Below are 229,340 nucleotides of genomic sequence, written 5' to 3' on the forward strand. Positions count from 1 at the left end.
GAATAATCGTTATAATTGCAGTGACAAAAGCCTAAAATGGTTCGAAAAATCAGTCATATTACCATTGTTTTCCTGTTGTTAGTTTTAACAATGGGTTTCACTGTATCTAAGCATTACTGCGGTGATTCATTGGTTGATGTGTCCGTTTTTTCGGGAACTGCTGACAGCTGTACAAGTGACCAAAATGCTTGCGATATGGGCAGTTGTTGTCACAATGAAAACCATGTATACCAATTGCACGAAGATTATACTTCGCCGATCGTTTTGGATCATGTGGCTTTCTTTCAAGTTGAATTGGCTACATTCTGCCTGCAGTTGCTTCACGAAAACAATATAGCTGAAGTCAACTCAATCGTAAATCACATTGAATCGCCTCCGCCAAAACTCGTTTGCGAGGTTCTTTCCGATTTTCAGGTTTATCGTTTATGATTTTTTGAACGCTTTTCGGTTTCAGTATTCACTGATTCCGATTGATTTCGCGTGCATCCGATCTTGCATGCTGTTTCGTGATTATTTAATCAATCACACGCGTTCAATTTTCATAAATCGAAAACCATGCTCAATAGAATCATTCGTTTCTTTTTAGAGAATAAGCTGGTTACCTTCCTCATTCTGACGCTCCTTATCAGTTGGGGAGTTATCAATTCACCATTCGGATGGAACACCGGTATTTTACCGTCAGATCCGGTTCCGGTGGATGCCATCCCCGACATTGGAGAGAACCAGCAAATCGTATACACCGAGTGGGCAGGCCGGAGCCCTCAGGACATTGAAGACCAAATCTCCTACCCGCTCACCACTTCGCTTTTGGGAATCCCCGGGGTGAAAACCATCCGGAGTAACTCCATCTTCGGTCTATCCAGTATTTACATCATTTTCGATGAAGATGTCGATTTTTACTGGAGCCGAACCCGGATTTTGGAAAAATTAAACTCGCTTCCTGCCGGGACACTACCAGATGAAGTAACGCCATCGCTTGGGCCGGACGCAACAGCCCTAGGGCAAATTTACTGGTATACCCTGGAAGGACGTGACAAAGACGGGAAGCCGGCCGGAGGCTGGGATCCGCAGGAATTGCGTTCCGTGCAGGACTATTACGTTCGCTATTCCTTAACTTCGGCACAAGGAGTTGCCGAGGTCGCCTCCATTGGCGGATTCGTTAAAGAATATCAGGTAGATATTGATCCGAATGCCATGAAAGCCAATGGAGTCAATGTCATGCAAATCATGAACGCTGTAAAAAACAGCAACCTCGATATTGGTGCGCGAACCTTGGAATATAACCGAGCCGAGTACCTAATCCGGGCTTTGGGATACATTGAAAACATTCAGGATTTAGAAGAAAGCGTTGTAGCCGTTAATAACAATGTGCCCATCCGCATTAAAGATGTGGCGAAAGTAAACTTTGGCCCTGCCACCCGTCGCGGCGGACTGGATAAAGGCGGGGCCGAAGCCGTTGGTGGCGTTGTGGTTGCTCGCTACGGTGCAAACCCCATGCAAACCATCGAGAACCTAAAAGCTAAAATCGCAGAGATTGCTCCGGGGTTGCCCTCTAAAACGTTGGCCGACGGCACTGTTTCCAAAGTTACCATTGTTCCCTTTTACGACCGCACCGGGCTAATCAAAGAAACATTGGGAACACTGGAAGAAGCTCTTTCCCTGGAGATTTTGATTAGCATTATCGTGGTAATTGTGCTGGTGCTGAATTTAAGAGCCTCATTCCTGATTTCAAGCTTATTGCCAATCGGGGTACTGATGACTTTCATCTTTATGCGGCGATTTGGCGTGGATGCCAACATTGTTGCCCTGTCGGGTATCGCGATTGCCATTGGGGTGATGGTCGATGTCGGGGTCGTCTTCACCGAGAATATCATCCGTCATCTGGAGATGGCTGAAAACCTTGGCGCAAAAGGTAAAAAGCTTTTGACTGTCGTTTATGAAGCCACTGTCGAAGTAGCCGGAGCGGTGATCACCGCCTTGTCAACTACTGTGGTCAGCTTCCTTCCGGTATTTGCCATGGAAGCTGCCGAAGGGAAACTCTTCAAGCCGCTGGCTTTCACCAAAACATTTGCCATGCTTTCGGCTTTGTTTATTGGCTTGGTTTTCATCCCGGCATTTGCCAACGTCGTCTTCTCCATTCGTTTCGACAAACGGAAAGTAAAAATGATCTTCAACAGTATGCTGGTTGTTGCCGGAATTGCGTTGTCCATTATCTCAGGAAATTGGGTCGCACTAGCGCTAGTTGCTATCGGTGCTAATAATCTGTTGGAATACCGCTGGCCGAAGAACCGAAAACAGTTCACGAATTACATCAATGTCACCATTACACTCATCGTGGTTGTTTTCTTCATGACCAAAGCATGGATGCCGATGGGTGCACAAAATTCTATGCTGACCAACTTCCTGTTTGCAATTGCGGTAATCGGCATTATACTCGGGGCACTCATGACGATTGTCCATTTTTATTCTTTCATATTGAAATGGTGTTTGGCAAATAAATGGACCTTCCTAAGTATCCCAATTATTGTGGTTGTTCTGGGAATCGTCATCTGGCAAGGTTTCAACAAAACATTCGGCTTTGTGCCCGATTTTGTCAAGGACACCAAAGCGTGGCAAGCAACAAGTGATCGGTTTCCCGGCATCGGAAAAGAATTCATGCCCAACCTGGACGAAGGTTCTTTCCTACTGATGCCGACGACCATGCCCCACTCCGGTGTTCAGGAGAATCTGGAAGTGATCGCCATGCTCGATAAAAAGGTCAATTCAATTCCTGAAGTAGAAAATGTCGTCGGTAAATGGGGACGCGTAAACTCGGCACTCGACCCGGCACCGGTTTCCATGTACGAGAATATCATCAATTATAAATCGGAATACATTCTGAACGAAGAGGGACATCGCATGCGTTTTAAAGTGAATAAAGATGATGCATATGTTCTGAAAGACGGTTCTGTCTATAACCCGACAACCGATGGGTTCCGCCTGATTAGCAAAGAAAATCTGGTTGAAGATAAAAACGGTGAATACTTCCGCCAATGGCGCGACAAGATCCACTCGCCGGATGATATCTGGCAAGAGATCATCAAAGAATCCACCATTCCGGGATTGACCTCAGCGCCGAAATTGCAGCCCATCCAAACCCGCTTGGTGATGTTGCAAACCGGCATGCGTGCCCCGATGGGAATCAAAGTTTTCGGCCCCGATCTGGAGACCATTGAAAAAGTTGGTTATGAATTGGAAAACGAGCTGAAGCATGTCAACGGTGTTGAGCCCATGTCGGTTTTTGCCGACCGTGTTGTTGGGAAACCGTACATCGAACTAAAGATTAACCGGAAAGCCTTATCCAGATACGGACTAACCATACAGGCATTGCAGTCGGTTATTGGCAGTGCCATCGGAGGTATGCAGCTTACGACAACCGTTGAAGGCCGCGAACGCTACCCCGTTCGGGTGCGCTATGCCCGTGAGTTCCGAGATAATCCGGACGATCTGAAAAAGGTTCTCATCCCAACTCCCGCAGGAGCGCAGGTTCCGCTAGGCGAGTTGGTCGACATTCAATATACCCGCGGACCACAGATGATCAAAAGTGAAGACACGTTCCTGGTTGGCTATGTGATCTTCGACAAAAAACCGGGCTATGCTGAGGTGGACGTTGTAGAGAATGCGCAAAAGTATCTGCAGGATAAAATTGATGCCGGGGAAATTACGATTCCTTCCGGTGTAAAATACGTGTTCACCGGGAACTATGAGAATCAAATTCGGGCCACAAACCGCTTGCTGGTCGTCGTCCCAATTTCGCTCATTCTCATTTTCCTGATTCTCTACTTCCAGTTTAAATCAGTCACCATGTCGGCCATGACCTTCTCCGGAATTTTGGTTGCTTTCTCCGGAGGTTTCATCATGCTATGGCTTTACGGACAAAGCTGGTTTATGAACTTCAGCCTGGGAGGCATCAACATTCGCGATATGTTTCAAATGGGAACGGTCAACCTGAGCGTTGCGGTTTGGGTCGGCTTCATTGCCCTGTTTGGTGTTGCGACCGACGATGGCGTGATTATGGGAACTTACCTGAAGCAAGTCTTCAGCCGAAACAAGCCCGGCACTGTTGCTGAAATCCGCCAGTCCATTCTCGAAGCCGGTACGCAGCGGGTACGTCCCGCAATGATGACGGCTGCGACAACCATCATCGCACTGATTCCTGTGCTCACCTCAACCGGTAAAGGTTCCGATATTATGGTCCCGATGGCCATCCCCTCTTTTGGCGGAATGATTATCCAGGTGATGACCATGTTTGTGGTGCCTGTTCTATTTAGCATGTGGCAGGAAAGTCAACTGAAACGCTCACTCAAAAAAGCACAGTCATGAAAAGATTAATGTACACAATCATATGCAGCTTTTTATTGCTCAATTCTTTTAGCGTACATGCACAAAAAGAACTAAACGGCTATTTGCAAGCTGCCGCGGAAAACAATCCGGGGCTAATAGCCTCATTCAACGAGTACATGGCTGCTTTGGAGGCCGTGTCCCAAGTGAGCAGTTTGCCTGATCCGCAGGTGGCCTTCGGCTATTTTATCAAACCAGTGGAAACACGGAATGGGCCAATGAATTTCAAAATTTCGGCCTCTCAAATGTTCCCTTGGTTTGGTACGTTGCGAGCCAAAGAAGATGCAGCGACGCATGCCGCCAAAGCCAAATACGAGCAATTTCTGGAAGCGAAATCCAAACTCTTTAATGAGGTTCGAAGTACCTATTTCAACCTGTATTTTTCGAACAAGGCCATTGTGGCGACCAATGAAAATCTGGAGCTGCTCACCTCCCTGCAAAAACTGGCAATCATTAAAGTGGAAGCCGGAACGAGCTCGATGGTTGATGAATACCGGATTGAAATAGAGATCGGAGATTTGGAGAACCAATTGGCGCTACTACGGGATAAACTGTTCACCCAGCAGACCATGTTCAACAAGTTGCTGAACCGTGAACAGCAAGAACAGATCAACCTTCCGGATACGCTTTGGGATGAAGGACTGCCCTACCCAAAGACTGCGATTCGCGATAGCATATTGGCACAAAACCACCAACTGCTGAATCTTGATCTGCAGGAACAAGCCTTGCAATTCAAACAGGAGGCTGCTCGCAAAACCGGATTGCCGCAAATTATGGTTGGCCTTGACTACACTTTTGTAGGGAAAGGCGACAACAACCTTTCCGGAAAAGACGCTCTCGTATTGCCCCAGGTTGGCATTACGATTCCGCTTTACCGAAATAAGTATAAATCGATGGTCAACGAAGCGGTGTACCTGGAGACAGCCAAACAGAATGAAAAGCTGAATAAATCGAATATCCTGGAAACCGTTTTCGAGCAAGGATGGAAAGATTTTCAGGATGCTGACCGGCGGATTACACTGAACGAAAACCAGGCTAAACTGGCTCGAATGTCCATCGACTTGTTGGAAACAGATTACAGTAATACCGGTAAAAATTTCGAGGAAATTCTCCGAATGGAACGGAAGCTGTTGCTCTACCAACTTGAACTGGAAAAGGCGCGTGCAGACAAGCAAGCGGCCCGGTCGTTTATCAATTACCTCATGGGAAAATAAGTGGAATATTAGAATCAAACAAAATGAAAAAATTCATTCAACAAATAAAACAAAACTACCGGCTGGTGCTAGTTGTGCTAATTGTCGGACTATTGTTGGGCTGGCTAATCCGTCCTTCCGGCGAAACTCCGGCAGCAAACGAAACGGCTTTGCATGAGGCCCATGACCATGCCGAAGAAGCAACGGTCTGGACCTGTTCCATGCACCCGCAAGTGCGCTCGGACAAACCGGGGAAATGTCCCATTTGCGCAATGGACCTGATTCCCTTGAGCTCCATGCAATCGGACGATGAAGGGACCAATCCGAACGATATTGTGATGACTGAATCAGCCGCCAAGCTAGCTGCTGTCCAAACAATGGTTATCCGGAAGGGAGCTGCCGAAAAAAGCATTTTCCTGCAAGGGAAAGTACAGGCCGACGAACGAAACCTGGCAGAAATGACCGCTCGTTTCGGGGGCCGAATAGAAAAGCTCTTTATCAACTTTACCGGGCAACAGGTCAGTCAAGGCGAAAAACTGGCAACCATTTATTCACCCGAACTGATCACTGCTCAACGTGAATTGCTTGAGGCTGTTAAGTTGAAAGATTCCCGTCCATCATTGTATAAAGCTTCGCGCGAAAAACTGAAGTTGTGGGATTTAACCGACAACCAGATTTCAGCAATTGAAAGCCACGGAGAGCCGCAAACCTATTTCGACATTCTCGCGACCATCTCGGGAACCGTCATGAACCGCCATGTGGCTGTCGGCGATTACGTTAAAAAAGGCGATCAGCTCTTTCAGCTCATCAACCTCTCGCAGGTTTGGGTTTTGTTCGATGCTTACGAAAGCGATTTGCCCTGGCTTAAGGTTGGCGATCCGGTGACATTCACCGTGCAAGCTATGCCAGGAAAGGAATTCACCGGAAAAATCAGTTACATCGACCCGTTCCTGAATGGATCCAGCCGGGTGGCTAAAGTCCGGCTTGTCGTTAATAATCCGCAACAGGAACTGAAACCGGAAATGTTTGTCAACGGCATCGTCGAATCCGATAAAGCTGAAAAAACAAACGAGTTGCTGATTCCCAAATCAGCGGTGCTGTGGACCGGAAAGCGATCCGTGGTTTATGTAAAAGTTCAGGGAACCGAAAATCCAACATTCAGCTTCCGACAAATTGAATTGGGCCCGGAAACCGGCAACTACTATGTCGTGGCAAACGGCTTGAACGAAGGCGAAGAAGTGGCGGTAAACGGCGTATTCAAAATCGATGCAGCAGCGCAACTACAAGGACTGACCAGCATGATGAATCCCGAAGGTGGGGATTCCGGAGCCGGAAAAATGCCGGGGATGGATATGGGAGGAAGCTCCAATAGCGCCGCTAAACAAAAAGAAGCTCCAGCTGAAATTGACAAATCCAAAATCTCCGTTCAATTCAAGAAACAGCTTCAACAAGTGTACGATGTGTACCTGAATATGAAAAATGCATTCATCGAAAGCGATGCCAAACAAGTTGCCTCTGATGCATCAGAAGTAAAAAAAGCATTGCAAAAAGTAAACATGGAATTGCTGAAAGGTGATGCCCATATGGCCTGGATGGATCAATTAAAAGTCATCAGCAGCACCATCGATAACATCAGCAAGAGCACTGATATTGCCCTGCAACGAAAAGAGTTTGCCGCCTTCAACATGGCCTTCCATAAAAGTATCAAACAATATGGGATGAATGGCGCGACAGCTTATTACCAATATTGCCCCATGGCCAACAGCGACCAGGGAGCCTATTGGTTAAGCGAGACTAAAGAAATCCGGAATCCTTATTTCGGAGAAGATATGCTGGGATGTGGAGAAAACAGGGAAACCCTGGAATAAGATAAGGCAGGGGGGAGCTGATTGCTCCACCTCCAGCCTTCAAATTGCGTAAAACCATAAAAAGTACTGTCATGGAAGATTTCATTCAAACTCATCAAATTCGGACTAAAAAACCACTGTCCGAAGATTTGAAAAAGGCATGCCAGGCTTTGATTGATTCCACAAACGGGATCCAAACAATTTCGTTTTCTGAGAACCTGATTACAGTCGAGTACAACCCTTATCAAATCACTGAAGGAAACCTGGAGCAATTGATCTCCGAACTCGGAATTAAAATAACATCTCCGGAAAAAACAGGATTTCTGAAGCGCTGGTTAAAATACATCGCAAAAGAAAATAAAGAAAGTCTTGGAAGCGGACGTTTGGACTGCTGCGACATGAACCATAAAAAACATCAAACATGAAACCAATAACTTTTATTAACCTATGCGCTGCCCTGGCGCTTTTTGTACTAACTGCTTGCAGTAAAAACGAAGATACATCAGAGCAGACAATCACAGGAACCTACGTCGGAACCTTAAAAAGTTCGGCCAGCACAACTACCCCTATCGCTGCGACCGCAACAGTTGTTGAAACCGGGGATCTGGAGATTGAGCTTCACTGCCTGAGCGACGAGCTGGATACCACTCTGGTCCTGAAATACTACCATAATGATGACAGCATTATGGTCTGTCTGACTGGTGATGACTTTGAGCACATGTACGGACACATGTTGGGACAAGGACATATGATGGGTGGCATGATGGGCGATTTGTCTGATGGAGAGACCGAATGGATGCATCACTTAAACGACGAACATCAGGATGGTGACGAACATTTTGGAGGATTTGACATGCAACATCATACTTTCGGATATCGTTTCGAAATGATGGACGGCGACATGCCTTACAACCTGACCTTTCAAGGCGTGAAAGAATAAAACAACAATCATGTTACTTGGTACACTCATAATCGCAATCATACTAGTGGCATTCGTCATGCTTGCCCTGGGAGTGAAACTGCTGTTCGATAAAAATGCTGAGTTTACCGTTCATTCCTGCGCGTTGGAAGATGATGAAAGCCTTGATAAGGACCTAAGCTGCTCCAAATGCCAGTTGAGAGACTTGGTAGATTGCCCCGAGAATAAGGGAAAAGAAAACATTGAAATCGAAGAAAAACCATCAAAGTAAATCGCATGAAACTAGTCAAAGCATATATCAGACACAGAAAGGCGGAAGAAGTATTCCACACACTCAAAAGCGGTGGCTTTTGCTGCATGACCTTCGTGGAGTGTGAAGGAACCGGCCAATATTCCGACCATGAAAAGCAACACATCAGTGACAAGTACCCGTTTGCTGACGCCTACCGGGTCATCAAACTGGAAATTTTGATCGCGGAAGAACATGTAGCTTCGGTTGTCGAACTCATCCGCAAAAGCGGAAGGACTGGCTACCGGGGTGACGGACTGGTCATTGTTTCGCCCGTCGATGAGGTTTATAAAGTCCGCACCGACGACAATGGAATTCTTGCAATATAATGACACAAATTAGCCTATGGACATCTACATCAAAAATATGGTTTGCAACCGCTGCATCATGGTTGTTTCAGACATTTTCAAGGAAGCCGGATTGCCGGATGCAAGCGTACAACTGGGCAAAGTATCGGTTGCCGGGTCAGTTGCCGATGAAAAACTGGGTTCCATCACTAACAAGCTCCACGCAGCGGGTTTTGAAATCATCAATGATGGTAAAAGCCGCCTGATAGAACAAATCAAAAAGCTCACGATTGACTTTGTCTACCAAAAACCGGAGGATGTGCATGTAAATTTCTCAGAGTTCCTGTCGGCCAGACTGAATCTGGACTACAACTACCTGAGCACACTTTTTTCGTCGGTAGAAAGCTCAACCATTGAAAAGCACCTGATCAACATGAAGATTGAGCGGGTGAAAGAATTGCTGGTGTACGATGAAAAATCGCTGAGCGAAATTGCCTGGGAAATGGGTTACAGCAGCGTGGCCCATTTATCGGGTCAATTCAAAAAGGTCACCGGCTTCACGCCTTCATTTTTTAAAAAACTGGGCGAACAAAAGCGAAAATCAATCGACAAGGTTTAAAACCTTAAAATGATGTAAATGAAATTGAAAATTGTGTAACAGAACCGGGTTGTTCATCGCGTAACTTTGAAGTATAATTTAAAATCAACGAGTTATGAAAACACTGAGAGAAATATTCAAAAGATTTGGGCCATCAAATGAGCTAAGAGAAAGTGCTCCCTGTTGCGGAGGTGGCGGAAGCGCTCATCGTCATCACCAGGCAGAACAAGGTGGCCATGCAAAAATGCTATACCAATGCCCAATGAAATGTGAAGGCGACAAAACCTACGATGAACCAGGCAATTGTCCGATCTGTAACATGCATCTGACCCCGGTAAAAAATTGAATTGATTAGATCTGCCTCCGCCCCGCGGAGAAGACCCAAATGGGTGTGAAGAAAATAATAAAGGAGAATATCATGCACGGATTAAATGGAATGAGTTGGGGAATGGGCTTCGGCTGGCTGATCGGTCTGATCATTCTGATCATCCTGATCTGGCTGATTGTGAAAGCAGTCAACAACGGCAGTACTTCAGCTCCTCAACAATCAAAATCAGCCTTGGAAATCTTAAAAGAAAGATATGCCAAGGGCGAAATCGACAAAGAAGAATTTGAAACTAAAAAGCGGGCCATTTTATCATGACCGGCGTCGATTCAAATTAAGAAAGAAGGACCACATGAATATTGAAACGGCAACAAAATATTACTGTCCCATGCATTGCGAAGGTGATAAAACCTACGACAAGCCCGGCGATTGCCCGGTTTGCAATATGCATTTGGTTCCGGGCGACACGGAATCCGAAAACGGGCATCGCAAACATGACCATGCACACCGCGGCCATGACCACCCTCATGCTCATCAGCCAGCAACCGACCAACAGCAGAAAAGCCACGGGCAGTACTATTGCCCCATGCGCTGCGAGGGCGACAAAACGTATGATGAGACAGGGGACTGTCCGGTTTGCGGCATGCACCTGTTAAAGGAAGAAACAAGACCGGCGGGAAGAAAAGCGGAAGAAACCAGCGACGAAGAAAATGCCTGGCACCAAATGGCTAAAAAGTTTTGGCTGGCGTTGGCTTTGAGTCTTCCGGTATTCATCATTGCCATGTCCGATATGTTCAGCTTCCTACACCTTGAAAATCTGGCATCAAAAAGTGTTTGGAACTGGATTGAATTTGCATTGGCAACACCGGTTGTGTTTTATTCCGGCTGGAGCTTTTTCAAACGGGGATACAGTTCCGTTATCCGTCGCTCGCCCAACATGTGGACATTGATTTCCATTGGGGTTGGTGCAGCTTACCTGTTCAGTGTGCTGGCCATGCTGGTCCCGGGGCTTTTCCCGGCACAGTTTAAAGATCCACAGGGGAATGTTCACGTATACTTCGAAGCAGCTGCGGTCATCCTCACCCTTGTTTTATTGGGGCAGGTGCTCGAACTTCGGGCACACAGCAAAACAAACTCCGCTATTAAAGCTTTGTTGCAGCTTACTCCGCCTGTTGCCCGTGTGATCCGTAACGGACAGGAAGAAAAAATTCCCCTGGAGGAAGTGGACGTTGGCGATCTGCTTAAAGTAAAGCCCGGCGAGAAAGTTCCGGTGGATGGCAAAATTACCGAAGGCAGTGCCGTGATCGATGAAAGCATGATCACCGGAGAGCCCATCCCTGCAGAAAAATCGGTCAACGAACCGGTAACCGGCGGGACGATTAACGGGAACACCACTTTCACCATGAAAGCCGAGAAAGTTGGTGCAGACACGCTCCTCTCCCAAATTATTGAAATGGTGAATGAAGCCGGTCGCTCTCGTGCCCCCATTCAAAAGCTGGCCGACTTAGTGGCCAAATACTTTGTACAGATTGTCATCAGTATTGCGCTGATCACCTTTGCTGTTTGGGCCATTTGGGGTCCCGATCCTGCTTATGTGTATGCTTTCGTGAATGCGGTGGCGGTGCTGATTATTGCCTGTCCCTGTGCCTTGGGTTTGGCAACTCCTATCTCAATCATGGTTGGAACCGGACGTGGTGCCCAGTCGGGTGTTTTGGTCAAAGATGCGCGGGCCATCGAAGAAATGAATAAAGTCGATACGCTGATCATCGATAAAACCGGAACCATCACCGAAGGAAAACCATCCTTAAAATCATACCTCTCCTTTGGGGATAAAACAGATGAAGAAATCCTTCAACTGGCGGCTTCCATTGATGCCAATAGTGAACATCCCATTGCTGATGCGATAGTAAAAGGAGCAAAGCAGAAAAATATTAAACTGATCATGCCTGATCAATTTGAAGCCATAACCGGAAAAGGAGTACAGGCCATCTTTCAGTCTAAAAAATTAGGATTGGGGAACCACCGTCTACTGGAAGATTTTGAAGCCACACTTGACGAAGAAAAACAAAAAATAGTGAAAGAATGGCAGTCTTCAGGGCAAACCGTGATGTACCTGTTGCTCGAACACCAGGTAGAAGGAATTGTCAGCGTGGCGGATAAAATAAAGGAAAGCTCAGCCAAAGCGGTAACGGCCTTGCAGCAACTGGGCGTAAAAGTACACATGCTTACCGGCGACAACGAGTTTACCGCGAAAGCAGTAGCCGAAGAACTACACCTGGATGGTTACCAGGCGGATTGTTTGCCCGAAGATAAATACAAGCGGGTAAAAGAATTGCAGCAGCAAGGAAAGGTGGTGGCCATGGCGGGCGACGGCATTAACGATGCCCCGGCGCTGGCACAAGCCAACATTGGCATTGCCATGGGAACCGGAACTGACATTGCCATGCAAAGCGCCGAAATCACCTTAGTGAAAGGCGACCTCAACGGCATTGTCCGTGCACGGGACTTAAGTCATAAAGTGATGCAGAACATCAAACAAAACCTGTTTTTTGCCTTTGTGTACAACTCCATAGGGGTACCCATTGCGGCAGGTTTGCTGTATCCGTTTTTTGGCATTTTACTTAGTCCAATGATTGCTGCCGCAGCGATGAGCTTTAGTTCAGTATCGGTCATTTCGAACGCTTTACGATTAAAAAACAAATAGAGATAATTAGTTTTAACCTTAAAAATTTACAAAGATGAAAACAAGAGTATTGAGTTTGGTTGCCTTGTTCCTGATGGGAACTGCAACCGTATTTGCAGCCAGCAAAACCGAAAAATTTAAAGTGTACGGTAACTGTGGCATGTGTGAAAAGACCATCGAGAAAGCTGCGCTTTCTGTAGAAGGTGTCAGTGTAGCCGATTGGAACAAGGAAACCAAACAAATCGAAGTGACCTTCGACGATGCGAAAACCGACGTGCATAAAGTGCATATGGCCATTGCCAAGTCTGGTTACGACACCGACATGCACAAAGCGACAGCCGAAGCTTACGAAGCGTTGCCAGGCTGCTGCCAGTACGACCGTGCTCCGGAAAAACCGGAAATGAAATAACATGCCAAAGGGATGTCATCAGCCAACGCGGATGTCATCCCTTCTTTTTTTCCCGTCATAAATAGCTTGATTACTTACCCCGGGGAATCTCCAACGGTGCTTATTCCTCAGTCATACCCTCAAAAGGAAACGCACCTTCAAACTTCCCGATATAATCCTGTACAACCTCTTTTTGAGGCTGAATGTGCACCCAGTTGATCGTTAACTCGGCGTCTTTCCGGTCTCCGGGAGCCTGGCCTTCATTCAGCCAAAAATTGATATGCAAACTCGCTTTCCCTGCCTTTGGAATGTAATCTCCGTCATAGGTCCACTCGTTGATCAAATAGCCCGGCGAGGGCAAACTATCCGCATGACCGTGGTAACTTTCAAATTCGATGTTATCCTTCCTCCAGATAAATTTGTGTGTCGAATAATCGCCGGATAAGTTCAAGGCAAATCGTTCGTGGTTTTCATCGTCATAAGGTGAAGGTTGTACTGTATACCAACCCAGCATGGATTGTGAGTCGCGATTCGGAAATTCAATATCGATTTCGGAGCTGTCATTTTCATAAACAAATAAGCCCACAATAATATTGGAAGCGTATTTTTCGACATTGCTCGCCACATGAAACTTGTACTCGCCGTAGCCAAATTTCTGTTTGGAGTAGATCTCGGAACAATGCCACTCCCCTCTGATCTTTCTAATCTTCAGGTGCAGAAAACCGTTAGAATCAACCCAAACACTTTTTGAGCTGTCTGACCAATAGTTTGGGCCGGGGCCTGCAAAGCCATCTTTGACATACCATTCTATTCCGGCAAATTGGATTGTCCGTTGTGCGAACGAACTAAGTGAGCTCATCAAAAGCGCCAATAAAACTGTATAGCCTATTTTTCTCATCGTGCCTGAAATTGCCAATATAACTGTTATCATTCAATCAAAGTCCCGGCATCACATATCGCGTCTGTTGTAAGAACATAAAAGTTAAGTAAAAAAATCTGACTAATCAGCGTTTGACAACCACTATTTTAAGATAAACAGATCGGTGCAGCTTTGTTGTCTCTTTCGGGAGTTCGAGGGTTGGTGCATGTTGAGGAACGGATTTTGGAGGGCCTCAGTGTCCGTTAGGCGATTCCCAACGATATGGCCCTAATGAAAATACTTTACCTTGCTCAACAGCAAATAACCAAAGCATGGACCACCAAACCAAACTATTGGGGACAAGTAAAACAAGAGTTAATTATTAAATTCGGAGAACGGTGCAAAAACGATTGACACAGTTTAATGAACATTACCTACTTCAGAGGTACCCCTCCCCACCTCAAAACAGACTCGTCGGTGTTCGAAAACGACTCGAGTCACAAAGAAGCTAACTGAAGTTACCCTAGAACCGACTTGAGTCACCAAAGAAGCTAACTGAAGTTCCCTTAGAGCCGACTTGAGTCACCAAAGAAGCTAACTGAAGTTACCTCAGAACCGACTTGAGTCACAAAGAAGCTAACTGAAGTTACCTCAGAACCGACTTGAGTCACCAAAGAAGCTAACTGAAGTTACCTCAGAACCGACTTGAATCACCAAAAAGATGAGTCGAGTCACCTTCGAACTGATTTGAGTCATCAAAAAGGTGCCTGCAATCGGTTCCGCGGTCCGCGAAATCGGCGACAAGGTATCTGTTGTCAGTTCGGAGGTACCCGCGAGAGAATGGCTGGTACGCTGATCTAGTCGAGATAGACTTTCAGAAATCCTAAACGGGTGCTTACTTGCTTTATCCATTCGCGGGCCATCAGTTCGTGGCCAAATACGGTGGGATGCACACCGTCCCAAATCCAGTAGTCAATTGGGGCGCGTTGTTGCGCTTCTTCAAATATCTTCGGGTAATCGATTAAAACGGCATCGAAATCAGCAGCAATGCGTTTCACAATTTCGGCGTGCTCCAGGGTTAACGGGTTCCATGTTGCATACTGCTCTTTTCGCCAGCCGGCAGCAAAGAAGAAAGGCAATCCGAGTACGATCAGCAGCCGGGGATTTTGCTCGCGGCACGACGTTAGCAATTGGCGGTAGCTTGCCTCAAAAGCCGCGGCATCGATGGCCGTATCGCTTTCCTCAACCAGCGCATTCACATCGTTAATGCCCACCAGCAAGCTCAGCACATCGGGCTTTAGATCCAGGGTGTCGGCTTGCCAGCGTTCAGCAAGGTTGCTGACGGTATTGCCACTAATTCCGCGGTTAATAAAGTGAAAACCGGCTTCGGGAAAATCGGCGCCAATCCGGCTCGACACGGCAAAACAGTAGCCATGCCCCAAAATGTGGTTTGGGTCGTCGGTTCGTCCGCGATTACCATCGGTAATGGAATCGCCCTGAAACAGAAAAGTCAGCTTTTCCTTCTCGGGCTTTTCAACTGGTTTCGTATTCGTTGTACAGGCGGTAGCCAGCCCGGCCGTAGCCACACCGGCTACTGTCGCGAGCTTGATAAAATCTCTGCGGGATGATTTGTTTGTTGTCATTGGGTTTGTTTTTCGACTGCCTAAATTAGGAAACTTCTGTCAAAAAGGTCGGCTGCCAACTCAATTTCAACAATCATTTAACCGACAAATTATTTTATCGAATCAAGGCTTAAAAACCATAACCTCAACTACTAAATTATCGTTATAAAAGATAAACAAGTCTTATTTAACGAATACTTAGTACCCCAAAACCAATCTTCAAAAAGAAAACGATCATGTTGAACTTCTACAAAATTGTCAAAGAAAACCTCAACTTTAACCGCTTTGAATTTCGTGAAACCGTTTGTTTGGAGTACACCTGCCCGATTGATGCTGAGCAGATCGGCATTTTCTCGCGCAACGACTACCTGGTGTATGTTTTAAGCGGAAAGAAGACTTATAAAACCATTAATGGCGAGTGGACTTTGGTTCCCGGTCAAACGCTGTATTTAAAGAAAGGTGCCGAAGTGATTCACCAGTATTTCGACGATGAATACTGCATGCTGGGCTTCTTTCTGTCGGACGAGCTGATAAAGGAAACCCTGGCTGAAATGAAAGGCAAGGTCGCTCTGAACAGCTCGCAAAAGTCGGAAGAGTTCACGGCTAAAATGGTTCAGCCGTCGGAATACCTCGAAGGTTTTTTTCACTCCATGTTGACTTACTTCAGGGGAATTAGCCGCCCGCCCGAACCTATTCTGGTGTTAAAACTGAAAGAATTGCTGATAAACCTGATGAGTTGCGATCCGCTGCTAACCGCTTATTTCTGTAACCTGAGTGAGACCGACAAGCCGTCGCTGCAACAAATCATGGAGAAAAACTATTGTTTCAAGCTTCGGCTGGAAGATTATGCGGAACTGTGCCACCGCAGTTTGTCGACCTTTAAGCGCGACTTTCAGCAGATTTACAACGAAACGCCGGGCAAATGGATCATGAAACGCCGGGTAAAACATGCGGCCAACCTGTTGGTTAATTCAAGCCAAACAGTTACCGAGGTGGCTTTCGAAACCGGCTTTGAAGACCTCTCCCATTTCAGCCGGGTATTTAAACAAGTCACCGGAAAAGCACCAAGAGAATACAAAAAATCGATCGCCATTTGATCGTTTTTTGGCATTTGGACGAATTAGTCAACACAACGAACTTTTAAGCAAAATACGATAGTCGGATAGTTCTCAACTTTGCATTGTACAAAACACCGAGAACTATGAAAGACTTATTCAACACAACAACAAATGAATCGAATCGCTTCAGCGGAGTTAATTTCTTCCATTACTCGAACCGATTCGGCAACAGCTTCGAACTCACCAAACAACCGGAAGTTTCAAGCCATAAAATCCATCCCGAAGAACTTTTAACACCGAATGCTTTCTACCAAATGTCGGTTGGGCAGATTCCTAACTTGTGGGCTGTCTGCCTGGACCTGGCCACCCGCTTTCAAACGAAAGCTAAAAAATTCACCGTTTCCGATCTGGTTCAATTCATGACAAGTGTTCCTTCTTTAGATCAGGAAGAAGTGAAACGATTTGTTCGGAACAGCGAAACCCATCAGGTGCTGGTCAACAACGATCAGTTTAAAATCCTGCTGATTCACTGGAAGCCCGGAGAAACAACGTCCATTCACGGGCACAACGGAACGGAGTGCGTTTTTAAACTGCTGCAGGGAAAACTCGAAGAACTGCGCCATACACCCGATCGCGAGGCACGTTTACTCTCTTCGTCCAGCTACCTCCCCGGTAGCATTGGTTACCTCAACGACCAGATGGCCTACCACCAGGTTGGCAATCCTTACGGAACATCAGCCATCAGTCTGCATGTCTATCTCAAGTAATTCAACTTATAAACAGCAATCAGTACTAATTAATCATTTAAAACACACAGTATGGAAACTCAAAGAAAATTAGTCGTCGTTATTTCTCACGGTCTGGACAACGAACGCTCATCAGTAGCATGGAGTATCGCCAATGGCGGAATCAACAATGGGTTGGATGTATCAATCTTCCTGGTTAGTTCAGGAATTGATTGGGTGCGCAAAGGAGCTGCGGAACGTGCCCGACCCAATCCGGAAGATCCGATGATGAAGGATATGATTCAGAAAGTGATCGACAGCGGATGCCAAATAGGCGTTTGTCCGCCCTGTGCCAAAGTAAGAGGTTACGAAAGTGCCGATTTGGTGGACGGCGTAACCATCGTGGGCTCGGTATTCATTCACGAACGTGTAAAAGAAGGCGCTGCCATCTTAAGCTTCTAAAAAGACCGATTCAATTTTAGGAATGAAAAAGGGATCCCGTTTTATGCGGAATCCCTTTTCGTTGTTATCTTTTAGTCACCCAATCGTTCTGCCATTTGGGATAAGCTTTCAATATCTTTTCCGGCGCATTGGTATACCAGCCATAACCGTTGCGGCGTTCATAGCCAATCTCGGCCAGCGTATTTTTTTTGATCCCATCGCGATCGCAAAAGTAAGGGTTGCCGGTTTCCAGGTCGTAAAAACGAGCCCACAAAGTCTCTGCCTCCGGATCTTCAACAACGACCAGGTCCTTTTCCCCTTCGGCATTCGTTACTCTTTCCAGCCGGATGCCTTCAAGCTTGTGCTCGTTAAACCACTTAATGGCGCCCTCAACGGCGGCAATAATTTCCGGTGAAGGGTGTTCAAGATCCATCAGCAAGTCGACAATATTCACCGACTCGGCTCCACTGAACGAAGCCAGTTCGTATTTGCGTGCATTGTCCGGCGCCAGTGTTACCGGATCGTGCTGGGCACACCAAACAGTCGGTTGGCCATTGACAACAATCTGCGTGTTGAGAATGCAATCCACACCGCGATCATAGGCCGCTTTCGCCTGCTTCTTCAGATCATCGCCCAGCTTCAGCACGTCCATCCCGTCATGATCCTTGAAGACGTCTTCCAACAGGCGCATCACGTTGATCATGGCATTATCGTTGTAAGTAATGTCAGCCGAATAATGAACGCTCTTGCCCTCGCGAACCGGGTAGAACTGCGGCCAGCCACCGTTGTCGTACTGCGCTTCATACAGATAAGCGAGGCCTTTTTCAAAAGCATCTTTGTAACGAGCATCCGGCTGCGCGGCATAGATCTTCGCCAAAAAGCGCATCTCCATGGTCGTCGCGCCATTGTCGATCGTTGCACCGGTTTCACCTTTGGCTTCGAAGTATTCCGCCTTATCCCCTTCCGTAAAATGGTGATGGTACGGTTTGTTTTTGGCCCAGCCACCGATATCCTTTTGAGCCAGTAACACATTTCCGGCAACTTCAGCGGCTTCGGCTGTGCCATACCATTCATCCGGCATTTGAGTGGCCACCTGTTTCCAGCTTTTCGCCAGGTAATCCTGAGCCGATGACGAAGAGATTAAATAAGTCAAACAAAAGATTAGTAGTGTGATTCGTTTCATGGTTGTAGTTTTATTATCGTTTGATGAGTTGTGCCTTGATAATATAGACTTTTTCGAACGGTTTATCACCTTCATCGGTCTTTACCGCCGCTATCCGGTCAACAAGATCCATCCCACTGATGACCTGCCCGAAGACCGTATAGTTTTGATCGAGATGCGGCGCGCCACCCTTGGTTTTGTAGACTTCCCGATGTTCCTCCGGAATGACATAAAGGTCCATGGTTGCCCGTTTCGCTTTTGCCAATTGATTCAGTTTATCCTGAACGACTTTTAGGCTATCCGCGTTTGCACCTTCCCCGCTGTAGCTCTGCAGTTGTTTAAACAGTTCAGCATTGGTCGGATCATTAATCACCTGGTTGTACGCCCGCCAGTCGTTTATGCGTTCTTCGGCTCGTTGCAAGGTACTGTCGTTTTGCACTTTCCCCTGGATGATCGTAAAATGAAGGTTGGCCGAGGCTTGTTTTGGATTGACATCATCGCCTTCGCGGGCCGCATTGACCGCACCGCGTTGGTGAAAAAGGTCCGGGCGAAACTCGGCCGGAATCAAAGCCGGCGCATCAGCAATAGAGTCTTTACCGGTTTGGATCAGGAATTTCTCAATTACCCGGTAAAAGTCGAGGCTGTCGAGTTCGTGCCGTTTTACCATTCGGATGAAATTATCGCGGTTCAAAGGGGTCTCGTCCGACAAACGAAGCACAATCGGCCCAAAGTCGGTCACCAGTTCCACATCTTTTTTCAGATCTTTTTTCCGGATCTCTTTCGCGGCAGCCGTGTTGTAACCGGCAAAGGTCAGAACAGCACTAACAGCCGTCAGCATAAATACGCGCTTCAATAGGCAAGCGTAATGTGATGAATGAATTGAAAACATAGGGGTGTAATTTTCAGATGAATATTAAAGCATCTAAAGATAACATCCGGCAACAAACAAAAAAAGGATGTAACTTTTCGGATAACACCCTTTTGTATTTTTTAGCAGCTTTCTGCCCGAATTACGCGTTAATCTCGCGGTCGCGGAAACCAATGAGGTATAAAATGGCAACCAAACCGATTTCGGAGATCGAGTTTTTCGCCGAGGCCTGTACCTTCGGTTTGGCGTGAAAAGCGATTCCCAGGCCAGCCAGTTGACTTCCATTGATCGGCAGATAAAAGGAGATGCTACCCGAGTAACATCTCCTCTGCTTCTTATTCAACTCCCCTGTAACTTCCGGTTAGAAAATTTTATACCTCAGCCCCATGTATATGGTCCGTCCCCAAATGGGGCCCCAAACCATGGAACTGTCGAAGTAAGGCCCAAAAGGATCTTCACTGGCGACAATCGGATTGTCCTGCTTGTAATTTGTCAGGTTTTCGACGCCCAGGTAAAGTTCGAAACTCTCTTTCCAGTTTTTCGACACCTGCACATTCACCCGGTTGAAAGCGGGCGAATAATTGGCCAACCTGTATTCTTCCGGGTTTGACTCCGTCCCCGGGATACGTTTTTTCCCCTGACGGTTCAACGTTAGGTCGAAACGCCAGTAGTTGCGGGTTTGGTAAGCCAGATTCACAAAAGCCCGCTGTTTCGACAACAGTGCCTTTTCCAGTAGTTCACCATGGTAAGTCGTTTTCACGTCGTAATAGCGGTAGGCGATCCGAAAATCAAGCCTTTTGACGAGCTCATAATCCAGCTGCGCCTGAAAACTAGTGGCATACGACTTCCCATCGAGTGGAGCAAAAACAGCTTGCTGCGGATTCAGATCCAAATCGACCACGACCTGATTTTCAAAATTGGTTCGATACAAATCGAACGTAATGCTTCCGTGCCGGTAATCAATTTCAAAATTCTGTGTGAAATTAGTTCCAAAGTTCCAGGCTACTTCCTGTTCAAAACCGTATGGTAAACCATCTTGTTGCGACTGAAAAATAAGTTCTCGCGAACTGGCCAGAACACCACTGTTCTCCATAATAACGTTTGCCGTGCGCATTCCCCTACCTGCAGACAATCGGATAACCGACTTTTCAGAAGGAGCGTAACGCACATGCAGGCGAGGTGTTGCAAACCATCCATAGCTGTTATGGTGATCGGTCCGCAAACCGGCGACCAGTGAGAACTGCTCTGAAGGTTTAAACGTGTACTCGAAATATGCTCCGGAAATTCGTTCGCTAAATCCCAAATCCGTATCGTTTAAATACTCCCGGTAAAGGTCGTATTGAAAACTAATCCCAGTTTTAAACTGATGGAAGGAATTCCCGATTATACTCTGATAAATCGAATTCATGTAGTATGACTGCTGATCTGCATTGTAACGGGTTTCTCCAAAAGTGCTGTTTTGTTCGTAATAGCTTCCCGACATTTGCATGGCAATTGATTTCCAGGGTTTATCGACGAATACTTTCCCCAGCTTGGCCCACGCCTCACTATGCTGAATGTCGAGCTCCATTCCCCAATATTCGGGCGCGCCGGTCTTGTTTGGATTAAAGCCCATCTGCCCTCCCATGCTACTTTGCGAAGTATGCTTCACACCAAACTGGCCTTCGATTCCTTCGCCGCTGTTGTACTTCCATCGGTTCAGCAAAATATAGGTGTCCCCGGTCGGCATGTCCATAAAACCGTCATCATTCTCATCCATTTCCTTCGAACGCTCGCTGGCATGCAGCAACAAAGCCGTTGACCACCTGCTGTCTTTAAAACGATGGGCAAGGTTTAAGTTGGCTTCCAGCCGACTTTCATTATTCGCAAATAAATTCAGGTACAAAGGATCGGCTTCCTCCGGCTTGCGCAGCTCCAAATTAATTTGACCGGCAATACTTTCGAAACCATTCAGAACCGATCCGGTTCCCTTATTCAGTTGAATTCCCTCGATCCATGTTCCCGGGAAAAAGGTCAACCCAAAATTAGAAGCCAAACCGCGCAGCCCCGGCATATTCTCTTTCGTAATTTGCACATAGGGACCCGATAAGCCCAACATCTGGATCTGTCGTGTCCCGGTTACGGCATCCGTAAAGGCCACATCAATGCTTGGGCTGGTCTCGAAGCTTTCGCTCAAGTTGCAGCATGCTGCTTTAAGCAATTCCTTTTCACCGATCTGTTCAACCTTTCGGGGATCCAGCATCGATATTATCGTTGATTTTTGCCGGCTGACAACCGACACCTCGTCAATCACGAGCGAGCTTTTCATCTCAATATCGAGTGTTTGATCACCAATAACACGAACGGTATCATTGTCAAAGCCAACATAGCTAAAAACCAATAAATCCGCCCCCGCGACACGTTCTACGCTAAACATCCCCTCACTGTCGCTAATTGCACCTCTTTGTGTTCCCAGCCAATAGAGGTTGACTCCAACCAAAGGGAGTACTTTACCCGACTGGTCAATCTCGAATACTTTACCTTCTATTATAGACGGGACAGCTTTTTGTGCAAATGAATTAAGCGAGATACTAAACAGCAGGAGCAGACAAAAGCACCGTGTTTTCATCTTTATCATGATTCTATATCTCCCTCGGATTAGTGGACTTCCTGACCTTCGCGATATTTGCAGCAATGATGCAAATTACTGTAGGCCTCATCGGTGGCTTTCACATGTTCGGTATCGTGACCTACTTCAGCAACGGCTTTTTCGATCGTTAAAAGATCGGTTTTATCGGACTTGTAGATTACCTCCAGAGATTGCTTTTCTTTGTCCCAATTGACAAATTTTACGCCTTTAATTAGTGCAGCATTTTCAATCCTGTCTTTGCATTGGTTACAAACACCGGAAACTTTGACCTGTTCTTTGATTGTTTTGGAATCTTTTGCGGAACCGGATCCGGTGGCTGACAGCACAATCAACAGGGCTGTCAGTGTTTTTAATATTTTTGTTTTCATCGTTATTCAATAATCTATTGTGAATAAATTTCACGCCTCTGCTGTTTAACTGCATAGACGCGCAACAAAGCCAAATGGCTATTTGCTACAAAGCAACAACGGTCTAACGACCTCCTGTTGTTTGTGCGTTATCCATAATAGATCAATGAACATTTTAACAACCATAGCGGACGTTCGGAAGGTGGAGATATGAATGGATCCGAAACTGGCTGAGATTGATTTTCAACTTGTTCAGCCAACAGCGACACAGTTGTTTCCGCCAGATGAAAAGCTGGCGGACTAAATTTGAAGATGTTTCCGTTGGACACAGCCTGCTGTTCATCAAATTGAACAATCAGAACTTGTTCCCGGCAGCAACCGGGAACCTCATCTTCACTGCCACAACAAGGATCCGCCGGTGCATAAAGCTCTAAAGAAGCAATTTCGCCGCAACAATACTGCATACTGACGGTTGTACCGACCGTTAGCATCAAGTATATGATCGCGATTAATATTGCTGAAAACTTCTTCATTGTTTATGCTGAAACGTATTTTATCTCGTATTGTTTGTCAATTTTTTTACGCGTTAATCTCGCGGTCGCGGAAACCAATGAGGTATAAAATGGCATCCAAACCGATTTCGGAGATCGAGTTTTTCGCCGAGGCCTGTACCTTCGGTTTGGCGTGAAAAGCGATTCCCAGGCCAGCCAGTTGAATCATCGGCAAGTCGTTCGATCCATCGCCCACGGCAATAACCTGTTCCAAGTCCAGGTCTTCTTTGAAAGCCAGTAGTTTCAACATCTCTGCTTTCTTGGCGCCATCGACAATCTCTCCAACGTGGCGGCCGGTTAACTTACCATCGGCGATCTCCAGTTCATTGGCAAAAACATAATCAACCCCGAGCTTCGATTTCAAATAATTACCAAAGTAGTTGAATCCCCCGGAGAGAATCGCGGTCTTGTAGCCAAATCGTTTCAGGGTGCGGAACAAGCGTTCGGCACCTTCCGTCAATGGCAGATGGTCGGCAATTTCCTGCATCACCGAAACATCGAGGCCTTTCAGCAGGCTCACCCGCTTTTTGAAGCTTTCCTGGAAATCCAGTTCTCCGCGCATGGCCGCCTCGGTAATGGCGCTCACTTCGTCGTAAACACCGGCGTGGCGGGCCAGCTCGTCAATCACTTCAGCCTGAATCAGGGTCGAGTCCATATCGAAACAAACCAGGCGCCGGTTGCGGCGGTACATGTTATCGACCTGGAAAGCAATGTCGACACCAGTCTCTTTACTGATTTCGATGAACTCACGCTTCAGCGCTTCATTGTCTTTGGGCGTTCCCCGAACCGAAAATTCAACCACACTTTTGGTTTTCCCATCGGTATCGTCCAGGGGAATACGTCCCGACAAACGCGAAATAATATCAATATTCAAGCCTTGTTCCGAAATCACTTTCGTCACTTTTGCCAGGTGGCAGGCAGTCAGCTGACGCGCCAATAAGGTAATGATAAAACGGTCTTTCCCTTGGTGCGACACCCATTCGGAGTATTTCGCTTCGGGGATCGGCGTAAACTTCACCCGCAATCCGAGTTCATGCGCTCTAAACAGCACATCCTTCAGAATAGGTGAAGAGTCTGATTTTTCGGAAATCTGTATCAGGATTCCTAATCCCAGGTTTTCGTGAATCACCGCCTGGCCGATGTCCAGGATTGTGATATCGTATTCGGCTAGTATCGCGGTTAACGAAGCGGTTTGTCCGGCTTCATCCGGTCCGGAAATATTGAGTAGAATAATCTCCCGCCCTCTGTTCGTCTTATCCATAAAATCACTTTTCTGATTCCACCCATTCCGGGAATCCAATTCAGGTTTATTGTTTTGTTGAAATGATTACCAGTTAAACCGGATGGTTTGTTTCAAATCGGGGTGCAGGCTTAAAGGTACCGGGCTTGTTCCGGCAACACTTTCAATCAACTGCTTTTCCTCCGCAGTATAATTTTTATCGGGGAAGAAAAATGCCACCACGACTTCAGCCACCCGACGCGGATCGCTGGCCATTATTTTGGTGATCTCCAAACGCGTTCCAACAAGATCGATTCCGTTATCCATTGCTTTAATGCCCATGATGGTCATGATGCAGTTGCCGAGCGCTGTGGCCAGCAAATCGGTTGGTGAAAACGATTGTCCTTTACCGCGGTTATCGCATGGTGCATCTGTTACGATTTTGGCACCCGACTGCACATGAACGTTCTCCGTCCGCAAGTCGCCTAAATAATTGGTTTCGATGGTAATCATATTCGTGTTTTTTAACGGCTCGAAATTACAAAAAAATAGCATTTGCCGCAGATTAACTTTTGATTCTAAAGACAAAAGATCATTCCCGAAACGTTAAGGACATACTAAAAAGGAACCGGAGCCGGCTAACGAAACATTTTGGAACGCCGGAAGCATTCAAAATTCTGTTATATTCGTTCAGTCCCAAAACCAGATCTATGAAATCAAAGCTGTTTCTGTTCGCCCTGTTACTCGCTGCCCTGACAGTTCATGCCCAGGATGAAAAAAAAGAAGCCATCATCAAACAAGGATGGAACTTCGGCGCCCTGCCGGCAATCGCCTTCGACTCGGACCTTGGCCTTCAGTACGGCGGACTGGTTAACCTGTACCACTACGGCGATGGCAGCCGCTACCCGGAATATGATCATTCCTTCTACCTGGAGATTTCGCGTTTCACCAAAGGAAGCAGTATTTACCAGTTTCAGTACGACTCGGACCGCTTGTTGAAAGGCATTCAAACAACCGCCGACCTCAGTTACCTGGTCGACCAAACCTACCAGTTTTATGGCTTCAACGGATACGATGCCGTTTACAACGACAATTGGGTTGACGATGAGCATCCGGACTACCGCTCGCGGGTTTTCTATAACTACAACCGGAAATTGTTTCGCCTGAAACTTGATTTCCGGGGAGATTTGCCGATGGCCAATTTTCGCTGGGAAGCCGGCATTAACTTCCAGCAATTCAAACTCGCCCCGGTTAATATTGACAAGCTGAACAAAGGCAAAGACGATGAAGACAAACTGCCCGATGTAGCCGGGCTTTATGCTATTTACCAGGGCTGGGGCCTGATTGCTCCCAAAGAAGCCAATGGCGGAAACATTCCGGCAATGCGTGGTGGGATCGTCTACGATAGCCGCGACTTCCGCGCCATCCCCGAACGAGGCATCTGGTCGGAGGCGGTGATCGAATATGTGCCGAAAGTACTCGGTTCGGAAAGCTCGTTTACCCGCCTGGGACTGACCCACCGCCAGTATGTACCCCTCGTTAAAAAGCGGCTGACCTTTGCCTATCGCCTCAGTTACGAAGCCACCCTGTCGGGGAATGCGCCTTTTTACTACCTCACCAAGCGGGTGGTCGACGGCGCCAAAGGCAACAGCATGGAAGGGCTGGGCGGCGGACGAACCATGCGGGGTGTTTTGCGCAACCGCGTGATTGGCGACGATGTGGCGTTCGGCAACTTTGAACTGCGCAGCCGGATCTGGAATTTTCAATTTAAGAACAACAACTTCTTTGTTGGCCTGAATGGCTTTGTGGATACCGGCAAGGTTACCGGCAAACGCTCGCTCAACTTCTACCCGACCTTTGCAGCGGTCGACACCAAAGATTACCTCGCCTACGGTGCCGAACGCTGGCACACCAGCTACGGTTTGGGGCTGAAAGTAGGGATGAATGAAAACTTCATTGTATCGTGCGATTACGGACGGGTAACCAATAAGCGCGACGGAGACTCCGGCGTGTATATTAAGTTGAATTACTTGTTTTAGCGGCAGTTTATTCGTCGCTCCATCCCCGATTGCTTCCCGATCCGTTGGAGACGGCGTTAGCATTTGATAATTACCTCACCGAACGGCTGGGCGACCAATTATCGTTTCATAATTGCTTCACCGACGGCTGGGCGACCAATTATCATTTAATAATTGCTTCACCGACGGCTGGGCGACCAATTATCGTTTGATAATTGCTTCACCGAACGGCTGGGCGACCAATTATCGTTTGATAATTGCTTCACCGACGGCTGGGCGACCAATTATCGTTTGATAATTGCTTCACCGAACGGCTGGGCGACCAATTATCGTTTCATAATTGCCTCACCGACGGCTGGGCGGCCAATTATCATTTAATAATTGCTTCACCGACGGCCGGGCGACCAATTATCGTTTCATAACACGGACTTCAGGCTGAAAAGGTCGTCACGAACGCATGCGGAATAATTACATGAAAGCTTTCAGGAAATAAGCGAGACTTACACCGAGGTAATTCCCGAAAATGTAGCCCAAAGTACCAACGGCGAGGCCCGAAATAATCACTTCTTTATTTTTTAAGGCTGACGCGACAATGGGGACAAAGGGCGGCGAAAACGACAAAGCCGAAATGGTAATGATGGTCGTATCGGTGTCGATTTTGAACAACCACGACAGGAACACATGAATGATCATGGTGCCAAATACGCCCAACGCGACAAACAAAAACAGGTGGAAAAAGTCGATATTGAAGAGGGCTGTCAGGTCGGCCATGCTGGCTACCAGCAACGAAAAAATGAGAATGAGATACATGCCCAGCGAGAACGATTGCTTCAGGCGATTGATCGCCGGAACCAAGCTGCAGGCAACGCCCAGCGTGGTAATTCCCAGGATAACCGCAACCATTTGAGCCGACTTGGGCACCAGCAGGCTGATACCTCCGGCCACCGCGAAAATGAGAACCGACAAGCCAAAAGCTTTGGCCATTTCGATGATGCCCTCCCGGGTAAGCATGTCGTTGAACTCTTCGCTGTTCGCTTCAACCTGCTCCAGATCGACCTGTTTCAACGACGATTTAAACGGCGGTAAAAAGCGGTTCAGCAGCGACTGGGCCACGGTAATCAGTAAAATAAGGAAGCCGAAACCGGCTACAATTTCATAGGTGTTCACCAGGATGAAAATATTCGGATCGACGTCGAGCGCCGTAGCAATCGCAGCCAGGTTGGGCGTTCCGCCGGTATAAATCCCCACCAGCATACCGCCAATTTTCCAGGCGTCGGGGATGTGGTTCTTTAAAATGAAAAATCCGATGATAATCACCGTCACCAGCGAAACAATTCCCAGCACCATCGAAAGCATTGCCCGGCGGGCCAGGTGCAACCATCGTTTAACGTCGAGCGAAAACAGCAACAGCGGAATAGCCAGCGGAATGGTAATGGTCATCAGCACTTCCTGCAACTGCGCAATCTGATTCGGCAAAAAATCAGCCAGTGTAATCACCCCTTGTTGCAGCAAATCGTTCATCCGTTCCGCCGGAAAATAAGCTTGTCCTTCCAACAGCATTCGCAGGCCATCCGAAATCTTGGGCATCAAGCCAACATTGCCCAGCAACACCCCAACCATGTAGGCCAACACCACCGCTCCGACCTTATTTAAAAACATCGATTTCTTCGTCAGAAAAACAATGACAGCGGGGAAGAACACATAAAAAATCAGTAATAAAACAATCATCTGTTTCAGGTTCAAACGTTCTGTGTATTCACTTCATGAATAGAAGATACAACTAGCTGCTAAATTAATCTTCTTTTACCGGAACTTCGGCTGTTTGGTACCGTCTTATTTTAATATTCAGGTAAGCAAACAAGATCGACATGAGCGGACTAATCAGGTTGAAGAACGCGTAGGGCAGGTAGTCGAAGGTACCCACACCCAGCACGCGCGATTGCGTGGCGCCGCAGGTATTCCACGGAATCAGCACCGAAGTCATCGTCCCGGCATCTTCCAGCGTCCGGCTTAGCACCTCCGGTTTCAGCCCTTTATCCCGGTACGATTTGCGGTACATGCGCCCCGGAACAACAATCGAAATATATTGATCGGAAGCTGTTGCGTTGAAGAAAATACAGGTCACAACTGTCGATGTCACCAGCGATCCGGTTGAATTGGCCCAATTAATAATTGGCCGGGTTAACCGGGCCAGCAAGCCCCCCGACTCCATGATTCCGCCAAAAACCATGGCCGACAAAATCAGCCAGATGGTGTCGAGCATACCGGCCATACCGGAAGTGTGCAGCAACTCATTCACATCGGCATCGGGCGTCACGATGGCAATATCGCCAAACATGGCCTGCATAAAACTGACGTACGAGGCTTCCGCGTAATTCGACACATTCCCGGCCAGTTCTTCAACAATATGCGGCTGAAAAATAATCGCCGCCAAGCCGCCCAACAAGGTACCAATCATGAGAGCAGGCACCGGCGGCACCTTTTTGATAATGATCACAAACAGGATAATCGGAACGACGAACAACCAGGGCGACGTATTAAATGCCCCGTGAATAGCCGATTTTACATCAGCCACGTCAACCACCGCTTCCGCAAAATTGTAGTTCAAACCAATAACCAGAAAGATGAGTAAGGTTAGAATGAAACTGGGGGTCGTGGTCAAAAGCATATACCGGATGTGGGTAAACAAGTCGGTTCCCGCCATTGCCGGGGCCAGGTTTGTGGTGTCGCTCAACGGCGAAATCTTATCCCCGAAGTAGGCGCCCGAGATAATCGCTCCGGCAACAACCGCTTCGTTCATGCCAATCGCTTTTCCGATCCCCAGCAAAGCCACACCAATCGTCGCAATGGTCGACCACGAGCTACCGGTAGCCAGCGACACAATGGCACTCACCACCACCGCGGTCACTAAAAATATCTGTGGGTTAATAATATCGAGTCCGTAATAAATCAAAGCCGGAACAATGCCACTCAGCATCCAGGTTCCGGCGAGGGAACCGATCAGCAGCAAAATCAACATCGACGGCATGGCCGAGCCAATGGTGTTAACGACATTCTCCATGGTCTTGTCCCAAGCCTGCCCGTTGCGCCGAACAATGATCCCGGCGATCGTTGCGGCCAGCAACAAAGCCACCTGGTTCGAACCCGCCAGGGTATCGTCAAAGAAAATCACATTTAAGGTTAGCAAGGCAATTAAAAACAAAATGGGAAGCAGTGCCTCCAGAAAGGATGGTTCTCGTTTCATGCAGAAAAATAAATTACATTAAAATTGCGTTTGGGAACAAGGCTGATTCCGGAATTTTACTCTTCCAGCCGAAAAACACCCCCTCTTTTCAATACCCCTTTCGAATATTTTTTAAATAACGGAATAATCTCTGAGTTGAGAAAAAGCAAAAAAATAAAAACTTGTTTTTGGCCTTAAAAAATAATATCTATGCTTAGTGAGTTATTAATGTGGATAACCCGTGCTTATTCGGAAGTTCAACAACTGGTTTTTCTAACTTAACGTGGTATGTACCTGAAAAGAATTCTTTTATCTCTATCAACAATTATTGTTGTTTTTTTGCTTTTTGCCCAGCAGGATGAAATTCATTTTATTGTTGATGGGCGCCTAACTTCTGATGACGGGAAAAGCGATGGCGCAACAATCACAATCTCCAGAGACGGACAAAACCAGGAAGTTATCACACCCCCGCGAACCGGGAAATTCTATTTCGAACTGGAATACAACCACGAATACCGGCTGCTCTTCAAACGCGAAGGATTCTTTCAGAAGATCATTATCATCTCCACCTTCGTACCAACCGAAGTGCTTGAAAAGAATAACAAGTTTCCGCCGATGTCGTTTGTGCTGAATCTTTTCGAAGAGACCAACATCATCGACCAGTCGTTCACCATCAAACCGGTAGCCCGCGTTTTCTACAACTCCAACATCGACAATTTCGATTCTGAGATCTACCTCTCGGATGCCCAATTGCGCGAACAGATTCTGGCTGCCGAGGCTGCCAAAGATGCGCTGGCTTCCGAATCCCGGAGCATCGGGCGGGCCGACGAAATGGAACAGGCTGCCCTGGAAAAGCAATACGACAAAACCATTGCCGAGGCTGACGCGCTTTACCACAAAAAAAGCTACGAGGCTGCTGTTGGCCGGTTCCGCGATGCGTTGATGCTCTTCAGCGACCGCTCCTACCCGAAAGACCGGATTGCAGAAATCCAGGACTTGCTGGCAGCCCTGCAGTTGGCCGAAGAAGCCGAACAAAACTACCTGGCTGCCATTAAAGCCGGCGACGAACAGTTTACGGCAACGCAATATAACGGGGCAATCACGTCGTATCAAAAAGCACTCGAATACAAAGCCAAAGACAAATATGCCACCGACCGCATTTCGGAGTCCGAAAAGTTAATGAAGGAACAGTTGGGCAACATGCAATACAACGAATTGGTTGCCCGTGCTGATGAAGCTTTTAACGGACAGGTGTACAACGAGGCCAAAGGCTTGTACCAGCAGGCTGTCGACATGCGTCCGCGCGATTCGCAGTACCCCCGCGACCAAATTAAAAAGATTGATCTGGAGATTGCCCGGCTGGCTAAGTTGAAAGATCTGGAAGAACAATATGCCGTTGCCATGAGTCAGGGAAATGCTTCGTTTGATGCCGCCGCCTACCCCGCCGCGTTGACTTCCTTTAAAAGCGCACTCAGCCTTAAACCGGGAGATGAAGCAGCTCAAAGCCGCATTGCCGATACCGAAGCAGCCATGCAACTTTTGGCAGACACCCGGAAATATGAAGAGCTGATTGCCAAAGCCGACGAATGGTTCGACAAGGAAGAACTGCCAACGTCAAAAGGTTTTTACCAGCAAGCGTTGGAGGTGAAACCAACCGAACAACATCCGAAGGACCGAATTGCCGAGATTGACCGCCGGATGCAGTTCAACCAGCAATTCGAGGAACTGCTGGCAGAGGCGAACAATCGTTTTGCACAAAAGGAATACAGCCAGGCAAAATCGAAATACCAACAGGTTCTGACACTGAAAGCCGATCACGAACTATCGAAAAGCCGGATTGCCGAAATCGACCAAATCCTGGCACAACAAGATCTGGATGCGCAATATGCATCAGCAATTGCCTCGGCCGACCAGGCATTCAACACCCAACAATATGTTGTTGCCAAAGGAAATTACCAGCAAGCGCTTGAATTGAAACCGCAGGAAAAATATCCGCAGGACCAGCTTTTGAAGATTGATGCTGAGCTGAAAAAACTAGCGGATCAGGCAGCACTGGAGGAACAATATCAAGCTTTCATGCAGCAAGGCAACACTGCTTTTGATGCGAAAAACTACCCCAGCGCGATTACAGCTTATCAAGGCGCGTTAGGCGTAAAAGCAAATGATGCGGCAGCAACAGCCCGACTGGCCGAAAGCCGCGAGTTGTTGGCGCAGATCGAAACAAAAAGCCAATACGATCAGTTCATCGCGTCGGCGGATGACGCGTTCCATGCGGAAGAATTGCAGAACGCCAAAGGCTTGTATACCGAGGCCCTCAAGCTAATTCCAACAGAAACCTATCCCCGCGACCAAATTAAACTGATCGATGAACGGCTCAAGTTGGCTGCTGATTTCGATCAGCTAATGGCCCGCGCCGACGACTCGTTTGACCGGAAGCAATACACCGCTGCCAAACCATTGTACCAGGAAGCGCTAACATTGATTCCAACCAATGAAAGGGCTCAAAACCGAATTGCTGAAATCGATCGGATACTGGCACTACAGGATTTGGAGAAACAATACAGCGACCTGCTGGCAATAGCTGATCAGGCATTTGCCGCCAAGCAATACGAGCCGGCAAAAAACAACTATCAGCAGGCATCGGATTTAAAACCGGAAGAGGTTTATCCGAAGGAGCAGATTCAAAAAATTGATCAGGAACTGGCCCGGTTGGCACAATTGAATGCCGACTATGACGAGGCTATTCGTGAGGGCGACCGTCTGCTGGCGGCTAACAGTTTCGATCCGGCCATTGGCCAATACCAACAGGCATTAAAATTGAAACCGGCAGAAACTTACCCTGCCGAACAAATTGCCCGGGCCAGGCAGTTGCAGGCTGACTTCCTGAAAACGGCCCAATTGGAACGTTCCTACAAGGCCTATATCGCCAAGGCCGACTCCCTGTTTGAGTTGACCAGCTATCGTCCGTCGAGAGAAAATTATGCCGACGCCAGTCGACTGAAACCGGCTGAACAGTACCCGAGAGATAAAATGGCTGAGATCGATGCCATTCTCGCAGAACTGCAACACCAGCAGGAAGTACTCGCCGAGCATAACCGGGCCTATGCAGCTGCCATTGAGCGCGGCGATGGTGCTTTCAAAACGAAGGATTTTGAAACGGCCATTGATGCCTATACCGAGGCTCATCTGTTGAAGGAAGAAGAGGAATATCCGGTTAAACAACTCGCAGAGATTGAACGGCTAAAAGCTGCGGCGCTGGAACAAGCTTACCAAGCGGCCATCGCAAAAGCCGACGGCTTATACAATAACAATGAATTGGCATTGGCCAAACCCGAGTATCAACATGCCTTGTCGATTAAAGCAAATGATGCCTATGCGATCAGCCAAATAGCACTGATTGATCAAAAGCTGCAGGATGCGGCTCTTGCCGAAGCTGAGAGACAAAAGCTGGAAGCTGCGTATGCCGCCAAAATTGCTGCAGCCGACCAGGCGTTCAACGCTGAAAACTACACGGGAGCAAAACCACTTTACCAGGAAGCGCAAAACCTGAAAGTTAACGAGAAATATCCGGCCGACCAGATTGTAATAATTGACGGGATTCTGCTTCAACTGGCTCAACAGGCCGAATTGGATGCACAATACAACCAAGCAATGACGTCGGCAAAATCGTCCTTCGAGCAAGACTTGCTGGATGATGCCTTAACTTATTACAAACAGGCAGCTGGCCTGAAACCTCAGGAACCGGAACCGCCGCAACGTATTAGCGAGATTGAGCAGCTTCAGGCACAACGGGCAGAAGAAGCGCGCCTGGCGGCAGAAGCAGAAGCGCTGCGTTTGGCCACAGAGAAAGCCGCCAGAGAAAAGTATGACGCTGCCATTGCTTTAGGCGACGCGTCGTTCGCGAAAAAGGAATATGATAAAGCCTACACTGCTTACAAGGATGCCTTAACTGTTTTCCCGGACGAGCAATATCCAAAAGACAAAATGGCTGAGATTGACAACATCCTGACGCAATTGGCACAAGCAGAACTGGCACGTCAGCAAAAAGCGCGTGAGGATTCAATTGCCGGAGCGAATTTGGTAGCCTACAATCAGAAAATCAAAGAAGCCGAAGACTTTATCGATCAGCAAAAACTGGAGAATGCTGTGGGTAGCTACCGCGAAGCCATCACAATTCTGCCGGAAAAAGAACCGGTCGTTCAACCTAAAATAAAAGAACTTGAACAACTGATCGCACAAATTGCCAAGCTCGACGCCGACTACCAAGCTGCCATTCAAAAGGCCGATGAACAGTTTAACAGCGAGACATGGACTGGAGCTAAGACAAACTACCAGTTGGCCCTGACTTTTAAACCGCAGGAAAGCTACCCGAAAGAGCAAATTGAAATAATTGACCTGAAGCTCAAAGAAATTGAACTTGAGGCGGAACGGGCTAAAGCAGCGGAGAAAACAAATGCCGCGTACAACGAAGCTATCAAAATCGCTGATGAGAACTTCAACAAGAAGGATTATACGGTGGCACAATTCTACTATCAGAAAGCGTTGGGAATTCAACCACAGAATCCTTATCCGCAGCAACGTTTGGACGAAATCAGCAAACTGATTGACCAGTCATTGGCAGCCGATCAAATTAAGGCTTACAACGATGCCATCAGCAAAGCCGACACCGAGTTTGACCGCAAAGGATACACGCTGGCCCGGTTCTATTACAACAAAGCACTCGAAATAAAATCGTGGGAGCAATATCCGAAAGACCGCATCAAAGAAATTGGCAAGTTGACCAACACGCTGCTTTCACAACGGGAAGAGCAAGATTATCTAAATTGGATCAGTACGGCCGATGAAGCCTTTGTCAATAAAGATTTCGCTGTTGCCCGCTCCTACTATCGACGTGCTTTAGCATTGAAAAAAGATGAGCCATATCCATCAATTAAATTGGCTGAAGTTCAAAAAGAAGTAGAAAAAATACAGGATCAACAAAGCGAAAAAGAATACAATGATGCGGTTACAGAAGCTGACAAGGCTTTTGAAAACAAGAACTACAGTATTGCCAGATTCTATTATAACAAAGCTTTGGGATTGCGTCCGAATGAGACATATCCGAAAAATCAACTTCAGTTAATTAAAGAAGCAATTGGTGGTAATTAAAGATCCGGAGAAAGGAACAGAAGAATAAATAAAAGACTTAAATAGATTCAGGGATCTCAATATAAAAGGTGGTCCCTGTTTCTGTATCACTCGAAAAGTTGACTTTCCCTTTCAGGTAACGCTCGCCCAACAGTTTCATGCTATAGGTTCCCAAGCCCCTGTTTTTGCCTTTTGTAGAGTATGAACGCTGGAAAAGCTGGTTACGAACATCATCCTCCATATAGGTTTGATTATGCACTTCAATACGCACTTTGCCGGCTGAAATAGAAGCCTGAATCCGAATCTCTTTGCCTCTCATAATAGCCTCGAGGGCATTCTTAGCCATATTGAACACAACCCGGGTCAACAAAACGCGATCGGTCGTAAATTGAGCGTTATCAGTATGATCTTGAATAATGATGTTGCGTTCAAAAGCTTCCTGACAATACTTGACTTTATCGCTAACCTCTTTCAGAAAGCTCAGCATTTCAACTTTCTCTGTGGAGATTTCCAGCTCACCTTTTTCGGCCTCCAGCATTTGTTGCTGAGCCTTAATTTCTTCAATTATCTGAGAACTTAGAGAAGAAGCAATCTCAAGAAACTCATTCGGATCCGTATCTTGAGTTTCCGGCAATAAACTTAAAATACCCTTCAGACTGCCGGCCATATTAATGATATCGTGAAAGAAAATCCGTTCTAAAATCTCCCGCCGTTTTTGATCGGTGATATCAACGACCGAAACAATCATATAATCATTCTCGAAATGAAAAGGCGTTGCTGTAATTTCAAGGTCGTATTGTTCGGTATGCCCTTTCATCGCCCTGATCAAGCGACACTCATTCACAACGGTTGTTTTATGCGTCCAGAAATCATTAAAAGCATAGTTCGCTCCACAATATTTGCATTTATCAGTTGTTCCGCAAACCGATTCCGGACTGAGCAAATTGACACAATTCATGACTTCACCGAAGCGCAATCCAAAGATGTCACGTTCAATATCGATGCCGTATTTTAGAAGGAGCTTTTCGTTCGCAAAGACAATTTTGTTTTGGTGATTGAGAATACAGATAACGGAAGAAGTCTCGGACAAAAGTTCTTTGACCAATTGAATATTTTCAATTGATATTTGCTGATCCAAAGCCAGACCTAAGAAATCTCTTCCGATATTTTGCCCGTTCTTCATACAGTGTAAGCTTAGGCCTAAATATAGAAAGGAATTATTTTAATTCAAATGTCTATACTTCAGATAAGTATTTATTTAATATATCGGTAAGTTCAGGTAAAAAAACAAGACCTTCTTTACTCCACTGCAAATCGCCTGATTTAAAAATCATAACTGTTGGAATTGACTTTACCTTGAATTGGTTGGCAATATAAGGATTGGAATCAACATTCACCTTCAGGATGCGGATATCTTGTTTGAATGTACTCTTGAGTTCACACAATACCGGTTGAATCTCTTTGCAAGGCTGACACCAATCAGCATAGAAATCGACAACTACCGGCCGATCTGATTTAATAATATTTTTAAAACGACTATTTGCTCTCATTCAAGTTTTTTCTGTCAAAGACTCCCCGTAATAAATCGCCCGCCAACCATCCCATTACTCATCCCCATAAAGTCATATTGTACCATACTGACTTTTTTACACAGGAACCCGATTCGCAACCGATAACATACCAGTAAACAAAACCGGCGGTAGCGCCAATTAGCATTAACGCAAATGGAACAAGGTATTTCTTCAGCTTTTGCGACATACAACTATTGAAACAGCAAGTAGGGTGGTTGGTTTTCGAATTAGCAATCGATAATAACGATGCCTTATAGATTAAATTAATAGACAGAGAAGAATGGCCTAAAAAATAACAAAGGCCATCAATAAATAATTGATGACCTTTAATTGAGCGGGAGACGGGATTCAAACCCGCGACCCTTAGCTTGGAAGGCTAATGCTCTATCAGCTGAGCTACTCCCGCAAACTTCGAAATTCCAATAATTACATTCCAAATACAAATCTGCATTTTTGAATTCAATTTTTTGAAATTTGTTGAATGTGGGGAGAGCAGGATTCGAACCTACGAAGACGAAAGTCAGCGGAGTTACAGTCCGCCCCAGTTGGCCACTTTGGTATCTCCCCAAGCATTTTAAAGTATTTTTAAGAACGTTGGCTTTACAGCCTTTTTTCATTATTGAGCCGAATCACAGATTCGAACTGTGGACCCCGAGATTACAAATCACGTGCTCTGGCCAACTGAGCTAATTCGGCAAAAAATTTCACAAAAAGTGGGTAAGCTACCTGTATCGCACCGCTCAACCTCCTACCCTTGCTGCCTTCCGACCCTGGGGGGATTCAGAGGGAGCTGGTCGTACAGGACTTACCCGGCGACAAAAGTAGAAATTTTTGTATTCACTGCAAATGAAATCTCAAAGCTGAGACATTTTTTTTGCGCCCGAAACAACTAAGCGATTCACGCTCAAAGAAATATTTGAATCAATTTTTTTCATTTTTTTTCGAAGATTCATCTTCAGCACCCGTAAAAATGATTTGCATGCTTCATTCTCGTCCGAAAGAAATGACAGGAATCAAGATCCACTTACAAAATAGGTCAACCCGGGAGATGAAATTTTTATTTCAGTTCGTTAAAAAATTCAGATATATTTGTCATAAACTCCTAAGAAAAATTAAAAACATGGAACAAAAGTCGACTTTCTGGAAAAGCGCAATGACCGCTGGCTTGTATCTTGGCGTTATACTTATTCTTTATAATGTCATCCTCTACATTACCGGGCAAAACTTAAATACCTCTTTGGGCATCGTGAGCTATGTTATTCTGGCTGCCGGCGTATACTACTTTCAGCAACAATACAGGAACCGGGAGCTGGGTGGCTATATCAGCTACGGAAACGCTGTTGGATATGGTGTTGCTTTGATGGCATTTGCCGGTATTATTCAGTCTGTTTATACGGTCATTCTCATGAAATTTATTGATCCGGGAATTTTGGATCAAATTCGGATTATGCAAGAAGAACAACTAATGAAGCAAGGCGTATCGGACGAACAGATCGAAATGGCCAGCAAAATGATGGATGCTTTCCGCAGTCCGATCGTTATTGCAATATCCGGCTTATTTTCCTTTGCTTTGCTTGGCGTAATCATTTCATTGGTTTCATCCATTTTTATCAAAAAGAATGATGATGACAACGCTTTTGACGAAGCCATGTCTGATGTGAAATCAGAAGATTAATTGTTTCTTTAGCCTAATTTTTACGAATAAACTACAAGCACGTGGATATTTCCGTCGTTATTCCGCTATTAAATGAAGAAGAATCGTTACCAGAGTTGACCAGTTGGATCAAACGGGTGATGGATCACAATCATTATTCTTACGAAATTATACTCATCGATGATGGCAGCAGCGATAACTCCTGGGAGGTCATTGAAAAGTTACATCATGAAAATCCGGATATAAAAGGCATAAAATTCAGACGAAATTACGGTAAATCAGCTGCACTTCATGTTGGATTCTCTGATGCACAGGGAAATGTTGTAATCACCATGGATGCAGATTTACAAGACAGTCCGGAAGAGATCCCAGAACTATTCAAGATGATTACCGAGGAAAAATATGACCTCGTTTCCGGTTGGAAAAAGAAACGATACGACCCGGTTTTATCCAAAAATATCCCCAGCAAATTCTATAACTGGATTGCCCGGCGGAGCTCCGGAATTAGAATCCACGATTTCAACTGCGGCCTGAAAGCTTACCGAAAACAACTGGTAAAGAGCATTGAAGTATATGGCGAAATGCACCGCTACATTCCAATAATTGCCAAATGGGCCGGTTTTAAAAAAATTGGTGAAAAGGTTGTTGTACACCAGGAACGAAAATACGGGGAAACCAAATTTGGCTTCGAACGGTTTATTCGAGGCCCGCTGGATTTGCTTTCGGTCATTTTCATCGCGAAATTCAGTAAACGCCCGATGCACTTCTTTGGGTTATTGGGAACATTCGTCTTTATTATTGGGTTTTGTGCGGCAGCCTGGCTTGGAATCGCCAAATTAATTGCCGTGTCTAACAATATTCCAGCTCCCAAAGTAGTGGAAAGCCCCTACTTTTTTCTGTCGCTGGTAGCTATGATCATTGGTACCCAACTATTCATGGCTGGTTTTTTAGCCGAGTTATTTTCACGAAATTCATCAGATCGCAACAAATACCTCGTCGACAAGAAAGTTATTTAAGTCCAAAATAAGACTGCAAAGAAAACCTGCTGGAGAATTTGAAAATGATTCTTCGCCAGGTTTTCCTTTTTAATGGCAGTCGAATGCTATGCAGCCGGAACAATTGAGGTTTGCTATTCGCTTTCTATTGCTACATTAAGTAAAACTGAAGAGTCTGGGTTGATTGGTAATTCATGAGCCGAACGTAATCTTGACCTATTAAGTTTACAAAAAATTCAAAGCCTTGTTAAAACAGAAGTTCAATAATTTCCCATTCTCACCGACTACTTCTCCGTTCTTTTACGGGTGGGTAATCCTGGCTGTCGGCACGATGGGAGTGCTGATGAGTGCTCCCGGACAAACATCCGGGGTATCAACCTTCACCGATCACCTGATTGATGTGTTCGGCATTACCCGAGACCAGTTGAGTACAACCTACCTGATTGGAACAATCTGCAGCTCGTTGCTTCTCACCCACGCCGGAAAACTCTATGATAAGATCGGCGCCCGTTGGATGGGAGTTTTAACAGCTATAACCCTTGGAATTGTACTATTCTATATGAGCCAATCCGATCGAATTGCATTCTCTCTCGGCAAGTTATTCAATTTGCAAGCTGCTCAATTTTATCTCAGTGTAGCAGTCTTGTCAGTGGGATTTTTCCTTTTGAGGCTTTCGGGTCAGGGAGCGATGACCATGCTGAGTCGCAATATGATTATGAAATGGTTCGTCGTTAAACGAGGATTAGCCGGCGGAATTAGTAGTGTTTTTGTGGCATTTGGCTTCTCTGTGGCACCCTACACCTTCGATCAAATCATCCAACACTTCGGATGGCGGGTTGCCTGGATGATCATGGGTGTTACAGCCATACTTGTGTTTAGTTTGATTGTTTTCATTTTTTACCGAGACAATCCGGAAGATTGCAAACTCGTTCCAGATGGAGATGCAGACGAAATAAACCCGACCGGCCCGGTTTTAAACAAAGCTCAAAAGCAATATCGCTTAAAAGAAGCCAGAAAAACCTATGTGTTTTGGCTGTACTCCATATCGCTGGCTGTATTTGCATTAATGATGACGGGGATTATTTTCAATGTCATTTCCATATTTGATCAGGCAAATATGGCACGCGATGAAGCTTTGTTCATATTCATTCCGGCCTCACTCATTTCGACTATCATCACGCTGGCAGGAGGATATCTGAGTGACTTCGTCAAATTGAAAGTCCTGCTCATTATCTATTTGTGTACTTTATCCTGCACTGCAATCAGCATCCCATATTTGGAACATTCTTTCTTCTATTATCTGCTAATTGTTGGAAACGGCGCATCAACAGGTATCTACTCCGTGCTAATCAGTGTGGCCTGGCCTCGTTTTTTCGGACGAAAATATTTGGGCGAGATTAGTGGTTTTGCAATGTCGCTTTTAGTATTCTTTAGCGCAATAGGCCCACTCATCTTTAGTTTATCATTATCGCAATTTGGCTCCTACTCTGTTGCCGCCTGGATTTGTTTATCAATCTGTATAATTTGTCTTATTGGAGCTTTCAGCGCCAATAATCCACAGGAAAATATCAACATGAATCACGAAAAATAAGAATGCCGCCTGCAAATTAAACAGGCGACATTCTATTCATATAATTTATCGAAAACAAAAAAACAATCATCCAAAATACGGCACAGACTTTCTCATCTTTTCCGGAATTCCTCTCATTTCAAAAGCAGTAAGAATAATTTTAACGACTTGATCAGTTGTAAATCGAGAAACATTTATCGTCAAATCGAAAAGTTCCCTTTCGTTTCGGTTTTTCATATAATGATCCCTAAAAGCCTCTCGCTCCTTCTCTGTTTCACTGATATATTTCAAGGCATCCGACTTGATCATGTCCTTATTTGCAGCAATTACATCAACCCGCCATGAAATAGGAGCCTCCAAACGAACGTGAAGTGCATTGTCAATGTCCGAGGCAATTAAATGGCCTGCACGCCCAACAATGATGCAGCATCCGTCGCTTGCAAAGTTATGAATCACTTCACGAACAGTCTTGGTGATTACCCGGTTGCTTTTGTAATATTTATCTGAAAACGCCGCTAAAATTTCATCGAACGTAAAATGTTCCTGGCTCGAAAAAATCCGGTCCACTTTCTCCGGTTTAACTTTCAACTCTTTGGCGCTTTCGTTTAGCACTTCTTTACTTATCACTTGCCATTGTTTACAAAAAACACTTTTATTCAGCGCTTCTGCTAATTGACGACCGAGTTTAATTCCACTGCACCCGACTTCCCGTGAAATAGTAATAACGGGACCTGCTATTTTGAAACCGGAGGCACTTTTCTTTTTGCCCTCCTCTCCAAAACGTCTGTTCATATAATTAAGCAAGGTATTATCCATGATCTTTGGGGATTTAGTATTTATTCGGTTTTACGTGCGAAACTTAATTCAGTTATATGTTTGATAGTAGCCAAATTGTCGGCCATTTTTTATAAATTACAGGTCGCTTTTGGCAAAAGTCATAAAATCGATCTTTTTAAATACCTATCTTCACCTTTCAATAATAACTTTAATTCAAAATCATGTTTGATCCAAAAATTTACAGTGACAGACGGGGAAGATTAAAAGAACTCCTTTCGGACGGATTAGTTCTTTTATTGGGCAATAATGATGTTCCGATGAACTACACGGACAACACTTACCATTTCAGACAAGACAGCAGTTTTCTTTACTATTTCGGGCTTGATTTTCAAGGACTGGCCGGCATTATCGATATTGACAAAGGAGATGAAATTCTGTTTGGGAATGATGTTGAAATTGAAGACATCATCTGGATGGGACCGCAAGTAAGCCTGAAAGAGAATGCCGCCAAAGTAGGTTGTACACAGACTGCACCTTATCGCGAATTGTTTGCCCACATTTCAAAAGCGATTAGCCTAGGAAGAAAAATTCACTTTCTACCCCCTTACCGTGGGGAGAATAAATTATTGCTCCAGGAACTTTTGGGTATTCACCCTTCCAAGCAAAAAGAATACAGCTCTTTAGAACTGGTGAAAGCAGTTATTGCGATGCGCTCAGTCAAAGATGCAGGTGAAGTAGCCGAAATTAAAAAAGCCTGTGCAATTGGTTACGATATGCATGTTACAGCGATGAAAATGGCTATGCCCGGAACTTGGGAACAAAAAATTGCCGGTACACTTGAGGGAATTGCCAGCTCTCAAGGATCAGCATCAGCCTACCCCATCATTTTAAGCCAGCACGGAGAGACGCTGCACAACCACAGTCATGCTGAAATTTTGAGAGAAGGAAAATTAATGGTGGTTGATGCCGGTGCAGAAAGCTTAATGCATTATGCATCAGACTTTACAAGGACAGCTCCTGTGGGTGGTAAATTCACTACGCAACAGCGTGAAATTTATGACATTGTTTTAGCAGCCAACAATCATGCTACATCGTTGTCAAAAGCCGGTACCACCTACCTATCAATTCACCTGGCAGCAGCGGAAGTAATTGCAAGTGGATTGAAAGAACTTGGCATCATGAAAGGTGATGTAAAAGACGCGGTCAAAAATGGAGCGCATGCTTTGTTTTTCCCACACGGATTGGGACACATGATGGGACTTGATGTTCACGACATGGAAGACCTTGGGCAGATTTATGTTGGTTACGACGACGAAATTCGTCCTGTTGACCAATTCGGAACGGCCTATCTTAGGTTGGGTAAGAAACTGGAATCCGGTAACGTTATCACAAACGAACCGGGGATCTATTTTATTCCAGCGTTAATTGACAAATGGAAAGCTGAAAATATTAATACTGACTTTATCAATTTTGAAAAGTTGCAAGCCTATCGCGACTTCGGTGGTATCAGGTTGGAAGACGATCTTCTGATTACCGCAACCGGTAGCGAAATACTGGGTGAACGAGTTCCGATTACACCGGAAGAAATTGAAGCAACAGTTGGTAAAAAATAAAACAAAAAAGAAGACGACCTGAGGTCGTCTTCTTCATATTATATCTTCTCGTATTTACTAAGTTTTAATACACCAAGACCTACAATGGTCGTTCCTGTGCTTTTTTAGACGGTCGTAAAATCAACCGTAATGATTGGTCGAAAGTAAAGTATTTCCACAACCAATTGATGAAAACAAGCATTCGGTTTTTTACGCCGACAATTGACATTAAGTGGACAAACATCCAAACCAACCAGGCAAAGGCACCTGAAAAACGCAAGAAAGGCAGATCAACTACAGCCCGATTCCTTCCAACTGTTGCCATAGATCCTTTATCCTCGTATTCAAATTCTGCGGGACTTTTCCCTTTCGATTTACGAATATAGTTTTGCCCAAGGTTGATCGCTTGTTGCAACGCAACCTGAGCCACCTGTGGGTGTCCGTTGGGATATTTGGGAGTTTCCATGAATGAAATATCGCCAATAGCATAAACACCTTCCATCCCTTCAACCTGGTTAAACCGATTGACTTTAATCCGGTTTCCACGTGTCATGAATTGCGGATCAACTCCATCCGGAATTTGCCCCCGAACACCGGCAGCCCAAATTAATGTTTCGGTCATTAACTTCTTTCCATCTTCCAGGGTAATTGTTTTCCCATCGTAATCAGTTACGCGATGATCTAGCAACACATTCACACCCATCTTTTTAAGATAAACCAGCGACCGATCTCCGGAATGACTACTCATTCCATGCAACAAATGTGGATTTGCCTCAATCAGGGTAATCTGCATCAAATCAAAATTGAGATCGGGATAATCTTTAGGAAGCACAAAACGCTTCATTTCCGCAAGGGCTCCGCAAACCTCAACTCCCGTCGGTCCACCCCCTACAACAACAACATTCAATAAGCTTTGTAATTCATCCGGATCACGCATGGTTACCGCTCGCTCGAAATTAAGTAACAAGGTGTTGCGAAGGTAAACAGCCTCAGAAACGGACTTCATTGGAATTCCGTTCTCTATGACTCCCTTCATTCCAAAATAATTGGTTGTAGCACCGGTGGCAATGACCAGAGAATCGTACCACACATAGCCCATAGCGGTCTGAATTTGTTTCTTCACCGGATCAATATCAGTGACTTGGGTGACGCGGATATAGACATTTTTCTCCTTTTGAAATACCTTCCTCAGCGGAAAAGAGATGGCACTCGGCTCAAGGCCGGATGTAGCTACCTGGTAAAATAATGGTTGAAACTGATGGTAATTATTCCGATCGATTAATACAAGTTGACAATCTTCGTTCTTTAGCTTACGTGCAAGTTTTAAACCTGCAAAACCGGCGCCAATAATCACAATTCTTTTTTGCCCGGTTTCTGGAATATTAATTGGCATGAAATATTTTTCTTGCTCAAACAAATCGCTCTATGAAATGTTGCAAAACATACCGACTTTATCGCGCTTTTTTACATTCATTAACTTTCGACCTACTATTTAGCTTTTCAGGCTCCAATTAACCATCAAAATGTGGTTTCAATTCCTCATTCTGATGCATTTTTTATAATTTCCAAGCACTAAATTTTTGAGACCTCTTGACCGGAAATAACAGAACTAAAACCAATGACCGAACTAAACAGAATAGACAGTGATTCGGATGTTCCGAAATACTTACAAGTTGAAGAAATGATCCTGACAGATATTGAATCAGGCATTTTTAAACACGGCCAACGTATTCCGTCTATCAACGAAACCAGCGAAGACCTGCTTCTTTCGCGCGATACGGTCGAAAAAGCTTATACCCATTTGCGTAAAAAAGGAATCCTGATTTCGGTAAAAGGCAAAGGGTATTATGTCAATAAAACAGAGACAGGGAAAAGGCTAAAAATAGCTTTGATCATAAACAAATTAAGCAACTATAAGCGTAGTCTTTACAACTCATTTATTCAAACGCTCGGTACAAAAGCGAGCATCGATGTATTTATTTATCACTATGACATAAACGAATTTGAATCCATCATCAATGAAAACCTGAAACATTACGATTACTTTGTTATACTTCCTCATTTTAGAAATGACGCTGCTTCGGCTGTTCCGGTTATCCGGAAAATCCCGAAAGAAAAGGTTCTGATTGTTGACCGTTACTGGGAGGAGTTGAAAGATTATCCGGTGGTGTACCAGGAATATGACAAGGATATCCAGACTGCGTTGCAACAAGCTCTTGACTTGCTTAAGAAATACCAAAAGCTCAACCTTGTTTTTCCACAGAACGAATATTATTCGACGAACATCAAAAAAGGATTTACGCATTTCTGTCAGCATCAACAATTTAAGTTCGAAATAATAGATAATCTCACTGAAACGGACATTGTTAAAAATGAAGCATATGTATTGGTTTCAGACAATGATCTTTACATGTTTATTAAGTGTTTGAAAGCGAGAAACTGGAAGGCGGGACAGGATATCGGATTAATTTCGTACAATGAAAACCCTGTAAAGGAATTGCTTTGCGATGGTATTTCTACGATATCGACCAACCATGATGAGATTGGGAAAAAAGCCGCTGAAATGATCCTTTCAAAGAACTTCAAACGCATAAAAAGTCCGTTTGAATTTATCCAACGAAATTCCATTTAATTAACATTAACTTATCAATAAATGATCTTTTGTTCTCATTAATAAATATTTCAATTGAATTTTAATTTTTTAAATTGTCAAACAATGACTTGCGATTCACTCAATTGTAAATATTATGAGATTAGATAGTCAATTTGAATCGACTAAACTCAACATTTTAGTCGCAGAGGATGAAGAATATAATTTTTTGTTTATCTCTGAAGTTTTAAAAGATTATAACGTTAATCTAATTAGAGCTTACAATGGTAAAATGGCGATAGATTTGGTTCAACAAAAACCGGATATCGATTTGGTTTTAATGGATGTTGGCATGCCCGTAATGGATGGTCTTGAGGCAACAAAAAGAATCAAAAGTCTCCGCCCTGAATTGCCCATTATCATTCAAACCGCTTATTCCCATTTATCCGACAAACACATGGCTTTAGAGAGCGGTTGTGATTGCTTCATGGCAAAACCGATCGTAAAAACGGAGCTATTCAAATGTCTTGAAAAGTACAAGCCAATACACGCAGTTCTGGAAAAAGTTTAAGCTAATTCTTTGCCTCCAATCTCTTTTATCAATCAGCAATAAAACCATTCACTGATGATCGTACGATTTTGCTCGTCAAAAATCAGTTTCGAATTGGAGCACAAAGCTGATGTCAGTAGCCGTTCTTTCAAACCATTATATTCATACACAATCACCGGATTTCACCTTTTCTGTTATTCAGTTTCTTTCACACCAGTCTGAATTTATCGACAACTATCCGCAAAAACAGCGAACTGTTAAAAAAATCTAATTATCCAGATTACTATATATCTTGAAAACTAATTCAAATTAGATTTGTTTTAGACACCAAAAATCACGCGTATGAAAAAACTATTTAGTGCAATCCTGTTCTTCACGATTGCAGTTTCAACCCTATCAGCCCAAAATTGGAAAACAGATTTTGAACAAGCCCAAAAAGAGGCTAAAGAATCGAACAAGAAGTTAATCATGGTCTTTCAGGGATCAGACTGGTGTGCCCCCTGCATGAAACTAAACCGGGAAATCTGGAGTTCAGACACTTTTCAGTCGTACGCCAAAGATCACTATGTTATGTTGAAGGTTGATTTTCCTCGCAAAAAGGCGAATGCATTGCCGGAAGAGCTGCAAGCTGAAAATGGCAAATTAGCTGAAACCTACAATAAAAAGGGCTATTTCCCCCTTGTTGTCTTACTCGATTCCCAAGGAAAAGTAATTGGAGAAACCGGATACAAGAATGTAACTCCCGACGAATACATTAACCTTTTAAACGCCTTATAACCCCAAAATTTGAAAAGCACTTTATTCCTGTTCATTCTCACGATAACTGTACTTTCAGGATATTGTGGAGAGAGCTACACTCGGACACTAAAACTGATGGGAAGTCGGTTTGACATTACTGTTGTTGCAGAAAATGAAACAGAAGGCAACAGCTATATCGACATGGCCATCGGTGAGATTCAACGGATTGAAAAACTCATTTCATCCTGGGACCAAAATTCTCAAACTTCTGCAATTAACCGGAACAGTGGTATCATACCTGTTCAGGTTGATCCGGAGCTCTTTCAACTCATTGAGCGAGCTATTGCTATTTCAAAGTTGACAGACGGCGCTTTCGATATTACCTATGCGTCGATGGATAGGATCTGGAAGTTTGACGGCAGTATGACGGAGATGCCAACCCCCGAAGCGATCCAAGCCTCAGTGTCAAAAGTAGGTTTCGAACATCTTATTTTGAATAAAGCAGACCAAACTGTTTACCTGGACTTGAAAGGAATGAAAATCGGATTTGGAGCAATTGGCAAAGGTTATGCGGCAGATAAAGCCAAAGCACTACTTATCGCGAACGGAGCAAAAGCCGGCATTATCAATGCGTCGGGTGATATGAATACCTGGGGAACACAACCATCGGGCGAGGACTGGGAAGTAGGCATTGTCAACCCAATGAATAAGAACAAAGTATTTGCAGTACTTCCACTTCATCAGGGTGCTGTTGTTACTTCGGGGGACTATGAGAAATATGTAAAATTTAACGGCATCCGCTACACGCATATAATCAATCCCCAAACGGGTTACCCGGCAACCGGAATCATTAGTGCAACCGTTTTTGCCCCCAAAGCAGAACTGGCTGATGCTTTGGCCACATCAATCTTTGTAATGGGAATTGACGTTGGAATCAACCGAATCAATCAACTCCCTAATATTGAATGTATTTTGATCGATGAACAAGGAAATATATACAGTTCTGATCACATAAAAATTGAAAAAGAATGAAACGAAAACTTCTGTTTCTGGTTATGATTACCCTATCGCTGGGCTCATGCAAAGTGGTAAAAGAATATGAAAAAATTAACCTCAACGATCCCGACATGGAACTGGGGACAAAGAAGATTGATATGTTTGAAACAACCTTTCAAGCTTATCGCGAAGCAGCGTCCGGAGCTAACGGAGGAAAAACAGGTGGTGGTTGTGGATGTAATTAGAAAGCTATGGAAAAGAAAATATTAAATTTGCTCATTATTCTGTTCACTACGAATTCGTTGTGGGCACAGGAATCGAAGAGCTCTGACGAAAATTACAAAAAAAGGGTTCTGGAAAGTACTGAAATTGATTTCCTCATGAGTTATTATTCTCAAGATGGCGACAACGCAGCAGTAACCGGGGGAATCGGATCCGAGGAATTAAAGGACATTGCGCCAACCCTAATCGTCTCCGTTCCGTTAAACGACGACGATGTGTTAACCGTTGAAGCAGGCATTTCAGCCTATACATCTGCCTCATCGAGCAATATTAATCCATTTGATGGCAGTGGCCCCGCCGATCCGTTCCAAGCTTCATCAGGTGCTTCCCAAACCGATGTTTGGATGCACGGAGCAGGTACTTACAGTCATAGCTCAGACAACCGAAATCAAATATGGACGGGAAAACTAAGTGTTTCCTCAGAGTTCGACTATTCTTCATTTGGTTTTGGGGGAAGTTTTACGCGACTATTTAATGAGAAAAATACAGAGGTGACCTTATCCGGCAACGTATATCTAGATCAATGGAAAAAGCTATTCCCCTACGAACTTCGTTCGTTCGTGCCCGGAGGAAGTGGTCATTCCTCTTTTTTCCCCTCAGGTTATAATCCAAAGTTCGACGGACTTGACGGAAAGAACAGAAACTCCTATTCCGCAGGTTTGGTCATCACCCAAATTCTGTCTAAAAAATTACAGGGAGCGATTCTTGCTGACGGAGTATTCCAAAAAGGCTTGTTATCAACTAATTACCAGCGCGTTTACTTTTCGGACTATCCTGACTATTTTGTCGATAATTTTCAATTAGCCGACGATGTAGAACGGCTACCAAACAGCCGAACGAAAATTGCTGTTGGAGCACGCCTCAATTATTACCTAAACGAACGATTTGTGTTGCGATCATTCTATCGTTACTATACCGACAATTGGGGAATAAGCTCTCATACAGCAAGCCTTGAAATACCTGTTAAGATAAGCGATAAATTAACCGTATATCCTTCTTACCGGTACTACTCGCAAACAGCCGCTGACTATTTTGCAGGTTACAACGAGCATCTTTCGACTGAAAAATATTACACCTCGGACTACGATTTATCAAAATTCAACGCAAATCAGTATGGAATCGGTCTTCGCTACACCGATATATTTACTGAACACCATATCGGCCTACTAAAAATTAAAAGTTTCGACTTGAAATACAATTATTATAAACGAGATAGTAGTTTTAAAGCTAACTTCATTTCATTCGGAGTTAGTTTTGTCCTTTAACTCGCATAACATCTTCTGAGGTAATACCCGGTAAGGAAAAGCATTCTTACCGGGTATTTTCTTTTCCTTACTCACGCAAATTTAGGAACGGCATTTGCACACTTTTATATAACCCCTGAAATCCGACATATTTAAAACGAATATGTAGGATTAGAGCTAATGACCTACATAAATGTAGGAGAATGGACGATCGTAATAAAAATTTAAAAGTACTGACTATGGCAATTAACGATGCAATGAAATTTATTCGCGAATCTCAGGAAAACCGTGAATTAAGAAAAGAAGTCAACACATGCAAACCGGAAGAATTATTTGAGAAATTAAAAGAGCTTGGCTATGACTTCAGTGAGGACGAATTCGAAGAATCAGTTAACATGATGCATGTAAAATGCCAATTCGAACAACAGGCCAATCAACTCATGCAAACTGACATGTGGTTCAAAATGTTGTTAAAATAACGATTAAAAATTATTCGTTTGAATCTATCATTTCAAATGTTTATTATTTACCAAAACTGCTATTAACTTCTTGTAAAAATCGAATTTAATAGCAGTTTTTATGTTGTTTCATATTATTACTACTGTTTGATTTATTCTATAAAATGTAATCATTCGCTATCATCGGTAGCCGTATACCACTCAATTTAAAGACATTAACAACTTAATATCCTAACCTATTAATTAGTTCCGCGTATGCTTGCATATATACCCCTATTTACCGATACTAATTAATAATGTAATTATCATGAAAAAAATCTCTGTTTCCCTTCTACTGTCCTTTTTCCTTGTTACGCTAGCTCTAGCTCAAAAGGACCAGATCCCTCTGATTGGATCAAAAGCCCCCTCCTTCACTGCACAAACAACTCAAGGCGAATTAACTTTCCCTGATGATTATGGGTCTAGCTGGAAAATTCTGTTTAGTCATCCTAAAGACTTTACTCCGGTTTGCTCTTCCGAAATTCTCGAATTAGCTTATATGGAAAAAGAATTCGAGTCTATGAATGTTAAAATGGCTGTAATTTCTACCGATAACCTATCACAACACAGAATGTGGGTAGCTCATCTGGAAGAATTAGACTACAAAGGTCGCGGTCAACAAGACATTAACTTCCCTTTGATAGACGACAGCAAAATGTTGATTTCAAAACAATACGGGATGCTACATGCTCCCACAAGTTCCAGTCGCGACATTCGCGGGGTTTATATTATTGACCCCAACAATATCGTGCGCTCAATCAACTTTTACCCTGTTGAAGTTGGTCGAAATTTAGTTGAGATTGAACGAATTGTTTCGGCTTTGCAGACAACAAAGGACGAATTAGTTTTAACACCTGCTAATTGGAATGAAGGTGATGATGTTATGGTTCCCTATTTGCCTTACAGAGAAGAACAATTGGCCGAAAATCCAGAATTAAAAGACGAATTTTACAATGTGGGTAACCGGATGTGGTTTAAGAAAGTTAAATAATCTAGGTTACTGAATCAATTAGAAAACAACTCAATAAAAGAGAGGAACAACATGACAGTGTTCCTCTCTTTCATTTTTAGATGCAAGCCAGAAACAATCCCCATCATTCGGCCATTGTCAATACTCAACCTCCGCCTTTTGCAGATCTATTAGCTCCTTGTAATTTTTCGAGCCACTTTACCGCAAGCTATTCTTGTTTCTTGCCAAAAAGAAAACCCGGAATTGCTCCCGGGGTCAAAATCTTTTATATTCAACGTTTACAAACCAACAACCGAAGGCCCCTGCTCAAAAACAATATCAACCGGAATACCTTCTGCATTGATCCGGTCTAAATCAGTTTGCAACTGAGCACGTATGCTCCCCATATTCTGAATGAGATCTAAGGCATGTGCATAATCCCCATTTCCCTGAACGGTGAGTAAAAGGTCAGACAGCTTCATCATGGCCTCTTTCATTTTTTCGAAATTAACCCGGTAAGTTCCGGTAGTTTCATCCCGCTCGAAGGCTCCCTGTTCTTCAAAATAATAGAAACGAACCATATTTGCTTTGCCGTGAGCACTTGCTGCACCAAAACGCACTGATCTAAAAATGCCGGCCATAAAAGTGACAAAATTATCCATCATATCTTTGTCGCCTAACTCACCCATCTCATTCAGTTTATAAACAACCCATAAGCCGAGAACATCAGCCTTCCCTTCTTCCATCGATGAATAGGTTTCGCGCAGTGCCTGGCGCACGGTCTTGGTTCCGTCAATTGTGTTTCCAAGCCCCAAGCCATGAGCAACCTCATGAAACATGGTATTTTCGAAGAAGGCATCGAACGTAACATGATCCCGTTGATCTTCCTCAATCAACAAATCCGATATCGGCATCAGGATCTTATCAAACTTAGCCCGCATCGCATTCTTCAGCTGAAGCTTTCGACTTCCCTTTTCTAGCCGCACCTGCTCATCGTTCGGCAAATTAATGGCAATGGTTTTACTTCCCGCATTACAATCACCGGCATAGTATATCACATCATAGGCATTCAAATCCGAATCGGAACCCGGCATTTCACTTTTATAAGGTGCATCGCAAGGCAAAGCTCTTTGCAGTACAGGCAGTAAATCGGCAAACTTCACCAATCGTTCACTCCACTCCTTATCCTTAACCAGAATAAATGCCTCGTGTGCCGCTTTATAGTTGAACAACTGATCTTCGTAGTTTTCAATCGGACCGACAACAAAATCGATTGTGTTATCTTTCATGTCCATCCAGGCGACATCGCTCGGATAATAGTCGTCAGTCAGTAATGCTTCGGCTCGCAACTCCAGGTAGTTCTTCAAACCTGGATCTTCGGCAAGCTCAGCTGCTTGTTTCAAATAAGCGGATGCCTGTTCAACCTGTGACTTAAATGCCACATGATAAGGCACAGCCTGAAGTTGGCCTAAAGAGTCGCGTTTTACCATGGTGTACAGGCTCGCCTTTGTTGGTTCGTCCCAAGCTTCAAACTCTTCTTTGGTCATATCCTTGGGGTAATACTGCGCACCAGCCGGCTTTGCCCCCACCCCTTCCATAAAAGGCTTATTGTCATTCAACCGCTCCCAGGGCCCGTAGTTAATCTTTAAAAATTTGGTCATCGCCTCGCTGGTCGCTTTCGAGAAAATTTCATTCTTATCACCATAAGCTTCCTTCCAAAACAACTCGTCCATAATATCAGCAGCCTTAAACAACAAAGGCAACATTTGTTTTTCCTTTTCGGTCAAAACAGACAGGTCAGTGGTCAGTTTGACGGGAATAAAAGCATCCGCTTTCGTTTCAATTTCACTTTTCATAGGTGTACCTTTTGGGGGGGTGCTGTTACATGCCAACAACAGCCATGCAACCATCCCAACACATACATAGCGTAAGTTTTTCATTGTAGGATTATTTCAGTTCATAATTTCATCAAACTCGATAAGTGCAAGCAAATTCAACTTACTTCTCAAATCCGTGCTCGCGCTCAACCAGGGCAATTCGGGTTTTAAATGCCGCATACCATTTCTCTCTTCCGTATTGCTGAGCCAGACGATGCTCGACATTCCGGTGCCACTTCTCTATTGATTCCAGATTTTGCCAATAGGAAACCGTTATTCCCAGAATATTTCGCGCCGACTCAACGCCAAGAAAACCTTCCTGTTGTTCTGCCAGCTCGACCATCCGTTCAGCCATTTCTACGTAACCATCATCAACCGAGGTACGAACAGAACTAAAAACAACCGCATAGTAAGGTGGCTGAGGAGTTTTGGCAAGCATAAATTTCATTGTTTTTTTATTAGAGGAAATAGGGTTCAGCAAGCCCTTTCTCAATTAGTACATCGTTGACACAATAAAAATCGCCAACCGCCCGGATATTCGAAAGTCCGTCCAATACCTCAGGGGTCATCCGCACATACAAAACAGCCAAGTAGCGTCCGTACTTCCCTTTCGAGTCCTTCAATGTTTCAACAATCGCCAGGTTGCCCTTCTTCATAATCGATTTCACAAAATCGGAAGCAGCCTTGCCCAGCTGATATTCCTCCGAATCGTGCCTTACGCCATAAACTTCGGGTGTGTTGACACCATATAAGCGGATGCGCTCTTTCCGAACCCAGACGCTAAGACCTAAGTCAATGTCTATCTCATAGGTATCACCGTCGACAACTTTCACAATTTCGGCCTGGTACTGGTACATAACGATTGGTTTTAGTGAATATTAGTATGAAAAGCCTGCCGTGAATTCAATCCGGCATGATCTAAAGTTACAAAATCGGCTTTAAAAAACGACGGACTTAGCTGTTTTGATACGCCCACAGCATCTGCACGCCACTTTGATCTTCGGGAAAATAACGTTCATGGGTAAGTCCACAGCCTTTCAGGACATGGTCAGGACCGTCGTATCCAAGGATATTAAGGCGATATCCCTGGATATTGTTCCGATGGAACAGGATATAACCCCGGTGGACAAGGTCACAGCCTTTCCGGACAAGGTTAGCATCACCGTATCCAAGGATATGAAGACGATATCTCTGGATATTGTTCTGATGAAACAGGATATCACTCCGGCGGACAAGTCTACAGCCTTTGAGGACATGGTCAGCATCGTCGTATCCAAGGATATGAAGACGATATCCAAGGATATTGTTCTGACGGAACAGGTCAGGATCATCGTGACCAAGGATATGAAGACGATATCCCTGGATATTGCTCTTTGGGGGAGGAAATGGGAATGGGTGCTGTGGATGGATCGAATTTGAAAGCAAAAAAAAATGCTGCCCGAAGGCAGCATTGAGTCTTATTTTTTTGGCATCTGAACACCGCGTTCTTTCGCCATTTTTTCGATTCGTTGTTGAAAGTTCGATTTCTTAACCGGGCCTTTTTTCTTATTGGCATGCAGTTGTGCGCGAATCTTTTCATCATCAATTAATACGCGGAACAAATACATTTGACCAATCGTGATCAGGTTAGCCAGGAAGTAATAGTAACTCAAACCAGCCGGGTAGTTATTCAGAATAAACAGGAACATAACCGGCATGATATACATCATCGTCTGCATACCAGGCATACCACCACTACTTTGAGTCTGCGAATTCAATTTTGTTGAAATGATGGTGGTAACGGTCATCAACAAACAAAACAAACTAACGTGGTCGCCATAGAATGGAATGGTGAATGGCAAATTAAAAATCGAGTCGTACGATGACAAGTCGACGGCCCACAGGAAATGCTCCTGCCGCAACTCAATCGACGTCGGAAAGAAGAAGAACATGGCAAACAAAATCGGCATCTGCAGTACCATCGGCAAACAGCCACCCATTGGGTTTACGCCGGCCTTTTTATACAAAGCCATTGTTGCCTGTTGTTTCTCCATTGGTTTGTCTTTACCGAACTTCTCATTCAACTCATCCACTTCAGGTTTCAAAGCACGCATTTTAGCTTGCGAGATGTAAGACTTAAAGGTGAACGGGAACAAAATCATCTTAATAAAGACGGTCAACAAGAGGATGATAATTCCGAAATTATCGATATGAAGTCTTAAGAAGTTAAACACCGGGATTACCAACCAACGGTTTACATACCGTAGTACTGAATACCCCAGGTTCACCAGGCGATCCAAATCAATATTATATTGTTTCAGTGTTGTATAGTGGTTCGGGCCAAAATAAAACTCCATTCCCATATTCTGATCTCCGGTTGGATCATAAGGGATGGCAATATCAGCAAAAAAGTCACCGACCTTATCTACATTTTCCTCATCGTAGTTGTACTTAACTTCTGCCGTTGGGAAAGCGTCATCAGCAATAATTGTCGAGTTGAAGAACAATTGCTTAAAGCTGATCCACTTCACTTTTGTTTTCAACGTTTCCTCGCTTGTTTTGCTTGGAGAAAGCTTGTCAACTTCATCTTCGTAATATTTGTAGTTTACCGATGTATAACGGTCTTCCCCAAATTTAGATTTCCGTTCCAGACGTGGTCCTGCGTAGGCCCAGTTGAAATTCAGGTAATTTACGTTCGGAGCAATCACATCTGCTAAACCGCTGGTTTTAATGTCGAAACCAACCATGTAAGAGTTGTGAGCCAAGGTATAAACAAACTGCAATGAACGTCCTTCGCCAGCATTCAGGCTCATGCTCACGGCTTCTTTTGATCCTGGAAACTCCTCATTATACTCCAGATCACCTTCTTTCCCTTTTTTCACCTCAGGTCCGGCAGCAACCAAACTTGATTTAGAAGTTGAAGGGGTAAAGTAAAGCTCGTCAGTTTTTATGCTTCTGTTTTGTGAGAAGAAATTCAATCCAAACTGATTGTCCGGTCCGTTGAAAAGGACAAGCGGCTTATTTTCATAGGTGTGATAGTTTTTCAGTTCTACTGAGTAAATCTTACCACCTTTGGTCGAAAGAGTCACCTTCATCAAGTTGTTTTCCAACGTGATGAATTGCTCCTGTCCCATTGCTCCGGCGGCAAAAGCGCCAAAGCGATCAGTTGCATTGGTTGTAGCCAAAGCAGTGTCGGCGGCAAATGCAGCCTGCTGCTGTTCAGCCATTTCTTTTGCACGAACCTGAGCTTCTTGCTGCCGTTCAGCTTCAACCTGCGCAATTGAGTCCTGGCGGTGCTTGACCGCTTCGATCTCCTCCTGCGACGGTTTGTTCAGGTAACTAAATCCAATCAGGATAGCAACGATTATAACTATCCCGTAAATTGTATTCTTATCCATAGGTTATTTTTTTCTCGAATTAACTGTTCGCCGCTTTTACAAAAGCGACAAACAAAGGATGTGGGTTTAATACCGTGCTGCTATATTCCGGGTGATACTGTACACCAACAAACCATTTGTGATTTGCCAACTCAACAACTTCTACCAGGTTGGTATCCGGGTTTATTCCGACAGGATTCATACCTCCGCTTTTAAACGCATCGAGGTATTCATTGTTGAACTCGTAACGGTGACGGTGGCGTTCTTTAATTTCGTCTTTTCCGTAAGCCTTATATAAATGCGACTTCTTCTCGTTGATCTTACAGGTATAAGCACCCAAACGCATGGTTCCGCCTTTTTCGGTAATTCCTTTTTGGTCTTCCATCAAACCAATGACCGGATAGTTGGTTTTCTCATTCATTTCAGTCGAATCAGCACCTTCCCAACCAAGTACGTTACGGGCATATTCAATAACTGCGATTTGCATTCCAAGGCAAATTCCCAGGAATGGGATGTTATTTTCGCGAATATATTTTGTAGCTAAAATTTTTCCTTCAATTCCGCGATGGCCGAATCCTGGCGCAATAATCACACCTTGTAAGCCGGAAATGATTTCTTCAACATTCTTCTTGGTAATATCTTCTGAATGGATCCATTGCAAATTCACTTTTACCCGGTTGATTGCTCCGGCGTGAATCAGTGCTTCTGCAATCGATTTGTAGGCATCGGCTAATTCAACATATTTTCCAACCAAACCAATCGTGATTTCCCGCTCCGGATTTTTCAATTTTCTCAGGAACTCATTCCAATCATCCATTTTGGGTTCGTTCTTGGTCGGAAGATGTAGCTTGCGAAGAACTGTCAGGTCCAACTTTTCTTCCAACATCTTATTGGGCACATCATAAATGGTGCTAACGTCAATTGACTGTACAACCGAGTCGAGTTCAACATTACAGAACAAAGCAACCTTTTTGCGAATGCTGGTAGCCAGGTCGTGTTCGGTACGTAATACCAATACGTCGGGCTGAACCCCGTTTTCGAGCAACATCTTAACAGAGTGCTGCGTTGGTTTTGTCTTCAACTCGCCTGAAGCAGCAAGAAAAGGAACAAGTGTTAAGTGAATAACCAAGGCATTCGAACCCAACTCCCATTTCAACTGGCGAACAGCTTCGATATATGGAAGTGATTCCATATCGCCTACAGTACCACCAATCTCGGTAACCACGATGTCGTAGTTGCGCTTTGTACCCAGAAATTTGATTTTTCGCTTGATTTCGTCAGTAATGTGGGGAATAATCTGAACTGTTTTACCAAGATAGTCTCCCCGGCGCTCTTTGTTAATAACCGATTGATAGATCCGACCGGTTGTTACATTGTTGGCCTGAGAAGTTGGTACATTCAGAAAACGTTCGTAGTGACCAAGGTCAAGATCGGTCTCTGCACCATCCTCGGTGACATAACACTCACCGTGCTCATAGGGATTCAAAGTTCCCGGGTCAACGTTGATGTACGGATCGAGCTTTTGGATTGTTACTGAATAACCTCTGGCTTGCAATAACTTAGCCAATGATGCTGCGAGAATTCCTTTTCCTAATGAAGAGGTCACTCCCCCTGTGACAAAGATGTACTTGGTTGCTGACAAAATCGTAAAATTTAATTGTTCCTAAAAGCGCACAAATTTAAGCAATAAAACCAATTGGGCTCAAAAAATGTGCATGATATCTCACCATGAACGAATAAAAAACCCGCTTAGCAGCGGGTTCATGTTCATATTGATTAATCTTGATCGTCCATATCGTCGATAATACGAATCTTTTCTTTCAGCAATTCAATCTTTTCCATTGTCGCCTGAATCTTCTTATTGACATCTTCAATCAGTGATTCAGCATTCTTCGTATTGGCAAAAAATCCGATATTATTATTCAACAAGGCCAAGTCGTTTTCAAGCTGCTTCATTCTGGTGATGTATTTATCACGTTCGTAACGCATCTTGTTTTGACCTTTGAAACTTTCGTTGAAGTTCGACATTTTACTTTTAAACTTCAACACATCCCGCTTATGATCATCAATTTTCAGGTGATCAAAGTGAGCATTGATGGCATTTCTAAATTCATTTTGAATCTTGTCTTTTTCCTTAAACGGAACATGCCCAATTTCAGTCCAACGACGCTGAAAATCTTTCATTTTCTCCAAATTTTCATCTTCATCTTTGGTCAGTTCATATTTTTTAATCTCTTCGATCAAAGCCAACTTTTGCTCCAGGTTTTCAACCTGCTCATGATCGACTGTTGAGAAATGCTCTGATTTCTGATCGAAGAAATAATCGCAAGCAGATCTGAAACGCTTCCAAATTGAATCGGATTGTTTTCGTGGAACGGGACCAACTTCTTTCCATTTCTTTTGAATACGGATAAATTCGTCGGTCGTTTTCTTCCAATCAGTGCTATCTTTCAGCGATTCAGCCTGAACACACAAATCCAATTTCATTTGCAGGTTATTTTGCTGCACTTCTTTATTTTGTGAATAGAACTCCCGTTTCGCATCAAAAAACTTGTCGCAGGCAGTACGAAAACGCTCATAAATTCGGTTGTTATCTCTTTTAGGAGCAAATCCGATTGTCCGCCAAACTTTCTGTAGTTCAATCAATTCTTTTGAGCGATCATCCCATTCCTTGTGATTTGTCAGTTCCAAACCTGCAATTTCTTCCACTTTTTCGCAAAGAACAGTTTTGGCTTCAAGGTTTTTCTTTTGATCCCCTTTTCGATCTTCAAAATATTCCTGGTGCTTTTTATTGATTTTTGAAGTTGCAGCTTTAAAGCGCTCCCACAATTCATCCTTTTTGTCTCGCGGAACAGGGCCTATTTCGCGCCACAGCTCGTGGTATTTCTGTAATATGTTGAAAGCCTTAATAACGGACGGTTCAATCAATAATTCTTCAGCCTTTTCACAAAGACTGATTTTCGATTGCAAATTTTTCTTCAGGTCCAGATCGCGCAACTCCTTATTGATCTTGATATAATCGTAGAAATTTTCGACATGGTGATGATAAGTTTCCCAAAGATCTTTCAGGTTAGCCTGGGGTACCAAACCTGTATCCCGCCACTTTTGCTGTAAATCCCTGAATTCCTGGAAAGTCTTATTAATCGATTCTTTCCGGTTGACCAGTGATTTTATATCCTCAATAATCTGGTATTTAATCGAGAGGTTATCATCCTTCTCATCTTCCATACTCTTCATCCGGTCTCTTTTCAGCTGCCGGTAATCATTGAGAAGGTTCTTCAAGTCATCTTCATAGGGAGCATTCCCGGGTTCGTAATCTTCTTCTTTCCCGCCATCAGCAAGAAAAGCCGCTTTTTCTGTCTCGATGTTTGCCCGATGCTTTTTATAGAAATTTATCTTGACGCGGTCTACTTCGTCTTTGATATCTTCCTCGGTGGCTGCTGCGACCAAATCGCGAAGTGCATTAATCAACTCAACTTCGGTGAAGGTAGAGTAATCAATTTTCCCGGAAGCGATAACTGCGTTGGCAGTTTCTTCATCCAGATCTTCTTCCTCTTCATCCTCCTCAACTGTTGGTGTTTCTGAAGATTCTCCGGACTCAACTTTTGGCTCATCCTCAGCTGGTTTCTGTTCCTCTGAGTCTTTTTCTTCCGATTCTGGAGCAGTCATTGTTGCTTCTTCCTCTGGTTTTCCCTCTGCCTTAGCAACAACTTCTTCGCTCTGCGTTTGCGTCTCGGCAGACTCTTCTGCCGGCGTTTCACTCACAGATTCTTGGCTCTCTACTGGCGTAACAGCATCATCGGATTTTTCCGGTTTTGCATTCAACTCATTATTTGAGTTTTTCAGATCTTTAGGTTCCATGCACTTAATGGTATTAAAATTACTTTGTAATTTTCAGATATTCAGGTCTCTTATATTCTACGAAAATAGAATTTTCGCAACGAATACTCAAGTAAATAACCGACTATATTCTGTAAACACGATGATAAGTTACAAAAAATGCCGTATCCTCACAGAATACGGCATAATCTTTTAATAATCCTTTAAACTTAACCGATCTCAATGCTCTTTACAACGGGTTTGCTTACTGCCTTCTTTTCAATCGTTAGCGTTAAAATACCGTTGGAGAAATTGGCTTGAATTTTTTCAACATTTAAACTTTCGTTTAGCTTAAACTTCTTCTCAAAATTTCCAGCTTTAAATTCGATGCGTGTTTGCGTGGCTTCTGATTCTTCCTGGCCTGAAACTTCACCCTTCACGACTAACACGTCTTTGTCGAGTGTTATTTTGACTTGCTCTTTACTGAAACCTGGTATCTGCAATTCAAGTTTGACTGAATTTTCAAAATCCAACACATTGGTTGCAGGCTGAAAACCAACCTCATTTTTAGCATCGCGATCCAGATTTAAACCTTGTTGAAAAAAATCATTCAACAAACGATCTACTGCATTAACATGATAAGCCGGATTTACTTTTACAAATTTCATTTTATGTCCTCCTATAAAAATTTTAATTATCAAATTCTGTTTTCTGTCCTCTCTATAGTCAAGCGTTGTTCCAAATCGATTTTCAGGTCAAAAATGAAGTCTCATCGCGTAGAACAATGCCATATTTTCCGTTTTCAAACCAAAACACAGTCATTGTGTCATCTTATCGATAATTACGAATGTATTTTCGGGTGAAATTTATGTGTCGCCATTCCCGATTCTTATTACTTTTGCAGAAATTTTTTCAATTATGCGTATCGATATTCTTACTGTTGTTCCCGAATTACTGGAAAGTCCTTTTAAGCATTCCATCTTAAAGCGTGCCCAGGATAATGGTGTTGTTGAAATTCATGTTCACAATATCCGCGACTTTTCAACGGACAAACACCGGAAAGTTGACGATTACGCTTTCAGCGGAGGAGCGGGAATGGTTATGACCATCCAGCCGATTGAAGCAGCCATTAACCACCTGAAAGCTCAGCGTGATTATGATGAGGTAATTTACACCAGTCCTGATGGCGAAATATTCAATCAGCAAATTGCCAACCAATGCTCCATGTATCAGAACATTATTATTCTTTGCGGCCATTATAAAGGAGTTGACCAGCGAGTTCGCGATCATCTGATTACCCGTGAAATTTCGATCGGCGATTATGTGCTCACCGGTGGTGAAATGGCAGCTGCAGTTATGGTCGACAGTATTGTACGCCTAATTCCCGGAGCCATGTCCGACGAAACTTCGGCCCTAACCGACTCCTTTCAGGATAATCTATTAAGTCCACCGGTTTACACCCGCCCCGCGGAATACCACGGATGGAAAGTTCCGGAAATACTATTGAGCGGCAACGACAAACAAGTAAACGACTGGAAAGAAAAAGAAGCTTGGGAGCGCACCAAACGCCTTCGCCCCGATTTACTCAAAGGGCATGAGTAAACTACACCCGCCGGCAAATTGCATTGTACGGACAACTTTCACATTTCCGCTTTTTAGGCGTTTGATCGAAACAATTTTCAGGAGAAAAAATCTCTTGCAGTAATTCTTGCAGACTTTCTGTGAAAGGCTCCGAAACCAGATCGTAGCTCAACGACTGTCCCTTCATTTTTATCGCCGGATCAAAATCACCGGTAAAGAAGGTATCAATCTTATAAATTGAAGGCAAAATATTGGACACCCTCTTCATTCTCCGATAAATCTCGGAATACACCAGGGTTTGGAAGATTTCTTTCGGACGATTGTCGGATTCTCTGCGATAGAACTCCGGAAAATCTTTAAAAGCCAGCACTAAACTCCGCCCTGTTTTATAGTCGATGATTCGAAGACCATCAGCCGTTTGATCAATCCGGTCAACAATTCCGCCCAGCTTAATCCGTCGTTCTTGCCCTTCAATATCGATTTTAAATTCCGCTTCACAGTCTCCTTCCAACTCAACAACCGTAAACGGCGTAAATGCCTTATCATTTTCCAGCATCTGCCGCAAATAGGTTTTCAGGTTCTCTGCAATCAGAATATTTTTCCCTGTAATCTTCACTTCTTTCAATGCTTTGTCCTTGTAGTACTCCCGCACAAAAGCATCGTGAATAGCCTTTCGAATGACAGCTTCATTCTTTAGCACCGCATCCAGATCATCTTTCCCGACCGGCTTTCCCTGGAACCGGCCATAAATTAATTCCGATGCAAAGTGAAACAGGTTTCCAAACAAACGGGGATCGACATCTTCCAACAACTCATCAGCTTCTTTTATGCCTGCGATGTATTTAAAATAGAATTTCAATTTACAATCGAGGTAAACATTCAATGCACTCGGACTTAACCGTCGTGCCGCGTATTTATTCAGCAGCAACTCCCTGCTTTTAGCTGTCGATGGAATGGCAATAGATTTGGCCTCAGTCGATTTAAAATCAAAATTAAGTTGAAGCACTTCCGGCTTCACCGGAGAATCGTACAACAGCTGAAACAAATAACGGCTCATCTCGCCTGTATTCATTCCATCGGCCGAAGAGTTATAAACAAGCACCAGCTCCTCTACCCGATTAATCAATCGATAGAAATAATAGGCGTACATGGCATCGTGTTCTTCATATGCCGGCAACCCGAAAGCCTTTCGCAAATTGTAAGGGATAAATGAATGCGTGGTCGCATTGTTAGGTAAACGACCTTCGTTGACCGAAAACATAAACAATCGTTTAAAATCGAGATTTCGGGTTTCCAGCACCCCCATCACCTGCAAGCCGGAAAGCGGCTCACCTTCAAAAGGAATACTGATGCGCTGCAAATGCTGCAACAAAATACGGTAATACAACGACAGCGATATTTTCGCAGGATGGTATTTCTGCAAGGTTTCCTGCAGCCGTTGAATGGCAAGGTAAACTTGGTACAAATACTCCGCTTCCAAAGCCGGATCTTCCTCTTTTTCATCATTTCGGGACAGCCGCAACGCCAACAGTTGAACAACATTCAACAGGTAGTCCGCATATTTCTCCCATGAGTTGATCCGCTGAAAGATTAAGCCCAACAACTTATCTTGTTTGAGATCGCTTGCCCGAACATAGATTTTGTTTTCCCGATGAATACTCCGCACAATTTCCTTGGTTCGCGGGCCAACCAACAACTGATGATTCAGCAAGGCAATCACAGGTTTGTAGTAATAGGCATCTTCCTCACCATAAAAACGGTAATTTTTCTGCAAATCGATCAACTGATTGATAAAGCTGAAAACGGGTGTATTTTGAATGGGATATCCCATCGTAATGTTGACTTTATTGTATTGCGAACCCGCAGCCGACACCATGGGAACCAATAATCCCTCATCAGCCAATACCATCGCTGTCTCATCAAAACGAAGTTTAGGATTAAAGGGAACAGCAAACTTAGGATGATTAAGTACTTGTGTTTGCGAAACCTGCCCCGGCACCGAAACGATACTTACTTTGCGCATAACCGGCTCGCCACCTTGCAGCTCAAATCCTTCAGGCATTGGGAAAGTGACCAGGTTACGACGGATAAATAAGCCGGCTTCATGCTGAACATCGTCGACAAAAGCCGGATCGAAATCCCAAAAGAATTTCCCCTTTCCGAGTTTATTGAAATACCGGAATAGTTTTTCTTCCGCTGCATTCAGCGCATTGAAACCCACAAACCAATATTGATCAGCTTTCAAAAACGTTTCCGTTTCTTCTGTCCAGTTTTCAACCAGATCGCGATATACCATTCCTGTGAACGCCAGCTTCTCCTGCTTCAATTCTTCACGAAACCGGCTATAAACGGAAGCCAGTTTATTCCAAATTTGCATAAACTTTTCACGGTTGGCCGATGCTCCTGCTTTTCCAATACTTCCCCAAAATTTTTCAATTGCCAGCTTTTGCTCAGCACTCAAATATTCAAAACGACTTTCAATGTCCTTCAGATCCGAAATATTACGAAACAAATCGTTGGCATTGAGCAAATACTTGTCAATATCATTGAAGTCATTCAGCAGAATTTCGCCCCAGAAAAAGAAATCGTCCAACTCTTCGTCGTGTCCCGTTTCTGCTTTGTAAATTTGATGAAGTGTAAGAATTTGACTGATGTGGTCTGATATTTGCACATCCGACAGCTTAGAAACAAGTTCGTTGATTGTAATCACCTCGGGCCCCAGTACCGGTTTTTCAACCATCTCATTTAAATAGGCGTTGAAAAAGACTCCCGAACGACGACTTGGGAAAACAATCGTAACACGATCAATTCCCACAGGTTGAGATTGATATAAGAAACGGGCAACTTGCTTCAGAAAAGGCTCCATGAAAAATGATTTTTGCTAAAGATAATACATAAATCAAGCCCGAATAAAGGCAAAATTCAGGCTTTCAGTCAAGCAATTTAGAATGAAGAAATTACAATTTAAATTTTATACCATGAAAACAATTTATCTATTGCTGGCACTTTTACTGCTTAGTCCTCTCGCAAAAGCCCAAACCCCGGCAAACCCGCTCGAATCGACTCCTTATGTTGAAGTAACCGGAGAAGGTGAAATGGAAGTCATGCCTGACGAAATTTATTTACAGTTTAGTTTGACGGAACGATACGATGGGCGTAACAAATCGGACCTCACCAAGCTGGAGAGCCAACTCAAAAAGAAACTCTCTTCTGACGGTTTCGATCTGAATAACCTCTCATTGGCTGATGCCAACTCCGACTACGTGAACATCAAGCGGAAAAAGAAAGATGTGTTGGCATCGAAAGATTACCAGATGAAAATTGGGACGACAGATGACCTAAGTAAACTTTGGGATATTCTGGATGAACTAAAAGCTGAAAATGCGACCATCAGCCGGGTTGATCACAGCAAAATGGAAGAGCTGAAAAAAGAGGTCAAAATTATGGCGGTGAAAAATGCCAAGGAAAAAGCAGATTATTTGCTCGGTGCACTTGATCAGCAAACCGGCAAAATTCTGTTTCTCCAGGAGCGCGAAAGCTACATTCAGCCCTACGTCAGAAAAGCAATGGCCGTGAGCATGATGGCTGAACAAGCTGACGCAGCCTCTCCTGCAGAACAGGCGATTGGATTTCAAAAGATAAAATTGAACTACAAGGTTTTTGCGCGCTTTGCCATTCAATAAACAGCTACAAACTTTATAAAAAACAGCTTTGCTTAGCCTAAGCGGCCAGAGCAAAGCTATTTTTCATTGTATTAATCCAGCCTTAACGTGCAGACTGAACTTCCTCTGGCGTAACCGGATCCAATTCATTCCCGAAACTTGATCGCACGTAGGATATTACATCAGCAATATCCTGATCAGACAGGTGTTTATGTGGAGTCATCAAGCCGTTGTAGTTTTCTCCGTCGATTTCAATATCCCCTTTCATTCCGTTTAGTACAATCTCGATTATTTGCGCTTTATCTTCTATAAACGAGTTGGGTGTCAGAGGTGGAAAAATTGACGACACTCCTTGCCCGTTAACCTGATGGCAAACCTTGCAATTCTTATCGTAAATTTTTTCCCCGGGATGTTGCTGCACATTCTCAACAACGGCTGTTTTTCCATCATCATGCAGCACAGCGGTATCCAATGCCTCCGGCTTTGGCTTTTGTGTTCCACAAGCAGCTGCGACAGCGAGAACTGTCAGTAGTAGATAATTTTTAAGTTGTCTGTTTTTCATTTCATTTTAAATTATGAATGCGAGGTATCTCCAAAAACCATTATTGTATAAGAACTGTTCAAGCATTTGACGAATTAATTACTGAATCGACATAACACCAATTAAAACTCAAATAATAGAAACCCAAAGCGCCTAAGCACTACTTACTGAACGGCAACAACTTAACAAAATATTTTCGCTTTTTTTTCTTTGATCACGTCCTAAATGAAAATTAAAATCTATTTTTAGTAACGTTATCAGCCTTATAAACAAACAGGAATGGGCGCTAAACGAAAATCGATACGGAAAAAAAGATTCCGCAAAATTGCAGCAGCTATCCTCGTAGCTTTAGCGGCAATTCTTGTATGGTTTGCCTTGTCTGCCCCCGGCTACATTAAACGCCACATCAACGAATATATCCTGGAATCGAGCAAGGGGGAATACCAATTATACTTTTCCGAAATAAAAGCCAACCTGTATACGCAAACTATTCGGATTGATTCTGTCAGACTCATTCCCCAAAAAACAAATCAAACGCATTACTCAATTTCATCGACACAGTTGAAAGCAAGTGGGATCTCGATCTTCGATTTCCTGCTCCACAAACAACTGACCATTGAGCTGCTCCAAATTAAGGAACCGGAATTTGAGATATTTGGCACCGACGGGCAAAAACGTGACGCGATGGACAAGAAAGCGTTGTTCCAAAAGCTAAAACCGTTTTTCGATTCCAGTTTAAAGAGCATTTTAATTGGAGACATCAAACTGGAGCAAGCACATCTGGCGCATTACAAAATAAAGGACCATTCAACAGCCTTAAACTCCATCCGAGATCTTGACATTGGCATTCGAAATTTCCGCATGGACTCAAGCATTATCAGCAAGGAAGATGAGTTTTTTAACGCTGACGATATCTACCTGAAAATTGTAGACTTCAATCGCATGCTTGGTGATAGCATTCATCATCTGAAGGTCGCTGAACTCACCTATTCAATTGAAAACAGAAGCATCACCGGAAAAGATATGTACTTGTATCCAACAGATACGATGAACCAATCGGCAACCTATTACTGGATTAAAATACCGGAGATAAAACTGAAATCGAATGATCTGCGGGACATCCTGGGCAATGATTCGGTGCGCATCGATTCTGTTGTGATCAACAATAGTGACATCCGCGTCAAACCCAATAAAGACTCAAAACAGCTCAATTTTAAAGAACTGAAAAAATACGATCTATATGAATTGATTAAGAACGATTTCAATTACATCCGGGTCAATCACCTCGACATGCAAGCCAACCGGCTCTACTTTGAACCCAAAGATCCCAAAATAGACAACTCGCAGTTGCTAAAAGGAATAACAATTAAGGCGATCAATTTCGAGATTGATTCGCTTGCAACAAATCAAACCGATAAGGTACTTTACTCCGACAATTTCAAACTTAAGATTAACTCGTACTTACTGAAACTTAACGACCAGGTTCACGAATTTAGAGCCAATAACCTTGAAGTTTCAAGTTTCGATAGCCTGATGAAGGCCGAATCCATCAGTCTGACACCAACGAAGGAAAACCACAACCTGCCAGTCACTGCGACCTTAAACTGTGACAGTTTGATTATTAACCAAATAAATCTGCCTCGACTCTTCCATTTTCGCGAAATGCCCTTAAGAGGCTTGACGATCTATCAACCCGAGCTGACTCTAACCCAGCTGGCTGACAATACCGACAACCACCACGATGAGCAAAGCTTGCTATATCAATTCATCAGAGACTACATCAAAGGTGTTTATGCCAATTTGATCGCTATAGAAAACGGGCATTTAGAGTTCAACGACTATCGAAAGAAAGATGATGACGGCCATATTTCTGTAGATTTTGATTTTAAATTGACCGACTTTTCATTGGATTCAGCTAGTGCCCGTCAAACCGACAAACTCTTTTTTGCGACAAACCTGGAGCTGACCTTTAAGAACTACGAGATGAAACTGGCAGACCAGCTGCACATGCTTACCGTAAAAGAAATCAAGGTGTCGAGTTTGCAAAGTCTGGCAACAATACAACAACTCCATCTCTTTCCTGATAAATCGAGAAATCCGGAAAGAGCACTCAGAAAGCTCAACCGTTCGGAACTTTACGACATTAAGATTCCCTATTTGAGCTTGCAGAATACAGACATCCATCATGCATTCTTCCGCAAAAAACTCAACATTAACCATTTTAAAATCAATCAACCCAAAATCTACTTCGAGGTTTTTGCCCATCAGCGCAAAAACGAGAGCCAAGTGAATCTGGATGAATTTTACGATCTCCTCAACAACTATATCACCGATATCAACATTCACCAAATTTCGATTGAGGACGGCGATTTTCAGTTTATCAACCACAGCAGAAAGGGGAAAACAATCAACCTCACCAACAGCTTCAGCCTAAACATGGATCAATTCAGACTGAATGAAAACGAGCTTCATTCAAACCGGATGCTCTTCTCCGACGCCTTCGACCTGACAATTAAAGATCACCTGTTCAAACTATCAGATAACGTTCACTACCTGAAAGCCAGCGAAATTAGCTTCAACTCGAGCGACTCCATTGCAACGATTAAAAATGCCTTACTTTACCCCGAGATAAGCAGTCCGGATTACAACAAGCTGCCCTGGCACATTCAGATCAGTGTTCCCCGTATTAATTTGAATAAAATTGACCTGGAGAAAGTCGTATTTCATCAAACGCTGGATGCCGGGTCCTTTGAGATTCTATCGCCCCGGATTCAGCTTTATCAGAACCGAAAAGGAGATGAAAAATTCAATTTTAGAGATCTGAGCGTTCCGCTTCCCGAAGAAGTTAAAGAACTGACTCTGGAGAGTGTAAATCTGAAAGACGGTAAATTGTCGATTTACAAAAGCAGCAAAGAAAACAAACAGCAACTGCTTGCCTCAACCATCAATTTAGAATTGAAACATGCCACCCTAAAACGCACTGAGAATAATAACACCGCTCGTTTCTCGTCGGAGAGCATTGAAACAAACCTGCAGAATTTACAACTTACACCAAGTAAGGTACCCTACGCTATCAATATTCAAAACATTCATTTTTCGTCCGTCGATCAGCTGTTGGATCTGAAAGAGTTAAACATTAAAAACAACGGTGATAACCAGAAGCAGATACTGTCCATCTACTTGCCGCGACTACAGTTCGAAAAGCTCGATCCCACAGACGCATTCGACCACAACCGTTTTCACGCGTCACGGATTGTGTTTACCGACCCGGTTGTCAACCTCAGGCATCGGGAAAGTACGAGAAAAGCTAACCCGCTCTATGTAAAACTCACACCGGATTTGAATGCGATTATGGACGAACTTTCAGCCGGCCTAGTACAGGTGAACGACGCCAGTTTCAACATAATCGGCGAAAAGGAAAAGCGGGAGTTACACCATGTTGATATTGAATTGAATGAATTCATGCTCGACAGTACAATATCAACCCAACCTTTGGGCGCAAAAGATTTGACCATCACACGGCGAAATATTCAATACACCGACAACGAAAAGCTGTATGATCTGTTGATCGATCGTTTTATGTATACAACCACCGGGAATAATATGTCGTTGACCGGATTGCACATTATTCCGAGATACGGGCCGGACAAGTTTCAACAGTTCATCAACTATCAACAAGATTACTACTCCGGCGATATTCATCAAATTAAGTTTGAAAATATTGATTTGGACCGATGGTTTGAACGGCATGAATTTACCGGCAAAAACATCGACATCGATCAGATAAATCTATTGATATACCGGGACAAACGGCAGCCATTGAAATCAGACCAACATCCACCATTGCTCCAGGATTTGATTCGAAATATTGATTTGCCCTTTTATTTTGACTCCGTAAAACTCTCAAACTCCAACATCATCTACAACGAACAGATTGAGGAAACACCGGAGCCCGGAAGGGTCAGTTTTGAGAAACTGGAGGCTACGCTATATCCGTTTACAAACCTGAAATACCTGAGATCAACACAACCGGAGATGCACTTGAATGCATCAACCAAATTAATGGGAGCCAGTGAACTGAAAGCACGATTCACCTTCGATATGAACTCAGTAACTAACCGGTTCAGCGCGAAAGGTTCGCTCAGTCCGTTCGACCTAACTGCCATGAACCCAATTACCGAAAACGCTGCTTCAATCTCTGTTCGATCGGGACAGTTAAATCGTTTTGAGTTCGAATTTTCCGGAGATTCAGTGCTGGCCAACGGGAAACTTCGATTTGCTTACGACGATTTGAAGATTTACATTCTCGCCCATAAAAACGGGAACACCAAAGAAGCCAAATTCCTGAGCTTTCTGGCTAATAGCCTCATGTTGAAATCCAAGAATCCACGAACAAGAATCCTGCTTCCTGACGACATCCACTATTACCGCGATCCAAACAAATCGACATTGAACTACTGGTGGAAGACGGTATTTAGCGGTGCCAAGAATACCTTCGGAGTCAAGGAAGAGTAACCGAAATCATTGTTGAACCGTCAAAGTTCCAAAACCAAAATCACTATACCGCTTTGCTTACTTTGCGAATTCGGTAAGGCTTTTTGTTTTGCGATTCAAAATAAGTCCGCATCAACATTTCTGCAATAATACCGGTCGTAATAAACTGAATACCGGCAACCAACAAAATGAGCCCGAGCACCAGCAGTGGTTTCCCCCAGATATCCTGTCCGAAAATCTTTAGAATTAACAGGTAGACGTTGATGATTGCGCCAATTCCGAAGGTGACAAGACCGAGTTTACCGAAAAAGTGCATGGGCCGTTGCAGGTATTTCCGAAGGAATAACATCAGAACCAAGTCACTGAAGACGCGAGTAGTACGACTCAAGTTGTATTTTGAACGGCCAAACTCACGAGCCCGGTGGTTCACATCGACCTGTGTCAGTCGGGTTGAACCTTCAAAAGCCAGCAGCACCGGAATGAAGCGGTGAAGTTCGCCGTATATATGAATGCTTTTTATAGAATCGTTTGTGAAAACCTTGAGCGTACAGCCCAGGTCGCGCATTTGCGTTCCGGTGGATTCTCGGATAATATAGTTGGCAATTTTACTGGGTATTTTGCGAAGAAAAGCACCATCCTTACGATTTGCACGCACGCCGGCAACCATATCCCAATCGCCATCTTTCAGCATTTTCAGCATCATCGGAATATCAGCCGGATCATTTTGCAAATCACCATCAATGAGAGCAACATATTCACCTTCTGCCTGATCAATTCCGGCCTGCAGCGCTGAGCTTTGTCCGTAATTCCGTTTCAACTCAACCAAAACAAAACGCTCGTCATTTATCGCCCGGATTTCATCGCGGGTGGTGTCGGTACTTCCATCATCCACAAACAAAACTTCATAATCGAAACTTGCAAGCGCAGCCTTTACCTGTTCACTCAGCGGTTTAATATTTTGTTCTTCGTTGTAGACGCAAACAACCAGACTTAATTCTTTCATCTTAATGTGTCCTTATTTTTTTGCCAAAATGCGCTACGAATTTATAAAAAAGAAGCTAAGACAGTTGGATTTAATGTCGTAAATGAACGCTTGCTTGTTGAACTTCGAGTATTAACACGCGTAGAAATCAGATAATTTATTCATTTCAAGAAGATTCTACAAGAAGAAACGGATGACTGCATCCGATTAAATTTCAGCTACAAAACCAACAGATTTCAATTAATGAGGAAATCAGCGTGTGTGTTTCTCCTACTTTTGGCGTCGAATTGAAAAGGAATGCTGTAAATTTAGAATACATGTTCAACAGAATAAGTCAATGGAAATATTTGCCCTGGCTGATTTTCACCTTCGCCTGGCTGCTTTATCTCTACAATAGTGGAGCCGCAAGCATCTACATTCTGGATGAGGCAAAAAATGCTGAGTGTGCCCGTGAAATGCTCGAACGATCCGATTTCATTGTGCCAACTTTTAACCAAATTCTTCGGACAGATAAACCACCCTTACATTACTTTCTCATGATGATCAGCTACTCGGCATTTGGTGTGAATCCGTTTGCTGCCCGGTTTTTCTCGGCACTTTTCGGAGCTCTGACCGTATTGATCACGTACCTGTTTACCCGAAAATACGCCGGGGCGAAGACAGCTTTGCTAACCACCATGGTCTTGCTTGCCTCTGTTCACCTGAATATCCAGTTCCATTTGGCTGTTCCCGATCCATACCTTGTCTTTTTCACAACAGCTGCAATCATCTCTTTCTTCCTGTTTCTGCAGGAAAAGAAATTCATTTACGGCTTATCATTTTATGTCGCTATCAGCATGGGAACTCTTGCCAAAGGTCCGATCGCCATCGCTCTGCCGGGACTAATTTTCCTACTATATCTTCTTTTCAGCAAGCAATTAAAATGGCAAATCATTCAACAACTGAAGCCATTTTCCGGTGCGTTACTGGTTTTGCTAATCGCTCTGCCCTGGTATATAATCGTTCATTTTAAAACTGATGGATCCTGGACTGAAGGATTCTTCATGAAACACAACCTGGAGCGGTTTGCCAACGAAATGGAAGGACATGGAGGCACGTTTATGACAACAATATTGTTTGTGTTGGTTGGCCTGTTTCCTTTTTCCGTTTTTTTACCGCAGGCGATCAGGCATGCGTTTAAAAACCACAAAGATCATTTTACGCTTTTCAACCTAATTGCCGGATTAACGATTGTGGGTTTCTTCATACTTTCAAGCACCCGTCTCCCGAATTATACGGTCCCGGCACTTCCCTTTCTGGCTGTTTTAACGGCACTTTTCATGCAGGCCAAATGGGATAATTTTAAAGCCTTCCGTACCGGAATCTGGATCATTTTTGCCATCTCGTTGATTCTAATACCTGCTCTGCTGGTTGCTCTCAAAACGGATCCGGCGCTGTCAGTAGTTTCGGATGTAAGCTGGTACTTCCTACCCTTCCCAATTCTCATTTCAGTAGCAGTCTTTTTCTATTACCGCCGTCAAACAGCCAGCTCCTTAGGTCTGATTTTAATCGGTGGACTAACTGTAGCAATTATCTTCTTCGGCTTTGTATTTCCGAAAATCGATCGGGAAAATCCGGTAGCAAAAAGTTTTCACTTGATAGAAAACAAAGAGGTTCGTTACTTCCGAAAGTTTAACGCTTCCTTTTCGTTCAGCCTAAAAAAGGAAATACCAGAAATTGAAGAAAATGAAATTGCCGGTTTCTTTGAGCATTTTCCGGAAGGTGTTATCATTTCAACCCAAGACAAAGTCGATCAAATTGAATTACCACAAAGTGCCGAAATAAGTTTCGAAGCGCATGATATCTTTGAAAAGCCAACAACGGTTTTGATTACCAGAAAAAAGTAGAAAAACTGCGACGAATTTGACGGACAAGAAAGGGATTTTCAAACAGGTGACGATTATTCAGTTTCACCACTTGATCTCCCAACCAGATGGTTGTGAGGGTACAAATAATCCCCAACAATGATCCGGCTAAAACATCAATAAAAAAGTGCTGCAACAAATAGATGCGGGTTAACCCAACAACAACCGCGATGTAAACGAAAAACAGCCCCGCATACTTCTTGCCAACGAAATACGCCAGCAAACTCATCACGGCGAAAATAGTCATAGAATGTCCGGACGGGAAACTGTGCAGCAAATTGTAGTCGAATAAGCGAACCATGCGATGAAAAGCCTCCGGGTCGAAATACTTTAACGGACGTGCGATATTGGAGAAAAGCAAATTTTTGAAAATTCCGGTAAGCAATCCAACCAACGCTAAATTGAATAATAGCATCAGGGTGTACCGTAGTTTATACAAGGCGAACCCCAGGGCGACAATTACCGCGGTACTCCCCAATCCAATTCGGGTAATCCAGTCTGCAGTTCGATCCCACTCCATTCTCGAAAATCGGTTGATAAACAGCACAACATCTCCATAACTGGTCAGTGCCAGTACAAATAAACCAGCGATCAGGAAAAAGATGTAAGCGAGAAGAAACCACCGAAAACCCTTATTTTCCAGTACCTGAAACTTCATATTCATGCCTGCCATTACCTTGAATTTAGGTTACTTTGGAGAAAGTTCCACATTAGAGGGCTTTCACCAAATAAACTGTTTCAAAGCTATCGGGCTAACATTAAATTCGAGCCAACAAGGCTTTACATTTCCTTCAAGTTTCAGTCTGAAATTGTTGCAAGGTGTTAATGCTCTTAACGAAGTTGTAATAAAGAAATTTGGATCGAGGCAAATTGTTAATCCCATTTCCAGCAATAGGCAACTGTCACCCTTTTTAAAAATCCAGGGCAAGCCTCTGAAAAAACCGGATGCGGATGCCATCTTAAATGAAAACCTGATAATAAATAAAGTTTGTTATGACAGCTTGCGAAGTCCATTCTTACAGACAAAAAGGTTTTGTGCCTTTTTGACATTCATTTCCCGGATGTTTTCTGATTGATCGGTCCAATTCTCGGGATGATAAAGATGATACTGCACTGCCAAATTCCGGACTGATTTCAACTTATAACCGGCTTGCTCGAAACGCCAGCCTAAATCAATATCCTCTCCAATCGCTGGTCGAATATAATCCTCGTCAAATCCATTAATAGCGATTATTGCTTTCTTCGGAAAAGACATATTACAACCTTTCAACTGGTACATTGAGCGCATTCCGGGAATAAAACCCCAAATGGATTTCGGATCAATAAAAATTCCCTCTTCAACAAAGCCTGCACCGCGATTTTTAATTCGCTTAAAATTCTTCAAAACATAACCGTTCATCGCTTCCGGCTTCAACCTTGAATCCAATAACATCGCAGAGCTTTCAGAATCAAGTTTGATTCGCTTTCCCGCCAGGATAGATTGTTCTTCAGCCAACAGCAAATGGAATTCCACAAATCGGGGATGCAGCACACAATCTCCATCAATAAAAATCAGGTAATCAGTTTTCGACGCTTGTATAGCCTTATTCAAAGCTGCATTTTTATTCCAGCCGTCGTCTTTCTGCGTCAAATGATTTAACTCTCCCTGATAGTCGTAATCGCGAATAAAGCATCGCATCTCTTCGTGCTCCGCATCTTCCGATATAATCAGTTCAAAATTAGAATTGGTTTGAAGTTTCAACGACTCAAGAACAGCGGTCAAAGCTGTGGTATTGTTGTATACTGAAATTATAAGCGTCGCCTTCTGATATCCCATTCTCTTATAAATATTTGTCAATCCCGCTGGGGGTGAACGTAATACCATCTTTCTTCACCGCATCCCGAATAGATCGGTTATTATGCACCAGCTTTTTCGTTTTGTATGGTCTTGAATGATCTAAGTGTACACAAATTGCCTTATAACGAATCTGCTTCCCTTTGATCCCCATATTTATAAGTCGCTCTCCCAACTCCCGGTCAAGGCCACCATAAGCCATGTCTTCGTTGTAGCCATTCACCTGAATAATATCGGCTTTAAACCCACTAACATTGTGACCGTTCCAGGTCGCTTTAGTCGGAGTAATCCGATTCAACATCCCGGTAATCAAGCCATCTCCTCTTAATTTATTCAGTTTGAAGTTTCTCTCCTGCCCTTTCTCCATCAACCATTCCTTGCGAAAAATATCTTGATTGCGGATAGACTCCTCAGTGACCTTGGACGTAACTGTTTTGTTGAGTTTGAAATAGCCGCCACTTAAGAAATAGCCGGGAGTTGCATTTTGAAGGTGAACCTCGATAAAATCGTTCCGGGGAACACAATCATCATCGGTAAAAAGTAAATAATCAGATTTTGCCGTAACAATGGCCTTATTGAGAATGGCACACTTCCGGAAGCCCTGATCTTCTTGCCAAACATGCTCAATGTCAAGTTCGGTATTCGCTCTATACCATTCAACTACTTCTTTGGTATCAGCCTTAGAACCATCGTCTGCAATAACAATTTCAAAATTAGGATTCGATTGAATAGTGAAGCCCAGCAGTACTTTAGAGAGGTATTCGGGTTTATTATAGGTTGTTACAATAACCGTTAGTTTATCCATATAGCTATTTGAATTCAGTCGCAAATATAAGAACCTTAATGAGATTCATCTCTAAAGATGGTTTAAAGATCCAATTTGGGCGGTTCCCAAACACGTTCAGGATAAAGCGGCAAACAAAAAAGGCCATCCGATTGGATGACCTTGGTAATTACAAACCTAATTTGGTTCGAATATCTTTCGGGATAGCGTCTTTATGCACCATGATACTCATGGTTTTATAAGCCACATAAGGCTTTGAAGCATAAAAGCACCCATCGTATTTATTGTACTCTCCCCAGGAGTTTTTTACTTTATAATATAGCTGACCGTTTTGGTCTTTGGCGGTTCCAACCAGCAGCATGCCGTGGTCATCCGTAGTTTCGTAGTTATCAAATGCAACCTGACGCATCACTTGCGTAATTTCCTTTTCTTTACCCGGTTTCTCCAATTTATAAAGCTCGGCACTCTTTTCTTTTTCCGAGAGGCTTTCCCACTTCGCAATCTCAGCATCCGACATTTCAGTCAAATCAGCTTCGGGTACAACGGCAATTCCCTGGCGTGAAGTGCTGAAGCCTTTTTCGCTCACATCAGCTCCCCAAGCGACGCTGTAACCGGTCTCAATGGAATTATCAATTACAGCCATCAAATCGTCCAACGGAAGATTGTACACTTCTCCCCACATCCAGTTGTCCGGAATTTCAATGATAAATTTGCTGTAAAACGGATGGTGAGTATATGAAGTCAGCTCCACATAATCGTCCATATTCAAGCCCACATAGTTTTTTGCAAAACTTTGTGGCGTATAGGTTTTTCCTTCATACTTAAAGCTTTCGGGCAGCTCTCCAAGATAAGCATTCAACGTCCCCTTAACACTTTCGAGCCAGGCAGTACTCAGCTTTTTATTCTTGTTCTCTACCACTGTTTTAACCTGATCAAGCAACATATTATCGAATTCGCCATGAACATGTTTTTCTTCACCGTAATTCAGTCCGTCATAAACCGATTCAGGAACGATGCCGTATTCTTTAATCATCTCAGTCACATCGTGAAAAGCACCACCGGCAGCGAAATTGATATTTCCGTGTAAACGAACATATTTCACCGCCTTTTGAAGGTAAGTATGCCAAACGATATACATTTCCGACAAATCCGTTTCAGGCTTTCCGGCTCGCAACATTTCTGATTCTAAAAAGGCAATTGTTGAAAAAGACCAACAGGTTCCGGATCGGTTTTGATCTTTTACAGGTGTATATGGAAGTTCGTTAATCGTAGTAAATTCGTAGCCTACTTCTGTTTTTGTCGAATCTTCCTGTGCCCAGGCTACTGAATTCAAAAAAAGCCCACTCAGCAGTAAAACTGCCAGTTTCTTCATATTCATCATAGTATTCTAGTTTGAAATTCCCCCTTTTGTATGTCGAAGATAATAATATTGACTTAACGGTCACGGAATGTAAGTATCGAAAATCCTAACTTAAAATTAATCCAAATTATACCTTCAGCTCATTGAATGTTCCATTAGTAGTTCGAATGATATTTCCATTACAGTTTGATCAACTTTTTATTCATTTTTTTCTTGCGATGACAAGGAAAGGTATCCCCAATATTTCATTGCAGTTGCACGATTCGGCCGTAAAACAAGGTTGGTGAACCATCCATAATGTTTCGAAATGGGGGGCTTTTTGTAAAAAGGGACTGGTTTGAAACAGTTGCCGTTTGTAGTGAAATGAGAGTTTCCTATTTTAACAGCACAATTGCCGAGCCAGTGCAAACAGGCCCATAAACCCAGCGATTGAATTTAACTTTACATGTGCTAATTGGCACACCAAAATAGTACGATTAACCTAATTAAACAATGAAGAAAATTGCTCCGCTACTGCTGCTTTTTGCTTTCCTTTTTCATTCCTGCTCAGACGGTGACCACTCAGTTCGCGAAACCGAGAAAATTACCCGTAACTGGAAATTCATTTTAGACGACCAGCCTGATTTCAAAAATCCTGAATTTGACGATGCCAGCTGGCGAACCCTAAATGTTCCTCACGACTGGAGTATTGAAGGCGAATTCAGCGAAGCTAACCCGGCAACTCCCGGAGGAGGAGCTTTACCCGGCGGAACCGGTTGGTACCGCAAAACATTTTATATAGACAAAGCCGATGCTGACAAACAAATCTTTATCGATTTCGATGGTGTTTATAAGGACAGCGAAGTCTACCTCAACGGTCATTTATTGGGGAAACGCCCTTTTGGATACATTTCATTCCGTTACGAATTAACACCAAACCTGAAATTCGGCGAAGAAAATGTCATCGCTGTCCGGGTTGATAATCATGACCAACCCAACTCTCGCTGGTATTCCGGTTCCGGTATTTACCGCAACGTGTGGCTGGTAAAGACGTCGCCTTTGCATGTCGCCCATTGGGGTACTTATCTAACGACCCCCAAAGTGAGTAAAAAACAAGCAACTGTAAAAGTTGAAACGACAGTCGAAAACAATTACTCCGAAGCAAAAGAAGCAAAACTGCAAACACTTATAATCGATTCGGAGGGCAAAGTTGTCGCTGAAAAATCAGAGTCCTTCAGTCTTTCATCCGGGGAACAAAAAACGCTCAATCAAGAATTGGAAGTCGCAAATCCTCAACTTTGGTCAACAACAGATCCCTATTTATATACGGCAGTCACTGAAATATATGTCGATAATAAGCTGGTCGACAATTACGAGACAACGGTTGGCATTCGCTCCTTCCGCTTCGATGCGGAAAAAGGTTTCTTTTTGAATGACGAGCACCTGAAGATTTTGGGTGTGTGCAATCATCACGACCTGGGTTGTTTGGGCGCAGCCATCAACACCCGCGCATTGGAACGTCAGCTGGAAATTCTAAAGGCCATGGGCTGCAACTCCATCCGCACATCGCACAACCCACCTGCACCGGAGCTGCCGCAACTGTGCGACAAAATGGGCTTCATCGTTCAGGACGAAACCTTCGACATGTGGCGCAAACGCAAAACCACCTACGATTACTCCCAATATTTCCCGGACTGGCACGAACGCGACCTGACCGACCACATCCTACGGGATCGCAATCATGCATCGGTGATGATGTGGAGCATTGGCAACGAAGTGCTGGAACAGTGGACCGATGCCGGCTCCGACACGCTAAATGCGCAGGAAGCGAACTTGCTGCTCAACTTTCAGCGCGATCCTTCATCATTGGCCAATGACGGTGAAATGAGTGTCAATTCGTTGCTCACCAAAAAACTGGCCGACATTGTTCATGAGCTGGACCCAACGCGACCGGTCACAACCGGCAACAACGAACCAAATCCGAACAATCACCTTTTTAAATCCAACGCGCTCGACCTGATCGGCTACAACTACCACGAGAGCTGGTTCAGTAAAGTACCAACGAATTTCCCGGGCAAACCGTTTATTGTTACCGAAAGTACCTCGGCACTGATGACCCGCGGTTACTACCGCATGCCGAGCGACAGCATCTACAAATGGCCGGTACGCTGGGATATTCCCTTCAGCGATCCGTCGTTTAAATGCTCGTCGTACGACAACTGTCACGCTCCCTGGGGAAGTACCCACGAGGCTGTTTGGCGCATGGTTCGCGACAACGATTTCATCAGCGGGCTGTACGTTTGGACGGGATTTGACTATCTGGGCGAACCAACTCCGTACTGGTGGCCGGCACGCAGCTCCTATTTTGGGATCATTGATTTAGCCGGTATCCCCAAAGATATATACTACCTCTATCAAAGTGAATGGACCGATAAAGATGTGCTGCATTTATTCCCGCACTGGAACTGGGAGCCCGGCCAAACCATTGACCTGTGGGCTTACTACAACAATGCCGACGAGGTAGAACTGTTCGTCAATGGTGTTTCGCAAGGCGCGAAAACGAAGGAAAACGGAGCCATGCATGTGATGTGGCGCGTGAAGTTTGAACCGGGAACCATTAAAGCCGTGTCCCGGAAGGCAGGGAAAGTAGTACTGGAGAAAGAAATTCATACTGCCGGTGAGCCTGCTCAAATCCGCTTAATTGCCGACCGCGATCAACTGTCAGCCGATGGTTACGACCTTTCTTTTATTACGGTTGAAGTACGCGATGCTGACGGGAATTTATGCCCCAACGCAACAAACCAAATTCAGTTTAAAGTGACCGGCGACGGCTTTATTGCCGGAGTTGACAATGGTGACCAAACCAGTCACGAACCGATGAAAGGTTCAACAATCAAAGCTTTTTACGGGAAATGCGTTGCGGTAGTACAAGCCAACGAAAATCCCGGAACCTTAACCTTCACGGCATCAGCAGAAGGACTAAAAGAATCAAACATTCAAATTGAAATAAAATAACACAAATACAGCAATGAGAAAAAGCGTTTTAATCATCCTGTTGGCGTTTGCCAGTCAACTTGTTTCCGCTCAGTACCTGCAGACAAATCAGGACATGGAGAAAAAAATCGAGCAAATTATCGAGCAACTGACACTGAAAGAAAAAGTAGCCATGTGCCATGCTCAATCTAAGTTTAGCTCGCCGGGTGTCCCCCGTTTGGGTATTCCTGAAATATGGATGTCGGACGGGCCGCATGGTGTTCGCGGCGAAATCAACTGGGACAATTGGGGCTATGCCGGCTGGACCAACGACTCCATCACTGCCTTTCCGGCACTGACTGCTATGGCTGCCAGCTTCAACCCGGAACTGGCTCACGAATATGGATTCTCTGTTGGCGAGGAAGCACGCTACCGGAAGAAAGACATTCTTTTGGGACCAGGAGTCAACATCTACCGCACACCCCTAAATGGCCGCAACTTCGAGTATATGGGTGAAGATCCTTTCCTGGCTTCAACAATGGTTGTTCCCTACATTAAAGGCGTTCAGGAAAATGGTGTTTCTGCCTGTGTAAAACACTATGCGCTGAACAACCAGGAAGAATGGCGTGGACATATTGACGTGCATGTTGACGATCGCGCACTTCACGAAATTTACCTGCCAGCCTTTAAAGCAGCCGTTGAAGAAGGCGGTGTTTGGTCGCTCATGGGTGCTTACAACAAATACAACGGACAGCACACCACCACCAACAAGGTGTTGATGAACGATATTCTGAAGGGTGACTGGAACTTCGACGGCGTAGTTGTGAGTGACTGGGGAAGTGCACACGACACCGACGAATCGGCTCTGAACGGCCTGGATATTGAAATGGGCAGCTGGACAAACGGACTGACTGCTTCCAAAGATTTTGCCTACGACGATTATTACCTGGCCAATGCCTTCTACGAGAAGTTGAAAAGTGGCGAGATTGATGAATCTGTTGTTAACGACAAAGTGCGCCGCATTCTACGATTGATGTTCCGCACAACGATGAGCGAAAACCGGCCGCATGGCTGCATGAACAACCAGGAGCATCACGACGTTGCCCGCAAGATCGCAGCAGAGGGAATTGTTCTGCTGAAGAATGACAAGAACTTCTTCCCGATTGATCCGGAGAAACCGATGACCATTGCAGTGATCGGCGAAAATGCAACCAAGTCGATGACCATTGGCGGAGGTTCTTCGGAACTGAAAGCGCAATACGAAATTTCGCCGCTTGAAGGAATCCAAAAACGTTTTACCAAGGCAACTATTCTGCACAGCCTGGGATACACGTCAGGACCTTCAGCTTACGGCAAAGTGATTTCTCCCACGGAAAACCAGGACAGCCTCCGCCTGGCTGCCATTGAAACGGCCCAAAAAGCCGACATCGTTCTATTTGTGGGTGGTTTGAATAAGAATCATCACCAGGACTGTGAAGGAGGCGATCGTTTGTCGTTCGACTTACCTTTCAATCAGGACGCTTTGCTCCACGATATTGTCAGCGCAAATCCGAATGTTGGTGTGATCCTGGTCAGTGGGAATGCTGTTGCCATGCCTTGGTTGAAAGATATCAAAGGACTGCTGCAAGCCTGGTACCTGGGAAGCGATGCCGGTTATGCCCTGGCTGATGTCATCAGTGGCGATGTGAATCCTTCCGGGAAACTGCCATTCAGTTTTCCGGTTAAACTGGAAGATAACGCCGCTCACTCGTTTGGCGAATTATCCTATCCGGGCGACAGCATCAATCAATATTACAAAGAAGGAATTCTGGTGGGTTACCGCTGGTTCGATACCAAAAAAATTAAGCCGCTGTTCCCATTCGGATATGGCCTTTCGTACACCAATTTCGAATACAGCGACCTGAAAACCAACAAAACGTCCTACGGGAAAGACGAAACAATTGAAATCAGCTTCACCCTGAAAAATACCGGTAAACTTGCCGGCGCCGAAGTAGCCCAGCTGTATGTTTCAGATCCAAAATGCTCGGTGATGCGCCCAACAAAAGAACTGAAAGGCTTCGGGAAAGTAAGCCTGCAACCAGGGGAAAGCCAGGAAGTGACTTTGACAGTTCCGGTAAGCAGTTTCGCTTACTACGCCGAAGATGGAAAAGACTGGGTGGTTGAAGCCGGAGACTTCATCCTCCAGATCAACAGTTCTTCAGCCCAAAACGAATTGAAGCAAACGATTAAGGTGGAATAGCAAAAGCTGTTGACGTGTTGATGTGAAGGAAGAGCTTATCAACGTTCTTCAACAATTCAACAATTCAACCTCTCTTAACAGTTCAACGTTCTTCAACAGTTCAACCTAAAATAAACCCTAACAGTATATACCATGCGCCTATCAAACCCAACATTGATCAGGAAGAAAAAAATGCTTGCTCTGGCTTTCCTTGCCGGAGCCGGCATTTTTTCTTTACATGCCCAAACGCCTTATGCATCGGGCCCGACGAACCAGTACCTGCTCAACCAACCGGTTGACATCAGTGAAGACTTCACGAATTTCACAAACACCTATTTTGTTGCCGATTCGCTTGGCACCTTCGACCCGTCAACCGGGAAAGGGGTACTCAACTACAAGCGGCACGTGTACCAAACCCGGCAGGCGTTCAACAACATGCTTGCCTTTCTGCAGCCGGCCGGCGGCAACGAATTCCCGGAGGCTGAATACGAAGCGAATCCCAATATGCCTTTCAGCATTCAGTTTGTATCACCGAAATCGTTCCGCATTCGGATGGCCAGCAGTACCATTGAGAAAGCAGATGAGCCCTCACTGATGCTGGTCGATGGCTTTGCTCCGGAAGATAAAAGCTCCTGGAAATACGCTAAACTTGAAGATGGCTACCAATACCAAAGCGAATTCGGGAAGCTGATCATTCGTGAGCATCCCTGGCGGCTGGAGATTTACAATGTTGATGGCAAACTGTTGACCCAAACCATGAACCGGAAAGACAACGACGAAACGTATACACCGCTGATGCCTTTCAGCTATGTGCGTCGCTCATCGGATTATTCACGCAGCTTCTCAGCTTCGTTCCGGCTATCTCCGCGTGAAAAAATCTTTGGCTGCGGCGAAAGTTTCAAGGCCCTCGACAAACGCGGGCAAAAAGTGATTTTGTGGACCGACGATGCCAACGGAACCCAAAACGAAACGATGTACAAACCCATTCCCTTCTTCATGAGCAGTCGTGGCTATGGCATGTTTATGCACACCTCAAGTCCGATTACCTGCGACTTTGGAAAATATTACAATGCCGAAACAAACCTGCTTGTCGGCGACGAATCGCTCGACCTGTTTGTGTTTTTGGGTGACCCAAAGGACATTCTGGATGAATACACCAACCTGACCGGAAAACCAAGTATGCCACCGCTTTGGTCATTCGGCCTGTGGATGAGCCGCATCACCTACTTCTCGGAAGCCGATGGTCGGAGGGTGGCCAAAGAATTGCGTGAAAACAAAATCCCCAGTGATGTCATTCACTTCGACACCGGTTGGTTCGAAACCGACTGGCGTTGCAACTACGAGTTCTCCCCTTCCCGCTTCGACGATCCGGTGGATATGATTGCCGATCTGAAAGACGAAGGTTTCCGCACCTGCTTGTGGCAATTGCCTTACTTCACGCCGAAGAACACGCTCTTCAACGAAATCATCGACAAAGGGCTTTATGTGAAAAACGCCAAAGGCAACCTGCCTTACGAAGATGCCACGCTCGACTTTTCGAATCCCGAAACCGTGAAATGGTACCAGGGAAAGATTGCCGGCTTACTGAAGCAAGGTGTCAGTGTGATTAAGGTTGACTTTGGCGAAGCAGCCCCGGCCAGTGGTATTTATGCATCGGGCAAAACCGGCTTCTACGAGCACAACCTGTATCCGCTGCGCTACAACAAAGCAGTAGCCGACATTACCAAAGAAGTAACCGGCGATGCCATTATCTGGGCCCGATCGACCTGGGCCGGAAGCCAGCGTTATCCGCTGCATTGGGGTGGCGATGCGGCCAACACCAATGTGGCCATGGAAGGAACGCTGCATGCCGGACTAAGCATGGGCTTGTCGGGCTTTTCGTTCTGGAGCCACGACATTGGCGGCTTTGTGCTGCAAACCCCCAAAGAACTTTATCGTCGCTGGACACCATTCGGCATGCTCACTTCACACAGCCGAACGCACGGTGCACCTCCCAAAGAGCCTTGGGAATACGGCAAGGAATTTCAGGATGAGTTCCGCAAAAGCGTTGATCTGAAATACGAGCTGATGCCCTACATTTTGGAGCAAGCCAAGGAATGTACGGAAAAAGGATTGCCGATGATGCGCGCTTTGTTTGTGGAATATCCCAACGATCCCGGTGCCTGGCTGGTCGATGATCAATATTTATTTGGTCGCGATATATTGGTGGCACCACTGTTCGAGGAGGTCGCGCCACGCGAAGTTTACTTGCCCGGCGGCGAATGGATTGATTACCAAAGTCGAAAAACCTACAGTGCCGGTTGGCACACCATTGCTCCCGGTGAAATTCCGATCGTGATGTTGGTGCGCAAGGGTGCTGTGATTCCGCACATCAAACTGGCACAAAGCACCAAATTCATGGACTGGTCGGAACTGGAACTGAAGGTCTTCGGCAAAACCGGCGAGAATACAACGACTGAAATTTATCTGCCCAACGACAGCGAGCGCAAAAACGTTCAGCTTGTTTGGGATGGCCAAAAGTACACAGTTAAAAATAACCCGTATCGTGACACCAATTTTAAAGTGACGGTGATCGAGTAAAACCTTCATTGGCCGGGTGACTTCGAGTCACCCGGCCAATTTAATTAATCAACGTATTGTCGTTTGTACGAACATATTCCTTCACCCCTTGCTGAAACTCTTGCGGGCTTTGCCGGGTTAGTTGTTTGAAGAAACGGCTGAAATAGGAGCTGTCTTTAAAGCCCAGGTTATAGGCAATTTCCTTAATGGTATTTTCGCTGTGAATAATCTGCCGTTTGGCTTCCAGCACCACCCGGTCGTGGATGAGTTGCACGGCTGTTTTATCCAGTTTCTCTTTTAAGACCTGGTTCAGGCGCTTGGCGCTTATCCCTAACTTATCGGCATAGAACTCAGCGGTGCGCTCTTTCAGGTAATTCATTTCGAGCAGGAGCATAAACTCGTAAATGCGTTTCTCGTTGATGTCCTGCCGGGTAAAATGTTCCTCTTTCAACTGAATCAATTTCAACAGGAATACCTTCAGCAAAGCTTTGATCATCACCAGCTGCATTTCCTTCTTCTCATATTCTTCCAGCAACAGCTTGAAAACCGAAGCCAGTCCCGCCGAGGTCTGTTCATTCACCTGCAAACAGGAAAATTCGCCCTGAATGTTAAACATGCGGAACACATCGAGCAGAAATTCCTTCAAATCACCTTCAACCAGTTCGCGTTTAAACGAAATGAGCACGCCTTTCTTGCCTGCTTTATTCAATTGATGCACCCGGTAAGGCGGAATCAGGTAAATCCAATCGCCGCGCAAGGTTTGAAAGGCATGTTGCGGCACATGCAAAGCCTCTTCGTCGCGCAACCAAACGATCTCAAAAAATTCTTTTCGCGCCGGATCTTCCAAATACGACGGCGGACAATTATCCAAATTACGGATGTATAAAACCTGGTCTGCTAACATCATTTCCTCCAATCTTTTTTTCACTGGGAAACCAGCGCATTTCCAAAATGTACCACAAAAATATCAAATAGCACCATACCCTGTCCATCTATGGGCAAATTATACCCGACATCTGTCAAATAGTGTACCTGCAGGTCCTTATTTGGCCCCTACTTTTGCTTCGTAAACAAATTGAATGCAATGGAACACACAGAAACGATAAACCAGACCGAAGCCATCCACGAGGCGTTGGAAATGATTCTCTCGGAACATCAACAACTGTTCAGTCAACTTCAGTTTGACGCGATACCGGGCATTGTAGAAGCAATCCGCGAAGCAAACGCGATCTTCCTGCTGGGTGCCGGTCGTACCGGGTTCATGATTAAAGCCGCAGCCATGCGTTTGATGCATTTGGGATACGCCGTGCATGTGGTTGGAGAAACAACCACCCCTGCCATTGGTGAAGGCGATCTGTTAATTGCCGGATCGGGATCGGGAACGACCGGGAACATTGTGAAAGCTGCCGAAACTGCCCGCAAGTGCGGCGCTGCGATCGTTTGCTTCACCACCAACCCCGAATCGCCACTGGCCCACCTGGCCAATCACCGTGTAACGATTCCGGCCGCCGGCAAACAGCAACAAAACGAAACGATTTCGCAACAATATGCCGGCAGCCTGTTCGAGCAATCCTTCCTGCTGCTTTTCGATGCCATCATTCAGCATCTGTGGCAGGATTCGGGGGTTAGCCGCGACGAATTGTGGAAACGGCACACCAACCTGGAATAGCAAAAAGAATTCAAAATTAGATACAATTAAACAAAAATTATCATGGCAAAATTACAAGTAGCAATCGACTTGCTGAATACAGAAGACGCCATCGCATTGGCAACTAAAGTGGCTCCTTACATCGACATTATCGAGTTGGGTACGCCCCTGATTAAAAGTGAAGGCTTACGCGTGATCACCGCGATGAAAGCCGCTTTCCCGGACAAAAAGGTTTTCGCTGATTTTAAAACAGCTGATGCCGGTGCCCTGGAAGCCGAAATGGCGTTTAAAGCCGGAGCTGACTACGTCACGATCCTCGGATCGGTTGACGATGCCACCATTATCGGGGCTGTTGCCAAAGCCAAAGAATACAACTGCGGCGTTGTGGTCGATACCATCGGTATTGCCGACCGCGTGAAACGTGCGCAGGAAGTGATTAAACTAGGGGTTGAATTTGTAGAACTACACGCCGGCCTGGACGAACAAGCCAAAGAAGGTTACTCCATCGAGGTTTTAATTGACGAAGCAACCAGAGCCGGAGTACCCGTTTCTATTGCCGGTGGTGTAAACCTGGCCAGTATTGCCGGGGTGAAAAACTCGGGAGCTGTTGTTGCCGTAGCCGGTGGGGCGATCTACGGCGCAGAAGATCCTGCTGCTGCTGCCAAAGCTTTGAAAGAAGCGTTGATCTCAGCGAACTAAAACTTGCACTCCCGCGAGAAGCAAGGGAAGCCCGGGGAATTCTCCGGGCTTTTTTATGGCTCAGGCTCCTATCCGTTTACCGCCGAAAATCACCGATTCTGCTCCAAACAATCAATTACCGGGCTGCACTCAGGGGGAATCTCTTCCTTTGTATTTCGTTCCTAAACCGATTCGTCTGCTGTTAGCTTCAGCCCCTTATTCATCCGAATAGACAACACCACGCCCATTATGAAGGTGAATAACGAAACCGGCAACAAAACCCAGCCCAGCACCACCAGCCAGGGATCGCTGTAAAATAATTTGATCAGGGTAATGCCGGTTGCAAACACCATGAGGGCTGTCCGAATGAAAGCCAGGAAAGTTCGTTGGTTGGCCAATCGGGTTCGGTCTTCTGCTAATTGATCGCTTCTGCTCACGTCCTTTTGTTTTTAATGATACAAGCCTCAAGTTAACACTTTTCCGGTGGCCGGCAGATATCCGTTTCAACAAAAGCCAAAGCATGTGTGTTTAGAAAAATGAACCACTAAATCATTAGATCATGGCTAAAGTAAGTGTCTACCTTAATTTTAACGGACAAGCCGAGGAAGCTTTTGAATTCTACAAATCGGTTTTTCAAACGGAATACCTGGATGGGATCTCCCGCTTCGCCGATGTTCCTCCTGCGGAGAACATGCCGCTCTTGTCGGAGGAAGATAAAAAACTGGTGATGCACGTATCGCTGCCGATTACCGGTGATTTTATCCTAATGGGATGCGACAGCCCTTCTTCTATCGGCATGAAAGCGGAGTTCGGCAATAATGTACACCTGAACCTGGAGCCGGACACCCGTAAAGAAGCCGATCGCTTATTTAACGCGCTGGCCGAGGGAGGAACGATAACCATGCCGCAAGCCGACATGTTCTGGGGTGCCTATTTTGGAAGCCTGACTGATAAATTTGGCATTCATTGGATGGTCAATTGTCCCTTGAAAGTCTGATGTGATTTCTTTATATTAACAGGTTGAAATAGCAACCAAACAAAAATTCTGTTCCAGTGAGTTTCAACCCCAGAATTCTAAATATATACGACGAAGTTTTCCAAAGTGATCAAATCTTGTCGTCCGGAATTATAAAAGAGCACATCGAAAAAATTAAGGAGATGGATGAATTTCTGCCTCCGGGTCTCTCCTTTTTCATTTTAACCAATACCACAGCCAACAACTTCCCTTTTGTCAGTAAAAATTTCGAGTTCAACATGGGATTGGATAGTGAACGAATGAAAACGATCGGCGTTCAATACTGGCTCAGCCATTTTCATCCCGAAGATCTGCCCGTTTGGGTTGGAATGCTGCAAGATTTAATGCTCTACACGATTAATGAAATCCCGGAGGAAAAACGACTGAATCTTTCGTACACCTGGAACTACCGGGTTCGTAAGTTCAATGGCGACTATGTGAATATTTTTGAACACCAGATGCCGCTAATCCTCGATGACAGCAGCAAACCCATTGTTGGCCTGGCCCACTTATCCATTGTTGGCGACGGGGAGCCTATGCCCATCCGGGCATCCATCAAATACCTCAACAAGGATAACGGTTACGAAACGATTGTGACCAAAAACTACTCGCAAAAAGCGCTATCCGATGGCTTGTCGAACCGGGAGAGGGATATCATTCGCTATTTGTCCCTGAGAAAAACAAGTAAAGAGATTGCCGGGATTCTTCACATCAGTTCGCATACCGTTGATACACACCGGAGAAACATTCTTAAAAAGCTGAATATCGACTCCACCGGAGAACTGGTTACCTACTTTAAAGACCAGATGCTCTTCTAAAAATACTCAAATTGAGTATTTCAGATCTTTTTTTCGATTCGTTCCTTTGAAAGCAGACAGATAGTTGTTGGAACGCTTTAAATCAGGTGCGGAATGAATCGAATGTACAGAACGATAAGAAGCTTGATGATACTTGTACTATTAGTGCTCTCGTTTGTTTGCATTAGTTACTACCAGAAGTATGCCAGACTTGACGCCTTCCTTCAGGAAAAAAGGGCGGATTATAAAGGTCGCTTTCTTATTCCTCAAACGCATGATCCGATACAAAACATCAACTTACTTGATGCCGAAGAAGCCCGCAGACCAGATATTATTGACTGACCTTTCAATTGCCAATTAAGCATTCAACACTTCCTTATTATTATCTGTATCCTGCCTGTCTACCCTTGACAACCACCCCATCACCTTGGTTAAAATTTATTAAACAATAAAATTTATTTCCGGAAGTTTTGTAACTTGATTTGGACGCAAACACCTTAATTCGGTTGACAACATTAAAACAAACTTACAGGAAATATGGCAGGAAGTTTGTTACTATAAATACGCAACCTGCCTTGGGTTTCGGCATCTTGTCATTAACGACCAACTTTATTTAGCTATGAAACAACTACCTGTTTTATTCTTATTCATCCTTTTCGCTTTTGTCTCTTGTGAAGAGGACTCCAATACGCTCACATCCATTAAAGGCGACAGCGGCATTACTTACGACGAAAGTTACAGCCAATGGCAAAAGCTCAAAGCTCAAAACGGAAATTCATATACCTATACCTTGTCCTTCACATCGTGGACCGGATACGGCAGCGCTACAACCTTAACAATAGAAGATGGCCTGGTCGCCGAACGTTCTTACGTTTCCTATGAGATGAAGTACCCGGAAAACGAGATGGTTGTTTTAGAATCATACACCGAAACCGGTGACGACTTAGGCAGCCATGACAAAGGAGTTCCGCTTTTCAATATCGATGATTTGTATGATACCTGTGCCAGCGACTACCTGGTTGTTGACGAAGCAAACAACACGCTCTATTTCAATACCGATCCTACGGGAATTATGAATACCTGCGGCTATGTTCCCGACAACTGTGCCGACGATTGCTATGTTGGAATCAACATTGAGTCGTTTAGCTGGTTGAGCGAATAATAGCTAATGGCTATTCATGTGGCAGTTGGCGTTTACGAGTCTAAATGTAAGGCAAACTGTTCCGGATTTTTGCCTTTAACGTCTTTATAAACGGCGTTAATTTGACTGATCACCGCGTTAAAATCGGACGTATCGTGAATGATTTTTTTAATCGCCATTTCCTTTTTTTCGTAATCAAGGGTCGTTACCACAATGGGAACTTTAGCTTTTTGAGCCATGTAGAAGAACCCTTTATTCCACTTCGTTTGCCTGGTAATCCAACCTTCGGGTGAAACGACAATATGGAGGTCCTCATTCTTTTCCAGCAATTCGGCTACATGAAAGATCGCATTTTGCCCTTTCACTCCCCGTACCGGTATGGAACCAAGCCACCTCATGATGAAGTTCATCGGAAAAAAGAAAAGTTCCTTTTTGCTCAGGAATTTAAAGTTCACACCCATAATGGTGAAACCAAGTTTGCCGTAATAGAAATCGATATGAGCCGTGTGAGGTGCAAAAATTGTAATCGACTTGCGCACCCCTCCGTAATCGCCGGCAACTGTCCAACCTTGTCTTCGTAATAATTTCCCTGCTAAAGTCTTCATCAGATTAAGAATCGTTAAGTTTTGGAAGATAAATATTAAAATCGGATATCCTAACTTCGTGCAAAAAATAAGGTCCTCTTCGATCCGGAAGAACACCTTTTCTTAAGATTATCTGACAAAACGATACAAGAAAACACGCGCTTCTTTCTAAGCGTCAGGCGGAAGTATCCTGTTTTTAAAGGAAGTAGGCTTTTATCGGAAAGAAGCGTTCTTGTTGGCTGTAGCTGTTATCCGTTTTCCACCAGCTCTTTGTCAATCAATTCCAAAATGGCCTTAATTTCATCTAATGCCCTGTTATAAATGTCGTCCTTTTCTCTCATGATCTCCGACGTAATGACAAAATAGTTTTGAAATTCATAGCTAAAAAGGAGGTCTTCATTTTCAATCCTCACTGCGTTCAACCGGATTATTTTATTCAATTCCGGATATATCAGTTTAATGATATCGAAATGACCGGTTTCCAACTTATTGATGTAGATATATATTTCTTCCAGCTTTTGAAGCCCGTCAATAATTGCCTGATTGTTTATTATTTTTATTTCACCGCTGTTAACCAATGCCTGATAAGCGTTGGTTTCCTGGTGGAAATCAGAGTACTCCAACAAATTGATCGTTATTACCGCCAGGGAATCCAAATTGCTTCTGTCATCATTTTCAATAAGTTCGATTGCATACTGATATTGCTTATAATAAAACCGGTTGAAATTTATATTGTTTGTTATAATGTCGCTGTCTTCAATTAGTTGTCTTTTAATATTCTTATAGTAGCCCATTTCTTCTTTTTGAACCAGCCTGTTTTGATTCCAGTTATTGATTGACAAGGCTATTAAAATGCCAATAACAACCAGTGTGATCTCACCAATTGCATATTTCAGATAGCGAACTGTTTTACCATCCGAAAGTAAGCTTTGACGAATTTTGCGAAAGAATTTCATGCGAACTGTTTTTTAGCGGTTCCACCTGAAGGACAGTTGTGCAAGTCGTGTCGACCCGAACACTTAACTTCTTGACGCGAATGGTGACGTCGCGTTTTTTATTTAACACTGTTAAGTAATAACTCGGCTGACCTATCCGCTCAACTGCCAACGCACCATGCACGTTATACGCAGTGTGTGTGCATCGCGTTTTCCATTTTTTTGCGTTCCAACTTACAGGGGCGATAGCGCTGCCGGTTAACCGTTTGTTTACCGGTCCTGTTGTTAGCCCTAACAATTCGCTGGCTGGCCATTCTTTTCACAGACCCATATCTTCCGGGCGAAATTGGCCTTTCCCCGTTTACCAACGCTACAATAATCTGAAATGACCAATCCCGCATTGCTGATTAAGCTGGCGATATCTGCGGTTGATACAATCACAAGCCGGTCGGTGATTTCCACTGCCGACTCAATAATGTGGGTGACCGTATTATCATCGGCATAGCTAAACAAATTGTATGGTAAGTCAATAATGGCGGCATCATACCGGGTGTTCATGTCTTTGATGTCGGAGCGATAGACCGTCGTTGTATAATTGAAGTGAGCCAGATTTTGTCGTGCTTGCCGGCACACCTTCCAGTTGATGTCGCAGCCCTCCATGTTGTTTCCGGCAAAACAAGCTTCCAGCATTATGGTACCAACCCCGCAACAGGCATCCAGCAGCTTTTTTTCTTTGTCGGCCCTGGCGGCAATATTGACCAGCGCTTTGGCAATGTTGATATTGATTGAGTTGCTGAATGAGTATGGTTTTTGTTTGTGTTTATACCAGTCGAAGCCATTCTTGACCAAAACACCAAAACACCAAACCCCTTCGTAACAGCAGATTGCGTAAGTTGTTGTTGGCTTATAATATTCCGGCGTACCTTCAATGCTGTAGCCGATCTCTTTTAACTTTTCGAGCCTCAGCGCATACGCCGTCGGATCTCCGTCCACAACTAAATATTCAACTTTGAAACCCTCGGCGCATATGTGCGCTTGCTTAATTTTAGTGATGAGCGTTCCGTAATCTGCTGAAAACAACTTAATCTCAAGTCTCTTTTTGATAAAAGCACTGCTTGACGGTTCTGCTTTCACATCCGATAAAAGCACTTTATTCTTTTCTTCCCGGTTAAACACAGATCTCGATTCGAGTTTGCATAACTCACTCTCAGTATGGTCATAACTAAAGAAATAGATGTAATCGTTTATCTGCATTTTTTGGTCTTTAATCTTCTTCCGCCGGTGGGGTTTTAGTCCCAGGTACCACCGCCGAATTGGTTGTTCAGGCAACGGACGTTTCGCCCCAAGCCACTCACCGAACCCGACAGAAACCTCAAAAGCTGAAGTTCACGCCTAACCGCCAGTATTTGGGCTTAAAGCTACACGTCCACTCCGAGTCCACCAAATCTCCGCTACTCCGATCGTAACGCAAGCCACCAAGGTAAGCCGAAGCGCCCCAGTGTTTGGCAAAAAAGTAAACGACTTCCGGAGCCAGTTCTACATGCAGCAATTTCACATCCAGCTGAGTTCCGTAGCTTGTTGTTGTTGTATTGGAGCCATCAACCAAAACCAACTCATCGGTGGGTAGCTTATCCCGGGTAGAAGTGGCACCGGCACCAGCAATTTTTGCCTGGCCAAAACTGCCCGACAAATGGGGCACCGCATAAAGCCGTTTCGTTAGCGGTAAATAATATTTACAGAATATCTTCGGCATCCAGTAATTGCTTTCAAGCTCCAGATGTGTTAAGCTGGCCAATGTCCCTTGCAGCTCATAGTTGGTTTCTTCGGCCTTGTCCCAATAACGAGCAAGCCCCAGGCCAACAGCAAAACGATCAGACAAAAAGCGTTCAACTGAGAACGACAGCCCCAGGCTCTTCTCTTCCGTATCAAGTTCTGAATACGATCCCATCGTTGTTGATTCATTCTTATAATAATTAGCGTCGAACGACAGCATAAAGTCTTTTTTCGCCGGCTGTGCCAGCGAGCATAATGCCAGCAATAAGGGCAATGCGATCAAGGCCGTTTTTTTCATGAGCACTTTTATTCTCTTTTATCGTTTAATCTCAACCAGACAATCCTTGGCGGATTTCGGGAACCGGTATTCAAAGGCGATCAGATCAAAGCTAAAAATTCCATTCGAGTTTTCAAGAGTGGCTGGTAGAAGCCAATACTGACAGCCAGTATCGGAACACGTTTCTAATTCGTTGACTGTTTCGCTAGCCATTCCTCATATTTTGCTTCGAGAAATTGAAAGCCATCTTTGTTATAAACGTCATGATGTACGGTGAAATGATCACCCGGGTAGTAAGCAAACACAAAATTCGCGTCCAGGTCTTTCATCTCATTTTCAAGAAGCATCACTGACTTGTCCAGATAGTAATTGTCAGCAGTTCCAACTGAAAACCGAATCTTACCGCTTAGGTCACTTTTTAGTTCCTTCCAATGGTTTCTTAGCAGCAGGGATATGTCATAATTTTCCCAGTGAGAGACGACTTCCTGATTGATCTTTCCCGTGCTTACATCACAAACAGATTCCGGTGCGCCGTTGTCTGCTTTTTTTCCAAACACGGCATTCCACGAGGCATACTGTTCGCCACGATAAAGAACATGCTCCAACTGGTAACTATCTCTTAAATAGCCCCACGGGATGTTGCGGCCACCAATAGACGCGTCAATCCTTAACTCGCCATCACTGGTGTAATACATGTTTTTATCGTCATATAAATTGACCAACTCAAAATTTCGGAAATCTACCGGATCGGGTGCACTGGACCAGCACCCGGCAAAAGTTTTCGGATAATTTACCTGAAGCCAGGCGACAGTCCACCCCCCACTGCTATGGCCGGTGAGTAATCGGGCGCCATCGCAACGAAACGCCTGTTCGACTAGCGGGATGAATTCGTTCACCAAGGCGTCTCCCCAGGGACCGTTGTTGTCACTGTTGGCATAGGTGCTGTGCCCTGTCGGGCAATTTCCATCCAAAAAGATCGTAATACACGGTATCGTACCAATCCCCTTGCTAGCCTTATTGTCACCGGAAAAGGAATGATAGTCACCTCCAAAACCAGATACTTCGTATAGCACAGGGAATTTTCTCTTCGGTTCTTTGTCATACTCTTCAGGAAGAATAATCGCAGCATTAATTGTCGTTTCCTTGTTGTAAAATGAGGATAACAAAGCAGAAGGAGCTTTTAGCACTTTGACATATTCCGTTTCTTCAAATTGATTCGGAGAAGCTATTTTCGAATTACAATTGATCAGGAAAGTTTCATCAAAATCTTTCGTAAGCTTTATTTTGATGGGAGTATTGTACATATTATCCGGACTTGAGCCGATATTGCGCCCACCTGTATTTCTGTCCCACACAACCTGGGCATAATATTGTCCTCTTTCGAGCTCCGATAGCTTTACGGGAAAGGACGTTGCCGAGTCATCAAACACAACCGGAGCGTTTGGCGCTATATCTTTCACCTCGATGCAATAGCAATGAAGTAATGGAAGGCCATAAGCAAGATCTTTGGGGTTTTCTCCATCTTTTGAAAGGTATAACAGGACTTTGCCTGAAAACGATTCACCAAAAGCTTCAGAAGAAAAAGCTGTTTGCACATGTTGAGCAATTGCACTTGTGTTGATGAGAAATATAAATAAGCTGATAATTTTAATTGCTTTCATCTTGTTGTTTTATTCGTACTGACTATGGTCACAGTTGTTGTTGAATCTGTCAGCTAACGGATTTTTGCTTGTGCAGGAAACGACTTGCATCCACTCAGCAGGGTAAGGATTCTCGCATACCACCGCACCCGCTGTGCCATTTACACATTGCCGGGCAGTGGCTTTCTTATTTGACTGATCTTATTTCCAAAGGCCCTTAAAATCAATATACTGAAAACCGCTTCAGGTAAAATTGCGATTATCGAAACAAATGCGGGAGTTATCGGATAATGCTGTATCGTTAAGATGAACAATGTGCTCGGAACCGTTAAAAGTCTTGTCAGTACGATGACAATTCCACTTATCCATGCCGGTTTTTTGTTTCTAAATAAAATGTAGCCCTGGAATAATATCCCTAAAAAATAAGTAACACCTCCTAAGAATAAAATCAAAGCGAGCAGTTCAATAATCGGGGTTGGTTCTTGTTGCATTTTTTGTTCGGTTAAAGTTATTTAATTGCGTTTTATGCTTTTTTCAAGCTGGTGGATAACGGTTGCGTGTATGAAACGTTGGGGATTGCGGGCTTCGTTACTATCCGCCGACACAAACGCTGAAGCGGGGCAGAACGCTTGATTTAACCACATAAACCCCAATGTTTTATACACGATGTTAGCAGTTCGCCCTTTCATTTTCTATTTTTAACCGCTTTATAAATTATTAAATCATCTTCTATTTTTAAAAATGTCAAGATTAGTAGTTTTAAGTATGTAAAATAGGCATACTCGTGCTTTTGTATTTCATCCGGTTTTGCTTGAGTTCCGTGTAAATAACTATTCCTTAAATCCAAGCCATTTGTAAATTCACTTTTGTTCAGGAAATAATTAAAATAGTCTTGTTCTGGTTTGGAAAACAAAGTGCTATCAAAGATTATAATTTTCTCAACCTCCATCTGTTGGGCTTCTTGTCGCAATTCAAACGAATAACGATAGAAAGAAGCAACTTCATTGAGATATAAATCTTTAAGTATTATTACTCTTGCTGGATTTGTGATTTGAATAAAATCGTTACTGTCAATATTTATTAACCTTTTGTCAATTAAATAATTCAATTGAGGTTTTTGATGTTCCTCATAACTGCTATATTTCACTTCCTCGTTTGCAAGTAAATCGAAAAAAGTATGATAATGCTTTTCTTTAAAGGGTTCAACAAAAGCAAGTAAGGTTTGGTCAGAGAAGAATAGATTTATACAACCCACCATTTCTTTATTTTCTTCGTTGAAATATAAATACTTACTTTTGTTTAAGCTAGGAATGTCTTTTATGGCGGTTGGATTAGATGAAATTTGTAAAAGTTCAAAATCTATATTTCCGTCTTCAACAAAAAGTTTGAATTGTTTTAATACTGACTCAAACTCAGGAGCTAGTAATCTTACTTTTTCGAAGTATGATATAGCTGTGGGTATTGAGAAACTTGCATTGTTTGCAAACCCGAACTTTTCTTGGAATGATGAAGTGAAAACTTGATGCAAAACATTTTCCAATAAGATACCTAAGTCGCTAAGTACTTTATTGTAGGCAACTATTTGAAGATGTGAGGTCATCTCCATTAGATTAAATTCTGTTCCTCCTCTGAACTCATTTTGGGAATGGACGCCCATAATTCTTTCAAATACGCCCATTTTATTTTTCTTGCTTACAAGATTGATTCTATGTTGAAGGTCTATGTATTCGAATAAAAACTTAAAATTTTGAAATAGCGAATATGGGTCACAGTTTTGCTTAATGAAATCTAAGCTATAAGTATAGTTTATTATAAAATTTTCATCAATAACACCGTCTTTGACTTTGCTTGTTTTTTCAGAAAAACTAACTGAAACACCATATTTCATTCCATTGTTTTCAGCGAAGAATTTCTCAGTTTCGCTTTTGTGTAAACGCTTCGCTTTTAAACGTGTTTTATCAGACACCTTAAAATCATTCCTGTTTCTTACGTTTTGGATAAGTCCAATGTAATTATAGTTTACATCATTGGAATCTAAATATTTTGAAAGAATCGTTTCCTTGTCATCAACGGATAAACTTTTAGGAATAAATTTCTGTTTTTTTTGAAAATCATCTTTGACTTCATAAACCGAAAGTAATATTTCAGCAGATTGAGAATAAGTCAATAAGAAAAGTCTAATTTCTTTATCGTAATGGTCAACTATGTTTTTGTGAGTTAAAATCTCATATATTATGTGTGGCTCATTTGAAAGAATGCTACTAAAAATAGGCTTAGAAATTCGTTTGAATACACTTTGATTATTGACCAATTCCCAAAACGAATGAACGTAATCTTGCAATGTGTTCTCATATAAACTTACAACGTTACTGTCGTTAATCGTAGCCAAAAATTGTCCAATAACTTTTCCAAATTCTGTTGCTTTTTGTTTGAAATTGGTAATGTCATCGTTAGTCCAACTTTTCAAATACAATTCGTTGTCAATGTATTTTTTTATATTGTATAGTTCAAAAATATCGTTAATATCTGAGTAATTTGATTTTATGTCAGACCGTAAAATGTGTTCTCCTTTTTGGAGTTGGTGTCCGCCTGCCATATCTTCTTTTGAGTAAAACACTACTTTATTTAAGTCAGATTTTTTCATTTGTGCTGTGTCTGTTTTTTAGGGTGACTGCTAACGGTGTTGGAAACGCTATTGTGTTTATTTCTCTTATCGTTTGAGTTTAAGGTGCTCTTCCTACACCTAATCGGCGGGGTAAAAGCACCTACCTGATGTTATGATTGCAAATACCCCCCAACCAACTTTTTGACTTTAGCATAAGACTCCACACCGATAGCCACCAGCTACCGCGTTCATCTTTACTTGCAAATACATCAATTGGAAAGGATGGAGATCATCCGGAAGGGGTTTGAGGCTGATTCATTCGGGTTTATTTATTGTGGTTTAACCAAAAGTAAACTATTTTGTTAAGCGAACAGTTCTTTTTACCGAATATTTACCTTGTTTAGTAAAGTTTTTAGCTTTCTGAAGGCTTGAGCACTAGCCGGTAGCTCAATTGGGGCTGCCGGGCCAGCACGTAGACTATAATTCGCCTCTCTTGTTTATTACCACACGGTTTAATGAACATTACCGAACATTCTCCCTACCAATGCACATTCATGCGACGTTAATGTACACTACTGCGGCGTGGCTACACATTACTGCAGCGTGGCTGCACATTACTGCAGCGTGGCTGCACATTACTGCAGCGTGGCTGCACATTACTGCGGCGTGGCTGCACATTTACGCGACGTGGCTACACATTTATGCGACGTGGCTACACATTTATGCGACGTGGCTGCACATTTACGCGACGTGGCTGCACATTTACGCGACGTGGCTACACATTTACGCGACGTGGCTATGAAAGCCGAGAGTGTCCAAAAAAGTGTGTAAATGAGTTAGCCCCTTTCGAGCCGGAGGTAGACCAGGCAGGACATTTCAACCAGATTCCGCTGTTGGAATCCAATCGTTTCGGAGCGGCTATAAACAACGAAAACAATGGGCATAGTGTATCAGCTGGGGGTTACTGGTTAGTTGCGACCGACCGCGACAAGTGGTCAGGGTATTGTAAACGGTACTTTCGGTCAGCTTAAGTTCGTTGGCAATTTCCTTCATCTGTTTGCCACGAGCCAGCAGTTCGATCATGCTCATGCGTTGGGGCGAGAAATACAGGATGCTACTGTCCCCCTGTTTAAAGAGCACCGGTTTGCGCACTCCAATGCGGCAAAAACTGCGCATGGGGGCTGTTGGTTTACAATCGGCATCAATCAGGTGCAGGTAAAAGCGAACCAGGTTATCGCCGAGGGTTTCGCTAGCCGGCAAAAATGCCGTGTGGCACATGATCCGGATATACTGTCCGCTGTTGTTGCGCAAACAACCGTCGAGGGTGAGGCGGTACTGCGACCGATTGCAATCCGGATTAGCATCGAAAAAAGCCATCACCCGGACAATCGTTCCCTTCACAAAACGGCAATCCAGCTGACTTAAATGCTGAAAAAAGAAATCGAGCTTCGGATGTTCTAAAAATGCCGTGTTGAAAAAGCCATTCAGCAGGCGGGGTAGCTTGGCATCGTAATACACAAAGGTTTCTGTTGCCCAGTCGAGTAAGCCAAATTCAACGTGCTCGTTACTCATGGTATCGGAAACAAATGCGCGAAGTTCGTCTAAGCTTTGTTTGTTGTCGCTGCCGGTTGCTAAAAAGCCGGAAGTCAACAGTTTTTTGCCCAAGTCCATCAACGGTTAAACAAATCGGTTCAATTGTTCCGGGCGATCGCCGTTTGGCGTGCTCGTTAAATAAACAGAGGGGTCGCGTTGTTTCCGGTCGGCAACCAAGCTGTTAACCCGTATGAACAAAGGCTTAAGAGCTATCGCTCAGCAGTGGGTTGTACACCCGTATTTAACCGGTTTCGGATAAGCCGGAACAACGTACCACGGGCACGAAGACCAACCGGTTAACATGTCGGGACTAATTGATTATAAAAAAACAATAGTGAATAATGACTATTACTACTTGTAAATTAACACTTTAAATTTACTCATACAAATTAAATCGTGTAAAACAGCAGCACGTAGTAATCATTTTAAACATTCATGTTATGACAACAGCACGCATTCCAAGACTAATTTTGCCGTTTAATGCTTATCTGAACAACACCGAAGGCTACCTGAAAGCCGGTACTCCGACAACCAATGCCGACCGCTTGGGTATCTTACCCGAAGAGTTGGCCACCTGGAGTGGTTTCCTCGCAGTATGGACGCCAAACTTCCTGCTCTATTCGGACAAAAAGAACAGCCGCACAACGACCGTCATTGAACAACTGAAGCTTGTTATCGACAACACGGCGAATTATGATCATCAGCGCAACTTGCTCGACCGGATTGCCTCGTCGCCCAATGTTACGTTAACCGATTTAACCACCTTTAATATTAAGGGTAGTTTGCTGGCGAAAACAACCCATAGCCGGCCAACAACGCCGCTGCCGAATTTGGTGTTAGCCTCGCTGAAACAAATGGGCGGTGGTAAACTGTCTGTTCAATGCCGAAGTTCGGAAGGCGGTGGCATCTCCATTGAGAAAGACGCCAACGCAGTCGAATACCTGTACAAAACAGGCACCACCGCTCCCCTGTCCATCAGCGACGAAGGCTTGAAAACCGGCTTGTCGACCCGTGCACGCTTCACCCTTGCTTTGGGAGCAGAAAAAAGCGCTCAGTATGCGTACCTGTATTTCCGGTGGGTCAACACCAAATACCCGGATCTGGCCGGCCCCTGGAGCGCCCTGCGAACCATGCTGCTGATATAAGCGCCCATGCGCAAACAGCAGCACAAAGAGGCCTGCCTGTCAGCAGACAGGGACGATAATGTCGTGCCCATTATCAGGCTGAGTTGATAAAAGCAGCTTCACCCCGGGCTACTGCTTTCGCCCCGTTGGGCCCCAACAAAAAAGCCCAACGGGCTGACAGCAACAGCATGGGGCAACGCCCTATGTTTACGAAACAACCCCCTCTCTCTTTTTTCAGGATATCGTCCTCAGGCCGGACGGGCCTATACTTTTCCATTCGATGAAAAGTATACCAAAATCTTGTCAAAACGAACCCTCCCCCGGGCGTTTTGACGGCCAACGCACACGCTCCGATCAGCAATTGAGATAACCGGCTTAATTCAATTGTCTCACAGGCATGCCGGCTCTTCCCCTCTCTACCAGTAGAGAGGCCTGCCTGGCAGCGGACAGGGACGATAATGTCGTCGCCATTATCAGGGTGAGTTGATGAAAACAGCTTCACCCCGGGCTACTGATTTCGCCCCGTTGGGCCCCAACAAAAAAGCCCAACGGGCTGACAGCAACAGCATGGGGCAACGCCCTGTGTTTACGAAACAAAATCCTTCTCTCTTTTAGTATATCGTCCTCTGGCCGGACGGGCCTATACTTTTCCATTCGATGAAAAGTATACCAAAATCTTGTCAAAACGAACCCTCCCCCGGGCGTTTTGACGGCCAACACACACGCTCCGATCAGCAACTGCGATAACCGGCCTCATTTAAGTTGCCTCTCTGGCATGCCGGCTCATCCCCTCTCTACTGATAGAGAGGCCTGCCTGTCAGCAGACAGGGACGATAATGTCGTGGCCATTATCAGGGTGAGTTGACGAAAGCAGCTTCGCACCGGGCTATTGCTTACGGCCTTCGGGCCTCAACAAAAAGCCCAACGGGCTGACAGCAACAGCATGGGGCATCGCCCTATGTTTACGAAACAAAATCCTTCTCTCTTTTAGTATATCGTCCTCAGGCCGGACGGGCCTATACTTTTCCATTCGATGAAAAGTATACCAAAATCTTGTCAAAACGAACCCTCGCCAGGGCGTTTTGACGGCCAACGCACACGCTCCGATCAGCAATTGAGATAACCGGCTTAATTCAATTGCCACACAGGCATGCCGGCTCTTCCCCTCTCTACTGGTAGAGAGGCCTGCCTGGCAGCAGACAGGGACGATAATGTCGTGGCCATTATCAGGGTGAGTTGATGAAAGCAGCTTCACCCCGGGCTACTGATTTCGCCCCGTTGGGCCCCAACAAAAAAGCCCAACGGGCTGACAGCAACAGCATGGGGCAACGCCCTATGTTTACGAAACAACCCCCTCTCTCTTTTTTCAGGATATCGTCCTCAGGCCGGACGGGCCTATACTTTTCCATTCGATGAAAAGTATACCAAAATCTTGTCAAAACGAACCCTCCCCCGGGCGTTTTGACGGCCAACGCACACGCTCCGATCAGCAACTGCGATGACCGGCCGCATTTAAGTTGCCTCTCAGGCATGCTGGCTCTTCCCCTCTCTACTGGTAGAGAGGGACGATAATGTCAAAGACGTTATCAGGGTGAGTTGATGAAAACATGATTAGACATACTGCTCCTGCCGGTTTCTCCGGTGGTGATGCAGATTAAACTCCTTCGGAGTTATAATTTGAACACTGTTGTTAAAAAAGAAGGATCCGATCTTTCCAAAAGATCGGATCCTTCACTGCTAACCTGGGGTTTGCCAATAAACTCCCCCTTCTTAAAAACCTAATTTTTCAGGTGAACTTCGTCTTTCAGATCACCTAAGATTTCAACATCAGCGTCAGTCAGTTCACGACCGGCCATATTCAGTTTCACATTTTCGGTTGTTGTTCCTCCAATACGGAAAAGCAAATCGGCACCACTGCTTTTGAAGCCTTCAAAGGTCATCTGCTTGCTGTTCGACAAACGCGCGCCAATTCCCTTTTTCACGTCCAGCTCAACATTTTTAAATTCGACATTGGTCGCGTAATTGATCGAAATGCCCTGATCGGACTTGATCAGCATATTTTCGAATTTCAGGTTCTCAACGGGCATCTCCGGAATTCCCTGTATCATCAAGGCAGATTTAGCGCCGTCGCAATAAATATTTTTGAAGTACATGTTGCGGAAAGCGGGTGTTTTCTCGGTTACCGGTTCTGCATCAATCAGCAAATCACCGGTCAGCGGATCTTCAGTTGCCGATTTACCGGCGTAAAACAGGTTGAAACGAATGGCTTCCGTTGGAATGTGACTCATGCGAATGTCTTCCATCCAGATATTTTCGACCACCCCACCGCGGCCACGGTTACTTTTAAAACGCAACCCACAGTCGGTTCCGATGAAGGTCAGGTTTTTGGCGTAGAGGTTACGCACACCGCCCGACATTTCGCTACCCAACACAAAACCACCATGGCCATGGTAAACCACGCAGTCTCTGATCACAAACAATTCGGTTGGTTTGCCGCGTTCGCGACCTTGCTCGTCTTTACCCGATTTAATGCAAATGGCATCGTCACCCACATCGAAACTACAGTTCTCGATGAGTCCAATGCGGCATGATTCCAGGTCAAGGCCGTCGCCGTTTTGAGAGAACCAAGGGTTCCGGATGCTCAGGTTACGTAAAGTCACATGCTCGCACATGAGCGGGTTGACGTTCCAGGCCGGTGAGTTTTGGAAAGTCACTCCTTCGAGCAACAGCTTCTTACAATTCACCAGGCTCACCATCACCGGACGCAGGTAGCGTTTGTAAGGCTCCATATTTTCGATGGTCCACTCTTTGGGTAGTTTATCTTTCTGCTCATTGCCGATCATCGACGCTTCGGAAGGATACCACTTGCGGTCGTCGACTACAATACCACCGGAGTTCACAAAGCCTTTCCACTGACTGGCTGTCAGCTTTTCTTTTTTCACCTGGCGCCACTTGCTACCATCACCGTCAAAAATACCTTGTCCGGTAATGGCGATATTTTCCAGGTCGCGACCCATAATCGGCGATTCGCAACGGATTTCATTCAATCCTTCAAAGAAGGAATCAATCAGTTTATATTGATCCAAATCGGCGGTAAACTGAATGTAAGCGCCGTTTGCCGTATGCAGGTTGACGTTGCTCTGCATGTAAATCGGTCCGGTCACCCATAAGCCTGCCGGAATCAGCACAACACCACCGCCCGCTTCAGAACATTTCTGAATGGCCGTATTAATGGCTTCGGTACATAAACTGTGGTCGTTTGGCACAGCACCGAAATCCAAAACAGAGAAGGTATCAGCCGGGAAAACCGGAACCTGAACTTCAGGCATATCAAAAGGCAAATGCAAGTCGGCAATGGGAGTCGCCACCTGCTTGACAGTCGCTTGAGGCTGACAGGCAACCAGCGCCGCAAGTAATAAGCTACCGGTAAAATAAAGAAATTGCTTTTTCATGTTAATAGCGTGTATTGAGTATTAATTATCGTATTTGAGTCGTTTATTAATGATGGTCATTTCGTTGTCATTCAGTTGTCATTAATTGCTTATTCCAACAAATGACTATCATTGACTATCATTGACGATTAATGACTAAAAGATTGTCATTCAATGGTCATTCTTTGCTTCTTCCAACAAATGACTACTATTGACCATCAATGACTATTAATGACCTTCAATGACCATAGCCACTACTCCCCCGCAGGGTTCCAGTTGTCGCTTCCGCTTTTCACCCGGTTTTCTACCTTAAAGATATTTTCAAGGGTATATTCTTTGGCCTCTTTGGCACTCAGTTGGTGCGACCAGCTTACCCGTTCTTCGGCATTTGCTCCGGCTCCGGTGCTCTCGAACTCAGCATAAAAAGCCGTCTGATCGCGTTCGGTGCCTGACCAGTTCGACCAGCCCTGTGCTAAAATGTGATCGCCCAAGGCACAGTTCAAATAAACCACTTTGGCATAAGCGCGCCACGGACGGCCCAAATAACAACTGGCAACGCCTTCGTCGGCTGTCAAGGTACAATTCAGAAAGACATAGCCGAACGGCTGATTTTCGGACGTGCTGGCTGCCGTCACATACGAGTCGCTTTTACTGTTGATGGTGCAGCTGTCGAACACGGCAATGGCCTCGCCAAAAATGAAATCGGTGGTGCCCTCAATAAAACAGTCTTTGTAATACTGGCGGCTACCTTCTCCCGCGGCGTAAAGCGTATCCTGATGCCCCAGAATCCGGCAGTTGCGGAACTGGCAACGGTCGCCTTCAACATGCAGAGCCACCGCCTGTCCAACCGGGCCCGATGAGTTCATGATGGTCAGATTCTCCGCCGCAAAGTCGTTGGCTTCAACCTTAACCGTATAAGTGTGAAAGGTGCTGTTTCGGCCTAAGTTCAGCTTTTCAAAATGATCGTCGTAAGTGATAATGGTTTCATTCACATCTTCACCTTTCAGCGTCAGCTTGTTGTTCCACGAGTACACGCACACTTTTTCGATGTAGATGCCTTTCTTGATGTGAATCACAATCGGCTTGTCGGGAAATGCTTTGGTCGCATTAATCGCCGCCTGAATACTGGTGAAATCTCCGCTGCCATCTTTGGCTACGGTCATCTCATAGTTCACTTCGGCTTTACTGCTCATCGCCGTTCCAACGACGGCCAAACAAATCAATAATAGTTTTCCGGCTAGTTTCATTCTCTCTTATTTTTTTAGTTTCTGTAGTCCATCAAATACCAGGCCAGCGACGGCTTTAGCCCCTTCAGGTTGAAAGTGCGTGTTATCACTTTGTCCATCCGGATAAGCTTTATAGACGCCGGCAGGCAGATTCATGAAATAGTTTTCCTTAACGTAATCCGGTCCAATTTTGGTAAATAACTCCGCTGAAGATCTCGTCAGGTCAATCAGGTAAACATCCAGCTCTGCGGCAACTTCCTTCATCGCACCGGGATAGTCTCCGTGAATGGTTCCCAACAACACGCCATCTTCCCAGGGATAATTGCGCGTTACCGGGGTAATCAACACAGCGATGCCGCCTTTTTGCCGGGTCTGCGTTACAAACAAGCACAAAAACTCTTTGTACCCTTCAATATTGACATAGCGCTCCGGTTTACTTTCGGCTGCATCGTTGTGCCCGAACTGCATCAAAACAAAATCACCGGCTTGCATTTCGTCGTACACCGCCCGCCAACGTCCTTCCTGGAAGAAGGTGCGTGTGCTCCGGCCACCTTTTGCCCGATCGTCGACAACCACCGAGTCGGCAGCAATGAGCTCAATCCGGGCTAAACTGTCTTTGCATAAATAGGATTGAAAAACCTGTCCCCATCCGGTAATCGGGAACTTCTGTTGTTGGTAATTATCCTCGAGGCTGTAATCGGCAACAGTGGAGTCGCCAATCAGGTAAACCTTTACCGGTCGGCTGCTGTCGTCTTCCTGCGATTTGGGTTGACAGGCAAACGCCAACAACACCAGCATCAGTGTGGCTATCTTTCTGCTCATGTTCACCACCGGTTAAAGTTCAGGCATCCAATCGTCGGCAAAAGCCGGTGATACCGATTCGGCACTAAAAATATTTTTCAGGCTGTATTGTTGCGCTTGTTCATCGGTTAACTGGTGCGACCAGCCGGCACGATCAGTTGTATTCGATCCGGGGCCGGTACTGTTGTATTCGGCATAAAAGGCTGTTTCCTCGTTGCTGGCTTTGCCCCAGTTGTTCCATCCTTCGGGCTTAATCTGGGCGCCCAGGTCGCAGTTCAGATAAACCACATTGGAATACGGACGCCACGGACGACCTAAGAAGAAGCTGTTTTCTTCGGCATCGCCGGTGATCTGGCAATTCAAAAAGACAAACCCATATTTGTTGGTCTCAAGCGTTGACGCGGCTGTGACATAACCGCTGCTTTTGCAGAAGATTTCGCAGTTGTCGAACACCGCGATTGACCAGCCAAAAATAAAGTCGACCGTTCCCTCGATGTAGCAATCTTTGTAGTATTGGCGACTACGGTCCCCCTGTGGGTACAAGGTGTCCTGGTTGCCCAGAAAGCGACAATTGTTGAAACTGATTTTATCGCCGGTTACCCGCACCGCGACAGCCTGTCCTACCGGGCCGGCCGAATTTTCGAAGGTGATATTCGCGGCTTTAAAATCGTCGGCAAAGATGAAGAAGCCCGATGAACCGGTTGTTCCTTTCTCTTCACCAAAAATATTTTTCTTCTGAGCGTAGTCATCGTAGGTGATGATGGTTTTCATCTTGTCTTCGCCGATAAAAGTGACCTGGCGTTTGCTGGTCGGCAGCACCAACTTCTCTTTGTAGGTTCCGTTTTTAATGAAAATGACGGTTTCATTTTTCCGGAAATCAGGCACTGCATCAATGGCTTCCTGCACTGTTTTGAAATCGCCTTCGCCGGATGGATCGACAATAAAGTCAGCTTTTAGACTTTGCGCCTCAACCATCAAACAAGCCATCAAGGCCACAAGTAATAGGTGTAACTTTTTCATTATAGGGATGATATTCTGAAGATTTATCAATTCAAGTTATTTCGTTTCAAGCAATTCGTTCAAATAAACTTCAAGGTTTGTGTATGCTTTCGACAATTTATAGGCCGAACCGTCGGAAGCGTCATTCGCCTGAAGCCCTTTCTTGGCTTCCCAGGCATCGGGCATGCCATCGCCGTCAGTGTCTTTTGGCGCCGGTTTCGATTTCAGGTCGGGATAACCGCCAACATCAGTCTGCGAGTCGATAATTCCCGGCAGCTGGCCGCTCGACCCCCGGTAAGTGGCTGTTCCGCTTTCAACTTCCTTCACAATGCGTTGATCAACCGGATCGCGTACGAAGCTGGCACCACTGCCTTCCAACACAGAATGGTAAGCTTGCTCAGCCGTTTCCTGCTCAATGGGGCAAAACGGGAAAGGCTTATCCGATTTGGCTTTTTCCAACACGGCGCCTTCATCCAGATCTACCCCGCCATTCCAATTGTCTTTGGTTACCTGCTCGTTGCCGGCCACATAGTTATCGGCGATGTAGAATTGCCCGAAAGGCAAATCATCCTGCGCCCGAAAAACATTGAAGATGCGATGGTCTAACTTCTCCGGTGTCGCCGGTCCTGGTTTGTAATAGTTCGCCACCATATTCTGCTGCGCCTTTTCACCGGCATAGGTGCTGTTCACCTTCCAGTTGTAAACGACATTGTTCCGGAAATCAACTAAATCGGTCCAAGGCACATTATAGCGTGAGCCATTGAAGCGTGGATTGCGACTCGAGTTATGCGCAAACAGGTTGTGATGGAAGGTGACCTTCTCGCCGCCCCAGATCCCTCCGTAACCGTGCTCGCCTTTGTGGTGTACCGAATTATTCAACGCTTCGGAAATAATACACCACTGAACGGTTGCCGTGTGCATTTCATAAAGCGAAGCACATTCGTCGGTTGCCCAGCTAAAACTGCAATGGTCAATCAGGATATTTTTTTGTTGCCGAATCGTCATCGCATCTCCTTCAACTTTATTGGTATCGCCCAGGCGAAAACGCATGTAGCGGATAATCGCGTTGCTGGCATTAATCACCACGGGATAGCCGCCAACACAAATACCGTCGCCGGGCGCGGATTGTCCGGCCAGGGTGAAATCGTCGTTCTTAACGCGCAGTTCAGACTTCAGGGCAATGGTACCCGACACGTCGAAAACAAGGATCCGCGGTCCCTTTTCGTCCAGCCCAGCCCGAAGACTGCCTTTGCCGGAATCATTTAAGTTGGTCACATGAATAACCTTCCCGCCACGGCCTCCGGTGGTATATTTGCCATAGCCTTCAGCACCGGGAAAAGCCAGCGCTTGTCCATCTGATTTCGTGATATCGCCTGCATTGGCCTGCATACACAGTCCGAGGACAAGCAGCAGAAGCATTAACTTTACGTTCATAGTCATCCGATTCAATGGGTTGATTTATTAGGTTTCGTAAAAGTAGGATGAAAGCCCAACGTTCGAAGGTGTCAAATTGGTGGAACAAGGGCGGTAAAATGACAAAGAAGCCTGTAAACAATTATTTACAGGCCTTCCTTTTGAACCGATTTGAGGTTCTTGTACCTTGAATTCGTTGCTTACTTTAACATCCTGTCCAGGAAATTGGCCATGAAAAACATCGCCTCATTGTGCCAGGGCTGCACCAACCAAAAGGCATGGTACCTGACATTGAATGTGTGCCTTTCGTGATAAATGCCCCACTGGTCCATCATGGCCGTCAGCTCATTCATCCCTGCGGTAAAACGAGGATGCGGACTGGTCAGAAAAAGCATCGGTGGCATATTTTCACTGGCCCAAAAGATGGGCGAAGCTTCTTTCCAGCGATCGGGCCGTTGGTAGAAATCACCTTCCAGCCAACGCACATCATAGGAGTCCGGCTGCCGTTCACTCTTCAACGACCACGGAGCCATAAAGTCGATCACCCCATCCATGTCAACAATGGCCTGAACGGCGGTCGAATAGCCTTCATTTCCCTGATCACCTTCAAACTTTTCCACATCACCGGTCAATCCAACCAGGGAAGCTATTTGTCCGCCGGCCGAAGCTCCGGAGATAGCAATCTTATCCGGATCAATATTCAGTTCCTCCGCATGAGCACGCAAATACCGAATAGCTGCCTTCACATTGTAGATCGCCGCCGGATACGGTGCTTCGAGCACTAACTGGTATTCTACAGCTGCCGTAACGTACCCCCGCGCTGCCAAATATTCAGCAATCGGCACCTGATTGGCTTTGCTACCAGTAACCCAGGCACCACCATGCACCAACACAACCGCCGGATATTTTCCTGCTTTCTCCGGACGAAATAAATCCAGATGCAAATCGCGGTCGCCATAGGGTGTATCCTTTAAAGTTGTGTAAACGACATCATACTCTGCTTTAACACCGTCAGGCACAACATCCTTAACAGGCTTAACATCGGGATAAGCCCGTTTAAACTTAAGATAGGTACTGTGTATCGTGAAGGAGGTATCCCTGGGAATCTCGGGATTCCAGATCTGAGCCCGGGCTCCTACAGCGAGCGTGAATATGGTCAAAAAGGTGATCAAGATTTTTTTCATAATTCGGAATTCTAGTTTGATTTGAAAATTGCGTAAGGTTCTTTGCTTGTCAAAAGTAAGGAAGAACTACTTGTTTACAGATAAAAAATCATCTAAATACGGGGGCCAAATCGCCTTTTGCCCTTATTAAATAGCTTTCAGCAGTGCGATCCACTCCCGCGAATCCGGCTTGACCAAAACTCCATTTTCCACAATACGAACCGGCTTTGAGCTTTCGATTACAAGTCCCGAGTTCGGATCATACCAGGTCAGTTTGTACGCTTTGGTAGACCGGGATTCCGCAAACGTCAAGTTCTCGCCACTCAATGAGCACAGAAGGAACTGGCGACGATCAACATCTTCCATTTGCCAGGTATAGTCGTCCTCTTTTACCAGCTCATCAGTTGGATTGAACAGATTTGAACGCCCATCCAGAAAGAGATTGACAAAATCGGAGAAGGAATAATGATCGGGTAAAGAAAGAGATTGATACTCCATGGCAACTAATGCTCCTCCGGCAAAAAAAGCAGGAACTTCGCTCACTCCATTGCTAACAGAAAAAATGGCTTTCTCTGGAAATCTTTCGTGATATTCACGAACTTGCCGGTAAACATTTTCTGCTGTTGTTGCAAACGGATAATCGCTTGACAATACGAATGCTTCGCCCACCATTTGGCGAAAAGACTGGTTCGTTCCACCTTCGGGTGCCCAAAGTTCTTCGCCATCTGAAAAAGATTCTCCCGACCGATACTGCCAATAGCGGGTATCGATCGCGTCTATTTCAGCCGCCAATACCGGATCGTTTAGGATTGAATCGGTCACATTTTTAGCAGCTGCCATTATCAAGTGAACATCCTGCTGGTGTTGCCTTTCCCAATCCATAACCGTTTCAATAAAGAAACGTTGAAAATTCACCGGTCCGGCATACTGTATTCCCAGTTTGAACCAAACATTGTTGTAGTCGCCCAACTCATCCAAACAATGAAAAATATATAACCGATGTAACCTCGCCAATGCTGGATTTTCAGGGTCGTAAAACTCATTACCCATCTGTGAACCTCCCCATTTATCCAGAGGCGGTGGTTCGGGAAGACCGGTTTCATTTACATTGTTCGCCGGCCTCCAGGGATAGTCGACCCAATGCGTGAGATATTCCAGCAAATTGTGCGTATCATAGAAATTGAAAATTACCCCCAAACCATTTTGATCGCTGAGCTTTGCAAAGCGAGTACAGCGATCGAAATACCAGGGATTGAATTTTGTCAAATCGTAGTTGCTCAGCCCGTCCCACGCCGTTCCTTCTCCCGAACGTGCCCAGGGCATTTCGAAAAAAGGCGCCCAAACATTTCCATCCGTCCGTTTTGTAATGGAATGATCGTCCCGTCGACGATCGTACCAAAGACCGGTAACGAGCTCATAAAAAAGATTTCCGTTCAGGCATTGGTCCTCAACCAGCGATTCAAGATCCTCGGTTAAATATTCACCCGATTTACCGGGTACAAACCGAGTAACACTTCTCCCGGACTGAGCCAATGGTTCAGTTTGACCCTTCCAGAAAGGATCTCCTTTTACGCCACCCCAAAAAGACTTTCCATCTCTCGTGAAGCGTCCGTTCTGAAGTTCTACAGGTTTAACTGTTCTCTGTTTCTCTTCGACCTCGAGCTCTTCATTTTCACCAGTAAAAACGGGTATTTCAGTAGACAAGTCCGCTGCATATCCTACCGCTGCAGAGCGATTCGCATGATCGATGTTCCTGCCCTTCAATTGGGAGAGATAAAGACTCGAATCACATTCAACCTGTAGATTTGGTCCATAAACAGAACCTTCGGCCACGATTTCGCCTGCCTTGCAATTCCAGAGTAAAGAATTAGCCGCAGTCCATCCGCCACCCTGTGCACGATTGTAGCTGCAATCCAGTTTCAGACCGGCACCATCGATTTCAACTTGCTCATACAAAAAACCGGATGCCCAGCTTTCGGCACCGCCATTATCTGCCAAAGCACTCTCAGCCTGACAGTTGAAAAACACATTGGGTCCACCGGCACACATTCCGGCGGCAAAGCTGTTCGTTCCGCCCTCCGACCGGCAGTCGCGAACCAACACTTGCTGCCCTTCAACCCAAAAAGCTTGTCGCCGGAAACCACCGACTTCAGCAATCGGATTAGTCGATTCACAGCGTAAAATACTGATTCGGCGAGCCCTGTTGCCAACATAAGCCAATGAGCTTACAAAATGCCTAGCTTTTACATTTCGCAACCAGCAATCTTCCGCATTTTGCAGCGAGACAGCAATCCACGAATGCTCCTCATCTTTCGGGTTTTGCAGATCGTATTCGCTGTCGAAATTCAAATTCTCAATCCCCACATTGCGAACCAAGTTCCCGGCATCCAACTTTCGAATCTCGGCACCACCGCAAACCAACATAATTGCAGTCGTTATTGGAGCATCAAGCGTTATGGAACCACTCCCGGGATCTACCGCAACAATTTTGCGATCCCAATACAAGTCGCGCGTTCCGGGATCCCACTGCAATCCGCGGCGCTCGGCAAATGTTCCTTCTTTTTTATGCATCCCAATCATCGCAATCCAACTTTGCGGGCTTGGACGTTTTATTGCAATCTGATCGCCCGCCTTCAAACTTCCCAAATCAGAAACATGCAAAATCGTTCCCCCTGCCGGAACAATGGAATCTTTTACCAAAATGACTTCATTTGAGCTTTCTGTCAACTGTCCGTCAATTTCAATTAAAGTTCTGCGGCTAATCCCCGTTGCCTTCAAAATAGTTCGTTTTTCCCCGGACTGGCCTCTTAAAACAATCCCACTGGATGCAATTGTTAAATTCCCGGACACCTGAAAAACGCCCTCGCCAAGCAATAGCGTACCACGATATCCACCTGAGTTTACCGGCAAAAGTCCCAATGAGTCGATTGCTGCCTGAATCAATTGTGTATCATCCTCTCCGGATGGAAAAACGGTGAAAGTAGCAGGTACTACCGGAGGCTGCTTCCCCTGGCCCAAGTAGCCAACACAAGAAAAATCGATAAATTCGGACTTCAACTCGTCTTTCCCGGCGGAGAACAGCTTACTCGTTCCATTAATCAGCATAAACAAGAGTAGGGTCAGATATACTTTTTTCATTTCCGTGGTTTGAAAGGTTCTAAAATTGAGTTAACAAAAGCGAAGAAAGGACTACGATTTACACCGCAGTCCTTCACTCCCATAAAAAAGCTCCAATCAATAATTTGGATTCTGCACCAAATTCGGGTTAGCATTTAACTGTTCTTCCGGAATTGGGTAGATTCCTCTCCACTCCGGAGTTGTTGTTGTCTTGAATGACCAGGTTTCGGAAAAATATGAACCGAAACGAATCATATCACGGCGACGATGTCCTTCCCAAATGAATTCACAGGCACGCTCATTTTCCAAATCTTCCAGCGTCAATGTTGACAAATCGCTGGCGTTACTTCTTTCACGAACTTCATTGACCAGCCCTACTGCTTCAGATGTTGAACCGTTTGTTCTGAAAATCGCTTCCGCTTTCATTAGTAGAATATCTGAATAGCGATTCAACACAAAGTCATTATCCGCATTGTAGGCCGACCAGGTTACGCCAATCGGCGAGTATTTCAACAAGTGATAACCTTCATCGTTGCCGGCAGCAAAAATATCCTGAACCGGTGTAATTACTAGTTGACTATTCGGATCATTATCATCTTTCAATAGCGGATCACCATTCAGGTAGTACTGAGGGCCGTATTCAATCATATCCAACCGCTCGTCTCCCATTTCATATCGGTCAACCGGTTCATCGTTAAAGCTGTAACCGTCGGCAGGTGTGAACGGCAAGTCATACTTTTTCTTATCCAGCGCATGGTTGGTATACAACATGAATTGATTATTTCCGGCCTTTTGATTTGGATCGATTGAAAAAGAAGAAATAATCTCGGTTGAGTTTTCCTCATTCGTTGCCAGAAAACAATCACCAACGCGGTCCTCCAATGAATAGGCGTTGGTTGAGATGACATTGTCGCACATAGTTATTACATCGCCCCAATGCGCTGTTCCGGTGTACACTTCGGCATTCAGATACACGGTTGCCAGTGCGGTGTAAACGGCCTCTTTAGTAAAGCGCGGATAATATTCCTTTCTGGTTACATTGTTAACAGATGGAAGATCTGCCGCTGCAGCATTCAACTCGTCAACAATAAAATTATAAACATCCGCTCTGGAGTCGGTACTTGGCAAATTCAGAGCATCAACTCGTGCTGCTGTAAAAATTGGCACGTTGCCCCAAAAGTCCATCGCATAGAAATAGGCATAAGCACGAAGGGCCCTTGTTTCGGCAATCAAAGCTGACAGATCATCAGCATTCGGCGACTGCTCCAAACTCTCGATCACGGCATTGGCAGCACCAATGGTATTGAAAATCGACACCCATGCGCGACGGTTCAACTCGTTGCTTGCAGAGACATTGTGCTGCGCGTACTCAATCCAGATACCCCCATCGTACCATCCACCGTTTGTACGAGCAGGCACGAAAAACTCGTCTGTTCCCAGAACCGAAGGACGCCAACCGGCACCAATACTTACAATATCTGACAATTTTTGATAGACACCTACTACTGAAGACAAGGCTTCTTCTTCGGTTTGATAGTAGTTATCAGGAGAAAGACTTCCGTAGATTTCTTCATCCAAATTGGTACATGAACCAAATACTAAGGTGATCGCTAGCAGTAATTCCGCTATGATTATATTTTTCTTCATTTTGATTTTCATTTTCATGTGTCCTCAATTATTAAAATGAAATTGTTGCTCCAAGTGTAAAAGTTCTCGCTTTTGGATAACTTAAGTAGTCGATTCCAAGGGGTGCAACACCGGTGCCCGACACTTCAGAGTTTACTTCAGGATCTAAACCTGAATAACCAGTAATAACAAACAGGTTCTGACCGGAAACATATACTTTGGCGTTCGACAGGAAAGTATTGTGCAAATCAAAGTTATATGACAATGTCACATTATCCAGACGCACGAATGAACCGTCTTCGATCCAGCGAGAAGAGTATTGCTTGGCTTCGTTTTTACCGATACCGCTATCGACAGCACTTTTCAGTGCATTCCGTCCCGGAAGGTTGATCAAATACCCCATGTTGTTAGCCGTAAGGTTGTAAACATCGTTACCTACCGATCCGCGGAAGTTGACTACCAACCCCCAGTTTTTATAGCTGAAGTTATTACTCAAACCGAAGGTAAAATCAGGCTGAGCACAACCGATGAAATCACTTTTATCTTCAAAAACTTCTACACCGTTTTCTATTCCCTTGAATACTTTCCCGTAGAATGAGCCCAAAGGTTTTCCTTCTGTGATGAGCTGAGCAAAACCACCGGCAAGCCCGGCACCCTGGATCGGAGCACTGAGTACGTCGTCGCCCGACCAGCTATCATTCGACAGGCTCAACACCTTGTTACGGTTAACGCTGATGTTGAAATCTGCATTCCATGCAAAATCAGCACGGTCAACGATATGCGCACCTAATTCAAACTCAAAACCTTTGTTTTCCACACTACCTACGTTCGCAATCTGAGTCGAAACAATTGACGGAGAAGGAACTGCAACGCTTAAGAGGAGATCTGATGTCTTTTTGTAGTAATAATCAATACTTCCGTAAAGGCGTTGATCAAAAAGACCGAAGTTCACACCAAAGTCCCACTGCGAAGTTTGTTCCCATTTCAAATTTGGATTTGCATAACGAGATGGCAATACAACAGTCAAGCGATCACCCCCCACGATATAGCCTGCAGAGCTGGCGCTCAGTGACGACAACGACTGGTAGTTACCAATTTCCTGGTTACCGGTTACACCATAGCTGGCACGAAGTTTCAAATCGGAAATTGTACTGCTGCTAAAGAAATCCTCTTGTGTTAAACGCCAAGAAACAGCTCCCGAGGGGAACAAACCCCATTTGTTACCCGAACCGAAGCGGCTGGATCCGTCACGTCTCAAAGTACCGGTAATCAGGAAGCGATCATCAATATTCAGATTCAAACGGCCGTACATGGAGATCAACGTGTTACTTTCGGCAAAACTTGTTGCCGACTCAAGATTAGAGGCAGCCTGAAGGCTGTACCACCTAAACTCATCCGACAAGAAACCTGAAGCCGTGTTTCTCAAACCTTCGTTAAAGAAGTATTGATAAGAATAACCGGCGATCGCATCCACGCCGATTTTTCCAAAGTCGTCTTTGTACGACAAGAAAGACTCAAACAGTTTTGAGTAATCTTCCAGCTTTTGAACACTCACATAACCACCGTACCCTTCACCCAGCGGGTTTTCCTTGCTGATGTATGAATTCCGGTTAATTCCCTGGTTTGTGTAACCAATATTGACTTTAACGCTTAGTGGCTCAACAATCTGGTAGGTAGCCGCTAGGTTTCCCAGAAATTTTCGGTTAGAGCGTTCGTCGATAATATCAGTTGAAAAAGAAACCGGGTTAATCCGGTATGGTAACACATGGTAGTAGTCACCATTTTCATCTTTTACCGGATAAGTCGGGTTGAAAACGTAGGCTTCGTAGTTCATACTTGAACCAGCCTCACTACCAACGGTATTAGACACTGGTGCCTGATTAGCTGAATTTTGTCCGTAGTTCATGCGAAGATCGAACTTCAATTTTCCGTCCAGCGCTTCGTGCAGTATGTTTACCCGGGCATTGGCTTTTTCCAGTTTCGAGCCCAGCATAATGCCTTCCTGATCGCCGTAACCTAACGAAACACGGTAGCTAGTAGCTTCACTTCCACCCGACAAGGACAAGTAATGATCATGTGAAAATGCAGTTCGGTAAATCAGGTCTTGCCAGTTTGTATTGGCGCCTAAGTCCTGGTAGTCGGTTCCTTCCACATATCCCAGGTCAGCTACCGTTGTCCGATATTCATCAGCCGACAAAACATCCAGAGTATTGGCAACGCTCGCCAGGCTGGTTGACACATCGTAAGTAACCTGCGCCTTGCCTGCTTTGCCTTTTTTAGTGGTAATCATGATAACACCGTTGGCACCACGGGAACCATAGATAGCTGTTGCCGAGGCATCTTTCAATACGTTGATCGACTCAATATCATTCGGATTCAACGTCATTAAAGGATTAGTTGGTTCCTGATCGAAGAAGTCAGTACCGGTTCCGCGGATGTTTGCTGAGCTAACACCTGCAGTGGTCGAGATTGGCACACCGTCGATTACATACAATGGATCGTTTGAGGCCGAAATAGAGGTACCACCGCGGACACGCACCGTTGTCGCACCACCGGGCTTACCACTGTTCAAACTGATGTTTACCCCGGAAATTTTTCCCTGAACCAACTGTTGAGCTGAAATCTGGGCGCCTTTATTAAAATCGTCACTACTTACCGAAGAAACAGAACCTGTCAGGTCACTTTTTTTCATTGTACCATAGCCAATCGCAACAACTTCTTCTAAACCGATTGCCTCTTCTTTCAGCGTAACATCGATACGCGTTTTTCCGGCAACCGGAATTTCCTGTGATTCCATACCGACGAAAGAAAAAACCAAGACAGCATCTCCTGAAACATTAGTCAGGTTATAATTTCCGTCAAAGTCAGTTACTGTTCCCGTTGAAGTTCCTTTGATAATAACCGTTACACCCGGAAGAGCCTCTCCTTTTTCGCTGATCACTTTCCCGGTTACACTAATTTCTTTCTGTTGATTACCTGTAGCCTCTTTTTCTGAAATCACAATGAAGTGATTCACCAACTCGAACTTCAGATTTTGACCTTCAATAACCTGATCCATGATAGCATCAATGGATGAATTTTCCAGATTTACAGAGATTATCCGATTCACATCGAATACATTGTTGTCGTACATAAAGGAATAGTCAGTTTGTCGTTCCACTTCCTCTATCACATCTTTGACTTTCCCTTGTTCAATTTTCAGACTTAATCGTGTGGATTGGGCTTTGGTCTCAGCCATACTACTAAGTAAACCCACAAAGAGACATAAAACCAGTGTCAATTTCATAATTAACAATCTTTTGTACCAAGAGGATTTACCCGAAGGGGAGCCTCCTGCGTTCAATTTTTTTTTCATAAGTTTGTAATACATTTTGTGCTTTTCTGCGACGACAATGAGTTGGAGCTTATGACATTGCAGAATTGCGATTAAACAAAAAGGTTTTTAGGAAGGTTTGCTGTTACCGCAGCAAGCCTTTTTTTGCATTTTGTGTTCTATTTGTTCATTCAGATTTATTTTGAGAGTTCTACATTTTTTCCGTCGATAGCAAACTGGATAGCGGTAATATAACTAATGGAGGAGAGTAGTTCTTGCAAACTTTCTGTCTTTACCTTGAAGCTCAGCTTTTGTTCCACTTTCAGGTTTTGGTCATTAATAAAAGTCACCCCATACCAGCGTTCCAGGTATTTTAAGACCTCTTCGAACGATTGATTCTCAACCACCAATTCCTCGGTACTCCAGGAAACAATCATATCCATATTTTCCTGATTCACACGCAATTTATTGGTCGTTGTATTTAGGGTAGCGACCTCACCAGGAACTATTTTAGTCAACAGTTCGTCCTCTTGAAACAAGCCTACGCTTCCTTCCAGCAAAGCAACCTCGGCTTCCTGGTCGTCGCTGTAATGTTTAAAGTTGAATTTTGTGCCGTAAACTTCCACCTTAACATCTCCCGATCGGAGCCTGAATACATGACCGGGATCTTTGGTCACTTCAAACAAAGCTTCTCCGGTCAATTGCACGTCGCGTGATTGGTTAAAATTGGTGGCGTATTTCAAACTTGAATTTCCATTCAGCCATACTGTAGAATGATCCGGTAAAATAACCTTGGTTTTGTGTCCGTAAGGCGAAAAAACCTCGGCATACTGAATTTCCCGGTCTTGCAGGAAATACCAGCTGCTTAAACCTCCTATAAGAAACAGGAGAATAGAGGCTGCAACCCGAAGAAAAGTCGGATTGAAACGAATCTTACGACCCGATTGCTCAATCCGCTTTTCAACTTTGCTCCAAGCTTTTACCTGATCCGGATCAAACTCCTCCGACACTTCCCCGCTGATCTGGTAAGTTAGATAGACTTCTTCCCAAATTTTTTGATTGGCATCCGACTCATTCAGCCAATTGCTGAACTCCGGGTCATATTCCTCGGAAGGACTATTGATGTAATGGCGTATTTTATCCCAAGGGACTTGATTTTCCATGAATTTGCCGCTTTATACCATACAGTAACAGCAGATGACAAATCCCCCTAAAGAAAAATGAGATTTTTTGAAAAAATTTATTTGAACAGGTCGATCAGAAAGAAAAGGAAGATCTTTTCGCGATGAGGCTCCAAATGCGTCCGCAGTTTCCGCAACGCAATAGTTATTTGATTTTCAACTGTTTTTACGGACACCCCCAACTGCTCGGCAATTTGTTTATTGCTCATATCCTGCTTCTTGCTGAGCAAGAATATTTCCCTGCATCGATCGGGTAATTTGTGAATAGCTTCTTCCAAAATAGTCCGAAATTCAGCAGTACCTGAAAATTGTTCCATGGGAATTTCCTGCACTCCAAAATCTTCGTTGTCCAAATATTCCTGCCAGCTCACATTTCTTTTTTGAGCACGAAGTACATTCAGACTTTTAAATTTAGAGGCACCAAACAGGTAAGCTTTTACCGAAGACTGAATCTTAATTTTCTGCTTGTTTTCCCAAAAATAAACGAAAATATCCTGCACAACTTCCTCGGTCAACACCTGATTTTTCAGGTACAAATTGACAAAATTGCAAAGCTCGCGGTAGTATTTGTCGAAAAAATAGCGGAAAGCCAATTTATCACCATCAACCATCCGTTTGACGATGAAAAGCTCTTCAGTATTTCCGGTTTTACTCAATTGATTCATTTTATTTGGGACGAGAAAGATAATAGAATCTGCTTAAACTTTGGGAAAACACCTGCGAATAAAACGGCTATTTACCGGTTTTCCAGGATATCTGAAAAGAATGATCTGGACTTCCTTCAACGCTACTCATGATCTTCTTCTCTTTCTGCCTGGAGGAATAATGCCGATGAAGCAAGTGTAAAAAAAGGGCAGCTATCGTCATAGCTACCCTTTCTAAATTAAATCTATTTTCTGATCCACTATTATTTTTTGTCCAGATCCTTTTGTAACTCGATGGCAGCCATGATGAATGGCCCAACACCTTTCGGATCGTTATCGCGTATCTCTGTTGAAATGTAATATTCGTAGGAACCATCGCGGTAAGGATTACCTCCCAAGCCGGCAACAGCACAGCAGTCTGTCAGCGAAATGGTACCATCCTCATTCTTCTTGATGAAGTTCTTCAGCATTCCCTTAAATCCTTTATTAGCCGCTGCCGTGTATGAATCATCAACATAGCCCATCCGGTTTGCTTTAGCAAAAGCATATACGAACATCGAAGAACAGGTTGATTCGAAGTAGTTACCTTCACGTCCGGGCTCATCCATTACCTGGTACCACAAACCGGTTTCTGCATCCTGTGCTTTTTTGATTGCTGCATAAACTGTTTTCAACACTTCCAGGTATTCAGCTCTTTGAGGATGATCGGCCGGAACAAATTCTAAAATATCAACCAGGGCCATGGCATACCAGCCTTGAGCACGTCCCCAAACATGAGACGACAAACCGGTTTCTTTATCTGCCCAGGCTTGTTCTTTACTTTCGTCCCACCCGTGAAAGTTCAATCCTGTTTTCGAATCGTGTGTGTGCTTTTGAATTGTCAACACCTGGTGCATCGCATCATCAATCGCTTCCGGGTGGTTGAAAACCATACCATATTGAGCGTGAAACGGATCGGCCATATATACTCCGTCTAACCACATTTGATTGGGATATACTTTTTTGTGCCAGTAACCGCCATCAGAGGTAGCAGGCTGTTCTTCCAGTTGCTCGTTCAACTGCTCCATGGCCAGCTTATATTTCTCATTACCTGTTTTCGCATAAATCTCAAACAAGATCTTTCCGGAATTCACCAAATCCAGGTTGTATTTTTCTTTCTTATAAGTTGCAATGGTGCCGTCTTCACTAATCATGCTATCAGCATAAGCCAAACCGTAATTGTAGTACTTAACTTCTCCGGTTTCTGCAGCTAACCGTTGATCAGCCAAGGTCACCAACCCTTGTGTATAACTCCATTTCGGAGTCGGAGTAAAATCAAGATAACGGGCATCAGGGAAACGTTGCATATCAGAATCAGCCATCTTAATCCCCCACTCGATAGGAGTTGTTTCGTCTGCCTTCGGGGTCTGGCTGCATGAGGTACTGATAAATACAGATGCGACAAGCATCAATAATGAAATTGATTTGAATACTTTCATTGGTGTAGCTATTATTTAAAATCCTTTTGTTTTCAGGATTCAAAAATAACGCTGAAAATATTAAACCACTCCCTACAAATTATCCGATTTAGGGGGATAAATCATCGGGCAGCACCAAGCACGACCTATGAATGAAATACTTGGCAAACCCGCAATGGTGTTTTTAACTTCAAGGCAAAAACAGAACGCCGCCCTGCGCAGCTTATTTATCAACCGTAAAGCGATAATTTCCGGAGCCCAGTTTCACCTGAACGTAGCCATTTGCCTCACCGACAACTTCAACATCGCGATGCGAACTGACACTTCTTCCTCCTTCTTTTACCTTCGCAACAGATGAAGCCGGAATAAAAACATTGGCTGTTGTATTAACCGGGATACCTACATTGAAAATCAACTGCCCTTGTTCCCATCTCCATTCCGAAGCGACCTTACCATAATAGGTTTGCAGGTCAGCCTTTACAAAACTCAGCTTCGTTGTCACCAACGGTTTTATCTGAATAAGCTTATAACCGGGCACCTCCGGATCAGTCTGGATGCCGGCAGCAACACGATACATCCAATCGCCAATCGCTCCGTATGAATAGTGGTTAAACGAATTCATGTTAGGGGTCTGAAATGAACCATCAGGTTTGATGCCATCCCAACGTTCCCAAATCGTAGTAGCCCCCATGGTTACCGGGTAGAGCCAGGAAGGATACGATTTTTCAAGCAATAATTTATAGGCCAGCTCACTGTGTCCAAATTTGGAAAGCACATGGCACAGATAAGGGGTTCCCAAAAAACCAGTGGTTAAGTGATCATCGTATTCATGAATATTATTGACCAACTGTTTCACAGCCTCCGGGCGCATATTTTCAGGCAACATATCGAATTCCAAAGCCAGTACATAGGCTGTCTGCGTTCCGGAAACCATCCGCCCGCTTGGAGTTACATACTCGTGTACAAAAGCATCTTTTACTTTGGTCAACAGTGAATCAAAGTACATGGCTTCTGAGTCCATTTCAAGTACCTTGGCCGCGTTAATCACCAGTTGGGTTGAATGCGCATAAAAACACTGGGCGATTAAATCTTTGTCAGTAACGGCAGCGCGTCCGCTGTTGTCATCATCGGGACGGTAAAACAACCAGTCGCCAAACGATTGTTTGGGACTCCAAAGATTATCAACTGCCGTACGTTTAATGTAGTTCACCCATGCTTTCATACTTTCGTACTGGTTCTCAAGCAAAACCTTATCGCCGTAAGCACGGTAAATGATCCACGGTGCAATGGTCGCTACGTCTCCCCAACCGGGGCTACACTCGTCACCTAAAATATTGGGAACAACATAGGGAACACTTCCATCTTCAGCTTGATCTGCTGCAACATCTTTCAGCCATTTGGCATAGAAACTATTGACATTGAAATTGAAGGCCGCCGTTGATGCAAAAGCCTGAGCATCGCCGGTCCATCCCAAACGCTCATCACGCTGGGGACAATCTGTCGGCACATCAACGAAATTTCCTCGCTGGCTCCATTGGATGTTGTGTTGTAACTTGTTTACCAAATCATCGGAACATGAAAAATTCCCTGTTGGCTGCATGTCTGAATACAAAGCAAATGCCTTGAAATTTTCGGGCTTCAACTCGCCCGGATAATCGTCAACCTTGATGAACCGAAATCCCTGAAAGGAGAAATGGGGTTCGAAAACCTCTTCGCTTCCACCCTTTAAAATGTAGGTGTTCGTTTGTTTGGCCGAGCGTAGATTCGCCGTATAAAAATTACCGGCTTTATCGAGTGCCTCGGCATGCTCAATCGTAATTTTATTGCCAGCTTTACCGGTGGCTTTCACCTGAACCCAGCCGACCAAATTTTGGCCAAAATCAAGAACCTTTTCACCTTTGGGCGTTGTAATTATTTTGACAGGAGAGAAACTTTCCTTTTTTCGAACCGGTTCGTTTTCTGTCGTAACCAGATTGATTACCGGATAATTGGCCAATTGAATAGCCGACCAGTCCATATCAATGAATCCCGGATCAGACCATCCTTCAGGAGCTAAACGCGCATCGTAAGTTTCACCGTCATAGATCTCAGACGATAAAATGGGCCCGGATGCTGACCGCCAGCTTCCATCAGAAACAATATTTTCAATTGATCCGTCAGTGTATATAATCTGTAGCTGGAAAAGCAACGACAAATCTTTCCCATAGTAGTTGGGGTCCGGATCAAAGCCAATTCGTCCCCGATACCAGCCATTACCAAGCGTAACGCCAATCGCGTTCTTACCATCCTTCAGCAATTCTGTTACATCGTAAGTTTGGTATTGAAGTCGTTTATTATAACTGGTCCATCCGGGAGTCAAATAAAGATCTCCGACTCTTTGACCGTTAATTTCAGCTTCATACATTCCATGTGCCGTAACAAAAGCAACGGCCAGCCGAATCTTTTTCTCCAGGGCAAATTCCCGGCGTAATAAAGGAGAAGGCCTCCCCTCCTTTTCCATAAATCCGGGTTGAATCCACTTAGCCCGCCAGTTTTCCGGTCCCATAATGCCCATCACCCAATAATTGGGTTCACTCCATTTTGATGCCCGGTCATTCTGATCCCATACGCGAACCTGCCAGTAATATTTTCGTCCGGGTTTCAGGGTATTCCCCGTAAACTGAATATACACCGATTGATCGGATGGGATTTTGCCGGTACTGAAAATCAGGTTGACGCCTTTTTGAAGAGACTCCAGACTTTCACTCACGCGGATATCAAAAGCCGACTGGTTCGTATTTCGTCTCGAAGCTTCCAGCGTCCAAGAAAGGCGTGGATACATGACGCTCACTCCTACCGGATTAATCTTATTCTCAACAAATAAACGGCTAACTTCAATTTGTGCAAAAGCAGACGGAAAGATGTACAACACAGTAGCAAAAAGAAATAGTAATTTCTTGATAACTGATGGCATAAGTTATTTCGTTTGATAGGTTTGTTTCTTCATTCCCGACTTCAATTCATTCCTTTATTGAATTAAGTTGAAACGGGGTTGATTTTTCAAAATCATTCAAAGGTACAAAGGAAAACTTCTTTTTAAAATCTCACGAATGATTCTTCCTGTTCTAGATACACGAATGACCGATTTTTGTGGAATTTCTAAAACTCCCCGTTTTTGTACCGTCTAAAATAATCACCAGCAGCTCGGCTCACTTTACCCGATAATAAAATTGTGCTTATCATCGTCGGGAAAGCCATCAAAGCAAAAGCTAAATCACAAAAGGCAACAATAACATTCATTTGTGATACAGCGCCGACTACCACTAAAACGACAACCGCATAATGATACCAATGTTGATATTTTGCTCCGGCAACAAAACTTAGACATTTACTCCCGTAATAGGGAAAAGCAAACATGGTTGACAGGGAAAAGAATACCACACACACAACCAGCACATAGGCTCCATACGGAATCGCGTCACTGAATGCTTCTGCAGTCAAGGTAATTCCATCGGACGCACTGTGAGTCCAAACCCCGGTTATAATAATTGCCAAGGCTGTCATGGTACAGATGATAATGGTGTCTATTAATGGCCCCGTCATGGCGACTAAGCCTTCGCGGATTGGTTCATTGGTTTTGGCTGCACCATGGGCCATAGGCGCGGTTCCCATCCCTGCTTCGTTTGAAAAAGCAGCCCGGCGCACGCCGGTAATGATTATTGCCCCTAGCGAACCGCCCAGCACTGCGTTTCCGGTGAACGCATCTTCAAATATTAACCTGAAACTCGGAATGATCTCCAATGGATGTGAAAAGATAATGTAGAGCACCGCAACGATGTAAACAACAACCATTACCGGAACTAAACGGCCGGTAACATTACCAATCCGTTTGACGCCCCCAAGTACAACGACTCCTACAATCAGCGCAAGCACCGATCCAATAATTGCATCGGTCATCATTGATCGGTTGATTCCATTCGGCGCCAAAAATACATCACGAATAATCTGCGTCAGCTGATTTGCCTGAAAGACCGGCAAGACGCCAAGCATCGCCATTACTGAAAAGAAAATAGCCATCGGCTTCCATTTCCGCCCTAACCCTTCGGTAATAACATACATTGGGCCTCCCTGAATTTCACCGGCACTATCCTTTCCTCGATACATGACGGCTAACGAACAGGTGAAAAATTTGGTTGCTACTCCTAACATCGCAGAAACCCACATCCAAAAAATGGCTCCGGGGCCTCCCATCGTAATAGCTACCGCCACACCACTGATATTTCCCATTCCGACGGTGCCGGCCAATGCTGTTGAAAGCGCCTGATAATGTTTTAACTGACCCGCCTCGTCCGGATCATCATACTTACCTCTAATAATTTGGACCGCATGCACCAAATACTTAAAAGGTGCCAGCCTCGAAATAATCAGGAAGTAAATACCACCCCCCAACAACAATATTAAAATAGGAACTCCCCAGATTAAATCCGAGGAACTTACAATCAGTTCGCCTAATTTATCCAACATCATCAATTCTATTTCCGGTCAAGATAACAATTCTTTTTGTTTAGCTATAGCGGGTTAAATTGACTTCCGGATTAATTAAGCTTGATTTATCAATCAATAGGGCAACAAACTGTTTGGTGAAATACGGCCCGAGCATGCAACCTTTAGACCCCAAACCATTAAAAATGCCAATTTGCGGATATTCAGGATGAAGTCCCAAAACAGGGCGACGGTCGTGCGTTGTCGGACGAATTCCTGCGGCATGCTCGGTGAGCGAGTACGCTCCGCCAAAGACCTGTTCAAGCTTTCCACACAATTCCTCTTTTGCACTTGCGGTTGGTACCTCGTCCAACTTATTCCAATCGTATGTGGCTCCCATCCGATACTCGTTGCCTCCGACAGGCATCAAAAAAAAGGCTTTATTCAAGATAAAATCAGCGTGGTAGCCGGTCGTTTTCAACTTAAAAACTTCTCCCTTGGTATGTTTAAATTGGATATTCTGAAAGTAAGGATTTTGCGAAGCCCGATGTCCCTCGCAAAAGATGATCTTCGAAGCTGCCAAATCTCCGTACTCAACCCGGTCCGGGTGAATGACAAGCCTGGAATAATCAAAATTGAATTCATGCAGGCATTTCCGCTTCAATAAATATTCCCGAAATCCAGTTAGCAAATTGTTTAAATCAACGCGGCCAGCCTTTTCAACCCAACCGCTACCGTGTTCTAACTTCAGCTCCGGATAACCCGATTCGTCAGGTTCGATCTGCAAGTATTGCAGAAGGTCATTTTCAACCGCCTTTTTTCGCCAAAAATCAGCTTCACCGGCACCAAAAATCTTTCTGATTTTTTTCGGATGATAAATCGAGTTTCCCAGCAATGCTTCAAGCTCCACATAGGTATCCTCGAGTTGCGGATACAATTCATCGATCAGCCAACTTTTCGTTAGCCGGCGGAACACAACAGGGTTAATCAAGCCGGCAGCAACGGCAGATGCCTTTTGAAAATCAGGGGAGTCGATTACCTGCACTGTTTTTCCGAGCTTTATCAACTCGTGAGTCAGCAAGGTCCCCGCCAAGCCTTGTCCTACTATAATGAAATCGGTTTTCATACCCGACAGGACAGTTTGCAGGCAAATTTGTTCAGCAACAGCGAAAACTTTAAACTACTTAAACCAAAGCTCTACATAAACCGGCAGGTGATCCGAAGGATACTTTTGGTCATACGAATCAGTCAACACGCCATATTTGCGAACAGCCGTAACTTTCCGGTTCACAAAAATGTAATCAATCCGGTTTTGCAACGGACTATTAAAATCGAATCCGTTGAATGTCCCCACCGGACCATATGGCTCTGCCTCCGACATATCCCGGGTGTCGTGCATTTTGCGCATTAACCATTTCATCGGGTCGGTGTCGGGTGTCAGGTTGAAATCACCTGTCAGGATAACCGGAAGCTTGTCATCATTCAATTCTTTAATCTTGTCGAAAATAAGCTTTGCCGCCTCCTTTCTTGCTTCATCACCAACATGGTCGAAATGGGTGTTGAAGACCCAGAAATTCCGGCGACCATCGTACTCTTCCAACTTAATATAGGTACAAATCCGGGGCAAAGCGGCATCCCAACCTTTACTTGGTATCTCCGGCGTTTCGGAAAGCCAGAACCAACCTTGTTCTTTCAGCTGGAAACGTCTGGAATCATAAAATATCGGCGAATATTCACCGGCATTAATTCCGTTATCGCGGCCAACACCAACCCAATCGTAACCGGGTAGCCTAGAAGCGATGTCATTCACCTGTCCCAGCAAAGCTTCCTGCATACCAATAACATCGGGTGCGTGAAATAAAATCAAATCCGTTACCTGATTTTTGCGCAGTGGCCAGGCATTTTCGCCATCATCAGGGTTGTTGTAGCGAATATTCCAGGTCATCACTTTCAGATCGACAGCCTGAATGGTGCCGGCCAACAACACCAGCATCACAACTAACAAACTTTTATTCTTCATCGGGTTGTTCTTTTTCCTCCGTACAAAAATTGAAAGCCGGATAAGCACAATTGTGATTTCCGTCTCTGATAGTATGAATTTGCATTTTTTTGCCTTGCAGCACAAAATCATAGCAAAACTGCATGATCTCTTCAAAATATTCCGTCATTGGCGTACTTGCCACTGAATGATTTCCTCCACAGGTCGTGTGCAACCAATAAGCTTTGCCCAATTCGCGCAAACGCTCGGCCATGGAATACGAACCGTGCAAAACCAGGTAGCCCGGGCTTTCTTCCGAACAATAATGATGCGGAGCAGTACTGTAAGGGACCAAATCATCACAAGTCCCGTGGAAAAACATGGCCGGCACAGCAGAATCTTCGTAGATCGCATTGATGTCAGGAATCGCTCCGGCCATCCCAATTACCCCGGCATACGAAACCGGTCCCGAGTCGAGACCATAACAATAGGGCGGCTGGAAAGCCGCATTCAGCACTGTTTCGGCTCCGGCACTGCTCCCTGCCAAAATAATTTTATGCGGATCGATACCAAACTGCTCCCAACGTTCAATCAAAAAATAGGTAGCATCCTGTAAATCATCGACTGCCGCCTGAAAAGTCTTTAGTTTCTCCGTCGCCGGACACTCACAGCCCAAGCCGGTTGTTGTTCCTTTTCTAGTCAAACGATAACTTATCGAAACTGCCACATAACCATGCTCGGCTATTTTCTTACAAAATTCACGGATTTCCTCGCTATCCCTTACGCCTCCGGAAAAACCACCTCCGTGCACATAGAGAACAACGGGCCGATCGTCTTTCGCGTCAAAAGCAGGTTGATATAAATCCAGATCAAGCGTAAAACTGTCTTTCTCTGCATAGGTGTAGGTATCCACCAAGGCAGAATCTACAATTTGCTCTTTGTAACGTTCCTGAGCAAATGTAATTTGCACAGAAAAAAACAGAACGAGGATGAGGTGAAAGATGTATTTCATGTTAAACATTATGGATGTTGATCAAGGTTAAGTGTGTATACTTTGCTAATTTAGAAAAAAATCCGGCGGTGTCAATCATCTGCTTTTAATGACAAAATACCGAACGGAATCATAAATTGAAGTCGATGAAAGCAAATTACTTATTATTGATCGTCCTTTTTTTCCTCCTTTCTTGCCAATCGGGTAAAAAAGAGGAAAATCTCAAAAAAATGAATCACCCCAGTCATCAATATACTTTTGTTGATCTGGGATCGGAAGCTGTGGGCTATTTGGAAATAGACTACATTCCCATTTATTCTGATATCTACCACATCGACGGAACCAAACGCTTCTTGTTGACTTCAACTCTGAGCATTCGAAACACATCGCTGACCGACACCGTGTATGTTTTCGGCGCCGACTACAACGACTCTTACGGCAAACTGTTGCGGAAATATACGGATTCAACCATCTCATTGAAACCGCTCGAATCAATTGAATTTGTCGTGGAACATAAAGAAGACCAAGGCGGTGCCGGAGCCAGCTTTTTGGTCGAATGGGGAGCCGACAAAAATGCCAGTCAGTTGCTTATTCAGGCGGTAATGACCGGAACAAGCAACCAGCAGGGACTTTCATTTTTAACGGAAGCCAAAATTATCAAGCAAGAATTTCGTAACTAAGCAGTCTTTGTTCTCAAACATTCCGAGGCTTTAAGCAAAGCCCGGTCGAAAGAAGGCAAAACATTTTCGCTGGAAATGAAATTGAAAAGCTTTCCTTTTTCCAAATCCTTCAGAACTTCGGGTCGAACGCCCGATAGAAATACGACGGCACCACTTTGCTGTATTTCTTTCACAACATCTTTTAGATTATGCAGCCCTGTTGAATCGATAAAAGGGACGTGCCGCATGCGAATAATTAACACGTCCGATTTCAAACCAATCGTTCTTAGGGTCGAGCTATACTGTTTGGCTGAAGCAAAAAAGAAAGGTCCGCTAATCTCATAAATACCTAACTCCTTTGGCAAATCGCCGTAGTTCTCCAAAATATCCGAGTCAACCTCAAATTCAGCTTTTGCTCCGGCATCAGCCATCCGCTTCATGAATAACAAAGCAGACAATACAATACCTATTTCGATGGCAAAAGTAAGATCGACCAGAACGGTCAGCAAAAAAGTAACCAGTAAAATCAGAATGTCGAAAGCGGAGCCTTTCAGAATAGAAACAAAAGAACGCCACTCACTCATATTATAAGAAACAACAATCAGAATACCTGCCAGACAAGACATGGGGATCAATTTAGCCCATTGTCCGAAGAATAACATGATAAACAATAAAGTAAGGGCGTGAATCGCGCCTGAAATTGGGGTTCGACCGCCGTTTTTCACATTGGTGGCAGTACGGGCAATAGCTCCGGTAGCTGGAATACCACCAAAAAACGGCGTAACAACATTGGCAATTCCCTGCGCGATCAATTCGGTGTTCGAGCGGTGATTCGCGCCAATCATCCCATCGCTCACAACTGCCGAAAGCAAACTTTCGATTCCTCCTAAAAGGGCAATGGTCAAAGCCGGAGCAAAATATACATGTATCTGGCTGAAATCAATACTTGGAAAAGTCAAACTGATCGTTTGCGGGATATCTCCAAAAACGGTTTCAATAGTTGATACCGGCAATTTAAAAAACTGCACAACGGCAGTCACCAAAATAATCGCCACAAAGGAGCCCGGAATCTTGTTGCTGATCTTTTTAAAATATACTGAAATTAAAATTGTAACAACTGTAATAATTAAAGCCGTTGGGTTAATTTGATCCAGATTGGAAAAATAAGTGCCCCACTTCGGCAAAAACTCAGAAGGTAGTTTATCCAAATGCAACCCCAATGCGTCTTTTACTTGGGTGGTAAAAATTACCAATGCGATACCACTAGTAAAACCAACAACCAACGGTTGTGGAATAAATTTCAACAGAGAGCCCAATTTCAGTAAGCCGAAAATAATCAGGATTACACCGGCCAGCATCGTTGAGATCATTAACCCATCAATACCATAGGTTTGCAGAATACCGTAAACAATCACAATAAAGGCTCCGGTCGGACCGCCAATCTGCACACGGCTTCCCCCAAGCAGTGAAATGATGAAACCAGCGACAATAGCCGTAATCAACCCTTTCTCAGGAGAGACACCTGATGCCACTGCAAATGCAATGGCTAGTGGTAAAGCAACGATGCCGACAATGATGCCGGCAAATAAATCTTTAGAAAACTGATCTTTGGAATATCCTTGTTTGAGTACACTCAGCAATTTCGGATAAAACACCTTATTCATAGTCCACGAATTGAAATTGAAGGTGCAAAAGTAAGTACAATGCCACGTGATTATCCTGCAAAGCAAGCTTTTTGTTGCTTATTTATATCCGATACGAATAAGACGGTAGAAATGCGCAGCAATAACAAGTCCTCTACCTAAATGGGCATGAAGCTATAAAGAGTTGATAATGCGCAATCTCAAACTAAACCTGCTTTAACTCTTGAACTAAAGTGGAAACTTGCTTAAATGATTCGCGATAACGTGTGCTGAAAAGTCCTTTAGACATTTCTTCCAATTCTTCTTTTACGTTGTCCATTGACGACAGAATTGTATTACGGAATAAAACCGCACAATTGGCACATCGCTCAGTCTGAATTCCGTCCGCAATAGCTAAGGCCTTCTGCATCTTATAGATGGAGCGACCATACTCTTTGCTAAACCGACTTTGCTGCGCTGTGGATAACAAGCGATTGATTTCTACCAGATTTTGTGAGCACACATTTCCGTTAGCCGGACAGCTAACTAATTGAATAATGTCTTCATTCAATTTTCTCTTCGCATTCTTCCCTTCTGTAAAATTTAACAACTTCATACCTTTACTTTCTTTTGGTTAATACGTCCAAATCTTTCCCTACCTGAAGTAGTTTTTAGGTTGTTCCTGAAATAAGATACAATCCAATACTTCACGAAAATATTAATATAAAATTAACCTACAAATAATTTTCAATTGTTTTTGTTTGCAGTACGGGTTAAAATAAATGCGATTATAATCAAAAAAAAGAACAGAATTCAATCCTCATAAGTCATTCAGTCACTTATTTTTGCACAAGAGTACATATTAATTTTATCAAAAAAGGTAATTTTTTTTGACATTAGAAGTGAGCACCGCGTCCTCAAAATCCAAATTCGGATGAAATTGGCTAATTGGATAACATTATCTTAAGAATTCGAACTCTTTTATTCGGAAATCAAATAAAATCCGGCTCAGTGAGCCATTGTTAGTTATCCGAAAAGAAAACGGATAATCCGAATTCATATGACTCCCGAGATTACTTCGAAGGTTTCAATAACAACCGGGGCACAACCGATCAAATTGACATTAATCGGTGGGCTATTGAGCGACCACTTGCATAATCAAGCCACAAAGCCAAGCGCCGTAGGTTCCCAAGGCATAGCCCAGTACGGCCAATAATACTCCTACCGGTGCCAACGAAGGATGGAAGGCTGCCGCTACAACGGGAGCACTGGCTGCCCCTCCAATGTTAGCTTTACTACCCACCGCAAGAAAAAAGAAGGGTGCTTTTATCGCTTTGGCCACCAGAATCATCAGAATGACATGAATCGCCATCCAAATGGCCCCAACTGCAAATAAGCCGATATTATCGAAGATCTTGGTAATATCCATTTTCATTCCGATCGTCGCGACCAACACATAAATGAAGATCGTACCGACTTTAGAAGCCCCTGCTCCTTCGTAATTCCGGAGCTTGGTAAATGACAAACCAATTCCCGCGGTTGTCGCCAAAATAATCAACCAGAAAAACTTGGACGTCAAACTAAATTTCTTCAGGTATACGGCATGCACCTCAATATATGGAGCAATGAAGTCGGCAACCAGATGTGCCAAGCCGGTTACTCCCAAACCAATTGCCAAAATAACCATCAAGTCGATTGTGCTTGGAATTCGCGCTATTCTCTGGCTAAAGTCGTGCATACTTTTTTGCAATGTTTCGACGCTGGATGCATCGGCCTTAAAAAATTTGTCAATGCGGTGCGATTTACCAACCCCGATGAGCAAAAAGGCCATCCACACCTCGGCAACGATCACATCCACAGTAATCATGATCGAATACAAATGATCTGAGGGCTTAAAGATCTCGTACATGGCCGCTTGATTCGCACCACCACCAATCCAGCTTCCGGCAATCGTAGTCAAGCCTCTCCACACTGCTTCCGGTCCGGCGCCGCCAACTAAGTTCGGACTAATAGCTGATGCAATCAAAATGGCCAACGGACCACCGATAATTACCCCCAAAGTACCGGTGAAAAACATGATCAACGCTTTGCTGCCAAGTTTAAATACTTCTTTCAGATTGATGCTGAGTGTTAGCAACACCAGGCTGGCCGGCAACAAGTAACGTGAAGCGACAAAGTACAAATTTGAATTCTCGCCATCGACAATATTGAAAGTGGTGAGCAAGCTGGGCAGAAAATAACACAGCAGCAGCATGGGTACCACTTTGTAAAATTTTGAGAAAAAGGGGTTTGTAGAATTACTGGTATAAAATATTCCTCCTAATAACAGGAGCAACAAACCTAAAGTGACGGCATCATTTTGAATCAAAGCACCAACGTGTTCTGCATTATTCATGTTAAATTGTTTTCAAAAAAATGAGGAAGCCCGGGGAAAGCTTCGATTGGATTTTCCGGTCAACTGAACTATACGGGCAAATATAGTAATATCTCAACGCGAGGCAACCACATCAGTCAGTAACCGAATTTTAACAAGAATTTATTTAATAAAACCGGCCAATTAATCCTTGCCTTTAAGTATTTGCTGCAGGCGATACATCTCGTCCCGAAGCCGGGCAGCCTCGATGAAATCGAGTTCTTTAGCAGCAGCTTCCATTTCCTTCTTGGTTTTAGTAATAGCTTTCTCGAGGGCAGGCTTACTCATGTGTGCAACAACCGGATCGGCCGCCAGATCAAGTGGAGGTTCATCCTGCGGGTAAGCCTGCGACTTATTACTGCGATATTCATAACCAATAATTTCGCGAGTCGGTTTAACAATGGCCTGAGGAGTAATGCCATGTTCTTCATTGTATTGCAACTGCCTTGCACGGCGATAATTGGTTGAGTCGATGGTCTTTTGCATCGAATCCGTGATTTTATCTGCATACATAATCACTCGACCGTTCAGGTTACGCGCTGCGCGTCCGGCAGTCTGAGTCAGTGAGCGCTCGGAACGCAAAAAGCCTTCCTTGTCCGCATCAATGATCGCTACCAGCGAAACTTCCGGCAAGTCGAGCCCTTCACGTAAAAGGTTAATTCCGACCAGCACATTGAAGACTCCCCTACGCAAATCCTCCATAATCTCAATCCGTTCCATGGTATCAATATCCGAGTGAATGTACCTAGTCTTAATTCCCATGTTAACCAAATATTTACTTAGCTCTTCAGACATTCGTTTGGTAAGCGTAGTCACCAAAACCCGTTCATTTTTATCAATGCGCAGATGAATTTCATTCATCAGATCATCAATCTGGTTCTCCGATGGACGAACTTCGATAATCGGATCGAGCAAACCTGTCGGACGAATGATCTGCTCAACAATTACACCTTCAGACCGTTCGAGCTCATAGTCGGCAGGCGTGGCACTCACAAAAAGTGTTTGATTGACGACGGTTTCAAACTCTTCAAACCTTAAAGGTCTGTTGTCGATCGCCGCCGGTAACCGGAAACCATAATCGACCAGGTTTACCTTCCGGGAATGGTCACCTCCATACATGGCTCGGATTTGCGGAACAGTCACATGACTTTCGTCCAGGATCACCAGGAAATCATCCGGAAAATAATCCAGCAAACAGAAAGGACGAGAGCCGGCATCACGACCATCGAAATAACGGGAATAATTCTCAACTCCCGGGCAATAGCCCAGTTCACGCATCATTTCCAGATCATATTCTACGCGCTCTTGAATTCGCTTGGCTTCCATCGGTTTTCCTATCTCGCGGAAAAAATCCACTTGCTTCACCATATCATCCTGAATTTGACGGATAGAAGTTTGCATCCGTTCTTTAGTCGTCACAAATATATTTGCCGGGTAAATAATTGCCTTATCCAACTTTTCAATGATACTTCCTTCAACCGGATCGAAGCTGTAAATTTCCTCAATCTCATCGCCCCAAAATACCAAACGAACCGCGTAATCGGCATAAGCCAAAAACACATCAACAGTATCGCCTTTCACCCTAAAATTACCACGTTGAAAATCGACTTCGTTGCGCGAATACAACGCATCGACTAATCGGTGCAACACCTGATTCCGATTGACAACCTCTCCCACAGAAAGCTCGGTGACATTGGCGTGAAAATCCTGTGGATTACCAATACCGTACAAACAGGAAACCGACGAAACCACCACCACATCACGTCTTCCCGAGAGCAAAGCTGATGTCGTGCTCAATCGCAGTTTTTCGATATCCTGGTTAATGGATAAATCTTTTTCAATATAAGTATCGCTGGAAGGCAAATAAGCTTCGGGCTGGTAATAATCGTAATACGAAACGAAATATTCGACCGAATTTTCGGGAAAGAACTGTTTCATCTCGCCATACAATTGAGCTGCCAGCGTCTTATTATGGCTTAGAATTAAAGTTGGTCGCTGCACCTTTTCAATTACGTTAGCCATGGTAAAGGTTTTCCCCGAGCCTGTCACACCAAGCAAGGTTTGAAAACGAACTCCCTGCTCAATACCTTCGGCAATCTGCCGAATAGCTTCGGGCTGGTCCCCCATCGGTTTGTATGGCGCTACAACTTTTAGTTCTTTCATAATTCAATTTCAAATTCCAGGTTTGAATCGCATGCAACCTGAAACGCTTTATTTCTTCATTTCAAAATAAACCGGGAAATGATCGGACACACCACCATAGTAGTTGGGGCCACCATATGTCCGGTTCGGAGAAACTTCCTGTTCTTTATTAGTGTATTCCATCCAGGCCTCGCGAAAAATGTACCCGGTTGCAGGACTCACCTGAAAGCCCTTTTTATCCAGCAGATTCGATGAAACCACGAGATTATCCAACATATTCCAATTGCCCCGATAGTTATAAGTTCCCTTTTTCTCCAGAGCCAAAGGCATCATCAGATTAACCAGAGCCAAGTCACTGTCGGGGATCCCAGCGCCAAGCACTTCTTTCAGACTTTTATTCTGCGGTTCATCATTCATATCGCCGATTATTACAATGTGAGCATCGGGATCATCGGCCAAAACCTCGTCAACTTTCGCTTTCAAGGTTTCGGCTACCACCAACCGGTTGGGCTCCGATTTCTCCAAGCCTCCAATCCGCGACGGCCAGTGATTCACAAAAAAGTGGAAATCTTCCTTTTTAAACGTCCCATGCACATGCAAAATATCACGTGTTGCAAATCCCGGGTCAACCGGAATTGCCTCAAAGGAAATAAAATTAAACTCGACCGGGCGATACAATAAAGCAACATCAATTCCTCGTTTGTCGGGGCTGTCCTGGTGCACAATCTGATAGTCTCCCGGCACCATTGCATCTGTATTTACCAAATCGTCCAAAACCTGCCTGTTCTCAACTTCAGTCAACCCAATAATTTCTGGCAAATCATCCGGATTAATAGCCGTCAGCACACGGGCTATATCATTCAGCTTCTTCTCATAACGTTCACTCGTCCATTTTTTATCGCCTTCGGGTAAAAATTCATTATCTCTTGTATGCGGGTCATCTATTGTATCGAACAAATTTTCCACATTATAACTAACAACCGTCAAATGCCGAAACTCTTTCCCGCTCTGACAAGAAACAAAAAACAAAACAACGATCAGAACAAGCCAATTTTTATACATATCGAACTATTATTTACCGGTAGTTACTTCGTAGTATTTAGTCACGTCCACTACCATCATGCCCGCTGTTTTGGCAGCCTGAATCCCCAAAATTCCATCTTCAAAAACCAAACATTCAGCCGGATCTACTCCCATAAACTCGGCACAACGCAAAAATGTTTCCGGGTGTGGTTTATAATTTGCCACATCCTCGTAGGCCACAACAATATCGAAATATTCATCCAAAGCAATCAACTCGAGTGATTTTTTCGCCAGACGCTTTAAGCCACCTGTGCCGACCGACATGGGCAATTTACCGTGATATTTTTTGATTACCTCAACAACAGGCTCCACCGGCTTTGCTAAGTGCATGCTATTTTCATACTCTTCCTCTTTTGCATCGCCCATTTCACGTGGGTCAATATTTTTATTGAAAAGCTCATTGAGTTTCTCCACAGTTGGGTACAACGGAATACCAGCCAACTGATCAAAAAGCTCAACCGTGAAATCGATGCCGTAACGCGCAGCTGCATTCCGCCATGCAATGTAGTGAATCGGCATCGTATCCGAAATCGTTCCATCCAAATCAAAAATCAGCCCCTTGGCTTTCGGATCAATATCTATCATCATCTGTTGAAAATTTTAAATTGAAAGACAAAAATACACAAAAGCGCCCAGCTGAATCTATTTTTTACTTTACCAAAAAATTAACACATTTGTCGAAAACCAAAGAAAATGGACAGACAAATATTTTTAGGAATAACGACCAGTGCGCAATGGATTCTGTTTTTAGCTCTTTCTCTGATTATCTATTCGTGGATTGATCGAAAAAAATGGCTCCAACTGACCGGCCAAGGACTGTTCGTAGCGTTAGCACTATTTGCTGTTTGGGTGATGAATAGTGGTATAATTACCGTGCCTGAAGTCGGTGATGGAATTTCAGCGCCCGCAGAGGCTCGTGCCTTAACTTTCTTTTTAGGGTTGTCAATTCTTGGCGTTGTTGCCGTCATTGGCTTAGTACTGAACTACCTAAAATCGTCGGCACGAAAAATCCCTAATTTGATTTTGGTACCGGTAGGCATTTTTCTGTTTTTCATGGTTTACCAGTTGCAGCGATTATAATAAAAGCTGCTCCCCTTTCGGAAAGCAGCTTTGTTATATCTTCTAAAGCAGATTGCTTAGTTTTTCGAATCGATACAAGCGTTGTAGATCCCCTCGAACAACTCCTTGGCATCTGAAGCAGCCATCGCGGAGAAAGCGACACGAATAACGTTGTTCAAGTTGATAATACCAATACTGTATTTTTCAATCAGAATTTTACGAATGGTTTCTCCATCCAGACCGTCGGCCAGTTTCACACACATGAAATATCCGGAATTATAGGGAAGAGCGGTAAAACAAGCCTGGTATTTTTCATCATTCAAGGCTACTTTAACCGCGTCGTAGCGTTGCTTCATGATCGCATACTTCTGTGCTTTTTGTGCTTTGTAAGAAGGATCTTCAAAAGCAGACAGCAGTAAGGATTGAGAAATATTGGCTGAATTTGAAATGTTGCCCCGCACTGCTCCGGCAGTCTTAGCTTCCAAAGCAGTATATAGTTCGGCATCGCCACCTTTCACGCCGTACGATACAAAACCAACACGGAAGCCCCACACGTAATCTTCTTTGGTCGGGCCATCAATTTTCACCGCCAGTACATTTTCGTGCAAATCAGCTAAGTAGGTGAAAATACTTTGTAATTCAATGCCTTCTTCATAAACCAAACCGAAATAAGCATCGTCGCAAAAAACTACGATCTTATTTCCTTGTTCTGCTGAATCTTTAATAATCTGTGCTATTTGCTTCGCTTCAGCAATGGTTGGTGAATAACCAGTTGGGTTGTTCGGGAAATTCAAAATAACCATTTTCTTACCGATACCATCGACTTCGAGACTCGACTTGAAAGCCTCCAAATCAAGTTTATCTCCCTCGAACAATTTATATTTCTGCAATTCTGCACCATAAGCGTGATTCAAAATCAGGTTATAGTTTCCCCAAAACAAATCAGGCACAATGATCTTCTCGCCTTCATTAGCAAACAAATAACCAGCCATACTTACGCCGTGAGTTAATGCATTAGTCACAACAGGCAAGCTGATGACCTTATCGGCAAGTCTTGGATTCTTATCGTAAATCATGCTTTTCCAACGGGCACGAATATCGGGGCGGCCGAAACTCGGAGCATAAGGAAAAACAAGTGACGGATCAATATTTACCTTATTTTCAAGGCTTTCCAAGCGCATCGGCGAACCATTATCTTCTACCGCGGCGCCAATGGTCGCATTAATCCGTGTTCCTTTGGCATCAGCTGTTTGGCCAAGGATACCTTTTTTAGGGAAGAAGATATTCTTTCCCCGTTCCGAAAGTAATTCAAACACCACCGGACTTTTTTCACGAATGACTTTGTTTAACTCTTCAGCTTGTGGATTCATTATCAGAAATTTATAGACTATATATTTGTTTGTTCTTCGTAACTTTATTTCAGGGCGAAAGATATTAAAAAAACTTCAACGCAATCGACCATTCTTTTAATTTGAAAGCAAAATTGCATGTATGCCAGCAATCTGTAACCTGGGTCTTTCTTTTTCACCCTTCGAACCTATAATTTGTAACTATTTGAATAGCTCTTCATCGCGAATAATCATCAAGATTGCCGCATGTGGCAAAATAATGTACTTCTCTTTATTGAACTCAATTTCGAAACCACTTTTAGACAAATAAATCGCTAAATCGCCAACATGGGCCTGCAAGGGAACATATTTTACTTCTTCCCCCTTATCTTTCCATGGTTCATCTTCATCTGTCATTGCCGGAATAGGATAGCCCGGCCCAACTTTTACGATATACCCGCTGTGTACTTTTTCATTCTCCTGAACCGTAGGCGGCAAATATAATCCGGATTGAGTTTTGCTCACGGGACTCTTAGGCTTGATCAATACGCGATCGCCCACCATGATAAACTTTTCAAGATCTTTCTCTTCAATTACCAACGACATTGTTCTTTCTTTAAAAACAAAGATAATGCATTGGAAAGCCTATGATGGTACAAATGTTTCTGAAAGTTGAACGAAAAAAGATGCTCTTCATCAGCCTCGCGGACTGCACTAATCGACTAGTGGCAGGGTAAAGGAAATTTCAGTTCCCAGCCCCAGTGTACTTTCAGCGTGCAAACTCCCGCCGTTTTTTTGTAGAAACTCTTTTGCTAAAATCAGCCCGATACCGGTTCCCGGTTCATCCAGGGTTCCCGGAGTTGAAAAAGCAACCGATGAGTTCACCCGCATCAGATTTTCTTCAGACATGCCAACACCATTATCAGAAACAGTGATTCGCATGTTGTCTACTACTTCTTCTGCTGAAATACGAACTTCGCCTTCAGCTTTTGAGAATTTGATCGCATTGGAAACTAAAATCCGCAAAATAGCACCGGCCATATCTGCATCAGCAAAAATTTCAGAGTTACTTTTCATTTTCAAAAAGAAAGAAAGCTTCTTTTCTTCAATCAACGGGTTGAAAAGATCAATAACATCGCGGTAAACTTTCTCCAGCTTCAGCGGCTGAGGCTCATAAGAAATCGTTCCGGTTTGAGCAGTCGACCACTTCATCAGGTCGTGCATGAGCCGATAATTTTGCTCAGAAAAATTGGCCAGGCTCCGAATCAACTCCCTTTTCTGGTCTTCCTTCAAATTATCATACTCGTCATTCAAAAGACTGGCGATACCTGCAAAACTGCCCAGATGATCGCTCAGGTTATTTGAAATTAACGATACAAAATGCTCTTTATTTACTGCCAGGTTTTTGTAGCTCTGCTGGCTATGGATTAAAGAATCAGACAGCTTCTTGATACGTAGATAAAGATATTCGAATACAAACTCATTGGAATAGGCCATAATTGAAATCAGAAAGAAAACAATTCCCAACCGTATCCCTTTGCCTAAATCGTAATTGGGATACCAATCATAGTCTTTAAACAAAATGATTCCCAAAAAATTAACCAATACAAATATCATCAACAAAATCAAGCCGTTTCTTTTCCCCACGAGCAAAATAGCAGGTAAGGGAATCAGGGCCGCAAAATAAAGTCCCGTTCGGTCTATTCCTCCGGTTTGAATAAAAAAGGTCGTCAGCAACATGATTACAACCACGAAAAACATGGTCACAAACCGGAGCATTTTCTTTTCCCTGAATAAATAATACAGGACACCTCCCACTAATAAGGCTAAAGAATTGGCAATCAGAAAAGAGTAATCGCCATTGATACCGTTGTAGATAATGAATCCCACCATGAGGATGAGGAACAGATGCGAGAAAAACAGCAATAAAATACACTTCTTCTTATCCTCAAAATCGGGATAAGAATTTAGGTCTGAACTGGTTGCCAAACGCCCAAGATAACTTTTCAATTGTTTCACTACACTGTCTTATTGAATCGCTAAAATACGCCATTTACCACAACATACAATTGGAAAGTATTGAAAGATGAGATTAATACTCGCCCGAAACATCCGTTAACACCTCGTATCCATCAGAAGTAACAAGGATGGTATGTTCAAATTGCGCAGACAACTTTCCGTCGCTGGTGCGCGCAGTCCAGCCATCGAATTTATCGACACGTGTGCTTGCTCTTCCTTCATTAATCATTGGCTCAATCGTGAAAGTCATACCCGGTTGCATGATTGGCCCGGAATTGCGGCGTGCAATATGATCGACTTGAGGTGATTCATGAAAATCAATCCCGACACCATGGCCACAAAACTCGTATACAACACTAAATTTCTGAGCTTTGGCATAACGTCCGATTACAAAACCGATATTCCCGAAATGATTACCTGGACGAACCTGCTGGATTCCCAAATCCAGTGAATGTTTCGCCACTTCGATAATATTCTGAGCGGTACGGGAAATATCTCCAACAGTATACATTTTGCTGGTGTCACCATAATAACCGTTCAGGATTGTTGTGATGTCGATATTCAAGATATCACCCGATTTCAAAACCGTATTTTTGCTTGGAATTCCGTGACAAACAACCTCATTGAGTGATATGCAGGACGATTTTGGATACCCATTGTACCCCAATGTTGCTGAAATTGCACCATTGTCCTGAATAAATTCATGGATAAGATTATCAAGATATTCAGTATCCACCCCTTCTTTAACATACTCGCCAATCATAACTAAGGCGTTACCAGCCAATTGACTACTCCTACGAATACCTTCGATCTGTTCTTCCGTTTTAATAATAATATCACTCATTGATAAAAATTTGCACAAAAATGGTTATTGCTTCGTTATTTTCAAAGCTGAACAATAATTTTGTGCAAAAGTTTAAGATCAACAAGCTTATTTATTTTTATCAGATTCTGCTGCAAAAGCACTCTGGAATATATCAAATCCTATTGATCTGGTTTATTTCAGTTTAAAAATCACCCCCATATGGAAAAATATACGGAGACAATCCAAATTCAGTCCTTCCAAACAAACCATTTTGCAGAGGCCACAGTGCCCTCGATCTTCAATTTTATGCTTGAAGCTGCTTGGGCACATGCCCAAACCTTAGATTGGGGGTACGATTTATTACAAAAGAACAACATGTTTTGGGTGCTCTCGCGCATGTACGTCGAAATAAACAAGCTCCCCAAATGGCAGGACAAAATTAAGCTGAATACCTGGTCGGCCGGAACCGACGGGATGTACGCCTACCGTGAATTTATTCTCGAAAATGAAGCGGGAGAAGTCATCTTGACGGGAAACACAGCCTGGTTGATTTTGGACACTGAAAGTAAAAAGATTGTTATGCTGAGAAACCACAAGGAAACTTTTCCCCGTTTTAGCGAACAGGGGGTTTGCCGCGAGCCCAAACGTTTGCGATTCAAAAAATCGGAAGAGAGCCTTTCATTCGAACCGATTGTTTTTAGCGACATCGATGTGAATCATCATTTCAACAGTGTCAAAGCTTTGGAGCGGGTACTGGACGAGTACGGAATTGATTTCCAAAATGCATACGAACCGGCAACAATCGAAGTCAATTATTTAAAAGAAGGATTGCCCGGAGATGCTTTGGCTGTAACAAAAAATACCATTAGCAACAGTCGGTTCCAATCGGCTATTGTCCGCGAAAGTGATGCCGCCGAGCTAAGCACCTTTGAAATTGACTGGCGCAGGAAATAATTAACGGCCCAGCCACAAATTAATCTGCTCCAGTTTCTCCGACAAAGGCATATAGCCGTCCAGCCAATGGATTTTTGTCCCCTGCCGCTCCATGCGCCTAAACCAAGTCATCTGCCGTTTGGCAAACTGATGGATTGCCGTTTCCAGACCTCGGAACATTTCATCGAAAGACAACTCACCGGTAAGATGCAGCGTGAGGTGCTTGTATTCCAAACCATAATACGTCAACTGTTCCGGATTCAATCCTTTATCCAATAGCAGTTGCACTTCATCCAGCATGCCCTCATCCAAGCGCTGTTTTAAACGCTCAGTGATTCGTTTCCGTCGGCTTAAACGATCATACTTAACACCAACAACCAAGCTATTAATATCCGGCATGCTCCGGTCTACTTCGGGGTGGCTTACCAGGTAGTCTTCAATTTCAATCGCCCGGATAGCTCTTTTTTCATTGACAATATCGGTAACATTGTGCAAGTCGGGCTTGTAAGTTTTCAAAATTTCAGTCAACTCATCCAGTTTTTTGTCAGCCAGACGTTGCCGCAATTCGTCATTCAACGGAACCTGAATCAGCTTGTAATTTTTAAGGACCGACTCCAAATACAACCCACTGCCGCCGCATAAAACCGGGAATTTACCGTGAGACAGAACTTCCTCATAAGCTTTCAGAAAATCATTCTGGTATTCGAACACGTTATATTCATATCCAGCGTCAACAATATCAATCAGATGATATGGAATTGGTTTTCCATCAATTATATAATCTACTAAATCTTTCCCGGTTCCAAGATCCATACCACGGTACACTTGTCTTGAGTCTGCTGAAATCACCTCCCCATCAAGCATTTGCGCGGCATGAGTAGCCACCGTTGTTTTCCCCGAAGCCGTTGGCCCCAGAATTGTCAGCATTTGATATTTTGAATCCGGCATAGAAACAGATTTTGAGATTTACAAAATAATGTATTTTTGTAACGCAAATAAAAGAAATATGGACTTTAAAGCACAATTCAATTGGCTACTCCAGGAATCCTGGGCACTTCTTCACGAACCAAAAACATTTTGGAAGGAAAAACTAGTGGGAGGATTCAAGCAACTGGTCATCGGAACCTTTTTTCTTCCGTTGGTCATTTTGGCCGGTTTGGCCGTCCTCTTAGGCGAAATATGGTGGAACGACGAAATACTGTGGTCCTATTCCAGCATCAAGGCTCTGCGGGAGGTCGTCAGTTATTTCCTGCAATACTTCGTTTCGGCTATTATTTTATTCCGATTACTCCAAAACTTTAAAGGTACCGATAATAAAATTGCGTTATATAACGTATTGTCTTACTCGCTGCTTCCGTTTTTAATCGCGTCGGTTATCACCGGACTTTTCCCCGGCCTTTATGTGCTTGGAATTGTTGGTCTGTATGGCTTTTATCTTTTCATCGTCGGCTCTCAAACTTGTCTCGAAATACCAAAAGAAAATCAATCTCGCTTTATTATTCTTTCAATTCTACTTATTGTGCTTATTTTTGGCACCATAAACGCAATCAGTTGGAAACTCTTTCAGGTACTTTTCCCATATGGCGCATAAATCGGTCAATATCAATATTAAAAACAAGCGGGCTTATTTCGAGTACGAAATTCTCGAAAAGTTTGTAGCCGGCATTCAACTGGTTGGAACGGAAATTAAGTCGATTCGAAACAGTAAAGCCAGCATCGTTGAAGCCTATTGCCGATTCACTAAAACGGAGTTGTATGTGGTCAATATGAATATCTCGGAATATGATTTCGGGAATATCAACAACCACGAGGCACGCCGCGACCGAAAGTTATTGCTCAATAAAAAAGAACTGGAAAAACTGCAGAAGAAAATGAAAGAAAGCGGTTTAACCATTGTCCCATTGAAGCTTTTTGTAAACGACAAAGGACTGGCAAAATTAGAAATTGGACTGGCAAAAGGTAAAAAGCTGCACGACAAGCGGGAAAGCCTGAAGCAAAAAGATGCCAACCGCGACATGGACCGAGCCATGAAGTTTTAAGCTTTCGACAACTTTAGAGCTGGCTAACCGTCAAATCACCAACCTTGCAAAGATGGAAACACCAACCGCTGCATAAATCAGTTCAAACAAATCCCCACTTTCGGAGTAATTCATAGATGGAGTTAGCTTGTTTTAAGGCACAAACTCCATATTGTCCATCTGAATGATTTCTTCGCCTTTGTAGCGGAGCAATAAATTAGCAACGGCCAGTGTATCTTTTTCGCAATATCGAATAATCCGATCCACGTCATTCTCTTCATAGTAAACCGAAGCAACCTGGCTTCCGTCGATATCATCTTTGGGAGTCGGGATATTAAAAGCGGCACACAAAACACCTATTGAAGTGTAGTTCTTGTAATCGCCAAACTTCCAAAGCTGCAACGTATCAAGCAGTTTATCCTTCACATCCCAGGGTTTCATTCCGGCAATATTCAAAATCCGGGGCAGCCGGAGGCCGTTGATTAACGATCGACGGGCGATGTAGGGATAATCGAACTCCTGCCCGTTGTGAGCACAAATACATTTTGATGTGTGCGAAGTGAATTTGTCCAGCATGTTATTGAAACCGGACAAAAGTTTCTTTTCATCATCATCGTAAAACGATTTTACCCGAAAGAAACGTTCTCCTCCTTTTTGAACGACAAAACCGGCAGAGATACAAACAATCCGGCCAAACTCAGCGTAAATTCCTGCGCGCTCATAAACATCAGCAGCTGATTGTTCCTCGTTTTGAAAATAGGCTGACTTACGCTCCCACAATTTTTGAAAATTTTCCGGCACTTCTTTAAAAGCGGGGTATTGAGGGACCGTTTCAATATCCAGAAAAAGGACGTCTTCAATATTCAGGTTGTAAAGCATTTTTAAAGTATTTGTTTGATAAAATTGGTCAAAATACGAATAGCCACCTCATTGTCGCCACCTTCCGGGATAATGATATCGGCAAAGCGTTTCGTAGGTTCTATAAACTGCAGGTGACTTGGGCGGACGGTGTCTTCATAACGTTGCAAAGTTTCCTGCACATCTCTTCCCCGCTCAATAATGTCGCGCCTAATCACACGCGAAAGGCGCAAATCCGAATCACAATCAACAAACACCTTAATATCCATCAATTTCCGGAGGCTCGAATTACAAAGCACAAGAATCCCTTCAACGATCACCACCGGTTTCGGGAAAATTGTCTTCGTTCTTTCCGAACGGGTACATGTCAAATAGGAATATTCGGGCTCTTCAATCGATTGTCCGTTTTTCAAAAGCTCCAGATGCTTATTCAACAAACTAAACTCAATCGATTCAGGGTGATCAAAATTCAGCAACCTCCGCTCGTCCAAGGTTAAATGTCTGTTATCTTTGTAGTAAGAATCCTGAGACAAAATGGCCACCTCGTCAGACGAAAACTGACTGGCAATTTTATTGACAACTGTTGTTTTGCCTGACCCTGTGCCTCCTGCAATGCCGATGATGATCATATTATCTTTTTAAAGCAAATATAAACCATGAATTTCGAATTCATGAAATGATTCAACAGCTTTATGGCAGCTTGCGCTGAAAGTATTAAATTCGCACCATATTTAACCACTCATATAAACAAGATCATGCTGAATCACGTTGTGCTTTTTAAATTCAAAGCTTATCCTTCCAACGAGAAACAAGAAAAACTGGATCAACTGAAAACTGCTCTACTTGGGCTTAAAGATAAAATCGAAGAATTGAAATACATCGAAGTTGGCACAAACTATGAATTGGACGCAAAGTCTTACGATCTTTGCCTGATTTCACATTTCGACAACGAAGCCGACCTGGATGTATACCGGGTTCATCCCGAACACCTGAAAGTTTTGGAATTAGTCAAAGAATTCACAGAACTTCGTGCTGCCGTTGATTACGAATTTTAATCTTTAATTTATTTATAACCTATTCCATGCAGAACCTTTATCCTCTTAAATTTCACCCTCGGTATTACGACAAAATTTGGGGTGGAAACAAATTGAAAACAGCACTAGGGAAAGATTTCGGAGATCTTCCTAATTGTGGCGAAAGTTGGGAGTTGTCCGGTGTTAATGGCAACATCTCAGAAGTTAGCAACGGCTTTTTGGCCGGCAACAACCTGGAAGAGCTGATTGAAGTTTACATGGGCGACCTGGTTGGCGAAAAAGTCTACGAAAAATTCAGCGTTGAATTTCCGCTGCTCATCAAATTTATCGATGCCAACGACGATCTTTCCATTCAGGTTCATCCGAATGATGAGATGTCGAAGAAACGCCACCAGGCATTCGGAAAAACCGAGATGTGGTACGTTTTGCAAGCAGATCAAGGCGCCAAGTTGAATTGCGGTTTTAACCAGAAAATAGATAAGGAAACTTATTTGAAAAAGCTGGAGAACAAAGAAATCATGGACGTCCTGAACTTTGTGGAAGTCAATGCAGGCGATGTTTTTTTCATGCCGGCAGGCCGTGTTCACGCCATTGGTAAAGGAATTATGGTTGCCGAAATTCAGCAAACATCAGATGTTACCTACCGAATCTACGACTACGAACGCAAAGATGCTAACGGAAACGAACGTGAACTGCATACCGAGCTGGCTGTTGATGCCATCGACTTTACCTATCACGACAGCTACAAAACAGATTACAAGACCGAGAAGAACCAACGTACTGAAGTTGTCAAGTGCGATTATTTCAACACGGGTATTCTGGAATTTGATGCTACGATTAAGAAAGACATCTATGAACTCGATTCGTTTGTAATATATATATGTGTTGAAGGTGAATACGAAATCAGCACGCCCGATTTCACTGAAAAAGTAAAAATGGGAGAAACGATATTGGTTCCTGCGTCAGTACACCAATATCAATTGAAGCCAATTAGTCCAAAAGTTAAAGTATTAGAAGTACATTTATAGAATGATGGAAGTTAAAACAGCCCGTTTTTTAATGAGCAACACCAGCCTGCAGAAATGTCCGTCACCCGACATGCCTGAATTTGCATTTATCGGAAGGTCAAATGTGGGAAAATCGTCTTTGATCAACATGTTGACCAATCACAAAAAACTGGCTAAAACTTCTTCCCGTCCGGGCAAAACGCAACTAATTAACCATTTTCTCATCAACGAAACTTGGTATTTAGTCGATTTGCCCGGATATGGTTATGCCAAAGTTTCAAAAAGTCACCGAAACAAATTCCAGGCATACATCACCGATTACATCATCAATCGACCAAATCTCTATTGTTTGTTTGTTCTGATTGATGCCCGGCATGAAGCTCAAAAAATCGACATGGAGTTCATCGAGTGGCTGGGAGAAAAACAAATCCCCTTCGTGCTGGTTTTCACAAAAAGCGACAAACTGAGTAAAAATCAAGTCAGTAGCAATGTGGCCAACTACAAAAAGCACCTCAAAAAAAGCTGGGAGGAGCTGCCTCCCATTCTGCTAAGCTCCGCCGAAACCGGTCTGGGCAAGGAAGATATTCTCCGTTTTATAGCTGAGACAGAACCAAACCTGAACAATTCTGATTAGACAAACTCGCTTCGCTTAATCGCTCCACACCTAAGATCGGCAAAAAAGAGAAACTTGAAACTCAATTTATTCATGATAATTTGAAGTTTTTTTTACCTTTGCGACCATCTCCTAGGCACTTAATTTAAAATGTTAATATGGGAACCAAAAAACCCCTTAAGATCTTCACAGGAACAGCCACAACGTATTTAACTTCAAGAATTTGCGATAGTGTTGGTGTCGATCTTGGAAAATCAAGCTGCCCCGTTTTTGCGGACGGCGAGTTTGAACCTTGCTACGAAGAAACAATTCGCGGATCACATGTATTTATTGTCCAGTCAACATTTCCGCCAAGCGACAACTTGATGGAATTATTGTTGATGATTGACGCAGCCAAACGCGCTTCTGCGTATAAAATCATTGCTGTTTTACCTTATTTCGGTTTTGCCCGCCAAGACCGGAAAGACAAACCGCGTGTTTCGATCGGCGCCAAACTGGTAGCCGATCTGTTATCTGCAGCCGGAGTTGATCGCATTATTACGATGGACTTGCACGCTGATCAGATTCAAGGATTTTTTAATGTTCCCGTTGATCATTTGTTTGCATCAGCTCTTTTCATCCCTTTCATTAAAAAAATGGGCTTACGCGATGTTGTCATCGCATCACCTGATGTAGGTGGTACTAAACGTGCCAATACATACGCTAAAATGTTGGGTACTGACATGGTTATTTGTCACAAGTCGCGTGCAAAAGCCAATGTTGTTGATAGCATGACCCTGATTGGTGATGTTCGCGATAAAGACGTGATTTTGGTTGATGACCTGATTGATACGGCCGGTACAATTACAAAGGCTGCCAGTCTGATGATTAAAGAGGGAGCAAACTCGGTACGTGCCTTTGCAGCTCACGGACTTCTGTCCGAACCAGCTTACGAACGTATTGAAAATTCAGCCCTTCAGGAAGTTTATTTCACCGATTCAATTCCACCAAAAAGAGAATCGTCAAAAATTAAATATATCTCGGTAGCCGATGCGATTGGCGAAGCCATTAAGCGGGTCTACAAAAATGAATCGATCAGTTCATTATTTTTCAAGTAATTTTATATCTTTGCACCGCTTTTTCCGCACATACATGCAGTTATGTATGCTGTTTGCCCTTTCACCGAAAAGGGAGGACTGAGTACCATAATTATTAATTAAAGATTCAAAAGATGAAATCAGTAGAAATTAATGGCGAATTAAGAGCAGCCATTGGCAAAAAAGATTCCAAAAAATTAAGAGCAGAAAGCAAAGTTCCTTGTGTACTTTACGGTGGTGAAGAACCAATTCACTTCTATGCTGAGGCTGCAGAATTCCGCAAAATTGTTTACACACCGAATGTTTACCTGATCAAATTAACGATTGCAGGAACAGAATATTCAGCAATTATGCAAGATATTCAATGGCATTCTGTTAATGAACAAATTCTACATGTTGACTTCTTGAAAATTGACGAAACTAAGCCAATTAAAATTGAAGTTCCTGTAAAAGTTGACGGTTATGCAAAAGGTATGCGTGCCGGTGGTAAAATGAAATTGAACCTGCGTCGTCTGAAAGTGAAAGCTTTGGCACAAGACGTTCCCGATTTCATTAAATTGAATATTGACGAACTGGAATTAGGACAAAGTATTAAAGTTAGCCAGGTTGATGTTGACAAAATGGAAATATTGAACTCAAAATCAATTCCTGTTGTAACCATCATGATTACTCGTGCTGCACGTGCTGCAATGAATGCTGACAAAGCTGCCGCTGCACCTGCAAAGAAAAAGTAATTCACCTGACTTTAATCGCAGCCTGACTGCGATGTATCAATTTGAATTTTAAACTGATACAATTTAGTTAATGAAATATCTGATAACTGGATTAGGAAATCCGGGGAAAGAATACGAAAACACCCGGCATAATATCGGGTTTAAAATATTGGACGCTCTAGCCGATGCGTCCAATATTGTTTTTAGTGACAGCCGTTACGGCTATGTCGCAGAATTCAAATACAAAGCCCGGACATTTATTTTACTGAAGCCCACCACTTTCATGAACCTGAGTGGCAAGGCAGTGAATTATTGGATGAAAGAGGAAAAAATCCCGATTGAAAACCTGCTGGTTTTAACCGACGATTTAGCGCTTCCATTTGGAACATTGCGCCTACGCGCCAAAGGTGGTGATGCCGGCCATAACGGACTGAAAAGCATTCAGGAATGCCTGACGAGAAACGACTATGCGCGCCTTCGTTTTGGTATCGGCGACGATTTCCACCGGGGCCAACAGGTCAATCACGTATTGGGCGAATGGAGTAAAGATGAAGAATTGGATCTCCCGTTGAAACTGGACACCTGTATCGAGATTATCAAAAGTTTTGGTACGATTGGTATCGCGCGAACCATGAATGAATTCAATAAACGCAAGTAATGGAAAATCAAGTCCGAATCGACAAATGGCTTTGGGCTGTTCGCTTGTTTAAAACCCGAAGCCAGGCAACCGAGGCCTGCAAAAAAGGTCGTATCATCGTTGGTAACGTGCAGGTTAAGCCTTCACGCATACTGAAGGAAGGTGACATTGTTCAAATCAAGAAATCACCGGTTACCTACAGCTTTAAAGTGCTTGGGCTAATCGGCAAACGAGTGGGTGCCAAGCTTGCCTCCGATTACGTCAAAGATGTAACGTCAAAAGAAGAATTGGAGATCCTGGAGATGCAAAAGCACATGTTACACTTACAGCGCGACCGAGGTACTGGACGCCCAACCAAAAAAGAACGTCGCGATTTGGACGACTTCTTTACTGATGATGATTACGACTTTGATTCGGATTGGGATTAATCGATCTTAAATAGCCCAATCTGCAATTTATCCCCATGGACTGTCGGGATTAATATTTAACCCTTAGAATCTATTTTATGCTGATTGCACAGGAAAAAAGAAAAACAAACATCGCTGAGTATATCATCTATATTTGGCAGTTGGAAGACTTATTAAGGGCGCTAAATTTCGATATGGAAAAGATCGGTCATATTTTGGTTTCCCAGTTCAAAGTTGATGAAAACACTCGCCTGGATATTTATCAATACTACAAGAATATGGTTTTGATGATGCAAAAGGAAAAAGTGACTGCTAAAGGCCATGTCCAGGCAATTCAGAACATCACAGACGATGTAAACCGTTTTCACCTCCAACTATTGCAGTCGGCAAACGATCCTCAATATAAAGCCTTGTATCAGATTGCAAAACCTTTACTCGATGAGTTCCGGATGAAAAGCAATGATGTCAGCACACACGACATCCAGGTTGCGTTACAAGCCTTATACAGCGTAATGCTACTTAAGCTTCAAAATAAAGAAGTCAGCAAAGGAACAGAACAAGCAACAGCCCATATTAGCAAACTTGTTGGTCATTTGGCCGCCCGATACAAACAAAGCGAAAGCGGAGAATTTGACTTATAGAATTTGAAGAATCAGTCCCAAAGATTCCACTCGAGTTATAAAAAACGATCTTTAGCAGAAGCGTTCGGCAAATAGCAAGAATCCCGGCGCCCAAACCAGCCTGTTCGGCGACGGGCAACCCACCGGTAAATGGCGTCACGCCATTTCTTTGGCAAGAAATAGCCAACTTTAAATATCGCGTAAAATCCTCCCAGTTTCGACGCAACTCGCATAGCTGCATCCGCAAAAACATAGGCCTTTTCCCCTTCTATTAAGATGATCGAATCAATCGAATCGGATATCTTAAGATAAGAGCGCCATTCTTTCCCTTGGGGACTATTCAAAGGAGCAAACAAGAAATGGAACTTTCGATCGTGCCTGACAATCGTCTGCACTACTCCGCTACACAAATGACAATAGCCGTCAAATAATATTAAGCTTTTGTCTTCCGGTAGCTGTTTCATTATTGATTGTTTTTGTAGTCTTTAATTAAGCCATCGCATAGCCAGTTTGCCAACGCCTGACGATTATTCTCCATCATAAACCGTTGCTGATCCCGCCCGTGATTAATGTTCCCCAGTTCGATAAATACAGCTGCCGGGTACGAATACTTCAGCACATAGAGGTTTCGGGTAGATACTGTTCCGTGGTAGCCTCTGTTGGGTTGATGGTGATCATATTTTTCCTTGAAAGTTGATTGAAGGTTCCAGGCCAGTTTCTTTCCGGTATTACTCCTTTTATCATGATAGAAAAACACATCGATGTTCTCTCCTTTACTTCTCGAATCAACATGAATAATGACCAAGCGCTGAAATTGCCCCTTATGGTTAAGGTACAACTTATTGACAGCATCTTTCCGCTGGTGCAAGCGAGTCGTTTGGCTACGCGGAATCGTCAAATTCGGATAACACACTTCATCCTTATCAGGTTTCAAAATCCGGTCATCCCGAATACCGTCATTTTTGTCTACCGTAACCATGTACACTTTCGCCCCGCGTTCTTCCAGCGCACGCGACAACCGAAGCGTAACGTCATAGGCATATTCATCTTCGCACAGCAAGCTATTGCCTAAATGTCCAATCGCTCCCGGATCGGGCCCTCCATGTCCGCTAACAAGATAAAAAATGGCTCCCTTCAAACTACTGTCCAGCAACTTGAAATTCTCATATTTACTGCCATATAACTCGTTTCGCAAACTTGTCCCTCCGGAAGAAGATGCTTGTTTAACCTGTTCTTTCGATGTTTTTTGTGCCGGACTACCAGTTCCTTTGACAACCGGCAACCGGTATGTTTGCCCAGCATAAACGGCATTATTTTTACCAATTTTCTCCTTGTTCAAGACAATAAACTCATTCAGGTATTCCCCTGGTGATAATCCGTTCCGTTTTAAGATGGAAAAGATCCCATCACCTTTTTGAGCTTTTACAGTCGGGTATTCCTGCGCAAAGACAGGAGTCAGAGCAAGAAGAATTAACGAAATAATTGCAAATATTTTAGCTAGCTGGTTGGCGAAAAACTTTACCTTTAACTCTTTCATGCATTATATTTGTTTCTAATAAACCATTAGGTAGAAGTGGAAAGTTTAAAAAAAATCCCTGAATTCTTAGGCGTTTTTTTAAATCTTTTTTCAAAATTTTGATCTCAATAAAACCAGATGCGTAAAATAGCTTTCTTAATTGCCGCCTTATCAGTCCTATTGTCCTGTAAAACTAAATTGATTGTACATGATTTCAAAGCTGATAATATCCCAAATTATCAAAACATTTCAACGTTTGACTCTTCCATCGTGAATTTCGTTCAACCATACAAGGCCGAAATTGACTTGGATATGAAAGAAGTAGTTGCTGAAAGCGACGTTGAATTGATCAAGAAAAAGCCTGAAAGCTTACTAACCAACTATCTGGCAGACATCCTCTTACACGAAGGACAGATGTATGCATCCAGATACACCGGACGACCGATTCCGACTGTCGCTTATTTAAACTACGGAGGCATACGCACTGACCTTCCAAAGGGAAAAATTACTGTTGGTAAAATTTTTGAATTGATGCCCTTTGAAAATGAGATGGTTCTTTTAAAGTTGAAGGGAGAAGACCTTTACTCGATGGCTGAAAAGATTGCGCAACAAGGAGGCGACTGTGTGGCTGGGCTTAAATTGTCGATTAAAGCTGGTGAAATTGAATCGTTCGCAATCAACAACAAGCCTGTAAACAAAGGGATCTACTACTGGTTAGTAACGAATGACTACGTTGCCAATGGTGGAGATGATATGACCATGTTCCTCAACCGGGCAACCATTATTAACACCGGGATAAAGCTGAGAGATTGTTTTATTGAACACATGAGAAATGATTTCGATGCAGGAAGAATAATCTCACCCAAACTTGACGGGAGGATCAGTTATGAATAGCAGAAGAAATTTTATTAAACGTGTTACTGCGGCATCGGCAGGAATGGCTTTAACAAACCTGCCCCAGTTGGCGTTAGCCAATAACGACTTGCTTCAGCTTACCATCCTGCACACGAACGATATTCACTGTCACATCGATCCCTTTTCGTCAACCGACCCGACTTATGCGGGACAAGGAGGCATGGCACGGATGTCGGCGCTGATCAATCAAATCAGACAGCAACAAGAGAATGTTTTATTGCTTGACTCGGGAGACATGTTCCAGGGAACGCCTTACTTCAATTTTTACAAGGGTGAATTAATCCTGAAGGTCATGTCGGAAATGGAATTCGATGCATCAACGCTTGGCAACCACGAATTCGACAACGGCCTTGATGCATTAAATAAAGCCCTCGACTATGCCAAATTCCCTTTTGTGAATAGTAATTACGATTTTTCTCAGACCAAGCTCTACGACCGTTTCAACCGCTTCGTTGTTTTCAGAAAAAACGGCATCAAAATCGGCGTTTACGGCTTAGGAATTGAAATGGAAGGTCTGATCAACAAACAAAACTACGATGGAGCGATCTACAACGATCCCGTTGCAACCGCACTGGAAATGGAAACATTCCTTAAACTGGAGAAAAAATGCGATCTGGTGCTTTGTCTCTCGCACTTGGGACTAGACTATCAGTCGTCAAAAATCTCGGATAAAACCCTCGCTCCTCAAACTAAATATACCGATTTAATCCTGGGAGGCCACACCCATACTTTTCTGGATAAACCCGTCGAGGCAAAAAATGCTGACGGGAAACGCATTTTAATCAACCAAGTTGGCTGGGGCGGTCTGGTCTTAGGCCGAATTGATTTCATCTTTGATAAGGCAGGAAAAGAAGCTCCCATCGCTCTGTCGCAGCCCATATACAACAAAGTATGAGTAGCAGTCTAAGGCATATCCTTTGCGCTGTATCGGCAGCCTTCCTGTTAAGCTTGCCCTGGCTCGGCATATTTCCTGCCTGGGTATTACTGTTTGCCTTATTCCCGATCCTGCTTTTAGAGGATGAATTGAGTCAAAACAACCGGGGAAATCCGTACCTGCTCTTTAACTACCTCTTTCTGAGTTTCTGGCTTTGGCACCTTTTTACGGTTTGGTGGGTGATAAAAGTAACCGTTTGGGGCATCCTTTTCCTTTCAATCATGAATGCCAGTTGTATGTCATTCGTGTGGTGGCTTTTCCACCGGATGAAGCAAAAATGTAGCCTTCAATTCGCTTACATCGCATTGATTGCTTTGTGGCTTAGTTTTGAGTTCCTCCATCATCGATGGGAAATTGAATGGCCTTGGTTGTGCTTGGGGAACGGCTTAGCCAGTCAACACAAAATTGTACAATGGTACGAATACACCGGCATGTTGGGTGGCACCCTTTGGATATTGATTTCGAATATGCTGGTATTTTCAATCTGGAAAAAAATCAAATCAAAGAATTTTGTTGCGATCATTGCCCGCTCGTTCCTCTGGCTCTTGGTTATTTTCATTCCGATCTTCTGGTCACTGAATCGTTACAACAACTATAAAGAAGAAGGTGACCACGTTGAAATTACCTTGCTTCAGCCCAATATTAATCCGTTTACAGAGAAATTTTCCGGTCTAAGCGCCGAAGAGCAGCTTGAAAAACTGCTGCATTTAAGCGATTCGCTGGTGACTTCAAAAACGGACTTCGTGATTGGCCCTGAAACTTGTTTACCACAAATATCAGAAGACGCCGTTTGGTCGGAGAATCCGTTTATTCGGCCTTTTATGGAAAGAGCAAAGCAAAACAATAGCCTGAACTTCATACTAGGCGCGATGACGCGCAAAAACTGCAGAAAGGACTCTCCCCTGCCCGTTTCAGCCCGTTTTGACGAGAATGCCAACCAATGGTACCAGCTATTCAATTCAGCGCTAAAAATCGATAGTAGCTCGGTTCAGGTATACCATAAAAGCATTTTGGTCGCCGGTGTTGAAAAAATGCCTTTTCAACGGTACTTCAAATTTCTGAAAAATCATAGTCTCGACTTGGGAGGCACTACAGGTAGTTTGGGTACCCAAGCGGAACCTGGTGTTTTTAAATCGAATTACACCATTGGCCCCGTTATTTGTTTCGAATCGATATTTGGACAATATCTTTCCCGCATTGTTAAAAAAGGGGCCGAGTTCTTCGTTGTAATAACTAACGACGGATGGTTGCAAAGCGCTTCCGGCTACAGCCAACATTTAGATGTAGCCAGAATCCGGGCCATCGAGTCGCGCAGAAGTATTGCCCGATCAGCCAATACCGGAATATCAGCGTTGATTAACCAACGTGGAGATATCATTTCAAAAACCGGATGGAGTGAAGAAACAGGCCTTAGAGGAACCATTCAAACCAATAAGCAGGTAACTTTCTATGTCAGATATGGGGATTTTATCGGGCGAATCGCAGCGTTTGTAGCAACGCTATTGCTTCTATACTTTATCGCCCAGGTTAAATCTCAAAAGAAGGTATAAAAAATCCGCACCAATTCGATTGCGCAAAATCCCTGAACTACAGGATTTGAGTGCCGAAACGCTCAGACTTCCATCGGTAGTAAACTACTCACCCCGATAAATCGGGACTACAAGGCCTGTCTTTACATTCCAAAAGCTTTCTCGGTTTAATGTAAACTGTTGAATTTGCCAATAATGAATTAATGCGGAAATATCTTTTGTTAGAACGTTTTCTAATTCAAAGATAGAATCAATTGCCAATTACTCCAAGCAAAATCTTTGTTTTTATAACATTGAATCAACATTCATCTGATTTCTAAGAATATCGATACAAAAGGGCTTACAGCGTAGAACCTTCCCTTTTATTCGCCGTAAAAAAGTCTCTAGAAATCTTTTTAAATCGTTTCATTCTGAAACTCAGATGGTCACCGAAAACTAATCAAAAAAGAGCTATTTTTTTGCAAAATTTATTTTGCGAAAGTGAAAACTAGTTCTATATTTGCACCCACGTTCAAAGGAGCTACAGAGACAGTGTAGCAAGACAGATTGAAAAACAATTGAGAGATTAGCTACTTCAACGGAGAGATGGGTGAGTGGCTGAAACCAGCAGTTTGCTAAACTGCCGTACGGGCAACCGTACCGGGGGTTCGAATCCCCCTCTCTCCGCATTAAGATATAATCGGGATGTGGCGCAGTCCGGCTAGCGCACCTGCTTTGGGAGCAGGGGGTCCCAGGTTCGAATCCTGGTATCCCGACAATTAAAAGGATTAAGATGTTTAATACAGCTTAGTCCTTTTTTTATGTCCCTACATTGTCCCAACAATTCGACGATTATTGGATCATTCTAAAAACTTGTGGAGAATAAATAAAAAGAAGAGTTTTGTGCTTTAATGAAAAACGAAGCATGAAGACACAGAACGATCCATACAGCCCCTTATTCGCCTCATTTTACCCGAAGAGCTTTCGATTTCATTTTATTGGTTGATCTGGAAGTCAAGGGCAAGCAGGTGCATATTTACATAGAAGAAAAAGCCTTAAAACCGGAAGGGGCTGAAAGGATCACTTCATGAACTTAAGGAGTAAAAATAAAATTGAGTGTTTTACGCTTGATAAGTGAAATAAAGAGATGTCTGAGCAAGCCGATCAATACAGTCCTCCAAGATGTTTCATTGCTCTTAAAGGCTTTTGCAGACCATTCAAAAGTTAAATCATCCGGAGACGTTAGCACCTGATCCCTATTTCTTTTGCATGAACTTTTTCAATGTTGATATTATCAGCTGTTTGCTTTCTAAAGCATCACGATAGAATAGTGCCATAAAGAAAAATGCAATCAAATTCACACCAAACTGCCAATATGTGGATGCCAATGGCTTGGGAGTATTCCCAAAATAATGAATTGAATACAATATAACCCACGCCTGAATTGAAGGTACAATTGTAGCCATCATTATTGCTGTATTCTTAGCCTGAACTAATTGGGTTATTTTCTCACATACTCTTATATTAAAACCTCCAATCAGTAGGTTGAAAAGAAATTGTCTGAAGAAACTGTATAATGCTGGAGAAAAGCCATGATCATAGTTAATAAGAAATACGATGGACCCGGTTAAAACACCGGATAAGCTTCCCATCATGAAATTTATATGCTTATTTAACCAAGCAATCGCTTCCAATAATCTGACGAAGACTGTTGATTTAGGTATTTGCGCCATTTTTTTTTATAATTCGCGCTGCAAAGGTAATGATTCTTCTGAAACAGGACAGTTTTATAGCTTTTCCATATTAATTCTGAATATCGCAATGGAGACCTTTCTTAACTTAAGTTTGCAAAGATGAATGCTTATTCAGCTGAAATAAAACTGCATTGTGAATTTTACAGCCTACCTGCAATTCACATAAACACATCACAAACAAACACATAAGCATGCATATCAGGATTCAGCATGAAAAAAAATGCTGCATTATTTGAAGAATTTAGCAAACATTACAAAACTATTTTCGCTTGGGAAACAGCCAATTTTTACAGCAAGTCCAATTCTTTTAGTATCCGAAGCGTTAATGGATAAGCAGGCAAAGGCATGCTACCATGATCAAACCCATCCATTTCATATAAATGTGATTGTTGGTGCCCGGCAACTTTCATCATCCGATACATGTAGGCGTTTTCTTCGTAGCGGCCTAACATTTCCAATTCACGATCGCCGGTGATCAAATACAACGGTGGAGCATCGGGGCGAACAAAATAGAGCGGGGCATATTCGTCAACAATCGGCTGCGTACCGGGAATACCGCGCTCTGAACGAATTGTGAAGTGAGTAATCGTATGACCACTGAAAGGCACAAGTGCAGCTATTTTATCCGCATCAACACCAAACGCTTCCAGATAATGTTTGTCCAGCCCCACCATACTAGCCAGGTAACCGCCAGCAGAGTGCCCTGAAACAACAATACGCTCAGCAGAGCCTCCGTATTCCGCAATATGATGAAATCCCCAGGCAACAGCCGCCGCAGCGTCTTCAATATACTCCGGGCATTTCACTTTCGGACTCAATCGGTAATTTACGGCAACAACGGCTACACCCTTGTTCTTCCACTCATCAGGAACAAATTTCTCTCCACCGGTGATACCTCCTCCGTGAAACCAAATAATCGTCGTGAAATCCACCTTATTGGCCGGATAATAGATGTCCAGGTGACAACGATCCTTCATATAGTCCGTTAATTCATCACCCTCCCTGTAAAGGATGTCATTTTTTGTCTCATACGAAATTGCCTCCTGAGCGGAAAGCGAAAAACTTAGCCCAACAGTAAAGAAAAGAATAGCGATAAAAAGCCGAGGTGTTCTCATGATTGAATTGATTGGTTTGGAGCTGAAAGATAAGGAATCCACGACAAATAATAAACAAAAAAGCAGCCAAATAGGCTGCCTCTCAGGATATGTATTTTAAAATATTTTATTAGAAAGTCTGCATACGGTGTAATCTGAAATATTGCCCTTCTGTAGCCAACAATTCATCATGCGTACCCATCTCGACAATCTTTCCTTCGTGCATTACACAAATTACATCAGCATTCTTAATGGTCGATAAACGGTGAGCAATGACCAGCGATGTGCGATTTTTCATCAGCTTCTCCAAAGCATCCTGAACCAAGCGCTCCGATTCGGTGTCCAAAGCAGATGTTGCTTCGTCCAAAATCAAAATCGAAGGGTTTTTCAGAATAGCACGGGCAATACTCAGTCGCTGCCTTTGGCCACCAGAGAGCTTACTTCCTCGGTCTCCAATCAACGTATCATAGCCATTTTCAGTCTCGATAATGAAATTATGAGCATTAGCAACCTTTGCTGCAGCAATGACATCCTCCATGGTTGCGTTCTTAACCCCAAACGCTATATTATTAAAGATGCTGTCATTAAACAGGATGGCCTCCTGGTTAACATTCCCCATTAATTCGCGCAAATCATGAATTTTCAAATCCCGAATATCGGTACCATCAATGTTGATGGAGCCTTCAACCACATCGTAGAAACGCGGCAACAAATCAACAAAAGTGGTTTTTCCGCTACCCGACTGCCCAACCAAGGCAACTGTCTTTCCTTTAGGAATGACTAAGGAAACATCGGTTAAAACAGGTTTGCCTTCGTAAGCAAAAGTGACGTTTTTATATTCAATTTGAGATTCGAATTTTTGAATCGTTCTGGCATCATCTTTATCATGAATTGAAATCGGAGCTTTCAACACCATGTCAATCCGATCCATGGCAGCAAGTCCTTTCTGAATGCTGTACAGAGCCGTAGTAAAGGCTTTCGCCGGGTTGATGATCTGGTAGAAAATCCCCAGATATGCGATAAATTCCGGGCCAGTCAGTTCGCTGTTATTTCCGATAATCAATGTACCGCCGAACCACACGACAATCACCATTACAATGGTTCCCAAAAATTCGCTCATCGGGTGCGCCAATTCACGGCGGCTCATCAGGCGGTTCATCGTCAACCGGTATCCCTCCAGTTCCTTCTCAAAATGAGCATCCATTTTCTTTTCTGCATTGAACGCCTTTATGATCCGCAAACCGCCCAAGGTTTCTTCGATCACCGTCAAAATAGACCCCATTTTGTCCTGTCCTTCGCGCGAAAACTTTTTCAGCGATTTACCAACCCGCCCGATAATAAATCCGGCAATCGGTAAAACAATAAAAATAAACAGCGTCATCGATGGACTCATAATCAGCATCGAAATCAATAACACGATGATGAGCACCGGATTTTTAAGGAACATATCCAACGAGGACATAATCGAATTTTCAACCTCGGATACGTCACCGGTTGCCCGGGCAATGATATCGCCTTTGCGTTCGTCAGAGAAAAACTGCATAGACAACCGAAGCACACGGGTATAAATTTGCTGGCGAATATCGCGAACAACACCATTCCGAATATGAACAGCTTCCCAAGCCGCCAAATAGGCAAAACCCACCTTTAGCAAGGTTGATGAAATGACAAAAAAGCCGACGAACAATAAAGTATATCCCGAACCATACTCGTGCTTAATTAAAGTCACATAGTAGTACAGATTATTCTTAATTGCATCGAGACTAGCTGTCCACTCAACCAATAAATTAACCTCTTCCGAAAGCCCAAAGATGATTTCAAGAATAGGAATCATCATGGCCATCGAAAACACCGTAAAAACAGCTGACAGCAAGTTGAACAGGAAGTTTAAAATCATCCTGCTTTTATAAGGAGGAATAAATCTCCGCAGGACATTCAGAAAATCTTTCATGACAGATTTTTTTGTTATTTAAGCTACTTCGCCTGTTCTACCTTAAAAAATACCGGTATAATTCTGTGGTGTTATCGTTTTTAATTCTGCTTTTAATGTATCATTGATATTCAATGAATCGATAAATTCATGAACGACTTCCTGGTCAATCTTACGATTCACACGCGTTAAATCGCGCAGAGCTTCATAGGGATTCGGATAGCCTTCGCGACGAAGAATCGTTTGAATTGCCTCAGCAACAACCGGCCAGTTATCTTCAAGATCAGCTTCGATAGCAGCCTTATTCAGCAACAATTTATCCAAACCGCGCATGGTTGAGCTCACTGCAATTAGTGTGTGTGCCAATGGCATACCGATGGTACGCAAAACCGTAGAATCGGTCAGGTCGCGTTGCAGACGAGAAACCGGCAACTTGGCAGACAGGTGTTCAAAAATAGCATTGGCCATTCCCAGGTTCCCTTCCGAATTCTCGAAATCGATTGGGTTTACTTTATGAGGCATGGCAGATGAACCAACTTCTCCGGCTTTAATTTTTTGCTTGAAATACTCCATTGAGACATAAGTCCACATGTCCCGGTCCAAATCAAGAATGATTGTATTCACGCGCTTCAACGCATCAAAAATAGCAGCATGATTATCGTAATTGGCAATTTGCGTTGTGTACTGTGCACGTTCCAATCCCAAGTAGTTTTTCAGGAAATGGTTACCGAAAGCTTTCCAGCTAATTTCCGGATAGGCAATATTGTGCGCATTGAAATTTCCGGTTGCACCACCAAATTTGGCGTCGCAGTTGATGCCGCGCAATTGCTCCAATTGTTTTTTTATACGCTCTGAAAAGACACGAATTTCTTTGCCCAAATTAGTTGGCGATGCTGGTTGACCATGCGTTTTTGCAAGCATCGGAATATTTTTCCATTCTTCCGCCAATTCGTCCAGTTTGTCAACCAAATCGTTAACAGCCGGGAAATATTCGAAATCCAGTGCGTCATGAATCGACTTCGGCACGGCAGTATTGTTAATGTCCTGCGATGTCAATCCAAAGTGAATAAACTCTTTGTATTGTTTGATGTCCAGCTTATCAAATTCTTCCTTCAGGAAATATTCCACTGCTTTAACATCGTGGTTCGTCACTTTCTCGATATCCTTAATCCGTTGTGCATCTTCGACAGAAAACACGTCAATTATTTGCCGAAGCTTTGGAAACAAATCCTTATTGAAGTCGGCCAACTGAGGCAGTGGCAACTCACACAAAGCAATAAAATATTCAACCTCAACAAACACCCGATATTTTATGAGTGCATATTCAGAGAAATAATTTTCAAGGTTACTGACTTTCGACCGGTAACGGCCATCTATAGGGGTAATTGCAGTTAATAAATTCAATTCCATGATTTTAATTTTTCGAGGGGCTAAAGTTAGCAATTATTTAGTTTTTACCTCAGCCTTAATTGATCGCCTGACAGTCTCGCTTTTATTGCCGCTCGATTAATGCTTGCCGGAAAACATCCAGTACCGTATTAAAGACAAAAGATTGTTTTCATAAGAAATATTAATAGCGTCCGCTTTTTATTTTGTATCTTGTAAAAACGCTTCAAAATCAATAACCACGTTTCAATATGTTCAGAAAATTTGCGTATTCAATATCCATTTTAATACTGTTGTTCTCTTGCTCCGAAAAACCGACAATCGACACGCGCACGGTTTCTTCGGTGGACCTTAACAAGTATATGGGAACCTGGTATGAAATCGCCCGGTTTCAACATTCGTTTGAAAAAGATCTAGTCGGTGTAACAGCTAATTACAAACTACGTGACGATGGAAAAATAAGAGTTCTCAATTCTGGGTGGAAAGGTACTTTTGAGGGAGAATTCGATGCCGCCAGAGGGGTCGCCAAAATTCCCGATCCTGCAGAACCCGGAAAACTCAAAGTTTCCTTTTTCCTGTTTTTCTATTCTGATTATTACATTCTGGAATTGGACACCACCAATTATGAATATGCTCTGATCGGCAGCTCAACCCCTGACTATTTATGGATTTTGGGGAACAGCCCGCAAATGGATCCTGCTATTTACAAAATGCTTGTTGACAAAGCCGCAGAGCGTGGATACGATGTGAGTAAACTCTATAAAGTTCCTCAACCCCAATTGTAACAATATCTTTTATTCCCGGTGAATTTCAATATTCAAAAAAGATTAACTTTGGATAAATCACCAACGAAAAAAACTATGAAATCGGCGCTTCTTTTTGCAATTATTGTATGCTGTTCTTTTACCTCTTTTGTTCTTGCTCAAAATGAACCTGCCCAACAGGGTAAGAAACTGATTTATAAACTGAACATCAAAAACAACATCATGCCAAGAACCTGGCGTGATACCCAACATGCATTCGAGGAAGCTGACAGCTTAAAGGCCGATTTAATCCTGATTCATATGAATACCTACGGAGGAACGGTACTCGATGCCGACTCTATCCGCACAAAGATTCTCAACAGCTCCATTCCTGTTTATGTTTTTATCGACAACAATGCAGCCAGTGCCGGTGCCTTGATTTCCATTGCCTGCGATAGTATTTACATGCGCCGCGGTGCCAATATCGGGGCCGCCACTGTCGTAAATCAAACCGGGGAGAAGATGCCCGACAAATATCAGTCGTACATGCGGTCGATTATGCGCTCAACGGCCGAGTCGCACGGCGGCGATACGATCATTAGCGGGCAGGACACAACGTTCCATTGGTTTCGCGACCCGACAATTGCTGAAGCGATGGTCGATGAACGGATTTATATTCCGGGTGTTATTGATACCGGGAAAGTACTCACCTTCACACCGAGCGAAGCCATGAAACACGGTTTCTGCGAAGGGATCGCTGAAAACGTACCGGAAGTGTTGAAGCAGATTGGAATTGAGAACTACGAAATTGTGGAATACACTCCTACTTTCATTGAAAAAATCATTGGCTTTTTAGTAAACCCTATCGTATCGGGAATTCTGATTATGGTCATACTGGGTGGGATTTATTTCGAAATGCAGACACCAGGGGTCGGCTTTCCACTGGTCATCGCGATCATTGCAGCATTCGGGTACTTTGCACCGCTATATCTCGAAGGTCTTGCCGCCAATTGGGAAATCCTGCTCTTTATTGTCGGCCTGATTTTAATTGCGGTCGAAATATTTGTCATCCCGGGATTCGGTATTGCAGGGATTCTGGGTATTCTCTTTGCCTTTACAGGCCTCGTTTTAAGTCTGATTGAAAATGTTGTTTTCGATTTTGGCGGAGTACATCCAGAAAAAATCATGACTGCATTGACGACAGTATTAGTGGCACTTTTTTCAAGTTTTATTCTCAGTCTAATCCTCAGTAAGAAAGTCTTTACGGCCGATAGAGGTGCATTCCGAAATCTTTCTTTACACTCAACCCAGGAAAAAGAATACGGTTTTGTAGGCATTGATCAAAACATTAAAAAACTCGAGGGTAAAACAGGCGTTGCGTATACGGTTCTTCGTCCTTCCGGTAAAGTACAAATTGAAGGACGGATTTATGATGCCGTTGCAAATTTGGGCATGATTGACCGTGGCGAACCAATTATAGTTGTTAAAGATGAAGCAGCCCAATTGTATGTTGAAAAAGCCTAAGCCACACTTCGCCGTTTTGTGTAGAAATCACAATTAGTATGTATTTGCAATACACTTTCATGTTGTTTTGACGATTCCGGTCGTCTAAAATCCCTACTTGTGGGGATTTCAAAGATTCGGTGGTCTTCTCAATTTTACATCGTTGAAATTTGGTATATCGGAAACCACCTCAACGACACCGAATCTTTAATTTAAAAATTACATGAAAAGAATAAGCTACATGGCAGCAGTTCAAATTCTGCTGGCCTTATTTCTACAAGTCAATTTATTTGCCCAAAAATCAGGAACAGTAAAAGGGAAAGTCATCACTTCAGACGATGAAAATGCGGCTTTTGTTAATGTTTTCATTCCGGGAACAACCTTCGGAACGACCACCGACAACAATGGTATTTTTACTCTTCGGGGCATCCCTTCCGGAGAACATGAAGTTTCGCTTTCACTTATCGGTCTCGAAACTAAAACAGTTGAGTTGACAGTTAGAGAGAATCAAGTGACAGATGCCGGGACAATCGTATTAGCTGAAAAATTAAGTGTTCTGGAGGAAGCAGTCGTAGTTGCCAGCCGCTTGAACCAATTTGCTGCTAAAACCACTGAATATGTTGCAGGTATTCCTCTGAAGAACATCGACAACCCACAATCCTATTCATCAATTACCGGAGCCCTGATGGAGGAACAAATGGTCACAGACCTGACAGATGCAATGAAAAGCATAACCGGAGGCGGTGGCTACGTGAAATCCAACGAAGGAAACATTAGTGTTTACCTGCGTGGATTTCGCTCTGATGCCTATGTAAAAGACGGTATGTTATCTTTTGTTCGCGTGCCTGTTGATCCACAAAACGTAGCGCGAATGGAAATCATTAAAGGGCCGTCAGCTGTTATGTACGGCTCGGCAAACAACAACGTCTCATCGTACGGAGGTGTGCTGAACCGTGTTAGTAAAAAACCGATGGAGCACAAAAGCATGGACCTGTCTTATTCAACTGCAAGCTGGGAGCTAAACCGCTTAACAGCCGATATCAATTCACCACTGGATGAAGATGGCAAAGCCTTGTTCCGCGTTAACGGAGCCTACCATTCAGAAAACAGCTTTAAAGATGCCGGTCTTCAGCGGGACTTCCTTTTTGCCCCTTCGTTGACCTACCAACTGACCGACAAACTGAAAGTAAGTTTACTCACCGAGTTCTTTCACACAAAACGTACTTTAACCTTTGCCAACGGCGTTGCCAATACTGTAACTGCTGAAACATGGAACGAATTGGACTGGGATTATAAAAAGTCATACTGGTCAAACAACATGGCTGGCAAAATGAGTTCCAAAACCGTCAATGGTATGATTGAATACCAAATATCGCCACGAATTAAATCAACCACAGCGCTATCGACTGCTGAAATTGATGTTGAAGCCAACTTCCTGCGTCTCTATTTCACAAGCGACACAACCGTGCAACCATGGGTCCTACAGTATATGCCGCGCACAGCTGGATCGGTTCATGCGAAACAAGAAATCAGTGGAGATTTCGATCTGGGAAAACTCAATAACAAATTTTTGGCAGGTGCCAGCTATGTTCGGGTTTACGATCGATACCAACGAAACACCGGAACATGGGTTCGTTACGACATAGTTGATATGACCACCGGAGCAAGTCCAGCTTACTCGTTGGATGCGCACCAGCAACTGGCAGACGCGGCGGGCATTACAGCAACTCGCACGTCATACGATACTTATTCAGCATACCTGTCTGACGCAATCAGTTTTAACGACTACATCACTGTTTTGGGCGGTATTCGTTACGACCGCAACCAATTGGACAATACCGTTACGAATGGTATTGAAGGAACAAAAGGATACGATCTGAATGCGTTTTCTTACAAAGCCGGGCTAGTGGTGTCACCGGTAAAAGACCAGGTGTCTGTTTTCGGAAACTATATGAATGGCTACAACCTGGTGTCTCCGGGGGCCGACAACACCGGCGAACAATTGGATTGGGATCCGGAATATGCTCAGCAATGGGAAGTTGGAACGAAAATCGACTTGTTTGAGAAGAAATTGATGAGCACCATCAGTTACTACCACATCGAAATTGAAAACCAGGTGATTGTTTCCAATGGCGAACAATACCAAAATGGCACTAACACAACCAGCAAGGGAGTCGAAGTTGAATTGATTGCCAACCCGGTTCCCGGCCTGAACTTTGTCAGCGGTTTCACGCACAACAAAGCCTACTACAACGACACACCCGAATACCGAATGACTTATTCTCCGGAGAACCTGTTCAACTTTTGGGGAAGTTACCGGGTAATGAAAGGCGGACTGAAAGGTCTGGGCGCAGGACTTGGCCTGAATTATGCCAGCGAGACATTCGTAAACACAACCAACACATTCGGTTCCGAAGCCTACACGGTAGCAGATGCAACGGTATTTTACGATTTACCCAAAATACGCTTTAGCCTGAAAGTAGATAACCTGACAGACAAACAATACTACAACCCATACGGGCAAGCACAAAAGCCCCGCAACGTTAAAATTGGTATCAGCTACCAATTGTAATACGATAGATAGATTCGATTAACAGGATGGTTCGGGCAGCTTCGGCTGCTCTTATCATCCTTTTATCACAAACAAAATGTTATGAAACAAGGAGCATCCCGCTTAAAATCACTGCCCCTCTTGGTCGCTGTTTTTTTCCTGCTTTTCACTTGTAGCAGTCAACAGACTGCTTTTGCGGCATCTGAACGGATTCAACAAACGCTGTTCAGTTCTGAAATAGACGACTCAGTTAAAATTGACATTCAGTTACCGGATAGCTATTCCAGATTCCCGGATCAAACATACCCCGTTCTTTACTTGTTGGATGGTAATTTTTATTTCGACTATGCAGCTGCTACCACCCAGATGTTGTCGCGTGGCATTCAACCATTCACCCCCGAATTTATTCTGGTCGGAATCAGCTCTCGCAACCGCTTTCGCGATTTCACCGCCACAAATGCTAAAGTCAACAACGATGGAACGCCCGTAGAATCAATCTACCAAACGAGTGGTGGAGCCGATCGATTTACACTGTTTCTAACAGAAACGCTACGTCCCAAAATAGAGTTCAACTACCGTTCAAATGGTTTCAACATGCTGTTTGGACATTCTTTTGCAGGCCTCTATACATTAGATCTGCTACTGCACCAAAAGGCCGATTTCAATGCCTGGTTAATTGCCGATCCAAGTCTTTGGTGGGATAACGAATCCTTATTTCACGAAAGTCCGGTTCTACTGCAAAAAGATTTCGAACCGACCGCCCTGTTTTTGGGCTACACCAACTCGATCAGTATTCCACCGGGAATTGATACAACACTGATGGCTGACTGTAATCATGAAATGGCAACCCGCCTTCAGACAAAATCACATGCTTTTTATTTAGAGACGCGATTTTATTCGGACTGTAGCCACGGCTCAGTTGTCATTCCTACTTTTTATGATGGACTTTGTTTCTTCTTCCAAGGCTATTCTACCAATCCCAAACAGGTGGGATTCGACCTAAATACTTTATTGGAAACATACGAATCGATCAGTCAGAAAATTCATTTCCAATTGATTCCACAACAGTCCCAACTGGAAAACCTCGTTCGGTTTTTCATGCGAACAACCAACACACGGGAAACTGCCCGGCAGTTCCTCGTCTACTGGCAGGAGCAATATCCTGGAAGTGCCGGCTGGAAAATATACCAACAAAAGCTAGCCAATTCATTTAACTGATAACAGAAACAGAAAACATATGCTACGAAATTTCTTTTACCAAACACACCTTTACCTGGGAATAGCCAGTTCCATCGTATTGATCATTTTGTGCCTAAGCGGAAGCATCCTTGCTTTTGAAGAAGAGTTTATTGATCTGTTCGATCGCTCATACCGCATTTCAAAAAACGAACGAGCAGAGCGCTTGCCGCTGACACAGAAAATAGCCAATATTGAAACATCCACAGGGAAAGTAGTCAGCGGCATGATGATTTTTGCCGAAGCAGAAAAGAACCATCTGTTCATGTTGACCAATCCTAAGACAGAAACAGCAACGGGAGAACACCGGCGTCCGGAACAGATGTGGGTCGACTCCTACACCGGAGAACAAATTGCCAAGCCGGAAAGTGCTACTGCCGAAGGATTTTTCCATTGGGTCATGCAACTCCACCGTTGGTTACTGCTCGATCGTAAAATCGGGCGAACGATAACCGGTGCAGCAACCGTGATCTTTCTGCTTTTAACTATTTCAGGCTTGGTCCTGTATTCACCGGCCAAGTTAACCGGTTGGTTGAGACGTAGCACCTGGCTCCCGAAACTGAGAATAAAAAAAGCTTCGGGTGCCAACTTCATCCTCCACCGAAATTACAGCTGGTACGCAGCAATCCCGTTGCTATTGATGGGATTTTCGGCACTTATCTGGTCGTATCCGTCATACTACAACGGTCTGGAAAGACTTTTGGGCGACCAACTGGGCAAGCAACGATTCGACAAAACAATTCCGTTGAATTATCACCCCGACACCTCGACTAAAATGTTGCCTATTGAGGCAATTATTGCCAAAGCCGACGAAGCCCTGCCCTACTCAACAAAAATATACCGCATCGATTTGCCGAAAACCAAGGACGAAAGTATCATGGTACGCAAAAAAAACGCAGCCTTCCTTGCTTACGATGCTGCCGATAAAATTCAGATCGATCCCTACACCGGAGAAGTTATAGAAATTGACGAATTCCGCAACTGGAGCTTTCGCTCGAAGGTTGCCGCACTGATCCGAACCATTCATATCGGCTCTTTTGTGGGAATAACTTCCAAGATCATTTACTTTCTCGCAGCCCTGCTGGCAACATCCTTACCCGTTACAGGCCTATTACTCTGGGTTAAAAAACTACGCGCCGGGAAAAAACGCAAGCAGATAAAACTGGTTTAAAAGTGAGCTAAATATTAAATGAGACAACAGATCAAATATCGATTCCTCTAAATACTTAAATGTTTTAGGTAAATTTGAAAACAATTTTCCACGAGAATTGATTATAGATTAAAAAGAGGCTTAGTGATGAAAGATTTTCTGCTGAATTACATCAATGAATTGGTTTACCTACTGAACGAAATGGCTCCTTGGCTACTGTTGGGACTCGTGTTTGCCGGCTTGCTCAAGGTATTTTTCCCGGAGGACAAAGTACAAAAGTATATGGGGAAATCGACCACAAAATCGGCGGTCAACGCATCGCTTTTGGGTATTCCGATGCCACTATGCAGCTGTGGTGTTATCCCAACCGGTATTTCCTTTTTCCGAAACGGTGCTTCGAAAGGAGCAACAAACTCGTTCCTGATATCAACACCGCAGACCGGGGTCGATTCCATATTTGCTACTTACTCGATGTTGGGCTGGCCGTTTGCTGTATTGCGTCCAATTGTCGCTTTTGTAACCGGCATTGCAGGCGGTATTCTCACCAACTGGCTGGCAAAAGAAAAACCAGCGCCGAAAGTGGCTCCAAAACCAGCTTTCGCCGGATTTGCGATGGCCCCCGGAGCAATGACACAAAACAACGGCAGCCTTTTAACCGCGCTCCCCCAAACGCCCAAGCCGAAGAACGGAGCTGCCTGCGACGATGCTTCATGTGGATGCCACTCTGAGAAACCCAAACGAAACGCCTTCGTTCAAGCGTCACACTATGCCTTTATCGAATTGTTGCAAGATATTGCCAAATGGCTAATCATTGGATTCCTGATTGCCGCCCTGATTTCAGTGCTTTTACCCGACGACTTTTTTACTCGCTTCCATGGCCTGGGGTTCGTTGAAATTCTGGTCATACTGGCTGCATCGGTTCCAATTTATATTTGTGCGACCGGTTCCATCCCAATTGCTGCGGTCCTGTTGCTAAAAGGCGTTTCTCCCGGTGCAGCATTAGTTTTTCTGATGGCCGGACCGGCAACCAATGTTGCCACAATCTCGGTCATCGGAAACACCATGGGACGCAAATCCCTTTTTGTGTATCTGGGGACCATTATTGGCGGAGCCGTTCTTTTTGGAATGTTGACAAACTGGCTCATCCCGGCCGATTTCATCTTAAGCAAAGTCATGCACATTCACAGCGGAGAACACGAAATGGTTCCGATGTGGCTGCAGATTACCTCGTCGGTGGTATTGATCGGCTCGCTGATTTTTGGCTACTTCTACCAACGATTCGAGAAAAACAAACAAAAAACAAATGCACTGGCATTGAAAACATTGAAAGTTGAAGGGATGACTTGCTCACACTGCGAGGCAAGCGTTACCCGTAACTTACTGAAAATAGCCGACATTGACGAAGTTATAGCCGACAAAAACACCTCAGAAGTAAAGGTGTCGGGGAAAAAGATCGACCTGAAGGAAATTGAAAAAGTGATTGAAGCAATCGGCTATCATTATAAAGGAGAAATTTAATGCAACTAATCCAGTTGGGCTTAATTATTCTAAGCCTTATTCCCACTATAGCTACCCTCTTACTCGGCTATCAAATTATGAGGGCTGGGTTCAGCTTTGGCAAACCACCGATTAACAAGGCGCTGTTTTACCTGACTAAAGCAATTCTCTCGGTGACATTTGCTTTTTTGGTGTTGGCCTCCTTTTTCCGTGAGTTTTTCAGTCACATCCCGGGACTGATTCAAAACGAGGTCCCCGACGTGCAAAAACTAATGTGCATGATCTTCCTCTTTGCGGGGATCATCCTGCTGTTACCGGCCTATTACACCATGGGAATTTTCACCCGCGTGGGCTTGCCAACATCGGAGCATGTGCTACAAACGGAAGGAGTTTACCGCGTTAGTCGGAATCCAATGTACACCAGTTTCTTTTTCTTTTTTGCTGCTTGTTTTCTGCTCATCCCATCGCTGATACTGGCGGCCTTGATGCTCTTCAACCTGATTATCCATCACCTGATCATTAAAAAGGAAGAAAGCTATTTGGAATCCGCTTTTGGAGAAGTGTACCTGCAGTATAAAAAGAGCGTTGCCCGATATCTTTAATAACTTTCAACATTGTTGAACAACGAATCAAAAGCAAAAAAATCCCGGCTACTAACCGGGATTGAAGTATAAGGAGATTACTCTAAAAATGTGGCTAATCTATAATCAGCCTAAGTCTGTTCATTAATTATTTGGATTGTTTTTTGAAATTTGACAACCCTTCATCCAAAAACTTCACGAAGTTATCTGCATTCAGGTCGTATGCTTTGGGTTGCGTTAGCTCCTGTCCCGCATGATCGAGCAACACGTAATACGGTTGCGCATTCACGCCAAACCGGGTAATTTGAAAATCGGCATATTTTTTACCAATTGTCTTCTTCACTCTTCCATCGTAGCTCGAGGTAACCCATTCCTCTTCAGCCAGTGTGGTTTTATCATCAACATAAAGCGCAATCACCACATAGTCGTTCCGCAGGCGCTGCAGCACGCGAGGATCGGACCAAACATTGGCTTCCATCTCCCGGCAATTCACACAACCGTGCCCGGTGAAGTCAATAAAAACGGGCTTATTTACTTTTTTTGCATAAGCCATTCCCTGCTCATAATCGAAGAAACCATCCAAACCGTGTGGCAAGTGCAAAAACTCGTGGTATTTCACATCCGTAATCTGAGCACCATCCCTGCCGCCATTTAAACCGCTACCGGCATTCAATTTAATTTCATCGCGAATAATTTTATTGATATTAAAATCGTGGGTTGTCATTGGCGGCATGTAGCCTGAAATCGCTTTCAGAGGCGCACCGAACATCCCCGGAATTAAGTAGACGACAAATGCAAATGAAGCGATTGACAACATCAAGCGGGGGACCGTCACGTGCTTCACATCGCTATCGTGCGAAAATTTGATTTTCCCCAGCAAATACAGCCCTAACAACGAAAAGATGACGATCCATAACGCCAGATATACTTCCCGATCCAGAATTCCCCAATGGTAGGTTTGATCGGCAACACTCAAAAATTTCAGCCCCAATGCCAATTCAAGGAAACCCAAAACCACTTTTACCGAGTTTAACCAGCCACCTGATTTAGGAAGGTTGTTCAACCAACCTGGGAACAAGGCAAATAATGTAAAAGGAAGCGCAAAAGCCATTGAGAATCCAAACATGCCGACGATGGGTTTCAAAACTGCACCACTGGCCGATTCAACGAGGATTGCTCCAACAATCGGACCGGTACATGAAAATGAAACCAGCACAAGCGTTAACGCCATGAAGAAAGACCCCATGAAGCCGCCTTTATCAACCTGACTGTCTGACTTATTTACCAACCAGCTAGGCAATACGATCTCGAACATCCCAAAGAATGAAAACGCGAAAATCATAAAGACTAAGAAAAAGATGGTATTGGGAATCCAGTGGGTACTCAACCAGTTGGCAATATCCGGTCCAAAAATCAAAGCGACAACGGTACCAACGACTGTGTAAATCGCGATAATCGAAATGCCGTAGAAGGCTGCATACAAGCGGGACTTTAATTTCGTATCGCCGCTGTGCATAAAAAAGGAAACCGTCATCGGAATCATCGGGAACACACATGGAGTGAGGATCGCGGCCAAACCAGCCAAAAATGAGAAAAACAGAAACATCCACAAATTTTCAGTAGATCCTTCTTTTCCCTTATCAGTTAAAACTTTCCCTTCGGCTGCCGGAGTCGTCTCAACGACTTCAGTTTCATTGTCCGTCACCGCAGTATTAACCGCTTCCGGTTCTTTTAGTTGTTTTGTTTCCTCTGCTTCCTTGGACTTTACCGGAGGCGCAGCAACTTCAGTTACTTCCTTTTTTTTTTCTGTAGTCGCTGCTTCTGCAGTCGCAGTAGCGGCTTTGTATGCTTTTGTTTTAAAACTGAAGTCAACCTCTGTTGGCGGCAGACAAGTCTCGTCGTTACAACACATAAATTCCAGGTAACCATCAATTGTCACCGGATCGGTTGTTTTCAATTTTATCGTTTGAATAAACTCGGCTTTTGTGGAGAAATACCGCAAATCCATCTGAAAAGTATCATCAAACTTTTCAATCGGTGTCGGTTTGGTCGTCATTTTACCGACAAATTCAATTTGCGAATTGTCGCTGAAATGAAATGATGTTGGAACAGGACCACCTTCAGGCAAACTGGTGTCGTACAAGTGCCACCCTTCTTCAATAGTGGCTTTAAAAATTAATTGTACCTCGTCACCATCCTGTTTGGAATCAAATGACCATTTTACCGGCTCCATGATCTGGGCAAACGATTGAACCGCAAATACTGCCAGAACAATTAAAATTGAGAGTCTTTTCATAATCGACTTAATGTTGTTTTGAAAAAATGAGTTTCTATACTTCCGATCTATTCAAATCGAGAAACGATCCGAAAATATTGACAGTTCAAAAGTACGCGGTACTTTTAACAGCTACAACAATGCGAAGGTTGATAAAGGGTCGGAAAAGGTTGAAAAAGGGTCTAGACCCCAATGTCTGAATCTATTTATTGCTGTTATACAAGCTGATGGCCTCTTTCCGGTTGGAAACGCCTAAGCGTTTATAAAGGTTGTTGATGTGTGTTTTCACCGTGCTGATTTCCACAAATAATTCGGCTGCGATCTCTTTATTCGTTTTCCCTGCAGCAAGTCCTTCCCAAATTTTGCGCTCTTTATCGGTCAGCAACTGGAAATAATCGATGCTGTCTTCTTCCCTCTGTCTCATCTTCAACTTCCATATCCATAAACAAAGCATAAAAATAACAAGCGCCTCGCCCCAAATGATCCAGGTTCTCCATGGCTTGGTAATTTTCGGGATCTCGCAAACCAAGTCCCTATATCCGACCAAGTTATTCAGCATATCATCATAAACGCTCGTATACAAAGCTTTCGGATAAGAGGACTTCATCCGTTCTTGGAAATCGAAATAAAAATTACTGTTTCGCAAAAAATCGGTTTCCCGATCCTCAATATGGTATAAAGCAAACAGACCAACCATAGGATCTTCAGATTGGTTGACAAATTCACGAATACTACGGTTCAAGCTCTGGCTCTGGAAATCGCGCTTAGCAACGGTATTAATCTCATTTAAGGAACGACGTTTCAGAAAATAAGAATCTTCGAAGCCAGCCAGTGCCTTATTTCCTTCCGATCCTTCGATTTGTATCTTAGCAAACAACTCGCTTCCATCTTGGCTTCGTATCGTCAGTTGACTACTATTATCCAATAAGAGGTGAATAAAATTGCGACGGGTGTCATTCGTAAATTCAATAGCAAACGAGTTACTTCGGATAAGATATAACCGGTAAAAACGCGAATCGTCCGGTAAATCCTGACCTGACAAAACGAAATTGCCATCCGTATCAATCATTCCTTCATTAATAACAAACTCGGGGGAAGCAACGAACAAGTTTTCGGGTGACTGAATAGAGGCGAGGTAGATTCGGGGTTGCCAATCATCAGTGATATTAATCTGTCCTTTTATTTCGTAAGCTGAAACAACTTGCGCAAAAAGACAAATTAGGGGTAGGACAAATAGTAATTTCCGCATAAAAGATAGTTCTAGAACCCCTAAAATAATAAATCCCGAACAAATATGTCCGGGATTTACATTTATTAAAGTATTATTTCTTCCATGTTTTCATCGAAAAAATGATAATCGAGAAAACTCAGGGAGTTTACTTCTTCTATTGCGACTTTTCGCAAAAACTTTAAAGCCCATTTCCTGCGTTGGGACATAAATCCCTTTGTCAGGAAGGCGGCCACATACGGATGAACTTTTAGTGTCAATTTCCTTTTATTCAAATCTTTGAAAATGTAATTGACTTTATTGTCCAGTTCATCTGTGAAGAGAATCGTAGGCGTCACCTTTCCGGTACCCTTACATGTAGGACAAACTTCTGCTGTTTCTACATGTTCTTCAGGGCGAACCCGTTGGCGGGTGATCTGCATCAAACAAAACTTGCTCAATGGCAAAATGTTGTGTTTGGTGCGGTCAACATCCATCGCCTCCTTCATGCGTTCAAAAACCTTTTGACGGTTTTCGGAATGATGCATATCGATAAAATCGATTACAATAATTCCGCCCATGTCTCTCAGCCTCAATTGCCGTGCTATTTCTTCGGCAGCAGCTATGTTCACTTCCAGGGCATTGGTCTCCTGATCCACACCGGCTTTCGAACGATTTCCGCTGTTCACATCGATTACATGGAATGCTTCCGTGTGTTCGACAATCAGATAGGCCCCGTTTTTAAACGAAACTGTTTTTCCAAAGGACGACTTAATTTGTTTTTCGATCCCGTAATGTTCGAAGATTGGTTGTCCGCCTTTATACAGCTTGACAATTTTCTTCTTTTCCGGGTCGATTGTACCAAGGTACTCTGCAACATCATCTGCAACTTCAGCATCATTAATAATAATGCTATTGAAGTTCGGGCTATAAATATCTCGCAATAAGGCTGTTGTCCGATCAATTTCACCGACTATAAGTGAAGGCGCATTAGCCTTCCTGAGTTTTTGAAAGATCGTTTCAAATTTAGCGACCAGCTTCTTCAGTTCCTGGTCTAATTCGGCAACCCGTTTCCCTTCAGAAACGGTTCGGACAATAACACCATATTTCTTCGGCTTAATGCTTTGTATCAGCTTCTTCAGCCTGTTTTTTTCTTCGGTTGAGCCAATTTTTTGTGAAACACTAACCTTTTCACTAAATGGCATCAACACTAAGTTTCTTCCCGCTATCGATAATTCTGATGTTAACCGGGGGCCTTTGGTCGAAATTGGCTCTTTGGCAATTTGTACCAGTATGTTTTGGCCTGCTTTTAACACTTCCGTTATCTTGCCCTCTTTGTTAATATCGGGCTCGGAGTGAATTTTTGATACCGAAAAAATACGGTTCTTTTTTGAACTGGCAATTTTCATGAACTTGTTTAAAGTTGAAAATTGCGGGCCCATGTCGAGATAATGCAAAAATGCATCTTTTTCATAACCAACGTCGATGAATGCAGCGTTTAAGCTCGGCATAATTTTCTTGACTCTACCTAAATAGATGTCGCCAACTGCAAATTTTGCTCCGCTCCTTTCCCTTGATAGTTCAACTAAGCGTTTGTTTTCTAATAAGGCAATAACGACTTCTGAGGGAGTGACATCAATAATCAGATCGCTACTCACAACGTTACTTAAATTTGATAATAGTTTAAGCGTATAAAATACTACTTATAAAACGGATTAAACCTAAAGCACTCTGTACTTTAGGTTTAACCAACAGCCAAGAAATAGTCTTACCTAAAGTAAAACCTATTTCTTCTTCTTATGTCTGTTTTTACGTAGTCTCTTCTTACGCTTGTGCGTCGACATCTTATGTCTTTTTCTTTTTTTTCCGCTTGGCATAACTTATTTTTTTACTTGGTCTTTAACTTGTGACACGAACGTTTTAGCCGGTTTAAAACTCGGAATAAAATGTTCTGGAATTATGATTGTTGTATTTTTTGAAATATTGCGTGCAGTCTTTTCAGCTCTTTTCTTTACGATGAAACTTCCAAATCCACGTAAGTATACGTTTCTTCCTTCAGTCAATGAATCTTTTACAGTTTCCATGAAAGCTTCAACAGCTTTTTGCACCGTCACTTTTTCTATACCAGTGTTCTTGCTAATTTCGTTAACAATATCTGCTTTAGTCATCTCTAAAATTATTTAGTTTTCAATAAATTATAAAATCGTATCAAATGGTGTGCAAAAATAAAAATTATTTAAGAACTAGAAACATCTGAAATGAATTATTTTTGCAATTAACGTAGATTCTAAATAGTTATGGAGCATTTTGTGGGGTTAGAGGCGAAATTAAGGAGATGGTACGAACAAAACAAACGTCACCTCCCGTGGAGAGAAACATCTGATCCTTATATTATCTGGCTGTCCGAAATCATTCTTCAGCAAACCCGAATAGACCAAGGACTGGCTTATTTTAAACGCTTTGTTGAAAATTACCCAACGGTTGAAAAATTGGCGGAAGCAACCGAAGATGAGGTATTGAAATTGTGGCAGGGACTAGGATATTACTCCCGTGCCCGAAATCTTCATTATACGGCCAAAACGATCAGTACAGTTTATAACGGCAATTTCCCTTCTGACTATAAAGAAATACTCTCCTTAAAAGGAGTGGGAGAATACACTGCAGCGGCTGTTGCCTCTATTTCTTTTAACCTACCACATGCCGTGGTCGATGGTAATGTTTACAGAGTCTTGTCCCGTTTATTTGGAATTGACACCCCCATTGATAGCACCGAAGGGAGGAAACAATTTAATGAATTGGCCAACGAAATCCTGAACCAGAAGAATCCCGGAGATCACAACCAGGCAATGATGGAATTTGGGGCGCTACAATGCACACCTAAGAAACCGAAGTGTGGCGATTGTATTTTCAATGATTGGTGCCTGGCACTAAAAGAAAACATCGTCGACCAATTGCCAGTCAAAAAAGGGAAAATTAAAATTAAGCATCGTTATTTTAATTATCTTTTGCTTTCGAATGGCACGAGTGCCTATATCCAAAAGCGTACAGCCAACGACATTTGGCAAAACCTTTATGAATTTCCGATGATAGAGACCTCTGAAAAAACAGAGATCGATCAAGTTCTGAACGGCTCTAGCTCCCTTTACAATCCGCAAACGGATCTCGTCGAAGAAGTAAGCGGCTGGGGAAAACAAGTCCTCAGTCATCAACATATCCATTACCGGTTTATTCAAATCCAATTAAAGAATAAAAAAAGCCTCCTTCCCGGTTTGATCGAAGTGAATAAAAAAGATATTTTTAACTTTGCTGTTCCAAAACCAGTTGAGAAAAAACTAACACAGCTTAATTGGTTTTGAGCCGTTCGTAGTGCGAAACAGGTAGGTTCACCACGAGAACAGCTACATTCATGAAATTCTGACACTTACACACAAACATTCACTGTCGAATTTTGTAAATTGGATGTTATTAATTTAAAAACCATTTAACTATGTCAGTAAACAAAGTTATTCTAATTGGCAATGTAGGACAGGATCCTGAAGTAAGACACTTGGATAAAGACGTGACTGTAGCTAACTTTTCGTTGGCAACCTCTGAAAGTTACACCGCTAAAAACGGAGAAAAAGTAACAACAACCGAATGGCACAACATCGTTGTTTGGAGGGGGCTGGCAAAAGTCGTTGAGCAGTACGTTAACAAAGGAGATAAATTGTATATTGAGGGCCGAATCCGGACTCGTTCGTGGGATGATAAAGAAGGCAACAAACGCTATACAACTGAGATTTATGCTGATATCCTGGAAATGTTAACTCCCAGGGGACAATCATCTGGAGGACATCAAGCCTCGGAACCTCAAAATCAAAAGGCAGAATCGGTCAATGAACCGGATTTCAGTTCCTCCGACGAGGACGATCTGCCATTTTAGTAACCAAAATTTTGACTAATTGGAAACGGACCCTTTACCCCATTTGCTTTCTCTGCCGTGGGAAGTGTATTTTCTCCCCTTGACAGGTTCAGCCATCATTGGCCTTGTTTTAATCGCATTGTTGCTAATCTCGTCTGCTCTCATTTCAGGATCTGAAGTCGCTTATTTTTCGATCAGCCCTAAAGATCGGCAAAAACTGAGCAACCAAAAGGAGAAAAACAGCCATTTTATATTGCAAAATCTGGAGAATCCCGAAAAATTATTGGCCACCATTTTGGTAGCCAATAATTTTGTCAATGTTGGAATCGTCATTCTTTCGACCTACACAACCAAAATGCTGGTCGACTTTTCGAAAGCACCAACTATTGGATTCATTTTTCAGATTATCGTTATCACCTTTTTCTTATTGCTGTTTGGAGAAGTCATTCCCAAAGTATATGCGACCCGTCATTCGCTGCGTGTTGCCCGAATTATGGCTATCCCGTTGAATGTTATGGAACGCATATTCAGGCCCATCAATGCAATCCTGATTTACTCAACTTCATTTGTAAACAAAAGAATACAGACACATTCCCAAAACATTTCGGTTGATGAACTTTCGCAAGCTTTGGAGTTGACGGACGATCATGAAATTTCGGAAGACAAGGATATTTTGGAAGGTATTGTCAAATTCGGCAATAAAAATGCGGTGGAGATTATGCGCCCCCGGGTCGATGTAGAGGCAATCGACATCAAAGAGTCGCTGGACAAGCTGATCAACCTGATTAACGATACAGGCTACTCACGAATTCCGGTTTATTCAGAAACCTTCGACAATATCCGGGGAATTCTGTATATCAAAGACCTGCTCCCCTACATCAACAACCGCGAGAACTTTCACTGGCAATCGATCATTCGACCTCCTTTTTATGTTCCTGAGACTAAAAAAATCGATGATCTGCTGGAAGAATTTCAAAAGAACAAGGTTCATATGGCCCTCGTCGTTGATGAATATGGTGGCATCTCGGGCATTGTAACATTGGAAGATATTCTGGAAGAAATTGTCGGTGAAATTGCTGATGAGTTTGATGAAGACGAAAATTATTTCACCAAAATTGCTGATAACAAATTCCTGTTTGACGGCAAAATATTATTGAACGACTTTTATAAAATCACTGGCTCAAACGATCATGTATTCGACGATTACAAAGGTGATGCTGATACACTGGCTGGTTTAATCCTTGAATTGAAGGGGGAAATTCCCGCATTAAATGAAAAGATATCGTGCCAGAATTTCATTTTTTCAATCGACGGCGTCGATCACCGCAGGATTAAGAAAATTAAAGTAGAGATTAATTAAGCTTTGGGGAGATTTAAATGAAGAAACTGGTATTCATTCTGATTGCATTTATATTTTTCACGGCCTGCAACGAAAGTTATATTCCTAAACCACGGGGCTATTTTCGAATCAATTTCCCCGAGAAATCATTTCACCTGTCCGACCAAAAGTTGCCGTACTCGTTCGAGATAGCCGACTATTCGAAAATCGCCTACTCAAAAGACGCCAGGTCAAACACCGAATGGGTAAATGTTGTAACGCCGAAGAATAAAGCAGATCTTCATTTAACCTACCTGACTCTTTTCGGTGATCTGAATCACCACATCGAGGAGTCGCGCAAACTGGCTTACGATCATACCATCAAAGCCGATGCAATCAACGAGAAATTGTTCCTCAACCCTGCTGAAAATGTCTACGGAACGATTTATTACATCGAAGGAAATGCAGCGTCGCCGCTCCAGTTTTATTTAACCGACAGCACCACACACTTTTTAAGAGGCGCCTTTTACATCCGTGAAATTCCAAACATCGATAGTATTCAGCCTGTAATCGACTTTCTGGAACCTGACGTTATTCATTTAATTGAAACATTCAGATGGAACTAAATCCGTCATACTATCGTTATTCATCCAAATCAGAACTATCAAACTCTTCAGCAAATGCCTTTTATTGAACATTGCAACATCGACAATGGACTGCTGCTCCTTTGGGAAATGACTGAAACGCCGGAGGAACTTCAGGAGTTTGAACAAGAATTCGCAGACAATGCTGATTATTTGAAAATATCACACCCCAAAAGGCAACGAGAGTGGTTAACCGTTCAGCAACTTCTCCGCAATGCAAACTGTTCTCCACAACTCATTACACGCGATTCGAACGGGAAACCTGGCATCAACCATCAATTATATCAGTCGGTATCCATTAGTCATTCAGCTAAACTAGCCGGAATATTTCTACACCCCGGAACCATGGTCGGACTGGATATTGAAGATGCCGAACGCGACTTTGCCAGAGTAGAAAAGAAATACCTCAGTCGTGAAGAATCGGCATTAGCCAAGCGTATTCCCAATGGTGCCGGCTTGTTTTGGTGTATCAAGGAAGCAGCATATAAAGCTGCTGGCATTCCCGGCTTAGTTTTCACAGAACAGATTGAAATTAGTGAGACAGAACCGGGAACACTAACAACGACTGTTTACGGAAATTCGACCTTGGAATTCAAAATTTATCAGCGAATGATCGCCGGACAACTCATTGTTTGTTTGACGCTTCAACAGTGAGCACCAATTCTTGTTTAAAAATCCACAAACATAAGTCGCCAAAACTTGTTTATGGTCACGAACTGTTTTACTATTTTTGAGTTCACCGTTCTTCAACGGTTCCCAAAAAAGAAAAACTCAATTCAGTTTCAGAAAATAATACTAGAGAAATACTGGAAATCATGATTCAAACAAAACCACAAATATTGGTCATTTTTGGCGCTTCGGGCGACCTGACCAAACGAAAATTAATTCCCGCATTATACGAATTATACAGACAAAAGCTATTACCGGAGCAATTTGCGGTTCTTGGTGTCAGCCGAACCGAATTATCGGATGAGTCATTTCGTGAAAAAATGATGGAGTTCCTCCCTAAGTCTGAAGAAAAGCAAAAAGAGGTTGAAGCATTTCTGAAAATGCTCTATTATCAACCACTTGCTACGGAGGATTCTTATGACTATCCGGTCTTGCGGGATCGTTTGACCACGATTGCCAAACAAAACGATATTGCCGAGAATTATATTTTCTACTTGTCAACGCCTCCGCGATTATACGAAATTATTCCGGCCAACTTAGCAAGTGTAGACTTAAACAAAACGGATGACGGATTCCGTAGACTGATTGTTGAAAAACCTTTCGGAACAGATCTGGAGTCAGCCAAGCTACTCAATAAGAACCTGCTGAACTATTTCAACGAAGATCAGATTTATCGTATCGACCACTATTTAGGCAAGGAAACCGTTCAGAACATGTTAGTGACTCGTTTTGCCAACGGTATTTTCGAACCAATCTGGAACCATAATTTTATTCACCATGTTGAAATCACCTCTGCAGAAAGTCTGGGTGTTGAAGAACGCGGTGGTTATTATGATTCTTCAGGTGCCATGCGCGACATGGTTCAAAACCACCTGATGCAGCTTGTGGGAATGGTAGCTATGGAACCGCCGGTTGTGGTGGAAGCAGACGCGATTAGAAACGAGGTGCTAAAAGTATTTCAATCACTGCGCCCCATAAAGGAAGAAGATGTTCAGAACCATGTTATTCGTGGCCAATATATTGAATCGCACATTAAAGGAGACTTGGTGAAAGGGTACCGGCAAGAAAAGGGAGTTGCCCCTGAAAGCCGCACAGAAACCTTTATGGCGATGAAGTTTTTTATCGACAACTGGCGCTGGAGCGGTGTTCCATTTTACATTCGCACCGGCAAAAAATTACCAACGCGGGTTACCGAGGTCGTCATTCATTTCAAGAAGACTCCACATCACCTTTTCGGCAGCGATGGAAGTTATGAGCATACCAACAACCAATTGGTTATCCGTATTCAACCTGACGAAGGCATTCTGCTGAAATTCGGCATGAAAGTTCCGGGAGCTGGCTTCAATGTTCAAACCGTAAATATGGATTTCCACTACGATGATTTGCGCAATACACATTTGCCATCAGCTTATGAGCGCCTGTTACTGGATTGTATGCAGGGCGACGCGACCTTGTATTCCCGTGGCGATGCCGTCGTGAAAGCCTGGGAATACGTGCAGCCAGTTTTAAATGCCTGGGAAAATAATCCAGAGGTTCCGGTGTATGGCTATCCGGCAGGAACGTGGGGGCCTGATGTGGCCGACCAACTGGTTGAAGACGGCACCTGGCGCTATCCATGTAAAAACCTGTCTGACGACGGCAATTACTGCGAACTTTAACAAATTAGCCTGAGCAATCAGGCTTTCATTTTTTTAATTGAGAAACACAGCAGATGACTTCACCCAAAATAAAAAAATACGCCAATGCGCAGGCTGTTGCCCAAGCATTTGCAGCCGATTTATACGATTTCGTTCAACAAGCCAACAAAGCGGTCCACGTTGCCCTATCCGGCGGATCCACTCCTGCCCTTTTGTTTGATATCCTCGCTGAAAACTATGCCGAAAAGATGGCATGGGATAAAATTCATTTCTGGTGGGGTGATGAGCGTTGCGTTGCTCCAACCGATGAGCAGAGCAACTACAAAATGACAGTAGATCATTTGCTGGGGAAAATTGAAATGCCGGAAGAAAATATCCACCGAGTGATGGGTGAATGGTCGCCGGAAGAGGCGAACAAAGCCTATATCGATGAAATTTCGAAATTTTTGCCATCGCACAACGGCTGGCCGGTATTCGATTTGATCATCCTGGGAATGGGAAATGACGGACATACCGCATCAATCTTCCCCCATGAGATCCACCTGCTGAATGATCCGAATATTTGTGCGGTAGCGATTCACCCCGAATCCGGACAAAAAAGAGTCAGCCTCACCGGAAAAGTGATCAACAATGCCAAAGCCATTAGTTTCTTAGTAACCGGAAAATCAAAAACTGACCGGGTCAGCGAAATATTCAACAAACTTGAAGGCTTCGATAAATTACCGTCTTCCTATATCCAACCGGTTAACGGTCAATTGACATTCTACTTCGATTACGACGCTGCTTCCGGAATTAAATAACCGGGAGCACTGCACACATTCTGAAATCATTAGAGATGAGTAAAATGCAGCCAATGAGTTTTAATCAGACGAAGACTTTCTCGACTTTCTTCCGGAAAACGAATTGGCTGTTATTGAATAGCTGCGCGAACCTATCCTCGATTGCATTCCCTACTTTAAGGAAAAACGATCCTATAATCTTCCTTATTTCCCGTTTATTCCCATATTTGTTTTATTTGGCTGGCATCGGCACCTTGGGGAAAGGTAGAGAGAAAAGAAGTTTTCTGCAAAAACCGCTTTAGGCCTGAAGATATCGATCCAGCCCTTGTCAAAACGTACTTGTTTGAATCCGTCAGAACCGATTCGCAGCGAACTTTACAAAAAAAATAAATAAAACAAGCGCTTCCATTTCATTTCAACGACCACGGTTGGCATTTTGTAGAGCTCATTTTGCATCAATTGTTGCAAGGGAATAACACTGGTTTAACCGGCAGCCGTTTTAAATTCACTATTTTTCCCATTCATAAAACCAAGGACTCCTCAAGAGAATTATCACATTCTCCAGGCCCCAAATTTGCAATAATCAGAAGAAAATTGCCCTATGAAACTATACCGGGAAGCATATCAGGAATTGATTGAAAAGCTCAAGCAAAAGACGAGCAGAATTGAACTGGATGAGTTGGAAATCCAACGGCTAAAGTTTGAATCAGAATCGCATGATTTGCTGCCCGGCAAGGGTGAATACAACTGCAAAGCCCATGGCGAAAGCTTTGACGGAGCACAAAACTTCTTTCACGACATTGGAACAATCGACAATCAAATCCAGATTAAAGATATTGACATTGAAGAAAACAAGCAGTTCGAGTATCTGCTGTTCGTCCCCAAAGGAAAAGCACCATCAAATCAGGCTATTTTTCTGTTTCATGGATTTAACGAGAAAAACTGGGACAAATACCTGACCTGGGCCCAGTTTTTGGCTGAAAGTACCGGCTCCCCGATTATTCTCTTCCCAATGGCTTTTCACATGAACCGAACGCTTTCTATTTGGAGCGACAAACGCAAAATGTTTAAGATGAGCACAAAAAGGCAACAAATGTTTCCCAATATCGTGAACTCGTCATTGACCAATGTTGCCATCAGCATGCGCTTGCACAGTCGCCCGCAACGTTTTATCTGGTCAGGCCTACAAAGTTACTACGATGTCATTCGATTTATCGATCTTGTTCGCGCCGGCGACCATCCCGTATTGAAAGCCGATACTACTTTTCACGTGGTCGCCTATTCCATTGGCTGCTTGCTCTCTCAGATTTTAAAACTCACAAATCCCAAAGGATATTTCAGTGACTCAAAACTGTGTTTATTTTGCGGCGGCCCTGTTTTCAATCGCTTATCGCCGGTTTCAAAATTCATACTCGATAGCGAAGCCAACGTGGCTTTATATTCGTACTTGATAGAGCATTTTGAAAAGCATACGCAAAAAGACGGACACCTGGACCATTACATAAAAGGTCCTCACCAAGAGGGGCATATTTTCCATGCCATGCTCAATTATAATGAAAACAGGGAGTTTAGGGAAGAGCTGCTCCGCAAAGTAAGTGACGATTTAATGGCTATCGGGCTAAAGCAAGATGAGGTAATCCCGTCCTATGAGATTATCAACACACTGCAAGGTGCTGCACGAGATATTCCCATTCCGGTAGACATTCACGATTTCCCTTTTCCTTATAACCACATATCGCCATTTCCGACAAGCGAAAACAACAAAGAAATTATTGACCGCGAATTCCGGAATATCTTTCTCAAAATTGCTTCTTTCTTAAAAAATGTGAAGGAATAAGGTTACAGCATAATTCACTAGCTGAATCCGCTAATTATCTTAGTTGATTATTTTGCCACAAAAGCTGATCATAACAACTCAAGCTATCAAAAGAATAAAATGTAGCCCGATATCTAAAAATGCGCACGAACTAACTGCTACTGAGTCCAACAACAAAACACCTTCTCCCGATCTAAAACTCCGGATTGTCCTACCTACCCCCAGCACTAACGATAATATCGATCTGAAAGAAAAATTAACGTAAAAAGCAACTTTTGAAACAATTTTGCATTGTTTTACAATATTTTGAAACTTTAACTTTATTTTAACAATCTTCCTAGTCACTAACAGCAAACAGATATTGACTTATTTTCAGCAACTTATCTTTTAGAAGTTAACCAACACTACATCTGAAAAAACAAGCAGAAATAAGACTTTCACATCTTAAAAGCTAAACATGACTTTTAGCAGCTTTTCAGCAACTATCTTTAGACAAATTTGTCAATAAGTCGAAATAAAAACGACTACTTAATCATTTTGATACTTTGCCCATCAAAATAATGAACTCGTTTTTCGGGTAAAAACGGGAAGTAATAACATATAGTAACTTTTAATTCTCAATTTTATGAAAAGATTGACATCGCTATTCCTATGTCTGTTTCTATTGTTTGAGTTTGCCCTCGCTCAAACCAAGGAGATATCCGGAACAGTCACTTCTGCTGAAGATGGCTTATCTATTCCGGGTGCATCAGTTTCCCTGAAAGGAACAACCCTGGGCACAATCACCGATATGGAAGGAAATTACCACTTGAAAATCCCTGCGACAGGGGAAGCTCTGGTATTTTCGTTCGTCGGTATGAAAACTACTGAATTTGCCATTAATGGGCAAAGCGTGGTTAATGCAGTTTTAGAGTCCGACAACGTAGCTGTTGACGAAGTTGTGGTAACAGCACTCGGTATCTCTCGTGAGAAAAAGGCACTGGGCTACGCTGTCCAGGAAGTATCGGGAGATGAACTGACTAAAGCCAAAGACCAAAACATTGTAAACTCGCTTTCCGGTAAAGTAGCCGGGGTGCAAGTTACAAGCGCTTCGGGTGCAATTGGTAGTTCGTCACGGATTACAATTCGTGGTAACAGTTCCTTCTCAAGCAACGAACCACTTTTCGTGGTTGACGGTGTACCAATTCGCAACTACGCTTCAAGTGTGAGCCAATGGGGTGGCGTTGACTACGGTAACGGTGCTTCTGATATTGCACCTGAAAACATTGAGTCTATCACCATTTTGAAAGGTGCTAACGCCGCCGCACTTTACGGTATGGATGCTGCCAACGGGGTTATTTTGATTACCACGAAGAAAGCTAAAGGAGCCGGCGCAATGCAAGTACAATTGAATTCCAGCATTACTTTCAGCGATGCTTACGTAATCCCGAACTACCAAAACAAGTATGGTCAGGGTTACTCTGGTTCTGAATACATGTACAACAACTCTGGTACCAGCCAAAGCTACCAGGACTGGTCAGCTGATAACTCATTTACCTACGTTGATGGTAATGGTGGTGGTGTTTACGACTACATGGATGAAAGTTGGGGACCTCGTTTGGATATCGGTCTGAAATTCGCCCAATTTGACAGCCCGGTTGTAGATGGTGTTTACCAGCCTACCGATTGGGTTTCTCAACCTGACAACGTAAAAGATTTCTTCGAAACGGGAGTGACTTATGACAACAGCGTGGCTGTTCAAACGTCAAACGAAACAAGTTCAACTCGTTTGTTCTTGTCCCGTCAGGATATCACCGGAACTATTCCAAACACCGATTTGGATAAAACGACAGCCAGTCTCAGCGGATCTATCACTCCAAACGACAAATTCACGGCACAGGGATCTGTAACGTACACCCAATCTAAATCAGACAACTTGCCAGGACAAGGGTATTCAACCAATAACGTGATGCAGTCGCTTGGTGGTTGGTTCGGTCGCCAGGTGAATATGCAATCGCTGAAAGAAAACTGGAATACTTACAATCAGGACGGTAATCCATATAACTGGAACAGTAACTACCACAATAACCCTTACTGGACAGTTTACAACAATACCAACTCGATGCTGAAAAATCACCTTTTCGGTAACATGTCAGCAGACTACAAATTAACAGATTGGTTAGATGTATTAGGTCGTGTAGGTATCGACACCTACACCAACCGTCGTAAATCAGTGAATGCTGACGGATCAATTGGTATTCAGTCTGGTGGTTCATTTGGTCAATCTGAAAACTATTCACACGAGTTAAATGCAGATTTGATTTTGAGCATCGACAAAGATTTGAGTGAAAGCATCCACTTGGCCGGTACATTCGGTGCAAACTATCGCGACTATCACTATCGCTATTCATACATTGGTGCTTCATCACTTACAGTACCCAACTTGTATACAATTAGCAACATTAACGGTACACCTTCCGTGTCGCAAAATGAGAGCAACATGCGTTCGAACTCTGCATTCGGTTCGCTGTCATTCTCATACAACAACTACTTATTCCTGGACGTAACCGGACGTAACGACTGGAGTTCAACCCTGCCACAGGAAGCATGGTCATTCTTCTATCCTTCGGTAACAGCTAGTTGGTTAGTATCAGAATCGTTGGACATCAAATCAAATTTCTTGTCTTTCTTTAAGTTACGTGCCAGCTGGGCTCAAGTGGGTAACGCCACCGATCCTTACCAATTGGGTATGACTTACAATTCAATTACTTCGTACAACGGTACAACACCTTTCTACCTGCCAACAACCCGTTCAACAACCGACTTGGTACCTGAAAAGGTTAATTCAACGGAGATCGGTGCTGAAATGAAGTTCTGGAAAAACAGAATTGGTTTGAACCTGACTTATTACGACAAGATCACGAAAAACCAGATTATGTCGATCGATGTAAGTGATGCATCTGGTTACGACAAGGTAATGATCAACGCCGGTGAAATTGAAAACAAAGGGGTTGAAATTGAATTGAGCGCAGACATCCTGAAATCGAAAGATGGCTTGAACTGGACATCGACCCTGAACTGGGCAAAAAATAAAAACAGCGTAAACGAACTGTACGAAGATATTGACAGCTATTCTATTTCAAGTTCATGGAGTAGTGTAACGATCGAAGCGATCCCGGGAGAAACTTTCGGAGTTATCAAAGGTTATGACTTTGAACGCGACGCTAACGGCAACCTAGTTGTTGGGTCAGACGGTTTACCAAATGCCGCTGCAAGTACTTCAGAAATTGGCAACATCATGCCCGACTGGACTGGTGGTTGGAATAACAGCTTCCGTTGGAAAAACCTTTCAGCAAGCTTCCTGTTGGATATGCGCTGGGGCGGCGATGTATTTTCTGTAACCGATTGGTTCGGTGGAATGGCTGGTTTGACTGAAGAAACAGCTCAAATGGCTTCTCGTGCCGGTGTTGAAGGATCCAATATCCGTGAAGTTGGTTTGGTTGTCGGAAAAGACGTCTTGAAAGACGAATCTGTAGTAACTTCTGATGGTGGCGAAAACGACGTTGTTGTTTCAGCTCAGGACTACTACGAAAGCTACTGGGGACTGGAAAAACAAGGTATGATTGACGGTAGTTATTTGAAACTGCGTGAATTCACTCTGGGATATGACATCCCTTCTTCTTTGTTGAATAAAACAGGATTCCTGAAATCAGCGAACATTTCATTTGTTGGTCGTAACCTGGCCATCCTTTGGACACACAAAAGTAACGATGTTGGTATTGACCCAGAAACAGCTTTCGGTTCAAGCCTGACAGGTATGGGTATTGAGCAATATCAGATTCCGGCAACCCGCAACTTAGGTTTCCGCCTTAACGTGACTTTCTAATCCAACTTAATTCATTTTAAAAACTGAAAGAACATGTCTAGATTTCTAAAAACTAAATTATATATGGCTCTGGCGCTGGTCTTATCCTTGGCGTCATGTAGCGGCGATTTCGAAGAAATCAACACCAACCCCAATAGTCCAACGGAGGTACCATCGACTAATATTTTAGCCTATACCATCGAAAACTTCACCGCCAACTCATTTAGCACGAGTGCTGTGTGTGGCGGAGCACTGGGATATGCCAACCAAGTTGGTAAAATCCAGTATCCGGAAGAATCGATTTACGAATTCCGTGAAGGTACTTTCAGCAGTTACTTTACAACAATCTATCGCAACCAGCAAAATTTAGCGGTTGTCATGGAGCAAGCCGAAGCTGAAGGTGCTACCAACATGACTGCTGTTGCTAAAACCTGGAGTGCATACATCTGGTTAATCGCAACCGACAGCTGGAGAGACATTCCTTTTACTGAAGCTTTGGGTGCTACAGAAGGTGTACTTTCACCTTCATATGATGAGCAGGAAGATATTTACCCTGCAGTGATGGATCTTTTGGCAGAAGCGAACGACTTGTTCAACGAAGGAGCTTCTGACGATATTGGCAGTGGCGATTTACTTTTTGGGGGTGATACCGAATTGTGGCAAAAATTCGCAAACAGCTTGCGTCTGCGTATGGCTATCCGTCTTTCTAACGTAGAGCCTGCGACTGCTAAATCGGTAGTCGAAGAAATCATTGCGTCTCCGTCAACTTATCCGATTATCAGCTCAAACGATGATAATGCGTATTTCCACTGGTTGGGAGCAAATCCTTACTACGAGCCATTCTACTCCAATAAGGATATCTCTGCCCGTGACGACCATGGTATGGCTGATGTAATCATCGATCAATTGAAAGCGTTCAACGACCCTCGTCTGCCAATTTATGCGCACCCTGCCGCTGCCGATGGCGAATACCGCGGTGTAGTTGTTGGTGATGACCAGGATAACTTTACAATGAGTGAAATCTCTCGTATCGGAGCACGCTTCCGCGACGAAGCTGATGGTTTCTCTCCTTTCATGAACTATGCTGAAGTTTGCTTTATTCTTGCAGAAGCATCTGCTAACGGATGGGCAACAGGAACAACTGCCGCCGAAGCATATGAAGCAGGAATCACTGCATCGATGGAAGAAAATGAAGTTGCAGCTGACGATATTGCCACTTACCTGACACAATCAGATATTGTGTACAGCGATGTAGATCAAATCTATCTGCAGAAATGGATCTCTTTATTCAAAAACGGACATGAAGCTTGGGCTGAAAACCGCCGTACAGATGTGCCGTTGTTAAGCCCGGCACCTGATGGATCTTACTCTGGACACAACCGTCCACCATTCCGTCAACCTTATCCAAATACCGAGTATAGCCTAAACACGGCAAATATTCAAACTTTCTGGAGCAAGGTAGATGACCGCCTGTGGGGCCAACAAATGTATTGGGATACCAGAACAGGCGTTAACTAAGAGCAGCGTTACAAACTATAATGTTTGATTTTTTGGAGAGGATGTTTCTTTATGGAACATCCTCTTTTATTTTCCGGAAAGTGAATGCGGTTTGACTACCAAATAATTTCCTGAATAATTCTTCCTTCACAATGTGGCGGAATATCAAATCCAAGAATATCGAATATGGTCGGAACCATATCCACTGCATCAACCTTTTCGCGGTTACGCCCAGCCTTGATAGCATTTCCCATCCAAATCATCGGAATTCGGCTGTTGTCAGTATAAACGACTTTCCGATATTTAAACTGCGGTTGCCATCCGTCTTCCAACATAAACAGAATATCACCAGACCGTTTGGCGTTGAATGATTTTGAAATGGTCGTCAGTAAACTGGTAGCATAGTCACCTTGCTCAAAGCCAGTAGCAGGAAGAGCAATTTTAACTCCTTCAAACTGATTGATAAATGATGCTGCTTTGGTCAAGAATTCATTCAACGGTATTTTTTGCTTTTCAATTAGAGCCCTGTTCATATAAATCTGCTGATCCATCACGAACTCTACCCAGTCGCCTTGGCCGTAAGTAATATTCAAATACGATTTCAGTAGCGCCACCACACTTTCAGGAGAAACGTGGCCTGCCGGCATATTATACTTTTGTTGCAGAAAATCGGCCGAATAAGACGATGAACAGGAAGAAGTCAGCACAACCAATGTATTGGCAAGCCCAACCTCGTTGTCTACGTAGTCCAATAACCCGGCAATATCCTGATCAAGTCTTAAATAAACATCTTCCATTTCGACAGACGAGGGTCCAAAAATACTGTTCGCGTAGTCCATCGACGAAAAATTGATCGTCAACAAATCCGGATTCTCATCACGCCCCAAACGTTCATGGTCAATCAGGTTAACTGCAAAATCCTTTATCAGTCGGTTTCCATATGGCGTTGTTTTTAGAATTCGGTAGCTTCCTTCATTCGATATTAACTTTTTCAAATCGTATGGGAATGTGCGCCATTTGTCGAAATAACCTTTCTCAAAAGGGCTGTCATCCTCCACGGAAGCACTATAGCTGCTGAGCGGGATTAAGGTTGACCAATCCCTGGTTGCATAGGACTCGGCCAAATGCTGGTTATTAAAATCGAATGCCCACCCCGGAAACTGATCGATATAATAGGAACTTGAAATCATATTTCCAGTCTGGTTATCCAGCCAGTATGCACCATCGGCAGCATGACCGGCAGACAAAACAGCACTGTAGTCATTCAAACTAACGGCAAAAACTTTCGATTGACCATTTGTACTCAACTTTAGTCCGTCGCCCAAAGTAGGACTCAGTAAATGCCTCGCTGAAAGCTGGCCTTCTTTGGAGTCGCTTCCAACTGTTATATAGTTATCGTCAGCCAAGGCGTCCACTTCTTTTTCCTTCAGGCGATCGAGCCATGTCTCGTTTATAATGCCGTGACGATCGGGATAAGACCCGGTAAACAAGGTTGGAACCCCGGTAATACACTTCTGAATATGCAGATTCATACTGGCATTTGAGCAAACCGCTCCCCTGCTTACTAGCCTCTGGAAACCATTATTTTGAAATTTATCGGCATAGCGAGCCAAATAATCGCTGCGCATTTGCTCCACATTAATAACCAGTACCAATCGCGGTTTTGAAGTTTGCTTTTCCTGTCCGTACAGACTTGTCTGCGCGAACAAAAATGAAAGAACAAAAAGAATAAATAGGCTGTTTTTGAATACCATTGTTGCTTGTTTTGAGAAGGGTCAAAAATATAAAAAATTACCGGCTTACTTATTCATTGATCACAATTTAGGCCCGACCAGTGCACAAATCATCTTTTAATAAACCCCGTAATTTCTTCCGTAGAAAGTGGTCCATATTAAATAAATGTGTCCGCACACATATTATTCATTCCAAGCACATACTCCAGCATTGATTTTGGCTATATTACCACAGTTAACGAGAATAAACAAGCGCTCAAACAGCGACAAAACTTGTTTCCGGTTGAATAATAATCAGATAAATAGTTTCAATAACAAACACTAATTCAATTTTTTATGACGCAAAAGAACAACAAGATTGTGATAGCATTGCTCGTGGTTGGAGTTATGTTCTTTGCAATTGGTTTCGCTTTGGGAATTAACAGTTACCTGATTCCCCTGCTAAAAAATTCCCTGCATGTATCGTCGGGAGAGTCTTACCTTATTTTGGCCGCAACATTTTCCGCATTCCTGATTTTTGGTTACCCAGCTTCCCTCGTCATCGGGAAAATCGGTTACAAAAATACCATGATGCTCTCATTCCTGATGTTTGCTGTTGGCTTCGTACTCTATCTGCCGTCAGCAAGTATGGAAAGCCTGCCGCTGTTTTTATTAGCCTCATTTATAAGTGGTATGGGAAACGCGTTTCTTCAAGCTTCGGTTAATCCGTACATCACAATTCTTGGCCCCATTGACAGTGCTGCTAAACGCATGAGCTTTATGGGAATTGCCAACAAATTGGCTTGGCCGGTTGCACCTCTTTTCCTATCGTTGGTTATTGGTAAAAGTGTTGAAAATGTGCAGCTTTCAGATATCTACCTGCCCTTCTATATCATCATCAGTATATTCCTAATACTCGGAGTACTGGCTTATTTTGCCCCACTTCCTGAGGTAAAAGCTGTTGGCGAAGATGAAGATGATGCCGATGAATGTGCTTACGCAGCCTCCAAAACATCGGTTTGGCAATTTCCGCACCTTCTCCTGGGTGTACTCGCTCTGTTCCTGTACGTTGGGGTTGAAACAATTTCGTTGAGTACCCTGGTTGACTATGCCCAAAGTATTAATCTCCCAAATGCTGAACTATATGCCTGGATCGCACCAGTCGGAATGGTGATTGGTTATATCTGTGGGATTATCTTTATTCCCAAATACATCAACCAGGCGACTGCTCTTTTAATTTGCTCAATCCTTGCAATTTTCGGAGCCTTCATGGTCGTGTTCACCCCGGAAGATATCTCAATTTGGTTTATCGCCTTTATGGCCGTGGGATGTTCATTGATGTGGCCTGCCTTGTGGCCTTTGGCCATGACCGATTTAGGGAAATACACCAAAGCCGGATCATCATTAATGGTAATTGCCATTGTGGGTGGTGCTTTGATTCCTACAATATATGGCTTCGCAAAAGATTCATTTGGAGCTCAAAACGCTTATTGGGTCTGCATTCCCTGCTTTCTGTACATCCTTTATTACGCTTTAAAAGGACACAAAATAAGAAGTTAACACAAATAAAAAATCCGGGCAAAACCCGGATTTTTTCATTTCAATATATATCGTATTCAGATTATCAATTCAAGTCGGAATGAATGTATGATTTGATATTCTCGCGGGTAATAATCTCCAAGGGGAACAGATCACTTAAAGGCGGTTGTTTCTTAAACAACAAATAATTCACCAGGTATCCGATTCCCTTAACTGCTTGCTTCCGGGGATTCTGATGGATCAGAAAATTGATAATCCCTTCGTACATGTAATGAATATTATCCTTCAGTAAGTCGTAACCAACCAAAGCGATATCTTTCTGCCCTGTTTTATCCAAAACCAAAGCGGTGAGGTGCGTCCATTTCGAGGTAGGCACAAAGATTCCGTCCACCTGTTGTTTGCTCAAAATCTGTTGCAATTCGCGAATAAAAACGGCATCATTAAAATCCGGGAACTCAAATGATTCTATCGTGAAATCATTCAAATTATTATTGGCGAAATAATCACGAAAGCCACGTTCCTTTTCCTTTACGTGTATGGCATTCTCCGTCTCCTCGTAGATGTGCAAAACAAGAATGTTCCCTTTTTTCCCCAGCTTAGTGGCCAGCATCTCTGCTCCTACCCTTCCGCTTTGATACAAATCCTGCCCGATAAAACAGAGCGGATCAGCTTCCTGAATATTCGTGTTAAAAATGACATAGGGAATTTCCAGCTTTTTCAATTCAGCAAAGAAATCAAGTGCTTCGTGGTAATGAACCGGCGCCAGCAAAACACTGTCGGGCTTAAAGTCAATTACTTTTTGCGATACCTGTTGGAAGGACTTTTTATCGTATAAATTGAAATAAAACGGTTCGATGCGGACATTATATTGCGCCCATTCTTCTGTCGCCTTAAATATCCCGGAACCAGACTGATTCCAATAATCGTCCAATGCCGGATTGGGCAACATAGCAGCAATCTTAAAAACCTTATTGGACCCCAATGTACTGGCAATCAAATTGGGTTTGTACCCGGTCTTCTCCAAAGCTTCCATCACCTTCGTCATGGCCTTTTCCGATATCTTACCGCGCTTGTGCAATACCCGGTCAACAGTAGCGACCGAAACACCGGCCAATTCTGCGACATCCTTTATTCTTATATTTTTAAACTGATCCATACTTCACAAAGATTCCTAATAAATACGACAAAAACACGATCAACAGGCAATAACTTAGCTCCAATGTTCAAAATGTTTGCGCACACAAAGATATAATATTATTCAATCGGGTTCACAAAATCCACCGAAGATTCAATTCAGAGAAGTTTCAGTCAACCTGATTATCTGCATTTTCGTCCTAAAGACGCAAATATACCGCTTCCGGTAACTTATTCGATCTTCAACATAAATCTTTCGATAAAAAGCAACTATTCTTCTGATGGCATTAACATTCTGCTGTTTTTCATCAAAGGAAGACAATGTCAGTTTTCTCCGCCAAATATCCTGCTATTTTTGTCCGAAAATAGATAATGATGATCCGAATTACTGTATTTGAAGCCCGGGAAGATGAAGCTCCTTATTTTAACCGGTTAGCCGATGAGTGTGGAATAGACATCAGCTGCCATCCTGAAAAGCTTTCAACCTCCAATTTAAAATTAGCTGAAGGATCATCAGCCATCAGTATTCTTGGCCAAAGCTATTTAGATGCCGACTTGTTGCAAAAACTCAAGCAAAGCGGGATTGATTTCATTTCAACCCGGACAGTTGGCTACAACCACATCGATTTAAAGGCCGCAAAAGAAACGGGAATTCGCATCAGCAATGCTTTTTACGATCCGAACGGGGTGGCCGACTATACGGTAATGTTAATATTGATGTCGTTGCGAAAATATAAGCAAGCGATGTGGCGGGCCAATGTCAACGATTATTCCCTTTTCGGCCTTCAGGGAAAAGAAATGAGAAACCTGACTATCGGGATTGTCGGAACCGGCAACATCGGTGCGCAGGTCGTTGAAAATTTATCCGGTTTCGGATGCCGGCTCATCGCATCCAGCAACCGAATCAACGAAAAAATCAACGATCAGGTGCAGTACATGCCTTTAGATCAACTTTATGCCGAAGCTGATGTGATCAGCTATCACGTTCCCTTGTTGGAAAGCACCTACCGAATGGTTTGCAAGGCATCGTTGGACAAGATGAAAAAAGGGGTCATTCTGATCAATTGTTCCCGGGGCGAGTTGATGAATTTCAGTGACGTGATTGACGCAATTGAAAATCATAAAATTGGAGCGATGGCGCTCGATGTATTCGAAAATGAAAGCGGCATTTACCACCTCGATCGGCGAACTGACATTATCAGCAACCGCGACATGGCGTACATCCGCCAATTCCCGAATGTGATCATGACCCAGCACATTGCCTTTTATACCGACACAGCTGTTGCCACCATGGTTGAATGCGGGATAAAAAGCCTGGTCTCCTTTCTTACAACCGGAACCAGCGATCGGGAAATTTCATAATTAACGCGTGCAATGTGCGGTTACAATCGCTTCCTGCTGTCCGCCATTTAATTATCTTTGCCGCGATTTAAAAAAAATACAGCATGATTTCAGCAGACGGATTGACGGTGGAGTTTGGCGGACAAACCCTTTTTAAGGATATTTCATTTGTGGTGAACGAAAAAGATCGCATCGCCCTGATGGGGAAAAACGGTGCAGGAAAATCGACCCTTCTGAAGTTAATGGCGGGAGTCGAAAATCCAACCCGCGGAAAAGTTTCAGCCCCAAAAGATGCGGTGATTGCCTACCTGCCTCAACACCTGATGGCCGACAGCGACCGAACCTTGTTTGAAGAAGCTTCGCAGGCTTTCGGTGATGTGCTGAGCATGCAAACCATGCTGGACGAACTCAACCATCAGTTGACCGTTCGTACCGACTATGAATCGGAGGAATACAGCAACATTATTGAACAGGTTTCAGAGCTCAGCGAAAAACTCTATAGCCAGGGAGAGATTAATTTCGATGCTGAAGTTGAAAAGATTTTGATCGGACTCGGGTTTCTTCGCGGAGATTTCAACCGCCCAAGCACCGATTTTAGCGGTGGCTGGCGAATGCGAATCGAACTGGCTAAAATTCTGCTAAAGAATCCGGACCTGATCCTGTTGGATGAGCCAACCAACCACCTTGATATTGAATCGGTGCAATGGCTGGAAGATTTCCTGATCAACAACTCGAAAGCGGTGATCGTGATTTCGCACGATAAGAAATTCATCGACAACATTACCACCCGCACCATAGAGGTGACGATGGGACGCATTTACGACTATAAAGTGAACTACAGCAAATACCTGGAACTGCGCAGGGAACGTCGTGAGCAACAGCAAAAACAATTCGACGAACAGCAAAAAATGATTGCTGAAAACCAGCAATTCATTGAACGTTTCAAAGGAACTTACTCGAAGACCCTGCAGGTTCAGTCGCGTGTAAAGATGTTGGAAAAATTGGAACTGGTTGAAGTGGACGAAGTAGACACTTCTCATTTAAAGTTGCGTTTCCCGCCTTCTCCCCGCGCCGGCAGCTACCCGGTAATTGCTGAAAAAGTGGCGAAAAGCTACGGCGATCAACTCGTCTTCAGCGACGCATCCTTCACCATTCAACGCGGCGAAAAAGTGGCTTTCGTTGGGAAAAACGGCGAAGGTAAATCGACCATGATCCGAGCCATCATGAAAGAACTGGAACATGAGGGCCAGGTTCAACTGGGGCACAATACAATGATCGGTTATTTCGCGCAAAACGAAGCATCGCTGCTGGATGAAAAGCTGACCGTTTTCCAAACCATCGACGATGTAGCGGTAGGCGATATCCGCACCAAAATAAAAGATATCCTCGGGGCTTTCATGTTTGGCGGTGAAGATTGGGACAAGAAAGTGAGTGTTCTTTCGGGCGGCGAGCGTACCCGCCTGGCCATGATTAAACTCTTACTCGAACCGGTTAACCTGTTAATTCTCGATGAGCCAACCAACCACCTGGATATCCGCACCAAGGATATTCTGAAACAAGCGTTGCTGGAATTCGACGGAACCCTGATCCTGGTTTCACACGACCGTGACTTTCTGGATGGGATGGTGAGTAAAGTATATGAATTTGGCAACAAGCGCGTCAAAGAACACCTGGAAGGAATTACCGAATTCCTGGCCCGCAAAAAAATGGAACACCTCAACGAACTGGAAAAAAAGAAACCGTAACGGTTTACGAATGATACAAAAAGGCGGAGCTGCTCAAAACAGTTTCGCCTTTTTTGTTGAAGCAAACTGACCGGGTGCCTTCGGGTCACCCGGTCAGTACGAACTATTTTAGCAGGTTACATGAAACATCGCAATAACTTTTCCTTCCAGAACATTCCACACTTTAACAGCCGTAGGCGTTGAAACCAGCTTGACAGCGCATCCCTTTTCCTCAAAGAAGATCTCGGCTTCGGTCGATAACTCGATATAACCAATCTGCCCCGTTCCGATGATTAACTCCTGCGCTCCTTCCTCGTATATTTGCACAGCCTCATCGAGTGAAATTTTATGGGAAGTACCATACTTGGCTTTCGACAGTTTTTTCTTGCGCTTTTCAATATGCCCGTCTAACCTGATCAGGATATCGTATTCATATCGCTTTCCCCCAACGGTAATATTCCCGAATTGCGTTTTCTCAATTTGTGGCAACATAGTTTAACCTCCCTCTTTCTTTTCGAAAAAGTATACGCAATTTATCGAAAATAGGTATGTTCCCGTTTGGACAACAACTCCTTATTGCTGCCAGATAGAAAAACCTGATTTTGGCTTCGTTTTATTGCGCAGCACCATTATTCCGCTTTGTAAAAGCTTTCAGGAAGCGATCAAACGGTACTGAACTGCATACAAATGACTGAAAGGAGCAGTACCTGGCCCGGTTAAATTTGAAATTTCGCCTAAGGAGAGCATCCTATTACCGATTGGAGCTGAAAAATTGCCAAGGGGTCGGTCACTCCTGCCGATTAATTCAAATATTTTGCAGAGGGGAGAGTTCAGACTACCGATTGAATCAAATATTTTGCCAATGGGCGGCTTTCCCTGGCCGATTGGAACAGAAAAATTGCCAATGGAGGGGTCCCCCATGCCTCGGGAACGCGTCGCCCGGGCCTTTCAGCCAACATTCACGTTTAACCGCAAACAGATCACTGCCTCTTTTCCCATTCCGGATAAGCTTTCAGCACTGCTTCGGGCCAGAAACCGTACCATTCGTAGCCTACCCGGCGATCGAATGAAATGTCCTTCAAATCGTATACAATCGTTCCGTCTCGCAATGAAAGGAAGGGTTCTCCTTTTTCGAGATTGTAATAACGGGCCCAGACCGGGCGGGCCTCGGAATCGGGCACAAATTCACGATCAAAGTCAATGGTGGTTTCGTGGTAGGGGCGCTCTTCAATCGGGAAGTTGCCGTAGCGGTAGCCAGTGATTTTCGCAGCCTCAAGCCATGCCACGCTCGACTCTATAGCAGCCACCACCGCTGAATCGGGCTGTTCAATTCGCATCAGAAACAGGATGATATCGCAACTCTCGCGCGCTGTCACCGAAGGATGTTCGTAAGCTCTCCCCTGCACCGGCGCGTAGCTATCAAAGTCGTGCTGCTGACACCAGGCTGTTTTCACACCGTTAATCTCCACCTGGCATTTCAGGATCACCTGCAGCCCGCGCTCGTAAGCGGCCAATAACCTGGTTCGCATGTCGGGTTGCAGCCAGTCGTAACTAGGGTCATTTGTTTTCACGTCCAGCAGTAGGTCCATAATGCCGGTCATCACATCGTCGTTGAAGGTAATAACGTCGGCATCCCAGCCGCGCCAGCCTCCTGTTGGGTATTCAGTATTCAAAATATACTGAAAGCCTTTTTCTGCTGCCGCGCGGTATTTATCGTCACCACTTTGCCCGTACACCGCTGATAAGTACTCAATCTGCGGAAAAATATTCCGGTTGTCAAATGTGCTTTGGCGATAATGTTCGCTCAGGTCGTTGATCACCGAGTCGCGCGGAACCAGGGTCAACCAATCGATATTTTTCGGCCAACCACCATCTTCATTTTGGTAGGCCAGCAGGTTGTCGGCAATGCCGATTATATCGGTAGTATCTATCCGGTCGGTACTGCGAATACGGCTGTAGAGGTTCCAGTGGTGAATGCCGTCTTCGAATTTCGCCAGGTCGATGTAACTGTAATTTTTGCTCTCGGGTTGATGTGTGCAAGCGGCTATAGCGGCCAAACTTAAGAATAGGATGATTCGTTTTATGGGTTTCATGTCTGGTTTTGTTTCGTTGTCAATTACAAAGAAAGCAGCTTTGCTCTTAATTTGGCAATTGATTCAGCACGTTTTTTAAATCGAGGATCCACAGATCGACATCCTCCAGCCTCTCCGACAGACGGAAAATTCCTTCCCCGGCATATACGTTCCAGGAAACGAGCCACTCCCATCGCGTTGTCGACATGGCCTTCATCGAATCGGCAAAGTCGTCAAGCCTCGTATAATCAGCCAGGCATTACTCTAAATCTACTTTCTCCTTTTCATCTTCATCACAACATAACTTAAACCAATTCGTCAATTTTTAAGCTACTCAGAACATACTTCCTATATGTCGCTTGCTCTTTCTTCAGAACTTGTATATCGGATTAAATCGATTTCAAGCCGACATTTTAAACCAAAAATTAACGACTATGAAAGCATTGTTAAAACTTATGTTTTTATTGGCAGGCATGGGTCTCGCAGTGATGTGTTCCGAATCCGACATCATTGACGAAGACTTATCCGCAGTAAATCTGAAAAGCGCCCAACCGATTACGGTTACTCTACCATTTGAAGCCAATTTTGTCAATACATTCCTGGAAGAAACCGGCCCAAATCCAATATGTGGAGAATGGGATCCTGAAAACGGACAATTTTGGATGATGATTTATGGCGAAGGCGAAGGAACCGCTACCCATATGGGAAAAATTACACATCATTTTGAATTCTGCAACGATTGGGTTTCCGGAATTTACCCCGGCCCGAGCGGTTACATGAAAGGATATTTTGTTGCGGCAAACGGGGATAGCTTGTTTATTCATGTTGAAGGCCAGGTATTGGATGGACGTTTAGACCATCATCCGGAGGATGTAATTGCCTATTTTACGGACCCGTGGGAAATTTTGGGAGGCACCGGCAGATTTGAAGGCGCTTCGGGTCACGGCATGACAGATGATTATGTCCGGGAGCCCTATCCTGACATTTCATTCCACCACTATACCGGTGAAATTACACTGGTAAAAGGAAAAAGGTAGACTCAATCTTCAAAATAACTGTTGCCAGGATCCTGATTCTCTTGATTTAATGCCAATGGGGAAATCGTTTCAAACGTCTCCAACGAAGACGACTAAACCGGAAAACCAGGTCATCCCCACTATAACTTTAAAAACCAAAACGATGAAAACACTTTTAAAACTATTATTTCTGTCTGCTTGTCTGGGCATTATCATTTCCTGCTCCGATGATGAGACGATTCTCGACAACACCGTTGTCTTGAAAAACGCACCTGTCGTCAACCACGATGCTCCTGGTCTGGACCAGGAACGTTGGGTGATGATAAAAGACCTTGGCCTGAATGTTCACTACCGGATCATCGGGAAGGGACCAATTGATGTTGTCCTGATTCCCGGATGGACCAATCCGCTAACCATCTACTCCAAGCAATTCGATTACTTCCGGGATAAGGCACGCTGTATTTATGTCGACCTTCCAGGGCAAGGCATGAGTGATGCTCCTGCTCCAGGCAATCCATTGGATCCGGAGGATACCGGTTTTCAATACACTATGGAAGTTATGGCTGACGCTGTTTACACAATCGTGAAGAAAGAAGGACTTCACCAGTTTGTAGCCGTTGGTTTTAGCATGGGACCTACTGTATTGGCAATGTTCGAGCGAATGCACCCGGGAATGATCACTAAATTTGTAGCCTTAGATGGCGGTTTAGACCCTTGGCCGGAAGATCAAGAAGGAAAAGACCAACGGCAAATGATTCGCGAAATGACCTACACAGTTATGTCCGGCTGGACTTACGAAGACAAACTAGCCCTTGGTGGTGCACTCATTCCTAACGAATTAACAGGAGAGCTAGTTGATGAGTTGAGAGAGCTTGCCAGCTATTTCTTTGACTTCCCAGCCCCCTTGCTCGCCAACATTTCCTATTGGGCAGATGCTGAAAATGCCAATGAACCTCTTGACTGGATGTATCCAAAACTATGTTTCTATTCAAGCCCTTCACCGGACATGGATAAAGTCAACTGGATCTATCCCAATAACACAACATACACCTTCCCCGGTGGTGGACATGTTATCCAATGGATGTTCTACGAAGATATTAACCCGGTAATTGGGGAATTTATTAAGGACAAACCCGGTAAAAAATATTAAGACCATCCTGAAACTTACATCAGTCGAAAAACTGGTCCGGGGTTTCTTTCTTAGTCGATTTAATCCAGTAAACTCCATTGCGATACAGTTTTCCCCTCTGCCCGATGAATAATTCAACCCGGGCAGAGGTTTTTTATATCGCATTTACTTCATCCGAAATCGCTGTCACCAAACAAATCAGTTTCAAATTCGTAAACTCCTGCGATGATTTTTCGCAAAGATCACCTTGCTTAAAAGCCAATATCGACAAACCGGAAAGAGAATGAACAGACGGCAAATATCGGATTCTGAATTCATCGCCAGGCTAACTCAAATAATTGAGACCAACCTGAAAAATGAAAAATTTGGCGTTTCCGAATTAGCCAGAGAAGTAGGAACCAGCCGCACCAACCTTTACCAAAAAGTCAAATCATCCACACACAAGTCTGTTAGTCGTTTTATCAGCGAAGTTCGATTGAAAAAAGCAATGGAGCTTTTAAAACAGACCTCGCTGAATGTTTCCGAAGTCGCTTACGAAGTGGGATTTGGAAGCCCAACCTATTTTATCAAGTGTTTTCACGACTACTATGGCTTTTCGCCTGGGGAGGTGAAACCGTACGAGGGAGACGAAACCGAAAAGGTTGAATCGAAAATTGAGACTTCAAAGCCGGTTCTCCTGAAACGAAGAATTAGAAAACCCGCAATCATCAGCGCTGTCATTATAGTCGTCCTGATTCTACTTACTATTTTTATAACCAAGTCCTTGTCATCGCAAAACGGAAAAACGGAAAAGTCGATCGCTGTCCTTCCGCTCCATAATCTAACCGGCAACCCCGACAATGACTATTTTGCCGATGGCCTTCAAGATGCCATTATTGGCGAATTGGGCCAAATCAATTCACTACGTGTCATTTCCAGAACATCAACCCGCCGGTTTCGCGATACCAATCTCTTAATGAAAGACATCGCCGACCAATTGGGAGTGAATATTATCATGGAAGGTTCGTTGATTGGCGCAAGTGATTCGCTTCGCGTTTTGATTCAACTGATTGATGTCTTACCAAAGGAGCGACACCTGCTCGCGAAAGAGTACGACGATATCATGAAAAATGCTCTATCGGTCAAAAACAAAGCAGTAAAAGATATTGCGGAAACAATTCGCGTAAAACTTACAAATTCTGAAGAAGAAAAACTTGCCCAGGCCAGAACCGTCAACCCGGAGACCTATAAGGCCTACCTGCGCGGCATGTACTACGTGCAACAAGGTACCAAAGAAGAATACGCGACAGGAATCGGGTACCTGGAAGAAGCGATCAGGAAAGACCCCGGGGACCCGCTGGCATATGCAGGCTTAGCCTTGTGTTACGCGACCAAAGGGCACGGTATTCTGGATGCTGATGAGTCGTTTCGGCGTGCCGTGAGTGCAGCCGAAAAAGCCATAAAACTTGATCCGAATTCGTATGAGGCTTTCACAGCCCTTTCACTTTTATATATGGATGTGGATTGGAATTGGGAAAAAGCACGGGAAAGCTTCGAGCATGCCTTAGCTGTCAACCCCAACAATTCAATTGCTCAGGCCAACTATGCCTGGTATTTTGTACTGTTCAACGATCCCGACAAAGCAGTATATCATGGCGAACAAGCGATAAAAATCGACCCGCTTTCTTCCGTCTACCAAGCTTGGCTTGCCTTTCTGTATCGCGATCTGGGGCAGAATGACAAAGCCGTAGCCACCGCCAAACATGCCCTCGAGCTTAACCCCAAGCTCGCCTACCCTTGGGCACTTTTGTCCGACGTTGCCGTGGAACGCATGCAATTCGATCAAGCAATTGAATACGCTGAGCAACTCCCCAAAGGTTTATACTGGGATTTAAGCCGGGGGTACGCCTATTTGAAAGCAGGACAGCGCGACAAAGCAATGCTGTTGTGGGATCAATATAAAGACAAATCACAAGTAAACCCATGCCTTCTTGGCATGATGGCGGCCTACCTCGGCTTCACAGATCGGGCCTTTGAACTATTGACCGAAGCTGTTGACAAAAAACGTTATCCTGCAGCCTACATCGGTTTCTACGACTACACAAACACGATCCGTTCCGACAGTCGTTTTAAAGACCTTCTCAGAAAATTAAACCTTCCGGAACCGGACCCTCAACTAGCTGCCAATCGTTGAGTATTCTTACCGTTTCTGTCGTGAATTAGGCGAACCATCAACATAGTTTGAACCAATCCGCGAATAATTTAAATCATCTGGCTCAATTTTAAGCTATTCAGAACATAGCTGCTAAGTTCCGGACACGAAGCCCGATTAACTTTGTACCTGTAACTTTTTAATGAAAATAATAGGAAACACCCCCTGATTATTAACTTAAATTCTCACTGCCATGAAAAAGTTTATTCTTTTGAGCTTTACGCTTTTAATCACAATGGGTTTGTGGGCCCAAGTCCATACAAACATTGATGAGGTGAAAGTGAAACCGCCCAAATTTGCGGGAGTACAAGTAACCACTATTCAAGACGAGCAGTCAATTGCGGACTATATTGCAGCAAATATGCAATATCCTGAAGAAGATCTCAAACATAACATCGAAGGGACAGAAGTTATCGTGTTTACGGTAGGTGAAGATGGAACGCTTAGCAATTTTGAAGTCGTCAATAGTGTTTCTAAACAAATGGACAATGAAATTATCCGGGTCTTGAAAACAACAACTGGAATGTGGTATGCAGGTACCAACAACGACAACACAGTTGAGATGGATAAGGAAATAGCAATTGCCTGTAAAATAGCTAATTCAGAAATCCCCAACAAGCAAACCGACTTTAAGGTTTTAGCTACTGATTACTTTAAAAGAGGAGCGAAACTACTCTACGTAAAACATCATCCCAAAAGAGCTTTAAACAAGTTCGACGAAGGAATCCGTTACTTACCATACGATGCCAACTTACTGGTTATGCGCGGTTATGCCAAATTTACCTTGGGCGATAGAGATGGTGCTATCGAAGACTGGAGAATTGTAAAAGAAAAAACAGACATTGACAATTTGGAAGAGCTGACAAGCACTTACCAGGATCTGGATGGCTATGCCGAATTAATGGAGGTACTTGATCGATAATTCGCCAAGCACCTAATTTTCTAAAAAAGTGATGCTCAAAATACAATTGCTTACACGTTATCGGTAGTCGCTATTTCGATTAACCGGGAAAGAACTTAAAAAAAGCTGAATCTGCACACAGTAATCCTTATCCGCAAAGAGAGATTATTGTGTGCATTTTTTTGTCCAATATTTTCATCTCAACAACGGACTTATTACCACGCCTCGAAACAAAACAAATATCCTTCGTTTCCGCATAAAAAAATAGTAACTTATGACTCACTACTTAGATGGACGAAAAAAAAAATCATCCACTATTTTTTCATTTAAAAATCCTGAAATTATGAATGCAGCGGATCAATTTGGTATGCATGACGACTTACAAAAACTGGGTATAAAGGCTATAAACGAAGGTATTTGCAGCGGTACCAAGTGGCAAACCGGACATGGTGATTTAATCAATTCATATTCTCCGGCCGATGGCAAACTCATTGCACAAGTAACACAAGCGACACTCGAAGATTACCAACAAGTTGTTGAAAAAGCAAAATCGGCTTTTGTTGAATGGCGAAAGGTTCCGGCACCGGCGCGTGGTGAAATCGTTCGGCAAATCGGTCTTGAATTGCGAAAATATAAGGAGCCGCTGGGGAAACTTGTGTCCTACGAAATGGGCAAAATTTACCAGGAAGGGTTGGGAGAAGTACAGGAAATGATCGACATCTGCGACTTCGCCGTTGGTCAATCGCGGCAGCTTTACGGATTTACCATGCACTCCGAGCGTAAAGCACATCGCATGTACGACCAATACCACCCGCTGGGCATTGTCGGTGTCGTTTCAGCATTTAACTTCCCCGTTGCTGTTTGGGCATGGAATACAATGTTAGCCTTGGTTTGCGGCGATGTCGTCCTCTGGAAACCCTCTTCAAAAGTATTGTTGTGCGCAATAGCAGTCCATCAAATAATTGCTAAAGTGTTAAACGAAAATAAAGTACCTGAAGGAGTCGTCAATTTAGTGGCAACAAGCTCTAAATATTTAGGCGATGAGCTTTTCAGCGACCCCAACTTGCCTTTGGTTTCCTTTACCGGATCTACCAAAGTGGGCAAAAAAGCCGGAGGCTTAATCGGTGCGCGACTGGGAAAAGCAATCCTTGAACTGGGCGGGAACAATGCCATCATCGTTACCGAAAATGCAGACCTAGAAATGGCCATGCGAGCCATCGTTTTCGGTGCTGTGGGCACCTGTGGACAACGTTGTACGTCGACCCGGCGAATCATTGTTCACGAATCGGTGTATCAGCAAATGAAAGACAAGCTCATTGCGGGTTACCAAAGTATCACCATCGGCAATCCGCTCGACCCAAAAACATTGGTTGGCCCGCTAATTGATAAAGGCGCCGTTCAAACATATCTCGATGCCTTGGATAAAGTGACCGCACAAGGAGGAACGATCCTGTGCGGTGGATCGATCAAAGATGGTCCCGGATTTGAATCGGGTTGCTACGTTGTTCCGGCTATTGCCGAGGTGAAAAATCACTTCGCCATTGTTCAGGACGAAACCTTTGCTCCACTACTCTACCTCATCCGGTATAAGAGTCTCGACGAGGCTATTACGATTCACAATAATGTGCCCCAAGGATTGTCATCTGCGCTTTTCTCGACCAACCTACTCGAAACGGAAAAATTCCTATCGTGCGAAGGCTCCGATTGTGGGATTGCCAACATCAACATCGGAACATCGGGAGCTGAAATCGGGGGCGCATTCGGCGGAGAAAAAGACACAGGCGGTGGACGGGAATCCGGCTCTGATGCCTGGAAAGCCTATATGCGGCGCCAAACCAACACCATCAACTACAGCACGGAACTTCCGCTGGCACAAGGAATCGAGTTTAATGTTTAACTAGGGTAAGTAAGGAGAACGAATGAAACAAATTCTGATAATCGGGGCCGGGCGATCTTCGTCAAAGCTCATCAACTATTTGCATCAACATGCTGCGAAATACAGATGGGAAATTGTTGTTGGCGACCTCAACCCCGAAGCCGCAAAATCGCGCATTGGAAACAAGGTCAAATTAATCGCGTTCGATATTAATCAGGAAGAGGAAAGTAGTCAAGCAATCCGACAGGCCGAGTTGGTTATTTCGATGTTGCCGGCCAAATTTCACATTCTGGTGGCCAGGCATTGTATCCGGGAAAACAAAAATCTGCTGACCCCTTCATATGTGAAAGATGATATGAAATTACTGGAGCCTGAGATTAAGAAAAAGGGCTTGTTCTTTTTGAATGAAATGGGGCTAGACCCGGGAATTGACCACATGTCGGCCATGAAAGAGATTGATGCCATCAAAGCATCGGGGCTGGAATTATTGGGATTTGAATCGTTTACCGGTGGACTAATCGCTCCCGAATCGGACGACAATCCGTGGCATTACAAACTGACGTGGAACCCGCGAAATGTAGTCCTTGCCGGGCAGGAAGGAACGGTGAAATTCATTCAGGAAGGCAAGTACAAATACATTCCCTACAACCGGGTTTTCCGACGTACCGAACTAATCGAGATTGAAGGCTACGGCACTTTCGAAGGCTATGCCAACCGCGATTCACTAAAATACATTGATCGCTATAAACTACACGGAATCCCAACCATATACAGGGGAACACTTCGCCGTCCCGGTTTTTGCCGAGCCTGGAATGTCTTCGTTCAGCTCGGTATGACCGACGACAGTTACGAAATGAACGATTTAAAAAACATGACGCGACGCGATTTTACCAATTCGTTCCTGTATTATCATCCAACCGATTCGATCGATTTGAAGCTCTTTCACGACCAAAACATTCCGCAAGATTCGGATATTATCGGGAAATTGAAGTGGCTCGGAATTTTTGACAACACACCAATTGGACTGGAACGGGGAACCCCTGCCCAAGTATTGGAACACATCCTGAAAGACAAGTGGCAACTCTCGCCCACCGACAAGGATATGACTGTGATGTGGCATAAATTCACGTATCGTGATAAAACAACAAAGCACCTGCTTGAAAAACACCTGTCGCTGGTCGTCATAGGAGATGATCCGGTCAATACTGCCATGTCGAAAACAGTTGGTCTGCCTCTGGGAATTGCAGCAAAACTAATTTTGACCGGAAAAATCAAACGGTCAGGGCTATTCATTCCGACGCTTCCTGAAATATACGAGCCGGTATTGAAGGAGCTGGAGAATTACGGAATCAAATTCAAACAAACCATTGCTTCACCCGACAACTGACACTCAACTATTCATTAAAATTGAACGTAAACGATAAAACAGCAAAAAATTCAAACCTAAAAATTCAAAGGTCATGAAAATAAGTAGTAATGAAATTCTGAGCAGATTACTGGACAACCTTTGGGACACATATATCCAGCGGGTTTCCTATGCAAAAACCTATGCCGATTTGGTTCGAAGCAAAGGCGGCAAGGTCAGGAACGACCATATTGCATTCAGAACCTTCAACACAATTACCGGCAAGCAGCCGCACGGAATTGGAGCCATATGGCATATTTTAGATGCTTTTGGTTTTAAACCGATCTCGAATTATACGTTCACGGAAAAAAAATTACATGCCGTTCATTTTCAGCATGCGGATGAAAAGTTTCCTAAAATTTTTGTCAGCCAGCTCGAAGTTCCCGACTTACCGCAATGGGCACAAAACCTGATAAACGAGCAGGTTGTCAACACACCTTATCATCTCTCAGAAACCGCCGTATTGGATTTGCTGGAGCTAAACGAAAAAGACGAGTTAGAAGAAGCAGCTGTCAACAACCTGGTGCGGGAATTAACCAGCTACATGTCTCGTCCCTGGGGAATTCCGAAGCAGGAAAGCATTGAAAAGTTGAATGAAATCTCGCAATATGCAGCCTGGACATTAATTCATGGTAACTCGGTGAATCACTTCACTGCTTTCATTAATTACCAGGAAGTACCGGAATGGCCCGATCTGCAAACAACCTGTGAGGCGCTGGCAGCGGCAGGTGTGCCAATGAAGGCCAATATTGAAGGGCAAAAAGGAAGTAAATTGCAACAATCGTCGACACAGGCTGTCAGCGAAACGGTTGATGTTATTCTGCCCGACGGAAGCAAAGGGCAAATGCCATGGACCTACGCCTATTACGAATTAGCAGAACGCGGTTTTATTGAAGAAAACGGCAAACAAGTGTTGTTTTCCGGCTTTCTCGGAGAGCAAGCCACCCACTTATTCGAAATGACTAAAACGAATAAGTAGACAACGACTTTAAAACAAAAAAAGGGCTTCAACCACAACCGGCTGAAGCCCTTTTTCAATATAGTTGTCAACCTACTCGGTCTGTTCTTTAAAATCGCCCATCGTTTTGGTGAAAATATAAATGGCAACAATACCCAGCAACATGTGTACAGCCAACGTGTACATGATGTATTCCGGTTTGCCATACGTCTCAAACACGCCCATCATCCAGGTATAAGTTCCACTCAAAGTCGCTCCGATGAAGGTCGCCAGGAAATTGGTTCCCATGTAAAGTCCGGCCTTTTCTTTTGGGGCAATCCACATGATGTATTCCTGAATTCGGGGCGACGAGATCATTTCGCCAATCGAGAATAAAAACACGCCCAGGAACACCAGGTTATTGTTCATGGTTACCGAGAATGCCAGCGTTACAAAGGCAATCGCTGCGACAAACAAACCGAACAAAAACGAAGAAATGGCCGGTCGTCTTTCAAACAAACTGGATACTACCAACTGGAAAATAATGATGATGTACCCCGTTTGTGAAATCGCTTCAGCGTTAATTTTCCAAACACCGTTGTCGTTGGTCGAGATAAACTGCGTGACTGCAGTTCCCAATACTGCTCTCACAGATTCGTACAAGGCATTGGTATTCATATAATCGTTGATATAAACGGCCAACGTGTTGAAGAAAGCCCAAAATGGCAGCCAGAAGAAAATACCCAGCAAAAACAGGAACGACAGAAATTTCAGATCGGAAAGGGCTTCACCCATATCGCGAAACTTCTGCTTCAAGGTAACCCCTTCCAGATCACGTTTCGGCTCTTTATAGAAGAACACCGTAATCAGGAACATCACACTGATCGTTGCTGCAGCGGTATAAAAAACATAGTCCCACGACCAGCCGCGCAGCTTTCCCATGATGATTGGCCCAAAGGAGGCACCGATATTGACCATCTGGTAGAAAATACCGAAACCCAGCGTTTTATTCGTTGAGTCGGTAGTGGCCCGGACAGTCGACGAAATCAACGGTTTAAAAATACCTGCTGCAAAACCAATCGTGAGCATGGTCAGTGCAATACCATTGAACGACTTCGTTAAAATGAGAAGCAAAATAGCCGGCAAGTAGGCCATGTACGATACTAAAAGCATCTTTTTGAACCCGTAGCGGTCGGCAAAAGTACCCGAGAACAGGGGCATAAGGTACGACAGGGCAAGGAAAATACTTTGAATGATTCCGAGGTCGCCTTTCGAAAAACCCAGGTCGCCCAGGTAAATACCAAAACTCAGATAAATGCCGTAGTAGGCAAAACGTTCCAATACTTCAATACTATTGGCGACCCAAAACACCGCCGGGAATTTGGTTCTTTTACTCATGATTTATTTATTCAGGATTCATTAATTGCGTCAACGGCGGACAAGATAACGATTAAAAGGTCAACTAATCCGGACTTTTCGCAGCTTTTTTCTTCAATCCAAATCGAATTCAAACAAAAGGCTTGACCAACCCGAGCTGTCGCTCCCGTGGAGCGAACGGGTCAAAACAATTCAAATAATCCGCTCACAATTAATCTGAAAGCACAACAAGAAGTCAGAAACTAAATTAATTTTGCAGCCAATTCAGAACGGTATAAAATGGAGACAGAAAAGATTCAAAAGCGGGTGATCAATGCAGACGAAATCGAGCGTTGTATTTCGGTGTTGGAACATCTGCTTGAAAATGGTGATCAACTCATTCACTTAAGTGAGGAACAACGGATAAAGCTGATGAAAGCTGCCGGGCAAATTACCCGCCCGGACAGAGCTGAACGCAAAAAGCGCAACAAAGGCGTTAAAGCCAGCAAAAAGAAGGAGCTTTCGGAAATTAACCGCAAAGCCCGGGCAGCATCAAGCATTCGTACCGCCCGCCTGTCCAGTATTTTTGAGGCGCCCGAGCAAATCGCGTTGGGCGAAGCTCAGGCAAGCAACGGCAAACATATTCTCAGCTCCGAACACAACTGCTATGTCTGCAAGAAACGCTACACCGAAGTGCATCATTTTTACGATGCCATGTGTACCGAATGCGGCGATTTGAACTACCGGAAGCGGTTTCAACGCTGCGACATGACCGGACAGATTGCGCTGATTACCGGTTCGCGCCTCAAAATCGGCTACCATGCCACCCTGATGATGTTGCGCTCGGGTGCAACCGTTATCGCAACAACTCGTTTCCCTGCCGATTCTGCCATTCGCTTTGCCAAAGAAAAAGATTTTGCCGACTGGGGCGACCGCCTTCACATTTACGGCCTCGACCTGCGCCATATTCCGAGCGTTGAACTGTTTGCCACCTATATCGAGCAGAAGTACCAGCGACTGGACATTCTGATCAACAATGCGGCGCAAACGGTGCGTCGCCCAGCGAACTTTTATGCACACATGATGGCCCTCGAGAATCTTCCCCATCAGGAACATTCGGCCGACGTGCAGCAGTTGCTGTCGCATCACCAGCAATGTGTCAACGAAATTGAATATTTCAATCAAACCGAAGGCGAACACCAGAAAGCCTTGTCGGTGAACTGGAACAGCCAGACTCCCGGAATCGGCATCAAATCGTCGGCTCAGCTGTCGCAAATTCCCTATCGCATCGACAATTCGATTGATGCTGCCGAAGTTTTTCCGGAAGGGAAACTCGATGCTGACCTGCAACAGGTCGATCTGCGAAAAACCAACAGCTGGCGTCTCCGCATTGGCGAAGTTGCCCCGGTTGAGATGATGGAAGTGCAGCTGGTCAATTCCATTGCGCCATTTGTCTTGTGCAACCGACTTTCAACCTTAATGCGCAAAGATTATACGGGCAAAAAACACATTGTGAATGTGTCGGCCATGGAAGGCAAGTTCCACACCTTCCGCAAGGAAGACCGCCACCCGCACACCAACATGGCGAAGGCGGCCCTCAATATGCTCGTGCATACTTCGGCCAGCGATTTGGCCAAGGACGGTATTTTTATGAATGCCGTGGATACCGGCTGGGTAACCGACGAAGATCCGGCAGAGCTGTCGAAATACAAACAGGACGTGCACGACTTTCAGCCTCCGCTCGACATTGTTGACGGAGCGGCCCGTGTATGCGATCCGTTTATCGACGGCATCAACACCGGCAAACACTGGTGCGGCAGGTTCCTGAAAGATTATTTCCCGATTAGCTGGTAGCACGAAACACCAACTGACCGGATGACTTCGAGTTACCCGGTCAGTTGGCTACATACCTTCGAATTCGTTTCTTTTTATTTCTTTGTGTCATGGATTTACTGCTTCTTTTCGACTATATCGGCACCTTTGTGTTCGCCATTAGCGGAACGCTGACAGCTGCCAACAAGCGGCTCGACTTTTTCGGGGCGACCATGATTGGTTTTGTTACCGCGGTTGGCGGAGGATCGCTGCGCGACATGATGCTGGGCGACCTGCCGGTGAGCTGGATGCGCGACCTCAACTACTTTTGGCTGATTATTGCCGGCGTGCTGGTGACCATTGTCTTCGGGAAAGTGGTGATGAAGCTGAAAAAAACACTCTTCCTTTTCGATACCATCGGGATTGCCGTTTTCACCATTTTAGGATTGAAAAAAGCACTGCTCATGGGCATCAACATCCCCATGGCCGTGATGATGGGACTGGCCTCGGCAGTGGTTGGCGGCGTTATTCGCGACACGCTGTGCAACGAGTTGCCGCTGATTTTCCACCGCGAAGTGTACGCCACGGCCTGCATTGTTGGTGCGCTCGTCTATCTACTTTTAAACTACCTGGGATTGAACGAACACATCTGCGAGCTGGCGACCGTTATCACCATTATCGCCATTCGGATTGTCGTAGTGCGTTTCGACATTGCCCTGCCAAAGGTTGAATTGAAAGAGTAGCCGAAATCCCTTCAACATGAGCGAACCACCTGCAACCGGCAACCAACCGGCAGTTGCCTGTTCAACGCCCCTTCAACCTGTACCCCGCAACAAGCGCCCTGTTAACTTCAAATGCGCCCTGTTAGCAGGGCAATGTTCCCTGTTAGGCCGGCACCGTTTCCTGTTACATCGGCAGGCTCCCTGTTGGTTCCGGAGCCTGTCCTGTTAAAAAATACTTCGCCCTATTAAGTCTGAAGTCCGCTCTGTTGGTTCCGAACTGCTCCCTGTTACTTTTTTTTCGGCCCTGTTGAACAGGGAGGTCCGGTTTGCTAACAGGATTAGCAAAACCATAACAGGAAGCACCGCTTTGCTAACAGGATTAGCAAAAAACCCAACAGGGCGGCTAACTTTTTAACAGGGAGCCTTCAACACGAACAGGGCGAAGTTTTGGGCTACAGGACGCCGGGAAAATCAACAGGGCGCGATTTGCGGGCAACAGAGAGGTTCACAGAGCACCTGATCCCCGTTTACACTCACCTCCATGCCCTATTCCCCCAAACCAAAGACTGTGTCCGGGAAAGAATGAAAAAACAATCAACTTCTTCATTTACCGGACGTATAAACCGAGAAATTGCATTTCACCCCTTTATCAAAATGCAACAATCATAAACTAAATCTAAACGTAGTATGAAAAAAGTGATTTGTTTTCTGTTCGCAGCCCTTATGGCCATCCAGGTTATGAGTCAGGACAACGAGCGAAAAGGTTATTTGGGAACCATGCTTGGCCCATCCTTCCCTTACGATGGTTATTCCTCCAGTGGCAATTTCTACGATGGTTATGCCCAAACCGGGATCAACATCAACCTGTTGACTTTCGGATACAAAATCTGGCACAACATTGGTATTACTGCTTCGTGGTCGGGAATTGCGAATCCAATCGACCATTCTGGTTCGGACGGCACCTCTGCTGTCGGGAACCTGATGGTTGGACCGATGTATGCATTCCAGCTGAGTGAAAAATTCGAGCTCGACCTGCGTGCCATGGTGGGTTACACTTACATGCGTCGCAAGTTGAACTCCTATGATAAGGGGTCTGCGAGTGACCTAAGTTGGGCCGTCGGGGCAATGCTACACTACAATTTAGGAAAGAAATGGCAACTCCTGTTGAACCTGGAAAACTACCAAACTCAACCGGACATTCAATTCGACAAAGATCCAAGAGTACGATTGATTAACCTGTCATTTGGTGTTGCCTATCGCCTGAAATAGGCAATACCAAATATTCATCAACGAGAAGGTGCAACCAACACTTCTTCGAAATCGAGGTGATGCATAATTTCCCGAACAATGAGCAGGTAAGCGGCAAAGCCCAAATCATCGGGAATGACATCCTGACTGGCCGGCAAGCCTTTTACAATGGCTGCAAAACGCTCGAAAACATTTTCGAGCTCAATTTGCGGAACAACCGTTTCACCGGCTTCTGTCGTCGTTGTGTTAAAGGCCAAACCGGCAATCAATTTCAGTTGGGGATCGGCAGACTGCAAAACAAATTCGTCGCGAAACAAGTCTTCCACCCCCGCCAACACCTCTTCTGTTAGGTTGATGGCTTGATCGACTTCACCATAAGTAGGCGGGAAACTCGTGTAAGCGAAATCGGCCAGTTGTTTCCAGCCAATAGCCAATGTTGTTCGTATAGCTGCTTTATTCTGTTTCCGAATAATGTTGGTCGTTGTTTCTCCAATATTTAGGTACAGGGGCGTGTGCTGTTTCATGGTCTGATGTTTTCAGGCAAATATCTCCACAATTCTTTCGCGAGAGGTAATACTTTCAGGAAAATAGGTTGTCGATTTTGGAAATCAGTTTGTCTTCCGGTATCGCCAGATTGCCAGGCTCAAAAATGAAACCCCGATGATGGTCAGCGAAACGAATTCTTCAATCAGATCGGCAAAACCGGAACCTTTCAGGCAAACCATGCGCATAATGCGAATGAAATAATAGATTGGGTTCAGGCGGTCGAGTTGCTGTGCCCAATGCGGCATACTTTCAACCGGAGTGAAGATCCCTCCCATCAACACAAAGACCATCATAAAAAAGAAAGTGATGAACATGACCTGCTGCTGGGTTTCGGTAACCGTTGAAATAAACAGCCCCAAACCGAGTACGCCAACCAGGTAGAGCGCGCCGAAACCAAACAGAAGCACCAGGCTTCCTTCGATGGGTAAATTGAAAACGACCCGGGCGATAATCAATCCGAAAGCCAGATCGAGCAACGCAATGACCAGGAAAGGCAGCAGCTTCCCAACAATGAACTGCCACTTTTTAATCGGCGTCACATTCAACTGTTCGATGGTTCCCATTTCCTTTTCGCGCACCAGGTTCATGCCCGACAGGAACATGCCAATAATGGTTACCAGGATCGACAGGATCCCCGGCGCCATGTACCATTTGTAGTCCAGCTCGGGGTTGAACCAATAGCTATCGTGCGTATCGACCCGCATCGGCGGATTGAACTCGGGCAAGCTTTTCCATTTCATAACAATATGCTTGTTGTAGGCTGAAATGATTCCGCGCGTGTATTGGAAAACCAGCGTCGCTTTGTTGCCGTCGATGGCATTCACAAGAAGCTGCACATCGGCGGCGTCGTCGCGCACCAGCGAGCGTTCAAAGTCGGGCGGTATGACGAGCACAAAATCCGACTCTTCCTTTTTTAGCTGGTCCATGCCATCTTCCAGGTCGAAAGACGAATCGTGAATCCGGAAGAATGGCGATGCTTCAAAATGGTTGATCAACCCGCGGCTGGCATCCGACAAATCCTGGTCGACCACATAAAGATCGACGTTTTTCAGGTCATAGGTCGCTGCAAAAACCAGCACCAGCATCTGCATCAACGGCAACATCACAATCATCCGCAACATGGTTTTGTTCCGCAAAACCTGGATGAATTCTTTTTGGAGAATGTATTTTATTGTTCGCATATAGAGCTACAAGTTTTTAGCTGTAAGCTACAAGTCATAAAGAGACTTATTCTTTAATTTTCAAACTTCGTAAAAGGCCGGAAATCATTTTTTGTTTTTCCTGAACTTTATCGACCAAATCACCAAATTTATCATTCGAAAGAAACTCCAATTTATTGGCAATGATGAGTTGCGTTTCCAACTCAAATGCAGAACCAAGCGAGATATCCAGGAATCGACTAAAGTCCTTATCCGAATTCCGTCCGGAACCTTCTGCAATATTTGATGGTACCGAAACTGCCGCTCGTCTCATTTGGCTCGTCAATCCATAGATTTCTTCCTTTGGAAAGTCCTGAGAAGAATGATAAACGTCGACAACCACATCTATTCCGTGTTGCCAAACTTTTAGCTTTTTAAAATCTTTCATTATTTCGGTTTTTAGGTTTCAAATTTCGTGAAGCTTAAAGCTAACTACTTGCGGCTTCAGTCCAATCTCGTTTTGAACTTCTTCACTGCAACGGTCACAAACACGGCTGACATAAAAACCAACACCAGTGTTTCTTTCCAGACGTAGGCCAAACCGACTCCTTTCAGCATGATGTTGCGAAGAATGACGATAAACCAACGCGGCGGAATGATGTTGGACACGATCTGCAGCGGAAGCGGCATATTCTCGATGGAAAAGATGAAACCCGACAACAGGATGGTTGGCAACATCAGGGCGATAACCGAGATAAACATAGCGACCATCTGCGTTTTGGCCAGCGACGATATCATGATTCCCAGGCAAAGGGCCATCATAATAAACAGCACACTTTCGCCCATCAGCAACACCCAGCTGCCTTTGATCGGCACACCGAAAATAAAATGCCCGATTCCTAAAATGACAAGTGCATTGATGATTGACAAGCCCAAATAGGGCATCACCTTCCCAAGGATGATCTGCGCCGGACGCAGGGGCGAAACCAACAGAATTTCCATGGTGCCCAATTCCTTTTCGCGGGTGATGGAGATGGACGTCATCATGGCCGAAATCAGCATCAGGATCATCGCCATAATCCCAGGTACAAACATGTACACCGATTTCAGGCCTTCGTTATACACCATGCGCACCTCCGGCTCAATTTGCATTGGCAAATGCAGGTCGACCATCTGTTTGAAAATATAATCATTGATGATTCCGCTGGTGTACGAGGCCAGCAACTTCCCCAGGTTTGGGTCGGAGGCGTCGGCAATGATCTGCACATCGGCCTTTCCCTCACGTTTTAGCTTACGGCTGAAATCACGTCCGAACACCAGTACCTCCTTCACGCGGCCTTTCTTGAAGATTGCTTCAATATCGTTGGTAGTCTCCAGGTTCTGGTCAAGCAAAAAGTAGCCCGACGACAACAACTTGGACGTGATCTCCTGTGTCATCTCATCTTTCGACTGGTCGTAAATAGCGATGCGTGCATCTTTGATCTCGTTGGTGATGACCGTACCAAACAGCATGAGCTGGATAATCGGTATTCCAAACAAGATGATCATTGTCCGCCTGTCGCGAAAAATGTGAAAGAATTCCTTTTTGACAAAACCCCGGAAACGGTTCATAGTTGCGTTATTCTGTTTTTAGTTCATTTTGTACTGTCCTGCTTCAAGCAATAAGTCTCAGTATTCAGTAAAGCTCTCTGCAAACTGCGACTGCGACTGAAAACTATTCTGTTCGTTGCGCGGATCTTGCCAACTGCAAAAACACGCCGTTCATATCTTCCGACTTGAATTGCTCTTTCAGGGCATCTGGCGTATCCAGTGCTGCAATCCGGCCATCCACCATAATGGAAACCCGGTCGCAATACTCAGCTTCATCCATGTAGTGCGTCGTCACAAAGATGGTTTTCCCCTCGGCGGCGGCTTCATAAATAAAATCCCAAAACTGACGACGGGTAATCGGGTCGACACCACCAGTCGGTTCATCCAAAAACACGATCTGCGGATCGTGCAACAAGGCGATGGAAAAAGCCAGCTTCTGCTTCCAGCCCAACGGCAACGAAGCAATCAGTTTATTGCGCTCCGGCTCCAGTCCCAGCTTTTTGAGCATCCGATCTTCCTTTTCTTTCCGTTGCTGACGCGACAACCCGTAGATTCCGGCATAAAACCGAACATTCTCGGCAATGGTCATATCTTCATAAAGCGAAAACTTTTGGCTCATATAGCCAATGTTGCGCTTAATCAATTCGGTCTGCTTGTAAACGTCGTAACCGCCGACCATGAGCTCACCCGATGTGGGGCTACTCAAGCCACAGAGGATACGCATGGCTGTTGTCTTCCCGGCTCCGTTAGCCCCCAGAAATCCAAAGATCTCACCTTTGTACACATCAAAAGTCAGGTGGTCGTTGGCCACGAAGTTCCCGAACTTTTTGACGAGATTCTTCACTGTGATTATTGGAATGCGTTTAGCTGACAAGTGACCAGTCGCAGTCTCAGTGTTCAGTTCGCTGTTATCGTAATTTGGTTGTTTCATCACTAATATTCTTTACATCCAAATTTTTCGGGATGCTGAATCATATAATTCACTAGTTTTCCAATTTCAACAGTCTGCTCATAAAGCACAGCATGCTCTTGAGGCTCTAAATAGTCGCAGGATAAAGCGAAATCCAGCCAAACAGCCGTTTCTCTATTTTCCGCGTCCGAATCAGTCATCTTACTGATGAAGTTTTTTATATAAATTCGCTTTCGATAGGCTTCAGCAATATTGGCACAAACTGACCGCGATGACCGCCGGACCTGGTCGGTTAGCGAGTATGTTTCTTCTTTCGGAAATCGCTTTGAAAGCTGGAAAATATCCATCGATAAACTGAAAGCTTTTTGATAAGCCAATAATCCCTTGAAATCCATGTTTGACAACTTTTATACTTGTTTGACTTCGTTCGACTGTGACTGTGACTGAGTACTGCGACTATCACTCGCCATCAACGCCATAAAAACATCCTCAATCCCGGCCTTGATAAAAGAAGATTGGACATGTTGATGGTTTCGTTTTTCGAGATGTGCTTTAACTTCGTCCGGTTGAAGGCGATCGTTCGACGGAGTGACATGCACAAACCTCCCGAACGCATAAGCCGTTTTCACTTGATCCCACTGACGTAAATCCTGAATCAGTCGGTGCATATCATCGGAACGGGCAGCCAAAAGGGGCCGGTCGTAATTATCGACGATTTGCTGCGGAGAATCAATGCTAAGCATCTCCCCTTTTTGCATCAGGGCAACACGGTCGCACAACCCCGCTTCATCCATATAAGGTGTTGAAACCAAAATCGTGATATCCTGCTGCTGAAGTTTCTTCAACATCTCCCAGAACTCTTTTCGAGAAACAGCATCTACCCCGGTAGTTGGTTCATCCAAAACCAGAATTTCCGGTTTATGGATCAGTGCGCAGGACAACGCGAGCTTTTGCTTCATCCCGCCTGACAGTTTACCTGCCAACCGCTTTTTGAAGGGTTCAATCTGCACATAAATGTCCCGAATGAGTTCGTAATTTTCCTCAATCGTTGTTCCGAACACAGTTGCAAAAAACGAAAGGTTCTCTTCGACAGTCAGATCCTGATAAAGCGAGAATCGCCCAGGCATGTACCCCACCAACCGGCGAATTTTTTTGTATTCCTTCACCACATCCAAACCTGCCATCTCGGCCCTCCCGCCATTCGGCAACAGCAAGGTCATCAGAATGCGCATCAGGCTGGTCTTCCCGGCACCATCCGGGCCAATCAGCCCGAAAAGCTCTCCCTTCTCCACTGAAAACGAAATGGCCTTCAGCGCCTGAACGTCGGCGTAAGACTTTGATATGTTTTCGACTTTAATCATTGTTCTAAAATAGTGTTCAGTGTTCAGTCACAGTGATCACTCAAAGTTCACTTCTCCCGGCATGCCGATTTTCAGGCGACCATCGTTCTTTACTTTCACCTTGACCGCATAAACCATCTTCACCCGCTCTTCTTTGGTCTGTATAATTTTAGGCGTGAATTCTGCTTCCGAAGAAATCCAATTGACAACTCCGGACAAGTGCTGGTTCGTCTTTTTATCCTGATCAATCAGCACATCAACCTTTTGCCCCAGCTTAACCGATGGCAACTGGGCACCGCTAACGTACACCCGAAGGTCGAGCTCTGACAGGTCGGCCAGTTTGACCAAGGCTTTGGAAGGAGCAGCCAACTCGCCCAACTCGGTATATTTTTCGAGGATCGTGCCATTCACCGGACTGGTAATGACCGATTTGTCCAATTGGTTTTTGGCCGACGCAATTTGGGCTTGCAACACAGCGAGTTCACTATCGATTGAAACAAATTGAGTTTGCTGGCTTTGAATTTGTTGTTCCAGTACTAAAGCCTGACCATCCACATCATCCAGTTGCTGTTGTGTTGCGGCTTTGCCGGCAAACAGCTTATGAATTCGCTCCTGGGTCACCTTCACATTCTTTAGCTGTTGTCTGGACACTTCGATCTGTGAACGAAGATTGACTTTTTTCGTCTCAACCGCTTTTACCTGAGCCTGCAGTTGCTGAACCTGAAGGCTAACAGTGCTGCTGTCGATAATTGCCAGCACATCGCCCTGTTTCACCTGGCGACCTTCTTCACCTTCGAAACGCAGCAATTTCCCGGCAATCTCCGACGAGATGATTGTTTCATCAGCCTCGAAATTGCCATAAGCATCCGAAGCATCCTCGCCACCCCGACACGAAAACAGGGCAGCAATAATTCCGAATAAGAGTAAGTATTTTTTCATGAGTTATTATTTTTCTATTGTCCGAGTAAATTCTGATAATTGACCTTGGCCGATTCCAGCTGTACTTTGTGCGTTTCAAAAGTGATCCGGGCAGCCAGTTCTGCATTCAAGTCCTGTAAATAATCTGCTGTTGTAATTGCTCCGTTTTCAAGCTTTGAGGCTGAACTTTGCGTAATGCGTTCCTGCAGTCCGATCAGCTCCCAGTCACTTTTTAGTATTTCGTTTAACTGCGTTATTTTTCGGGCTTGTCCGTCCAATGCAATCGTAATATTTCGCTCAAATTGCGCTTGTTGCGTTTGCACCACTTCTTGTTGCAGCTGCATCACTTCTTTCGTGCGTTTGGTTTGTTTCCAATCGATAATCGTCCAGTTCATACCGACTCCGACCATATAAAAGGTGTCAAAATTATCATTCAACATATTTAACGCCGGGCGTCCGTAACCAGCCTGTCCAAAACCGAACAATTTCGGATTACGCGCCTTTTGCGTCAGATCCGATGAGGCCGCCAGCAAGTCTGACTGCTGCTGAAAAAAGTCCATTTCCGGCCGCTTAATTTCAGTCCCGGCCATAATCTCGTTTGTTTGAATCTCCAGTTTTTCGAGGTCCGTAGTTTCTTTGCCGGTCAAAATGGCCAAAGCTGCCAATGTTGTTTCGCGCTGCGACTGCAACTCCAGTTGTTGTTGATTTACTTTGATCATCTCTGCTGCAACCTGATCTAAATCGGACTGTAAGATTGCGCCATTCGCCAGCGCTCCATCCATTTGCTTTTTACGTGCAGCCAGTGTCTCCTCCTTTTTGTCCAACAAATTCAAGTTTTGCTGAATTAAAAAAGATGAAAAAAACAAGTTGTTCACCTGGTCTTTGACTTGATACAAACTGACTTCAACGCTCTGCAAACTAGTCTGCGTTTGCGCTTGCTCCATCTCGTTGCGAGCTTTAGTCACACCTCCATCCCAAATGTTTTGCTTTACATCCAGGTAAGCTTTGTATTGGTCTTTCGAAACTGTCGGAATGTCCACTCCAGGCATCGAAATCCCGATGTGGGTGACATCAGACTGGTAACTAGCCTGAGCATTCACATCCAGCCGGGGCAACCAGGCAGCTTGAATATTATCCAACTTGAGCTCACTCATTTGTCGATACAACTCCTTTTGTTTCATCAGTGGATGTACCTCGCGGGCCCACTGCTGACAGTCGGCTAAACTTACCGGCTGTTGAGCAAACAGCTGTTGAGCAAACAGCAAAATCAACGATAAAAGGACAAATCTGATCTTCATAAATTCTGATTATTCGGGTTGAATGGCTTTCAGTACAAACTTTTTGACTTCTACTTTCCGCTCGGATAGAAATTGTTTCAATGCTTTATCATCTCCATGGAAAGCAACATGGTTAATCATTGGCCGGGCAGCAAAAGGAAAAACACACAAGCCAATTACATTGACAACCAAATGCTCCGGCCTCGTCTTTACAATTACTCCGTCATCCATTGCTTTTTGAAGCATATTGAAAATCGGGGCAATCGCAAATCCTCTCTTCTCAATGAACTTAAAAAACGGCGTCGCATCGCGATTCATTTCTTTAATGATAAAAGCGGGTAAAAACGGATACTTGAGTAACAAGTCAACGTAAGTGTCAATCACCATTTCGATTTTCTCCAATACGGGCAGATCTGATTGCAAAATTTGACCGATTTGTGGAAAGGAAATTCCAACCAGCTTGGTGAAAATCGCATCGAAAAGCTTTTCCTTGCTCCGGAAATAATAATGAAGCAACGCTTTATTGATACCTGCCCGGTCGGCAATTTCCTGCATGCGGGCTCCATCCATCCCCTTTTGTACGAAGACATCGGTCGCGGCATCAATAATCTTTTCCTCGGTATTATCTCTTTTAACTTCCATTTCCTTCTTGGTTTAACTATTTGGTTAAATCATTTGGCAAACATAGTAGATTCCAAAATACAAGTCAATAGTTTTAACCAATAATTTTAACCATCTGGTTAATTTATTCGAATTTTAATTTGTTGACTGTATTCCAGAATACAACTTAATGACACAATATCTACATGGATTTAAATCTTATTTTATTAATTTTCAGTCGCTAACCAATAACACAATCATGAAAACTCGCAACAAAATCGGATTCTCTTTACTCCTAATCGGATTCTTTATCTTAACCGCTTTTAAAGGCGACGATAAACAAGGCAAATGGATCCAATTGTTTAACGGCAAAGATCTGGATAACTGGACAGTAAAGATTAAAGGATTTGAAGCCGGAGAAGACTTCAAAAATACGTTTCGAGTCGAAGACGGGCTACTGAAAGTCAGTTACGATCAATACGATCGTTTTGACAACTACTTTGGGCATCTCTTTTATAACAAGCCTTTTGCCAATTACCGATTGAGAGTCGAGTATCGTTTTTTTGGTCAACACATGGCCGACGCGCCTGAATGGACATACCTGAACAACGGTGTCATGATTTTTGGACAAAGCCCGGAGAGCATGGAAATAGATCAGAATTTCCCGACATCGATTGAAGTACAACTATTGGGAAGCGATGGCACTTATAATCCGAGTAACCTGAATGTTTGCACGCCGGGAACCAATATCGTTTTGTCGGGTGAATTAACTCGTGAGCATTGTATTAGTTCAGGGTCGAAAACATGCCCTCAGGGTGAATGGATTGTAGCAGAGATTGAAGTCCGGAGCGACACAATCAAGCATTTCCTGAACGGAGAATTGGTTTTGCAATATAGTCAGCCACAATTGGATGAACAGGACGAGACCTATGCCAAACTTTTACCGCCCAACGGTGATAAAATTCTGCATGGCGGAACCATTTCAATTCAATCGGAAGGGCACCCAATTGAGTTCAGGAAAATTGACCTGCAGGTACTCGAAGATTAAAAACGAAAAAGGATAGCCAAAGCTACCCTTTCTATTGTATTCGTTGAACGTTATTCATTCACTTCCGGTTCGTCTCCAACCAATTCTGCAGACTCCGGTTTCGTTTTTCCTTTTAGATAATCCGGCAACTCCAAACCTGCCGCTTTGAAGACATCATCGAGCGGCGGAATAGAACCCAACATGCCCTGCATGAAATTGGCTGTCGATGTTTTACCGTCCTTCCCATTACCTGTTTCCCAAACAGTAACTTTGTCAATTTTAATATTCTTGATGGCTTCGACCTGTGTTTTAACCAGTTCAGGCAATTTGTCGGCAATCATCATCATCACCGCGTCTTTCGAATTGTTGCCGGCAGCTTTCACCAACATTTCAAAACCTTCAGCTTGCTTGCTCAGAATTTCGAAAATACCTCTGGCCTGAGCATCCATTTTCAGATAAATCGCATCCGCTTCCCCTTTGGCTTCGCGGCGGGTTTGTTCAGCAATTGCTTCTGCCGCAATTTCAACTTTTTGTTTATCGATTTCGGCATGTACCACAACGTTTGCAATCTGGGTAGCTTTGTCGCGTTCGGCACGGGCAACCTCGGCTTCTTTCTCTGCAGCGTAGGCTTCTTCCAAGGCTTTCGCCTCTGTAACTTTTTCGGCAGCGACAGCTTTCCGGCGGGCTTCAGCTTCTTTTTCCCGACGATCGGCATCCGAATTGGCAATGGTTACTTTCGCAATATTTTCACCTTCAACAGCAACAGCATCAGCTTTGGCGACTTGCACGCGCTGTTCCTGATGTGCTTCAGCTTGACCAATTTCCCCGTCACGGTTTTTCTCAGCAACACTTTTCTTAGCGTCGTTGATGGCTTTCGCAGCAGCTTCCTTCCCTAAAGCATCAATATACCCCGACTCATCATTAATATCAGTCACGTTTACGTTGATTAGCTTTAAGCCGATTTTTTTCAGTTCTGCTTCGACATTCGACGAAACAGCGGCCAAAAACTTGTCCCGATTACTATTGATTTCTTCAATATCCATGGTAGCCACGACCAAACGCAACTGACCGAAAATGATATCTTTTGCTAAATTACTAATCGACTCCTGAGACAAACCGAGCAAACGTTCAGCAGCATTATTCATAATACTGGGCTCAGTAGATACCCCAACCGTAAAACGCGAAGGAACATCAACACGAATATTCTGCTTACTCAATGCACTTTTCAAATTAATCTCAATTGAAATTGGCGTTAAATCCAGAAATTCATAGGCATGAATAATTGGCCATATAAAAGCGGCTCCCCCATGAATACACTTGGCAGAACGGGATTCACTGTTAATGCCTTTTCCAACCTTTCCGTAAACAACAAGAATTCGATCGGACGGACAACGCTTGTAGCGTTTGACCATTGCAGTGATAATGATAAAGATGAACAGGACAGCAATGCTGACCATAATTACAAAATAATTGTCCATTGTAGTTGATTTTTGTTTTTATGGGTTTCTAGAAGAATAAACTATTTGATTTTAAACCTGAGTTGGAAGGATACAACTCAGGACGCGTGAATACATTGATTGTCAATCTCAATTTTTGGTGACCAGAAGAATTTGTTGGTCGATTATTGATACCACGGAAATAATTGCTCCTGTACTAATCGGGAACTCATCGTCAGTCATGGCATCCAATGTTTCAAGACTTCCTTGTATTGTAATTTGAACTTTTCCGAATCCTGAGCGCGAAGCTGGAATGGTCAGGTAAACGCCTCCTATTTTGCCAACCGCATTGTTAAGATTGAGCGTACCGCTTTCTGTCAGTTTTGACATAAAATAGAAAATTGCAGCCATTGCCACCATCATCAGAAAACCGCATACAAAAGACAAAGAAATCACCAACAGGTAAGACCAACCAAGATCAATAAAGCCGAGTCCCGACCACCCAAACATGGTAAAGAATCCGATAATATTTTTTAAAGACAAAAATTGAAATGGAATACTATCTCCGTCAGCGAGAATCGTATCCATATCTGTATCGACGTCGACTCCGACCTCCGATCCAACAATAGTGGTAATCAAAATAAATATAAAAACCAGGGTTGACGGAATTGCTATTGCCCAATATATCTGTTGAAGCAAACTTAGTTCTTGCCAATTTGGTAAGATCGATAAAATCATATCAGAAGTTCTTAATTTTACTTCTGTTAAAAATAGATTTTTTTATCTACTAAATCAATGTTAAATAGCATTTGTTTGAATTTTTTTACGAACAGAAACTGAATTTCTTCTATTTGAATAATTCATGACCAGCAAAGAAGAAGCAATAACGACCATTCCAGCGATCGATGCAATTTCAGGAGTTTCCTCAGGAATAATGAGCCAACTAAGAATCGCACCGGAAACAGGAACCAGAAATTTCCAGGTATTCAACTCTGAGACCTTCACTCCCGGACGGCTAAGCAGGGTAAACCAAATGGCAAAAGCTGCAGCCGATAAAAAACTCAACCAAGCTAAAGACACAAAATACGCCGTTGAAACAGCCTTCAACCCGTACCCCTCAATTGGTATTGAAATGGCCACCAAAGCCAAACCTCCAAAAAACAAGGAAGATGAACTTAATACAATCGGAGAAAGATTCGCCGGTTTGCGCGCCGCTAAAACATTGGTAAAGCCGGAAATGAGATTATTCGTCAACAAAAGCAAAACACCAAAAACACTGAGTTGCGGACCGGAACTAATGTCAGATCCACTCAAACTTATAATGGCAACCCCAACTACTCCTAACAAAAGACTGACACTTTTTAGACCATCCATTTTGTCGTTGTGCGAATAAAAATGGGAAACAGTGGAAATAAACAAAGGGGATGAACCAATAATCATGGCCGATATCGCCGCCGGCAATAAATTAATACCGGAGTAGAAAAGCATGTAAATAACAACTGTTTGCAATAAGCCCATCTGCCCAATAAACCTCCAATGCCGACAGAGCTGATCCAGGTACTCTCTCCGATTATTGAAATACAAAAACAGCATCAGTCCGGAAATCGTAAACCGAACGCCGGCGAACTGAAACGGTGTGTGATAATTCAATCCGATTTTAACACCTACGAAGGCTGAGGACCAAAGCAGACAAGCAACAATGGCCAAGAAAATGGTATTCGAAAAGAGGGACTTCTGATTCATTTTGCAAAGGTGAACTATTTTTCCGAGGATAAAAAAACTCCCGTCAAGGATGCTCCCAACAGAAAAAATATGGGGACAAAAAAAAGGGTGCCAACTGACACCCTTCTAATTCGAACTCAAATCCGCTACTTGTTCTTTACAAGTTTACCGGTTATTATCTGTTTATTATTCAAAAACTTATACATATAGTGACCTGCCGGAAGAGTTGATCCATCAAATCTCACAATTTGTGAAACTCCCTTCTGTACTTTTCCAGTAAAGGCAACGTCAATCAACGAACCATTCAAGTCGAAAATCTGAATAATGGCATCTCCATCCTGATTCGGTGTAAACTCGAAACGAAGTTCACTTCCAAATGGATTTGGATACGTTTTGATTTTCAATGTAGACTTCCCTTGACCGTTCGGAATAACAGAGATATCAATCGCTTCTTCCGTATTGTAAGAGACTGATTCCGCTTCCTTCGTGCAATCAATCCCCAACTCCATGGGGTCGTAATCGGTCGCATATATTGGTCCTTCAGACTGACCACAACTACAGATCACCTCGCACGTCACAGCATGTGCAATAACATAGAATGCTCCCTGTATGTCTGTAAACTCAGCAGTAAGGCCATTAACGTGATCTAACGCTCCTCCATTAAAGGTGAATTGTCCCGGAGCAACTGTAGGTTTTCCATTTTTCATCGTTGGATACGGATCGCAACCAACATAAATATGGGCTTCACTCATCGCATATCCTTCATTAATCATGTACTCAACAGTTACCTTACCGCTCCAGTAGCTAACAACAACGTTACCAACAAGTGCGCCTTTGCTAATATCGCATTGTCCGGCACCTGCATAAATCGGCAACGTATAATCACCTTCTTCCGTTATCTGATTCGTCCATCCCCAACGGTTGAAATTATAATCGCCGATAAAACAATGTGCATCGTCATTATCGAGCTTAGCAAAAGCTGTCTCGCAGTTTCCATACTTAATAGTCTCCCTGGTTACATAGATTGTTTTTTCAGCTGTATTGCCACAATCATCAGTTACAGTGAACGAGTATGAATAAACTATCTCACAGACTGTTTCACTAAATGGTACGCCAACCGCTGTCAACTCACCAGCTCCAGAACAATTATCTGTCCAACTAACTGTCATATCGTAAGGAAGTTCTTCTTCACATACGGCGTAGTCTTCGCTCTGAATTACAGGGGCCTCGGTATCGACTTTCCACATCACGGTGACCTCTACCGGAACGGCTTCATTCAGGCATTCGTCTACGGCTGTGAATGTACGGGTCTGGCTCATCATACATCCGTCGGAACTAACGTCTCCGTCACTGTAATCTGCGCTCAGTCCGGTATCACAATTATCCGATACGCTCGCGCCGCCCAATGCTGCTTCGATCTCTTCGGCTGTTGGGTTACAACCAATGTCGCCTCCCTGGCTCGCTGCTGTTATCACAGGGGCCTCGGTATCGA

At 44.0% G+C, this 229,340-nt stretch carries 191 protein-coding genes, 5 tRNA genes, 1 other RNA gene and 1 pseudogene; 95 read left to right on the forward strand and 103 right to left on the reverse strand.

All coding sequences use genetic code 11. From position 1 onward, the window contains the following. Window positions 1-36: 36 nt before the first annotated feature. The 13 genes from GJV22_RS01205 (at window position 37) to GJV22_RS01265 (ending at window position 12,930) form a co-directional block, all read left to right on the forward strand. Window positions 37-429, forward strand: a complete 393-nt coding sequence (locus GJV22_RS01205; RefSeq protein ID WP_163707537.1) for an HYC_CC_PP family protein — start codon at window positions 37-39, stop codon at window positions 427-429. 126 nt (window positions 430-555) lie between these two features. Continuing rightward, window positions 556-4,362: an efflux RND transporter permease subunit gene (locus tag GJV22_RS01210; protein WP_163707541.1), complete on the forward strand. Its 3,807-nt coding sequence runs from the start codon at window positions 556-558 to the stop codon at window positions 4,360-4,362. Next, window positions 4,359-5,594 carry a TolC family protein gene (locus tag GJV22_RS01215; protein ID WP_163707543.1) on the forward strand — a complete coding sequence of 412 codons (1,236 nt, stop codon included), beginning with the start codon at window positions 4,359-4,361 and terminating at the stop codon, window positions 5,592-5,594. The genes GJV22_RS01210 and GJV22_RS01215 overlap by 4 nt, the downstream gene beginning before the upstream one ends. A 23-nt stretch (window positions 5,595-5,617) precedes the next feature. Beyond that, a complete protein-coding gene (locus GJV22_RS01220) occupies window positions 5,618-7,441 on the forward strand; it encodes an efflux RND transporter periplasmic adaptor subunit (protein WP_163707547.1) in 1,824 nt (607 codons plus the stop codon). A 71-nt stretch (window positions 7,442-7,512) separates the two neighbouring features. After that, a complete protein-coding gene (locus GJV22_RS01225; protein WP_163706902.1) occupies window positions 7,513-7,845 on the forward strand; it encodes an LDCC motif putative metal-binding protein in 333 nt (110 codons plus the stop codon). Beyond that, complete coding sequence (locus GJV22_RS01230) at window positions 7,842-8,360, forward strand: hypothetical protein (protein WP_163707550.1); 519 nt, start codon at window positions 7,842-7,844, stop codon at window positions 8,358-8,360. The genes GJV22_RS01225 and GJV22_RS01230 overlap by 4 nt, the downstream gene beginning before the upstream one ends. 10 nt (window positions 8,361-8,370) lie before the next feature. Next, window positions 8,371-8,610, forward strand: coding sequence for a hypothetical protein (locus tag GJV22_RS01235; RefSeq protein WP_163707552.1), 240 nt, complete (start codon window positions 8,371-8,373; stop codon window positions 8,608-8,610). Between the two features lie 5 nt (window positions 8,611-8,615). Next, a complete protein-coding gene (locus GJV22_RS01240; RefSeq protein ID WP_163707555.1) occupies window positions 8,616-8,957 on the forward strand; it encodes a P-II family nitrogen regulator in 342 nt (113 codons plus the stop codon). 16 nt (window positions 8,958-8,973) lie between these two features. Continuing rightward, window positions 8,974-9,534 (forward strand): helix-turn-helix domain-containing protein, encoded by a 561-nt coding sequence (locus GJV22_RS01245; RefSeq protein ID WP_163707558.1) that lies wholly within the window; start codon window positions 8,974-8,976, stop codon window positions 9,532-9,534. 94 nt (window positions 9,535-9,628) lie between these two features. Then, window positions 9,629-9,859, forward strand: coding sequence for a heavy metal-binding domain-containing protein (locus tag GJV22_RS01250; RefSeq protein ID WP_163707561.1), 231 nt, complete (start codon window positions 9,629-9,631; stop codon window positions 9,857-9,859). Window positions 9,860-9,904: 45 nt separating this feature from the next. Beyond that, complete coding sequence (locus GJV22_RS01255; RefSeq protein WP_238480255.1) at window positions 9,905-10,156, forward strand: SHOCT domain-containing protein; 252 nt, start codon at window positions 9,905-9,907, stop codon at window positions 10,154-10,156. A 34-nt stretch (window positions 10,157-10,190) separates the two neighbouring features. Beyond that, window positions 10,191-12,542 (forward strand): copper-transporting P-type ATPase, encoded by a 2,352-nt coding sequence (locus GJV22_RS01260; RefSeq protein ID WP_238480256.1) that lies wholly within the window; start codon window positions 10,191-10,193, stop codon window positions 12,540-12,542. Between the two features lie 34 nt (window positions 12,543-12,576). Next, entirely contained in the window at window positions 12,577-12,930 is a 354-nt protein-coding gene (locus GJV22_RS01265) for a heavy-metal-associated domain-containing protein (RefSeq protein WP_163707567.1), read from the forward strand. A gap of 100 nt (window positions 12,931-13,030) precedes the next feature. Here the strand turns inward: GJV22_RS01265 and GJV22_RS01270 are convergent, their stop codons facing one another. Next, complete coding sequence (locus GJV22_RS01270; RefSeq protein ID WP_163707569.1) at window positions 13,031-13,807, reverse strand: glycoside hydrolase family 16 protein; 777 nt, start codon at window positions 13,805-13,807, stop codon at window positions 13,031-13,033. Between the two features lie 228 nt (window positions 13,808-14,035). Here GJV22_RS01270 and GJV22_RS22475 point away from each other — a divergent pair. Beyond that, window positions 14,036-14,182, forward strand: a pseudogene (locus GJV22_RS22475) (IS256 family transposase); the annotation flags it as partial. 443 nt (window positions 14,183-14,625) lie between these two features. On the opposite strand, the gene GJV22_RS01275 reads toward GJV22_RS22475, so the two are convergent. Beyond that, window positions 14,626-15,411 carry an SGNH/GDSL hydrolase family protein gene (locus tag GJV22_RS01275; protein ID WP_163707574.1) on the reverse strand — a complete coding sequence of 262 codons (786 nt, stop codon included), beginning with the start codon at window positions 15,409-15,411 and terminating at the stop codon, window positions 14,626-14,628. 215 nt (window positions 15,412-15,626) lie between these two features. Between GJV22_RS01275 and GJV22_RS01280 the strand changes: the two genes are divergently transcribed. The 3 genes from GJV22_RS01280 (at window position 15,627) to GJV22_RS01290 (ending at window position 17,635) form a co-directional block, all read left to right on the forward strand. Further along, window positions 15,627-16,487 carry a helix-turn-helix domain-containing protein gene (locus tag GJV22_RS01280; protein WP_163707577.1) on the forward strand — a complete coding sequence of 287 codons (861 nt, stop codon included), beginning with the start codon at window positions 15,627-15,629 and terminating at the stop codon, window positions 16,485-16,487. 104 nt (window positions 16,488-16,591) lie between these two features. Further along, a complete protein-coding gene (locus GJV22_RS01285) occupies window positions 16,592-17,215 on the forward strand; it encodes a cysteine dioxygenase (protein ID WP_163707580.1) in 624 nt (207 codons plus the stop codon). Window positions 17,216-17,266: 51 nt separating this feature from the next. Further along, the gene (locus GJV22_RS01290) at window positions 17,267-17,635 is read left to right on the forward strand and encodes a DsrE family protein (protein ID WP_163707581.1); all 369 of its coding nucleotides are present in this window, start codon (window positions 17,267-17,269) and stop codon (window positions 17,633-17,635) included. A 64-nt stretch (window positions 17,636-17,699) separates the two neighbouring features. Here GJV22_RS01290 and pelA (GJV22_RS01295) read toward each other — a convergent pair whose 3' ends face one another. From pelA (GJV22_RS01295) to GJV22_RS01330, 8 genes are all read right to left on the reverse strand, one after another. Next, a complete protein-coding gene (pelA, locus tag GJV22_RS01295; protein WP_163707583.1) occupies window positions 17,700-18,797 on the reverse strand; it encodes a pectate lyase in 1,098 nt (365 codons plus the stop codon). A 13-nt stretch (window positions 18,798-18,810) separates the two neighbouring features. Continuing rightward, the gene (locus GJV22_RS01300; RefSeq protein ID WP_163707585.1) at window positions 18,811-19,665 is read right to left on the reverse strand and encodes a peptidylprolyl isomerase; all 855 of its coding nucleotides are present in this window, start codon (window positions 19,663-19,665) and stop codon (window positions 18,811-18,813) included. 121 nt (window positions 19,666-19,786) lie between these two features. Then, a complete protein-coding gene (locus GJV22_RS22220; RefSeq protein WP_238480257.1) occupies window positions 19,787-19,987 on the reverse strand; it encodes a hypothetical protein in 201 nt (66 codons plus the stop codon). A gap of 18 nt (window positions 19,988-20,005) precedes the next feature. Continuing rightward, the gene (locus tag GJV22_RS01310; protein ID WP_163707586.1) at window positions 20,006-22,252 is read right to left on the reverse strand and encodes a TonB-dependent receptor; all 2,247 of its coding nucleotides are present in this window, start codon (window positions 22,250-22,252) and stop codon (window positions 20,006-20,008) included. 29 nt (window positions 22,253-22,281) lie between these two features. Next, complete coding sequence (locus tag GJV22_RS01315; protein WP_163707588.1) at window positions 22,282-22,641, reverse strand: heavy-metal-associated domain-containing protein; 360 nt, start codon at window positions 22,639-22,641, stop codon at window positions 22,282-22,284. Window positions 22,642-22,769: 128 nt separating this feature from the next. After that, entirely contained in the window at window positions 22,770-23,153 is a 384-nt protein-coding gene (locus GJV22_RS01320; RefSeq protein ID WP_163707591.1) for an HYC_CC_PP family protein, read from the reverse strand. Window positions 23,154-23,199: 46 nt separating this feature from the next. Beyond that, window positions 23,200-24,432, reverse strand: coding sequence for a phosphoserine phosphatase SerB (serB, locus tag GJV22_RS01325; RefSeq protein ID WP_163707592.1), 1,233 nt, complete (start codon window positions 24,430-24,432; stop codon window positions 23,200-23,202). Window positions 24,433-24,498: 66 nt separating this feature from the next. Beyond that, the gene (locus GJV22_RS01330; protein WP_163707594.1) at window positions 24,499-24,903 is read right to left on the reverse strand and encodes an OsmC family protein; all 405 of its coding nucleotides are present in this window, start codon (window positions 24,901-24,903) and stop codon (window positions 24,499-24,501) included. 197 nt (window positions 24,904-25,100) lie between these two features. Between GJV22_RS01330 and omp85 the strand changes: the two genes are divergently transcribed. Further along, window positions 25,101-26,429 carry an Omp85 family outer membrane protein gene (omp85, locus tag GJV22_RS01335; RefSeq protein ID WP_163707596.1) on the forward strand — a complete coding sequence of 443 codons (1,329 nt, stop codon included), beginning with the start codon at window positions 25,101-25,103 and terminating at the stop codon, window positions 26,427-26,429. 447 nt (window positions 26,430-26,876) lie between these two features. Here the strand turns inward: omp85 and GJV22_RS01340 are convergent, their stop codons facing one another. Then, window positions 26,877-28,136, reverse strand: coding sequence for a DUF819 family protein (locus GJV22_RS01340; RefSeq protein WP_163707599.1), 1,260 nt, complete (start codon window positions 28,134-28,136; stop codon window positions 26,877-26,879). 64 nt (window positions 28,137-28,200) lie between these two features. Then, window positions 28,201-29,652 (reverse strand): Na+/H+ antiporter NhaC, encoded by a 1,452-nt coding sequence (gene nhaC, locus GJV22_RS01345; RefSeq protein ID WP_163707601.1) that lies wholly within the window; start codon window positions 29,650-29,652, stop codon window positions 28,201-28,203. Between the two features lie 267 nt (window positions 29,653-29,919). Between nhaC and GJV22_RS01350 the strand changes: the two genes are divergently transcribed. Beyond that, a complete protein-coding gene (locus GJV22_RS01350) occupies window positions 29,920-34,779 on the forward strand; it encodes a hypothetical protein (protein ID WP_163707602.1) in 4,860 nt (1,619 codons plus the stop codon). 37 nt (window positions 34,780-34,816) lie between these two features. On the opposite strand, the gene GJV22_RS01355 is transcribed toward GJV22_RS01350, so the two are convergent. The 6 genes from GJV22_RS01355 to ffs all read right to left on the reverse strand — a co-directional run bounded on the left by GJV22_RS01355 (window position 34,817) and on the right by ffs (window position 37,140). Beyond that, complete coding sequence (locus GJV22_RS01355; protein WP_163707604.1) at window positions 34,817-35,941, reverse strand: sensor histidine kinase; 1,125 nt, start codon at window positions 35,939-35,941, stop codon at window positions 34,817-34,819. A gap of 52 nt (window positions 35,942-35,993) precedes the next feature. Then, window positions 35,994-36,308 carry a thioredoxin gene (gene trxA, locus GJV22_RS01360; protein ID WP_163707605.1) on the reverse strand — a complete coding sequence of 105 codons (315 nt, stop codon included), beginning with the start codon at window positions 36,306-36,308 and terminating at the stop codon, window positions 35,994-35,996. A 354-nt stretch (window positions 36,309-36,662) separates the two neighbouring features. Then, window positions 36,663-36,735: transfer RNA gene (locus tag GJV22_RS01365), tRNA-Gly, on the reverse strand. A 78-nt stretch (window positions 36,736-36,813) separates the two neighbouring features. Then, window positions 36,814-36,896, reverse strand: a tRNA-Tyr gene (locus GJV22_RS01370). 55 nt (window positions 36,897-36,951) lie between these two features. After that, window positions 36,952-37,025: transfer RNA gene (locus GJV22_RS01375), tRNA-Thr, on the reverse strand. 16 nt (window positions 37,026-37,041) lie between these two features. Next, an RNA gene (gene ffs / locus GJV22_RS01380) (signal recognition particle sRNA small type) lies at window positions 37,042-37,140 on the reverse strand. A 309-nt stretch (window positions 37,141-37,449) separates the two neighbouring features. Here ffs and GJV22_RS01385 point away from each other — a divergent pair. The 3 genes from GJV22_RS01385 to GJV22_RS01395 all read left to right on the forward strand — a co-directional run bounded on the left by GJV22_RS01385 (window position 37,450) and on the right by GJV22_RS01395 (window position 40,569). Then, complete coding sequence (locus GJV22_RS01385) at window positions 37,450-38,004, forward strand: DUF4199 domain-containing protein (protein ID WP_163707608.1); 555 nt, start codon at window positions 37,450-37,452, stop codon at window positions 38,002-38,004. A 41-nt stretch (window positions 38,005-38,045) separates the two neighbouring features. After that, window positions 38,046-38,999 carry a glycosyltransferase family 2 protein gene (locus GJV22_RS01390; protein WP_163707611.1) on the forward strand — a complete coding sequence of 318 codons (954 nt, stop codon included), beginning with the start codon at window positions 38,046-38,048 and terminating at the stop codon, window positions 38,997-38,999. A gap of 223 nt (window positions 39,000-39,222) precedes the next feature. Further along, on the forward strand, window positions 39,223-40,569 hold the full coding sequence (locus tag GJV22_RS01395; RefSeq protein ID WP_163707614.1) for an MFS transporter: 1,347 nt from the start codon (window positions 39,223-39,225) through the stop codon (window positions 40,567-40,569). A gap of 66 nt (window positions 40,570-40,635) precedes the next feature. On the opposite strand, the gene GJV22_RS01400 is transcribed toward GJV22_RS01395, so the two are convergent. After that, the gene (locus tag GJV22_RS01400) at window positions 40,636-41,364 is read right to left on the reverse strand and encodes a cytidylate kinase-like family protein (RefSeq protein WP_163707617.1); all 729 of its coding nucleotides are present in this window, start codon (window positions 41,362-41,364) and stop codon (window positions 40,636-40,638) included. A 182-nt stretch (window positions 41,365-41,546) separates the two neighbouring features. Between GJV22_RS01400 and GJV22_RS01405 the strand changes: the two genes are divergently transcribed. Beyond that, a complete protein-coding gene (locus GJV22_RS01405) occupies window positions 41,547-42,938 on the forward strand; it encodes an aminopeptidase P family protein (protein WP_163707619.1) in 1,392 nt (463 codons plus the stop codon). Between the two features lie 79 nt (window positions 42,939-43,017). On the opposite strand, the gene GJV22_RS01410 is transcribed toward GJV22_RS01405, so the two are convergent. Then, window positions 43,018-44,310, reverse strand: coding sequence for an NAD(P)/FAD-dependent oxidoreductase (locus GJV22_RS01410; RefSeq protein ID WP_163707622.1), 1,293 nt, complete (start codon window positions 44,308-44,310; stop codon window positions 43,018-43,020). 225 nt (window positions 44,311-44,535) lie between these two features. On the opposite strand from GJV22_RS01410, the gene GJV22_RS01415 reads away from it, so the two are divergent. From GJV22_RS01415 to GJV22_RS01450, 8 genes are all read left to right on the forward strand, one after another. After that, the gene (locus GJV22_RS01415; protein WP_163707625.1) at window positions 44,536-45,549 is read left to right on the forward strand and encodes a GntR family transcriptional regulator; all 1,014 of its coding nucleotides are present in this window, start codon (window positions 44,536-44,538) and stop codon (window positions 45,547-45,549) included. A 115-nt stretch (window positions 45,550-45,664) separates the two neighbouring features. Then, the gene (locus GJV22_RS01420) at window positions 45,665-46,078 is read left to right on the forward strand and encodes a response regulator (RefSeq protein ID WP_163707628.1); all 414 of its coding nucleotides are present in this window, start codon (window positions 45,665-45,667) and stop codon (window positions 46,076-46,078) included. Window positions 46,079-46,399: 321 nt separating this feature from the next. Then, the gene (locus GJV22_RS01425; protein WP_163707631.1) at window positions 46,400-46,834 is read left to right on the forward strand and encodes a thioredoxin family protein; all 435 of its coding nucleotides are present in this window, start codon (window positions 46,400-46,402) and stop codon (window positions 46,832-46,834) included. 96 nt (window positions 46,835-46,930) lie between these two features. Beyond that, window positions 46,931-47,827 (forward strand): FAD:protein FMN transferase, encoded by an 897-nt coding sequence (locus GJV22_RS01430; protein WP_163707634.1) that lies wholly within the window; start codon window positions 46,931-46,933, stop codon window positions 47,825-47,827. Further along, the gene (locus GJV22_RS01435; protein ID WP_163707638.1) at window positions 47,824-48,036 is read left to right on the forward strand and encodes a DUF4266 domain-containing protein; all 213 of its coding nucleotides are present in this window, start codon (window positions 47,824-47,826) and stop codon (window positions 48,034-48,036) included. The genes GJV22_RS01430 and GJV22_RS01435 overlap by 4 nt, the downstream gene beginning before the upstream one ends. Window positions 48,037-48,042: 6 nt before the next feature. After that, window positions 48,043-49,338 (forward strand): DUF3570 domain-containing protein, encoded by a 1,296-nt coding sequence (locus tag GJV22_RS01440; RefSeq protein ID WP_163707641.1) that lies wholly within the window; start codon window positions 48,043-48,045, stop codon window positions 49,336-49,338. A gap of 182 nt (window positions 49,339-49,520) precedes the next feature. Further along, a complete protein-coding gene (locus tag GJV22_RS01445) occupies window positions 49,521-49,796 on the forward strand; it encodes a Nif11-like leader peptide family natural product precursor (RefSeq protein WP_163707645.1) in 276 nt (91 codons plus the stop codon). A gap of 286 nt (window positions 49,797-50,082) precedes the next feature. Further along, entirely contained in the window at window positions 50,083-50,805 is a 723-nt protein-coding gene (locus GJV22_RS01450; protein ID WP_163707648.1) for a redoxin domain-containing protein, read from the forward strand. Between the two features lie 257 nt (window positions 50,806-51,062). Here the strand turns inward: GJV22_RS01450 and GJV22_RS01455 are convergent, their stop codons facing one another. From GJV22_RS01455 to GJV22_RS01465, 3 genes are all read right to left on the reverse strand, one after another. Further along, window positions 51,063-52,619: a dipeptidyl-peptidase 3 family protein gene (locus GJV22_RS01455; protein WP_238480258.1), complete on the reverse strand. Its 1,557-nt coding sequence runs from the start codon at window positions 52,617-52,619 to the stop codon at window positions 51,063-51,065. A gap of 142 nt (window positions 52,620-52,761) precedes the next feature. After that, complete coding sequence (locus tag GJV22_RS01460) at window positions 52,762-53,088, reverse strand: antibiotic biosynthesis monooxygenase family protein (protein WP_205461714.1); 327 nt, start codon at window positions 53,086-53,088, stop codon at window positions 52,762-52,764. 10 nt (window positions 53,089-53,098) lie between these two features. Further along, on the reverse strand, window positions 53,099-53,497 hold the full coding sequence (locus GJV22_RS01465; protein ID WP_163707655.1) for a thermonuclease family protein: 399 nt from the start codon (window positions 53,495-53,497) through the stop codon (window positions 53,099-53,101). Window positions 53,498-53,657: 160 nt separating this feature from the next. Here GJV22_RS01465 and GJV22_RS01470 point away from each other — a divergent pair, with 160 nt between their 5' ends. Next, entirely contained in the window at window positions 53,658-54,059 is a 402-nt protein-coding gene (locus GJV22_RS01470; RefSeq protein WP_163707657.1) for a hypothetical protein, read from the forward strand. Between the two features lie 38 nt (window positions 54,060-54,097). Here GJV22_RS01470 and yidC read toward each other — a convergent pair whose 3' ends face one another. From yidC to GJV22_RS01490, 4 genes are all read right to left on the reverse strand, one after another. Then, window positions 54,098-56,017 (reverse strand): membrane protein insertase YidC, encoded by a 1,920-nt coding sequence (yidC, locus tag GJV22_RS01475; RefSeq protein ID WP_163707660.1) that lies wholly within the window; start codon window positions 56,015-56,017, stop codon window positions 54,098-54,100. Between the two features lie 19 nt (window positions 56,018-56,036). Next, window positions 56,037-57,638, reverse strand: a complete 1,602-nt coding sequence (locus GJV22_RS01480) for a CTP synthase (RefSeq protein ID WP_163707663.1) — start codon at window positions 57,636-57,638, stop codon at window positions 56,037-56,039. 134 nt (window positions 57,639-57,772) lie between these two features. Further along, window positions 57,773-59,857 (reverse strand): DUF349 domain-containing protein, encoded by a 2,085-nt coding sequence (locus GJV22_RS01485; RefSeq protein WP_163707666.1) that lies wholly within the window; start codon window positions 59,855-59,857, stop codon window positions 57,773-57,775. 188 nt (window positions 59,858-60,045) lie between these two features. Beyond that, a complete protein-coding gene (locus GJV22_RS01490; RefSeq protein WP_163707670.1) occupies window positions 60,046-60,483 on the reverse strand; it encodes an Hsp20/alpha crystallin family protein in 438 nt (145 codons plus the stop codon). Between the two features lie 250 nt (window positions 60,484-60,733). On the opposite strand from GJV22_RS01490, the gene trmD reads away from it, so the two are divergent. Continuing rightward, on the forward strand, window positions 60,734-61,417 hold the full coding sequence (trmD, locus tag GJV22_RS01495) for a tRNA (guanosine(37)-N1)-methyltransferase TrmD (RefSeq protein WP_163707673.1): 684 nt from the start codon (window positions 60,734-60,736) through the stop codon (window positions 61,415-61,417). Window position 61,418: 1 nt separating this feature from the next. Here the strand turns inward: trmD and GJV22_RS01500 are convergent, their stop codons facing one another. After that, the gene (locus tag GJV22_RS01500) at window positions 61,419-64,262 is read right to left on the reverse strand and encodes a PD-(D/E)XK nuclease family protein (RefSeq protein ID WP_163707676.1); all 2,844 of its coding nucleotides are present in this window, start codon (window positions 64,260-64,262) and stop codon (window positions 61,419-61,421) included. A gap of 112 nt (window positions 64,263-64,374) precedes the next feature. Here GJV22_RS01500 and GJV22_RS01505 point away from each other — a divergent pair, with 112 nt between their 5' ends. Continuing rightward, window positions 64,375-65,079: an SIMPL domain-containing protein gene (locus GJV22_RS01505; protein WP_163707679.1), complete on the forward strand. Its 705-nt coding sequence runs from the start codon at window positions 64,375-64,377 to the stop codon at window positions 65,077-65,079. Between the two features lie 82 nt (window positions 65,080-65,161). On the opposite strand, the gene GJV22_RS01510 is transcribed toward GJV22_RS01505, so the two are convergent. Then, window positions 65,162-65,620 carry a c-type cytochrome gene (locus GJV22_RS01510; RefSeq protein ID WP_163707681.1) on the reverse strand — a complete coding sequence of 153 codons (459 nt, stop codon included), beginning with the start codon at window positions 65,618-65,620 and terminating at the stop codon, window positions 65,162-65,164. Window positions 65,621-65,878: 258 nt separating this feature from the next. Between GJV22_RS01510 and GJV22_RS01515 the strand changes: the two genes are divergently transcribed. Beyond that, window positions 65,879-70,114, forward strand: coding sequence for a hypothetical protein (locus GJV22_RS01515; protein WP_163707684.1), 4,236 nt, complete (start codon window positions 65,879-65,881; stop codon window positions 70,112-70,114). 43 nt (window positions 70,115-70,157) lie between these two features. On the opposite strand, the gene GJV22_RS01520 is transcribed toward GJV22_RS01515, so the two are convergent. After that, a complete protein-coding gene (locus GJV22_RS01520) occupies window positions 70,158-71,096 on the reverse strand; it encodes a glycosyltransferase family 2 protein (RefSeq protein ID WP_163707685.1) in 939 nt (312 codons plus the stop codon). A gap of 296 nt (window positions 71,097-71,392) precedes the next feature. On the opposite strand from GJV22_RS01520, the gene GJV22_RS01525 reads away from it, so the two are divergent. Further along, window positions 71,393-72,961 (forward strand): ArnT family glycosyltransferase, encoded by a 1,569-nt coding sequence (locus tag GJV22_RS01525; RefSeq protein WP_163707688.1) that lies wholly within the window; start codon window positions 71,393-71,395, stop codon window positions 72,959-72,961. Here GJV22_RS01525 and GJV22_RS01530 read toward each other — a convergent pair. From GJV22_RS01530 to GJV22_RS01545, 4 genes are all read right to left on the reverse strand, one after another. After that, window positions 72,945-73,652 (reverse strand): phosphatase PAP2 family protein, encoded by a 708-nt coding sequence (locus tag GJV22_RS01530; protein ID WP_163707691.1) that lies wholly within the window; start codon window positions 73,650-73,652, stop codon window positions 72,945-72,947. The two genes, GJV22_RS01525 and GJV22_RS01530, sit on opposite strands and share 17 nt — an antisense overlap. A 318-nt stretch (window positions 73,653-73,970) precedes the next feature. Beyond that, window positions 73,971-74,795, reverse strand: a complete 825-nt coding sequence (locus GJV22_RS01535) for a glycosyltransferase (protein WP_163707694.1) — start codon at window positions 74,793-74,795, stop codon at window positions 73,971-73,973. Between the two features lie 4 nt (window positions 74,796-74,799). Continuing rightward, window positions 74,800-75,618, reverse strand: coding sequence for a glycosyltransferase family 2 protein (locus GJV22_RS01540; RefSeq protein ID WP_163707697.1), 819 nt, complete (start codon window positions 75,616-75,618; stop codon window positions 74,800-74,802). A gap of 148 nt (window positions 75,619-75,766) precedes the next feature. After that, window positions 75,767-76,978 carry a C1 family peptidase gene (locus tag GJV22_RS01545; protein ID WP_238480259.1) on the reverse strand — a complete coding sequence of 404 codons (1,212 nt, stop codon included), beginning with the start codon at window positions 76,976-76,978 and terminating at the stop codon, window positions 75,767-75,769. Window positions 76,979-77,449: 471 nt separating this feature from the next. Between GJV22_RS01545 and GJV22_RS01550 the strand changes: the two genes are divergently transcribed. From GJV22_RS01550 to GJV22_RS01560, 3 genes are all read left to right on the forward strand, one after another. After that, on the forward strand, window positions 77,450-79,951 hold the full coding sequence (locus tag GJV22_RS01550) for a glycoside hydrolase family 2 TIM barrel-domain containing protein (protein WP_163707700.1): 2,502 nt from the start codon (window positions 77,450-77,452) through the stop codon (window positions 79,949-79,951). A gap of 13 nt (window positions 79,952-79,964) precedes the next feature. After that, the gene (locus tag GJV22_RS01555) at window positions 79,965-82,148 is read left to right on the forward strand and encodes a beta-glucosidase (protein WP_163707703.1); all 2,184 of its coding nucleotides are present in this window, start codon (window positions 79,965-79,967) and stop codon (window positions 82,146-82,148) included. 132 nt (window positions 82,149-82,280) lie between these two features. Further along, window positions 82,281-84,707 carry a glycoside hydrolase family 31 protein gene (locus tag GJV22_RS01560; protein ID WP_238480260.1) on the forward strand — a complete coding sequence of 809 codons (2,427 nt, stop codon included), beginning with the start codon at window positions 82,281-82,283 and terminating at the stop codon, window positions 84,705-84,707. A gap of 40 nt (window positions 84,708-84,747) precedes the next feature. On the opposite strand, the gene GJV22_RS01565 is transcribed toward GJV22_RS01560, so the two are convergent. Next, window positions 84,748-85,614 carry a helix-turn-helix domain-containing protein gene (locus GJV22_RS01565; RefSeq protein WP_205461715.1) on the reverse strand — a complete coding sequence of 289 codons (867 nt, stop codon included), beginning with the start codon at window positions 85,612-85,614 and terminating at the stop codon, window positions 84,748-84,750. Between the two features lie 156 nt (window positions 85,615-85,770). On the opposite strand from GJV22_RS01565, the gene hxlB reads away from it, so the two are divergent. Both hxlB and hxlA read left to right on the forward strand, forming a co-directional pair. After that, on the forward strand, window positions 85,771-86,355 hold the full coding sequence (gene hxlB, locus GJV22_RS01570) for a 6-phospho-3-hexuloisomerase (RefSeq protein ID WP_163707706.1): 585 nt from the start codon (window positions 85,771-85,773) through the stop codon (window positions 86,353-86,355). A 42-nt stretch (window positions 86,356-86,397) separates the two neighbouring features. After that, window positions 86,398-87,033: a 3-hexulose-6-phosphate synthase gene (gene hxlA / locus GJV22_RS01575; protein WP_163707709.1), complete on the forward strand. Its 636-nt coding sequence runs from the start codon at window positions 86,398-86,400 to the stop codon at window positions 87,031-87,033. A gap of 161 nt (window positions 87,034-87,194) precedes the next feature. Here the strand turns inward: hxlA and GJV22_RS01580 are convergent, their stop codons facing one another. Continuing rightward, a complete protein-coding gene (locus GJV22_RS01580) occupies window positions 87,195-87,449 on the reverse strand; it encodes a DUF202 domain-containing protein (RefSeq protein WP_163707713.1) in 255 nt (84 codons plus the stop codon). 122 nt (window positions 87,450-87,571) lie between these two features. Here GJV22_RS01580 and GJV22_RS01585 point away from each other — a divergent pair, with 122 nt between their 5' ends. The 4 genes from GJV22_RS01585 to GJV22_RS01600 all read left to right on the forward strand — a co-directional run bounded on the left by GJV22_RS01585 (window position 87,572) and on the right by GJV22_RS01600 (window position 89,986). Beyond that, on the forward strand, window positions 87,572-88,009 hold the full coding sequence (locus tag GJV22_RS01585) for a VOC family protein (protein ID WP_163707716.1): 438 nt from the start codon (window positions 87,572-87,574) through the stop codon (window positions 88,007-88,009). Window positions 88,010-88,065: 56 nt separating this feature from the next. Then, window positions 88,066-88,845: a LuxR C-terminal-related transcriptional regulator gene (locus tag GJV22_RS01590; protein WP_205461716.1), complete on the forward strand. Its 780-nt coding sequence runs from the start codon at window positions 88,066-88,068 to the stop codon at window positions 88,843-88,845. 93 nt (window positions 88,846-88,938) lie between these two features. Continuing rightward, a complete protein-coding gene (locus tag GJV22_RS01595) occupies window positions 88,939-89,166 on the forward strand; it encodes a hypothetical protein (RefSeq protein WP_163707718.1) in 228 nt (75 codons plus the stop codon). Window positions 89,167-89,443: 277 nt separating this feature from the next. Continuing rightward, on the forward strand, window positions 89,444-89,986 hold the full coding sequence (locus GJV22_RS01600; RefSeq protein ID WP_163707723.1) for a hypothetical protein: 543 nt from the start codon (window positions 89,444-89,446) through the stop codon (window positions 89,984-89,986). 32 nt (window positions 89,987-90,018) lie between these two features. Here GJV22_RS01600 and GJV22_RS01605 read toward each other — a convergent pair whose 3' ends face one another. The 8 genes from GJV22_RS01605 to GJV22_RS01640 all read right to left on the reverse strand — a co-directional run bounded on the left by GJV22_RS01605 (window position 90,019) and on the right by GJV22_RS01640 (window position 99,450). After that, window positions 90,019-90,570 carry a 1-acyl-sn-glycerol-3-phosphate acyltransferase gene (locus tag GJV22_RS01605; RefSeq protein ID WP_163707726.1) on the reverse strand — a complete coding sequence of 184 codons (552 nt, stop codon included), beginning with the start codon at window positions 90,568-90,570 and terminating at the stop codon, window positions 90,019-90,021. A 227-nt stretch (window positions 90,571-90,797) separates the two neighbouring features. Then, window positions 90,798-91,505 (reverse strand): DUF6090 family protein, encoded by a 708-nt coding sequence (locus GJV22_RS01610; RefSeq protein ID WP_163706905.1) that lies wholly within the window; start codon window positions 91,503-91,505, stop codon window positions 90,798-90,800. A gap of 270 nt (window positions 91,506-91,775) precedes the next feature. Then, a complete protein-coding gene (locus GJV22_RS01615; RefSeq protein ID WP_163707729.1) occupies window positions 91,776-92,738 on the reverse strand; it encodes a TRM11 family SAM-dependent methyltransferase in 963 nt (320 codons plus the stop codon). Window positions 92,739-92,856: 118 nt separating this feature from the next. Continuing rightward, on the reverse strand, window positions 92,857-93,555 hold the full coding sequence (locus tag GJV22_RS01620) for a hypothetical protein (RefSeq protein ID WP_163707732.1): 699 nt from the start codon (window positions 93,553-93,555) through the stop codon (window positions 92,857-92,859). A gap of 164 nt (window positions 93,556-93,719) precedes the next feature. Beyond that, on the reverse strand, window positions 93,720-95,195 hold the full coding sequence (locus tag GJV22_RS01625) for an alpha/beta hydrolase-fold protein (protein WP_163707735.1): 1,476 nt from the start codon (window positions 95,193-95,195) through the stop codon (window positions 93,720-93,722). Window positions 95,196-95,335: 140 nt separating this feature from the next. Then, a complete protein-coding gene (locus GJV22_RS01630) occupies window positions 95,336-95,665 on the reverse strand; it encodes a hypothetical protein (protein ID WP_163707739.1) in 330 nt (109 codons plus the stop codon). A 194-nt stretch (window positions 95,666-95,859) separates the two neighbouring features. Next, window positions 95,860-97,818 (reverse strand): hypothetical protein, encoded by a 1,959-nt coding sequence (locus GJV22_RS01635; RefSeq protein WP_163707742.1) that lies wholly within the window; start codon window positions 97,816-97,818, stop codon window positions 95,860-95,862. A gap of 879 nt (window positions 97,819-98,697) precedes the next feature. Continuing rightward, entirely contained in the window at window positions 98,698-99,450 is a 753-nt protein-coding gene (locus GJV22_RS01640; protein ID WP_163707745.1) for a LuxR C-terminal-related transcriptional regulator, read from the reverse strand. Window positions 99,451-99,812: 362 nt separating this feature from the next. Between GJV22_RS01640 and GJV22_RS01645 the strand changes: the two genes are divergently transcribed. Continuing rightward, window positions 99,813-100,517 (forward strand): hypothetical protein, encoded by a 705-nt coding sequence (locus tag GJV22_RS01645; RefSeq protein ID WP_163707748.1) that lies wholly within the window; start codon window positions 99,813-99,815, stop codon window positions 100,515-100,517. A 1,757-nt stretch (window positions 100,518-102,274) separates the two neighbouring features. On the opposite strand, the gene GJV22_RS01650 is transcribed toward GJV22_RS01645, so the two are convergent. The 17 genes from GJV22_RS01650 to GJV22_RS01730 all read right to left on the reverse strand — a co-directional run bounded on the left by GJV22_RS01650 (window position 102,275) and on the right by GJV22_RS01730 (window position 128,318). Further along, window positions 102,275-103,948 carry a glycoside hydrolase family 28 protein gene (locus GJV22_RS01650; protein ID WP_163707751.1) on the reverse strand — a complete coding sequence of 558 codons (1,674 nt, stop codon included), beginning with the start codon at window positions 103,946-103,948 and terminating at the stop codon, window positions 102,275-102,277. A 233-nt stretch (window positions 103,949-104,181) separates the two neighbouring features. Beyond that, a complete protein-coding gene (locus GJV22_RS01655) occupies window positions 104,182-105,174 on the reverse strand; it encodes a pectinesterase family protein (protein WP_163707754.1) in 993 nt (330 codons plus the stop codon). A gap of 6 nt (window positions 105,175-105,180) precedes the next feature. Then, a complete protein-coding gene (locus GJV22_RS01660; protein WP_163707757.1) occupies window positions 105,181-105,975 on the reverse strand; it encodes a rhamnogalacturonan acetylesterase in 795 nt (264 codons plus the stop codon). A 12-nt stretch (window positions 105,976-105,987) separates the two neighbouring features. Then, the gene (locus GJV22_RS01665) at window positions 105,988-106,974 is read right to left on the reverse strand and encodes a pectinesterase family protein (protein WP_163707760.1); all 987 of its coding nucleotides are present in this window, start codon (window positions 106,972-106,974) and stop codon (window positions 105,988-105,990) included. A 36-nt stretch (window positions 106,975-107,010) separates the two neighbouring features. Beyond that, window positions 107,011-108,387, reverse strand: a complete 1,377-nt coding sequence (locus tag GJV22_RS01670; RefSeq protein WP_205461717.1) for a pectate lyase family protein — start codon at window positions 108,385-108,387, stop codon at window positions 107,011-107,013. Between the two features lie 179 nt (window positions 108,388-108,566). Beyond that, window positions 108,567-109,550, reverse strand: a complete 984-nt coding sequence (locus GJV22_RS01675) for an alpha/beta hydrolase (protein WP_163707762.1) — start codon at window positions 109,548-109,550, stop codon at window positions 108,567-108,569. A gap of 126 nt (window positions 109,551-109,676) precedes the next feature. Then, the gene (locus tag GJV22_RS01680) at window positions 109,677-112,667 is read right to left on the reverse strand and encodes a DUF6298 domain-containing protein (protein WP_163707764.1); all 2,991 of its coding nucleotides are present in this window, start codon (window positions 112,665-112,667) and stop codon (window positions 109,677-109,679) included. Between the two features lie 96 nt (window positions 112,668-112,763). Further along, a complete protein-coding gene (locus GJV22_RS01685) occupies window positions 112,764-114,293 on the reverse strand; it encodes a RagB/SusD family nutrient uptake outer membrane protein (RefSeq protein ID WP_205461718.1) in 1,530 nt (509 codons plus the stop codon). A gap of 31 nt (window positions 114,294-114,324) precedes the next feature. Further along, window positions 114,325-117,558 (reverse strand): TonB-dependent receptor, encoded by a 3,234-nt coding sequence (locus GJV22_RS01690; RefSeq protein ID WP_205461719.1) that lies wholly within the window; start codon window positions 117,556-117,558, stop codon window positions 114,325-114,327. Between the two features lie 224 nt (window positions 117,559-117,782). Beyond that, a complete protein-coding gene (locus GJV22_RS01695; RefSeq protein WP_163707770.1) occupies window positions 117,783-118,748 on the reverse strand; it encodes a FecR family protein in 966 nt (321 codons plus the stop codon). Window positions 118,749-118,825: 77 nt separating this feature from the next. After that, window positions 118,826-119,431, reverse strand: a complete 606-nt coding sequence (locus GJV22_RS01700; RefSeq protein ID WP_163707771.1) for an RNA polymerase sigma-70 factor — start codon at window positions 119,429-119,431, stop codon at window positions 118,826-118,828. 242 nt (window positions 119,432-119,673) lie between these two features. Beyond that, the gene (locus tag GJV22_RS01705; RefSeq protein ID WP_238480261.1) at window positions 119,674-120,888 is read right to left on the reverse strand and encodes a glycoside hydrolase family 88/105 protein; all 1,215 of its coding nucleotides are present in this window, start codon (window positions 120,886-120,888) and stop codon (window positions 119,674-119,676) included. 202 nt (window positions 120,889-121,090) lie between these two features. After that, window positions 121,091-123,820 (reverse strand): alpha-L-rhamnosidase, encoded by a 2,730-nt coding sequence (locus tag GJV22_RS01710; protein WP_163707774.1) that lies wholly within the window; start codon window positions 123,818-123,820, stop codon window positions 121,091-121,093. A 185-nt stretch (window positions 123,821-124,005) separates the two neighbouring features. Beyond that, entirely contained in the window at window positions 124,006-125,373 is a 1,368-nt protein-coding gene (locus GJV22_RS01715) for an alanine/glycine:cation symporter family protein (protein WP_238480262.1), read from the reverse strand. Between the two features lie 37 nt (window positions 125,374-125,410). Next, window positions 125,411-126,454: an NAD(P)/FAD-dependent oxidoreductase gene (locus GJV22_RS01720; RefSeq protein ID WP_163707777.1), complete on the reverse strand. Its 1,044-nt coding sequence runs from the start codon at window positions 126,452-126,454 to the stop codon at window positions 125,411-125,413. Between the two features lie 54 nt (window positions 126,455-126,508). Continuing rightward, window positions 126,509-127,348 (reverse strand): endonuclease/exonuclease/phosphatase family protein, encoded by an 840-nt coding sequence (locus tag GJV22_RS01725; RefSeq protein ID WP_163707780.1) that lies wholly within the window; start codon window positions 127,346-127,348, stop codon window positions 126,509-126,511. Next, window positions 127,338-128,318: an alpha/beta hydrolase gene (locus tag GJV22_RS01730; protein ID WP_163707783.1), complete on the reverse strand. Its 981-nt coding sequence runs from the start codon at window positions 128,316-128,318 to the stop codon at window positions 127,338-127,340. The genes GJV22_RS01725 and GJV22_RS01730 overlap by 11 nt, the downstream gene beginning before the upstream one ends. Window positions 128,319-128,443: 125 nt before the next feature. On the opposite strand from GJV22_RS01730, the gene GJV22_RS01735 reads away from it, so the two are divergent. Beyond that, the gene (locus GJV22_RS01735; protein WP_163707786.1) at window positions 128,444-128,977 is read left to right on the forward strand and encodes a DUF3124 domain-containing protein; all 534 of its coding nucleotides are present in this window, start codon (window positions 128,444-128,446) and stop codon (window positions 128,975-128,977) included. Here GJV22_RS01735 and GJV22_RS01740 read toward each other — a convergent pair. From GJV22_RS01740 to GJV22_RS01765, 6 genes are all read right to left on the reverse strand, one after another. Then, entirely contained in the window at window positions 128,974-130,620 is a 1,647-nt protein-coding gene (locus tag GJV22_RS01740; protein WP_163707788.1) for a SulP family inorganic anion transporter, read from the reverse strand. The two genes, GJV22_RS01735 and GJV22_RS01740, sit on opposite strands and share 4 nt — an antisense overlap. A 184-nt stretch (window positions 130,621-130,804) precedes the next feature. Further along, window positions 130,805-131,194, reverse strand: coding sequence for a hypothetical protein (locus GJV22_RS01745; RefSeq protein WP_163707791.1), 390 nt, complete (start codon window positions 131,192-131,194; stop codon window positions 130,805-130,807). Between the two features lie 519 nt (window positions 131,195-131,713). Beyond that, window positions 131,714-132,973, reverse strand: coding sequence for a DUF819 family protein (locus tag GJV22_RS01750; protein ID WP_163707794.1), 1,260 nt, complete (start codon window positions 132,971-132,973; stop codon window positions 131,714-131,716). A gap of 162 nt (window positions 132,974-133,135) precedes the next feature. Next, complete coding sequence (gene uvrB, locus GJV22_RS01755; RefSeq protein ID WP_163707797.1) at window positions 133,136-135,154, reverse strand: excinuclease ABC subunit UvrB; 2,019 nt, start codon at window positions 135,152-135,154, stop codon at window positions 133,136-133,138. Between the two features lie 48 nt (window positions 135,155-135,202). Then, a complete protein-coding gene (locus tag GJV22_RS01760) occupies window positions 135,203-136,195 on the reverse strand; it encodes an endonuclease/exonuclease/phosphatase family protein (protein WP_163707800.1) in 993 nt (330 codons plus the stop codon). 9 nt (window positions 136,196-136,204) lie between these two features. Beyond that, window positions 136,205-136,804, reverse strand: coding sequence for an HAD family hydrolase (locus GJV22_RS01765; RefSeq protein WP_163707804.1), 600 nt, complete (start codon window positions 136,802-136,804; stop codon window positions 136,205-136,207). A 105-nt stretch (window positions 136,805-136,909) separates the two neighbouring features. On the opposite strand from GJV22_RS01765, the gene GJV22_RS01770 reads away from it, so the two are divergent. Further along, window positions 136,910-137,296, forward strand: coding sequence for a hypothetical protein (locus GJV22_RS01770; protein WP_163707807.1), 387 nt, complete (start codon window positions 136,910-136,912; stop codon window positions 137,294-137,296). 56 nt (window positions 137,297-137,352) lie between these two features. On the opposite strand, the gene GJV22_RS01775 is transcribed toward GJV22_RS01770, so the two are convergent. The 4 genes from GJV22_RS01775 to map all read right to left on the reverse strand — a co-directional run bounded on the left by GJV22_RS01775 (window position 137,353) and on the right by map (window position 141,466). After that, window positions 137,353-138,645 carry an aminotransferase class I/II-fold pyridoxal phosphate-dependent enzyme gene (locus GJV22_RS01775; RefSeq protein WP_163707812.1) on the reverse strand — a complete coding sequence of 431 codons (1,293 nt, stop codon included), beginning with the start codon at window positions 138,643-138,645 and terminating at the stop codon, window positions 137,353-137,355. 180 nt (window positions 138,646-138,825) lie between these two features. Then, window positions 138,826-139,209 (reverse strand): co-chaperone GroES, encoded by a 384-nt coding sequence (locus tag GJV22_RS01780; RefSeq protein WP_163707815.1) that lies wholly within the window; start codon window positions 139,207-139,209, stop codon window positions 138,826-138,828. Between the two features lie 108 nt (window positions 139,210-139,317). Beyond that, window positions 139,318-140,622 carry a sensor histidine kinase gene (locus GJV22_RS01785; protein ID WP_163707818.1) on the reverse strand — a complete coding sequence of 435 codons (1,305 nt, stop codon included), beginning with the start codon at window positions 140,620-140,622 and terminating at the stop codon, window positions 139,318-139,320. A gap of 73 nt (window positions 140,623-140,695) precedes the next feature. Beyond that, complete coding sequence (gene map, locus GJV22_RS01790; RefSeq protein WP_163707821.1) at window positions 140,696-141,466, reverse strand: type I methionyl aminopeptidase; 771 nt, start codon at window positions 141,464-141,466, stop codon at window positions 140,696-140,698. Between the two features lie 180 nt (window positions 141,467-141,646). Here map and GJV22_RS01795 point away from each other — a divergent pair, with 180 nt between their 5' ends. Then, on the forward strand, window positions 141,647-142,381 hold the full coding sequence (locus GJV22_RS01795; RefSeq protein ID WP_163707824.1) for an acyl-[acyl-carrier-protein] thioesterase: 735 nt from the start codon (window positions 141,647-141,649) through the stop codon (window positions 142,379-142,381). On the opposite strand, the gene miaA is transcribed toward GJV22_RS01795, so the two are convergent. Continuing rightward, window positions 142,382-143,308, reverse strand: a complete 927-nt coding sequence (miaA, locus tag GJV22_RS01800; RefSeq protein WP_163707827.1) for a tRNA (adenosine(37)-N6)-dimethylallyltransferase MiaA — start codon at window positions 143,306-143,308, stop codon at window positions 142,382-142,384. Between the two features lie 58 nt (window positions 143,309-143,366). Here miaA and GJV22_RS01805 point away from each other — a divergent pair, with 58 nt between their 5' ends. Together GJV22_RS01805 and smpB are read left to right on the forward strand one after the other, a co-directional pair. Beyond that, a complete protein-coding gene (locus GJV22_RS01805; RefSeq protein ID WP_163707829.1) occupies window positions 143,367-143,951 on the forward strand; it encodes a YIP1 family protein in 585 nt (194 codons plus the stop codon). Next, window positions 143,941-144,399 carry an SsrA-binding protein SmpB gene (smpB, locus tag GJV22_RS01810; RefSeq protein ID WP_163707832.1) on the forward strand — a complete coding sequence of 153 codons (459 nt, stop codon included), beginning with the start codon at window positions 143,941-143,943 and terminating at the stop codon, window positions 144,397-144,399. Before GJV22_RS01805 ends, smpB begins: the two co-directional genes overlap by 11 nt. 132 nt (window positions 144,400-144,531) lie before the next feature. Here the strand turns inward: smpB and GJV22_RS01815 are convergent, their stop codons facing one another. After that, window positions 144,532-145,257, reverse strand: coding sequence for a ribonuclease H-like domain-containing protein (locus GJV22_RS01815; protein WP_163707836.1), 726 nt, complete (start codon window positions 145,255-145,257; stop codon window positions 144,532-144,534). A gap of 2 nt (window positions 145,258-145,259) precedes the next feature. After that, window positions 145,260-145,865, reverse strand: coding sequence for a uridine kinase (udk, locus tag GJV22_RS01820; protein ID WP_163707839.1), 606 nt, complete (start codon window positions 145,863-145,865; stop codon window positions 145,260-145,262). Window positions 145,866-145,991: 126 nt separating this feature from the next. Between udk and GJV22_RS01825 the strand changes: the two genes are divergently transcribed. The 8 genes from GJV22_RS01825 (at window position 145,992) to GJV22_RS01860 (ending at window position 151,364) form a co-directional block, all read left to right on the forward strand. After that, window positions 145,992-146,291: a Dabb family protein gene (locus tag GJV22_RS01825; RefSeq protein ID WP_163707842.1), complete on the forward strand. Its 300-nt coding sequence runs from the start codon at window positions 145,992-145,994 to the stop codon at window positions 146,289-146,291. Window positions 146,292-146,317: 26 nt separating this feature from the next. Beyond that, window positions 146,318-147,298: a type I phosphomannose isomerase catalytic subunit gene (locus GJV22_RS01830; protein ID WP_163707845.1), complete on the forward strand. Its 981-nt coding sequence runs from the start codon at window positions 146,318-146,320 to the stop codon at window positions 147,296-147,298. 31 nt (window positions 147,299-147,329) lie between these two features. Continuing rightward, entirely contained in the window at window positions 147,330-147,911 is a 582-nt protein-coding gene (yihA, locus tag GJV22_RS01835; protein WP_238480263.1) for a ribosome biogenesis GTP-binding protein YihA/YsxC, read from the forward strand. Between the two features lie 137 nt (window positions 147,912-148,048). Then, window positions 148,049-148,987, forward strand: a complete 939-nt coding sequence (locus GJV22_RS01840) for a ribose-phosphate pyrophosphokinase (RefSeq protein WP_163707854.1) — start codon at window positions 148,049-148,051, stop codon at window positions 148,985-148,987. A gap of 113 nt (window positions 148,988-149,100) precedes the next feature. Beyond that, entirely contained in the window at window positions 149,101-149,700 is a 600-nt protein-coding gene (locus GJV22_RS01845; protein ID WP_163707857.1) for a 50S ribosomal protein L25/general stress protein Ctc, read from the forward strand. Window positions 149,701-149,770: 70 nt separating this feature from the next. Continuing rightward, on the forward strand, window positions 149,771-150,337 hold the full coding sequence (pth, locus tag GJV22_RS01850) for an aminoacyl-tRNA hydrolase (protein WP_163707860.1): 567 nt from the start codon (window positions 149,771-149,773) through the stop codon (window positions 150,335-150,337). Beyond that, a complete protein-coding gene (locus tag GJV22_RS01855) occupies window positions 150,337-150,744 on the forward strand; it encodes an RNA-binding S4 domain-containing protein (RefSeq protein ID WP_163707863.1) in 408 nt (135 codons plus the stop codon). The genes pth and GJV22_RS01855 overlap by 1 nt, the downstream gene beginning before the upstream one ends. Before the next feature lie 77 nt (window positions 150,745-150,821). After that, window positions 150,822-151,364, forward strand: a complete 543-nt coding sequence (locus tag GJV22_RS01860) for a DUF4924 family protein (protein ID WP_163707866.1) — start codon at window positions 150,822-150,824, stop codon at window positions 151,362-151,364. A gap of 35 nt (window positions 151,365-151,399) precedes the next feature. Here the strand turns inward: GJV22_RS01860 and GJV22_RS01865 are convergent, their stop codons facing one another. Further along, window positions 151,400-151,807, reverse strand: coding sequence for a thiol-disulfide oxidoreductase DCC family protein (locus GJV22_RS01865; protein WP_163707870.1), 408 nt, complete (start codon window positions 151,805-151,807; stop codon window positions 151,400-151,402). Continuing rightward, window positions 151,807-152,880: an N-acetylmuramoyl-L-alanine amidase family protein gene (locus GJV22_RS01870; protein WP_163707873.1), complete on the reverse strand. Its 1,074-nt coding sequence runs from the start codon at window positions 152,878-152,880 to the stop codon at window positions 151,807-151,809. Before GJV22_RS01870 ends, GJV22_RS01865 begins: the two co-directional genes overlap by 1 nt. A gap of 291 nt (window positions 152,881-153,171) precedes the next feature. On the opposite strand from GJV22_RS01870, the gene GJV22_RS01875 reads away from it, so the two are divergent. The 5 genes from GJV22_RS01875 (at window position 153,172) to GJV22_RS01895 (ending at window position 156,992) form a co-directional block, all read left to right on the forward strand. After that, entirely contained in the window at window positions 153,172-153,753 is a 582-nt protein-coding gene (locus GJV22_RS01875; protein WP_163707876.1) for a 5'-nucleotidase C-terminal domain-containing protein, read from the forward strand. Beyond that, window positions 153,746-154,669, forward strand: a complete 924-nt coding sequence (locus tag GJV22_RS01880; RefSeq protein WP_163707879.1) for a metallophosphoesterase — start codon at window positions 153,746-153,748, stop codon at window positions 154,667-154,669. The genes GJV22_RS01875 and GJV22_RS01880 overlap by 8 nt, the downstream gene beginning before the upstream one ends. Further along, window positions 154,666-156,258, forward strand: coding sequence for an apolipoprotein N-acyltransferase (gene lnt / locus GJV22_RS01885; RefSeq protein WP_163707882.1), 1,593 nt, complete (start codon window positions 154,666-154,668; stop codon window positions 156,256-156,258). Before GJV22_RS01880 ends, lnt begins: the two co-directional genes overlap by 4 nt. A 558-nt stretch (window positions 156,259-156,816) precedes the next feature. After that, a tRNA-Ser gene (locus GJV22_RS01890) sits at window positions 156,817-156,903 on the forward strand. Window positions 156,904-156,917: 14 nt separating this feature from the next. Next, window positions 156,918-156,992, forward strand: a tRNA-Pro gene (locus tag GJV22_RS01895). Between the two features lie 480 nt (window positions 156,993-157,472). Here the strand turns inward: GJV22_RS01895 and GJV22_RS01900 are convergent. The 4 genes from GJV22_RS01900 to purB all read right to left on the reverse strand — a co-directional run bounded on the left by GJV22_RS01900 (window position 157,473) and on the right by purB (window position 162,404). Next, the gene (locus GJV22_RS01900; protein ID WP_163707885.1) at window positions 157,473-157,949 is read right to left on the reverse strand and encodes a hypothetical protein; all 477 of its coding nucleotides are present in this window, start codon (window positions 157,947-157,949) and stop codon (window positions 157,473-157,475) included. Window positions 157,950-158,257: 308 nt separating this feature from the next. Next, window positions 158,258-159,085 (reverse strand): alpha/beta hydrolase, encoded by an 828-nt coding sequence (locus GJV22_RS01905; RefSeq protein ID WP_163707888.1) that lies wholly within the window; start codon window positions 159,083-159,085, stop codon window positions 158,258-158,260. Window positions 159,086-159,194: 109 nt separating this feature from the next. Continuing rightward, window positions 159,195-161,015 carry an ABC transporter ATP-binding protein gene (locus GJV22_RS01910; protein WP_163707891.1) on the reverse strand — a complete coding sequence of 607 codons (1,821 nt, stop codon included), beginning with the start codon at window positions 161,013-161,015 and terminating at the stop codon, window positions 159,195-159,197. A gap of 42 nt (window positions 161,016-161,057) precedes the next feature. Continuing rightward, window positions 161,058-162,404 carry an adenylosuccinate lyase gene (purB, locus tag GJV22_RS01915; protein ID WP_163707894.1) on the reverse strand — a complete coding sequence of 449 codons (1,347 nt, stop codon included), beginning with the start codon at window positions 162,402-162,404 and terminating at the stop codon, window positions 161,058-161,060. A gap of 227 nt (window positions 162,405-162,631) precedes the next feature. Between purB and GJV22_RS01920 the strand changes: the two genes are divergently transcribed. The 7 genes from GJV22_RS01920 to GJV22_RS01950 all read left to right on the forward strand — a co-directional run bounded on the left by GJV22_RS01920 (window position 162,632) and on the right by GJV22_RS01950 (window position 171,662). Further along, complete coding sequence (locus GJV22_RS01920) at window positions 162,632-163,165, forward strand: lipocalin family protein (RefSeq protein ID WP_163707897.1); 534 nt, start codon at window positions 162,632-162,634, stop codon at window positions 163,163-163,165. Window positions 163,166-163,240: 75 nt separating this feature from the next. Continuing rightward, window positions 163,241-164,647, forward strand: coding sequence for an NfeD family protein (locus tag GJV22_RS01925; RefSeq protein WP_163707900.1), 1,407 nt, complete (start codon window positions 163,241-163,243; stop codon window positions 164,645-164,647). Window positions 164,648-164,849: 202 nt separating this feature from the next. Next, the gene (locus tag GJV22_RS01930) at window positions 164,850-167,198 is read left to right on the forward strand and encodes a TonB-dependent receptor (RefSeq protein WP_163707902.1); all 2,349 of its coding nucleotides are present in this window, start codon (window positions 164,850-164,852) and stop codon (window positions 167,196-167,198) included. Between the two features lie 81 nt (window positions 167,199-167,279). Next, complete coding sequence (locus tag GJV22_RS01935; protein WP_163707904.1) at window positions 167,280-168,395, forward strand: alpha/beta hydrolase; 1,116 nt, start codon at window positions 167,280-167,282, stop codon at window positions 168,393-168,395. A gap of 19 nt (window positions 168,396-168,414) precedes the next feature. Next, window positions 168,415-169,584: a PepSY-associated TM helix domain-containing protein gene (locus tag GJV22_RS01940; RefSeq protein ID WP_163707907.1), complete on the forward strand. Its 1,170-nt coding sequence runs from the start codon at window positions 168,415-168,417 to the stop codon at window positions 169,582-169,584. Between the two features lie 126 nt (window positions 169,585-169,710). After that, complete coding sequence (locus tag GJV22_RS01945) at window positions 169,711-171,081, forward strand: SO_0444 family Cu/Zn efflux transporter (protein WP_163707910.1); 1,371 nt, start codon at window positions 169,711-169,713, stop codon at window positions 171,079-171,081. Between the two features lie 77 nt (window positions 171,082-171,158). Continuing rightward, window positions 171,159-171,662, forward strand: coding sequence for a methyltransferase family protein (locus GJV22_RS01950; RefSeq protein ID WP_163707914.1), 504 nt, complete (start codon window positions 171,159-171,161; stop codon window positions 171,660-171,662). 127 nt (window positions 171,663-171,789) lie between these two features. On the opposite strand, the gene GJV22_RS01955 is transcribed toward GJV22_RS01950, so the two are convergent. From GJV22_RS01955 to GJV22_RS01970, 4 genes are all read right to left on the reverse strand, one after another. Further along, window positions 171,790-173,937: a protein-disulfide reductase DsbD family protein gene (locus GJV22_RS01955; protein WP_163707916.1), complete on the reverse strand. Its 2,148-nt coding sequence runs from the start codon at window positions 173,935-173,937 to the stop codon at window positions 171,790-171,792. Between the two features lie 181 nt (window positions 173,938-174,118). Then, entirely contained in the window at window positions 174,119-175,165 is a 1,047-nt protein-coding gene (locus GJV22_RS01960; protein ID WP_163707919.1) for a response regulator transcription factor, read from the reverse strand. A 65-nt stretch (window positions 175,166-175,230) separates the two neighbouring features. Continuing rightward, complete coding sequence (locus tag GJV22_RS01965) at window positions 175,231-176,781, reverse strand: Rne/Rng family ribonuclease (protein WP_163707923.1); 1,551 nt, start codon at window positions 176,779-176,781, stop codon at window positions 175,231-175,233. A gap of 222 nt (window positions 176,782-177,003) precedes the next feature. Further along, the gene (locus tag GJV22_RS01970; protein WP_120272359.1) at window positions 177,004-177,291 is read right to left on the reverse strand and encodes an HU family DNA-binding protein; all 288 of its coding nucleotides are present in this window, start codon (window positions 177,289-177,291) and stop codon (window positions 177,004-177,006) included. Window positions 177,292-177,420: 129 nt separating this feature from the next. Here GJV22_RS01970 and mutY point away from each other — a divergent pair, with 129 nt between their 5' ends. From mutY to GJV22_RS02020, 10 genes are all read left to right on the forward strand, one after another. Continuing rightward, window positions 177,421-178,479 (forward strand): A/G-specific adenine glycosylase, encoded by a 1,059-nt coding sequence (mutY, locus tag GJV22_RS01975; RefSeq protein WP_163707927.1) that lies wholly within the window; start codon window positions 177,421-177,423, stop codon window positions 178,477-178,479. Between the two features lie 131 nt (window positions 178,480-178,610). Next, window positions 178,611-179,045, forward strand: coding sequence for a single-stranded DNA-binding protein (locus GJV22_RS01980; protein ID WP_163707932.1), 435 nt, complete (start codon window positions 178,611-178,613; stop codon window positions 179,043-179,045). Window positions 179,046-179,064: 19 nt separating this feature from the next. Further along, window positions 179,065-180,384 (forward strand): gliding motility-associated protein GldE, encoded by a 1,320-nt coding sequence (gene gldE, locus GJV22_RS01985; RefSeq protein WP_163707933.1) that lies wholly within the window; start codon window positions 179,065-179,067, stop codon window positions 180,382-180,384. Between the two features lie 17 nt (window positions 180,385-180,401). Beyond that, on the forward strand, window positions 180,402-180,968 hold the full coding sequence (gene gldD, locus GJV22_RS01990; protein WP_163707937.1) for a gliding motility lipoprotein GldD: 567 nt from the start codon (window positions 180,402-180,404) through the stop codon (window positions 180,966-180,968). A 54-nt stretch (window positions 180,969-181,022) separates the two neighbouring features. Further along, window positions 181,023-181,640: a 4'-phosphopantetheinyl transferase family protein gene (locus GJV22_RS01995; RefSeq protein ID WP_163707939.1), complete on the forward strand. Its 618-nt coding sequence runs from the start codon at window positions 181,023-181,025 to the stop codon at window positions 181,638-181,640. 161 nt (window positions 181,641-181,801) lie between these two features. Next, complete coding sequence (gene zwf, locus GJV22_RS02000; protein WP_163707942.1) at window positions 181,802-183,313, forward strand: glucose-6-phosphate dehydrogenase; 1,512 nt, start codon at window positions 181,802-181,804, stop codon at window positions 183,311-183,313. A gap of 53 nt (window positions 183,314-183,366) precedes the next feature. After that, entirely contained in the window at window positions 183,367-184,092 is a 726-nt protein-coding gene (gene pgl, locus GJV22_RS02005; RefSeq protein WP_163707945.1) for a 6-phosphogluconolactonase, read from the forward strand. 580 nt (window positions 184,093-184,672) lie between these two features. Next, on the forward strand, window positions 184,673-185,908 hold the full coding sequence (locus tag GJV22_RS02010) for a DUF6051 family protein (RefSeq protein ID WP_163707948.1): 1,236 nt from the start codon (window positions 184,673-184,675) through the stop codon (window positions 185,906-185,908). 604 nt (window positions 185,909-186,512) lie between these two features. After that, the gene (locus GJV22_RS02015; RefSeq protein WP_163707951.1) at window positions 186,513-189,752 is read left to right on the forward strand and encodes a SusC/RagA family TonB-linked outer membrane protein; all 3,240 of its coding nucleotides are present in this window, start codon (window positions 186,513-186,515) and stop codon (window positions 189,750-189,752) included. A 33-nt stretch (window positions 189,753-189,785) separates the two neighbouring features. After that, the gene (locus GJV22_RS02020) at window positions 189,786-191,249 is read left to right on the forward strand and encodes a SusD/RagB family nutrient-binding outer membrane lipoprotein (RefSeq protein WP_163707954.1); all 1,464 of its coding nucleotides are present in this window, start codon (window positions 189,786-189,788) and stop codon (window positions 191,247-191,249) included. A 95-nt stretch (window positions 191,250-191,344) separates the two neighbouring features. On the opposite strand, the gene GJV22_RS02025 is transcribed toward GJV22_RS02020, so the two are convergent. Beyond that, window positions 191,345-192,982 carry an alkaline phosphatase family protein gene (locus GJV22_RS02025; protein ID WP_163707957.1) on the reverse strand — a complete coding sequence of 546 codons (1,638 nt, stop codon included), beginning with the start codon at window positions 192,980-192,982 and terminating at the stop codon, window positions 191,345-191,347. 315 nt (window positions 192,983-193,297) lie between these two features. Here GJV22_RS02025 and gluP point away from each other — a divergent pair, with 315 nt between their 5' ends. Then, window positions 193,298-194,500, forward strand: coding sequence for a glucose/galactose MFS transporter (gene gluP, locus GJV22_RS02030; protein WP_205461720.1), 1,203 nt, complete (start codon window positions 193,298-193,300; stop codon window positions 194,498-194,500). Window positions 194,501-194,564: 64 nt separating this feature from the next. On the opposite strand, the gene GJV22_RS02035 is transcribed toward gluP, so the two are convergent. Then, the gene (locus GJV22_RS02035; RefSeq protein WP_163707959.1) at window positions 194,565-195,635 is read right to left on the reverse strand and encodes a substrate-binding domain-containing protein; all 1,071 of its coding nucleotides are present in this window, start codon (window positions 195,633-195,635) and stop codon (window positions 194,565-194,567) included. 350 nt (window positions 195,636-195,985) lie between these two features. Here GJV22_RS02035 and GJV22_RS02040 point away from each other — a divergent pair, with 350 nt between their 5' ends. Continuing rightward, complete coding sequence (locus GJV22_RS02040; protein WP_205461721.1) at window positions 195,986-196,975, forward strand: D-isomer specific 2-hydroxyacid dehydrogenase family protein; 990 nt, start codon at window positions 195,986-195,988, stop codon at window positions 196,973-196,975. An 83-nt stretch (window positions 196,976-197,058) separates the two neighbouring features. After that, a complete protein-coding gene (locus GJV22_RS02045; protein ID WP_163707961.1) occupies window positions 197,059-198,699 on the forward strand; it encodes an ABC-F family ATP-binding cassette domain-containing protein in 1,641 nt (546 codons plus the stop codon). Window positions 198,700-198,807: 108 nt separating this feature from the next. Here GJV22_RS02045 and GJV22_RS02050 read toward each other — a convergent pair whose 3' ends face one another. Then, window positions 198,808-199,170, reverse strand: coding sequence for an MTH938/NDUFAF3 family protein (locus GJV22_RS02050; protein WP_163707965.1), 363 nt, complete (start codon window positions 199,168-199,170; stop codon window positions 198,808-198,810). Window positions 199,171-199,658: 488 nt separating this feature from the next. Then, window positions 199,659-200,771, reverse strand: a complete 1,113-nt coding sequence (pelA, locus tag GJV22_RS02055; protein ID WP_163707968.1) for a pectate lyase — start codon at window positions 200,769-200,771, stop codon at window positions 199,659-199,661. Window positions 200,772-201,184: 413 nt separating this feature from the next. Here pelA (GJV22_RS02055) and GJV22_RS02060 point away from each other — a divergent pair, with 413 nt between their 5' ends. The 7 genes from GJV22_RS02060 (at window position 201,185) to GJV22_RS02090 (ending at window position 210,247) form a co-directional block, all read left to right on the forward strand. Further along, window positions 201,185-201,787: a hypothetical protein gene (locus tag GJV22_RS02060; RefSeq protein ID WP_163707971.1), complete on the forward strand. Its 603-nt coding sequence runs from the start codon at window positions 201,185-201,187 to the stop codon at window positions 201,785-201,787. Between the two features lie 142 nt (window positions 201,788-201,929). After that, window positions 201,930-202,916: an alpha/beta fold hydrolase gene (locus GJV22_RS02065; protein ID WP_163707974.1), complete on the forward strand. Its 987-nt coding sequence runs from the start codon at window positions 201,930-201,932 to the stop codon at window positions 202,914-202,916. 262 nt (window positions 202,917-203,178) lie between these two features. Next, window positions 203,179-205,068 carry a helix-turn-helix domain-containing protein gene (locus GJV22_RS02070; RefSeq protein ID WP_163707977.1) on the forward strand — a complete coding sequence of 630 codons (1,890 nt, stop codon included), beginning with the start codon at window positions 203,179-203,181 and terminating at the stop codon, window positions 205,066-205,068. A gap of 211 nt (window positions 205,069-205,279) precedes the next feature. Then, window positions 205,280-206,008 carry an energy transducer TonB gene (locus tag GJV22_RS02075; RefSeq protein ID WP_163707980.1) on the forward strand — a complete coding sequence of 243 codons (729 nt, stop codon included), beginning with the start codon at window positions 205,280-205,282 and terminating at the stop codon, window positions 206,006-206,008. A gap of 322 nt (window positions 206,009-206,330) precedes the next feature. Next, the gene (amaB, locus tag GJV22_RS02080; protein ID WP_205461722.1) at window positions 206,331-207,884 is read left to right on the forward strand and encodes an L-piperidine-6-carboxylate dehydrogenase; all 1,554 of its coding nucleotides are present in this window, start codon (window positions 206,331-206,333) and stop codon (window positions 207,882-207,884) included. Between the two features lie 22 nt (window positions 207,885-207,906). Next, window positions 207,907-209,250 carry a saccharopine dehydrogenase family protein gene (locus GJV22_RS02085; protein WP_163707982.1) on the forward strand — a complete coding sequence of 448 codons (1,344 nt, stop codon included), beginning with the start codon at window positions 207,907-207,909 and terminating at the stop codon, window positions 209,248-209,250. Window positions 209,251-209,323: 73 nt separating this feature from the next. Further along, entirely contained in the window at window positions 209,324-210,247 is a 924-nt protein-coding gene (locus tag GJV22_RS02090; RefSeq protein ID WP_163707985.1) for a DUF1338 domain-containing protein, read from the forward strand. Between the two features lie 72 nt (window positions 210,248-210,319). Here the strand turns inward: GJV22_RS02090 and GJV22_RS02095 are convergent, their stop codons facing one another. Further along, the gene (locus tag GJV22_RS02095) at window positions 210,320-211,603 is read right to left on the reverse strand and encodes an MFS transporter (protein WP_163707988.1); all 1,284 of its coding nucleotides are present in this window, start codon (window positions 211,601-211,603) and stop codon (window positions 210,320-210,322) included. Window positions 211,604-211,861: 258 nt separating this feature from the next. On the opposite strand from GJV22_RS02095, the gene GJV22_RS02100 reads away from it, so the two are divergent. The 3 genes from GJV22_RS02100 (at window position 211,862) to GJV22_RS02110 (ending at window position 215,364) form a co-directional block, all read left to right on the forward strand. Next, window positions 211,862-213,415 carry an SDR family NAD(P)-dependent oxidoreductase gene (locus tag GJV22_RS02100; RefSeq protein WP_163707991.1) on the forward strand — a complete coding sequence of 518 codons (1,554 nt, stop codon included), beginning with the start codon at window positions 211,862-211,864 and terminating at the stop codon, window positions 213,413-213,415. 44 nt (window positions 213,416-213,459) lie between these two features. Beyond that, window positions 213,460-214,116, forward strand: coding sequence for a trimeric intracellular cation channel family protein (locus GJV22_RS02105; RefSeq protein ID WP_238480265.1), 657 nt, complete (start codon window positions 213,460-213,462; stop codon window positions 214,114-214,116). Window positions 214,117-214,782: 666 nt separating this feature from the next. Further along, window positions 214,783-215,364: an outer membrane beta-barrel protein gene (locus GJV22_RS02110; RefSeq protein WP_163707993.1), complete on the forward strand. Its 582-nt coding sequence runs from the start codon at window positions 214,783-214,785 to the stop codon at window positions 215,362-215,364. A gap of 17 nt (window positions 215,365-215,381) precedes the next feature. Here the strand turns inward: GJV22_RS02110 and GJV22_RS02115 are convergent, their stop codons facing one another. From GJV22_RS02115 to GJV22_RS02160, 10 genes are all read right to left on the reverse strand, one after another. Then, on the reverse strand, window positions 215,382-215,867 hold the full coding sequence (locus tag GJV22_RS02115) for a hypothetical protein (RefSeq protein ID WP_163707996.1): 486 nt from the start codon (window positions 215,865-215,867) through the stop codon (window positions 215,382-215,384). Window positions 215,868-215,951: 84 nt separating this feature from the next. Then, window positions 215,952-217,070, reverse strand: coding sequence for an ABC transporter permease (locus GJV22_RS02120; protein ID WP_163707999.1), 1,119 nt, complete (start codon window positions 217,068-217,070; stop codon window positions 215,952-215,954). A gap of 46 nt (window positions 217,071-217,116) precedes the next feature. Continuing rightward, window positions 217,117-217,476 (reverse strand): four helix bundle protein, encoded by a 360-nt coding sequence (locus GJV22_RS02125; protein WP_163708001.1) that lies wholly within the window; start codon window positions 217,474-217,476, stop codon window positions 217,117-217,119. A 56-nt stretch (window positions 217,477-217,532) separates the two neighbouring features. Beyond that, entirely contained in the window at window positions 217,533-218,639 is a 1,107-nt protein-coding gene (locus GJV22_RS02130) for an ABC transporter permease (RefSeq protein ID WP_163708004.1), read from the reverse strand. Between the two features lie 103 nt (window positions 218,640-218,742). Continuing rightward, window positions 218,743-219,549 (reverse strand): ABC transporter ATP-binding protein, encoded by an 807-nt coding sequence (locus tag GJV22_RS02135; RefSeq protein WP_163708007.1) that lies wholly within the window; start codon window positions 219,547-219,549, stop codon window positions 218,743-218,745. Between the two features lie 2 nt (window positions 219,550-219,551). After that, window positions 219,552-219,923 carry a four helix bundle protein gene (locus GJV22_RS02140; protein ID WP_163708010.1) on the reverse strand — a complete coding sequence of 124 codons (372 nt, stop codon included), beginning with the start codon at window positions 219,921-219,923 and terminating at the stop codon, window positions 219,552-219,554. 12 nt (window positions 219,924-219,935) lie between these two features. Then, complete coding sequence (locus tag GJV22_RS02145) at window positions 219,936-220,889, reverse strand: ABC transporter ATP-binding protein (RefSeq protein ID WP_163708012.1); 954 nt, start codon at window positions 220,887-220,889, stop codon at window positions 219,936-219,938. Window positions 220,890-220,925: 36 nt separating this feature from the next. After that, window positions 220,926-221,807, reverse strand: a complete 882-nt coding sequence (locus tag GJV22_RS02150; protein ID WP_163708014.1) for an HlyD family secretion protein — start codon at window positions 221,805-221,807, stop codon at window positions 220,926-220,928. Window positions 221,808-221,821: 14 nt separating this feature from the next. Continuing rightward, on the reverse strand, window positions 221,822-223,084 hold the full coding sequence (locus tag GJV22_RS02155; RefSeq protein WP_163708018.1) for a TolC family protein: 1,263 nt from the start codon (window positions 223,082-223,084) through the stop codon (window positions 221,822-221,824). A gap of 9 nt (window positions 223,085-223,093) precedes the next feature. Continuing rightward, window positions 223,094-223,705 (reverse strand): TetR/AcrR family transcriptional regulator, encoded by a 612-nt coding sequence (locus GJV22_RS02160; RefSeq protein WP_163708020.1) that lies wholly within the window; start codon window positions 223,703-223,705, stop codon window positions 223,094-223,096. A gap of 217 nt (window positions 223,706-223,922) precedes the next feature. Between GJV22_RS02160 and GJV22_RS02165 the strand changes: the two genes are divergently transcribed. After that, complete coding sequence (locus GJV22_RS02165; protein WP_163708023.1) at window positions 223,923-224,711, forward strand: 3-keto-disaccharide hydrolase; 789 nt, start codon at window positions 223,923-223,925, stop codon at window positions 224,709-224,711. 50 nt (window positions 224,712-224,761) lie between these two features. Here GJV22_RS02165 and GJV22_RS02170 read toward each other — a convergent pair whose 3' ends face one another. The 4 genes from GJV22_RS02170 to GJV22_RS02185 form a co-directional block, all read right to left on the reverse strand. Beyond that, window positions 224,762-226,168 carry a flotillin family protein gene (locus GJV22_RS02170; RefSeq protein WP_163708026.1) on the reverse strand — a complete coding sequence of 469 codons (1,407 nt, stop codon included), beginning with the start codon at window positions 226,166-226,168 and terminating at the stop codon, window positions 224,762-224,764. 108 nt (window positions 226,169-226,276) lie between these two features. Further along, window positions 226,277-226,864 (reverse strand): hypothetical protein, encoded by a 588-nt coding sequence (locus GJV22_RS02175; RefSeq protein WP_163708027.1) that lies wholly within the window; start codon window positions 226,862-226,864, stop codon window positions 226,277-226,279. 60 nt (window positions 226,865-226,924) lie between these two features. Further along, window positions 226,925-227,869, reverse strand: coding sequence for a DMT family transporter (locus GJV22_RS02180; protein WP_163708030.1), 945 nt, complete (start codon window positions 227,867-227,869; stop codon window positions 226,925-226,927). 125 nt (window positions 227,870-227,994) lie between these two features. Continuing rightward, on the reverse strand, window positions 227,995-229,340 hold a 1,346-nt coding region (locus GJV22_RS02185; RefSeq protein ID WP_163708033.1), incomplete at its 5' end, for a T9SS type A sorting domain-containing protein.

Origin of the sequence: Mangrovibacterium lignilyticum, assembly GCF_010882175.1 — a bacterium.
In the GTDB taxonomy this organism is placed as follows: Bacteria; Bacteroidota; Bacteroidia; order Bacteroidales; family Prolixibacteraceae; genus Mangrovibacterium; species Mangrovibacterium lignilyticum.

Coding starts and splice junctions, on each gene's coding strand:
- GJV22_RS01205 (WP_163707537.1), top strand. CDS start 37: ATGGTTCGAAAAATCAGTCATATTACCATTGTTTTCCTGTTGTTAGTT.
- GJV22_RS01210 (WP_163707541.1), top strand. CDS start 556: ATGCTCAATAGAATCATTCGTTTCTTTTTAGAGAATAAGCTGGTTACC.
- GJV22_RS01215 (WP_163707543.1), top strand. CDS start 4,359: ATGAAAAGATTAATGTACACAATCATATGCAGCTTTTTATTGCTCAAT.
- GJV22_RS01220 (WP_163707547.1), top strand. CDS start 5,618: ATGAAAAAATTCATTCAACAAATAAAACAAAACTACCGGCTGGTGCTA.
- GJV22_RS01225 (WP_163706902.1), top strand. CDS start 7,513: ATGGAAGATTTCATTCAAACTCATCAAATTCGGACTAAAAAACCACTG.
- GJV22_RS01230 (WP_163707550.1), top strand. CDS start 7,842: ATGAAACCAATAACTTTTATTAACCTATGCGCTGCCCTGGCGCTTTTT.
- GJV22_RS01235 (WP_163707552.1), top strand. CDS start 8,371: ATGTTACTTGGTACACTCATAATCGCAATCATACTAGTGGCATTCGTC.
- GJV22_RS01240 (WP_163707555.1), top strand. CDS start 8,616: ATGAAACTAGTCAAAGCATATATCAGACACAGAAAGGCGGAAGAAGTA.
- GJV22_RS01245 (WP_163707558.1), top strand. CDS start 8,974: ATGGACATCTACATCAAAAATATGGTTTGCAACCGCTGCATCATGGTT.
- GJV22_RS01250 (WP_163707561.1), top strand. CDS start 9,629: ATGAAAACACTGAGAGAAATATTCAAAAGATTTGGGCCATCAAATGAG.
- GJV22_RS01260 (WP_238480256.1), top strand. CDS start 10,191: ATGAATATTGAAACGGCAACAAAATATTACTGTCCCATGCATTGCGAA.
- GJV22_RS01265 (WP_163707567.1), top strand. CDS start 12,577: ATGAAAACAAGAGTATTGAGTTTGGTTGCCTTGTTCCTGATGGGAACT.
- GJV22_RS01270 (WP_163707569.1), bottom strand. CDS start 13,807: ATGAGAAAAATAGGCTATACAGTTTTATTGGCGCTTTTGATGAGCTCA.
- GJV22_RS01275 (WP_163707574.1), bottom strand. CDS start 15,411: ATGACAACAAACAAATCATCCCGCAGAGATTTTATCAAGCTCGCGACA.
- GJV22_RS01280 (WP_163707577.1), top strand. CDS start 15,627: ATGTTGAACTTCTACAAAATTGTCAAAGAAAACCTCAACTTTAACCGC.
- GJV22_RS01285 (WP_163707580.1), top strand. CDS start 16,592: ATGAAAGACTTATTCAACACAACAACAAATGAATCGAATCGCTTCAGC.
- GJV22_RS01290 (WP_163707581.1), top strand. CDS start 17,267: ATGGAAACTCAAAGAAAATTAGTCGTCGTTATTTCTCACGGTCTGGAC.
- pelA (WP_163707583.1), bottom strand. CDS start 18,797: ATGAAACGAATCACACTACTAATCTTTTGTTTGACTTATTTAATCTCT.
- GJV22_RS01300 (WP_163707585.1), bottom strand. CDS start 19,665: ATGTTTTCAATTCATTCATCACATTACGCTTGCCTATTGAAGCGCGTA.
- GJV22_RS01310 (WP_163707586.1), bottom strand. CDS start 22,252: ATGAAAACACGGTGCTTTTGTCTGCTCCTGCTGTTTAGTATCTCGCTT.
- GJV22_RS01315 (WP_163707588.1), bottom strand. CDS start 22,641: ATGAAAACAAAAATATTAAAAACACTGACAGCCCTGTTGATTGTGCTG.
- GJV22_RS01320 (WP_163707591.1), bottom strand. CDS start 23,153: ATGAAGAAGTTTTCAGCAATATTAATCGCGATCATATACTTGATGCTA.
- serB (WP_163707592.1), bottom strand. CDS start 24,432: ATGGATAAGACGAACAGAGGGCGGGAGATTATTCTACTCAATATTTCC.
- GJV22_RS01330 (WP_163707594.1), bottom strand. CDS start 24,903: ATGATTACCATCGAAACCAATTATTTAGGCGACTTGCGGACGGAGAAC.
- omp85 (WP_163707596.1), top strand. CDS start 25,101: ATGAAATCAAAGCTGTTTCTGTTCGCCCTGTTACTCGCTGCCCTGACA.
- GJV22_RS01340 (WP_163707599.1), bottom strand. CDS start 28,136: ATGATTGTTTTATTACTGATTTTTTATGTGTTCTTCCCCGCTGTCATT.
- nhaC (WP_163707601.1), bottom strand. CDS start 29,652: ATGAAACGAGAACCATCCTTTCTGGAGGCACTGCTTCCCATTTTGTTT.
- GJV22_RS01350 (WP_163707602.1), top strand. CDS start 29,920: ATGTACCTGAAAAGAATTCTTTTATCTCTATCAACAATTATTGTTGTT.
- GJV22_RS01355 (WP_163707604.1), bottom strand. CDS start 35,941: ATGAAGAACGGGCAAAATATCGGAAGAGATTTCTTAGGTCTGGCTTTG.
- trxA (WP_163707605.1), bottom strand. CDS start 36,308: ATGAGAGCAAATAGTCGTTTTAAAAATATTATTAAATCAGATCGGCCG.
- GJV22_RS01385 (WP_163707608.1), top strand. CDS start 37,450: ATGGAACAAAAGTCGACTTTCTGGAAAAGCGCAATGACCGCTGGCTTG.
- GJV22_RS01400 (WP_163707617.1), bottom strand. CDS start 41,364: ATGGATAATACCTTGCTTAATTATATGAACAGACGTTTTGGAGAGGAG.
- GJV22_RS01405 (WP_163707619.1), top strand. CDS start 41,547: ATGTTTGATCCAAAAATTTACAGTGACAGACGGGGAAGATTAAAAGAA.
- GJV22_RS01410 (WP_163707622.1), bottom strand. CDS start 44,310: ATGCCAATTAATATTCCAGAAACCGGGCAAAAAAGAATTGTGATTATT.
- GJV22_RS01415 (WP_163707625.1), top strand. CDS start 44,536: ATGACCGAACTAAACAGAATAGACAGTGATTCGGATGTTCCGAAATAC.
- GJV22_RS01420 (WP_163707628.1), top strand. CDS start 45,665: ATGAGATTAGATAGTCAATTTGAATCGACTAAACTCAACATTTTAGTC.
- GJV22_RS01425 (WP_163707631.1), top strand. CDS start 46,400: ATGAAAAAACTATTTAGTGCAATCCTGTTCTTCACGATTGCAGTTTCA.
- GJV22_RS01430 (WP_163707634.1), top strand. CDS start 46,931: ATGGGAAGTCGGTTTGACATTACTGTTGTTGCAGAAAATGAAACAGAA.
- GJV22_RS01435 (WP_163707638.1), top strand. CDS start 47,824: ATGAAACGAAAACTTCTGTTTCTGGTTATGATTACCCTATCGCTGGGC.
- GJV22_RS01440 (WP_163707641.1), top strand. CDS start 48,043: ATGGAAAAGAAAATATTAAATTTGCTCATTATTCTGTTCACTACGAAT.
- GJV22_RS01445 (WP_163707645.1), top strand. CDS start 49,521: ATGGACGATCGTAATAAAAATTTAAAAGTACTGACTATGGCAATTAAC.
- GJV22_RS01450 (WP_163707648.1), top strand. CDS start 50,083: ATGAAAAAAATCTCTGTTTCCCTTCTACTGTCCTTTTTCCTTGTTACG.
- GJV22_RS01455 (WP_238480258.1), bottom strand. CDS start 52,619: ATGAAAAGTGAAATTGAAACGAAAGCGGATGCTTTTATTCCCGTCAAA.
- GJV22_RS01460 (WP_205461714.1), bottom strand. CDS start 53,088: ATGAAATTTATGCTTGCCAAAACTCCTCAGCCACCTTACTATGCGGTT.
- GJV22_RS01465 (WP_163707655.1), bottom strand. CDS start 53,497: ATGTACCAGTACCAGGCCGAAATTGTGAAAGTTGTCGACGGTGATACC.
- GJV22_RS01470 (WP_163707657.1), top strand. CDS start 53,658: ATGGGTAAGTCCACAGCCTTTCAGGACATGGTCAGGACCGTCGTATCC.
- yidC (WP_163707660.1), bottom strand. CDS start 56,017: ATGGATAAGAATACAATTTACGGGATAGTTATAATCGTTGCTATCCTG.
- GJV22_RS01485 (WP_163707666.1), bottom strand. CDS start 59,857: ATGGAACCTAAAGATCTGAAAAACTCAAATAATGAGTTGAATGCAAAA.
- GJV22_RS01490 (WP_163707670.1), bottom strand. CDS start 60,483: ATGAAATTTGTAAAAGTAAATCCGGCTTATCATGTTAATGCAGTAGAT.
- trmD (WP_163707673.1), top strand. CDS start 60,734: ATGCGTATCGATATTCTTACTGTTGTTCCCGAATTACTGGAAAGTCCT.
- GJV22_RS01500 (WP_163707676.1), bottom strand. CDS start 64,262: ATGGAGCCTTTTCTGAAGCAAGTTGCCCGTTTCTTATATCAATCTCAA.
- GJV22_RS01505 (WP_163707679.1), top strand. CDS start 64,375: ATGAAAACAATTTATCTATTGCTGGCACTTTTACTGCTTAGTCCTCTC.
- GJV22_RS01510 (WP_163707681.1), bottom strand. CDS start 65,620: ATGAAAAACAGACAACTTAAAAATTATCTACTACTGACAGTTCTCGCT.
- GJV22_RS01515 (WP_163707684.1), top strand. CDS start 65,879: ATGGGCGCTAAACGAAAATCGATACGGAAAAAAAGATTCCGCAAAATT.
- GJV22_RS01520 (WP_163707685.1), bottom strand. CDS start 71,096: ATGAAAGAATTAAGTCTGGTTGTTTGCGTCTACAACGAAGAACAAAAT.
- GJV22_RS01525 (WP_163707688.1), top strand. CDS start 71,393: ATGTTCAACAGAATAAGTCAATGGAAATATTTGCCCTGGCTGATTTTC.
- GJV22_RS01530 (WP_163707691.1), bottom strand. CDS start 73,652: ATGGCAGGCATGAATATGAAGTTTCAGGTACTGGAAAATAAGGGTTTT.
- GJV22_RS01535 (WP_163707694.1), bottom strand. CDS start 74,795: ATGGGATATCAGAAGGCGACGCTTATAATTTCAGTATACAACAATACC.
- GJV22_RS01540 (WP_163707697.1), bottom strand. CDS start 75,618: ATGGATAAACTAACGGTTATTGTAACAACCTATAATAAACCCGAATAC.
- GJV22_RS01545 (WP_238480259.1), bottom strand. CDS start 76,978: ATGATGAATATGAAGAAACTGGCAGTTTTACTGCTGAGTGGGCTTTTT.
- GJV22_RS01550 (WP_163707700.1), top strand. CDS start 77,450: ATGAAGAAAATTGCTCCGCTACTGCTGCTTTTTGCTTTCCTTTTTCAT.
- GJV22_RS01555 (WP_163707703.1), top strand. CDS start 79,965: ATGAGAAAAAGCGTTTTAATCATCCTGTTGGCGTTTGCCAGTCAACTT.
- GJV22_RS01560 (WP_238480260.1), top strand. CDS start 82,281: ATGCGCCTATCAAACCCAACATTGATCAGGAAGAAAAAAATGCTTGCT.
- hxlB (WP_163707706.1), top strand. CDS start 85,771: ATGGAACACACAGAAACGATAAACCAGACCGAAGCCATCCACGAGGCG.
- hxlA (WP_163707709.1), top strand. CDS start 86,398: ATGGCAAAATTACAAGTAGCAATCGACTTGCTGAATACAGAAGACGCC.
- GJV22_RS01585 (WP_163707716.1), top strand. CDS start 87,572: ATGGCTAAAGTAAGTGTCTACCTTAATTTTAACGGACAAGCCGAGGAA.
- GJV22_RS01595 (WP_163707718.1), top strand. CDS start 88,939: ATGAATCGAATGTACAGAACGATAAGAAGCTTGATGATACTTGTACTA.
- GJV22_RS01600 (WP_163707723.1), top strand. CDS start 89,444: ATGAAACAACTACCTGTTTTATTCTTATTCATCCTTTTCGCTTTTGTC.
- GJV22_RS01605 (WP_163707726.1), bottom strand. CDS start 90,570: ATGAAGACTTTAGCAGGGAAATTATTACGAAGACAAGGTTGGACAGTT.
- GJV22_RS01610 (WP_163706905.1), bottom strand. CDS start 91,505: ATGAAATTCTTTCGCAAAATTCGTCAAAGCTTACTTTCGGATGGTAAA.
- GJV22_RS01615 (WP_163707729.1), bottom strand. CDS start 92,738: ATGCAGATAAACGATTACATCTATTTCTTTAGTTATGACCATACTGAG.
- GJV22_RS01620 (WP_163707732.1), bottom strand. CDS start 93,555: ATGAAAAAAACGGCCTTGATCGCATTGCCCTTATTGCTGGCATTATGC.
- GJV22_RS01625 (WP_163707735.1), bottom strand. CDS start 95,195: ATGAAAGCAATTAAAATTATCAGCTTATTTATATTTCTCATCAACACA.
- GJV22_RS01630 (WP_163707739.1), bottom strand. CDS start 95,665: ATGCAACAAGAACCAACCCCGATTATTGAACTGCTCGCTTTGATTTTA.
- GJV22_RS01635 (WP_163707742.1), bottom strand. CDS start 97,818: ATGAAAAAATCTGACTTAAATAAAGTAGTGTTTTACTCAAAAGAAGAT.
- GJV22_RS01640 (WP_163707745.1), bottom strand. CDS start 99,450: ATGGACTTGGGCAAAAAACTGTTGACTTCCGGCTTTTTAGCAACCGGC.
- GJV22_RS01645 (WP_163707748.1), top strand. CDS start 99,813: ATGACAACAGCACGCATTCCAAGACTAATTTTGCCGTTTAATGCTTAT.
- GJV22_RS01650 (WP_163707751.1), bottom strand. CDS start 103,948: ATGAAAAAGCAATTTCTTTATTTTACCGGTAGCTTATTACTTGCGGCG.
- GJV22_RS01655 (WP_163707754.1), bottom strand. CDS start 105,174: ATGAAACTAGCCGGAAAACTATTATTGATTTGTTTGGCCGTCGTTGGA.
- GJV22_RS01660 (WP_163707757.1), bottom strand. CDS start 105,975: ATGAGCAGAAAGATAGCCACACTGATGCTGGTGTTGTTGGCGTTTGCC.
- GJV22_RS01665 (WP_163707760.1), bottom strand. CDS start 106,974: ATGAAAAAGTTACACCTATTACTTGTGGCCTTGATGGCTTGTTTGATG.
- GJV22_RS01670 (WP_205461717.1), bottom strand. CDS start 108,387: ATGAACGTAAAGTTAATGCTTCTGCTGCTTGTCCTCGGACTGTGTATG.
- GJV22_RS01675 (WP_163707762.1), bottom strand. CDS start 109,550: ATGAAAAAAATCTTGATCACCTTTTTGACCATATTCACGCTCGCTGTA.
- GJV22_RS01680 (WP_163707764.1), bottom strand. CDS start 112,667: ATGAAAAAAGTATATCTGACCCTACTCTTGTTTATGCTGATTAATGGA.
- GJV22_RS01685 (WP_205461718.1), bottom strand. CDS start 114,293: ATGAAGAAAAATATAATCATAGCGGAATTACTGCTAGCGATCACCTTA.
- GJV22_RS01690 (WP_205461719.1), bottom strand. CDS start 117,558: ATGAAATTGACACTGGTTTTATGTCTCTTTGTGGGTTTACTTAGTAGT.
- GJV22_RS01695 (WP_163707770.1), bottom strand. CDS start 118,748: ATGGAAAATCAAGTCCCTTGGGATAAAATACGCCATTACATCAATAGT.
- GJV22_RS01700 (WP_163707771.1), bottom strand. CDS start 119,431: ATGAATCAATTGAGTAAAACCGGAAATACTGAAGAGCTTTTCATCGTC.
- GJV22_RS01705 (WP_238480261.1), bottom strand. CDS start 120,888: ATGAAAGTATTCAAATCAATTTCATTATTGATGCTTGTCGCATCTGTA.
- GJV22_RS01710 (WP_163707774.1), bottom strand. CDS start 123,820: ATGCCATCAGTTATCAAGAAATTACTATTTCTTTTTGCTACTGTGTTG.
- GJV22_RS01715 (WP_238480262.1), bottom strand. CDS start 125,373: ATGATGTTGGATAAATTAGGCGAACTGATTGTAAGTTCCTCGGATTTA.
- GJV22_RS01720 (WP_163707777.1), bottom strand. CDS start 126,454: ATGAAAACCGATTTCATTATAGTAGGACAAGGCTTGGCGGGGACCTTG.
- GJV22_RS01725 (WP_163707780.1), bottom strand. CDS start 127,348: ATGAAGAATAAAAGTTTGTTAGTTGTGATGCTGGTGTTGTTGGCCGGC.
- GJV22_RS01730 (WP_163707783.1), bottom strand. CDS start 128,318: ATGAAATACATCTTTCACCTCATCCTCGTTCTGTTTTTTTCTGTGCAA.
- GJV22_RS01735 (WP_163707786.1), top strand. CDS start 128,444: ATGAAAGCAAATTACTTATTATTGATCGTCCTTTTTTTCCTCCTTTCT.
- GJV22_RS01740 (WP_163707788.1), bottom strand. CDS start 130,620: ATGAATAAGGTGTTTTATCCGAAATTGCTGAGTGTACTCAAACAAGGA.
- GJV22_RS01745 (WP_163707791.1), bottom strand. CDS start 131,194: ATGAAGTTGTTAAATTTTACAGAAGGGAAGAATGCGAAGAGAAAATTG.
- GJV22_RS01750 (WP_163707794.1), bottom strand. CDS start 132,973: ATGAATAATGCAGAACACGTTGGTGCTTTGATTCAAAATGATGCCGTC.
- uvrB (WP_163707797.1), bottom strand. CDS start 135,154: ATGAAAGAACTAAAAGTTGTAGCGCCATACAAACCGATGGGGGACCAG.
- GJV22_RS01760 (WP_163707800.1), bottom strand. CDS start 136,195: ATGTATAAAAATTGGCTTGTTCTGATCGTTGTTTTGTTTTTTGTTTCT.
- GJV22_RS01765 (WP_163707804.1), bottom strand. CDS start 136,804: ATGATGATAGATATTGATCCGAAAGCCAAGGGGCTGATTTTTGATTTG.
- GJV22_RS01770 (WP_163707807.1), top strand. CDS start 136,910: ATGGACAGACAAATATTTTTAGGAATAACGACCAGTGCGCAATGGATT.
- GJV22_RS01775 (WP_163707812.1), bottom strand. CDS start 138,645: ATGAATCCACAAGCTGAAGAGTTAAACAAAGTCATTCGTGAAAAAAGT.
- GJV22_RS01780 (WP_163707815.1), bottom strand. CDS start 139,209: ATGTCGTTGGTAATTGAAGAGAAAGATCTTGAAAAGTTTATCATGGTG.
- map (WP_163707821.1), bottom strand. CDS start 141,466: ATGAGTGATATTATTATTAAAACGGAAGAACAGATCGAAGGTATTCGT.
- GJV22_RS01795 (WP_163707824.1), top strand. CDS start 141,647: ATGGAAAAATATACGGAGACAATCCAAATTCAGTCCTTCCAAACAAAC.
- miaA (WP_163707827.1), bottom strand. CDS start 143,308: ATGCCGGATTCAAAATATCAAATGCTGACAATTCTGGGGCCAACGGCT.
- GJV22_RS01805 (WP_163707829.1), top strand. CDS start 143,367: ATGGACTTTAAAGCACAATTCAATTGGCTACTCCAGGAATCCTGGGCA.
- smpB (WP_163707832.1), top strand. CDS start 143,941: ATGGCGCATAAATCGGTCAATATCAATATTAAAAACAAGCGGGCTTAT.
- GJV22_RS01815 (WP_163707836.1), bottom strand. CDS start 145,257: ATGCTTTACAACCTGAATATTGAAGACGTCCTTTTTCTGGATATTGAA.
- udk (WP_163707839.1), bottom strand. CDS start 145,865: ATGATCATCATCGGCATTGCAGGAGGCACAGGGTCAGGCAAAACAACA.
- GJV22_RS01825 (WP_163707842.1), top strand. CDS start 145,992: ATGCTGAATCACGTTGTGCTTTTTAAATTCAAAGCTTATCCTTCCAAC.
- GJV22_RS01830 (WP_163707845.1), top strand. CDS start 146,318: ATGCAGAACCTTTATCCTCTTAAATTTCACCCTCGGTATTACGACAAA.
- yihA (WP_238480263.1), top strand. CDS start 147,330: ATGAGCAACACCAGCCTGCAGAAATGTCCGTCACCCGACATGCCTGAA.
- GJV22_RS01840 (WP_163707854.1), top strand. CDS start 148,049: ATGGGAACCAAAAAACCCCTTAAGATCTTCACAGGAACAGCCACAACG.
- GJV22_RS01845 (WP_163707857.1), top strand. CDS start 149,101: ATGAAATCAGTAGAAATTAATGGCGAATTAAGAGCAGCCATTGGCAAA.
- pth (WP_163707860.1), top strand. CDS start 149,771: ATGAAATATCTGATAACTGGATTAGGAAATCCGGGGAAAGAATACGAA.
- GJV22_RS01855 (WP_163707863.1), top strand. CDS start 150,337: ATGGAAAATCAAGTCCGAATCGACAAATGGCTTTGGGCTGTTCGCTTG.
- GJV22_RS01860 (WP_163707866.1), top strand. CDS start 150,822: ATGCTGATTGCACAGGAAAAAAGAAAAACAAACATCGCTGAGTATATC.
- GJV22_RS01865 (WP_163707870.1), bottom strand. CDS start 151,807: ATGAAACAGCTACCGGAAGACAAAAGCTTAATATTATTTGACGGCTAT.
- GJV22_RS01870 (WP_163707873.1), bottom strand. CDS start 152,880: ATGAAAGAGTTAAAGGTAAAGTTTTTCGCCAACCAGCTAGCTAAAATA.
- GJV22_RS01875 (WP_163707876.1), top strand. CDS start 153,172: ATGAAAGAAGTAGTTGCTGAAAGCGACGTTGAATTGATCAAGAAAAAG.
- GJV22_RS01880 (WP_163707879.1), top strand. CDS start 153,746: ATGAATAGCAGAAGAAATTTTATTAAACGTGTTACTGCGGCATCGGCA.
- lnt (WP_163707882.1), top strand. CDS start 154,666: ATGAGTAGCAGTCTAAGGCATATCCTTTGCGCTGTATCGGCAGCCTTC.
- GJV22_RS01900 (WP_163707885.1), bottom strand. CDS start 157,949: ATGGCGCAAATACCTAAATCAACAGTCTTCGTCAGATTATTGGAAGCG.
- GJV22_RS01905 (WP_163707888.1), bottom strand. CDS start 159,085: ATGAGAACACCTCGGCTTTTTATCGCTATTCTTTTCTTTACTGTTGGG.
- GJV22_RS01910 (WP_163707891.1), bottom strand. CDS start 161,015: ATGAAAGATTTTCTGAATGTCCTGCGGAGATTTATTCCTCCTTATAAA.
- purB (WP_163707894.1), bottom strand. CDS start 162,404: ATGGAATTGAATTTATTAACTGCAATTACCCCTATAGATGGCCGTTAC.
- GJV22_RS01920 (WP_163707897.1), top strand. CDS start 162,632: ATGTTCAGAAAATTTGCGTATTCAATATCCATTTTAATACTGTTGTTC.
- GJV22_RS01925 (WP_163707900.1), top strand. CDS start 163,241: ATGAAATCGGCGCTTCTTTTTGCAATTATTGTATGCTGTTCTTTTACC.
- GJV22_RS01930 (WP_163707902.1), top strand. CDS start 164,850: ATGAAAAGAATAAGCTACATGGCAGCAGTTCAAATTCTGCTGGCCTTA.
- GJV22_RS01935 (WP_163707904.1), top strand. CDS start 167,280: ATGAAACAAGGAGCATCCCGCTTAAAATCACTGCCCCTCTTGGTCGCT.
- GJV22_RS01940 (WP_163707907.1), top strand. CDS start 168,415: ATGCTACGAAATTTCTTTTACCAAACACACCTTTACCTGGGAATAGCC.
- GJV22_RS01945 (WP_163707910.1), top strand. CDS start 169,711: ATGAAAGATTTTCTGCTGAATTACATCAATGAATTGGTTTACCTACTG.
- GJV22_RS01950 (WP_163707914.1), top strand. CDS start 171,159: ATGAGGGCTGGGTTCAGCTTTGGCAAACCACCGATTAACAAGGCGCTG.
- GJV22_RS01955 (WP_163707916.1), bottom strand. CDS start 173,937: ATGAAAAGACTCTCAATTTTAATTGTTCTGGCAGTATTTGCGGTTCAA.
- GJV22_RS01960 (WP_163707919.1), bottom strand. CDS start 175,165: ATGCGGAAATTACTATTTGTCCTACCCCTAATTTGTCTTTTTGCGCAA.
- GJV22_RS01970 (WP_120272359.1), bottom strand. CDS start 177,291: ATGACTAAAGCAGATATTGTTAACGAAATTAGCAAGAACACTGGTATA.
- mutY (WP_163707927.1), top strand. CDS start 177,421: ATGGAGCATTTTGTGGGGTTAGAGGCGAAATTAAGGAGATGGTACGAA.
- GJV22_RS01980 (WP_163707932.1), top strand. CDS start 178,611: ATGTCAGTAAACAAAGTTATTCTAATTGGCAATGTAGGACAGGATCCT.
- gldD (WP_163707937.1), top strand. CDS start 180,402: ATGAAGAAACTGGTATTCATTCTGATTGCATTTATATTTTTCACGGCC.
- GJV22_RS01995 (WP_163707939.1), top strand. CDS start 181,023: ATGCCTTTTATTGAACATTGCAACATCGACAATGGACTGCTGCTCCTT.
- zwf (WP_163707942.1), top strand. CDS start 181,802: ATGATTCAAACAAAACCACAAATATTGGTCATTTTTGGCGCTTCGGGC.
- pgl (WP_163707945.1), top strand. CDS start 183,367: ATGACTTCACCCAAAATAAAAAAATACGCCAATGCGCAGGCTGTTGCC.
- GJV22_RS02010 (WP_163707948.1), top strand. CDS start 184,673: ATGAAACTATACCGGGAAGCATATCAGGAATTGATTGAAAAGCTCAAG.
- GJV22_RS02015 (WP_163707951.1), top strand. CDS start 186,513: ATGAAAAGATTGACATCGCTATTCCTATGTCTGTTTCTATTGTTTGAG.
- GJV22_RS02020 (WP_163707954.1), top strand. CDS start 189,786: ATGTCTAGATTTCTAAAAACTAAATTATATATGGCTCTGGCGCTGGTC.
- GJV22_RS02025 (WP_163707957.1), bottom strand. CDS start 192,982: ATGGTATTCAAAAACAGCCTATTTATTCTTTTTGTTCTTTCATTTTTG.
- gluP (WP_205461720.1), top strand. CDS start 193,298: ATGACGCAAAAGAACAACAAGATTGTGATAGCATTGCTCGTGGTTGGA.
- GJV22_RS02035 (WP_163707959.1), bottom strand. CDS start 195,635: ATGGATCAGTTTAAAAATATAAGAATAAAGGATGTCGCAGAATTGGCC.
- GJV22_RS02040 (WP_205461721.1), top strand. CDS start 195,986: ATGATGATCCGAATTACTGTATTTGAAGCCCGGGAAGATGAAGCTCCT.
- GJV22_RS02045 (WP_163707961.1), top strand. CDS start 197,059: ATGATTTCAGCAGACGGATTGACGGTGGAGTTTGGCGGACAAACCCTT.
- GJV22_RS02050 (WP_163707965.1), bottom strand. CDS start 199,170: ATGTTGCCACAAATTGAGAAAACGCAATTCGGGAATATTACCGTTGGG.
- pelA (WP_163707968.1), bottom strand. CDS start 200,771: ATGAAACCCATAAAACGAATCATCCTATTCTTAAGTTTGGCCGCTATA.
- GJV22_RS02060 (WP_163707971.1), top strand. CDS start 201,185: ATGAAAGCATTGTTAAAACTTATGTTTTTATTGGCAGGCATGGGTCTC.
- GJV22_RS02065 (WP_163707974.1), top strand. CDS start 201,930: ATGAAAACACTTTTAAAACTATTATTTCTGTCTGCTTGTCTGGGCATT.
- GJV22_RS02070 (WP_163707977.1), top strand. CDS start 203,179: ATGAACAGACGGCAAATATCGGATTCTGAATTCATCGCCAGGCTAACT.
- GJV22_RS02075 (WP_163707980.1), top strand. CDS start 205,280: ATGAAAAAGTTTATTCTTTTGAGCTTTACGCTTTTAATCACAATGGGT.
- amaB (WP_205461722.1), top strand. CDS start 206,331: ATGAATGCAGCGGATCAATTTGGTATGCATGACGACTTACAAAAACTG.
- GJV22_RS02085 (WP_163707982.1), top strand. CDS start 207,907: ATGAAACAAATTCTGATAATCGGGGCCGGGCGATCTTCGTCAAAGCTC.
- GJV22_RS02090 (WP_163707985.1), top strand. CDS start 209,324: ATGAAAATAAGTAGTAATGAAATTCTGAGCAGATTACTGGACAACCTT.
- GJV22_RS02095 (WP_163707988.1), bottom strand. CDS start 211,603: ATGAGTAAAAGAACCAAATTCCCGGCGGTGTTTTGGGTCGCCAATAGT.
- GJV22_RS02100 (WP_163707991.1), top strand. CDS start 211,862: ATGGAGACAGAAAAGATTCAAAAGCGGGTGATCAATGCAGACGAAATC.
- GJV22_RS02110 (WP_163707993.1), top strand. CDS start 214,783: ATGAAAAAAGTGATTTGTTTTCTGTTCGCAGCCCTTATGGCCATCCAG.
- GJV22_RS02115 (WP_163707996.1), bottom strand. CDS start 215,867: ATGAAACAGCACACGCCCCTGTACCTAAATATTGGAGAAACAACGACC.
- GJV22_RS02120 (WP_163707999.1), bottom strand. CDS start 217,070: ATGCGAACAATAAAATACATTCTCCAAAAAGAATTCATCCAGGTTTTG.
- GJV22_RS02125 (WP_163708001.1), bottom strand. CDS start 217,476: ATGAAAGATTTTAAAAAGCTAAAAGTTTGGCAACACGGAATAGATGTG.
- GJV22_RS02130 (WP_163708004.1), bottom strand. CDS start 218,639: ATGAACCGTTTCCGGGGTTTTGTCAAAAAGGAATTCTTTCACATTTTT.
- GJV22_RS02135 (WP_163708007.1), bottom strand. CDS start 219,549: ATGAAACAACCAAATTACGATAACAGCGAACTGAACACTGAGACTGCG.
- GJV22_RS02140 (WP_163708010.1), bottom strand. CDS start 219,923: ATGGATTTCAAGGGATTATTGGCTTATCAAAAAGCTTTCAGTTTATCG.
- GJV22_RS02145 (WP_163708012.1), bottom strand. CDS start 220,889: ATGATTAAAGTCGAAAACATATCAAAGTCTTACGCCGACGTTCAGGCG.
- GJV22_RS02150 (WP_163708014.1), bottom strand. CDS start 221,807: ATGAAAAAATACTTACTCTTATTCGGAATTATTGCTGCCCTGTTTTCG.
- GJV22_RS02155 (WP_163708018.1), bottom strand. CDS start 223,084: ATGAAGATCAGATTTGTCCTTTTATCGTTGATTTTGCTGTTTGCTCAA.
- GJV22_RS02160 (WP_163708020.1), bottom strand. CDS start 223,705: ATGGAAGTTAAAAGAGATAATACCGAGGAAAAGATTATTGATGCCGCG.
- GJV22_RS02165 (WP_163708023.1), top strand. CDS start 223,923: ATGAAAACTCGCAACAAAATCGGATTCTCTTTACTCCTAATCGGATTC.
- GJV22_RS02170 (WP_163708026.1), bottom strand. CDS start 226,168: ATGGACAATTATTTTGTAATTATGGTCAGCATTGCTGTCCTGTTCATC.
- GJV22_RS02175 (WP_163708027.1), bottom strand. CDS start 226,864: ATGATTTTATCGATCTTACCAAATTGGCAAGAACTAAGTTTGCTTCAA.
- GJV22_RS02180 (WP_163708030.1), bottom strand. CDS start 227,869: ATGAATCAGAAGTCCCTCTTTTCGAATACCATTTTCTTGGCCATTGTT.